This is a genomic window from Vibrio limimangrovi (genome assembly GCF_054064025.1).
The window spans coordinates 1-230,686 of sequence record NZ_JBSUGF010000007.1 but is presented as its reverse complement, the minus strand read 5'-3'; the positions used below and the strand labels follow the sequence as shown (position 1 = coordinate 230,686).

Sequence of the window (230,686 nt, the reverse complement as noted above, 5' to 3'; positions counted from 1 at the left end):
GCAAACTCAACTTTGTCTTGTCTACTGGCATCATGATTGTGTGTGCAATGACGCTGTTTAGCTTCTACTTCCGTGGTCGACAACGCAATATCTTTACCCTGTTGCTGATCGGCATCGTATTAAGCAGTTTGTTCGGCAGCATCACAGGCTTTTTTACTATGGTGACCGACCCAGATGAGTTTAACTTCATTCAAGGTTCCATGTTTGCCAGCTTCAACAATGTCAACAGCGAGTTGGTGTACTGGTGCGTGATTCCACTGCTGCTGTGTAGTGCTTATTTAATACGTATCGCTCACAAATTGGACGTGATGTGGCTCGGTGCTGATAACGCCAAAAGTCTCGGTGTCGATACACACAAGCTGACAATGCAGATCATGTTTATCATCACTCTCATGGTGTCTATCTCTACCGCACTTATCGGCCCAATCCTGTTCTTTGGTTTGATTGTTGTTGCTCTGACTCGCCAAATATTTACTGGCTACCAGCATCGCCTTCTGATTGTGGCGAGTTCTGTACTGTCGGTTGTACTGCTGTCTGGTGGCCAGTGGGTGGTCGAAAACCTGTTCGATTTCGACACCACCATCAGCGTTATTATCAACTTTATTGGCGGTGGCTACTTCTTAGTTCTGCTTATGAAAAATAAATTCGATTAAAGGTGTATCACATGATCCGTATTCAAGGTTTAAGCAAAAAATACAACGAAAAATACGTGGTAAAAAATGCTGATGCCCTTTTCCCACTTGGCAAAGTCACCAGTATTATTGGCCCAAATGGCGCAGGGAAAAGTACCCTGCTTTCCATGGCAAGTCGCCTCACGGAAAGTGACGCAGGTACGGTCGTCATTGGTGACAAACCACTCGATCAGTGGAACACGGAAGATTTAGCAAAACGCCTCTCGGTTCTGCGTCAATCCAACAACATCAATATGCGTTTTACTGTGCGTGATTTAGTCTCTTTTGGGCGTTTTCCTTACTCTCAGGGACGCTTAACAGAAGAAGATCATCGCATCATCGAAGAGTCGATGCAGCATCTGGAAATCGACCATTTACAAGATCGATTTATCGACCAACTTTCTGGTGGTCAACGACAAATGGCGTTCATCGCGATGGTCGTCGCGCAAGACACAGATTACATTTTTCTTGATGAACCACTGAATAACCTCGATATCAAACACTCTGTCGATATCATGAGCACCCTGCACAAGTTAGCCAAACTGAAGAACAAAGCGGTGGTGATCGTGATTCACGACATTAACTTTGCCTCCTGCTATTCAGACCACATCGTCGCGATGAAACTGGGCGAAGTCATCAAAGCCGGTACGGTAAACGAAGTCATCGATGAGGCGGTATTAAGCGATATTTATGAGATTCGGTTTGTCGTTCAGGAAATCGACGGTAATCGTATTTCTTTATACTATCGACATTAACAAATATCGACGTTAACAAACATAAACGCCACCTAACGTACGGTGGCGTTTTGTTGTTCTTCATCCAGTTTTAAATATCGAATCACTTTATAAGCTAGCCATTCCGGATTATCTAAAGGGATATCGTGACCATCACCGTGGTTATATATGATCGGCATGTCCCAAATTTGAGCAAGTGATTGAGTAGCAATATGACTGACCAGCGAATCTTCGAGTGAAGAAATAAACAGTATTTCATTGTTCGGACGTTTCGCTTTGAACATAACGGCTGCGAATAACTGACGCAAAAAATTCATTGTTGTCGTTGGATATAACTTTCCAAGCATCACCCAATCATCAATAACTTTTTGGCTTAACGGCTGATTCGACACCATCGAATAGATGATGGACTCTTTTTCCTCTGGGCCAGAAAGTAAGGCTTTAATGATGTTGAGGTAGTTCTCGGGCTTTAGTCGCTGATAAAACGGGCTTACACCCCGGCTACTGGTATTGATACAAATCACCCGCCTTACCTGATCGGGATACAATTCTGCCCACTTAAGTGCAATCATTCCTCCCATTGAAATGGCGATGATATCGACCTGAACATTTGAGGCTAGTTGAAATCGTATGCTCTCAACCATTTCCTCAATAGAACATGGCGACTTGTCTCCGGAAAGCGCACCAGTGCCAGGAATGTCCACGGCGATCACTCTCCGGTCAGGAAGCAGCTCATTGAGTAGCTGTGAAAATTCTCCCCAATGATATTGACCACGAAAAAGCCCGCGTATCAACACGATATCCTTGCTCATTTATCGTCTCCCTGCTCCCTTGTTCACTCAGGTTGGTTGGCGTCGACTAATGGCCCGACTTCAACATCAGAGCACCCGCTGTGTTCGGTTAGCCATTGTTCGACTGCCAAACGATCCTCTTCTGAGGCTGAATCGTAGCGGCGCTCCGGAACAATGAAGCCATCAAAGGATGTCAGGTCAGCTCCACCGCCCATCACTAAGCCTCGCTCTTCAATAAACGACAAGAAATCATCGATAATTTGATCACATTCCGCTTCTTGCTTTACGTGCAGGTGACAAAAAAATGCAAAGCCTAAAACTTTAAACTCATCGGCATAAAGCTTTTTTCTCAATCTTCTGGATCGGTTGGTCGCCATATTGATTCCTTGAAATCTACGATATTACTTAAAGTCCAAATTTCTACATGAATACAGTGTAGTCGCCTCATTTAAAGCATGTTAACTGTTTCGGGCTAAGACAGTTTGTTGGAAGCGATAACGATAGAAAGGAATGTAACGCAGGTGACCTTAAATCTTTATTGTTAGAATAAATATTAAAAGCATTTGATAGAATTAATAACACCGGGCAGATGCCCGATGCTATTGAGAACTTTGGAGAAACAATTTGACTACGCGTCCGGCTTTATTGCGTACCTGCCTGAACCAAGAAACATGATCGCAATTGAGGCGAACAGATAAACACCAATGCCTTCAACCGCCCAAGCACCAAACTTATCTAAGGCGAACAAATCTCCCATGTGTAGAAGGTAGATAACCATTAAACAGGTGCCTGCAACAACCAGTGAAGCCAAACGAGTATAAACACCAATAATCATCAATACTGGTGCAACCACCTCACCTAAATAAACCCCATAGGCAACAAAAGCAGGTAGACCGTGATCGACCAACAAGCCTTGTATAAAATCCGTGCCGCCGATAACTTTGTGGATGCCGTGTAATAAAAATAGAAATGCAAAACTGACACGTAACACCAATTTACCAAGATCGGGTTTCGCCAAGACTCTATCTATAAAATTCAATAATTCACCCATAACCACTGCCCTTTTTAGTCTAATAATACTCACTATAGAGATCTGCAACGGCTATTATCAGCTCAAAGGATTAACCGACTCCATCAATTTTTCTGAACAATATCATTGATATGAATCAATTAAGCTTCGCGGACTTTCCTATATACCCAAATGTCATCGGGAGTTGATTATCCCCTTTCACCACCGTTTATGTTGTAGGTGTGAATATTTGTTTAAGTTCATCGAACAACCATTGAAATACGGGCCCGTTCATTCTGCCTTTTTTAAACACTAAATCGACAGGAGCGTTCCAGGGTTTATGGTCAAAGGCCACTTTAATTTTATGGAGTTCACCAGCGTCTATTAAGTCATTCACCAAAAATGAAGGCAAATAAGCCCAGCCGACCTGCTGCTTAACTAACTCCAGAGCACTGTAATGGCTTGAACTCCACCAAACTTTTGGTGCAATGCTGATCAATGCCTGCGATTCTACTTTTGATTTCCCTCGAATCGCCAGTTGGCGAAATGGCGCTAAATCAGATTGCAGTTCAACCTCAATATCCGCAAGCGGGTAATCCGGATGACAAACCGGAAGGTAATCAATACTCCCCACATAACAGAAGTCGACCTGCTTTAGCACTTCGATCTCGGTAAACATCACACCGATATCCACATCGCCATTTGCAACTTCAGTGGAAATATCACCGGAGGCTAAACTCAATACATCTATCTGAATGGTCGGAAACTGTCTATCCAGTCGTTTAAATAGATCGGCCAATTTAGGGCTATATACACCGTCATCTATAGCGATCGTCAACTGACTTTCTTCCTGATTCTCAATAGATTGAGCAATTTTCTCGAACTCGTCCGCCTGAGCTAACAGGTTTTTCGCACTGCGGATTAAGCGCTCTCCCGCCGGAGTCAGCTTTGGGCTTCTAGCCGAACGGTCAAACAGTTCGACTCCCAAGTCGATCTCTAACGTACTGATGCCATGGCTCACTGCAGATTGAACCTTGCCCATTTTCCTTGCACATGCGGAAAATGATCCTAGCTCAGCAGAGAGGACTAACATCCTGACTTGTTCCAAACTCAACATATGAAAAAATTCGATACTTATTAACTTTTATCTATCGTAATAATAGATACCATGACCCGCAAATGTTTTTATACCCAATTAGGTGGAAATTATGAGCTGGTTATATCTGCTTTTAGCTGGTCTTACGGAAATTGGATGGCCGGTTGGATTGAAAGTTGCTCAGTCAGGGCACAAGGTATTAGGGATATCAATGGCGATACTATTCATGGCGATCAGTGGTGCACTGTTATTTGCGGCACAACGTGTGATCCCTATGGGTACAGCCTATGCGGTCTGGACTGGCATTGGCGCTGCAGGGACATTTCTTGTCGGCGTTTATTTCTACGGAGATCCTACTTCAATGGTGCGCTACATTGGCATTATGCTGATTTTGTCTGGTGTAGTCATGCTGAAACTTGGCCATTAATTCAGAATAAGCATTAACGCAGCTATTGCTGTGCCTGCGTTAATGCTTTTCTAAACACTCCTATACATTACGTTAATCCACCATTGAAAAGTTGGCGGAAGCCAGATCAAAAGAGCTGAGTAATGGGTGTGGATTCACTCCGGAAACGAGCACAATATCGACAGCAGGCAATGGTGGCATATTCGCTAGAATTTGCAGGTCGCTTGAGACGCTTAATCGCCCCATAGCACCAATTGCCAGTCCTTCTCTGACTATCGCCCTTTGGGCTGACGCAGTATTACAACACGCTAAAAGCTGGTAAGAGATGCCCCTTTTCGTTAACCCATCAATTGCCGCTGCATGGTATTTGCAATCTGGCTGGAAAAGCGCGAGTGGTAAAGGCTTAGTCTTATCCATTTGGTAATCCTGATTGGCAATCCAAACACCTTTATCGTGGGCAAGCCAGTGTCCTTCTTCACTATCAGCAGAACGCGTCAGTATGGCTGCATCAATTTTACCTTCATCCAGCCACTCTCGCAGTGTGACACTAGGCTGGCTAAACACTTGAATGGAACATGTGGGTTCTGCTTGTTTGAGGATACCAATAACTTTTGGCAGAATGGCGTCGTTGTAATCTTCCGGACAACCTAGCCTGAGTGGCAGCTTATCCTGATAACGACTCACCTGATTAACCGCATGATTGTGTAAAGTGACTAACTGCTCAGCATGAGCTCGTAATGCTAGTCCGGCTTCACTCAGCACAAGGTTACGCCCTTCTTTGACGAACAGACGAATATTCAGTTCATCTTCCAACTTGCGCATCTGGGCACTAAACGCAGACTGAGTTCGGTTAATTTGCTTCGCTGCCCGGGTAAAGCTACCAGTATCTGCAAACGCGAGAAGACTTTTTAAAGCATCAATATCCATACTAAGCTTATCTATCGGTTTTATTAATGTGTCCTATCAAAACTATCCGTTAGTTTTCGATAAAACAATCCGTTACCGTAAATGTTCCTTATAAGTGCTGAAAAAACAAGGAAGTATTGATGAAACTTTACATCGGCAATCAAAACTACTCGAGCTGGTCACTGCGTGCATGGCTTATCTTTATGCAATATGACATCGATGTTGAAATCAAAAAGATAAAACTGTTCACTGATGATTTCTATAAAACGTTAGAGGGTATTACACCAACCTCCAAGGTTCCGACACTGGTTTGTGACGACGTTACGGTCTGGGACTCACTGGCGATTCTCGAATACGTTAACGAAGCTTACCTGAATGGAAAAGCATGGCCACAACATCAGTCAGAGCGAGCCAGAGCGCGTGCAATTTCAGCGGAAATGCATTCTGGATTTATGGCACTACGTAACGAAATGCCAATGAACTGTCGCGCCAAGAGAACGGTATCTTTGAGTCAAGAAGCACTTAAAGACATCGCACGGATTGATCAAATCTGGTCAGAGCAAATGGAACAGTACCCGGGAGGCTGGCTCTTTGGAGAATGGTCAATTGCAGACGCCATGTACGCACCGGTTGTATTGCGCACACTCACTTACGGCATCACACTGTCAGAAAAAGCGACCCAATATCAGCAAATAGTGCTGAATAGCGAAACCATGCAGCGCTGGCTAAGGGAAGCCAACTTAGAAACAGACATCGTCGAGGAAGATGAAGCAGGAGAACCAATTTAGTTCTCCGCATCACCACACAAATAAAAAGAGCCTTTGACTACAACGAAGCGTTCTCGTCAAAGGCTCTTTAATTGGATTGCTTGTTAAACATCAATCAATAGCAAGGCTACACACTAAAAAATCGATCGACGTACTTAACCAGTTCCCCCGTATCGATGGCCTTGCAGTTGTAACCTGCTGGTTTAAACGTCGTTACGTCTTCAGCCGCGACCATGGCATTGACCACCGACTCCTCAACAGCCTGAACCGCAGCCATGTAGAAATCGTCAAACAGCTCATCGTTCACACACGTCATTGACGCGTAATGTCCTGACAACTGAGGCAAATCTTGTTGGTTCGCGGTACTGAACGCCAAAAAGATATCGCCCGAGTTATTGCCGCCCGGCGAGCCATTTCTACCAATGCCAATTGCCGCGCGCTTAGCCATGCGTTTCAGTTGATGAGGAAGCATCGGTGCATCCGTGGCAAGTATCACGATGATTGACCCCATCTCTTTCTCTTCAGGCATCATCTCATCTTGCATGTATTTCCCGATAGGCACACCCAGCACATTAAACCAAGGACGAATTCCGTGATTTGCTTGTACAAGCGCTGCGACGGTATAGCTATCGTCACCCACTTTGACTACTCGGGAAGACGTCCCCGTACCGCCTTTAAAACCGTAGGCGATCATGCCTGTACCACCACCCACATTGCCTTCGGCAATCACACCATCTTGGGCGCTTTCTAACGCATCAAACGCATCTTGCTCTGTTACGTGCATTGCATTGATGTCATTAAGAACACCATCATAAGTTTCTGCAACAACGGGCATTGCCCATAAATGATTGTCTGCCCAGGCATCTTTGTAATGATTCACCATCCACTTTACCGCAGCATGATGAGTGATCCCGACACCATGAGTATTCGTGATCATCAGTGGCCCACAAAAATAACCGCCGTCCTGAATCCAGTGAGTTCCGGTCATTTCGCCATTGCCATTCAGTGCATAGCTTCCCGCCCAAACTGGCTGCGGAGTCTTTGAGTATCCGCGAGGCAATATCGCTGTTACCCCAGTTCGTACTGGTGAGTCAGGATCATCTTTGAGCAGGGTCTTATAGCCAACCAACACTCCAGAAACATCGGTAATCGCGTTGTTCGCACCAGTCACACCAGGAAACGGAAGACCTAGCTCTCTAGCTCTGAGTTTTCTCGTCATATCTAAACTCCATATCCTTATATTGAGCTTTTCTTAGATTTAAAGTAGATGCCCACATAAGCGATAACTAATGAGAACAGCAGCATTAGCGTCGCTATCGCATTGATTTCCGGTTTAATTCCTTTTCGGATCATGCTGAGTATGTACACAGGCAAAGTGGTCGAATCCGTACCACTAATAAAGTAAGTGATCACCACATCATCAATAGAGATGATGAAACTGAGTAAAGCACCGCCAATCACACCGGGCAGAATTAAAGGCAAAGTAACGCGTTTGAATGTTTGCCATTCATTGGCTCCTAAATCGGCAGACGCACTTTCTAATAACGGATCCATCCCTGCCAGTCGTGAACTGACAACGATAAAGACATAACTGATTAAGAACGTACAATGGCCGATAACAATGGTCGTAGAGCCGAGAGTCAGACCTGAGCCGATGAAAAATATCAGCAGCGCAATTCCCAGCACGATGTCTGGCATCACCATAGGAACGTGCATCAACATTTTATAAAACGGCTGCAGTTTGAAGCGAAATTGCGCTAATGCGAGCGCAACCATGGTCCCCAATACGGTGGAGATTACGGTTGCACTGCTTGCGACGACTAAACTGTTTTTTAGTGCATTCAGCAGTTGCCCGGTTGAATCAATATACGTGTCCGGCAATTGCATTTCTGTCTCCAAGCCAAACATGATTCGGTACCAGTCCAAACTCGCACCTTCCCAGTTCATGATGTTTACAGGGTTAGCGTTGAAGGAATACACCACAATCAAAATGACTGGGGCATAGAGAAAAACAAAAAACAGTAAACTGTAAGTCGATAAGATCCTTTTAAACATCGAGTTCCCTTGCATACTATTTCCTTACTGGTTTGCCGGAGATCGGTTAATCCGATAGAAAAACACGCTTAGTAACGCCAACATAAACAGCGTGATAATCATCGATAACGCGGCACCAAATGGCCAGTTTCTCGCGTAGAGGAATTGCTGCTCGACCATATTGCCAATCATCAGAACCTTGGCACCGCCAAATAGCTCAGGAATAACGAAATTGCCTAAACTCGGAATAAATACCAACACACTGCCCGCCATAATGCCTGGTAGCGTCAGCGGAAATATCACTTTGCGAAAAGTTGTAAATGGCGTTGCTCCAAGATCTTCAGACGCCTGAATCAGCCTTGTGTCTAGCTTCTCAACACTTGAGTAGATAGGCAGGAACATGAACGGCACAAAAATGTAAACCATGCCAATGATCACAGCGGTACCTGAATACATGATGCTCAAAGGCTCAGAGATAACGCCTGTCCACTCTAAAAATTGATTGGCGAAACCAGAGTCTCGCAGAATGAGGATCCATGCATACAAACGAACAATCATGCTGGAAAAGAAAGGAAGTGTTATCAATAAGATAAACAGTGACTTCTTCTTAGGTGATAAGCCGCTGATCCAAAACGCGACTGGGTAGCAAACCACTAATGAGCAAATAACCGTTGCAGCAGCTAAGCCAATTGAGCGAAATAAGATCTCCAGATAAACGATGTCGAACTCTTCATAAAAACCGTCAGCCCAGCCTAGAATTCTGCCGTAGTTCCAGTGGTAAAAGCTCCATTCAACACCGCCGTAAAGCCCCGGCTCCAAAAAGCTGTAGGTCAGCATAATCATTAGCGGAATTAAAAAAAACACGCCCAGAAATATCGACGTCGGGGACAGCATGACTAGCAGCGATACTTGTTCTCGGGAAAGCGTCTTTGAGGATGGCTTCATGCAACCTCCCGCTCAGTTTTCCTTTCAAAACTGATCCCATGTGGGGCACTGACCTGATAATAAAGTGTCACTGTATCACCCACGTGATAACTGCCATCACTGCGGCGTGCCAAAGCGGTGACGGATTGGCCGTTGACTAATTTACCATGCAACTGGTAATCGGCACCGACGAAAACGACTTCGTCGACGGTCATATCGATACCATGAGTCAGCCCTTGATCAAGCGCCGGTTTCAATGAAAATTGCTCAGGTCTCAGCAATAATTCAGCACAATCACCAACGCGGTAATTGTCCGCTTCACAGAAAATCTTCACCCCTGCACAGTCGACAACCGCTACGTGGTTCTCTACCAAAATCACCTTACCGTTAAATAAATTACTTTCGCCGATAAATGTCGCAACGAATTTATTTTTAGGCGTATGGTAGATTTCATCTGGCGTTCCCATCTGCTGTACCTTACCGCCGTTGAGAACGACGATACGATCTGACATGGTCAAGGCTTCTTCCTGATCGTGTGTAACAAAAACAAAGCAGATACCGAGCTCGGCCTGTAAACGCTTAAGCTCTAGTTGCATCTTCAGACGCAGGTTCTTATCCAACGCAGATAACGGTTCATCGAGCAACAAAAGTTTAGGGCGATTGATAATAGCGCGCGCCAGAGCGACGCGTTGTTGCTGGCCTCCGGAGAGCTGCGACGGTACTCGCTTTTCAGTCCCGCAGAGGCCAACCATTTCCAGCGCCTCTTTGACGCGCTGATTACGTTCATCTTTTTTGAGTTTGGCAACATCTAGTCCGTAGCCGACATTGTCTTCGATGGTCATGTGCGGAAATAGCGCGTACGACTGAAAGACGGTGTTCACTGGACGTTTGTGAGCAGGAAGTTGAACGATGGACTCATTATCAATTAACACGTCACCTTTATCTAAACTTTCAAACCCGGCAATAATTTTGAGCAATGTGGTTTTGCCACAACCCGATGGGCCTAACAAAGTGATGAACTCTTTTCGCGCGATGGCGATATCAACCCCATCGAGCGCTTTAATCACACTGCCCTCAGGCGTAGTAAACTGACGATAGCCACGGCGTATACGAATGTATTCTTCGGATAGAGAATCTGACATCTGAGTCACCATTTACAATAGTTGAGCACGGGCTCAGGAGATAAGCCCGTATTTTGAGTTAATTAGTGAGTGCGGATCTTGGTCCAAACACGATCATACAGCTTGATGTCTTTGCCTAGTTCAGCAAAGAGTTGCAACTTTGAACGAATTTCAGCTGTCGGGTTGATGTTTGGATTATCACGAATGTATTCAGGAAGAAGTGCAATCGCATCTTTGTTGACGGATCCGTTCATTTGCTGCTTGGTATTCAGTGCGGCAATTTCAGGCTGAGTGAAGAACTCTAAGAACTTTTTCGCATTGCTCTTATTCGGTGCCGACTTAAGTACACACATGTTTTCCTGATACATGGTCGCACCCTCTTTAGGGATGACGTAACCAAGCTCGTCCGGCGTTTGAAATACGTATAGCATTGCACCGACATACCATTGCGCAGCAGCGATATCACCCGACTGTACCAACGGCGCGCTGTCATACGTAAATGAAGAGATATAAGGTTTTTGTTTAATGATGAACTCTTGCGCCTTTTTCAGATCATCACGATCTGTCGAGTTCACGCTCTTTCCCTGCTCTATCAAACCAATGCCGATAACTTCACGCATGTCATCCAGCATTGCGATTTTCTTACCCTCTTTTGGCAGCTCGAAGAACTGTTCCCACGACTCAATGGAGCTGACCTGTTTCTTGTTATAAAGAATACCGACCGTACCCCACGCATATGGTAAGCAGTATTCACCTTTAGGGTCTGATTTCGCGTTTAAGAAACTGGTATCGATATGTGAAAAACCGGCAGTTTGGTTAATATCCGTTTTCTCCAGAAGGTTAAGCTGAAACATGATGTCTTGCATGTGAACGGAGGGAAAGACGATATCGTACCCTGTCGCTCCAGCTTGCAGTTTCGCTAACATTTCTTCGTTTGAGGTATAGGTATCAATACTGACTTCGATACCCGTTTGTTTGGTAAATTCTTCAAGAACGGCAGGGTTGATGTAATCACCCCAGTTGTATAGCTTAAGCGCTTCGGCAGAGACGGCTTGTTGAGATATCCCTAATCCCACCGTTGCGATTGCTGCTGCCATTGTTTTTCGATTTATTAAGCGGGTGTAACTATTAACATTTAATGCCTTCATGTATCCACCTTCCATGTGTTTAAAGCAAGCTGTTTAATCTCTTTTAATCCACTAAATCATCGTTTCGATGTCAGTAACAATTCTTTTACATTGGCATGTTTATTTCAATATCATGATATGTTATTCATATAACATATTAATAAGCGTCTTATAAACAGTTAGTTAGAGATGCCAGTATAGAAAATGGCCAAAATTTTTAGTTAAAGCGGCTAGTTAAAGCACCGTCACAGGGCAGCATTGCCCTACATAAGTGCATCTAAACACAAGGAAGTGTTATGGTTCATACATTTAGTAATCCGTCAGACATCGTAGCATCGGCAACCGCACAAAAGTTAAAGTCATTGATACCCAAACTTTCTGTTTCCGAAGCAAGAGTGGCGCAGTATATCTTGCTAAATCTGGAGCAGATCAGTTTTGAAACCGGAGTATCTATTGCGGAAAAAGCAGCAGTCAGCCAGATAACCGTCAGCCGCTTTTTAAAGAAAGCGGGATATCACGGTATTTCGTCTTTAAAAGATGAAGTAAAAAAAGAGCGTATCGAGAACAAGTACAACAGCGATGCTGATATTCCAATTGATAGCTTTTATCAAGAGCATATGAAAAACGACATGCAAGCTTTGATGCGGCTCTATGAGCAGTTTGGTACCGCAACCTGGGATGGGCTGGTTGGCTGTGTCAGTGCCGCACAAAAAGTGTATGTAACAGGTTTTCAGTCAATCAGAGGGACGGCTGAAGACATTTCCCGGAGGCTTTCTTTTGCACGGGACAATGTTCAATACATCTCTGCCCACGATGGGATGCTGGCAGAATGGCTGGGAATGGAAATACAACCCGCGAACAAAAAAGGCTACGATGTACTGGTTGTTCTGGATATCGTCCCGTACGCAGCTGAAACGAAAAAACTATGTGAAGAGGCCAAGAAGCGCGGTATTCAGATCGTCATCATCACAGATGAATTCTGTTATTGGGCGGAAGACTTCACACCTCACGTCTGCCACACCAAGTCTAAAGCGGGGTTATTTCTGGAATCGACCTGGGGAATCGTCATGGCAGCAAATATGCTGGTGCACAGAATTGCCCAGCAGAATCCTAACAGTCAGCAACGCGTAAAACGTTGGCACAACCTGTCTAAAAGCATGAACCTATTCTAAGCAAGACTAGATTAACACGTGCTAAACAAACACATTTCCCCCAGCGCAAGAGCTAGGGGAAATGTGAATTAGCCAAAGAATTGAGTGCTATTTATTGCTTGGGAATGCAAATTGCGCGGTTTCGTTGTTTTGCGGCTTTGGCCATTTCTGAGTAATGGATTTGCGTCGAGTATAAAAGCGCACACCGTCAGGACCGTAAGCATGAAGATCGCCGAATAACGAACGTTTCCATCCACCAAAGCTGTGATAAGCCACTGGAACCGGAAGCGGTACGTTGACTCCGACCATCCCGGCTTCAACTTCGTCACAGAATATCTCTGCAGTTTCTCCATCGCGTGTAAAGATACACGTCCCGTTACCGAACTCGTGTTCGTTAATGAGCTGAATACCTTCTTCAAGGGATTTCACACGCACTACACATAGCACAGGACCAAAGATTTCATCGGTGTAAATCTTCATGTCTGGAGTGACGTTATCGAACAAGCTGCCGCCAATAAAGTAGCCGGTAGAGAAGTCAGGAACAGAAAGACCTCGACCATCCACGACTAACTCAGCACCCGCCTCGACACCACTCGCAATATATCCAGAAATCTTCTCAAGATGCTCTTTGGCAATCACTGGCCCCATGTCAACTGAATCTTGTGTATAGGCACCAACTCGCAGTTCTTGAATCAGGGGAGTCAGTTCTTTAACCAGATTATCTGCCACTTCATCACCAACACACACGGCAACAGAAATCGCCATGCAGCGCTCACCACACGAGCCAAAGGCCGCACCCATGAGTGAGTTAACCGTGCTCGATACTTCTGCATCCGGCATGATGATCGCGTGATTTTTAGCTCCGCCAAGGGCCTGTACACGTTTGCCGCGCTTAGTGCCTTCTGCATAAATATATTCAGCAACAGGTGTTGAGCCGACGAAACTCATCGCTTTCACTTCTGGTGCTTCGATTAATGCGTCAACGACCGCTTTGCCACCATTAACAACGTTGAGTACACCGCTTGGCAGCCCTGCTTTATGTAATAGTTCAACAATGAACAGGGTTGAAGCTGGCACCTTCTCAGACGGCTTAAGAATGAAACAGTTACCGCACACAATCGCAAGTGGGTACATCCAAAGTGGTACCATCGCCGGGAAGTTAAATGGCGTGATACCGGCAACGATACCTACAGGCTTGTGATCACTCCACGCATTGATACCCGGTCCAGTTCCTCTTGTGTATTCGCCTTTCAATAGCTCTGGCGCGCCACAAGCGTATTCAACATTCTCGATACCACGCTGAAGCTCACCTAGTGAGTCTTCTATCGTCTTACCATGTTCTTCACTGATCAAACGTGCGATTTGGTCTTGGTTCTCTTCTAATAGATCTTTAAACGCAAACATGATTCGCGCTCTTTTCAGCGGAGGCGTTTTACTCCACGTGGGGTATGCGCGTTTCGCCGCCTCTATCGCTAAACAAACCGTTTCTGCGCTTCCCATTTCAACCTGACGAATCGACTCGCCAGTTGCAGGGTTGTAAACATCAATTGTTGAACCTGAATGTGAGAATTTGTCGCCGGCAATAAAATGCGAAATAACGTCCATGCTTTGACTTCCTTTTCCTGATTTTTAATTTAGTTGATCCAGTGTTTCGTAAACCGCGTCAAATAAACGCTCAAGGTCATCAGCTTTGGCATTAAACGTCGGACCAAATTGAATCGTGTCTCCGCCTGAGCGAACATAAAATCCTTTTTCCCACAGAGATAATGTACATTCGAACGGTCGAATGGTTGGATCATTGTCTCTTGGTGCGATCTGAATTGCGCCAGCTAAACCACAGTTTCGAATGTCGATAACATGGTTCGCCCCTTGAATCCCGTGCAGCTTGCTTTCGAATATAGGCGCAAGTTCGTGTGACTGCTGAATCAGCGAGTCTTTTTCTAACAGATCCAGTGTAGCTAAACCTGCGGCACATGCGACCGGATGCGCGGAGTACGTGTAGCCATGTGCAAATTCGACCATGTGAGAAGGCAAATCCTGCTCCATAAAGGCCTGATAGATCTCATGAGAAGTGATCACCGCGCCCATAGGGATAGCACCGTTGGTCAGTTGCTTAGCCGTGTTCATGATATCTGGCGTCACGCCGAAATACTCAGCACCACTCCAGCATCCCATGCGTCCGTAGGCCGTGATAACTTCATCAAAAATCAACAGGATGTCATGCTGTTCACAAATTTCACGAAGACGCTGTAGGTAACCTTTTGGTGGCACAATCACGCCCGCAGAGCCTGACATGGGTTCAACTATAATTGCGGCAATATTCGAGGCGTCATGAAGTTCGATGAGTTTCAAAAACTCATTCGCGAGTTCTACACCACCCGTTTCCGCACAGCCTTTTGTAAAAGCTAAATCGGGTTGCAGAGTGTGAGGAATATGGTCAGCATCGACTAACTGGCCAAAGGTTTTTCTATTACCGCCAATGCCGCCTAGGCTAGTTCCACCAAAGTTAACGCCATGATAACCACGAGCTCGGCCTATTAACTTGGTTTTCGACGCTTTGCCTTTTACACGCCAGTAAGCTCGTGCCAATTTGAGCGACGTATCGGCACATTCTGAGCCAGAACCGGTAAAAAGCACATGATCCAGTCCTTTAGGCATCTTCTCGACAATTTTGTCCGCCAGTTTAAAGGAAAGCTCATGGCCAAATTGAAATGCAGGCGAGTAATCCAACGTGCCTAACTGTTCGGCCACCGCTTTTTGGATCTCTTGACGACCATGCCCTGCACCACATGTCCACAGTCCGGACAACGAGTCGTAAATATCGCGACCGTTGGCATCTTTCAACCATGATCCTTGAGCTTGAGTGATGATGCGTGGTTTTTGGTGAAAGCTTCTATTGGAAGTGAATGCCATCCAATGAGCAGAAAAATCTGGATTGATTCCATCTTGTGCAAATTTATAGTTACTCATCGTTATACCGTCCTTGTATTGACTGGACTTATTTTTACCACATGAGTATGTTAAGTAGATTTTAAATTTACTTTACATAAGTTATGAAAAGACTCAACAATAACAACAAAAGCATCATCCATCAGATTACCGATTTTGATATCAAACTGATTCGTCTGTTTAAAACCGTTGTCGAGTGTGGAAGCTATACCGCTGCGGAACCTGTTCTTGGCATCACAAAGTCGGCGATATCTTTGCAGATGAGTGACCTTGAAAAACGCTTGAATATGAAGCTTTGTCATAGAGGCAGAGGCGGTATCACTCTGACCAACGAAGGGGAGGCAGTATTAGAGTCTGCCGACATTCTCCTTGCTTCTATCGAGCAATTTCGTAATGACGTAAACCAAATAAATAATGAACTGCGTGGCGAACTTAATATCGCACTGGTCAACAATCTGGTCACGCAGCCTCACATGAAAATTACCCGCGCGTTAAAGCACATCCGTAAGATGAGTGAAAAAATCAATATTAACATCACGATGTCTTCTCCTGCGGATATAGAAAAAGGCTTAATTGACGGGCGGTTTCACGTTGGTGCATTCCCTGTAAACAACAAAAGCAATAACTTCGATTACCGCACTTTGTATAACGAAAGTTATTGCCTTTACTGCAGTCATGAGCACCCATTCTTTACTGAAAGTGATCAGGCTATCGAACGCCTTAAGCAAACCAATTCCGTCATCACAAGACACAAAATGTCGACAGAAGCGACCGATCTGTATCAAAAGCTAAAATGCACGGCCACTGCGTCTGACCATGAAGGCATCGCTTTTTTAATACTGACAGGTACTTACATCGGATTTCTACCACAACATTATGCCGATTATTGGTGTAATAAAGGACAAATGCGAGCCCTATTCCCTGATGAGTTTCATTTCAGTTCAGATATTTCATTGGTGACAAGAAGTGGATTAAAACACAACCAAATCCTTAATAAGTTCATTGAAATCATAGAGTAATAATTTATTAGCAATCGTTATCTTTACGACAAAAAACTTCTTCTTTATTTGCGGCATTTTTTATTGCGCGTGAAAACTTATGACCTTAATATCGCGCTGCTTCTTGATGATAGCCAATCCGAGTACATCACAGCTGTTTTGTGGCAAGGCGATAGAGCAACTATCCAAGAGTTTCTTTGACGGCGGTAACCCCGCTTTTATTGACGCTCCACTTTTCATCACAATGCCCATGAAAAGTGCCTACTTAACTTGGAGGTTTGCTATGGCTAATTCTGCGTCTGTATTGGGTTTTCAATCTTTTTCTTCTCCGGCTCTACCAGCTGAGACAGTCGATCTTATCGAAACTGCGGTTGCACAACTTGGTGCACCTTTATTGATGCTGGACTGCAATATTATTCGTAAAAATTACCGTGCTCTAAGCCAAGCATTACCGAATGTCACGCTGCACTTCGCGCTTAAACCGCTACCTCACCCAACTGTGGTCAATACCCTATTGGAAGAAGGTGCAAGTTTCGACCTGGCGACGTCTGGTGAAGTAGATTTGGTGAAACAACAAGGCGTACCAGCAGAACGTACTATTCACACTCACCCTATCAAACGTGATCGTGATATCCGCGATGCGCTAGCGTATGGCTGTAATGTGTTTGTGGTTGACAACTTAAATGAATTGGAAAAATTCAAAGCTTACAACCATGACGTAGAACTGCTTGTTCGTTTGAGCTTCCGTAACTCTGAAGTGTTCGCTGATTTATCGAAAAAATTCGGCTGCACTCCAGAGCAAGCACTGAACATCATCGAAACAGCAAAAGAGTGGAATATTCGTATTAAGGGTCTGTCGTTCCATGTGGGTTCACAAACGATGAATCCTCAAAAATACGTCGATGCTATCCGCACTTGTAAACAAGTGATGGATGAAGTGGTATCGCGTGGTTTGCCAGCATTGAGCACGCTTGATATCGGTGGTGGCTTCCCTGTGGAATACACTGAGAATGTGATGCCAATTGGCGAGTTCTGTGTACCGATTAACGAAGCGTTAAACGAGTTACCAGAAACCGTTCAAGTGATTGCAGAGCCTGGACGCTTTATCGTTGCAGAAGCAGTCACCAGTGTTGCATCGGTCATGGGGCAAGCAGAGCGTGACGGACAGATTTGGTACTACCTGGATGACGGCATCTACGGTTCGTTCAGCGGTCTGATGTTTGATGATGCGCAGTACCCACTTGTGACATTGAAACAAGAAGGTGAGTACCTACCGAGCGTATTGTCGGGCCCAACCTGCGACAGCATCGATGTGATCGCAGAAAACGTGATGCTACCAAAACTGGAAAACGGTGACTTGATCATCGGCCGTATGATGGGCGCTTACACCAGCGCAACGGCAACTGATTTTAACTTCTTCAAACGTGCAGAGACCGTTGTTATCAACGAGTTTGAAGAAAACAGCCAACGTATGTTTGGTTAAGAACTACTCAAAACTTATTAACGCACAATAACGCTGCCAATATAAAAACGCCACTGGACTGAAGTTCCGTGGCGTTTGTTTTTTAAATTGGTGAACCTAAAAAGCAAGTGCGAATACAGACCTCTTAGACTCTGACCTATGAAGAAAATACTTCTATTAGTTCAACGTAATCTGAACAGAACGCTCAAGTTGTGCGTTACTACCATTCGTCAAAGGCTGTTGGTCCGCAACACCTGTAGTGTGGATACGTTCAGCTTCAATACCTTGATCGATCATGTATTGGGCAACATGCTCTGCACGCTGCGTTGAAACACGTTCATTGGTAGTAGCAGAACCAGTCGCATCTGTACGTCCTACGATTTCAGCAGTCAACTCAGGATTGCTGCGCATTGTAGTGATCACTTCATCAAGGTTGTAACGACCGTAGTCATTTACGTCAACCTGACCCACTTGGTAAGGCAGTGTGTAAGTAGAACGAGAAGTCTGCGTCACTTCTTTCACCACTTCTACTGGCACTTCAACTTTTTCTTCAACGACTAACGGTGTTTCAGGTTGACCGAATTTGTACGTCATGCCCCAGTAGACTTGGCTAAGGTCTAAATCGTGGCCATTTTTCGCTTCAAGATTGTTGTAGTAGTCGTAACCGATTTTTGTCGTTACAGCATTAGTCAGTTGGTATTCAAGACCTACACCTGCAGTACCACTAAAGCTGTCTGTTTTTAGTTCACTGCCATCAGCAAAGATGTACGTTGCACCAAGCTTACCGAACATCGACAAGTTGTCAGTGAAGTACAGGTTTCCTTTCACACCTAATGTGCCAAGGTGCAGTTCTGCATCGCTTAGGTTATGCATGTAATCGTAGCTGCCGTAAAGACCAAAATGCTTGCCGAAATCGTAACCCATTTCAAGTTTAGGGCTGAGTACTTCGCTTTCTCCAGCGTCAGTATCAGATAGACCCATACCAGCTGCTGCGCCCAGCCAAAATCCAGATTTATCGATATTTTGATCTAGGTTTGCAGCGTTTGCCACTGATACACCACCAGCTAACATCATTGCTAGCGTCACTGCTTTTAATTTCATAGAAATTCCTGCGCTTATTAGAGACTTTAAATATGTTATTAATCGACTATTTCATGATTTATTTTTAATAAAATATAATCAATAAAAACTAGCCTTAAGAATTTAAGCGCATGCTATATGAATATTTAGATATAATTAACAAACTCAATTTATCTTTAATATAAACTGAATTTATAGAATCGACTCATATTAAGATTTTTAATAACTACAAAGTTAATAAATACATTAAACCAATAGAAGCTTGATATTTTGTTTAAATTTCCACCAAAATTAATGGTTTCCCCTCATATTTATCTGTTGGATCACATTTTTGAAATTATATTTTCCATAACTGTAACTACATGAGTTTCAGATAGTTATTACATAAACCCTAACTTGCAGGTCATTATTTAACCATTAGAATGAGATTTTGGTGATAATTTTAAAATATAATTGAGTTAATTCTTCCGAAAATACTTAGCTAGCAGGGAAATTTTAAATATTTCATATACGAATATAGGGATTAAAAATTTCCCCAATGAAAAGGGCGTATTATTTACGCCCTATGTGTAGTCCCGTCCCTTTAATAGTGACTGTAAAAACTATCCAGTTATATTGTTTGGCTTCACTAGGTCATGTCTGGTTCAAACAGATTACGCTTCATGTAAAACTTCACCCAAATCGCACTTATCGCTATCACTAAAGCCAAAATTCCACCAGTGATCGTATAGACAAGGGATGTCATTTCAGAAGAAGGCGAGTTGTTCAGCGCAACATAACCCATTCCAACAATGCCTAAGATTTGCGGCACTGGATAGAAAGGCGTTTTATAAGGACGCTTGTGCTCCGACATACGTTTACGTAATACGATGACATTAATATGTGCCACCATGTAAGCCAGCAGCCAGCTCGTCGTTGCCGCGATTACTAATACAATCAGTGAATCGATATCCAGGAACAAGAACGGAATGGAAGTGCAGCCAGCCATCACCACGATGCCTACCCACGGAGCCTCAAAGCGGTTCAGCGCTTTAAACTGTGGGAAGACCTGATCTTGCATTGCCATACCATGCAACATTCTCGGAATAGAGGCCAAAATAGTATTCACTGTACTGCACGTTGCGGTCAGCGCCATCACTGTGGCAATCACTAAACCAGCATTGCCAAAGACAGCATTGATGTAGTCAAGATACGGGATAGGTGAGCCCACTAACGTTTCCACGTTGAGGTAAAGGCTGGCTCCGTATGCAAAAGCGAGAAATATTAGAAAGATCAACAATAAAGAGAGGTGCATAGAACGGGGGATATTCTTGACGGGATTTTTCACTTCTTTGATCATCGGACAGATAAACTCGACACCGACCATCAACCACATTGCCAACGCGACGAGACCAACAAAACTGCCATCAATCACACCGCCAAAGCTCCAATCTACCGTCGTACCTGACAATTCAGGATGCGGCTCACTTAGTCCGGTGATAGCACACAATCCGACAAGAATAAGCGCTGCGACCAGAATAAATGCCAGCATGTTCTGAACGCGAGCAAAAACATCCGCGCCCACCATGTTCGTGACACTAAGCAAAACAAGGATACCTAAAGGCACCACTTTTTCAGGTAGCATACCGGGCAATAGCTCACTTAGCATCGCGTCGACTAAGAACAACTCAACCGGCAGCGCCAACACCGACACCACCACATACCCTGCGAAAACAGCGACGATGGCCGGAAAGTGACCAATTGCTTTTTGTGTGTAGGTCGCAAGCGACCCCTCCTGCGGAAACATCAGTGATAATTCCGCGAAACTCATTGCGTTAAACTGAGCCAGAATAAAGGCAGTAAACATGGCTGCAATGAATGCCATCCCACCAAGGCCGATGCCTTGCGTCGCCGAAATCATGGCCCCCTGAACAATCACCAGGCCGATACAAATCGCCATCATTGTTGCAAGGCCAATTTTTAGCTTTTGATTCTTAGTTGCTGATCCTTCAGCTATATGAATAGTGTTAGTGTTGACTAATTCGTTCATATTTCTATTCCCTAGATTACTTAAATCAAGATACCTGACTACAATCGCTCAAACCGGTAAGGCTCTGGATTAACCAATGGCGTAACACCACTAATCAGATCGGCGGCCAACATCCCTGCCGCAGGCCCAGTGCCAAACCCGTGACCAGAAAAGCCAGTCGCAATCGTCAGTCCCGGTATGGCATCCAAACTATCTATAACCGGCTTGGAATCCGGCGTGATATCAATCAGCCCTCCCCACTCTTCGGCTATTTCAGCTTGCTGAAAATCAGGCCAAGCTTTACGTAGGTTGCTTAATGCTTCCTGGTTTAAGCCAGAGTTATGATCCGGGTTCATAACGCGAATCTCTTCGAACATTGAAGATTTATTGCGTGACCAGCGTTTTGAAGCTTTAAGATCGTCAATGAAATGTCGCCCAACCGAAATTCGTAGCGCATCGCGCTGTTGTTTGAGCTGGCCCAAATAGCGGTGACCAATCAAAAAGTGGTCTAGCGTCAGGCGAGCTTCAATTGCTCCACGCTGCATGATGACAAAGCCACCATCTAAGTGTTTACGAAATGAAAAATTAGGTCCTGCAACCGCGATGTCCGTTGGACCATCCATCGGCTTAGAACGCATCACAGAGCAAATCAATGGTAAAGAAGGTAAAGAAACACCATGATGACTCAAAAACGCTTTAGACCACGCACCTCCTGCAAGGAGTACTTGCTCACAACGAATCTCACCCTTTTCAGTAACCACGCCACTTACTTTTCCACCAGACAGCGACAAGTTACGTACTGCGCAGTTCTGAACAATCACAGCGCCTTTTTCTATCGCCGCTTTCGCCATCGCACTGGTGGCGATTGAAGGTTCTGCTCTACCGTCCGATGGCGTGTATATGCCACCCAGCCACTTCCCTTCTCCTCCCGGCACCATCGCTTTGATATCGTCAGCGCTCAGTAATCTTGAGTCCAGAGAAAGCGACTTAACTGAATCAAGCCAGGATTCATAAGCGCCCATCTGCTTTTCATTATCCGCAAGGAACATGATGCCGCTTTGCTTATAATCCACATCACGATTAATTCGCTTTGCCATTCCCGCCCACAACTGATCAGAAGCAAGAGCCAGAGGAATATCCTCCGCGTGACGATTGGTTTTTCGGATCCAGCCTAAATTACGCGAAGACTGTTCTGCGCCGACAAAACCCTTTTCAATCACAACGACAGGAATGTTCCTCTCTGCTAACGTGAGCGCCGCATTAATGCCTACAATGCCGCCACCGATAATGACGACACTGGTCGACACAGGTAGCTCGTTAGGCGTCTCTACGAATTCGAGTGTTTTTACCATCTCTATGTCCCTTAAATATGATAAGAATCTGCTTTGCTAACCGATGATCCGTTTTTCGGTTTCGCTAATGGATGCACCTCGGTATGCCGTTACTTCGAGCTCAACTTTATAAATGCTCGAACCAAGCGGAGGACACGTCACTGTTGTCGCCGGATCGATGCCCTTGAACTTGCTGCCAATATGCTCCATCACGGCACTGACATCAGCTGGGTTTTGAATAAACACCTTAGACGTCACGACATCAGCCAAGCTGGCATCCACAGCGGCCAGTGCCCGCTCTATGTTTAGAAATACCTGTTCAGTTTGCTCGAAAACATCGTCCGGCATTTCATTGGTTTCCGGGTTTCGTCCTGCAGTATTGGAGACAAATATCCAGTTATCTACCGTCACTACACGTGAGTAACTTGCTATCTCTTCGAATCGGGAGCCAGTTTTTACCTTGATGATTTTTGCCATGATTTATTTTTCCTTTGTTCTTGTTATGTAATTCGGTTTAACTAAGTACCGGTTCATCCCACAGATTCAGCGAGACACCGATGCCTTTCTCAACGGCGTTGCGGTAAATTTTGGTTGCCCACGCCACGTCTTCGACCGGCATTCCACCGACTGACATCACAATGATTTCTTCATCATTTTTACGTCCCGGAGTAACGCCTGCGACGATGTCACCCAGATCTTCCAGTTCGCTTGCAGACAACTCACCAGCATCAATCATGTCCATAAAACGCATACCAACCAGAGGGATGATGTTATGTGTAGGTTTAGGCACTTCTTCAAACCACGCCTGATATAACCCTTTGTTATCCAGCACTTTACGAACATCGGATTTTTCCATGCCTTCATCAAGACGACAGCTTGCTGGCATCGCAAGAAATGCCCCCGGTTTTACCCACTCTCGTTTCACTTCCGGATAAGTAGACGGATCACCGGTCTCACCTGAGTTGCAGTAAGTCACCAGATCGGAGTCTCGAACCGCTTCTTCAACGGTATCGACAATCTGTACATTGGTGATTTGCGGGTAAGAAGCGGCGAGCCAAGTCATAAAGCTGTCCAGGCTCTTTGTGCCACGGCCTTTAATTTTGATGGTGTCGACTTGCGGGCAGGCAGCGATGAACGCAGCGACAGTGGTTTTGCCCATTACACCCGGGCCAAGTAAGCCAATCACCTTGGCATCTTTTCTCGCAAGATGGCGCGCGCCCACACCCGGTACTGCACCGGTTCGATACGCTGATAGCAGGTTTGCTGACATGTACGCCAGTGGAGCACTGGTCTCAATATCATTCAGGATAAACATCAGAATCGAGCGAGGAAGACCTTTCTCTCGGTTGGCGATGTTCGAGCCATACCACTTCACACCACACGTCTGGTAATCACCGCCCAGATAAGCAGGCATCGCCATCAAACGTCTGTCTGCCGTTGGTTTTGGCATCATAGGGAAAGGCGATTCATCAGGGAATGTTACCATTGCGCCGTGCGAGTCATTGTTCGCACCTGCCATTCGGTAGTCACCTTTATGGAGTAATGCAAACATCTCCTCCATGGTATCGACACACGCAGGCATATCCGTTACGCCTGCTTTAATCATGTCCTGCTCTGAAAGGTATATAAAATCAATTTTTGTGCTGTCTGACATAACGCCACCTATATCCATATAGTTTGTAATTTGCTGCTTCATGCATTAATCAATGCGCTCCGGAAATCTGCCATTTGTGAATCAGGATGTTTCCGTCTTGAGCCATTGCTTTCGATACTATTGGGCGTTTTGCTCGGCGTATTGAATTTTTGCGACATTGGGGATCAGGAGGGCTATCAGAAAAATATGGCACCTTGTTTGCTTTACTTGCTGAGTTAGCGGCTTATCGCAGAGCAGTAAGGAGAGTTGGATGGTGGCTTCATCAATGATGTTCAATATTTCAGGGATTCACTCAAAACAACCTTGGTTTGTATTGAGTTCAGAGCAATTTCTAACTCGACTCTCAACCAACAATCCCGAAGTATCACACTTCTACAGCTTTATCGCCGGCCGCTCAGAGTACCCAACCACTGCCATTCCGGATGGATGTATTGATATTGTGTTTGACTGCGATGCAGACTCAACAGGAGCACTCGTCTGTGGCACTCGATTAGAGGCATCTTCTGTTGTATTTGATCGTGGTCATCGCTACTTCGGCGTACGATTCAATCCCGGCGTTAAACCAGATTTTCTGCAAGCCTCCGCAGGTGAACTCACCAACAAAGAATATTGCTTACAAGACGTTATGCCTCATTCTAATGAGCTCATTGATTACGTTTTAGAAGCAAAAGATTTTTCGAAACAGGTTGAAGCTGTAAGCCAGTTTCTCAACGCAAAAAGCCCGCGAAGCTCGACTAACGTGACGCGGCAGATCGTCGCTAAAATCTGTCTACACAAAGGAAATATTCAAGTTCAGGAATTAGAGAGATTTTCGGGATATACCAGCCGAACTTTGCAACGTATGTTCAAAAATGACATTGGACTGACGCCGAAAGGATTTAGCCGTGCAATTCGTTGTCAATCAGCGATTTACGATATTAATCACTGTGAAAAGCTGACATTTTCTGATCTGGCTTCAGCTCTGGGGTTCAGCGACCAACCGCACTTCCTGCGTGAGTTTAAAAAGTTAGTTAATGTCACTCCGCTGGAGTATCAAAACAGAGTGAAAGAAAAGACCTATCTGGAACGAATTTATTGCTATTAAAAGCACCGTAATGGTGCACATTGCTCTATAGTTGTACCCATATCCTAGGAATTTCCTTCCTTACTTTCCCACACTTGAAAGTATCGAGCTAATCAATAATACGCGTTAGGCTGAGCTCTTGAGGCTTAACACAAGAGCTCGTTCATTACTGGCGGCTCATTAACTTATCAAGAACGGTTAAACCTTTTTCCATAAGCTCGACTTTAACGACTTGTGATAGGTTTTGATCGGTGATGATGCCATCAAACTCCTCAATATCTAACGCATGGAAACTACCAACACGACCATATTTGGTAGAATCCGAAATCAGATAGTTTGTTTGAGCGGCTTTTGCAATGGCTTTTTTTACCCACACTTTCCCCTCATTAGGTGTGGACAATCCTTTTAAACTCCAGGAAGAAGAAGAGATAAAGGCAATATCAATGTTCATCCCCGCGAGGAACTCGGCAACCTTACCGCCGACACTTGATTGGTTTTCACGGTCAACCTTTCCACCCGTATGGTATAACTCACATTGACTGTGGGTCATCAGATAAGCAGCTATCGAAAAGTCATTGGTGATGACCAACAGATCGTCTCGGTCGACGATTTGATGAGCAATGCTTAACGCCGTCGTGCCAGCATCCAGATATACGGTGGCCTCTTTATCGATTAACGTTGCGGCGATTTGAGCAATATGAGCTTTTTCATCCGCCTGTTGTTCTACCTTAGCATCGTGTGACAGTTCACTATGCAATACCTGAGCAAGCTGCACCCCTCCAGATACAGAGATCACTTTCCCTGAAGACTCTAGCTTCACAATATCGCGACGAATCGTCATATGTGACACACCAAGATGCTCTGTTAAATCAGAGATACTTAAGACTTCCTGATGTGACAAAAGGGACAAAATTGTTCTTTGGCGTTCTGCTGGAATCATTATTTCACTTCAACTTCTTGTTTTTCTGGATCCTACCAAGCTTTATTCAACTTGTGAATATCTGTGAACATATGTTGTGTTCACAGAGTCAAAGATGTGAACTCACTCAAAGCAACGGTATTTCAGCACTTATAACGAGAGAAATATCATTTAAATGTTAACTTTTGTTAAAAATGTGACTTAGAACGAAGTCAAGATGTTAACCTTCACATATAATCACACCAACTAAACAAGAATTAACAAAATTCAGTTCAATATTTACCAAGAAGGCATTGTTACTATGAGTGAAGTTCAATCTGTCGGTGTGATCGGTTTAGGCTCAATGGGTATGGGCGCAGCAAAATCTTGTGTGCGTGCAGGCCTTGATGTTTACGGTTTTGATTTAAACCCTCAAGCTCTTGCAGAGCTAGCAGAATTTGGCGCAAAAGCGGTTTCAACGAATGCGGTAGAGTTTGCAGACAAGCTGGATTCAGTTCTGGTCCTTGTCGTTAATGCACAACAAGTAAACACCGTTTTGTTTAAGACAGGTCTTGCAGCTTCATTAAAACCAAACACACCAGTCATGGTCTCAGCAACCATTTCTGCTGATGCTGCCAAGCAAATAGAAGCAAAACTTGCAGAGCACAACCTGGTCATGCTGGACGCGCCAGTATCTGGTGGCGCAGTGAAAGCGGCGGCAGGTGAGATGACCATCATGGCATCGGGTGCTCAAAATACATTTGATGCACTTGATCCTGTTCTCAAAGCAACTGCAGCAAAAGTTTACAACATCGGTGAAGCGATTGGTCTTGGCGCGACAGTGAAGATCATCCACCAACTGTTAGCAGGTGTTCACATTGCTGCCGGTGCAGAAGCAATGGCTCTCGCGGCTCGCGCAAATATCCCTCTTGATCTTATGTACGATGTGGTAACAAACGCTGCAGGTAACTCCTGGATGTTTGAGAACCGTATGAAGCATGTGGTCGATGGCGATTACTCACCAAAATCAATGGTCGACATCTTTGTTAAGGATCTCAACCTTGTGTCAGATACAGCCAAAGATCTTAAGTTTCCTCTGGCGCTTTCTAGTGCAGCACTGAACATGTTTGTCAGCGCGAGCAACGCAGGTTTTGGTCAGGAAGACGACAGTGCGGTAATTAAAATTTTTGATGGCATCACGTTGCCAGGCGTAGATAAGTAAGCGCAGTAAGGTGGAGAAGTAATTATGTTATTAGGCGTTATCGCAGATGACTTTACAGGCGCAACTGACATTGCAGGTTTTCTGGTTGAAAACGGCATGCGCACTGTGCAATTAAACGGAATCCCAACAACAGAGATTGAGGTAAACGCAGACGCGGTAGTGATCAGTCTGAAGTCTCGCTCTTGCCCTGTCGATGAAGCAATCAAAGACTCCGTCACTGCTCTTGAGTGGCTGCAAGAACAAGGCTGTCAGCAGTTCTACTTCAAGTACTGCTCAACGTTTGACAGTACATCTGAAGGCAATATCGGTCCTGTGACCGACGCTTTACTGGCCGAGCTCGGTGAAGACTTCACGATTGTTTGCCCAGCTCTGCCAGTGAATGGTCGCACGGTTTACAACGGACATTTATTTGTGTTCGAGGACCTGCTAAGTGACTCAGGCATGCGCAATCATCCAGTGACACCGATGACCGATTCAAGCTTGATCCGCATGATGAATGCTCAATCAAAAGGTACAACCGGATTGGTTAACTTCCAAACGATTGAACAAGGTGCAGAGGCCGTCACTCAACGTTTTACTGAACTTAAAGAGCAAGGTCATCGTTACGCCGTCGTCGATGCGTTCAACGCCCAGCATCTGGTCACGCTGGGACAAGCGGCTAAATCGCTAAAACTTATTACTGGTGGCTCAGGTCTGGCAGCAGGGCTGGCTAAAAACTGGGCTGAACAGCTCGAAGATCAGAGCAATGCCAAACAAGAAGGTAAACCGGCGAAAGCACCAGCAGTGGTATTTTCTGGTTCGTGCTCTGTGATGACCAATCAACAAGTTTCGGTTTACAAGCAGCAAGCACCCCACTTTGCTATCGATGTTGAGACATGCCTGACAAATGAGGATTACTCAGATGTCGTATTTGATTGGGTAATGACAAACATTGAGAGCGAGCTTGCTCCTTTAGTCTACGCAACGGCAGACGCGAGCACGCTAAAAGAGATTCAATCGAAATACGGCGCTCAGGCTTCAAGCCATGCAGTGGAACAGTTCTTCAGTAACTTAGCCATCAAGCTTCAATCAAATGGCGTGAAGAACTTCATTGTTGCAGGCGGTGAAACCTCTGGTGTCGTGACTCAGAGCCTTAAAGTGAAAGGCTTCCACATTGGCCCTCAGATCGCACCGGGTGTGCCTTGGGTTAAGTCGGTAGAAGGTGAACTTTCTCTGGCACTTAAATCTGGCAACTTTGGCGATGAAAACTTTTTCGCTAAAGCACAGTCCTTCTTTGCATGAGTGAGGTACGAATGAGCAACAATTCTAAGACGGAGCAAGAGCTTCGGGAACAAATGGTAACACTGGCGCGTTCTATGTTTGAGCGCGGCTATGCCACCGGTGGTGCGGGCAACCTTTCGATAAAACTAGCAAATGGTCACTTTCTGGCAACACCGACTGGTTCTTCATTTGGTCGCCTTGTGGCAGAAGAGTTATCAGTAGTGGATATCGATGGGAATCACATCTCAGGTAAGAAGCCTTCAAAAGAAGTGGCTTTCCATCTGGCAATTTACCGCAACAACGCTGAGTGCAATGCAATTGTGCACCTGCACTCTACTTACTTGACCGCGCTATCTTGTCTGGAAGGGTTGGATCGTGAGAACGCGATAAAAGCGTTTACTCCATATTATGTTATGCGTATCGGAGAGCTACCCGTTATCCCTTACCTTCGCCCTGGCGACCCACAGATTGCAGAGGAACTGTCTCAACGAGCAAGCGATTACCGCGCATTCTTACTGGCGAATCATGGCCCGGTCGTGACCGGCACTGACTTTGAAGATGCGGTGGATAATGCAGAAGAGCTCGAAGAAACAGCGAAACTGGCGTTCATTCTTAAAGACAAAAAGATTCGTTATCTAACGGATGCAGAGGTCCAAGATCTAAAAGGGAGAGGTAAATAATGGCTAAATTTGCAGCAAATCTCACTCTGTTGTTTACAGAAGTACCATTTCTGGAACGTTTTGAAAAAGCACACCAGGCGGGTTTTAAAGCGGTGGAATATCTTTTCCCTTACGCATACGAGCCACAGGAACTGGCAGACAAAATGCAGCAATTTGGATTCGAACAAGCCCTGTTCAACATGCCTCCTGGTGACTGGGATGCTGGCGAAAAAGGCTTTGCTGCAATCCCTGGCCGCGAAGATGAATTTAAAGCCAGTGTAGACACTGCGTTAATGTATGCCGACAAGCTGAATTGCAAAAAGGTACACGCGATGTCAGGCATCGTTGATAAGCAATTTACTCGTGAGCAACATGTAGAAACGTTTATCGCTAACATTCGCTATGCCGCAGACAGATTTGCTGAGCACGGCATTGAACTGATGCTTGAACCTCTAAATAGTCGCGATGTTCCGAACTACTTCATCGCTCATCAGCGTGATGCGGTTGAGTTAATTAAGCAGGTCGACCGACCAAATGTGAAGCTACAGCTGGATCTTTACCACGCACAAATTATGGATGGTGATTTAAGCACCCTTATCCGTGAGGTTACGCCGTACACAGGCCATATTCAAATCGCTTCAGTACCAGAAAGACATGAACCTTCAGAAGGAGAGCTGAACTACCCACACCTGTTCAACGTGTTGGATGACTCAGGTTACCAAGGGTGGATTGGTTGTGAATACAACCCGAGAAACACCACAGAGCAAGGCCTCGATTGGGTCAAGCCATACCTATAACTTATGAAGATGTAACAAAGGTTTTGCTCAACAAAGCCAGACAACAATATAAAGCGTATTTAATCAAAAAGATTAAATGTGACAAATAACAATAAGTGCTGTGGGCATCGATAGGTTGCCCACGAGCACACCCCTACACACGAGACAAAGGAAACAAAAATGGACGGAGCATTAATAGGAATTGTGATTGGCATCATTGCCATGATGGGGATGATCGTAAAAACGCGCATCCCAGTAGCACTCGCAATGGTTATTGCCAGTATCATCATGGGCCTGTTTGCAGGAATGGCTCCGACGGAGCTCATTGACGCGATCAAAGCTGGCTTTGGCGGCGTTCTGGGCGGTATCGGCCTAATCATCGCATTTGGCGTTATCATGGGTGCGTGTTTTGAACGCTCTGGCGCTGCGGTCCGCATGGCGAAAACTTTCGTAAAACTTTGTGGCAAAGGTCGTGAGGATCTCGCGCTTGGTTTCACCGGCGTACTCGTGGCAATCCCTGTATTCTGTGACTCTGCGTACATCATTTTGCACTCTCTTGTCCGCGCAATTTCACGTGATACGGGTAAATCAGCGGTTGGCTTAGGCGTAACGCTTGCTCTAGGTCTGCTGATCACTCACGCACTTGTTCCGCCAACACCAGGCCCAGTTGCTGTTGCTGGTATTCTTGGCGTAGACCTTGGTGAATACATGCTTTGGGGTCTGATGGTATCAGTCCCGATGATGCTGCTATCTATGATTTATATTCGCCGTGTAGGTAATGAATACTACCGTGTACCAAATGGTGAATCTTGGATCACAACTCAAGCAGATTGGGCAAACCTTGAAAAAGTAAAAGCGACAAATGACAAAGAACTACCTGGTAACTTCTTATCGTTCGGTCCTATCCTGATCCCTATCGCACTTATCCTAATCAACACGTTGGTTGGCAAAGGTGATTCAGCACTACACGTGGTTCTTTCTCTGCTGGGTAACCCTGTGGTTGCGGTTGGTCTAGGTGTTCTAATGGCGCTTTATGGTCTGACTCGTAAGATTGACCGTAAAGATATGGTTGGTTCAATGGATGATGCGTTATCTACAACAGGCTTAATCCTTGTAGTAACAGGTTGTGGTGGCGCAATGGGTGCAGTACTAAAAGCATCTGGTGCTGGTCCACAGGTTGCTGAAGCTATCGCAAGCAGCGGTATTCCACCACTACTAGTTCCATTGGCAATTGCATCTATGCTTCGCCTGATTCAAGGTTCTGCGACAGCCTCTATGATGGTGGCAGCAACTATGACTCTGCCTCTTGTAGAAACTCTAGGTCTGGACCCAATTTTCGTTGCACTAGCGTGTGCTGTAGGCCCTGTTGGCTTCTCTCACCTGAACGACTCTTACTTCCACATCATCAACCGTACGCTAGGTATCACTGAACTGGCGGATCAATTGAAGATTTGGACTGTATCGTCAACTGTCGCATGGGCGGTCGGTGCATCAATTGTTATGGTACTGAACTTGGTGTTTGGTCAAGGTGGTACCTTCATCGACCCACTAGTGCCAATCGCTGTTCTTGTCGCTGTTATCATTACGGTGAAAGTCAAAAGCGGCAAACCAAGCTCAGTTCAATCCGTAGCTTAATCAAAAAGTCATCGATAAATAAAGAGGCTCATATTGCAGTCAGCAGTATGAGCCTTTTTGTTATTGTGATGAGATATTCTCTACACGCGCTTTACTTTCCCCCAAGGGTAACCCTTATCCTTATGTCTACATTTCTCAACAATAGAGAGGACACATCATGAGCTGCTGTAATAAGCCCCCACGTGGTGGTAGTAATGATCTTGGATTAATGATGAAGTTTTTTCTGGTTATGCTGGCTGTCATTCTTGCTTTAGCCTTAATTGCAGGCATGTTTTAGTTAGTCTGTTTGGCGACTATCAGAGACAAATGTGATCAAATTAATGGAAAGCCATCACGCCCTCTTAGCTTGCCAAATTAAACTCTTATTTCTTCGCTCACTCACCAGAGTAACGCTGAATCGGAGCAACCTTCAGTGGCGTGAGTGTTAGGTTACGCAGCACGCTGGTGCCTCCAATGGAAACCGCCGAAAGCTCATTGGTATCCTGAACGCCAAATATAAGATTAGAAAGTGATATCTCTCCATCGTTAACGAAAACCTCTACGGAGAGCGTATCAACAATGATGTCTAGTTTTACGACACCGTTGTAGGCACGAACTACCGCTTTACGTTCCTCACGATATACATCAGGCATCAAGCTTGCTATTGCATCCCTATCTCGTCTGATAAACACGGCTTTGTCTTCGAAGTTATATCCAACGATAGCGTAATGTTCCCCCTTTTCCTTTAGTCGGAACTGAACTTCTTTAGCATCGGAGTGTGTGTCAATGTCAACTTTCAGGCGGTAAGCGTCAGATATCGGCTTAGGGAAATCTGTCCCCGATGACTCTAATACTTCGAGTGTCGAGCGAGTATAAGCTTCACCTTCAAGTCCGGCTATTGCCTCAATCGGCTGGGAGAAAAGGACTGATTTTCCGCCTACAGAATGCAGTTTTATTTGACGAACAATAGAATCAGCGGCGCCATGCCATGCTTTAGTGGGCAACTGGTTGGCATAGCCCCAATTGTTGAGCCAGCCAATCGCGTAACGAGATTCAAGACGCTGGACAGCCCCTAAGTTGGGAGCTTCCCACGACACCATCGCATAAAAATCAGCTCCTGCGTCCAGCCACTGTGGCTCTTCGCTTTCTGGTATAAAGCGTTTTCCATTCCAGCTTCCAATCCAGTAAGCCGTGCCCGTCGTTTTTCCTGTTCTGAAACCATTCGCGCCGGATGCAAGCACCCAGCGAATATTATTAGGATCACCATCAAGCGAGAGTTGAAACAGATCAGGACATTCCAGAAGGCCGAGGTCATCACGTTGGAAGTCGGATTGATGCGTCCAGTGCTTCAAATCTGAGGACGAATAAAAGCCGATTTTGTTCCCCTCAGCAAGCGCCATTACCCATTGACGGTTCTCCTCATCCCAAATGACCTTGGGATCACGCCAATGTTCAGCCCCTGGGTTATCCATGATTGGGTTATCGTCATACTCTTTAAAGTGGTAACCACCATCGGTTGAAACGAAGAGTGACTGGCGCTGTACACCGTCGTGCTGCTGAGTCGCAATAGCAATAACCGCTCCGGCGCCAAAGCCCGCCGTATTGTTGGTATCAACGACGACACTACCCGTTTGAATATCGCCAAGGCCATTTTTATATTTGTGAATAGCTACCCCATGTTCCTGCCAATGGACTAGGTCTTTTGATGTCATGTGATACCACGCCGTCCCATTCCCATTTGGGTAATCAGCGTTATAGAGATAGTAGAAATGCCAGACACCATCGATGAAGAAAGGGCGCTGAGGATCGTTCATCCAGTGTCTGTTGGGAGTAATATGTATCGCCGGTCGATAAGGGGACCAGTCTGAAGGGCGAGTAAATTGAGACGAGCTGGCAGACGCTAATTCAACGCCAGAAAGTGAGAGACTGACAGTAAACAAAGCAACTAAAACGCAGGCAGTAGTGACAAGTCTTATGCCCGTCAGTGATTTCGGTTTAAAGCGCATAATCCTTCTTATTACCATAGAGGGGCGAATTACCCGTCCCTCTGATTTATGACATGTACAACTTCAGGAATTCTATTTAAGCGTTTTTTGGATCACGCCGCTCGGATTCACGTTCACATTTGCAGGGATATCCGCCCAGCCACCTAATCCACTCGTCCCATAAGAGTAATCAACCTCTGATGTGTCACCATCAATCAGGATTTTCACTGTTGGAGCCAAAGTACCACCACGTCGGAAGTTTTCTTTAACGCCGATAGTATCGATGAATGATTGAATCAGTCCATCAGGCATCACATAGTGTGAGTAAGACTGGAAGTGACCTGCTGGCTGGTTGTAATCTGGGTCGTAAGGCGTGCCCGGGTAGAAGTTCAGGTTTGTTGGGTTACCAAGTACAAGACCTGAACCTTGGTTCAGTGGTTGGTAATCACTACGGATGCCATCACCTACAAAGCCATACACCCCTTCCGGACCAGTGATACCACTTGCAAATGTCGTACTGTGGCTGATAGTGAATAGGTAGTATTTACCATCTTTTTGATAGATCTGAGGGCGTTCGGTCTGGTCAGTAACACAGTTCGCCGAAAGGATCGGTGGTAAAAACTCCCACTCGGTAAGGTCATCATTCGTCGCTCGCGCTAAACCAACGTTACCAATCTGGAATGTCGCACCCGATGCATTCACATCTCTGACTGTTTCAGCGTACGAGTCACCATCCTGATAACCTAGATCTTCCTCGGTACACTTAGCCGATCCCCTTTCCATTGCTGAGTTACCTTCAAAGACCATGAAGGTTTCGCCTGGATGAGCAGGATCTTCGAACGTAAACGGGTCACGGAAGTTAAAGTAAGGGTTCTGTTCAGCCGTTTGGTAGTAGGTGCCGTCAGCTTCCAGAAGATTAATCACCTTATCGAATCCGGTGAATTTCACGCCATTTTTATTCGCGTGTATCTTACCGACGCTGAGTGCAATGCGTGGGTCATATGGCTTGATGTCATTGCCGTTTGAGTCACGATAGAACGCAACATCGGTAAAGAAAAGTTTCACTTCACCACCCGGGAAAATTCGGGCAGAACCAGACCATTGTGTCTGATGACTGTATGACTGATCCTCAAAGATTTGTCCGGTGACACCTTCGTCAAAAACAAGGCCACCATAAGTCCAGCCACCGTTTTCTGGGCGTTCCTCTGCTGGAATGCCCGCAGGACGATAGAAGTAGCCGATCTTCGCATACTGGTGTCGTTCATCAAAGCCTAGGCTTCGATCCGCAACAAGTGAGAAAATAATCTCCTGTCCGTTCACGCTATATTGGTTGGCATCTGCGTCAGTCAGTGGCCATGAATCCCATACCCATACCTGCTCATTGGACATGTCAGGAAAATCCTGAGGGACGCTCGGCATCGTGTACTCTTGTGGCATAGAGTTCTCACGTGACCCAGCCATTGGATCAGACATACGCTTGAGCTGACGAGCATCAGCACGGGTCCATTTAGCCGTAAAATTACTCTCAGGAGCGTAAGCTTCTTGAGTGTGTAACGTTGGCTCTGGACCAGGTTGAAGCTGTGCTGCAAAAGCTAACTGACTTGCCGCTGTTCCCATTAAAATCCCTAAAATAGGGACTCCCGCTTTCATTTTTGTCGAACGCATTTTACTTACCTCTGTTAATAAAATTCTCAAAATATTCAATTTTCCAGAAGTGGTTAACCCTCAGAAATGTCACAAACTATCAACGGCATAACCCATTCGAAATCATCTAAAAATCACATCAATTTCGGTAACGTTCCCGAAATTAGATAAAACTTAGCCATTCACAGCGAAACAGAATCAACAAATGACTGAATGCATCCGTGAATGTAAATATCAGACCAAAGAGTTTGATACTAAAAATCGAACGAATTTAATAAGTCGAAATACAAAACTGGCGGTCCCGCTATCATAGGAAATGTCCGTTAGATCGGAGACTTTGCGTCACCCCCTTTCGGAGGTTTTGCCTTTTCAGTCATGCATCCTACAAGAGAAGAGATGATGAACTGAGTGTGGGTAAGCCTTTGCTAACCACGCGAAAAAGCATAACAACGAAAAATGACAATTCAAGATCAATAAGATTAAGGATATAAAACTCTGACAATAGTCAGACATCCGAACGCCTTTATATATGAATACGCGTACCTAACAAACCCTTAATGAAACTGACTTGGATCCGGTTACAATAAAATTGTTTAGATATATTAACGTCTCTTTCATAAATAACTGATTTATTGACTAAAAACTGGCATTTTTATGACAATAAATTTAATAATTTAAATATAGAACAAATTTCATACACAACAACGAACTCACATTGGTTTCACTCAAAATAGAAAGGGAACGTTACCAATTGTTCAAAAAGTGTATTTGGGTAAGATAAAGCGATACATATCTGCCGTTACGATTTTCATTCAAGCAACGTTATGCAAATAAAAAATGTCTGGCATGGATACGCAAAAAGCCAGCAGAGATACTGCTGGCTTTTAAACACGAACACTGATTACTCAGTCTGTATTTGACAGAATTAGTTCGTTAAACCAAATCGAACCTGTCAGCATTCATCACTTTCGTCCAGACAGCGATGAAGTCTTTGACAAACTTCTCTTGGTTATCATCCTGCGCATAAACCTCAGCGTAAGAGCGCAAGATAGAGTTTGAACCAAACACAAGATCCGCGCGAGTTGCAGTGAACTTCACTTCACCCGTTTTGCGATCACAAATCTCATAAGAGTTGCGGCCTGTTGGTTTCCAGCTGTATGCCATATCAGTTAGGTTGACGAAGAAGTCATTCGTTAATACACCAACGCGGTCAGTGAACACCCCATGCTTGCTACCACCATGGTTTGTACCAAGCACACGCATACCACCAATCAGGACTGTCATTTCTGGCGCGGTTAAACCAAGTAGTTGTGCGCGGTCTAGCATCATCTCTTCTGGAGTAACTGTGTAGTGCGTCTTCTGCCAGTTACGGAAAGCATCGGCCAGCGGCTCCAGAACGTCGAATGACTCTGCGTCAGTTTGCTCTGCTGTCGCATCACCACGGCCAGCGGAAAATGGCACGTCAAAGTCAAATCCTGCTGCTTTCACCGCTTGTTCAATACCGACGTTACCCGCAAGAACAATCGCGTCTGCAACACTGATACCAAATTCTTCCGCCACTTGCGTTAACTCTCCCAGCACTCGCGCCAGACGTTCTGGTTCGTTACCTTCCCAGGCATTTTGCGGGGCTAAGCGAATTCGCGCACCATTTGCTCCACCACGAAGATCCGAACGACGGAATGTACGAGCACTGTCCCAAGCAGTAGCAACCAAATCGGAGACACTCAGGCCAGTAGCGGCAATCTTCGCTTTAACCGCTTCGACATCGTATTGAGTGTTACCCGCTGGAATTGGGTCTTGCCAGATTAAGTCTTCAGCCGGCACATCTGGGCCAACGTAACGAGCTTTAGGGCCTAAATCACGGTGAGTCAGTTTGAACCAAGCACGAGCGAAGACTTCATTGAAGTAAGCTGGGTCTTGGTAAAAACGCTCTGAAATCTTACGGTAGTCAGGATCGACTTTAAGAGCCATGTCGGCGTCCGTCATCATTGGGTTGTAACGGATTGAAGGATCTTCTACGTCGACAGGCTTATCTTCTTCGGCAATTTCTACTGGTTCATATTGCCAAGCACCTGCCGGGCTTTTTGTCAGCTTCCATTCGTGCTCAAGCAGCATTTTGAAGAAACCGTTATCCCATTGTGTGGGATGAGTGGTCCACGCGCCCTCAATACCGCTGGTCACAGTATCACGGCCGATACCACGCGATGTATGGTTGTTCCAGCCAAGGCCTTGCTCTTCAATATCTGCGGCTTCAGGCTCTGGCCCCAGTTCGGCGGCATCACCGTTACCGTGCGCTTTACCCACGGTATGACCACCAGCGGTTAGTGCTACCGTCTCTTCATCATTCATCGCCATGCGAGCAAAGGTGACGCGCATATCTGCTGCTGTTTTAAGTGGATCCGGATTACCATCAACACCTTCTGGATTCACGTAAATCAAGCCCATCATCACTGCAGCCAGAGGGTTCTCAAGATCACGATCACCTGAGTAACGACTACCTTCGCCACGTGACGGAGCTAACCACTCTTTCTCCGAGCCCCAGTACGTGTCTTTTTCAGGGTGCCAGATATCTTCACGACCGAATGCAAAGCCAAAGGTTTTAAGACCCATTGATTCGTACGCCATGTTACCCGCCAGAATCATTAGGTCAGCCCAGCTGATTTTATTGCCGTATTTTTTCTTGATTGGCCACAGTAAACGACGAGCTTTATCCAGGTTGCCGTTATCTGGCCATGAGTTTAGTGGCGCAAAGCGCAGATTACCGGTAGATGCACCGCCTCGACCATCAGCAGTACGATAGCTTCCTGCTGAGTGCCACGCCATGCGGATCATCAAACCGCCGTAATGACCCCAATCCGCTGGCCACCACTCTTGGCTATCTGTCATCAGATCTTTTAGATCTTTTTTCAGCGCTTCGACATCAAGCGTTTTCAACGCTTCACGATAATTAAAGTCTTCGCCCAGAGGGTTGGTTTTTTTATCGTGCTGATGGAGAATATCTAGGTTTAGGGCATTCGGCCACCAATCCATAACAGTGGACCCCGTAGATGTCATACCGCCATGCATCACTGGGCACTTCCCTGCAGAATGGTTATCTTTACTCATAAAGTTCTCCTTAAAGAGATAAATATCTTTTTGTAAGTGAATCTCATTTCCTTGAAAAATAACATAAGCTCTTCTCCAATTTTCAAACACTTATCTCTCTATCCATCGTTTAAGAACAATACGACAGATCGGTCGGAAAGGGATGACACTCACATCCAGCTCATCCTCCCCAAACTTTAATCCCCATTATGCACCTCAACGCTCAGCCTCTTAGTTTATGAAGTAAGGAGGATTCACAAACTGACACTCTTGATAAAATAATCAGAATCAATAGGAAGATGGGCATTCACATGGACAAACGTCAAAAGCAGCAGATGCAATTTGAAAAGAGCGGAGAAAATCTCATCGTTGGCAATATTGACGATTGTCCGATATCTCCGGAACAATTGGCTCGAACGACCGATGCTTCTCCTTATGTCGTTGAGGCTTTTCAAAGTGGATTAACGGCTGAAGTGTTTCGGGTAAGGTTTGGCGGAAAAGACTACACTCTGAAAAAGAAGCTCCCTGAAGCCATGGTGCAAAATCTTAATGGACAGCTGTCGTTCCTGAATGAAGTGCAGCGTCGTTCTGATTTGCAAAAGCAGAAAGATTGTCCCGACAAATCCCACGACTTCGCCTGTATTGTTCCGACGGTCTACGCGGACTACCGTTTAGGTATCATTCTGTCTGACTGGATTGAAGGCAAGCCAGTTAGTTCCGTTTCCTCTTCATTGCTTTACCAACTATTTTCTACCTTGTCAGCATGCGAAAGAATTGGCCTGTTCGAATGGGATTTATGCGCAGGAAACTTGCTCGTGGATGATGGCTACAAACTGTGGCTGTTCGACTTCGGCTACATGTACCCATTCGATCCGTTAACAGAGCTCAATAGCGACAGTCTTAACGCACCTATCTTTCAATTCTGTGAGCGCTTCGAAACCCGATTCCTTTCTGGATGGTTGTTAGAACATAATTGCTCTAAGAAAGAGTCATTGGCAGTGTTTAAAAACGTAAAGCACGAAGCTCTGAAAATCCTCTTCGAACAGTGTGAGTGGCTACGCAAAAACAAGGCAAGCGAAGCTGTCATCCATGCTAAAGAAGGACAACTTTTCAAATATCAGGCTGCCTTGCAGAGCACGCAGCAGTTAGAGAAATTGTTTATTGTTGAGATGTTCCGTTCTCATGTTCTGGATATTGAGGATGACATTGATGGCAAGAGCTGCACGGCAACCACGTTAAAACGTGTGGACACCGTTCTTGAGATGATAAACGATCATTATGACTTCCTCCGCGAACAAGGAGCACTTTTCTATCACAATGAAGGGAAAACAAAACCAGAGCTGATCGACGCCTATCGAGAAAAACTTGCTCTGGTGAGGAAGTATCAACTCGATAAACGCCATCCCTAGTAAAAGATCGCTTGCCTAGGTTTCCAATTTAGACCTTATGACTAAGCCACTATACATTAAAGTGGATTTAAAATGATCGTCGTACGTTTTGCTCGCGGCCCAAATACCGAACGTGCGCGAGACTGAACTTCTTCCAGAGTGACACTTCTGGCCGATTTTTCAACGTTCAGCAATACATCCAAGCCGTAATCATGCACCAGGTAACGGCCATAAGCCCAAGCTCGTTGGCTCGGCTTGTCTTCCATTCCCTGCATGGCGACCATCAATTGTTGCGCCGCAATATCGACCTCTTCTTGAGTAATGTTTTCTGCCAAGTGATCAAAAATTGTATTGAGCTGGCGGTCCATCATTGCCACATCTTTTGGATTTATCTGGGATTCAAAGATCCAATCCGAAACTCGCTCACGATCTTGTATCATCGGGTAAATACTCGGGTTGTAATCCAGACTCAACTCTTCACGTAATTGGTCCAGAATGCGTGCCGTACTGATACGCTGCAGGATATCGACTATCATGGTATCCCTCCCACTTTGGGCATCATCGTTGGCGTTGGTTAAGCGCTGTAAGTAAAGCGCCGATGGTTCATGGCCATCTGTCATGACGGAGCGACTCGGAGCATCTGGGTTCAATGCCACGTGGTAATCAATTGGCTCGCCGGGACTCATTTCGATGGAAGCAACATACTTGCTTAAAAGTGGTTCAAGTTGATCTGGTTCGATATCCGCAACCACCACCATTTTGAAGCCGCTATTGAACTTAAATAAACGCTTGTGAACCGCCAGTATCTGTTCAGGTGTTACATGATCAACGCCGTTACTGTCTAAGATGCGGTGACGACTATCAGGCAGATAAGCGTTGACGTTCGCTTCCTGAATCAACTTACCCGTCGGTGATTCAAAAAAGGCACGACGTTGCTGTTTAAACTCTTGCTTCACCGCAGCCAGTTGGCGTTCATCGACTTTTATCTCTGTAGCGAGGTTATACATTGCATTCAATGCATTTTCTAAACGCGTTTTTTGCGTGGTCATTTTGACGCCGTGACTAGTGGTATCCAGCATTGGGACAAGAGCAATGTTATTTGCGCGTAAGTAACCATCCAGCTCCGCCCCTGAAAACGCCCCTAACCCGCTTCTTACTGTTGCCATCGTAGCGATTTCAAACGCCGGATATAGCGATTTATCCAGTGCGGCTTTGCCTCCTTGGCTGGCAAAATACAGGTAAGCCCGGCCTCCGGCTTTATGATCTTGTTGGAACCACACGTCTACACCATTGGAAAGCGTGTAGACCTCAAAACCTCCAGACTCTTTGCGCGAGCTTATAATGCTGCCTTCCTCAACTGGCTGAAGGAATCCATCAGACGCAGTATAGCCCTGTGACTCAGAGTCCAAAGCAGAAGGCTTTTGTCCCGGCTGGAAATAAGCCGAGTTCAACGCTGAAAAAGCACCGGCAAACTGGGTGCGCGTTTCACTTTTACCCATGCCAATAGAAAAACTCGGCGCTTGGGACAAGAGCTCTGCAAGTTGAGCATTTATACGGTCTAAAGTGGTAATGTCGAGAAATGAGGCCAAACTCTGTGCGTAACTCTCTTTTGACTGGCCGGCGCTGTTTTGCTCTAACTGAAATACCCGTGATTCTGCATAGCTGTTTGGTTTGCGTTTACTCCAGTCGGAGTCCAGATTCGCCAATTCACCTTGCCAGTTCGCCATGATGCTGTCTAATTCCGTTTGGGTAACACCATAATCACGCAGCGAAGATAACGTGCTGATAAACAGTGTGTGCATCTGTTCACGTCGCTCTGGCGCAAATGAGATACCAGCAGACACCATACGGTGATAGTTAGAATAGTATGGCTGGGCATACGCGTACTGAAAGGGCACCGCAGCGTCGTTAAGATCCGCAATCAAACGTTGCTGGATTAATTGTCCTGCCACTTCATCCAGCCATTCCAAATGTTGCTGCTCAATGGTTTGACGACCGATAGCGCCCCGCTCAATGACAAGATGCAAACTTGGTGACTCAATGGAATTACTAAGTAAGATTTCGTTTTTGGTGTTCACCCGAATGTCGCGACGCTTTTTGACCACGTCGTCAGACGTACTTTCCCAACTGGAAAACGTCTTGTTAATGAGTTTCGAAAGCGAGTCGACATCCACATTGCCAGCAATGATCAATTCAGCATATTGTGGCTGATACCACTTTTCATAAAAGCTTTTTAGTCCTGACGATGTCGCATTTTCAATCGAGTCTCGCGTACCAATTGGCTCATGCTTCCCATAAGGTGTGCCTTCAATTGAAGCCTGATAAGCATTGAGGGCAAAAGGCTTATCATCCGGATTTGTGCGTCGCCATTCCCCCAAGATTACGCCTTTTTCTTTCTCGACTTGGGCAGCTGAAAACGTCAGACCATCCCCAATGTCCCGCATCCAGATTAACGCTTCTTGCAATTTACTTTGGTTCGCGAGATCTAATTTGTACCCCGTTTGCTGATAGGTAGTGAACGCGTTGATATCCGCACCAAAACTTCCGCCGGACTGTTCGAACAATTTAATCGCTTCGTTACCAGAAAAATGGTTGCTGCCATTAAACGCCATATGCTCGACAAAGTGCGCATAGCCTTTTTGGTCGGCGCGCTCCTGAAACGACCCGATGTTCATTACCATACGGACTGAGATCTCTTGATCTTGTGTCGGGTAGATATGGTATTTCATTCCATTCGAAAGCTGTTCAACATGCCAGTTGGCATCATCCTGAATCGGAGTGGAATGAGGGGTAACCGCGCATCCTGACAACAACAACGTCGGAACTAACCAAATAGTGCGCATAGCAATGATCCATAATTATGTCTATGAAACTCAATATATCCCCCGCAGCATCGCTTCACACGGGTTATCCTCTCTGCGGCCCAAATACGTGCTCCAGCTCCCATTTCAGAGTGAGCGTCGTCACCGCATACACTTTTAAAGGTAATCGTTCGATGTGAGTTTGAATCGCTCTCACCACTTGATAGAAGTGAGTACTAACTAATAGTGTGACCTTCATTTTTATTAATCTAGTCACCGAAGGATTGAATAAAGAATATTTCAGCCAAAAAGAAGGTGCTCTCACACCTTCTTTGACATAGCAGGGTTAGTTATCGAACCAACTCCACTCATATGGCTGTAATGCCAATTGTTGTGGTTCACCTTGTGTATTGAATACCGTGACCTGTTGAGCTTGATTGGTGAAGTTTACCGCTGTGGCTTTATTGGTCTCGGGATAAAAAGCGACATCAACTTGCGGGTTATTCGACAACCATGCATGAGAAAGCTCTTCCTGCTGAGTCAGCCACAACAGAATGTGTTGTAGCAAACGAGCGTTTTCCATACTGAATGGTAAGTTACCCAGATACACAGCTCGACCTTCCCCGTATCCGCGCGCCGTTAGCGCCAGATGTTGTCCTTGCGCTGCCAGTACCGTCAAGTCCTCCGCTTGTGGATACACATAGCTTGGGTTGCCGAAGTCCTCATCACCCTTAATGAACTGACTTAAGTAATGGTTCTCTGCGATTTGCAGTGGCATGGCAACACGTCCCATCGTCAGGGAGGTTTCTTTCTCTAAACCAAATACATCGCCAAGCTGGAAGTAACGGCCATTTTTCTGCCATGCGGAAGGGTCGGATACACCTAGTAAACCACCACCTTCGGCAACAAACTGACGCAGTGCAACGATGACTTTTGGATCATCCCAACACTCACCACCACTCCATGCTGAGTTTGCATCACCCGTATTGATGATGACTTTGATCTCAGGGCAGATGCCTTTTTCTGCAATGTCATCAAAGCTGATGAACTCAACCTCAAATGGCAAACCAGACAGACATTCAAGGATATTGTTACCTACCAATTCCATCACATCAGGGCGAGGTGGAACGTAGAAACGCTGGTCTCGAGCCTGGTTTTGCAGCCAGCTACGTGCCGCGCCCCATGCGCTCAATACCGCTACTTTTCCTGCCACTTTTTTCGATTCACTACGTTGTGTGAATTCAAGGTAGTCACCGAACTGACGTGAAATTTCTGTAACATGGTCAATAAAGTGCGGGAACTGGTTCGCGAGCGACAAGTAGCCGCCGTAGCCAATACGGTCCAACGGTTTTCGCAACATCGCACGGCGGATCTTGGTCCAGTTAGACATAGACTCAACCACAGGATCATTCCCCTCGCGGAATACATCCGGGAAGAAGTAAGGATAAAAACGCGCTTCGCGAATCTGATCACCGCCTGAATCCGTTAAACGACGCAGAGCTACGCCATCTTCTACCGCGCCGACATTGATATCGATGCCAATCTTTTGGTAGCTCTCAAGGAACGGTTCCGTCCCGATCCAGTGGTCACCCTGGAACATCGCCGTTTTTTTGCCTGCTTGATGAGCCATGTTAACCAGCTCTGCAGCAAACTCCACGACGAACTCTTGTACAAAGGTCATCCAGTCTTGATACTGCTTAGATGGCACTTTATAGGTACCGTTGTAGTAACCGGCATCAACAAAATCTTCTGGAGACAACTTGTAGCCAAAACGCTTTTCAAAATCTTCCAGCGCTCGTGGGCTCACGGTTTCGCCGTAACCCGTCCAATCTCGATAGATGTCTTGGTTTTTCTCACCAGTATCAATAACAAACAAAAATGCAAAGGTGGTGAATCGAACCACTGTAGTATTCGGGTGCGTTTCCAGCCAATGTGCAAAATGATTTAACAGATGAGCACGACATTCCGGATGGTATGGGTCAAGACTCTTAATACGAGGTCCTTTCCAATCGTTAGTCAGGGCGTTGTACATAGAAACGCTGTCCCAAACCTGGCGCGCCATAAAGGTAATGGTGTACTCGTGATAAGGGATCGCATCAAAGAGTTCAATACGTTGATGTTCCGCATCAAATTCCCACTTGTCAGCCGGAATCACTTCGTTCAAGGTACGGTTTCGGACTTCCCACCAAAGCTTGGGATCGCTGTCATCATCCAGCTCATATTTGTCTTTGCTGTAACCATCGAGTGGATAAATCTCAACGCGATCACTCATCGCCGTCACAGGGAACGACATCAGATATTTACGATGTAAGTACTCTGGATGTTGGTTAGCGTATTCCTGATCGGCACGAACAAGGCACATCACTGAATAGATGTCGCTGTCTTGTTCAGCTAATGAATCCGGCATAGTTGTACCATCGCTGTCGCGAAGTGCATCCGCTTGCCAACGCTGATATAAATCCAGTACTACTTCTTCCTGCCCTTCTTCGACAGGCAGGGTCATATGACCTTTACGAGAGGCAACTTGGGTCATGATAGGCTCCAAAAAGTTGGGATAGACAGGGGGCTTTCATCCCCCTGAATGGATATTCGAGTGTGCTTACCAGAAGAACTTCTGATAACCGTTAGCGCGCATCAAAGCTTCAAGATAGTAGTAATCACCGTACGGCAACATGTTGTCGCACAGACCAACTTTGACAAACGAAGCACCGTGTGCAAGCAAGCCAAGCGCAGATTCATCGCCCGTTAAATCACAGCTGTCCATCAGACCTTGCAACAGGAAGTTACCCCAATCTCGGTACTGCTTCGCTTCTTCTGGATCTTGAATACACTGCGAAATCAACAGTAAGCCCGCAGCAGTAATCGCGCCTGCGGAACTGTCTTTGTACTGAATTTCGTCACTTGGTAGCGAGTAATCCCAAACAGGAACACCATCGTCTGTGATTTGCTCTACAGCGTAGCGAGCTAGCTTCTTCGCCAGCGTTAGGAATTTCTCGTCTTGAGTGTACAGATAAGTTTGAGCGAAACCGTGGATTGCCCATGATTGTCCGCGAGCCCAACAGGAATCATCCGCGTAACCTTGGAACGTCTCACCTTTGATCGGTTCCTGAGTGACAGGATGGAAGTTAAATGAGTGATACGTTGAGTAATCCTCACGCACAATATGCTTCGCTAACGTCTCGCTGTGTCGAGTTGCGGCTTGCGCATAAACCGGAGAACCTGTCACTTTTGACGCCCAAAATAGCAACGCGGTATTTTGCAGAGAATCGATGATCGATTTGCCTTGCGTAATTTCAGGGCCAAGAGGATGCGTGTCATTCCACGCAACGATATAACCACCAATCTTGCGGAAACGATGGATTAGGTGATCAGCGGCGCGAATTGCCATCATTTTTGACTCTTCATCGCCCGTCAGTTTGTATTCAGCCACGCAGCTTAAGCTGTATTGGAAACCCAGGTCGTGATCTAACCAGAATGGATCAAGCAGCATGTCGGCAAAATATTGTTTGCGCAGATTGGCACTGTTTTTAAACTGCTGATCAGCCGTCATTTGGTAGCAGAGCCATAACTCGCCTGTCCAAAACGACGATACCCAATCAAACTGGTCACAGTAATCCCATTGATGTTCCGGGGTGCCTATCTTTGGATTACGCTCCCCAATTTTAGGAATATTGCGCTTAATCGCTTCTACCACAGTGGATAAATGGTTCACCACTTTTGTTTCGTCCAGCGTACTTGGCAAAGGACGCAAAGTTATCGTTTCACTCATGCTGAAAATCTCTTAAAACCTTTGTAATACAAAGTCAGGGTTATATTTAATAACATTTATATACTTTACAGTGATATATCATCATAAACACATCACCACTTCACATTTTTAAACCGATATTTCATTTTTATTATTTGATTTAAATATAAAAATTAATATCAGCTTTGATTGTGAAGAATTGTTGAGCGATCCAACCGCCAAACTACCCTTGCTTGTAGTGAGTTTCTGAGGCACTGCGTAAGCGTTCAGCCGCTTGCTCAGGCGTTAAGTCGCGCTGACTCTCGGCTAGCATTTCATATCCCACCATGAATTTTCGTACTGTGGCACTGCGCAGTAGTGGTGGTAAAAAGCTCGCATGTACTTGCCAATAAGCATCCGGATTACCTCCGATAAACGGTGCGCCATGCCAGCCCATTGAGTAAGGGAAAGCACACTGAAAAAGATTGTCGTACTTGATGGTTAACAACTTAATGGTTTTAGCGAGATCAGCCTGGATCTCTTGAGTCATTTCCGTCAGTCGACTTAGCTTAATTTTTGGCAATACCAAAGTTTCGAATGGCCAGGCCGCCCAGTAAGGAACCAATGCCACCCAATAATCACTTTCGACAACAATACGCTCGCCAGAAGCCACTTCACGCTGAACATAATCCAGTAACAGAGGACTATGGTACTGCGCAAAATAGCGCTGCTGATGTTGGTCTTTTTTTGTGACTAAGGTAGGAACAAAGCTGTTTGCCCAAATTTGGCCATGCGGATGAGGTTGCGAGCACCCCATACTTTCACCCTTATTTTCAAACACCTGTACCCAAGGGTAACGCTGGCTCAGTTCTTTTGTCTGTTCCATCCAAGTGGTAATCACTTGTCCGATTTCTTTCAGGCTCAATTCTGGCAGTGTGCGACTGTGATCAGGAGAGAAGCAGATAACACGGCTTTCCCCTTTAGCACTATGCAGTTGAAAAAGAGGATCATCACTCAATGGTGAATCAGGGGTTTGCTCGGTAAGGGCGGCAAAGTCGTTCTTAAAGACGAAAGTGCCCTGATAATTTGGATTAATATCACCGCTGATCCGCGTATTCGTTGGACACAAAAAACAGTTGTCGTCATAACTCGGCAGGCTTTCAATATTGAGTGTTTCCTGTTGTCCCTGCCACGGTCTTTTTGCGCGATGAGGCGACACCAACACCCACTCGCCCGTAAGGGGATTAAAACGACGGTGAGGATGTTCTGCTACATCAAATGATTGAGACATTATGTTTCCTTTAAACTTAAAATTGGTAACCATTCGGATTACGCTGTTGCCAGTTCCAACTGTGCTCAACCATATCCATTAAATCGTGATTCGCAGTCCAACCAAGATCTTGCTCTGCCTTATCCACTTGGGCAAAACACTGAGCAATATCACCGGCTCTCCTTGGTTCAATGCGCACTGGCAACTCCCTACCCAGCACCTTATTCATCGCAGCCACCATATCTAATACGCTGACACCGTTGCCCGTTCCCAGGTTATAGACATGCAATCCGCTGATGTGACCACGTACTTCCAGTGCTGCGACATGACCTGCGACCAGATCCTGCACATGAATGTAATCACGTACACCTGTGCCATCCGACGTTGGATAATCATTGCCAAAAATAGACAGAATGTCTCGTCGCCCAATTGCCACTTGGGTAATAAAAGGCATGAGGTTATTGGGTATGCCAGTTGGATCTTCACCAATCAAACCACTTGGATGAGCACCGATAGGATTGAAATAACGTAACAGAGTGATACTCCAATCAGGATTGGCGGCTGAAAAGTCACTTAAGCAGCGTTCAACCATATGCTTACTGGTTCCGTAAGGATTTGTCGTGGCTCCAGTCGTCGCGGTTTCTGCGATAGGGACACTAAGAGGATCACCATAAACCGTGGCTGACGAGCTAAAAATCAAGCGGTTAACATGCGCGTCTCGCATCGTGGCTAATAAATTTAGCGTACCTACCACGTTGTTTGCATAGTATTCAAGCGGTTTTGCGACCGATTCACCGACCGCTTTTAACCCGGCAAAATGCATCACGGCATCAATATCATGTTGCTCAAAAATACATTTAAGCGCCTGGCGATCACGAATGTCACCCTGGTAAACAATCAACGGCTGCTCAATCAGCTTTTCAATACGAACAACCACTCGCGGATTACTATTACTGAAGTTATCGAGCACTATCGGTTGATGCCCTGCCTTAGCCAAAGCAACACAAGCATGGCTACCGATGTAACCACATCCCCCTGTCACTAGTACTTTCATGAATTACCTCTTACAAATTAGGTTTAACAACGGCGTCAATCGTTCAGAAAAATGCTCTTCCCGAACTGACGTTGAGCCATTGAGTAGCGATATTTTGACGTTGGTCTTAAAGCGACAGAAATACACAGTGCGGCCACTAGTCGAAACATAGTCATCAAGCATCTGTACACCGAGGTGATCAATGAAATTGACACCTCGCCCAAGAATAATCAGTTGCTTAGCACTCACCTTCTGTAGTTCCTGATGTATGTATTGAACACAACCAAAGAAAATTGAGCCGTTAATACGAATCACCGCGATATCTTCCTGCTCTTCAATATTCAACACATCGCAACTTAGCGACTCGATGACAGGACGCGACGTTCTGCGTAGATAAAAGAATAGAGAGGCGGCAACGCCAACATAGATAGAAAGTTCAAGGTGAAGAAAAATCGCAGATAACGTCGTCACAACCAGAATCAATATTTCTTTACTGTCATGTTTTGCAATCACTTGGATGTGATGAACATCCACCAGGTTCCAGGCAACGACCAGCAGGAGTCCACCCATTCCAGCAACCGGTATATAGGCAGCGTAAGGGGCAAATAACGCCATGATGATTAACAGAAAGAGCCCTGAAAATACGGCCGCTAATGGGGTTTGAGCACCACTAGCGTAATTCACGCCGCTACGAGTAAACGATCCGGAAGAGACATAGCAGGAGAAAAAAGAACCAACAATGTTTGAAACACCCTGTCCAATAAACTCCTGATTACTATCAAGTTGCTGACGAGATTTCATCGCGACTGAACGGCTAATAGAGATAGCTTCTACAAGTCCCAATACTGCCACAGCGATAATTCCTCCAAGCATGGAATGAACATAGCTAAACCCGGCCAAAGGAGTGGAGAGGCTTAAATAGCTGCTGCTGACTTCTCTAACCATCAACACCTCGTTCCCAGCTTGGTTCATCCAAAATGCAAACAACATTGCTATTAAGGTTGCAAAGAGCATATGAGGCAATTGGGGCCAAATTCGCTTACACACCACGCAAACTACGATAGTGATCAGCCCCACCAAAAACTCTTTAACATTGAATGTATTAAGATGACTGAAGAGTAAAACTATGTTCTCCATTGCCGTTTCACCAGAGTGGTACTGCAAACCTAAAACATGCTTTAACTGACTGATACCAATAACAATAGCGGCCCCTGCGGTGAACCCGAGAACGACGGAATGAGAGACGAAATTGACCACGACGCCAAAGCGCAATAGTCCAGAAAGCAATTGAATAATCCCGGCACATAAGGTCAAGGTAAAACAGAGCTGGATGTAGAGAGGCGTTCCCGGCTCAGCGAATTGACTGATCGTGGTAAAAACAATCACAGATAACGCTGCGGTCGGCCCGGAGATCAAATGATGCGAAGAACCAAACAGCGATGCCAAAATAGCGGGAATGATTGCAGTGTATAAACCAAATTCAGGCGGCAACCCCGCAATCATGGCATAAGCAATACCTTGCGGTAACACAATAATTGCGCCAGTAAATCCGGCTAGGATATCCGCTTTCAGCGATTGAAAGCTCAACTTTGATAACCACTTTAAAAATGGAAAAAGCTGCGACAATTGGCGATGTTCCACAGCGCTCATCACTATTCCTCTAACAACAGTCGATTGATGACGGGGAGATGACTACCACTCTTAACTTACGATGGAACTGGACGAGCAAACCGAAAAGGAAACGCCTCCGTATCCCAACATTGGTTTACACAAAACATCGTTGTTCTGCTGCTTTAAAGTAGCTGAGACATTTTTAGAAGCGGACTTATAATCACATTCAAGTACGGTTTTCGAGCTTTGACTCAACACGCTTTCCTGTCTTTACCCACGATCTCATACATAAACAGAATGAATGGAAAAACTATAAACAATCAGAGTTTCTTAATCAACATTAATGAAATGCCATTTCATTTTTATTGTCAATATAAGCTTAATTATGTGACATGCGCTGTAAAACGTCGCTTAAAAAAGTATTTTATTAAAATTTGAATGATAAAATTCAGATGTGTTCATTATTAAACCAATTTTAGTTAAATAATTTAATATAAAAACACTGAGAAACAAATTGAATATAAAATACATATTCAATTAATAGGTTTTTTATATTAATCATTAAAAATGAACTTTATTAACAAAGGTAAAAACTCCATATTTAATTAGTGTTGGCCCTATATAAATAGTTACTAGTTAAAATATGATATAGATATAGCCAAACAAACTCGAAATTCTAGGTTCAGAGAAAATGAATTGGATTACATATGTGGCAACGATTTGAAGTTCTAGTGGTTATAGATCAAAATTCGTTAACAAAGTCTTTGAGCCAATACAACTCACCCTTCAGGAGCGTGTCACTGAATCCTGCATTTTGAAGTCGTTTGAGCATTTGAATCTTTTAAGAAACTTTAAATATTAAAGAGCCCGTTTGGGCTCTTTTTATTTGTACCAAAAGCAAACGAACGTCTCATTTTTTCTGTTAAAACCTACCAATTTAATAATCACTAACATTTAAAAACATTATCTTTAATCAAACACTTTAAACTTTAGGTTTTATTGACAACAAAACAAAATTAATTTCATTTACAAGATATTTATAGTAATAAGAATACCAACAACATCATATTAACAATTAATATTCATTCAAAAAACCCGATAAGAAACACAACACATAAAAATAAGTTAATACTTTTTTAAATTTGAACAGCGTCGAGAAATTCATTCATGAAATAACGTTTCATTTTAAATAATAACAAATATCAATAATATTCACATGGCAAATAAATTACTGTTCAAACAAAAATGGAATATATTGATATGCAACATAGAATCAATCTTTCTCTGCTCTCAACTGCTGTACTGGCTGCCCTTGCTTCTGGCTCAGTTTTCGCTAATGACGTAGACCCAAACGACATTCTTAACCAAAGCGCGGCTGCTGTAGATCTAGCTTCCGAAGCCAAGCAAGCGTTTTATGATGGCTCAACTTCTAGTCTCCATTCATTTTTGTACATTCGTGACCGTGAACAAAAAGACATGGTAACGGGCAAATGGTCACCAAACATTGAAAACCAAACTTTGCAACTTGCCTGGGATTACAAATCAGGCTACTTCAAAGACACGATCGGACTGGATCTTTGGGCTAATACCAACCTACAAGTAGGTAATACTACGGGTATGTCTGAGATCCTTTACTATGACCACGATTGTAAAAACAACCCGGCATACGATGATAATGGTTGTGAAAAATCTTATGCTGCACTGTCTGTTGCCGCGCTAAAAGCCAAATTTGGTAACGATGACATGGGCTTAGCCGTTCGTGGTGGCTACACACAAATCAACATTGGTACTATCCGCTCAAGCTGGGGATTAAACCCACACGCTTACCGTGGTATTGAGGCAAAAGCACACTTTGGTGACCTGATTTTAGGCTACGCGATTGCAGATCAATTCAAAAACGATTGGCGTAAAGAGTTCTTGCCAATGACAACGAAGTGGCACCAGAACCAAACGAAAGATGCTGATTCCACGAATACCGTCATCGACAACATCCAAACCATAGGCGCAATCTACAAGTTCGACCAAGGTCAAATCGACTTAGGCTATGGTATTGGTAAAGACTACCGCACAAACTGGCAGGCACTAGGTAAGTACAGCTTTGATATGGGCTCTGCAAACGTAGGCCTAAGCGCGTTCTACCACGGTTCGATCCTAGAAAAGAGCGATCTAACCGCAGGCGTTACGACAAACAAAGAAGAAGCTCAAAGCTACATCGGCCTTGGTGCCAACATCAAACACGGCGGCTTTACCTGGATTGCCGGTATTAGTAGCACAGATACTGGAGGCCAAGAGCTTAACTACAACTTCCGCCTTACTCCTTGGGCTAACTCGGATAACCGTAACTTCCAGCAAACCACTTCTGGCTTAGATGATTACAATACCGACGGCACAAAAGCAGTGAAACTGGCTGTGAACTATAACTTTGCAGATTGGAATCTTCCTGAGTTAACTGCGGGTATCGGTGGTAACTACGGCACTAACGTTCGCTCAAGTGCTACAGAAAACGAATACGATGGTTCAATGTACTCTTTTGACTGGAACATCGGCTACAAATTCATGGATGGCGCATTGGAAGGTCTGAATATTCGCACTTTCCGTAGCAAATTCCGTGGAGACGACATCGTGCACAAAGCAGATCGTAACGACCTGAAAGTGCTGATTTCGTACAGCGTAAAACTAAAATAATCTAATTACTCATACCCTGTCTTTTGCCCGGCTTCACGCCGGGCCTTTTTTTACACTGATATCGGTGCAAATCACCTCTTACTGTCGGTTACTGCTGGCTTAGCACGCTTAGCACTAATACTGACTGCCTCAAGCCCCCTCAAACGCAGGCCCGCACCCCACTTTTTCTCATTCTGAAAACGGTGAAGGCTGGAAGTTTGCTCTGCCTAAATAACCCCTAGATGCCAGAATCAGCGAGAGTGACTTAGTATACAGACGCGGTAACGATGTGGAGGTCTCATGGTTCTTAATCAAGAGGAAGTGAGCCAAAACAACTCGCTCTTCGGCACCTGTCACTAGAACGATTCCAGCCGCAAATAACTTGGAAAGATCTCTCTATTCTGCGGAGTGTTCTTTCCTTGAGAGCAGGCCCTGAACTTGTTCCAGTGGCAACGCACTCAATCTTCCATCTTGAAGTTATTCAGGTATCTACATTAAGAAAGGAAAACTAGATGACGCTATTCAGAAGCAGGACTTTAGGGCAGGACGGAGCATACAAAAAAGTCTCCTGATTAAAAGGAGACTTTTGTGGTGTTACTTAGTGTTTAATCAAGCATTACGCTGTCTTTCTTACCACTTCCTCTGGCGGTAACTCTGCAACCGGTACAGCAGCAATCAACTGTTTCGTATAGCTTTGTTGAGGGTTGAAGATGACTTGTTCCACGAACCCCTGTTCGACAATATGGCCATGCTGTAGCACCAACACGCGATCACAGAAATACTTAACCGTCGCAATGTCATGGGTAATTAAAATAAACGCGGTTCCGTAAGTGTTTTGAAATTCGATAAGTAGATCCAGAACTTGAGACCGAAGCGAAACATCAAGTGCAGCGGTTGCTTCGTCGGCAATGACGACTTTAGGAATCGTCACAAGTGCGCGAGCAATAACGATACGTTGGCGTTGCCCCCCCGAGAAAGCATGTGGATACCGGCTGGAAAACTCAGGTGGTAATCCAACCCACTTCATAATGTTGCGAACACGCTCTTCGCGCTGTTGTTTGTTCATCTCTGTACGCAACTTAATCAGCGGCTCTTCTATGATATCAAAGACGGTCATACGTGGGTTTAACGACGACCAAGGGTCCTGGAAAATCAAACGTAAATCGGCAAACAGAGGATCGCGTGTTTGGCGTTTGTAGTCGGAGAGTTCAATTTCACAATCAGTTGATTCATCGACGTATTTTATCGAACCCGTACTTGCTGGAGACATACCTAGAATTGCACGACCTAAGGTACTCTTACCAGAACCAGACTCACCCACAATACCCAAAGATTCACCAGGGAAAAGGGTTAAGCTGGCATTATCTACTGCCGTCATAAAACTCTTTTTCTGGAACATTTTCGAAGGCTTTTCGAAAATTTTGCTTACGCCACTGAGGTCTAAAATCGGACGTGGCGCATTGTCGACATCGAGTTTAAAGGGCACTTTAACCTTTGACGGCTTTTCTAACGAGCGAGTCGCTTCCATCAATTTACAGGTATATGGGTGCTGTGGATTTTCGAAGATCTGTCTGACTTCACCACACTCCACCAACACGCCTTTCTCCATTACCGCGACGCGGTCTGAGATTTGCGCTACCACACCTAAATCGTGAGTAATGAACAAAATCGCCATACCAAACTGTTGTTGCAACTCCGCGAACAGGTCGAGAATTTCCGCCTGTGTGGTTACGTCAAGTGCAGTCGTTGGCTCGTCAGCAATCAAAATGTCTGGATTTGACGCAATTGCCGTCGCGATAACCACACGCTGGCGTTGGCCTCCTGACAGCTCGAACGAATATTTGTTAATCAGCGTTTCAGGCTCCGGCATCTGAACCTGATAAAGTAACTCTAATGCGCGGGCATGAGCGCCCTCTTTAGTGATGTTCGGGTCAACCAGACAAAGCACTTCTTTGATTTGGTCGCCGACTGTGTGAACCGGGCTCAGCGCTGCCATTGGCTCTTGTGAAACCAACGAGATGTTAAAGCAACGCATATAGCGCATCTCTCTACTACGCGGATCCATTTGGGCGATATCGATAATCTGCCCTTCTTCATTATGGTAAAGAATTTCACCCGAATCGATACGACCCGGTTTATCCAATAGCTGCATGATGGCAGACGAAGTCACCGATTTACCGGAACCCGATTCACCAATCACCGAGAGTGTTTCGCCGCGATAGAGATCAAAGCTTACACCTTTTACCGCGTGGAAATGTTCCGTACTGGTCGGGAAGCTCACATTAAGGTCTTTTACTTGTAAAATGCATTGTTTCATTATTATTTCGCTCCCTGATCATGATATGGGTCACACGCATCACGCAAACCATCACCAACAAAGTTCATTGCTAAGATAACTACTACTACCGCCACTGCAGGTATCAGTAGCCAAGATGCTTCTGCTAGCGCACGGATGTTTTGCGCTTCTTGAAGTAATACACCCCAACTCACCATCGGCGCTTGCAATCCAAGCCCCAGAAAACTCAGCGCAGTTTCACCCAAAATCATCGCCGGGATAGCCAGAGTCACAACTGCAATAATGTGGCTGAGGAAGTTAGGCACCATGTAACGGCGGATGATTTCAAAAGGACTGTTGCCATCTAGCCAAGCTGCAGCTACGTATTCTTCACTACGCAGTGACATAAAGCGGCTGCGCACCACTCGAGCCATATCTGGCCAAGAGACTAAACCGAGGATAATGGTGATAAGGAAATACTTAGTCAGCGAACTCCACTCCGCAGGTAGCGACGCCGATAGCGCCATCCACAAAGGTAGTGTTGGAATCGACTTCATAAACTCGATACTACGTTGGATAAAGTTATCGATAGCGCCACCAAAGTAGCCAGAGATACCGCCAATCACAATGCCAAGAACAAAGGTGGTAAATACCCCCATCAAACCCACCGAAAGAGAAATTCGAGCGCCATAAATCAAGCGTGAAAGCATGTCACGACCCATTCTGTCTGAACCCAGTACAAAGAATGGTTGTTTAGGATCGTGCGGCACGATGAACTTACGATTCATTGGAATGAAACCGAGAAGGTGATAGCGCTCGGTCTCACCAAAGAAAGAGAAGTAAACTTTCTTGCTCTCATCTAAGGTGTAATGACGCTTCAAAGTGCGAGGATCGGTTTTGCTCTTGTAAAACTCAAGATGCGGAGCCCAACGCCAACCATTCTCTGTCGATTCAATTAAACTCACGACTTGAGGTGGAGCGTAGGTGTAACGACGCCAGTTGTCACTCGGGTCAAATGGAGCGAAAAATTCAGCGAAAATCGCAATAATATACACCCACACCAAAAACCACATGCTGTACCAGGCCAACTTATGTTGACGCATTTTCAGGCCAATTAACTGCCATTGGGTCGCAGTCGTCAAATCGAGAGTTTGCTTTTTACGGCCCAATAAACGGCCAAATAGATTGATTGATTGCGTCGTCATGACTAAAACTCCTTCGCTACACCAACACGCACACGGGGATCAACCCAATAGAGCAGTAAGTCTGAAATTAAGGTACCAATAATGGTTAGAATCGACATAATGAGCAGGACATCACCCGCAACAAACATGTCTTGAGCCCGAAGTGCTGAAAGCATCAAAGGACCTAATGTGGGAATGTTCATTACTTGGCTCACGATAATATCAGCGCCAAGTAACGCAGGTAACATCCAGCCGATGGTAGAAACGATTGGCAGAATCGCAATGCGTACCGGATATTTCATGATCAATTTCGCTTCGGTTTGACCTTTAGCTCGCGCCGTTTTTACATAAGGTTTTTTCAACTCATCCAATAAGTTCGCGCGCATAATCCGAATAATGCCAGCTAATCCCGCAGTGCCAACTACCAAGACGTAAATCCAACTGCGTGATGCGGCATCAAGGAATTTTGCCCAAGACATTGGCTGGTCTAGGAACTCTTCAGAATAGAGTCCTGACACAACGGTATCGAAGCTGTAATAGCCAATCAGTAGAGCTAAAATGGCGATAACAAAGTTAGGCGTGGCCATACCGATGAAACCTAAAATAGTTGCCACGTAGTCGCCCCAAGAATATTGGCGGAGTGCTGAATACATACCGATAGGAATGGCGATCACAAACTGAAAAAGAAACACGGCAGCAGCCAGTGATACCGTAGGCCAGATGCGGGGTTCAATAGTTTCCCATACTGGCTGGTTGTTGGTGAGGGAGATACCTAGATCCCCAGTGAGTAACCCGCATATCCAGGCAAAGTAACGCTCAAGCAGTGGTTTATCCAAACCATACATCTCACGCAGGGTATAAATCATTTGTGGGTCAACCGTCTGTCCCATAGATTGTAACTCTGCAATTTTGGAAGAGGCAAAATCTCCCGGCGGCAAATCGATTACCGCAAAAATAACGATAGACACGGCCAATAATGTCACCAGTATCGACATCAATCGCTTACCTATAAACAGAAAAAAACTGCTCATTGTTGTTCCTTAATCCCAATCCTATTCGGAATATTTAATTTGGTTTATGAAGGCCGAAACCTCCGCTGTCAGGTGAAGAAAAATGGTGATTGGACCCCTCCAAGTGCAACCAATTTAATAACCAAACCCTACATTCATTTTTATTAGAACTTACAAGAATTTATTTTTAAAACGCATTTTCATTTTTTTGATAACAAGATCGTCATTAAAGATTTGAAGCGTGATATGCGCCGAATTATTCACGCTGAAAATTTACTTTTAATTACCATTCATCCAACAGATAATTAAAACCAAGGGGAAATGAAATTGTGAAAAATAAGGATTCGAGAGGAATAAATCACACTAAAACAGTGTGTAATTCTCTAATTTTCATCTCCTCCATTTCCACGTAAGGCCTTTATTTCATAACCGAATTTCACATAGTGGTTTGAAATCGATTGCGATTCTATTGTCTATCAGAGCGAGTTTTCGAAGCTGAATCTCATGAAGGAAGTATTTGAAAATAACGTTTGAGGCCAATTCAAAGATCGTTGCCTCGAGTTTTTGAAAAGCTTCGCATAAGAGTTGGTGAGAACAAAAGTGACGTAATAAGTGAACAATTTTGTTAACGAACGGAGAGAAATCACGATACTGAAGAAAAAATACGCAAGGAAAGTAAAAATGCACAGTATACGCGGCAGCAACTCGTAAAAATTCAACTTAGAATACTGAGGTTACATTAAAATTAAAATCCAATATTTCAATAAGTTAATCTTCAAAATGTCAATTTACGGGTCAAATAAAAGCAGTAAACGCGCTCAAACAGGTTATTTCTCTTCATAAAATAAGACTCAGCTATCAAAGCCGAGTCTTATTCGATTTAGCCTGTCACGCTAATGCCGATTTATTGCTGTTTCCACAACTGGCTCATACGCATCGGCCCTGGAGAAGGGAACGTCCAGGATTGAGGCATGTTTTCAGGTACGTTTTGCAGCTTGTTATTCACCACGACACCCACAGGTAGTGATTCCACCGTACCAATCACATAGAAATGCTCTTTAGCGATATCAAGAATCTCATCCATGTATTTAGACTGAGCTTCTTGAGATGAAGTATTTTGGATCTTCTGCCAAAGTTCTAGTTGCTTCTTCACGTGTGCAGGCGGCTCAACGGCAAATTCATTGCCAGGCTCGGTTGACCATAAGTAGTAACCCAGACCCCAAGTTGATTCCGGACTAAATGGCATGTAATGACGCGCGTCATCGATAATACCAACCCCACCATCACCCGCGATTGGGATCATATCGAAATCATTCGTTAAACGGATGTTGGTCACATGGTTTATTTCAAGAATACGGATATCGAGGAAAACACCGATCTCTTTCCACTGTTTTTTCACTAGCTCTAGTGAATCTGCTAGTACACCTTTATCGTTAACCTTAGAGACCGCCTCAACACGCAGACGCTCACCATTTTTCATTAAACGGTAGCCTTCGCTGTCGCGATTTGTCAGATCCAGAGAGTCCAGTATTTTATTTGCTTTGTCTAAATCAAATTCAGTGTATTGAGTTGCCATCTCCTCATCGTAAAACGGTGAGATTTCAATTGGTGCTGTTTGATGAGGACCTACTGCACCAGAAAACACCGTTTCACTGATCTCTTCACGGTCAATCGCATGAGAAAGCGCAATACGGAAGTCTTTGTTTTGGAACAACTCACGTTTGAACGGATCTTTTACCGTTTGGTTCAGTGCGATGGCAAGTTCTGTACAGCGGGTATTTGGACGGAACTCATAGGTATAACCACTCTTCTTCTCATTTTCGATCAACATTGGACGGTAGCTTGGCTGACCAATGTGACGGTGCTGGTAGTCTGCTTCGCCTGCTGCCGCACGTAAAACCATTTCCTCCTGGTCTTCACTGTAACGCCAGCGAACACTATCTAGATAAGGTAACTGGTTACCCTCGGTATCCACTTGCCAGTAATATGGGTTACGCTCAAATTCTGCGAAACTTGCGTTAGGCCCTGGTGGTGTCTTCACTTTCCACGCGGTTAACACTGGGCGATCAACGTTGCTGTAGTGCTCCATAAAGTAGTGAGCTTCACACTTGGTTGACGCATACTGACGCCAAGAATCAAAACCCGCTGCTTTCGCGTTCTCTTCTGCTTTGTCGTTAAACTTAGGAATAAACTGAGAACAGTAGTGTTTCGGAAAAGCCGTAAAGCTTTCACTGTCTACTGTCGCCAGACTGCGGATAAACAGGCCATTTGGTTTTGCCAGCGTGATCTTCACTGTGTGCGGATCAATCACTTCCGCTTTCGCTGCATCATGCGTTGGTAGCGTCAGTGGGCGGTTGCCTGAATGCTCAGGATCACCAATCACATCATTGATGTAAAATGCGATATCTTCAGCGGTGAAAGGTACACCATCAGACCACTTAACACCTTTACGCAACGTAATGGTGAATTCCGTATTCTCTTCATTCGAAGTGAAATCTGTGGCCAGGTTTGGCACAACTTTGGAGTAGTTAACATCAAAGTTAAACAAGTTATCGTAAGCGATAGTTCGAATACGATGACCGTTATCGACCACTTTGCCCACTAGGTTTAACGTACCGCCATATTGCCCTACTGACTCAAATGGCTCTACAACCAAAGGGTTTTCTGGCAAGCGCTCGGCTACAGGAGCAAGTTGCCCTGCTGCAACCAGCTCTTTTAACTGTGGAGCTTCATTGTAAGTATCAGCCCACGTTGAAAAAGAGACAGAGGCTGCAACCGCGATGGCAACTTTGCCAAGTAGAGGTAAGCTATTCTTATAGTTCATCAGTCACTCCCTGATGTAATTTACAAAAAATTGAGGTTGTTTCTCGATGCTTCGCGTAAGTCATCCAACTTAACGAGGCACAGCACCAGCGTTGACAGCCACCACAATTTGGTGAGTACCGGGGTCGATACGCCCAGTGATGGCAGGCACACTCGCATGGGGATAAAGTAAATTGGTATTCGGGGCACATGGGTAGACACAGGTTTGCCCGTCACCTTGCAATAAAATCAGTTCACTGAAGAGCCGCTCCGACACAACTCGTGAAGGCTGAACCACGTGATGGCTAAACCAGGCAGACCAAACGTCAACCGCATAACCAGTCATAACAAAATCCAGAGCTTCATCAGTGGTAACCGTGTGGCTACGGATTTCACCCTGCTCAGAAAACTGTTGCCGGGTTTGCACAACACATCCTTCAAAAGGCTGCCATAGAGAAACCAAAGTATCGCCTTCTCGGTAGCTATCGCTGTTGCGGGCGCGGCTGATCCATTGACGAGTTTGCGGATGAGCGAAGGCAAAAATATTGTCTCCTGCCCAGCCCTGATCCAGCCAACGGGTTGATTCAACACATAATCCATGAGCCGAGCTATAGGCAAACTTGCTGTATTTGTCTTCGCAGTGGCGCAGCTCGTTAGCAGGCGCGCTATTAGTTAATAGATAACTCCCTTTACGGCGAACAAGTTGATGGTGCTCGCCAATCCAAATCGCAGACATGTTGCTCACTAAAGGCTGATCTACTGCTGTCCAAAATGGATGCTGTTCAGGTAGATAAAGGGCGTTGAATGCTTTCAGTGCCAGCATCGGTGATGCGTAGCTGGTATAAAACTCACTAGCCAGTAAATTGGGGTAAGCAAAGCCCGGCAGCAGTTGTGCTTGTTGATCCCAAATAGGTTGTTTTGCCCACCAGCGCATTGTATGCATCCAGTAACTTTTCGCTTTTGCCATATCAATATTTGGATGTTCGCTTCGGGCTAATTCTGACCAAAATGCCGCTCCGGCAAATCGGTAATTCAAAGAACGACCGTAACAAAGAGGCTGCCCATCATCGGCAAACCAATACTGATAACCATGCGAAAAGGCCACCGCGCGGTCTAATAAGCGTTGGCAAAAATCACCTTCCCCTTGTTGCCAACGCACGTAAACCAACGCATAAAGCTGAAAAGCAAAAGGATTGTAGTAATCCACCACGCCGTTAGCCCCATCTTGATACCAGCCATCAACGAGATATAAAGCATCCACAAAGGAGAGATCATCCGCTAACACGTTTTCATCAATGCTTTCACCCAGTATCTTTAATGCGCTCAAAATAAGAATGCGGAACCAACGCCAATTGTTCGGGGGAATTTGGAGATAAGTGACTGAGCCAAGCCAGTCAACGAGTTGTTTTTTTTCTTGCTCAGAAAGAGGCTGCCAATAGCACTCCTGTGCATCGACCATAGCAACGGCGATTGAGGCCATCTCTACGACTCGTTGATCATAGTTACTCGGCACTTGCCAATAACTTTGGCTATGAGGATCACAGCCTGCAACAATCATTTGACGCAACAGGAGATGAATATCGTCAAGCTCACTATTCACAGGTGCAACTCCCCATAATAATCGGCAAAGATGCTCTAACTTTGCTACTTCCGCTGGATAATGGGCCGCACTGTTATAGGTAGGACTTTCGCAACTGCGTTCTGTTAATACCAACAGCTGACGATGCACAACCTGATTCAATAGCTGAAGAGTTTCCGCTCTATCGCTAAATTTTGCTTCGCGCTTCGCTAATTGGTTGAGACTGATCGCCACGAGTCACTCACTTATCAATAAATTCATCAATGTCGCGATTAGAACTCATCACTGTCAGTTATAGAAATGGTTTTTTATATTTATGATATAAAGATCAAAACTACGTTTCATTTTTAATATTCAATGTATGTATCGCTCGCAAAAATCGATAATTATAGGAAAACACAATTGAATCATCGATTTATTTATAATTAAGCAAACATAAATCCTGCTCGGTTGCTTTTAAACCAAATAAAAGTGGATGAAGTAACTTTAACTTTTAACTCAAGATTCTATAGGCGTGGGAAATCTGGTCGCTCTATCTAAATGCGACAAAACCAGATAACCGCTGATTGGTATTAAACTGGCAGAGGAAAAGTGACACTACTCTGCCATGTACTATTTAGTGAGAAAGATTGAGGCTGTTACTGACTCTCAGATAAGGCGCATTACTTTAGACTTAGAAACCTGAGTTTAACGCAGAAACTGGGCGTAATCGGATGCTGGTAATTGACGACGCAAACACGTTCCCATCGCCTGAAGGTACGGGCGAATATGAGAGAAAAAGGTAAAATACCCTTCACACAAATAGTGCTTAGCCGTTAACGATAATTCTCCTTGATCATCAATTCTCTGGGCAGGACAAGCCCCGTGACACAAAGTGTGCTGGCTGCATCCCTGACAGTGCAGCTGACTACCTAAGGGCTTCCTATGAGAAAAATGCTGCTGGATCGGAGTTTCAATAAGATCTGGGTAACCACACCGGTTAACATTCCCCAATTTAAATTCTGGGTGAACAAAATGATCGCAGCTATAAACATCCCCATTGTGCTCAACGACTAAGTTATCGCCACACTGAGGGGCATGAACACAGATAGAAGAAGGCAAACCAAGGTGCATTCCCAGCGCATTATCAAAATGGCTGACGAATACATCACCGATATCATGTTGGCGCCACTCTTCAAACACATCAATCATAAACCGCCCAAACTGCTCAGCCGAAACACTACGCTCAGAAATCCCTTCACCTTTGACAACTTCAACAATCGGAATGAATTGAATAAACTTCGCCCCCAGCTGTTTAAGATGCTGATATACCTTTTTGCCATGATTACCATTGTGATTTTGTATTACGGACAAGACATTAAACTCGACCTGATGCTTTTGCAAAACACGTAGCCCGCGTACTACTTGCTCATACGAACCTCTTCCACTTCGGCTTTTACGGTAAACATCATGCAGTTCCTTATCGCCATCAATACTAATTCCAACTAAGAAATGATGACGACGCAAAAACTCCCCCCACTTGTCATCTAATAACACCCCGTTAGTCTGAAGCGTGTTGACGATCTGCATCCCTTGCCGCGCGTATTTACTTTGTAACTCCACGACACGTTGATAGAACTCAACGCCTCTTAATGTTGGTTCACCACCCTGCCAGCCAAAAGTCACCTCAACGCAATCTGCAGGCTGACTTTCAATGTAGCTTTTGATGTGTGCTTCCAATGCCGCTTCATTCATATCAAACCGCTTAGTGCTCGGATAATACTCGGTTTTATCGAGATAAAAGCAGTATTCACAGTCTAAGTTACACACAGGTCCAATCGGCTTAGTAAGGACATGAAATGGACGTTTAGAGCGCGGGCTTACAACAGAAATCAGTGACGGCTGCATTTTAATATCTCAATAAAATAAGTGACTCGTAATTTTCACTTATTTTTTTTAAAACATCTTTTTATTTTAGTAATGATGTGATCAGATACAGATATATGAAACGCAATTTCAATATGAAAAAACTATCATTTCATAAACATGGCCATTTTGAATCTATGAAAAAACCCAATTTGCTCTACGTTTTTCCTGATCAGTTTCGCTTAATGTCACTCAGTCTATGGCAAAAAGAAGGTTACCAAGACCTTCTGCCGGGACAGGGAGATCCGGTTTCGACGCCAAACTTAGACCTGTTTGCTGAACTAGCGACTCTGCTCCCCAATGCCGTAAGTAACTGCCCAGTTTGCAGTCCACACCGAGGTAGCTTATTGACCGGACAATTTCCCTCAAAAAGTGGCGTGCCTTTAAATTGCAATTCAGATCGCATTGAATCCCAGTTACCCGAAGACACTCGCTGTTTTACCGATGTTCTCGCCGATGCGGGCTACTATATTGGCTACATTGGTAAGTGGCATCTTGATCTGCCCACCCCAAATGACCCAGAAAATCCAGGCCAGTATGTCGATCCTAATCGACCAGCATGGGATTCTTATACCGAGCCACAACGTCGTCACGCTATTCACGAATGGTATGGTTATGGCACTTTCGATCAGCACCGAAATCCCCATTATTACGATACTTTTGGTCAACGCCACGAGCCTCAAAAATGGTCAGCTGAACACGAAACAGACAAAGCGATTGAATTTCTCACGCGTCATCAGCAACTGCGGCCAGATCAGTCCTTTGCCCTATTTGTTTCGATGAATCCTCCACACAGTCCATATGATAGTTTGAATGATTGCCGGGAATCAGACTGGCGACACTACTGTGACAACTCACCCAAGCAACTTCTGAGACGGGAAAATGCTGATCATCAGATGGACAAAGCGCGCAGTGCCCCTTTCTATTTCGCCAACGTAACAGGGGTCGACCACGAATTTGGACGCTTGGTGGCGACATTAAAAGCGCAGGGAGAGTGGGATAACACCATCGTTGTATTTACCAGTGATCATGGCGAAACCCTCTGTAGCCATGGCATCACCGATGCTAAAAATAGCCTCTATAATGAGGCCTTTTGTGTGCCTTTCTTACTCAAAAACGCTTCACAAACAAAAGCTAAGCAACACCCAGCTTTTTTGAGTAGTGCTGATATTATGCCGACCGTGTTGAGTTTGATGGGGCTTTCATCATCTTGCCCACCAGATATCCATGGCCGGGATCTCGCCGAGATTTTCCGCTCTGGAGCAATCGAAACCAGCCCGACTTACGCTCTCTATCTGAAGAACATTGATAGCGCACCAAGTGCAGATGGAAAACTCCGTGGCTATTTCGCTGCCGCCCGAGGCATTAAAACTGAGCGGTATTCCTTAGCACTGCATATCAATGCTTCCGAACAACTCGAAGAAACCCAATTTTTCGACAATCTTCAAGACCCGTACCAAACCAACAATCTGGCCTTCGATCCCGAATCTCCTGATCTACGCCGCCTTTTACGCGCGATGGCGGAAGAATTAGTGCGTGTGGATGACCCATGGGCAGAAAACCGAATACTGGCTCACTTGCTCCCATATGACTTGTTCAACATCTGTCGCACCAATAAGGAAATTTAATGAGTAACCAAACACTTCCTAACGTAATTATTATGTATGCCGATGATCTCGGTTTCGGCGATTTGAGCTGCTATGGAGCCAATGACATTCCAACACCTAACCTGGATAAACTGGCGGAAGAAGGGCTTAAATTCCATCAAGGATATGCCACTGCGGCGACATGCACACCTTCACGCTACAGTTTACTTACAGGCTCTTACCCTTGGCGTAACCCTAAAGCTGCCGTATTACCTGGAGATGCCCCGCAGATCATCAATATCTCTGATTTCACAATGCCAAAAATGTTCCAAAAGGCAGGATATCGAACCGGAATCGTGGGGAAATGGCATTTAGGGCTTGGCAATGGTGAACTCGATTTCAATCAGGAAATTCAGGGAACACCTAATGATGTAGGTTTTGACGATTCGTTTATTATGGCGGCGACGAATGACCGAGTTCCTTGCGTTTATATCAACAACCGTCACGTGGAAAATTTAGACCCGTCTGATCCAATAGAAGTGACTTACGATTGGGATCAGGCATTTGATGGCGTTCCTACTGGTCGTCACAATCCGGAGCTTCTGGATGTGATGTACGACCATGGCCACGACGGCACCATTATCAATGGCGTGAGCCGAATCGGCCACATGCGCGGTGGTCAATCGGCAGTCTGGGATGATGAAACCATGGGTGAAGAATTTGCCAACAAAGCGATAGAGTTTATCGAGCAGAACCAATATCAGCCGTTTTTCCTCTACTACGCCTTGCATCAGCCACACGTACCACGCATTCCCAATCCTAGATTCCGTGGCGTCACCCCCCATGGTGTACGCGGTGATGTGATCGTCGAAATGGATTGGTGCATTGGGCAGGTACTGGATAAATTGGAAAAGCTGCAACTGGCAGACAACACGATCGTAATCTTCTCCAGCGACAATGGCCCGGTACTTAATGATGGATACAAAGATGAAGCCGTAGAGCTCAATGCGAATCATCGTATTGCGGGACCACTACGCGGCGGTAAATACAGTTTGTTTGAAGGTGGGACCCGAGTTCCATTTATCATTCGCTGGCCAAACGGCGCTGCCCGAGGAGAGACGGAAGCGTTGTTCAACCAAGTAGACCTTTATCACTGTTTTGCTCAGCTAACAGGCTCTGAACTGCAAGAGGAAGAAGCACCGGATAGCCAAGCGCTCCTGAACACCTTGCTAGGTAAGGAACACCTAGGCCGAAACAATATGGTGCTAGAGGGCATGCAATATAAGAAGGTATTCAGAGACCAACGCTACGCTTATATTCCGCCGCACGATGACGATTTTATCTGCCAATACACGGGCAATGAAAAAGGCAACCTGTCTACCGCTCAGTTATTTGATTTACAGGATGACATTGGCCAGGTTGTCAACATCGCCGAGCAGTTCCCAGAAAAAGTAGAAGAGTTAGCAGAATTACTTGAAAGTAGTATCAAAACACCGCGTTCTCGATAACGGCTTGTCGCTTATCATTGGTTAAATGGTCTCTTGAAACGACTCGAAGAGAGCTGTGAGAACAACACTCAAACCTTGCAGCAGATGATTAAACCGACCAGCAACGCTCAGTACTTTAAAGGGCTGTAACACGAAAAATAAAAAGTCCCCTCATAACTGAAGGGACTTTTTCTAAATTTGCGTTTTGGATTTAGCTGTTCGGTTATGCTTTTGCTGTCTGTTTGTAGCGGTCAAAGATAACAGCCGCTAGCAAGATAGCACCACGCACAACATACTGAGCAAATGGCGACATGTTCAGAAGGTTCATCGCGTTCTCAACGGTGCCCAGAATCAGTACACCAGCGATAACGTAAGAAACTTTACCAATACCACCTTTTAGCGACACACCACCAAGCACACAAGCCGAGATAACCACCAGCTCAAAACCAACAGAAGTCATTGGCTGTCCACTGGTCATACGTGCGGCTAAGATAACCCCAGCAAGTGCAGAGATAAAGCCCGACACAGTGAAGATGATCATTTTAGTTTTAACTACATCCACACCTGCCAAACGTGCTGCTTCTTCATTACCACCAATTGCCAGAGTGTTACGGCCGTAAACTGTGCGGTTAAGAAGGAATGCAAACACAGCAAAAGTAATAATGGTGAGCCAGATTGGCGTAGGAATACCGATGAAAGAAGAGTTACCTAGCGCGAAGAAGTTTTCTTCAGTGATACCGACTGCTTTGCCGTCAGAAATGATGTAGCCCAGACCACGAGCAATCTGCATGGTTGCAAGCGTAGTGATCAGCGCGTTGATTTGTAGTTTTGCAATGACAAAGCCGTTTAGTAAGCCAAATGCTACCCCGGAAAGTAAGCCTGCGCCCACGCCCAGTACAACACTCCCAGTCGCGTTGATCGCCACAGCAGTGACTACACCAGAACAAGCGATGATTGAAGCAACTGAAAGGTCAAGATCACCACAAGCAAGACAAAACAGCATGGCACATGCCACCATACCACTCATTGAAATTGCCAGGCCTAAGCCTTTCATGTTGATAAAGGTAGCGAAGTAAGGAACGAACAGGCAGCAGAGCAAAAACAGACCTGCAAACACCATTAGCATTCCAAACTTATCCCAAATTTTACCGAAGTTGAAGCCGCCAGATTTTATTTCTGACTCAATAGATTTAGTAGGGGTTGATACAGACATAATGATATTCCTTAATTTTAAGCGGCTGCCGAATCTTCTTTATCTAGCATTGCCAAACGAAGAGCGGTTTGTTCGTTAAATTCGTCGCGTTGCAGTTCACCCGTAACCGCACCGTCTTTCATGACAACTACGCGATCGGAGATACCCAACACTTCAGGCAAATCGCTGGATACGACGAGTACGGTTACACCGTTTTCTGCCAGCTTAAAAATGAGTTCGTAAATTTCAGACTTCGCACCGACGTCAATACCACGAGTAGGTTCATCAAGTAGGATCACACTCATTGCAGTTGATAGCCAACGACCAAGAATTACTTTTTGTTGGTTACCACCAGACAACTTGCCGATAGGTTGTTCCAGAGAAGAAGCTTTTATGTTTAGCGCTTCTTTCTGTTTAGACGCATTGTTCTTTTCCCAGTCAAAATCGATCAGGCTCTTGAACTTTAAGTGCCAGGGACGCGCACTAATATTCGTATTCTCTTGGACAGACATGATAGGAACGATGCCGTCTGCTTTACGATCTTCCGAACAAAGCGTAATGCCGTAACGAATTGCATCTTGTGGGTTTCTGACACCAATCTTGACATCGTGTAAGAAAAGATCGCCGCCAGTTTTTTTATCCGCACCGAAAATAAGACGAGTAAGCTCAGTACGACCTGCACCAACCAGACCAAACAGCCCCAGGATTTCACCTTGTTTAACATCCAGTGAAACCGGTGAGGTTAACCCCGGACCTTCGAAGTTTTCGAGGCGCAAACCACTCTTACCGTGTGCACGTGGGCGGTAGTTGAAGATGTCAGTAATTTCACGGCCAACCATCAATTCCACTAAGCGATCATGTGTCAGTTCAGACATGTCGTGGAAAGATTGCACATGCTGACCATCTTTGAAGATCGTAATTGCATCACACAGGTCGAAGATCTCTTCCATACGGTGTGATACATACATGATGATTTTGCCAGCGTCCCGCAGTTCACGGATAACCTTGAACAGGTTTTGAATTTCACGTTGAGACAAGCTACTGGTTGGCTCATCAAAAGCAATAATTTGCGCATTACGGCTTAGCGCTTTGGCAATTTCCACCATTTGCCACTGGCCGATAGATAACTCTTTTAACTGGCAAGAAGGGTCAAATGTTTCACCTAGTCGTTCAAGCTGTACACGTGCATTTGCATTTAGGGTTTCAGTGTCAACTCTGCCACCTTTAGTCGGTAGTTGACCAAGATAAATATTTTCTGCAACTGTCAGTTCAGGAACCAGATTAAGCTCCTGATAGATAATTGCGATACCGTGTTCTAGGGCATCGTTGGTTGAGTTTAGAGCGACTTCTTGACCGTCAATCGCGATATGACCTTTAGTTGGTTGATGAAAGCCACTTAAGGTTTTGAGTAGAGTTGATTTTCCTGCACCGTTTTCTCCCATTAAAGCGTGTACGCTGCCTGCGTCTGCTCGGAAGCTAACGTTATTTAATGCCTTAACACCAGGGAAGTGCTTCGAGATATTTCGAAACTCGATGTATGAGGGGGACTTCGCCATGACATTCTCTCCGTTAAATCAGTTGGTGACGGCTAAGCTAACTGAGCCGCCACCAAAAACGAGCTTATAGCCCTTTTTTCGCTAGTTCGTCTTTGAAGTTGTCACGAGTGATAAGAACAACGTCCGTCACTTCAACATATTTCTCTGGCTGAACGTCTTCTTTTACCCACTTGTATAGAGATTCAATACTCTTGTAGCCGTGGACATCTGGGCTAGGTAGTAGTGAGCCGTAGAAGCCAGTCGCTTGAGATTTCGCCAATTCGTTAACCGCATCAACACCATTAATACCAATACCGATTACGTTGTCAGCGCCGAATCCTTGACCTTCCGTTGCACGAACACCGCCAAGCACTGTGTTGTCATTCATACCAACCACAAGCCACTGTTTAACATCTGGGTATTGAACAAGAAGTGAGTTTGCAGCATCCAATGCACCAGGGATGTCATTGGTTTTCGTTGGTACGCGGTAGATTTGACCTTCAGGAAAACCAGCTTGTTTAAGCGCTGAGATAGACCCGTCTACTCGACGACGTGCAGTATCAAGCTCGTCTGCTGTGATCGCCATAACGCCTGTTGTAGAAGCATCCCAGTTACGACTCTGCATTTCTTTGTAAAGCTCGATACCCTGACGTTCACCGATAGCGGTTGCCGCCATCATCACCAAAGGTACATCTGTCATTGGTTCGCCTTTAGCGTTTAAGAACTGGTCATCAACCGTAATAACTTTTAGGTCATAGCTTTTCGCTTTCGCCATGATTGCAGGACCTAACTTAGGGTCAGGAGTACAGATAACGAAACCTTTAGCACCTTGCGCCGCTAGAGTATCGATAGCATTTAGCGTTTTTTCGCCATCTGGCACCGCCATTTTTACGACTTCGAAGCCTAAGTCTTTACCGGCTTTTTCAGCAAATGACCATTCAGTTTGGAACCATGGTTCTTCAGGTTGTTTAACCAGGTAACCTAGTCGAGTGTCATCATTTGAACCAAAAAATGCATTAGCAGAAGCGCTTAGCATTGTGACGCCAGATAGGGCAGCGATTGTGAGGAGTTTTTTGAGTTTCATTGTTATCCATCCACTGGTAGAGGTGAGTGTTCGCTGTACATATTTGTGGATTTTTGAACATTTGTTAGTGACAACAATCACAGCTAAAAATTGTAGCGAATTTGTCCATTTATTTAGCCAGAGCGGCTATGACACAGATCTCAATTATGCGACCAATCACTATTTCAAGCGGTAAGTCCCCTAGTTGAATCGTTAAATCAGTCGTGTTTTTACCGTTCCCGCCTAAAAACAGACGGTGTTAAAAGGAACACAAAAAAAAGCCCATGACGTTTTTGTCCATAAAGTTAGCGGGCCTCTTTATGGGATAAAAAGGCTCCTCTAGCTATAACAACAAGTAGATTTAGTTTGCTGACCAAAAGTTGGAGCAGTCATGGAAACAATAAACACACATCAACAGCATGTCATTGGTTTGGACTTCGGTTCGGACTCCGTACGTGCTCTAATCGTAAATGCAGAAAGCGGCACAGAAGTATCCTCTTCTGTCGTTTATTACCCAAGATGGATGAAAGGGCTATATTGCCAGCCTGCTCAATCCCAATTCAGACATCATCCTCAGGATTATTTGGATGCGATGACCAGCGCTATCCAAGAGGTGCTGACAAGCGTTCCGGCATCATTAACCTCTTCAATTGTTGGTATTGGTGTAGACACTACGGGCTCTACGCCGGCTCCAACTGACGAAAACGGTAACATCCTGGCCTTGTTACCAGAATTCGAAAACAACCCAAATGCGATGTTTGTGCTTTGGAAAGACCACACATCAGTGTCAAAAGCGGACCTGATAAATGAGCTCGCCCACTCAGGTAAGTTTACAGATTACACCCGCTACATCGGTGGTGTTTATTCATCTGAATGGTTCTGGGCCAAAGCGGCTTGGGTCAGCGAGCAGGACGAGCAAGTCGCTAAAAGCGCGTACAGCTGGGTAGAACTTTGTGACTGGATTCCAGCGATTCTCGCCGACACTCAACATCCGCAAAAACTGCGTCGTGGCATTTGTGCTGCCGGACACAAAGCCATGTGGCACGACAGCTGGGGCGGCCTGCCTGACCAAGCGTTTTTAAGCGCGATTTCTCCAACGCTAGATGGCATTCGCGATCGCATGTACACGGAAGTATTTACTTCTGACCAAGCTGCCGGTTACCTGTCAAAAGCATGGGCAGAAAAACTGGGCTTGCCAGAAGGCATTGCGATTGCGATTGGTGAATTCGACTGTCATATGGGCGCAGTAGGAGCTGGTGCTGGAGCGCATGACCTGGTGAAAGTCATCGGCACCTCAACGTGTGACATTTTGATGGTTGAAGCAGACAAGGTGGGCGATCGTACTATTCACGGTATTTGTGGGCAGGTTCAGGGCAGTGCGATGCCAGAACTACTGGCACTAGAAGCAGGACAATCTGCATTTGGTGATATGTACGCCTGGTTCAAGAATGTTCTTATGTGGCCATTACAAGCGTACGCAGAGCGTAACCCAGACTTCGCCATAACCGCAGAAGAGATCGCATCTGATTTATTGCCAATGCTATCACAAGCGGCTGAGCAACAAGGCATCGACAAGTACACTCCAGTGGCGATGGACTGGCTCAACGGTAGACGCACACCATACGCAAACCAACGCTTAAAAGGTGCTATCTGTGATTTGAACCTTGGTAGCGCTTCACCGGCCATATTCTCAGCGCTGGTTGAGTCGACGGCGCATGGTGCGAAAGCGATTGTAGATTGCTTCATTGAACAAGACGTAAAAGTTGAACGCGTGATTGCAATCGGTGGTATTGCTCAGAAATCTCCTTTCGTGATGCAAATGTGTGCGGATGTGATTGGCCGCGAGATCATCGTAGTCGAATCCGATCAGTGCTGTGCACTGGGTGCTGCGATTTTTGCTGCAGTCGCAGCTGGCGTATACCCAGACACCAAAGCCGCACAAGACGTAATGGCAAGTCCAGTTCGTCAAACTTACTCTCCAAATCCACAAGTGCAAGCACTGCGAGCGGACCGCTACGCGACTTATCGTCAACTTGGCCAGCACATGGAACAAATAGCCGAGTTCCACCAATCTCAGGAGCGTACAGATGTCTGAACAAGCAACATGGAATGAAGTGAACTCATTGGCTGAACGTATGAACGCCCTACGCCATCAAGTGTGGCAAGCCAACATGGATCTTCAGCGTCATAACCTAGTGACTTTTACCTGGGGCAATGTTTCAGGTATCGATCGCGAATCAGGTTTAGTGGTTATTAAGCCAAGTGGCGTCGAATACAGCGAACTCAGTGCGGAAAACATGGTGGTTGTGGATCTGCAAGGTGAAATCATTGAAGGCAATCTTAAGCCTTCTTCTGATACCGCGACGCATCTAGAGCTATATCGTCAGTTCCCGTCAATTGGTGGCATCGTGCATACACACTCCTCTTATGCGACGTCATGGGCGCAAGCCGGCGCAGCGATTCCAGCCTTTGGCACCACACACGCGGACTATTTCTATGGTCATATTCCATGTGCCCGCGCCTTGACCACACAAGAGATTGAAAACGATTACGAGCTGAATACAGGCAAAGTGATCGTCGAGACAGTTGGTGCAACTGACCCACTGGCGATTCCTGGAATCTTGGTTCGCGAACACGCGCCATTCACCTGGGGAACTGACCCACACAACGCAGTACATAACGCGGTGGTGGTGGAAGAAGTTGCCAAAATGGCGTTCCGCACCCTGTCTATCAACCCGAGCACGTTACCAATCCCACAGACCTTGCTGGATAAGCACTACTTACGCAAGCACGGTAAAGACGCGTATTACGGACAAAAGTAATTAACAATTGTCGCCTGGCAAGTAGCGAGGCGACCAATACGACACAGAATTAACGAGGCACTTATGAAAAATTTAACAAACAAATCTGTATGGTTTATCACAGGTTCACAGCACCTATACGGCCCTAAGGTACTGGAGCAAGTAGCAAAAAATAGCGAAGAGATCGTTGCAGGTTTTAACCAGGGTAATGATGTATGCGTGCCTGTTGTGTGTAAAGAGACCGTGAAGTCACCAGAAGAAATTCTCCACGTTTGCCAACAAGCGAACAACGATGAAAACTGTCTGGGTGTGGTGCTATGGATGCACACTTTCTCGCCAGCAAAAATGTGGATTTCAGGTCTTAAGCAGCTGAATAAACCATTTGTACACCTGCATACTCAGTTCAGCGAAGCGCTGCCTTGGGAAAGCATCGACATGAACTACATGAACCTTAACCAGAGCGCTCACGGCGACCGCGAGTTTGGCTTCATCGGTACACGTTTAGGTCTGGATCGCCGCGTTATCGTCGGACATTGGCAAAAACCGTCAGTGCGCAAGCAACTTGACCACTGGTGCCGTGCTGCAATTGGTTGGCATGAAAGCCATACTCTACGTGTCGCACGCTTCGGTGACAACATGCGTCAGGTTGCGGTAACTGAAGGTAATAAAGTCAGCGCACAAATCGAATTTGGTTTTGAAGTGCACGCGTACGGTTTGGGTGAACTAACCGAAGTGATCAACCAAGTAGAAGACAGCGCGATCAACGCTCTGCTAGAAGAGTACCGTGCGACGTACAGAATCGCGCCTGAAATCTTTGAAACGCAGGAGCAATTGGAAATTCTTAAGAACGAAGCGCGTCTAGAATTGGGCATGGAGACTTTCCTACAAGCTCGTGGCTGCATGGCGTTCGTGAATACGTTTGAAAACCTGACTGGTTTGACTAACCTGCCTGGTCTGGCAACTCAACGCTTAATGGAAAAAGGCTATGGTTACGGCGGCGAAGGCGACTGGAAAACAGCTGCACTGACACGCATCATTAAAACCATGGGACAAGGTTTACCGGGCGGTACGTCATTTATGGAAGACTACACCTACAACCTAACTGGTGAAGGGCAGGTATTGGGCGCGCACATGTTGGAAGTGTGTCCGACTATTGCTGCAGACAAACCATCGATTGAGATTCATCGCCATACGATTGGCAAAACCGACGATGTTGCACGCGCGATCTTTAGTGCGAAATCTGGTCCTGCGTTAGTGGCGACCTTAATTGACCTTGGTAACCGTTACCGTTTGTTGGTGAATGAAATTGATACCGTGACACCGCCGTCAGAGCTACCTAACTTGCCTGTTGCTCACGCGCTTTGGGAACCTCAGCCAAATCTGGAAGTTTCTGCAGCAGCATGGATTCACGCGGGTGGCGCTCACCACAGCGTATACACACAAAACGTCACCTTAGATATGCTGGAAGACTTCGCTGAGTTTGCTGGTATCGAGCTGGTCGTGATTGATAAAAACACAACCGTTCGTGACTTCAAAACGGAGCTGAAACACAACAGCCTGTTCTACCGTTTTAGCAGCGGTATCTAATAATACGCATGCACCTATTCGGCTGAGGGGGTCAGTCGAGTAGGTGTTTTGCTATATATCTGACATCCGACTTCCCGCACATCATGCCATCTCCCCTAATTGCTTTAGCAATTCCCTACCTCTCGTTTTCGTTACCTATTTTTTTACTGCGCAAAGTAATCGAGTAGTATTGGCAGGTCATGCGCATGCCAAAGGAACAAGAATAGTAGTGCGGTTTGTGACAACTATACTGATATATCCATGCTTAGCATGACGGGTTGTGGCGTAGCGATATGATATGACGTGTTAGACGTCTACCATCGCAACAAAATAATAGCTGCAACCGATAATCATGGTGAAGAGTTAAAACAACAACGTAAACAACGCTTCCCACTCTGGTTTATTTTTTCGCCGCACGATTTTGTGGCGCTTGTTAATGCTGTTATACGGAAGAGAGAATGCAAAACGATCCATTGAAACCTGGATATGACTTCAATGCTCATTTAGTTGCGGGCTTAACACCAATCTCGAAAGACAACGCTCTAGACTTTGTCATCGATCGTCCCAATGGGATGAAGGGTTTTATCATCAACCTGACGGTCAAAGGACAGGGAACGGTGTTCCATGGAGACGAATCCTTTACGGTTAATGAAGGGGATTTATTACTCTTCCCAACTGGAGTACCCCACTACTACCACCGCTCTGAAGAGGCGGAAGACTGGCATCACCGCTGGATCTATTTTCGTCCTCGGGCTTACTGGATCAATCGCCTTAAGTGGGAGAATTCCATCAATGGCGTGTTTATCACCAATGGCGTCCACATTGACGATCAGGAGAAGATAAAGCAGCTCTTTAAACAAATAGAAGAGCTGAGCAAGCAAGACGAACCCTACAGCGATGAGTTAACGCTGAACTTATTAGAACAGCTGCTTATTCGTTGCAAAATGAATCAGCCAAACCTGATCAAAAAACGTGTCGATCCGCGAATCACCGAAGTCTTGAATTACATAGCTAAGCACCTTAATGAAGAGTTTACTAATGAAAAACTCGCGGAATTGATATGTTTGTCTCCATCTCGATTAGGGCATCTGTTTAGGGATGAAGTTGGCATGACGATTACCCAATGGCGTGATGACCAACGAATCAGTCGCGCCAAGCAGTTGTTGGTGACGTCGAACTATTCCATCAACCAAATCTCTCGCTTGATTGGCTATTCCGATCCGCTTTATTTTTCACGAGTGTTTAAGAACAAAGCAGGATTAAGCCCGAAACTCTATCGTGAGAAAGTGATGTAAGTATACCCAAGTATCCTTAAAATGCTGGGTATACATGTCGGGCAGGAATTTATCCTGCCCGAATCATCTCTGATCACTGAAAGTTAAACTGGTAACTGGTTTGGTGCTGGTAGAACGACTTTTGGGTAATAAAGCGTTTGTTCGCTTCTGGCCATTCTGGGTGGTTTGGGCAATCAGGTAAGAACTGAGTCTCAAGCGCTAGCCCTTGATAATTCCGATACTCCCCATTACGTGATGGCGTCCCTGCCAGGAAGTTGCCGCTGTAGAACTGAATCGCAGGTTTGTCGGTAAACACAGACATCACCACCTGCTTATCTGAGCTGGTCAGGCGAGCAATAGTGCTGGCACCATCAGTCAGCTCTTCTGGTAAGGTAAAAGCGTGGTCATAGCCTTTGGCTAGCTTCTGATCTTCATCTTGCTCCAGACGAGTACCGATTACCTGAGCAGAATTAAAGTCAAAGTTGCTGCCCGCTACCGCTTTTAGCTCTCCGGTTGGGATAAGATTTTCATCGGTGGGCAGGTATTCGTTAGCGAGCAGTTGCAACTCATGGTCAAGAATGGTCTTGCCAGATTCTGCACCGTCTAAATTAAAGTAGGCGTGGTTGGTCAGGTTTATCGGGCAGTCCTGGTCACAAATCGCCGAGTATTCGATACACAGCTGGTTGTTTTCTGTCAGCGTATAAGCGACTTCAGCAGTAAGGTTCCCCGGGAATCCTTGGTCACCATCAGCAGACATCAAACAGTAAGTAATGTGCGAATCGCTTCTGTCTTTCACTAACCAGCGGCGTTTATCAAAGCCTTCAACACCACCGTGCAGGCTGTTACCATTATCGTTTCGAGTAATGGAATAAGTTTGGCCGTTTAAGCTGAACTGGCCATTGGCGATGCGGTTGGCAAAACGGCCAATGGTCGCACCTAAAAAAGCAGAATGAGACTGATAATCGCGCAGAGATGTCATTCCGAGAAGAACTTCTCGCGTCCCGGATGACGTAGGAAGCTGACAACTTAACCATGTCGCACCAATGTCCATAAAGGTGGCTGTCATGCCGTGATGATTACGTAAGATATGAACCTTGGCAGGCTCGCCATCTGTAAAAAGATCGCGCTCAATCGTAGCCTTGATCGAGTCGGGTGGGATTATGCTGTTGGGCATAGAGGCTCCTTTCAAAAACACAGTACCTGCAAATCGCAGGTACTGAGATAACAGGACTAAATCGCTTCGCCAAAGAGTGGAAAACCGTCTTTCCAAATCAGGCGTTTGATACGAGTGTGGCGGTTAGGGTCCCAAAGTGGGTCGCCTTCAATTTCGGTGTAATCGCGCGCGTGATAAACCAGCAGATCATGGCCTTCTTCATCGACGGTAAAGCTGTTGTGGCCAGGCCCGTACACCTTTTTCTCCCAGTTGGTTTTAAACACAGGTTCTTTGGCTTTCACCCAACTTTTCGGGTCAAGTAAGTCACTGTTTTCATCGGCGTACAGCAATCCCATGCAGTAGTTTTCATCTGTTGCACTGGCAGAATAAGTAATCCAGAACTTGCCGTGACGTTGAATAACCGATGGCCCTTCATTGACCCAAAAGCCAATTTGCTCCCACTCAAACTCTGGAATCGTCAGGCACTGTGGCGCTGTACGCAGCTTGGTTGGCGTTTCTAACTCGGCAATGTACAAGTTGGAGTTCCCGCCGATGTTGTTGTCCTTTTGCGCCCAAACGTAGTAATTAACACCGTTGTGACTGAACGAGGTCGCATCCAGACAGAACGTATCCATACCCGTGTCGATTTGTCCTTCGAATGTCCATTCCGGTGTGATCGGATTTGGGTTCGGATTCGATATCGCGTACATACGGTGCTGGAACAAACCATCCACGATTTCTCTAGACGGTGCGGCAGCAAAGTAGACATACCAGGCGTTGTCTATAAAGTGCAGCTCCGGTGCCCAGATTAAGTCACTGTATGGGCCCGTATCAGGTTTGTACCATGCGTTGATCAGTTCGCTAGTGCTGTCGAGCTCAGCAATGGTCTTTGCCCGACGAATCTCAATGCGATCGTATTCCGGTACCGAAGCGGTGAAATAGTAGTAACCGTCCGTGTGCTTGTAGATATGCGGGTCGGCACGTTGCTCGATAATAGGATTGACGAAATCAGTCATACTGCTTACCTTAATTTACGTAACTTGATTGAGGTTTTGAAGAATGAACGTCACTTAAGTTTTTCTCTTCTTCTAAGATGTTTGTCGCAGTCATCGACTGGTAATACTTATCGGTCACTTTGTATTTGAACATCAGTGAACCCATTAAGAAGTGGAAGAAGCCAGGGATAATCGTCAGCATCAGCGCGATACCCGTTAACGCGTAATCTGATTGAGCTTCATTTGGCACGTAGTTGAAGAAAGTCAGCAGCCAACCGACCACTGCTCCGCCGATACCCATTCCCAACTTCTGGCTAAATGAGATGCCGCCAAACGCAAGACCTGACACGCGTTGACCCGTTTTATATGCACCGTAATCCACGGCTTCTGCAATCGCTGACCAAAATACCGGTGCGTGTAAATCCACCACGAAAGAGACCAAGAAATACAACACGAAAGCAAGAGCTAAGTCGTCACGACCTACAAACAAGTAAAGCATTGCGCTTAGTAGAAGTACCGCGACCTGGCTGTAGCGGAACAGCTTAATTTTACAGTACGACTTCGTAATCCAGGTTGATGCAACCATCGCCAGAATCGCCGCGCCAACACCAGTTGCAAGGAATGCTGAAATCGTGCCTGCGTCGCCACCGAGGTAGTACTTGGCGTAATAGGCTGCAACCGAACCACGAATCACGTAACCAATAGTGCCCGTCACACATACCGCGCAAAGCACTAACCATTGGTCGTTTTTCATCAGTAATTTAACTTGGTCTTTGAACGATTTTTTGTCGACTACGTGTTCAATGCGTTCTTTGGTAGTAGCGAAACAAAATAGGAACAGAAGAGTGCCCATCAGTCCCATTAATCCCATCGAGTATTCGTAACCCAGTTGGATGTTATCCTGACCCCAGACAGCAGACAGTTGTGGCACAATGATAGTGACTAGAAACGCTGCGATCTTAGCGAAGAATAAGCGATAGCCATTCGCAGACAAGCGCTCTTTCGGGTCGTCGGTCATCACACTGATTAATGAGATGTACGGAATGGTCACAGCAGTAAACATTACGGTAACAAGGATGTACGTTGCGTAGGCGTAAACCAGTTTGGTGTTGTAGTCACCGTCTGGTGTGCTGAAAGCAAGATAGACCGAGATGCCGAACGGAATCGCCAGAAAGAGTAGGTATTGACGATAGCGCCCCCAACGAGAGGTAAACTTATCGGTAATCATGCCCATCACCGGGTCGGTCACCGCGTCAATTAGACGAACCACGATAAATAGCATCGCTAGATCTTCGGGTTTGATGCCAAAAATATCCGTGTAGAAGAATGTAATGATTAACATCATTGATGAAATCACCACGTTGACCGCCATGTCACCGGCACCGAAACCGATTTTTTCAAGGACAGGTAATTTATATTTATACATAGGGACAAATCCATTGTTTTCACGATGACACGGATACTACTTATTAAACAGAGGACTGGCTGTTAGGAGTCTCATAGATAAATGGAGATAGCGGTTTTGTGCATGCCTTCAGCCAATCTGTTTATGTAAGCAGATGACTATCCGGCGGTAGGGCTAGCAGGCAACTGATATACGGTTTGATCAGAGCAGCACCCTACACAGAAAACCATAATCCAGACATTGGAGTAACGTTATCTTGAACACTGCGCAGACACTGACTACAATGACGCACTTTCTTTACGGAATCCAGGTCATAAAATGAACGACATTACTAAACCAGCTCTACCAGATCGCCTTGCGGGTAACCCACGTAGCCCATTCTTTGTGAAAGAGTGCTTTGAGCACCAAATCGGTATCCGTTTTAACGGCAAAGAGCGTACTGACGTTGAAGAATACTGCGTGAGCGAAGGTTGGGTAAAAATCGCGTCTCCAAAAGCAAAAGACCGTTTCGGTAACCCAATGCTGATCAAACTGAAAGGCGAAGTTGAAGCGTACTACGTGTAAGCTTTAAGTCTGAATCCAATCTTACAAGCTCGAGTATCACTCGGGCTTTTTTAATGCCTGCTATCTCCCCAAGACACTCAACCATCCCCTTCTCTTTTGAGTACAAGTAGTCAGGAAGTCGACGTTAATCGCTATCTTCTTCAGTTTGTTGTCTAAAATCTTATAGATACAAAACCGCCAAAAGAAACGACACAAGTTGTTGGATTACAGGGAGAGGAAATGGAAAGCCCACTTGTCACACTTAAAAGTGCCAGCAAAAACTTTGTGGATGGCAAAGAGACACACCGCGTGCTGGAAGACGTCAACTTCACCCTGACAATAGGTGCAAGCGTGGCATTAACGGGAGCAAGTGGTAGTGGAAAAAGTACCCTGCTGAATTTGATTGCAGGCTTTGAGCCTCTCTCTCGCGGTGAATTATGGTTGGATGGAGAAAACACCGCCACGTGGAAAGACCCTCAATGGAGCCGCTTTCGATATCAAAAGCTTGGCGTTATCTTCCAGCAATTCAACCTGTTAACCCCACTCAACGTTAAACAAAACATTGCCTTTCCATTGCACTTGAACCAAGAGAAATGGAACGAATGGTGTGACTATCTGGTGGAAACGTTAGGCATCAGTCCCCTGCTTGATAGACATATCTCTGCCCTTTCTGGCGGTCAGCAGCAGCGTGTCGCGATAGCCCGAGCCTTAGCCCACAAACCAAAGCTTTTGCTCGCCGATGAACCTACCGGAAACCTCGACCAAAAAGCAGGATTAGAGGTAATGAAGCTACTGAGTGAAATCACCACTCAGGGTAAAGCCGCGGTGATATTGGTGACTCACAGCGCTGAATGTGCTGACTTTATGCAGACTCAGTTACGTTTAACGAATGGCCACCTGCAACATAACCACGTTGATCGTGAACCGGAAAACCAAGAGCCTCACTATGAAACAAACTAGGTTCGCGCACATCAAACTCGCCCTTCACCTGTTTGCGGCTCATTATCGGCAAGCGCCACTGCAGGCGGCTGCGATTCTGATCGGTATTGTGCTGGCCGTGACGTTATTTGTCGCAGTGCAAGCCATCAATCTCAATGCCAAGCGTAGCTATGCAGAATCCACCGAGCAACTTAGCGCTCAAGCGCAAAACCTGATTATTCCACCAGCAGGACAGCGCTATTTACCCGAATCCCTCTACTTCTCACTAAGGCAAAATGGATTGAGTGCCTCGCTGCCAGTGATTGAAGGTAAAGTCAGAGATGAACAAGGGCGTCGGTGGTCAATACAGGGCAGTGACCTCATTGCGGCACTCTCCTCAAGATCTCGTTACGCCAGCGATGCTAATAGCCAGCAAGATGTTTCTCTGTTTAATAGCTCACTACCTCTGCCTGAACTCCTGGCTGGCGAGCCGATTGTAGTAATGAGTCAGTCACAACACCAAAATCTGGGTGCAGTGAACTTCTTGATTCTGGATGACATAAAAACCAAGGTGGTTGTGTTGCCCGATGAACGGCAACTAGGCAGTCGAATGTTGATGGATATTGGTTTCGCTCAACAGTTACTCAACAAACAAGGGCAACTGAGCTATGTCGCGGTTTTCAGCACCGATGGCGATACAGAGAGTAGTGACCTTAAGAAATGGCAAAGTCTAGTCGGAGAACAAGGACAATGGATTGCCAACAGAAACAGTACCGATCTGGGTTCACTGACGGAAAGCTTCCACCTCAATCTCACGGCAATGAGCTTATTGGCGTTTTTGGTCGGTCTGTTTATCGCCTACAACGGCGTGAAATACAGCTTACTCAAACGTAATCGTCTTTTGGTACAAATTCAGCAAGCAGGCATTGCGCCGGCCATTGTATTCTCTGCTCTGTTAGTGGAGTTGACGATTCTGGTCACACTCGGGGCTTCACTTGGTTTCGTTTTAGGGATGCAATTGAGCCATTGGCTACATCCAACCGTCGCCCTGACGCTTGAGCAACTTTATGGTGCAACCCTGCTGCCTGGTACATGGCAGTGGCAATGGTGGGCACAAGCACTCTTGCTGACTTTAGTAGCCACTTTGTTCGCGTGCTGGCAGCACTTTAAACAGCGAGTTCATCAGCCGCTCTCTTCTCATGGTGGATTTTATCAAGCGCCGGAAACGTCCAACGAAAATCAGCTCTTCATCATTGGCGCTCTGCTCACTGTGTTAGCGCTAGCGGGTTTATGGATGAGCGAGAGTCACCGCTTCACCATGGCATGGCTCGGTGTGTTGGTGATATCCATTCCTTTATATCTGCCGAAAACACTCAGTGTATTAGCTCATTGGAGTGAACAACGTGCCACATCCGGTTTACTCCAATATTTGTTTGCCGAACTGCTCGAACTGATATCTCCACTATCGCTCGCTATGATGGCGTTACTGCTCGCGGTGACCGCCAATATCGGCATGAATACCTTGGTTGGCAGCTTTGAATCCACCTTGAAGCATTGGCTTGACCAAAGGCTACACGCGGATATCTATGTCAGCCCATCACAAAGTGAGATCGCGAGCGTCGAGCGCGCTCTGGAGCAGTTCAACAACGTTGAGAAGGTTTATAAGCAGTATTATGTCGACGATAACCTGCAAGGTTTGCCAATTTTGCTTGGTACCAAAGATAAAGACACCTTGGAGCAAACCATGGTCTTCAAGTCTCGTGTTCCTGAGTTCTGGCCGCGCTTTTATCAAGGGGAATTGGTTGCGATCAGTGAACCAACAGCGGTGAAGCTTGGTTTATCCCTAGGCAGTCAGTTGAAACTCGACGCGCTGCAAGACAAGACTCTGACCGTCGGAGCCATTTTCTTTGACTACGGCGCACCCAACGGTGAAGTTCTACTCGCTCCTAAATTGTGGCGAGAGAGTGGCTTTACTGACTTACCGATTAGTCTGGGCATCAAAGTCTCTGGCGACAAAAAAGCGATGTACGAACACCTGCAACAGCAACTCAATCTGCATCCAAGTCAGCTCTACGATCAGGCGCACATCAAATCCATTGCCTTGGATATCTTCTCGCAAACTTTTGCTATCACACGCGCGCTCAATGGCGTGACCTTAATGGTGGCCGTGATTGGTTTGTTCAGTGCCTGCTTTATGTTGCTCGATGCACGTAAAGCCGCCATAGCAAAGTTGTACGCGCTTGGTGTGAGTCGTCGAAAGTTGATGGCGATGGTGATTGGGCAAATTGCCGCCTTGGTCTGCTTCACGCTGGTTATCGCTTTACCACTTGGTGCGATGGTCGGATATTTACTGACTGATGTTGTCACTTTGCGTGCTTTTGGATGGAGCTTACATTACCTTTGGAGCTGGAGTGACGCTCTAAGCATCGCCCTCGTCACCATTTTGGTTGCCGTGATTGCTACTTTAATTCCACTGTGGCGCTTGGTGAGCAAGCCAGTGGTGTCCAGCTTGCAGAGTGAGGTGTTGTGATGAATCGCATCGTGAAAAATATCGCGCTAGTACTTGGTTGCTTATCTCTTATCGGCTGTGAAGAATCCAAACAGGAAAACATAAGTGCATTATTGAGAGGAAGTGAACCACCAGCCGAAACCAAGCCGTTCACACCGGTGGTCAAAGGCGTTGAGATCACCTTCCCTGCTGATCATCAAGCGCATCGCGATTTTCGTCATGAATGGTGGTACTTAACCGCAAACCTAATCGATGAGCAAGGTCAGCCGCTTGGCCTACAATGGACACAATTTCGTTTCGCTGCTGCTCCACAGAAAAATAAACAAGAAATAAAGAAAACCACATGGCAAAGCCAACAAATTTACATGGCCCACAGCGCCGTCACCACCAAAGATAAACACTACGCCGATGAAAAATGGTCACGGGATCAAACCGATATTGCCGGAGTGGACTCCTCACCATTTCGTGTTTATCTCGATGATTGGCAATGGTTGTCTTCGACCGATGACTTGTTTCCTGCCACACTCAATACCCACTCTAGACAATTTGGTTACTCACTAAAACTCACCAGCAATGCGCCCTATCAAAAGCAAGGAGAGCAAGGCTACAGTACCAAAAGTGCCGATGGTCTGGCCGCATCGTATTACTACAGTCAGCCCTTTATTGATGTGGAGGGAGAAGTCACCATTGATGGCAAAACTCATCAAGTATCGGGTAAAGGTTGGATCGACAGAGAGTGGAGTTCACAGTACCTACTCGAATCGCAGCAGGGTTGGGATTGGTTTGCGCTAAGGCTAACTGATGAAACGAGTTTGGTCGTGTTCCAACTTCGCGATTCAAAAACCGGACAAGCCAGTTACTCACATGCGCAACTGATGCATAAAGATGGTTCCGGTACCGCTATCCAACAGAACGAAATCAGCTTAAAACCAAGCAAGAAAACTCAAATTCAAGGGCATAATTATCCGACCGAGTGGCAGCTTTCGATTCCAAGCCAACAAGTTAATCTCACTGTATCTGCACTCAATGTAAACGCAAAAATGCCGCTATCTGTCGCGTATTGGGAAGGACCTGTTACTATCGATGGTTCTCATTCGGGAACAGGTTATATGGAGCTGACTGGGTATTGAGCACTTTATTGTGTGCTTCGCTTACCAGTGTGAGGCTTAACCTATTGTTGAACAACAATATCTTTATTGAAAACAACCGACCGCGACGCATTTATCCAATAACAGCCTTGAAAGCTTGCCTTGTTACGATACGCTTTGAGCAAATCAAACAAGGATGAACCAATAATGCGCGTCGATTATCATAAACGACTCGTTCCTGTGATTCGCTATCTGGAACAGCACTTTAACGAACCTCTCAATCTGCTCGAAGTGGCGGCGTTAGCGAACCTATCTCCCTATCACTTTCATCGTACCTTTAAAGCCGTACAGGGCGAGACCTTAGCCGATTTCATTCGACGTTTAAGACTAGAAGCCGCAGCGGATGACCTGTTCAAATCCAAACAACCGGTGCTCAATATTGCTTTAGAGTACAGTTTTTCTAGCTCACAAAGCTTAGCCAAAGCCTTCAAACAACATTACGGCGTGACGCCAACGGCCTTTCGCGATTGCGAAAACTACCAACAGTTTGCTGAATTAGCGCGAAAGAGCAAGATTGGACACACGTTGCGCAAGAATGGAAACGAAGAAAATCCCAGCGATTCATATACTGGCTCTGAACTCACAACATGGAACATTATTATGGAAACGCAACACTTTGAATCCACCAAACTGGCGTACATTCGCGTGAATGGCCCTTACGGCGAAGGCTATGAAGAGCCAGCAGGTCGCCTGTATCAATGGGCTGGCATGAAAGGTCTTGCAGGCAATACCTGCATCTTTATTTACCACGATAACCCAGAAATCACACCCAACGAGAAATGTCGAACGGACATCTGTTTGATGGTGCCTGAAAGCACCGAAGTCCCAAGTGGCATTGAGCTGCAAGACTTTCCTGGTGGTCAATACGCAGTCATGCGTCAACACATCACGGAAAACAACCAATACTCAAAAGCGTGGGATGATTTGATGAGTAAAGTGATTGAGTCTGGCATTGAAAATGATGATCGTCCTTGCTTCGAACTTTACCATAGCTTTGACCCACAAACTCACCATGCAGATGTTAGTTTCTGCACTGCCATCAAATAGCCGAAAAGCCTGCGATTATGCAGGCTTTTTTATCTGATTTAAGCATTCCAACTCAATTAAATTGCTTCACCATTCACCGTTACTGCCACATCGATATTACCGCGTACCGCATTTGAGTATGGGCAAACCTGATGCGAAGTACGAGTCAGCTCAAGCGCTTGTTCTTGAGGTAAATCCAACTCAACCGCCAGACTCACTGTCAAAGCAAAACCGCCGTTGCCATTCTGACCAATACCGACTTCTGCCGTTACTGGCGCCTGTTTGAGGTTCACTTTAGCTTCACGCGCAACGTGTAAAATCGCGTTAGAAAAACACGCCGAGTATCCCGCAGCAAACAGTTGCTCAGGATTTGTTGCTGCACCAGTGCCACCCATTTCTTTCGGATATTCTAAGTCGAGAGACAATAGACCATCATTGGTTTTCACTTGACCATTACGACCAGCAAGAGCCGTTGCTTGAGTTTTGTATAACGTCACCATACGAATATCCCCTTCCAATTTAAGTTGTGTGCAATTTAATTGCTTGCAATCTTATATCGAAACAAAGATAACTTGCAACTATATTGTGCACAATTTATTTTGATACCAACACAAAGTGATCAGATAGGCCAACCCCATGAATCAGTGCTACACAGAAAATCCGTTGAACAACGATGAGAAAATTTTGCTGGAGAATCAAGTTTGCTTCCCGCTCTACAGCGCTGCGAATGCCGTGATTCGTGCCTATCGCCCACTGTTAGATGAGTTGGAACTCACCTACTCTCAATATCTGGTGATGATGGTTCTGTGGGAACAAGACGGCGCTAGTGTAAAAGAGTTAGGGTCGCGCCTTCATTTAGATTCAGGCACCCTGACACCATTGTTAAAGCGACTTGAAGCAAAAAAATTCGTCACCAGAGGCAGAAGTGAAACAGATGAGCGCGTGCGGGTCTTGAACCTAACCGAGGAAGGAAAACAGTTAAAAACACGCGCTAAATCGGTTCCCAACGCCATATCCTGCAAAATAACATTGGAACTGGATGAACTGATTACATTAAAGAACTTGTGCAACAAACTATTGGCTACATTGGGATAACCTTGTTAGTTAATATCCTGATAAATCAATATAAACCTGCATATGCAGGTTTTTTTATGCATCAGATTTAGACACCGCACCAGCACAGATGCGCAAAAAGTAAAACCCAATGAGTCATTGCAACAACAGAGGCGTAATAGGTTTTTTCTATTTAGAAAAATAGGAATCGGCTATCAATAAGATAGCCAAAAGCGATTTTCTTAAATCTGACTGAGGTGCGAATATACTTTCCGACAGCAAGATTTGCTAATCCAAAAATAACCGAAAGGAAAGTAAAGTAATGATCAATACTAAAATCAAACCATTTACAGCTACAGCGTTTAAAGAAGGCGAATTCGTACAAGTAACAGAGCAGGATGTTCTAGGTAAGTGGGCGGTATTCTTCTTCTACCCAGCTGACTTTACATTCGTTTGTCCGACCGAGCTAGGTGACTTAGCAGACCACTACGTAGAGCTACAAAGCCGTGGCGTTGAAGTGTACTCAGTTTCAACTGACACTCACTTCACTCACAAAGCATGGCACGACAGCTCTGAGACTATCGGCAAAATCAACTACTACATGCTTGGCGACCAGACTGGCAACATCACAAACAACTTCGGCGTAATGCGTGAAGGTCAGGGTCTTGCAGACCGTGCGACTTTCCTAATCGACCCAGAAGGTGTTATCCAGGCAATGGAAATCACTGCTGAAGGCATCGGCCGTGACGCAGAAGACCTACTACGCAAAGTGAAAGCGGCTCAATACGTAGCTTCACACCCAGGCGAAGTTTGCCCAGCTAAATGGAAAGAAGGCGAAGAAACTCTAGCTCCTTCTCTAGACCTAGTAGGCAAAATCTAATTCTAGGCTAGCCAACTCCGGTTCAGTCTACGAACCGAAACCTAATTAAAGATTTAAGAGAGCAATCCGGGTTAGATACCTTGACGACCTTCTTCCTGGTTTGCTCTCTCCTCTTGTTTTTATCCAGAGTAACCACTCTTCTGTTTATTAAAAGGTAATAACGACTATGTTAGACCAAGCGATCCAACAACAACTCAAACAATATCTGGCTAATGTAAAAGAAGACGTACGTCTAGTGGTTAGCCTAGATGAAAGCAAAGCAGCGAACGATATTCTGTCCCTGGCCAATCAAATCGCAGAGATGAGCGACTTTATTTCTGTTGTTCGTGATGACGCGGCCAGCGAACGTAAACCAGTCATGACGGTAACTAACCCAACGAAAGGCACAGCACTTAGCTTTGCAGGCCTGCCTATGGGTCATGAATTTACATCACTAGTGCTTGCGCTTCTCCATTCTGGTGGTCATCCGATCAAGCTAGAAACAGAAGTGATTGAACAAATCGCAGCGCTAGACAAAGAACTGAATGTAGAAATTTTTATTTCTCTGTCTTGCCAGAACTGTCCGGACGTTGTTCAGGCGTTTAACATGATGGCTGCGATTAACCCGAAAGTGAAAGCAACCATGATCGACGGTGCCTTGTTCCAGAACGAAGTCAAACAGCGCGATATCATGGCCGTACCAAGCGTATTCGTTAACGGTGAGCTGTTTGGTCAAGGCCGTATGTCTCTTACAGAAATCCTGAACAAAGTCGACGACAGCGCGAGCGAGAAAGCAGCAAAAGCGCTGGATGAAAAAGAACCGTACGACGTTCTTGTTGTAGGTGGTGGCCCTGGTGGTAGTGCAGCGGCACTCTACGCAGCACGTAAAGGCATCCGTACTGGTGTTGTTGCTAAGCGCTTTGGTGGTCAGGTTATGGATACCATGGCGATCGAAAACTTTGTCTCGGTGAAACACACTGAAGGCCCTAAGATGGCAGCGGCTCTTGGTGAACACTTGAAAGAGTACGAAGTAGATATTGTGACTGAACAACAAGCTAAAAAGCTGATGGGCGCAGCACACACTGAAGATGGTCTCATCCACATTCAGTTAGAAAGCGGCGCAACTCTTAAGAGTCAGAGTGTTATTCTGAGCCCAGGTGCTCGCTGGCGCGAAATGAATGTTCCTGGTGAACAAGAATACCGCAATAAAGGGGTAGCATACTGCCCACACTGTGATGGCCCGCTATTCAAAGGCAAAAAGACAGCGGTTATCGGTGGTGGTAACTCAGGTATTGAAGCCGCGATCGACCTTGCTGGTATCGTAGAACACGTGACAGTCCTTGAATTTGCTGATGTTTTACGTGCTGATCAGGTACTGATCAATAAAGCAAACTCACTACCAAACGTCGACATCATTATGATGGCACAAACGACTGAAGTTGTGGGTGATGGCACACGCGTAACTGGCCTGAAATACAAAGACCGCAACACAGATGAAATCAAACAGCTAGAACTGTCAGGCATCTTCGTCCAAATCGGCTTAGTTCCTAACACCGAGTGGCTGAAAGATTCCGATGTGAAATTGTCTCCACGTGGCGAGATCGAAATCGGTAGCCACGGTGAAACCAGCCTGGAAGGTGTGTTTGCAGCGGGTGACGCAACGACCGTACCTTACAAACAGATCATTATCGCGATGGGTGAAGGTGCAAAAGCAAGCTTAGGCGCGTTCGACTACCTGATTCGTAAACAAAGTTAATCTCCAGCACTTCTGGAATAAAAAGAAAAGAAGCCCAAAGACTTTGCCAGCAGACCTCTATCTGCTGGCTTTTTTAATGCTTAAAGAAATAGTAAGTACTTACATCATAAAATAATCAGATTCTTTAAAATATCTAAAATCGTAATATATCTTCACGTTCCCTCTGTCTTAAAAACACGACTCATTGAAAATATTTGCGAGCCTAACGTGCCTCGCCTGCAAAAATTCCAAAAAAATATTCAAATTCAAACCGAATAAAATCCTTGCACTATACTGACTTAGACAGTCAGTAGCATATGGAAATTAATGTATGAAAATCAAAACAATCGCAGCAATGATAGGTGCAGCATTACCAGTGACTGCTCTAGCCGCAGACAAGCCAAACATTGTGGTCATTTTTGGCGATGATATTGGATGGCAAAACGTCAGTGCGTACGGCATGGGTACGATGGGATACAAAACACCGAACATCGACAGTATCGCCAACGAAGGCATCATGTTTACCGATCACTACGCCCAACCAAGTTCTACCGCGGGCCGAGCGGCATTTATTACCGGTCAATACCCTATTCGTTCGGGGATGACTACCGTGCAGTTTCCCGGTGGTGAATTAGGACTCAAAAAAGAGTCCCCTTCTTTAGCCGAAGTTTTAAAACAAGCGGGTTACGCGACAGGACAGTTTGGTAAAAACCACCTGGGAGACCACAATTTTGCACTACCAACCGTTCATGGTTTTGATGAATTTTTCGGTAACTTGTACCACTTGAACACGCAAGAAGAACACGAACAAAGGGACTACCAAAATTTTGCTAAAGAATACTCCGGCTCGGTTGAAGAGTATGCGAAAAAATTTGGAACTCGTGGCGTCCTTCATTGCTATGCAACTGAGAAAGAAGACAAAACCGTTGAACCTAGATTCGGAGAGATCGGCAAACAAAAATGCACCGATACTGGCCCTCTGGGTAATGAACGAATGAAGAATTTTGACCGTGAGGAAATGCTCCCAGCGGCGATCAAGTTTATCGACCAATCCGTTAAAGACGACAAGCCATTCTTTACTTGGATCAATACCAGTCGCATGCACTTGTATACACGTTTAGATGACAAGTGGCGCTACGCCGCCGAGAAATACACCAGTGAATTTGACTACTATGGCAGCGGCATGCTGCAACACGATGCCGACATTGGATATTTATTGGCAGAACTAGATAAAAGGGGCTTAACCGAGAACACGATTATTATCTATTCAACAGATAACGGCCCAGAGCACTCATCGTGGCCACACGGCGGTACAACACCATTCCGTGCTGAAAAGATGACCACCTATGAAGGTGGGGTAAGAGTACCGACGATGGTTAAATGGCCTGCCGCGATTCCTGCGGGGCAAGTTTTGAACGGTATTCAAGGACACCAGGATCTGTTTACTACGTTAGCCTCGGCCGCTGGGGTCAAGGATGTTAACGAAAAAATGATCAAAGAGAAGAAACAGTACATCGACGGTGTTGATAACTTAGCGTATTGGAAAGGAGAATCTGATCACTCTGCTCGTAAATCCATTTTTTATTACTTCGAAGGTCAGCTGTCAGCTGTGCGTGTCGGGCCTTGGAAGTTCCACTTCGCCGTTGCAGAACATTACTACGACAACCTAGTCACACTTAACAAACCTAAAGTGTACAACTTACGCGCCGATCCATTTGAAAGCTATGATTCGATAGATTCAAACGGCCACTTAGCTCAGAAAATTTCATGGCTGCTTGCGCCGGTAAGTGAAATGGTTCAAGAACATGTGAAGAGCCTGGTGGAGTATCCCCCAACGCAAGGAAGCACGACATTTGACATGACGAAAACGATCGAAGATGCGATGAGTTCAACGCAACAATAAGTGATATCTTGGAAATCATTGAAAAGGGTGAACAGAATGCTGTTCGCCCTTTTTTTGCAAGGTGGTACGGCTGTAAAACAATTTACGCCAGATAGAAACGGTTTCGCCGACCATAAAAGGTTGGCGAAATCGATTCATCGACAAAAGGTTAGTGAGTACTTACAGAGCTGTTTTACGGCTTGGTAAGAAGACTTCACCCAGCATACAGCGAACAGAACCACCACCGATAGATTCAATAGTTGAAACATCAAATGGCAGCAATTTACCATGTGTCGCCAGTTGATTTCTTTGTGCTGGAGAAAATGCCTCGTACGCCGATTGAGACATAGCAATCACCTTATCGCCGTTCACAGTTTCCAGTTGAAGGATGTTGCCACAGAACTGGTTCATCTGGTCAATCGAAATTGAGATCACTTGTTTGTCTTTCGCTAATGATTTCAATACAAAACGGCGCTCAAACTCAGGGATCACTTCATCACAGATAACACAAAATTGCTCACCTACCGCCATCATCACGTTTGTATGATAAATAGGCGATCCAGACGGTAGACGTGTTTGGAATGAGATCACGCGATCGTAGCCAATACGATTTGCATAATCTTCCAGAACTAAACGGTCACAGCGCTGGGAAAGTGCCGCATAAACCGCCTTGTTGAAGTGGTCGAAAATCATCACACCAGTACTTTCTAAAAACGCATGATCATTCACGTATTCAGTCAAACTGCTTTGCTTATGTACTTCTCGGCCAGCTCGCGTAAGTGCTGCAATTAAAGCTTCCGGACGTACTTCTTTTCGACGGTTTTCGCATGCCATCGGGAATGTGTACAAGGTTCCGTCACACGTCGTACTAAACCAGTTATTCGGGAATACAGCATCAGGCGTCGCGACATCAGACAGCGGATAATCAAATTCCACGACCTGAACACCTTCCTGACGCAACGTTGCAGCCATTGCAGCAAATTCAGCCATTGTTTTTTGTGAGACTTGTTCTTGGCTAAGTGACACCTGGTTCTGAAACTCATTGTCTTTTGCTGTTTCTTCGTTAAATCGAAATTCTTTAGGTGGCACCATCACTACGCAGTTTGCGGTATGGCGCAGAGCACTAAATGCGCTTTCTTCGTTCCCATTAGCAAATTGGGGTACTGACTCGTGTAATAGCATCCGATACGTCCTTATCACTAGAATGAGGAGATTGTAAATACATTGTTAAGCAAGGTTTTACTGTTTTTACGATTATTTCATTGGCACAAAAGTAATTTTCACTGTCAAAATCAAAAAATGCAGGAAAATTATTTTCCACCTCACAGACTAAAAATTTTGTGTTAAGCGGGTTACAAATCGGAAAAAACAGTGTCAATAACCTAAATTATAGCTAATAACACGAAGTTAGCTTAGAGATATACACGATTCAGCATTGAACTGAATTTAAACTCAAGAAACATCAAATATAGAAAGAACAATAAAAAACCTGAAAACTTGAATAAAAATTCAGGAAATCAGAGGGAAAATTAGGATTTTTTCAACTAAAAGTATGAACTCTCAATTTCACCTATTTATGTTAAGAAAGACTCTCAAGAAGCCGTAAGTCAGCTTTTATTTTCACTCTGCTGAGAGAGCTAAAAACCGTACAAAGGCAACTGACTGTATTTGTCCCTTCACTTTTTGATAAACAACTATACTCAATGGATGGCTGGTTCAACCCAAACCACGACAAATGGTAGCGGGCACTTAAACTTATAAGAAGGTAATTAGCTTATGTGTAAATGTGGTTCAATGCAGATAGTACAAGTAAAACCGAGTTGGGCTGACAAGCTATTTGGATACACAGCAAAATGGAAATGCCAACTCTGTAGTAAGATCTACCGCATATAAAAAATAAAATTTACTCTTAGTTTTCCTAAGAAAAAGCAGTGTTACCCGACAATGACTGTCGGGTTTTCTTTTGCCATCTCTTCACCAGCCTCACACTCATTGCAGCTCAACCTTACTTGGATATATAGGATTTAGAGCGTTGCTGCGTCTGTGAACCAAGACATTCTCGCTGAACCTAGAATCTCGAGGTGATTTAGGTATAAAATCAGGCCCACGTCGTTCCTCCTAAATTCATACATATTTGATCACTATGAACAAAAGTTTGTTAACTAATGTCCTCGCAATAATTTTGATGGGTGCTGGCCATCAACTTCAAAACCACTATCTTTGGTATGCTGGTTTGTTCGCATTTTCTGGTGCTATTACCAACTGGCTCGCTATTCACATGCTGTTTGAAAAAGTACCCGGGTTATATGGATCTGGCGTCATCCCTGCACGATTTGAAGAATTCAAACTTGCGATCAAAAACCTGATGATGGAGCAGTTCTTTACTGCAGCCAATATTGATCGCTTTTTGAATAAAGAGATGGCAGGTGGCGCAAGCATTAATCTTCAGCCTGTGATTGATAAAGTCGATTTCAACCCTGCATTTGACTCGTTGGTTGAAGTCATCGAGGGCTCTCAGTTTGGTGGCATGCTGGCTATGTTTGGTGGCGCAGAGGCACTTCAGCCAATGAAACAACCTTTCGTTGAGAAAATGCAGCAATCTTTAGTAGAGCTCAGCCAAAGTGACTCTGTGAAGGAAGCATTGAAAGAACAATTTGAATCCCCAGCTATGATGGATGAGATCAAACAAAACATCGAAGGCATTATCGACCAGCGTCTCAGTGAGCTGACACCTGTGCTCGTTAAGGAAATGGTGCAAAGGATGATCAAAGAACACTTAGGCTGGCTTGTTGTTTGGGGCGGCGTCTTTGGCGGTTTGATAGGAATACTGACCACACTAATCAGTGGCTAATAGCCCAATATGCTGGGCAACACAGAAAAGGAGCGACATCGCTCCTTTTTAACATTATATTCGCGCAAGCTTACCCAAGCAGTTCTGGGTTCACTCCAAACCCGGTTTTATGTTCTTCAATCACCACTTCACTGCGCGTCTGAATCACTCCAGGCAACGTCCCAAGCTTACTTGACATGAATTCCTGATAAGCTTTCATGCTTTTGACTCGAACCTTGATCATGGTATCGAAGTCCCCAGAAAGCGAATAGCACTCTTCGATTTCTGGCATTAGCTCAACCGCCCTGGCAAATTTCTCAAAAATCGAGAAGCTGGTTTGATCGAGACGGATGTGAATGAATACCTGTACGTCCAGTCCTAGCTTTTCAGCATTAAGTTCGGCATGGTAACCGTTGATATAACCTTCCTTCTCTAACCTTTTGACCCGATCAGAACAAGGAGAGGTGGTTAAATTTATCAGCTTTGCTAGCTCAACAACTGGAATTCGGCCTCGTGAGTGAAGCACTCTCAAAATATGTAAGTCAATCCTGTCCAATTGATAACTCATCAATGACACCCTAATCACAACTTATGGAGCTTCACATTAATCGCTAGCGCTTCATTTGCAAACTGACTATTGAATAACGTGTGAAATCGGCTTTATTTTAATTTTGGCTGGGTACAAAAAGCAGACACTGCACGGCGTCTCCCTACGACAGAGACGAATAGACTCAGATCGCGTCGACACTGCCATATGTGTGGAGGTAAAGAAATGCGCCTAATAAGAATTGAGATTTTGTAGAAGACACAAATTCGACTCGAAAGTGGTACAGAGAAACCATTACTGAGGGAGAAGTAATGTTGAACCTACCTCTGACGCACAAAACTTTTTAGGCTTGTGAATAGCATCCATGTATTTCACAAAGACATGAGATCAGAGCTCGCTAAGATACCCCTTTTTCATGTTCTGAAACAAACCCAGTGTAAACACTAACGTACGTTATACGATTGCCGATGTTTGTCTTGTTGGATGTGAAACCACTTCACCAATAGCGCGATGGTTACAGCGTCGGCAATAGTACTGAGGTTCCATTTCATAATAGTGCTCTCCCGATACAAATTTTGCCATCAACTGTGTAAAGCTCAGCACTTTCCCTGTGAACGTCTCACCCGGTTGTGAATCACAACGTCTCATAATGACCTTGTGTTGAGTCGACTTTCTACAAGCTGAACAATATATTTCCGGCATCTAATTCTCTCCCATCATTTTCTGTGGCTACTGATAATTGACATATTTTGTTCAAAATAATTCCACATTAAAAAACACACTTTCCAGTTTTGTGTACCATCTTCAAAAAATAGTCTCAACGTATCAAAAAACTGAGACATTGGTCAGATATCAACTTTTGTTCCACTTTTTTAAATATCAGTGCCTATTGATGTCAGAATACGGAAAATTACACATAACTTATTGTTACCCAGCACTATTTTAACTAGCTATTTACAAATTAACTGTCACCGCAATGTTAGTTTTTTGCTGATTTAATTGAATGATTCACACGGTTGGCAAGGTTTTTATACGGACTTTCACTTTTTATTCAATGATATAGCACTTTCCTGGTTACAATTTTTGTCCATATGAAAACCAAAGCAAAGTATGACATTGAGTAAAATTGAGGATGACATCGATGGGGAATAAGAATTGTCAGGCGGCGTCATAAAGCGGTTTCAGGCGCGAGAAGCAGATAAAAATAAAGCCCACTATCAAAGCGGGCTCTATTGGTTCAATCTGCGGAAATCGATTAGTCTAAATCAATTAATTTCTGCTTGTATGATTTGTGTTGCTCAAGTACGTCGTGCGCAGCTCCGCCAGTCAGTTTGCTAACCAAAACAATCGCAATGGTAGATAAGATGATTCCCGGTACAATTTCGTACACATCGAACCAACCGCCAGACAGCTGTTTCCATACTACGATGGTGACACCACCGGTCAGAATGCCCGCTAGCGCACCGTGACGGTTCATACCACTCCAGTACAGGCTAAGTACAACAGCAGGGCCAAATGCAGCACCAAAGCCTGCCCAAGCGTAAGAAACAAGACCTAATACTGAACTGTCTGGTGTCATTGCCAGGAATAGTGCCAGCAAGGAAATCACGATCACACCGACGCGGCCAACCATTACGATTTCTTCTGAAGAAGCACTTGGTTTAAACACTTGCTTGTAGAAATCTTCCGCTAATGCCGAAGAAGAAACAAGAAGTTGAGAATCCGCTGTACTCATTACGGCTGCAAGAATCGCCGCAAGCAGAATACCTGCGATAACTGGGTGGAACACAGTGTTCACGAGTAGCATGAAGATTTTCTCACCATCTTCAAGTTGCGTACCCGGATGACCAGTTACCCACACGAGCCCAACAAGACCCACAAGCAATGCACCTGCCATAGACAGAGCAGTCCAGCCTACAGCAATACGACGTGCCGTTGAAAGATCTCTATTTGAACGTGTTGCTTTGAAACGAGCCAGGATGTGAGGCTGACCAAAGTAGCCCAGACCCCAAGCGGCGAGAGAGATAATAGCAATGGCCGATAGCGGTTCGCCTTTCACGTCATTCCACAGCGTAAGCAGTTCAGGGTTAATATTGTACATATCTGACGAAAGTTGGCTGAAACCACCTTCCATTACCGCGACTGGCACAATCATCAATGCCGCTGCCATCAGCAATCCTTGCACTAAGTCAGTCCAGGATACCGCTAGGAAACCACCAAACAATGTGTAAGAAACCACGCATAATGTGCCAATAATTACCGCGTACGTGTAATCAAGGCCAAATACGGTTTCAAACAGCTTACCACCGGCGACTAAACCAGAACTGGTGTAGAAAAGGAAGAATAGAAGAATGAAAAACGCAGAGATAGTCTGAATCAGTTTTGAAGTATCATTGAATCGGCGTGACAAAAACTCTGGCAACGTTAGCGCATCCGTTTGGATGCTGTATGTACGCAGACGTTTTGCACTGATCAGCCAGTTTGCCCATGTACCGATAAGCAGACCACCAGCCAGCCAAAGTGCTTCAATACCTGCAGCATACGCGTAACCAGGCAGACCTAATAGCAGCCAGCCACTCATATCTGACGCACCTGCTGAAAGTGCCGCAGGCCATGGGCCCAAACTACGACCACCCAGGAAGTAATCAGATGAGTTAGAAGTCCTCTTATACGCATAAATGCCAATGGCAACCATGATGATTAAATACGCCACAAATGTGGACGTGATAGCAAAGCTATTTTCTATCATTTGATAGTCCTCGTTATAATAATTTCCTTCCTTGTATCCTTTGACATTTTACTGTCTCAGCAATGCGTCAAAGTAAAAGAGACCAATCTGGTCAGCTTTCCGGCTGATGATCCAGATTGGTTTCGCAAGTCAGGTTTAGTGAGCCTCGTTCCCCAACTCAAGTAGAGTCGCGTTACCACCCACCGCGGTAATATTTATCGTTCGAGTACGCTCAGTAATAAAGCGCAACGACAGATGAGGATCGTGAGCCAGTTTAGCTGACTCTAAATCCGTTTCAGAAACTAAGCCAACGATGGCACCATCGCGCTTAGCCAGTTGAAGATTGAGCGCGTGCTCAACCTGAGAATGCCCAACATAACCCACACTACGTACATCACTCTCAAGTAATGCGGCTGACGCATCGTACGCAACGACCTGGACTAGATTAGATGGGAAGTTTGCTGACGACACAGCTTGCGTAACCAATTGGTTTAGCTCTGTATTGTCACTGCAAATTACAACGCTGTTTCCTGCAATCAGGGCACAGGTGATCATCGCAAAAGCACTGTATAAAGCGTTTGCAGTGTTAGCGGTGTTGTTTTCACAAATCACCAAAGCCACACCACGACCAGCGGTATACAATTCGTTAGTTTCGCCCGTAGGTCCGACTAACAGATGAGACTCTGCAAGAAGAGCCGATGCTTGTTGCAAGTGAAAAGAAACCACTTTTGCAACAACCGAATTTTTCACTTCCAGTGCAGATTTAAATGCCAGCGCGTGCTCACATTTGTAATCAAAATCAGTCAGATTCCACTGTTCCCACGCAGAAAATGCATCTTTAAAATATGTGATCTGATGAACCATAATGCGACTCCTTATGCGTTATCTGCTTGAGCAATTATTTGTTGAGCAACTGTTCGTTGAGAAAAAGTTTGTTGAGTAAAGCGGTACAGGTAGTGTGGACCACCAGCTTTCGGGCCAGTACCAGACAGTCCCTGACCACCGAATGGCTGAACGCCAACCACCGCACCAACTTGATCTCGGTTGATGTAGCAGTTACCTACTCGTGCGTGTTTTTCAATCCAACGGTATGTCGTTTCGTTACGGCTATGGATCCCCATAGTCAGGCCAAAACCCGTTTGGTTGATCTGCTCTACTACATTTGGTAGCTCTGATGCTTTAAAACGAACAATATGCAGAATCGGGCCAAATTGCTCTTCTTTAAGAACATCGATACCTGAGATTTCGAACGCACTTGGTGACACAAAATCACCGTACTGACACGCTTCATCCAGTTGCAACTCAGCAACTTTAGTTTGCGTCTTGCTCATATGCTCAATGTGAGCCAGGAGTTTTTGCTTCGCATTTTGGTCGATAACCGGACCAACATCGGTTTTGTGCAGATATGGCAAGCCAACATACAGCTCTTTCATCGCACCTTGGATTAGGTTGATGATACGACCTGCTACCTCTTCCTGTACGAACAGTACACGCAGCGCAGAACAGCGCTGACCCGCAGAGGCAAATGCAGAACGAATCACATCACGAACCACCTGCTCAGGCAGAGCAGTACTGTCTACGATCATCGCGTTTTGGCCACCAGTTTCTGCGATAAACGGTACTGGTTTCGCAGTACGCTCTGCCAACGTCACGTTGATACGCTGCGCTGTTGCCGTAGAACCGGTAAATGCCACACCCGCGATCGCATCGTGAGAAGTCAGTGCATGACCAATTTCACCACCACGACCAGGAAGCAACTGAATGGCACCTGCCGGGAAACCGGCCTCTAGCATTAGTTCAATCGCACGAGCTGCGATTAAGCTGGTTTGTTCTGCTGGTTTCGCAACCACAGTGTTACCCGCAACCAATGCCGCTGTAACCTGGCCAAGGAAAATCGCCAGAGGGAAGTTCCATGGGCTAATACAAACAAACACACCCAAACCTTCACGGCTCGAAATACGTTTAACACCATGAAAGCCTTCTAGCTCGAAGGGTTGTAGATTTTGTGCTTGCTTCGCGTAGTAACGACAGAAATCCACCGCTTCACGAACTTCATCGATACTGTCGTGAATCGTCTTACCCGCTTCCTTGTGACAAATAGCCACCAACTCAGCAAGGTTCTCTTCCATTAAGTCAGCAAGCTTATCTAAACACTGCGCTTTCTGCTCAATCGCAGTACCTGTCCACTCAGGGAAAGCATTCTGCGCTGCTTGAATTGCTGCGGAAACATGATCAAGAGTAGCAAAAGCCACTTTACCTGCTTCAATACGGCGATCGTACGGTGCGGTAACGATCTCTGCCACGTTATCCTTGATCATGCTTTCGGCAAAAGACTCACCGTTGATCACAGGGCCTGCCGTCCATTGATTGTTTAGGAAACGTTCAACTTGGGTCTCAAATGGTGTTGCTTCGCTCTCAATATCAATGTTGACGCCGTAGGAGTTCTTACGCTCAGAGAAAATTCCCGATGGCAACGGAATCTTCTCGTTGTTCAGAGTACTGAAGCTCTTCAACATATCCACTGGATGGTGCGTCAACTCATAAATTGGGCAACGAGCATCAACCAGACGGTGTACAAACGAACTGTTCGCACCGTTTTCTAACAGGCGACGAACCAGATAAGGAAGCAGATCCGCATGGCTGCCAACTGGCGCGTAGATTCGCACTGGTTGACCGTACTTAGCCATCACATGGTTATAAAGAGAATCACCCATGCCATGCAGACGCTGGAACTCGTAGTCTTTGTGCTGAGCCATAACCGCAATCGCCGTTACGGTGTGAGCATTGTGACTCGCAAATTGTGGGAAGATATTGCCACGCACACCTTCGCTCAATAGGAAACGAGCACAAGCAAGGTAGGCTACATCCGTCGCTTCTTTACGCGTATAAACTGGGTAGTTTTCGTAGCCCGCTTGTTGAGACCATTTAATTTCGCTATCCCAGTAAGCACCTTTAACCAGACGCAATGGGATAAGATCGCCCTGCTCTTTTGCTAGAGCATTCAGCCACACAAGCACTGGTAGAGCACGTTTTGAGTACGCCTGAACCACAAGACCAAATTTACCCCAGCCTTTCACAAGATCGCTGCGGTAGATTTTCTCAAACAGCTTGAGAGAAAGCTCGAGACGGTCAGCTTCTTCCGCATCGACAGTGATGGCAACGCCGACTTCGATTGCGCGTTTTAGCAACTGCATTAACGTGTCGTACAGTTCGGTCATCACACGTTCTTCATTTGCCACTTCGTAACGAGGGTGCAATGCAGATAGCTTGATGGAAACAGAAGGTGCAGGGCTGGTGTCGTTGCCGTAAGTCTCTCGGCCTACCGCTTCGATCGCCATTAGATAGTCTTTGAAGTATTTGTTCGCATCCGCTGTCGTTAGCGCCGCTTCACCCAACATATCAAATGAGTAGGTAAAGCCTTTGTCGCGCATTGGACGACCATTTTTCTGCGCTTCTTCAATCGTGCGGCCACGAACAAACTGGTGACCCATGATCTTCATTGCCTGATACATGGCTTTGCGGATCACAGGTTCAGAGAATTTGTTTACCAGACGGTTTACAGCCTGACTTGGGCTCTGGCTGCCTTTTTCACCAAGACCAATCACTTTCCCGGTTAACATCAAACCCCATGTGGATGCATTTACAAACACAGAATCCGAGTTTTTCAGGTGAGATTTCCAGTCTGCAACACTTAGCTTGTCTTTGATCAACGCGTCAGCCGTTGCAGAATCAGGAATACGCATCAATGCTTCTGCAAGACACATCAACAAGATACCTTCTTGTGTATCTAAGCTGTATTCCAGCAACAGGGCATCAATCATCTGAATTGACTTCTTATCGGCACGAATGGCTTCGATAAGCTGGGTCGTTTGGATAGTGATCGCCGATTTTTGTTCCTCAGTCGGCGTCGCTAGCGGCAATAATTGCTCTAGCCATTGAGACTCGTCCACCATATACAATGGCGAGATCAGTGACCACAACTTATCAAGCGGCTGCTCAATAAACTCCGGTGTCAACACGTTTGTAGCTGTAAACATGTGTATTCCTCAATCTCACTCCTCGAAAACCGCTTCGAGGATCATCAATGGCTGGCAGTGTATTTTGAGGCCGACAAGAATACTTGTCAAAAACTACGGCATTTTTGCGAAAAACTCGCTTTTATAACAAAACATCCACACAATCACACTCAAATAGATAATATTTTGTGTTGTATCTTTTAATTTATCTGGTTTTTTAACAACAAAAATCAAACGATATCAATAACATTATCCGCTCTTTAACGTCGTTGGTGAGATAACTTAGGAAGGACTAACGATTTAATGCGAAAATTGACTAAAAATTAAGAAGAAATAGATTTTTATCACAAAATTCCCGACACAAGACCATGCTATAAACATGGTCTTAAAAAGAATTTTCTGACTCTACCCAACTTGTTTCTTATATTGAGATGGAGACAAACCCTGTAGGCGAGTAAACGTGTGAGTGAACGTGCTCTGATTCGAGAAGCCGGTAAATTCGGCGATTTGGCCAAGAGAGAGATTGCCCTGCTTAATCAGTTCCCTTGACATGTCGATGCGTTTGCCTAAAACATATTGATGTGGTGTTATGCCCATCTGTTCTTTGAACATACAGTGGAACTGACTTTCACCCAGAAATACTCGCCCAGCGAGCTGTGCGACACTGATCTTGTGGCTCAAATGCTTTTCGATATAGCGATCAATCGCTTCAAGATCAAAACGAGATTCTTTGCGACTGGTTTCAAATGCAGAAATATGGCGCTGCATCAAAGCAATGACCGTATCGTTACACGCTCGGCTGAGCAAAAGATCATCCGGGAAACTGCGCATCTCCTGAACGAGCATCTGGATCAGCTTCTGAATTTGACTATCCAGTTTAAAATACAAATGCGAGCGCTCTAGATTATTGATTTTATCAAGTATTTCCGGATCATCGTTAGTCGGTTTAGGCATATTGAGCACCAGAATATCCGACTGATTTATCACACCACCGAAAGCATGATCAGAGCATGCGGTTACCACGCATCCCTGACCCGGGCCGACTAAATTACCTTGTCCACGGACTTCAAATTCAGCCTGACCTTTTAAGCCAATCACGATCTGCGTGTAAGAATGATCATGGCATTCCATGTAGGATGGGAGCGTGATCAGTTCTGCAGGACGAGGTTGCATACTTTCTTTATATAGCGGGGCTTTCGGGTTAACTGAATCCATCTTTTCACACAATTATCTAAGCATACGGCTTACATCCGGCATGATATACCTTCTCTGGTTGCTTGCAAATCATCCCCTGACCAATTGCACAAGATCAAATCAACATGATCAACGCGTATTTCATGATCATCGTTCCGGAACGATGATCATGCGAGATTAAACTACGGTTAACGGCAAACCAATTTTATTAACAAAAACGGACAGATAGGAACCACCAACCAACTAAGCACTCACGCTTTGCAAAGATCGTTGAGAACCATTCACTGCTTGTTTACTGATAAACGCTGTAGTGGCTTTGTAAAGTCTTGTGCTTCGATCAAATAGAACAAATTGAATCGCCTTTACTTAGAGGGATTTCCCCCCTTACTTATATTCTATTGATTCAATACATTAGTCCGAGAGATTTAGGAAGATACCCCCTGAGTCTCCCGGTATCTTATAGGTACCTCTAATTTACTTAGCAGACCCTCGCTACGTGATTTAGAACCTCTTCTACACGTCAACAAGATTTTGTCTTGTGTTGCCAGCCCGTCTTCAGGCTGGCTTTTTTTTGGTTTATCCAAATGAAAGCAATGGCATAAGCTGATATTATATCGGCCACGTAACGGTATTCTTGCGTCATCCATCACTCAGAGTAATCTTAATCAAGCTGAACTCACTACCAACGCGCCGCGAACTTTTCGAAAGCATGATCAAGGTAGCTCTTGGTGACAATAAACAAAAATCAAAGATGTGAGTTAATTGACTTACAATTTCGCAAGCAAAGAGTCTCTAGTGAATATTCCAATCAATACCATAGAACAGTCACTCCTTCGACAGCTACCAGGTTGTTGGGGATGCAAAGATAAAGATTCCGTATTTCGTTATGTGAATCAGGAATACGCCGAGTTGATAGGCTATGCCACACCTGAAGAGTGTATCGGCAAAACTGACTTTGAGATGCCTAGCCCGACCATAGAGTGTGCTCAAGAATTTCAACGCCAGGATAAATATGTTTTGCAAACAGGCCAATCGTTGAAGATCCTTGATATTCACCCTTATCCTGACGGACGCTGGCGCGCCCATATTTTCACTAAAACCCCTTGGAAAGATGAACAGGGCAATATTCTTGGCACCATCTTTTACGGAAGAGAACTGACCGACACAGCCGTTATCGAAGTGGGTTACTGGGTTTGCCGGGCTGTTGATGTCGCCCCCAATCAGCAATCAATATTCCGTTTTTCAAATCTGAACCCCAAGCCAGAGAAGTTAACCATCCGCGAGCAGGAAACACTCTTTTTGTTACTTTATGGCAAGAAACCACAGTACATTTCTCAGGTTATGGGGATCTCAACCAAAACCGTCGAAGGGCATGTCGCCCGTTTGCGGAATAAATTTCGGGCAAACAGTAAAAATGAGTTGATCGATAAGGCCATGGAAGCGGGATACGGCTCTATCGTACCGAAGACGTTACTCAAACATCAGTTGTCCGTTGTGCTCAACGGTGATCGTTAAGAAGTTCAAAACAAAACACCGCCATATTGGCGGTGTTTCAATATTCTATCGTTCTATTCAGAATCAGTTACGGAGCCAAGCGGTCGATGTCCCACTTACCGTCATGTTGCGAGAACAAGAAGCGATCATGCAGACGGTGCTCGCCACCTTGCCAAAATTCAATGCTTTGAGGTTTAACGCGAAAGCCACCCCAGAATGACGGCACTGGAATTTCACCTTTGGCAAACTTCTGCTTCAGCTCGAGGAACTTTCCTTCCAATACACCACGAGCCGAAATTCGGCTACTTTGCTTACTGGCTATCGCAGCCAATTGGCTCTCTTTAGGGCGAGAAGTGAAGTACTTCATGTTCTCCATCGCGGTAAGCTTTTCCGCAACGCCAGTGATGTGAACTTGTCGTTCTAGTGGATGCCAGGGAAAATGCAAGCTGATGTTGCTATTGTGCTCAAGCTGCTGCGCCTTACGGCTACCTAGGTTGGTATAAAATACAAATCCATTTTGATCGACATTTTTCAGCAGAACAATACGTTGAAACGGCATGCCATTTTCATCCACGGTTGCAACCGTCATCGCCGTAGGATCAGAGAGACCTGCTTCAACAGCTTGCTTCAACCACAAGTTAAATTGATCGATAGGATCAGCTTTTAAATCTTTACGACGCAAACCACCTTTGGTGTATTCACGACGAATATCAGCAAGTTCCATCTTTACTCCTTCACTATTTTTTGTCGATTGTGCTCTCGATAATAAGGAAATACAAGGACATCAATGCTTATGTCTCGTAATCGCTGCACCTCACAGCATCATCAGATACCTTCTGATAATATAAACCTCAAGTGACGTCTAGATGCGTAATCCATGACCTTGTCTCTGCGATTAGACCGAGGCTAAGTAATGATTAAGATTCAACCATCATTGCCGCGTCTGATAACCACAATCACTCTCGTTCCCCGAATAGGGTATACGTTACATCAGGTCAGCCACACGTGAACTTACTCAATCCCAAAGCACTGCGCCACTTTTTATTGCTATTGTTTGCTATCGGTATTACAGGGCTCGCCCTTACCCATCATTACGCAACGGAGTATCAACATGATCAGTGGCAACACAAACTCGAAAACCAAGCATCACTGGTATCGCAAGAAGTCGATTACGAGCTGGCTAAGTTTGAGCAAATTCCCAACCTTTTGAGTCATGATCCACGCTTATTACAAGCAGTGGAACAAGGAACGCCTTCAGATGACCTCAATCAGTTGCTGGCCAACTGGCTAAAACAAAGCTTAGCGGACACGATTTATGTCCAAGACAGTACCGGATTAGTCATTGCATCAAGCAACTACCAGCAATCCGATTCTTTTGTCGGTTCCAATTTTAGTTTTCGTCCCTATTTTCAACATGCCAAACGCGGTGAAACATCACAATATGTGGGATTGGGTGTGCGATCCAATAAACGCGGTTACTTTTTTTCTTCACCGCTTTGGGCTAATGAAAAGGTCTTGGGGGTTATTACTGTCAAAGTAAACCTGGAACAGCTGGAGCAGCGTCTGGCTCAAAACGGCACGGACGTACTGATCGCGGACAAGCATAACGTCGTGTTCATGAGTAACTTGTCGGAATGGCGCTATAAAGCCCTGTTTCCTTTGTCTGCAGCAGCCATCTACCAGCTCACGCAAACCAGACAATATGGCGATACACTACCGGAATATAACGGCGAGATTACCGTACAGAGCCATGCATCTGACTTTTCTGATAATCAACTTTTGATATCGCCAAATTACCTTGCCTATGCCACTCAATTGCTGGACAAAGGCTTTCGTGTCATCGCTCTAATCCCTCAAAATACAGTTCTGGCTGCAGTTATTCAGGCTGATGTCGTTTATTTGATTTTGTACGCTCTGATCGCTTTGATAGCGCTCGCCTGGTTTCAAATGCTGGTAAACAAAGCCAGTCTGGCCAACCTCAATGTCAGTTTGGAAGAAAAAGTGGTGCAAAGAACGGTTGTATTGAGCGAAGCCAACCACAAGCTGCAACAAACCATTCGCCAGTATGAACTAAGCCAGCAACAGCTAAAACAAACACAGCAGGAACTGACACAAGCGGCAAAACTGGCGTTATTAGGAGAGCTGTCCGCCAGCATCAATCACGAGATAAACCAACCCCTCGCGGCATTAAGAACTTACACCGAGAATTCGCAGCGTTTACTGAGCATGGAACGCTACCCAATGGTTGCAGACAATTTAGACAAAATGCTGTTATTAAATGACACCATTTCAGAAGTGATTGCACGACTCAAAGTCTTTACTCGCAAAACGGAGAACAATCCTCACAATGAAGTGTCGATACTGCACGACGCGGTGCACAACGCCACCAGCATATTAAGCAGTAAGTTGATCAAGCAGGGCGTCACATTGAAAGTCCCCGATATTGATCGCAGTTTGAGATTGGCCATTCACAGTGTTGAGTTAGAGCAAGTATTGATTAATATCTTTCACAATGCGGCGCAGGCAATGGATGGATACGGTATTGATCCGCAAATATCCATCGCCGTTCAATGTGATGACACTAACTGCGACATTCTCATCTCCGATAATGGTCCAGGCATGTCCGACAAGGCATTAGCCCAAGTTTTTGACCCATTTTTCACTACCAAACCAGAAGGATTGGGGCTCGGTTTGACCATCTCGAAACGTATTTTAGAAAGCTATCAAGGATCACTTAGTGCATTCAATCATCAAAGCAGCCAGTCGAACAAGACCGGAGGAATGACCTTTGTGGTGACCATACCTATGGCAAATCAGTACAAACCCAACCAAATAATGGAAAACGATGATGCATAACTCAGTCTTCTTCGTCGATGATGAACCCCACATTCGTGATGCAGTAGCTCAGGCTCTGCTTATCGAAGGTATCGAAGTCACCTGCTTTCCCAATGCGGTGGAAGCTTTACGCGTGATCGACCCCAACGCCCCTGCTATTGTCATCACGGATATCCATATGCCCGTCATGGATGGTCTGGAGTTTATGCGCACATTACGGAACAAGAATAACCACTTTCAATTTATTGTGTTAACGGGACACGGAGATGTAAAAACGGCCGTCGAAGCAATGAAGAGTGGTGCGTACGATTTCCTAGAAAAGCCGTTTTCAACGGAGCAACTGATGAAATCGCTCAATAACGCTGGCGACAAACTGAATCTCTTGCAAGAAAATATTTGGCTGAAGAAAGAGCTCGACATGCAAACTCATGTTGGCCCTAAAATGATCGGCCACAGTAAATCCATGGTCAATATTCGTCGCTTACTCATCAGCGCACCAACCAGCCAGCCATTAATATTCGTCGGCCAGGAAGGCACCGGCCGCAGACTTGCGACACAATTTGCTCATGATATACATGCGACAGCCGATAGCGAATTGATAGCGGCATCGGGAGAAGATCTATACGAGCTCTCTGTAGAAGCTTTGGACAAAACCATTCACCATTTAACGGATGGCAAAAGCCACTGTAGCCTGTATTTGCATAGTGCCGAGAACATCTCTATGGAGCAATGGCAACGTGTGTTTGCGCACCCCAAACTAGAACGCGTCTTCGGGGCGGTCACCAAAGTAGAGCCTGGCGTAAAAGCCATCGCCACGCTGATTCACTTACCTCCACTGGATGAACGAAAAGAAGATATTGGTCCACTGTACAAACACTTCGTGCGACATGCGGCAAGTCGTTACCAACTTCAGCCTCCGCATATCAGTTTGGATGAAGTAAAACGTATCTCGGAATTATCCTGGCCAGAAAACATCACTCAACTGCGTCAATTTGCTGAACTACGAGCACTCAGATCCGATACATTTCGCATGGAAGATTGGAACAGTGAAAAAAGCATCGAAATTCAGAGTATGACGCAACGCACAGAACACTTTGAATACTGCCTATTATTTGATGCTTTGCAACGGCACAGAGGCAGACTCAAAGAGGTTCAACTAGAATTACAGGTATCACGCAAGACCTTGTACGATAAACTAAAAAAACATCAGTTGGATAAATCAAAGTTCAAAGCACAATAAAGAGCATATCACCGCCAGTGCCACGAGAAATGACGACAGAAAGTTAGGTGATAACAAGGGGAGCATTTTCCCTCTTCACCGTTTATCTCTATACAAGCAAGAATAAACGGATTACAACAACAAGATTAAGATATAACCAGCCATTATGATCAGGGAATGTGATGAGCCGAGATAATTACAGCAAACTCAGCGCTGAGGAATTGGATTTCGTCGACGATAAAACCGCCGCTTTGCTTCTTAATACCCCCAATAGTGCACGTTTTATGCTATGGGTGATGGTGTTGTTTTTTGTCGCCGCCATAGGTTGGGCGTCTTGGGCAAAAATCGATAAGGTAACCGTTGGTCAAGGCAAAGTTATTCCCTCATCACAGATTCAGGTGGTACAAAACCTCGAAGGCGGTTTAGTCAAAGAAATTTTGGTGAGAGAAGGCCAACTGGTCGAAAAAGGCCAGCAACTGCTGCTCATCGACGACACCCGATTTCGCTCCGACTTTCGGGAACGTGAACAACAAGTCGCGAACTTAACTGCCTCCGTGTTGCAACTTTCCGCGTCAATCAACAGCGTAGAGGTCAATCGCGATTTTGATCCTAATAATTGGCGGCAGAGCGTCGTTCTGGATTACGGCAAACTCACGTTTCCACCAACATTAGAAGAAAATCAACCACAACTGACTCAACGTCAAAAAGCCCTATACCGTGAAGACTTAGACAATTTGCGTAACCAGCTTTCCGTTGTTGATCAACAAGTTCAGCAAAAGCAGCAAGATCTCGTCGAGATAGAGGCAAGGGTGCGCAACCTGCGTCAAAGCTACCAATACGCAAGGAAAGAACTTGAGATTACCCAACCTTTGGCAGATGAAGGCGTCGTACCTCGCATTGAACTTTTGAAGCTACAACGTCAGGTCAACGATACGCGTCGTGAAATGACCTCCAGTGAGCTAAAAATTCCCGTGCTCAAATCCGCGCTAAGAGAAGCGATGTTAAAACGAATCGACGCCGCGTTATCATTTCGCTCCGAGCAGCAAGAGAAACTGAACAATGCTCAAGATCAGCTTTCAGAATTAGTAGAATCCGCTGTTGGCCTGGAAGACAGAGTTAATCGTACGGTCGTCAACTCCCCCGTGACTGGCAAAATCAAAACGCTTTACGTCAATACAGTAGGAGGAGTTATTCAACCAGGAATGGACATAGTAGAGATTGTTCCAACGGAAGATACCTTACTTGTTGAAGCCAAAATAGCGCCAAAAGACATCGCCTTTCTGCGTCCTAACTTACATGCAATCGTGAAGTTTAGCGCTTACGACTTTACTAAATACGGCGGTTTAGAGGGAGAACTGGAACACATCAGCGCAGATACTACACAAGATGACGAAGGCAATAGTTTTTATATCGTGCGTGTACGCACAGAAAAAACCAATTTTGGTCAGGATGCCGATTTGCCCATTATTCCAGGGATGACAGCATCGGTGGATATCATCACAGGGAAAAGAACGGTTTTGGAGTACCTGCTTGAACCTATCTTAAAAGCCAAAACCAACTCTTTGAAGGAGTAGACGGCACCGGGCACTCGCAGTTCTTACTGAATTCATCACGGTAGAGTTTGTAAGTTGTTAAATAAAAAGTAATTATTTCTCACAGACGAACTCACTATAAGAGTACACTTGTGACGTAAATCTAATATGCAACCCATCTTCATACGTAAAGTCACATTACTATTTTGCTTAAGTTGTCTTTCGCTCCAAAGTAGCGCGTTAAACAAAGAAGAGCAGCAATGGGTCGATAAAGTCACGGCAGTGTACGGCCAGCGAGCAGGAGTGCGTGTCAGTACGTGGAGAAATACGCTAACTCAACTAAGCAATGTGGATACGCGAGAGAAACTCTCGGGTGTTAACCGCTTTTTTAATCAGCTGTATTTCGTTGACGATAGAAGGCTATGGGGGCAAGCGGACTATTGGGCAACGCCTCTCGAATTCTTAGGCAGTAATGCAGGAGACTGTGAAGATTTCACCATTGCGAAGTATTTCTCATTACTCGAATTGGGAATACCTGACTCTAAGATGCGTTTGGTATACGTTAAAGCAATAGAATTAAATCAGTTTCATATGGTATTAGCCTACTACCCAACTGCAAGTTCAGAGCCGCTGATACTCGACAATCTCAATCCAGAAATTGTTCAAGCCTCCAAGCGCCACGACTTGCTACCGATTTACAGTTTTAATGGTACAAACCTGTGGTTGATTAAATCTGCCGCTGGAAGTGGGGAACTGGCAGGCAAATCCTCACGTTTGAGCCTTTGGAATGACTTACGCTCGCGCGAACGTAAGTTGCAATTAAAAAAACCTAAAATTAACTATGACGAGTGAAAAACATGACCCTATATAAGAAGCTAGTAGTGGGAATGGTTACGGTCTTTATACTCTTGATGGCATCAGTATTCGTAATCGAATTCAATACTACTCGAACCAGCCTGGAGCAACAGCAGCGTTCAGAGGTCAACAACACTATTAATACCGTGGGACTGGCGTTAGCACCTTATCTAAAAGACAAAGATAAGGTGGCCGTTGAGTCGGTGATCAACGCATTGTTTGATGGCAGTACCTACTCGGTTGTCCGTCTGACATCGCTCGATTCTGATTACCAGATAGTGCGCTCTTACCCAATCAAACCAAGCAGCGTGCCGCAATGGTTTATAAACTTAAACCTGTTTAAAGCGATTCATGACAAACGTGTGGTCACAAGCGGATGGATGCAACTCGCCGAAGTAGAAATTATCAGCCACCCAGGCGCGGCGTACGAACAGCTCTGGAAGGGTTTCATTGGGCTATTGTCCGCGTTCAGCCTGCTCTTTTTAGCGGGACTCATTGCCATTTCATACATTTTGCGTCGTTCGTTGAGACCGCTGGCGGCAATCGTGAACAAGATGCAAGACATCGCGAATAATCAGTTCGGTGAGCCACTCACTCGCCCTAAGACCAAAGACCTGATTGCAGTTGTCGATGGCATCAATACGATGTCAGCGCAAATTGAGCTGTCATTTAAAGAACAGGCTAAAGAAGCACAACGTTTAAGAGCTCAGGCTTACCTCGATCCTATTTCCAAATTAGGCAATCGCTCGTTCTACATGAACCAGGTGGATCAATGGCTGGCCGAGGAAACGCAAGGGGGTATCGCGCTACTCCATGCCGAATACATTGGTGACATTTACGAGACCAAAGACTACCAACGTGCTGATGCCCACGTGAAAGAACTCGCTCTGCGACTTAAAAATACTATTGATGTTCCGGGAGCAACGATTGCTCGTCTTTCCAGTGATGAATTCGGTCTGCTTTTCCCACATATGGATGAAAGCGAACTACGCATTATGGCTGACAGTATCGTCAACTGTGTAAATGGGTTAAACACAGACCCGACAGGGCTCGCTAAACCGAAAGCGGCACTGGGTGTTGCTCACAGCAAAGAGCAGAAAACGCACTCTGAAATCCTCTCTATGGTCGATAACGCGCTATCCAAAGCGAAAGCCGAGCCGGATAAGCCTTATGGTTTTATCGGCAGCGATACGCCATCGAACCTAATGGGTAAACAGCAATGGAAAGCATTGGTCGAAGAAGCGATTCACAGTGACTGGGTTCATTTCCGATTCCAGGCAGCCAAGAATGCTTGGGGTAAAGTTTTCCATAGCGAGGTCTTTTCTAGCATTGAAAAAGAGGGGGAGACCTACCGCGCGAACCAATACTTGTTTGCCCTGGAACAGTTAGAAGCCACCAATATTTTTGATCAATACGTCATCGAATCCATAATCAACATGTTAGAGCGTGAAGAACTGACGGATCCTGTCGCGATCAACATTGCTCAGAGCAGCTTGTCGCAGCCTTCATTTATTCGTTGGACCACGAGTATGCTGGAAAAACACGCAAAGGTCGCATCTAAGCTACACTTTGAGATTCCGGAAGAATGCTTTATTGAGCATCCTCACCACACGGCTCTGCTGTGTAATGCCATCCGCCAAGCTGGCGCGATATTCGGTGTCGATAACTACGGACGCAATTTCCAATCTTTGGAATACATTCAAGAGTTCCGTCCAAACTACGTGAAACTCGATTACTTGTTTACTCACAATTTGCACGACGAAAAACAGAAATTTACGCTCACGTCGATATCTCGCACCGCACATAACTTGGGGATTACGACAGTGGCATCCCGTATTGAAACTCAAATCCAGTTGGATTTCCTCGCAGAACATTTTGTTGAGGTATTCCAAGGATTCATCGTCGACAAAGAATAGAAAGGTTTAACTACGATGAAAGACCCGTTGCTGAATTCGCTCATCTACGTTAGCCGTTATTATGGGTTAGCGAACTCTCCGGAAGCTCTCGTTAACGGCCTTCCGTTGTCAGAAGGCAAGCTAACTCCCTTCCTGCTGCCCAGAGCGGCGGAAAGAGCTGGACTCGTTGCCAAAGAAAACCGTGGAGATCTGCAAAACATCTCCAGTCTCATTCTTCCGGCAATATTAGTGCTCAAAGGTGGAGACTCCTGCGTTCTTAATAGCTTCAATGTCGAAGCACAAGAGGCAGAAATCACCACCCTAGAGAGCGGTATGGTACCCATTACCATCGCATTATCAGACTTACTCGAACAATATGCGGGTCGTTACTTCTTAGTTAAAAAGCAATTTCGTTTTGATGAACGTTCCCCCGAAGTGCTTAAAACCAAAGAAGGTCACTGGTTTTGGTCAACCATATGGCAGTCAAAACGTATTTATCGCGATGTTTTTATCGCTTCACTACTGATCAATATTTTTGCGATTGCTGCCCCTATGTTCACTCGTCTGGTTTATGACAAGGTGGTACCAAACCTTGCGTTTGAAACATTATGGGTACTGGCAAGTGGTGTATTTGTCGTCTTCCTGTTCGACTTCATTCTCAAAACTCTAAGAAACTATTTCATTGATGTTGCGGGTAAAAAGTCAGACATTCTTATCTCTTCTAAGCTGTTCAGCAAAGTAATGGGGATCAGAATGGAGTCCAAGCCGCCTTCCGTTGGTGCTTTTGCACGTCATCTACAAGAGTTTGAATCCATTCGTGAGTTTTTTACTTCGGCAACGATAAGTGCTCTTATTGACTTGCCTTTCGCCATACTATTCTTAGTGATTATTTGGCTCATGACGGGGAATCTCGTCTTCGTACCTGTGGTCGGTGTGATCATTTTGATTATCCACTCACTGTTGATTCAAAAACCACTGAAACGATCTATCGAAGAAGGGTCTCGACTTGCTTCTCAGAAATATGCCAATTTAATCGAAAGCCTCGCCGGGTTGGAAACGGTAAAAATGCTTAGCGCACAGAGCCAGTTCCAATATCGTTGGGAAGAAGCGGTTGCGCACATGGCAAACTGGAACATCAAAAGCCGCCGTATTACAGACAGCATCCAGAACGCCGCAAGTTTTGTCCAACAAAGTAGTAATGTCGGAATGATCATTCTCGGTGTGTATTTGATTGCGGAAGGAGAACTCACTATGGGTGGGTTAATCGCCGCGACGATGCTGAGTGGCCGCGCGATCAGCCCGATGATTCAGTTGTCTTTACTATCAACACGCTATAATCAGGCTAAATCGTCCATGACCATTATTAATCAGGTGATGGAAATGCCTGATGAACAGGCAGAAGGAAAACGTTACATTCATCGACCTATTGTGCAGGGCAAAATTGAGCTCGAACGCGTGACCTTCTACTACCCTAATTCTCCCGTCGCATCGATTCGTGATTTGAGCCTGACCATTAATCCCGGAGAAAAAGTCGCCATCATTGGCCGTATTGGTTCGGGTAAAACGACGTTAGAGCGTCTGATTATGGGCTTATACCAACCGACTGAGGGACACGTTCGCATTGATGATACCGATATCGCACAGCTTCATCACGTCGATATTCGTCGTAATATCGGCTGCGTACCGCAGGATCCAAACCTGTTTTTTGGATCTATCCGCGACAACATCACTCTGGGACGACCTTTAACCGATGATCGCGATGTCATGGATGCCGCCAACCGTGCAGGTGTCACCGCATTTACGCAATCTGATCCTGCGGGCTTAGAGCGCCAGGTAGGTGAAGGTGGAGCAATGCTATCGGGAGGCCAGCGTCAAGCAGTAACCATTGCTCGGGCGCTGTTAGGCAGACCACCTGTGCTGCTGATGGATGAGCCAACCAGTGCTATGGATAATCGCTCGGAAATGCACATCAAGCATCAACTGTCGCAACTCAAGCCGAGTGAAACATTAATTTTTATCACCCACAAAACAGCCATGCTTGATATTGTCGACCGCATCATCGTGATGGAAAAAGGCAGCATCATCGCTGACGGGCCAAAGGCACAAGTGTTGAACGACTTAAAACAAGGTAAAGTACGCGCAGTCAGTTGACGAACACTAAGTGTATCAATCTAGCCCCGTGAAAACGGGGTTAATTTCATCTGAACCCTAAATAGTTAAACTCTTCTAAGAATACCCATATAAGCACTAAACCCACGATCACAACCAGTATCATGATCGCCTTTTCATCTTCTTCCATCCCACCCATGTGATTCCAAACCTCGGCTTGTGATGTTGGTAATATCGCGCCTCTTTAGATATAGAAGCGTTACAGTTATCACCTTTAGCTTAGCAGGATAGAAACCCAGCGATGCTTCCAGGATGCGTTTCATTTGGTGCAATTTCAGATATGAGAGACTGGTCAAGTATCATCCAGCGCCCTTGTGAAACTGGCATGAGTTAAAAAATTGTGATTACTTAGCGAGAAAAATCAGCTATAACAGCCGTTTCGTAAAATCATCGAGTTAAAGAAATGAATGATTGGATCCAATTAGAGCAACTGAGCCAGTATTTCAACGAAGGCTCTCTCGGGTATAAAGTGTTGATGGGCGTCATGGTCCTTATCGCTTACCGGATCGTGAAAAGAATCGCCAATCGTGCCATCATCAATCTGGCATCATCGAAAGGCGTTAAGAAAGCACGTCTGAGCTTTATTCAGCGCTGTTTCAATGTCGCTCTGCTATTTCTGACCGCATCCATCTTCGCGATAGTCACTGGCATTGGCTATGGAGATGTCTCACTGTTTTTGTCGTCTATTTTTGCAGTATTAGGTGTCGCGTTCATCGCCCAATGGTCAATCCTGAGCAATATCACCGCCAGCTTTCTGATATTTTTTGTCTTTCCTTATCGTGTGGGCGACCGAATAAAAGTCGTAGACAAAGATGAAGACATCTGTGGGGAGATTCAAGAAATCAGCATGTTCCATGTTTTGATTAAGCACGATAACGGCAACTTGATCACCTACCCGAACAATCAAATATTACAGAAAGCGGTACTAAAACTGGCAAAAACAAAACCCCTAGCAAGTAAATCGACTTCTCGACTTTACACCCGAAGAAAAAAATAACCTCAATATTAAGATTAAGCCGATGTTTTTACATCGGCTTTTCTTTATCTGAATCAGCGTTACCTAGGCTGAATAGCGGAACTGGCCACTGAACTCAACTTCGTTTTAGGTGTGGTAAACACCTCTCTAGATATCGTTTAGGTGCGTTGTGTTTATTCTGGATTACTTCTTGATGTAAAGGTCCTTTGAGTAAATTCGCCCTTCTACATTATTTTTAGCAAAGCCACCTACGTTAGGACGTACAAGTCGAGCCTGCATGTAATAATAAATCGGTGCGATCGGTACATCAGCAGCGATTAATTGCTCTGCTTTATCATAGTAACTTTGACGCTGTTTCTCGTCTGTAGTCGCAAGCGCATTTTCCATGGCCTGATCGTATTCCTTGCTGTTGTAGCGCGCGAAGTTTCCTGATGAATCAGAACGCAGCAAACTTAAGAACGTAGACGCTTCGTTATAATCACCACACCACGAAGCCCGCATCACATCGAAATCACCTTGCTTACGCGACACCAGATAAGACTTCCATTCCTGATTTTCTAACTCAACGTTGGCATTGAGATTTTCACTCAGCATCGATGCAATAGCGACTGCAATCGCTTTGTTGGATTCACTGGTGTTGTACAGGAGTTTGAAATCCAGTGGCTTATCTTTGCCGTACCCCGCCTCTTCTAATAGCTGACGAGCTTTCTCATCGCGCTGTTGCTGTGTCCAGTGACTGTACTCTGGCTGTGTCGCTTCAAAGCCCGCCGTATATTGATGAGCGAATGTGTAAGCAGGCAAGTTGCCAACTTGAGTGACACCGTCAGTAATCACATCTCGCATTATCGAATAAGAAACGGCTCGACGAACTCTTGCATCATCAAACGGAGGACGAGTGGTGTTGAATGCATAGTAGTAAGTACATAAGAGCGGTACAACCGTGTACGCATCCTGATATTCTTGCTCAAGCTTTTGTGCCAAATGAGTGGGTACATCAGACGTAATATCCACTTCACCAACCACATAGCGGTTAATCGAGGCGTTTTGGTTTTCAAAAGGGATGTATGTCACCTGAGTGAGTTGCGTATTGTCAGCGTCCCAGTAATTTGGGTTCTTAACCAATTCGATGCGCTCATTCACAACCCATTTATCAAGGATAAATGCGCCGTTGCCGACAAACTGTTTTGGATCGCTCCACGGCTTAGCGCTATTTTCCACCGTATCTTTATGTACTGGCATCATCGATGTGTGACCCGTCATCGCGACAAAATAAGGGACTTTGCTATCCAACTCAAAACGCAGCGTATATTTGTCTGGTGCGGTGATACCTAAATCTTCAACAGGTTTTTTACCTTCAGAAATGTCACCAATATTTTTGATGCTAGTCATCTTGAGATACCAAACATTCGGCGAAGCCAATTGTGGATCAACTGCGCGTCTCAAGGCATAAACAAAATCATCCGCCGTCACCGGATCGCCGTTGGACCATTTGGCATTGTGACGAAGGTGAAAAATAAAGGTTTGGTTATCTTTTGTTTCCCACGATTCCGCTACGCCAGGAATAATATTGCCATCTCGATCCTGAATCACCAGGCCTTCAAATAAATCGCGCAGTATGTGCATTTCTGGCATACCTTCCGCTTTGGCCGGATCTAAGGTCGCCGCTTCAGCATCATTGGCGCGAACCAAATATTGCTCAGCAGCAAGTTGAACGCCGTCTGGCAGTGATTCTGCAAGTACAATAGTGGAAAAAAATGGAGTTAAAAGTGAAGAAATAATTAATGCAGTCGATTGTTTTTTAAAATCCATATCGTTTGAGTTCTCCTAACATGTCTTTTGAAGCAAATGCCACAATTAACAATATAACCGTTGACGAAGTGAAACTGTTCGGTTTATCTAAGTAGTTAAATAATATTACTCCATCTATCAGGAGATTATGGTGAGTCTAATTCCAAGAACGGAAAGAGCTGCATTTTTAATTACGCCACAAACCTTCGGAAAATCGGTCCTTGGCGCGCCTTTGCTTTACTTCCCAGCTCAGGTAGAAAGCGCATCTCGTGGGTTAATTTTAGCAGGTACACACGGCGATGAAACGGCATCAATTACTGGATTATCATGCGCTCTAAGAACACTGCCCTTAAACAGTTTACGCCATGATGTCGTATTATCCATGAATCCTGATGGCAACCAACTTGGTACCAGAGCCAATGCCAATCAGGTAGATCTCAATCGAGCGTTTCCGACGAAAAACTGGACTGCACATGGCACAGTGTACCGCTGGAGCTCTCATACCCCAGTACGAGATGTGAAAGTGAAAACGGGTAAAGCAGAACAACGTGAACCTGAAGTGGCAGCACTGATCAATCTTATCGAAGAACGACGACCTAAGTTTGTCGTCTCTTTCCACGAACCTCTTGCCTTTGTTGATGATCCCCACCATTCTGAGCTGGCAAAATGGCTAGGTAGCCAATTCGATTTACCTTTGGTCGAAGATGTGGATTACGAAACCCCAGGTTCATTTGGCACCTGGTGCAGCGAACAAGGACTACCTTGTATTACTCTCGAACTGCCTGCCGTCTCTTCTGACTTAACAATAGAGAAATACCTTCCGGCTATCATTGCCTTGTTGCAACACGAACCTGAATTTTAATTTTTGTAGTCGGAGTCGGTGGTCGCGTTGTGATTTTAAAGTAGCGCTACTTTGTAGAGATGAATTGGCCAGTTTACACTGTAAAGTGTGGATTCAAATTCCCACTCGCCCTAATAAAATTTTTAGTCTAAAAATGGAAACTCAATTTAGATGCGGGAAAGAAAAAGGGAATTTACAGTGTAAACTCCCTTTTTCTTCTCTTGATTATTTACAGTGTAAATTACACCACAACTGGTTTTACAGTGTAAATTGATTCCAAAGTCGTTGGACTTCCTGTCGAATTTCTTGATCTACTTGTTTACGTCCTGTCAGACCAAACTCTTTGGCGCAGAACTCCCAGTCTTGATTTAAAAATAGTTTGCAAATGATTAAGTCTGAAACCGATGCTAACCCGTTATTCAGCAGCCAATGCTGGAGACAAACAAAAGCCGATTCATAGTTCCCTCCTCCCGATGCATAATTTTGAATTAGAGTAAGTTGGCTGATGTGAAGCGACGTAATCGAAACGTGATCTGACATCACGCACCGATATAACGCAGGCTCAAGTTTCGGGTAAATTTGAGAAGCACTCAAAAGAAGAAATTCTCGGCAAAGTTTTTCCGCTTCATCAATCCAAGTTTGCGGTTTATCTGCTAGCTGCCTGGCCATCAACAAGGAGTAACATCCACTTGCTGCATCGCGCTTTGTGCCGAGACGGATCGGCTGATAACCTAGACTTTGCCAAAAATGGTAAAGCTCCTCAGTCAAACCAAAGCTGGTGGAGAGATAAGAGATATAGGCTGGTAACGACTGCTCAAGTTGATTCAGTATTTTCTGACCAACGCCTTTACGTTGTAACTCCGGATGAACGGCTATACGCATGATTCGCAATGTAGCAAGGTGCCCGACGTTCGGCATCCCCAACTGATTAATGATGGTGACGGGTACCAAATGACCAGGTGGACGACGTTTACCAAGTTGGATATCGCCAATCATGCTTTCGTCTAAACGCCCCTCAGTGACAGTAAGCAACACTCCAATGCGATGATTGTTGGAGGTTGCGACATAGATGGCACTGCATTCGTCTTTTAGAAGGTGTAACAAATCATTCGGTGATGTTTGATAATGGGCATTAACTAATAACGCAAAACACTCGCGTAGTAAGTCGGGATTAGACAACAGTTCTTGCTTGGCGATATGGTTTAATTGAACACTCTCGCCCAATACGGTAGGCGGACTATCAAGTTCAGCGTCTAACAGAAAGGTGTCATACAGCCATGACTCCAGAAAATCGCTATCACTCCAACGTATGGGTTGTTGCAAATGGCAGGTTTTCATACCGGGTCTTTGCTCTTTCAACCATTCGACAAACTTGAGAGTAAACCCTCTTCCGCAGCCTTCATAACCATGAATCGTACTAGAAAATACGAGACGGTGATAATGCTCAGTTATCTGCTTTAACATTGGAACTGGGATGGCTGCCGCCTCATCGATAAGTAGTAGGTCGCATTCCGGAGTGGAAGCCAGAAGTTCATCCGGTGCAATAAAATGAATGCTGCCCTGCCCGGTTTCAAATCGGTCTTTACCCAGCCGTTTACCACAATTCAGTACGCGTTGTGCGTGTTCAAAAACAGGTTCTACGGCTTTTAGAGACGGCGCAGTAATGAATACTCGAAGCGGTTTCTCTGCTAATAAATTCGCACATGCAATACCAAGTGCACTGCTTTTCCCTCGGCCACGGTCTGCAGTTAACACTAAAGGTCGCTTACGATGACCTGTCACTACTTTTTCAACGGCAGCAACAGCATGCTCTTGCTGCGTGTACTGGGTATTTTTATCGGTGAGAGGAAGATTAGGCAGTTCAGGTAGTGCTTTGTCTTGTTCTACAACAAGCAATTTTTGCCACTGAGACCTCATCCATTGTTCTGCGTAGTTTGCAGTCTCTTCTTTCCCGACCACGGCAATAAGAAGGCCACCACCAACTAATGAACCAAGTGCAGCGGTAAAGCTATTCGCATCAAAGCTTGTACGTACATCAAAGAGCAAAACATCACACTCTCTGCCGAGCAACATATTTCCTTGTTTCGCAGAAACGCAACATGCATTGTCTAATGACCATTCACCGACACAAAACCAACACAGGTCTTTCTGAGTTTGATAAAACTCTGTAATAAGCGCATCTTGCCAAACGGAGTCGCCTTGTATAACAACGCCGATACGCTGAAAAGATCGATGTGCCTTATGCTGAAGTAAAGAAAGATACTCTATTTGTATGTGCATGCTGTGGACCCAAGGTTAAACTAACAACATGTTATCACAACTTGTTAGTTGTCCACTTCGGGAACAAAAATCTTAGGTATAAAAAAACCGCCCGAAGGCGGCTAATAATTCAGTTTTCGTTACTGCAATTTGCTTTGTACGAAAGAGAGAATTTCATCCATCAAGCTATCATCAACTTTTTTGAGATTAAGAGCGAGATTATTGCCTTTGCGACTGTAACTAACACGACCTTTTATCAGATCGATTTTTTCAGCTTTCTGAGCGGGTTTTACCGGAGCTAACTCAGTAATCCAGTGTTCCAGACTTTCAGTCACTTCTTTTGTCAGACGAGCAACACCCTGCGCTGTGCTACGCTGCCACAAATAGCCTTCAGTTGTACGACACTTATCTAGCAAACCTTGCTGCTGATCCGGGTTTAAATTAGAGAACTGCTTATGCAATTTAACAATCGTCGGACGTCCCAAATCCCCGACATTAGGATACGCTTGTAGCAATTCTAGTGGTAATGCCGCCGCTTTTAACGCTCCACTCACCAGAGCTTCACTACACTGGAACATTTTAGCCAGCGCTTTCTGGTCTTCTGCTTCACCATTGTCTAACTTGGCCTGCATCTCTTTACCTTTCTCGTAAAGAGATAGCGGTTTGTGAGCATTGGCTACGTCAGACAAAAACTTAGCATGATTAGAATTGATGTCGTCGCCAACATAAACTAAGAAATCTTTTTCTGCCAGGATACATGACTTACGGCGACGGCTACCATCTAACACTTCAATCTTGCCATCTTGCGTGCGACGACCAACGGCCGGGTATTGTTGGCCACGCTCTTTTAACGTAACCAAAACATCCGATAAGGCGTGCTCATTCAGGAAAGATTGTTCACGTGCATTCTCAGCAAAAACAGTGGTCTCAGATTCAACCTTATCCGCTGGAATACGAACTAATTCAAATTGAACTGTACTCTCGCCAGCTACTGCCAGCTCGATAACCTGTGCCTTTTCTTTAGCTGCCGTTTGTGCTTCCTGGGGAGTAGCGACACGGCGCTTATTTGTTTTTCCAAATAATTTTGCGTTTAATTCAGACGTTTTTAAAGCCATTTACTTATTACCCCTGATTCAATGACGGCCAATTAGAGTGCAATACGCGCTCTAGTTCCAGTGCGCTCTTATGAACTGCGTCTTGAGCGGTTGCTAGTGTCTTCTTACCACCTTCAAAGTCGCTCACAGTTAGGTCGAACACCGTACTATAGGTATCCGCACAGGTTTCAAAGGCTCGACTGCGCGGGATGGTTGCCATCATAACTTGATCACCAAGAAGATAGTTCATTTCAGTGAGTACAGACACTTGCTTCTTGTTGTCATCTTCAAACATAGTTGGCATCAAGCGAACAAATTCCAGACCATTCCAGTCTTCAGGGAACATTTCGTATACCGTCGGCAAGTGCTGGAAGAAGTTTACGGTTGAAGCCCAGTCAAGACGTTTTGCCGCACATGGGATCAATAATGCATTTGAGGCATACATTGCGTTCCAAACCAACGGGTCGACGTGCGGACCGGTATCAATCATGATGACATCAAAGTCATTGGCGATTTTGTCGATAAGCTGCTCTTTCAACAGACGAACGATGTCTAAAGATGGATCTTCAGATAATGTTTGCCATGCTTCAGCGTTAAACATCGCGTCTTCTGGGAACGCAGAAATCGATTTCAAATTAGGATATTGAGTCGGCAGTAACACATTCTTGTGCAAGAATTGGCGGTCAATCTCTACCCCATCAGGTACGTTGCCTAACATAATATCGACAGCAGAATAGATGTTGTCATGTTCAGCAACGCTGATTTGTGGATTTAGGAACAGGCGTAGTGAACCTTGGGGGTCCAAGTCAATCAAACAGATACGATAGCGTTTATCTAAGTTAAGCGCTAAACATGCCGCCAAATGAACGGCCGTCATCGATTTACCTGTACCGCCCTTCTGGTTTTGTACGTTAATAATCCAAGGCTTATTGCCTGTATTTTTTTTACGCTCATGGAATTTCGGCACCTCTGCCGCATCCATCAGCATATGCGCTTCTTCTAACGTAATGGAATAATGATTGGCATTATTCTTAGTAAATTGATGGCCCGCAGATTCCATTTTCCCGATAGCTTCATCGAGTTTACGGCGCGTCAGTCCCGAACGGGTCTCCATCATTGCCTTAGACATTGGAGGGAAGTAGTTATCACTTCTCTCTTCTAAAACAATCTCAATACGGTCAGCTTGAACCTGCTGTGTCAGTTCCGCTAACTCTTGAAGGTTTTCAATCGTTTTTTCTCTTTTCATGCCAAATTCCGTTGGAAGGATATCTGATTGCAATTGTACAGCAGTAGATAGCAAAAACAACAAAAAGCTGAACAAACATTTTGAATAACAATCACATAAAAAAACATTAAAATCGTCAGTTTCATGATTAACGGTAAAAAACGTATCAAAATTCAATCAAATATTATCGGGATTATGGCTCCTAAACTACCTTACATTTAAAATGTTACGACGTCACTTATTTACATTGTAAATGTTAGTTTTTACGGAACGATTATACTCGCGGACTAAATTACGGATTATGTAAAATCAATTGTCGACTAAATCATGCAGCAAGGCGTTTTATCTAAAATAGAACCTTGATCATGTATCCGAGTCAATAACTAGAGATATAGAACAAATTGCTTGGAAGAATGATCAAGGAACTATCTTGATCATTCTTCCGTGTATAAGTACCAACACGAAAACATGATCAAGGTATAAGAGGAGTTGGGAATGACAAACTAAGTAGCATGGAGGTGGATCCATATTACGGAAATATGATCAAGTATGTCGTTTTCACGGAAGCATGTAAAATGACCTCTACTTTACGGTTGAATGCAGACAGACAGGGGCATCTGAGACAGGAAAGACGCCAAAATAGCGGAACGATAAATTTAAGACGTTAGCAGCGTTGACTTATACCATCATGATCATGCTTCCATAAGTTTCCTCGTAAGCTATATTTACACATTCACAAAAGAAATGTGGTGCCATTTTAACCACATGAATAATTTACCAGCAGAATTTAGCGTGGCACACGCATCTATACTTGTCTTGATCATCGATCCGAAGGGAAATAACAAGGAAAAGCTTGATCGGTTAACACATTGAATTACACACTAACCCCTGACTTCTGTGGATAACCTGTATAAACATCATGATCATCGTTTCAACATCATTTTGATCATCTTTTCAGAAACTTATTGATCATGCTTGCGGAAAAATATGATCATGCTTTCACTCATGTGTTGATCATCGTTTCGTTAACTTCATGATCATACTTCCCAAGGCTCTAAAAAAAATTCATTTAATAACATTAACTTATGGAAAAATCAGTGCACAGATCATTAGATCATATAATCAATTAAGATCAGAATAATCAAAAAGATCAGTTATTTAAAAAACAAGATTTTTTCTTTATTTATGATCTGTTTTTCTTTATTCTTCGGAACAATAGCATAACTACGGCTAGTGTGATCTGGATCTAAAATGACGGCTGATGAAAAAATTCTGATTAAAGCACCAAGAAGCCATAAAGATGGCCATCTTTTTGAAGTACATGAATCTTCTGCAGATTGGGTAGAGCAGTACCAGCATTTCAAAGGGGTGACCAAAAGCATCTTAGAGTTGCTTAATCTGATCTCATTAAGAGGTTTCAGCAGCAAAGATGGATTCGTATCCACCACTGAGATTGTGGAAGCAACAGATGGTCAATTGACCCGTGCCGCGCTTCAGCAACGCTTGCGAGCAGCAGTAAACATCGGATTATTCACTCAAACCCCGGTTCGTTTTGAAGAAGGACTAGCCGGGAAAACCATGTTGCATAAGTTTGTGAACCCAAATAAGCTCATTTCCGTTTTGGGTGCAACCAGCTTAGTCACTGAGAAAGTTCGCCAAAATGAAAAGCAAAAGCGTTCAAAAGCATTAGCTCAAACGCAGGTTAATAAGCGGTTGTTGAATGAGCATGGCTTAAATACGCCACCAACAATGAAAGATGAGGCTGATCAGTTTGTGGTATCACCGACAAATTGGGCAGGGATCATTGATCAAGCGCTTGCTCCACCTCGTACGCGAAAAAGTTATCAGAAATCTATGGTTTCGATCTCCGGTACCAAAGCCGTGATTGAAACACGATCATCTAAAAATATTATGACAGTTGATGATCTGATGACCCTTTTTGCCCTGTTTACTTTAACCGTGCAATACCACGATCATCATAAAGATCAATACCATCTCGATGCTGCACATGTACCGAATAAAACCCCGTTGTACATTACAGATATCTTGTCGCTAAGGGGGAAAAAGGACAGCGGTCCCGCGCGTGATTCCATTCGTGACAGTATTGATCGAATTGAATTCACCGATTTCCAGTTGCATGAACTCACCGGGCGCTGGCTAAGCGAAAATATGCCGGAAGGCTTTAAAAGTGATCGATTCCGTTTTCTGGCTAGAACGATCACCGCATCGGAAGAAGCGCCTGTAGAAGGCATTGATGGTGAAATCCGGATCAAACCCAACTTGTATATTTTGGTTTGGGAACCATCATTCTACGAAGAGTTACTTACTCGGGACTACTTTTTCTTGTTCCCGCCAGAAATTCTTAAACAGCATACTTTGGTTTTCCAGTTGTATTCATTCTTCCGCAGCCGAATGGTACGTCGTCATACTGATTGCATGTTGTTAAGCGAATTGAACCAAAAGTTAGCACGCAATATCGAATGGCGCCGATTCTCCATGGATCTGATCCGTGAGCTAAGACGATTATCAGATGGCAAAGGCACGGACGATCTTTTTGTAGTCAACTTGTGGGGTTATCATCTGACGATCGAAACCATGGTCGAGAACGATAGGGCAACGGATTACCAGATAGACATCAAATGCGATGTCGAAGAAGTCTTACGATACTCAAGAGCACGCACAACGAACGCAGGAAAGCGTAATATGGCTCCTACGCTGCCAAACCCACTTCGTAATGAGATGGTATCAAAGCAACAGCTAGAAGAGCTCTCAGGCATCATTGACGGCGAATTTGAGCCTATTCAACGTAAAACACCGTCACCTCGTGGAAATTTGGGACGCAGGGTGAAGCAAAGAAAACATCTGGTCGAGATTAACGCAGATGAAATCACTATTACTCTGTCCAAATATACCTCTCCAGAGGCCCTGGAACGCAGTATAGCCGCTCTTTCAGCAATGACTGGCCATTCTTATGCATCAATTAAGGAAGAGTGTTCTGAGTACATTGACAAGCTTGATTGGCTAAGAGTCGGGGATGATCCTGTGCCTTATGAGATTCTGAGTAAAACCGTTGAGCTGTTTAATTCTCAAAATGATATTAAACATCTGACCATTGAACGGCTGATTGCAGGACTTGCGGTTCGTCGTAAGGTTTGCAGGCAAATCTTTGATGGTCATATGGACGAGATGGTTTACCGGGCTCTTGACGAGATGGCCATTTAATCGTTGTCATCGACAGGAATGAGTGACTTATTGATTTTAAATGTAATCATCGATGCCACTGATAAAAAACAGACTTAACTCTTACACATTGATGACATTAGATACTGATGTGAGGACTAATCTCTATCTCGAATAGACAACCTTTTGTCCTTTCTGATGATTAATAGATAGGCTCATATATTGTTACATTCATTCTGAATAGACTTCGCGAGTTTCTCCTAAGGAAGCTCGCTTTTTTTTATCCAAAATTCAGCGCTGTTGCACTTACCTTGATCATTCTTCCAGATCAATAAAGCATAACGTGTCATGCTTTTGCGTCCGTACTCAAGCGAAATATGAAGAAAAATATAGGTTTGGAGGGATTAAGATTTTTTTCCGAATAAGTAAAAATGAGAGCTGGATCAGCACACTTTTCTTAGGGGTAATCATTCAAATTTAATCGTAAATTTCGCCTTTGGCAAAGTTTAAGTGATGAATCTATTAATGAGTTATCGAAAGGTCGGGAATGGTCACATTTCCCTATCGTTTTTCTTACCACGCCCCTTGGGGTTTGCTATAGATTACTCATCGAAAACATGGTGTGTTCGGAGGAAATATGTCCATTAATTCTATCGACCATGAAGAGATGAGTAACATCGCTCACAAATGGGAATTACCTGAAGAAGAAACCGTTGTGCAGCCAGAGAAAACACTGAAATCAGCAGAAGCCAGAAGACGCATTGAAGCACTTCGTGAAATTCGTGAAAGCGGTTTGACGATTGAAGAAGCTAAAGAACTGGGTTTGATTCACTGATTTGTTCCCTTAGGTGCCACAATGAACTACTAGGGTAGTCACGAAAGACTACCCTTTTAATTATTCCTCAGTGTTTTTGTTCTCTTCTGAGAGAAGCGTTCAAGATCAGTCAAATTAGCAACTCACACAAAATAGCCACCCATCTTCTCCGATTCATTGACAACCTAATCTTGCGTTACTAAAAGATATATCAATAACGATATGCTTTTTATTGAATATCGTTCCCGTAATACAGGAGCGCATGTATGGTTGAGCAGATTCTTTTTTACGAGCCGGATGAACCCCATGGTTTTTTATCCAATTTTTGTTGTGCATCGATAACGGTTCATCATCAAGCTTGGGCCACCAGCGAGCATTATTATCAAGCACAGAAATTCTCGGATATTGCAATACAACGCCAGATTCAACGTGCTCCAACTCCGGATGAAGCGTTCTCACTCAGTCGTAAATACGCGCATTTGGTACGCCGAGATTGGGATGAAATAAAACTATCCGTCATGGCTTTTATTGTGCGAGAAAAATTCAGGCAACACCCCAAATTGGCGAGTCAGCTCATCAAAACCGGAGATGCCAGCTTGACGGAACATTCACACAAAGATGAATTTTGGGGCGATGGAGGTGACGGAAAAGGTCAGAATCACCTGGGTTCGATTCTGATGCAAGTTCGTGAAGAGCTAAAGATTAATCCGCTTGATAATCTGTAGCTCTCGATAGCGATCCCAAGTTATTCCAACCTTAGAGAGAGGTTTTACAAGCCTCAGCGAGGCGGGAAAAGTACTAGAGATACTTGTTAATGATTTTATCAATCTCTCCTGATGTTTTTAGCTCGGAGAGTCGTTTATTAATAAACGATTGCAGTTGCGGATTCATCTCAGATGAGAAAGCAAGGTAGATGGAATAGTCGGGAATGATCGAACTGAAAGGCTGGATTTGGTATTCCTCTAATGGTAAATCCAGGCGTTTCAAGTTGTAGAGAACGCGTGATTCCATTTCAACAAATGCGGTGTCTTTGGGGGTTCTCTGTACGACCCGGTAAGCCGCATCATAATCTTTAACACGCATCTCGTTCACCGTACCATTTTCAAAATACGGCATTAAGTCAGGGTAATCAAAACCGAGCAATAGTACTATCGAACGACCGCGAATGTCCTGAATGTTGTTAAACATAAAAGGCGCTTTGTTACTGGATACCAATACATGTTTTACAGTGTAAATGGGTAGAGTAGATAAATTTTCAGATTGGACTCTTCCCCAATTTGGGCTGCCAAAAGTGATCCAGTTTGGCGTTTCGCTGGCTTCTAGCAGAGAAATCATTCGATTAAAGGGGTAGGTGTGGTAATTCAGATGGTAATCTGAATTGACAAAAATAGCGCTGACAATATCTGTGACTATACCAGAGTGTTTTTGTCCATTTTGCTCGATTTGAAACGGCCTGGCTTGCTCTGCAATGACGTAATAATCCACTTCTTCAGCAGACGCAAATGCGCTTAACACCATGAAACTACATGCCAATCCACGCAACAGTACGTTCATTCTACCCTCGATTATTGCTTACCCGTGACTATATTTAGAGTAGCGCAGTTTATTGGAGCAAATCTAGATGGGGACAAAAGAGAGAATTCAACGTCGGTTTAGTATCGGAAAACAGCTCATGTTGGCCGTGCTAATGCTGAGTTTGATCTTTACGATGATCATCTCCTCTATAAGTTTGTATCGTGGATTCAATGAAGATTTAGCCCATTTAGCCACGGATTTGATGCAGGTCGAATCGAGCTACCTTTCCAGCCTTTCCGCCAGTTTATGGGTCGAAGACAGAGAGTTATTGCTCACTCAGGCTCATGGTGCGATGAGATTACCTTCGGTCGACTATCTGCGTATCGCCACAAAGGATGAAGTTATCGTCGAGCTAGGAAAACGGCTCACAGAAAGAGTGGTTGAACGCAGTTGGCCAATGCAATATCAAGTCGGCGGGAAAACGTATGATCTCGCCGAGCTTGTTGTTCAAGCTGACATGAGGGTGATATATCAAAATTTATGGCAAGAGTTTTTTTTCCTCGTCATAACAGAAGCGATCAAGATCTTCGTTTTAATTGTGGGGGTATTGTGGGTCGCGTTTCGTTTGTTGGTAAAACCTTTGCAACTATTATCCGGAGCGGTAAGTGATTTTCGGGGGGGTAATGCGCCCAGTCCTGTGACTTTACCCAAGCGTTGGTGTTTCGATGAAATCAGTGTCTTAGCCGAGAAATACAATCGAAGCGTAAAAAGAATACGTGATCACCAAGTCGAACTCGAAACCGAGCGTGATAAAGCGGAAGTCGCGAACCGTAAGAAAAGCGAATTTCTTGCCACGATGAGCCATGAAATACGCACGCCAATGAATGGTATAGTCGGAGCAGCATCGCTGTTGAAAGACACGCGTCTGGATAAGTCGCAAAATGAGTTTGTCGAAATCATCGATAGTTCATCCCACTCGCTTATGACGATCATTGACGACATACTCGACTTCTCCAAAATTGAAGCGGGAAAAATTGAATTAGAATCAACTGCCTTCAATTTACGTCACCTCCTGGATACTGTGCTCAGTATGCATTCGATGAAAGTACAGCAAAAACATCTGCGGTTATTGAGCGAAATAGACTCTCAACTACCAATAGAAGTGAAAGGGGATGCTGGACGTTTAAAGCAAGTACTGAATAATTTGCTAAGCAATGCTACGAAGTTTACTGAGCATGGCTACATCAAGTTACAGGTTTCACTCGCGTATCAGGAAAATGATCTGGCGTACGCTTCTTTCTCGGTCGTGGATACTGGCATTGGTATCTCTAAAGAACACCACAAAACGGTTTTTGAGCGCTTTCAACAGGCGGATGGCAGTACTACACGAAAATATGGTGGAACGGGGTTAGGGCTCGCGATAGTAGCGCAGTTAGTCAATATCATGGGTGGCGAAGTCAGCTTAACCAGTGAGCTTGGATTGGGTAGCCGGTTTGAATTCACCATTCCTCTTAAGGTGGTAAAAGAATCTATTACCGCTAAACCTCAAAATGTTTTCGACTTTCCGCACTTGGAGGGCATTGACCCGGAAGCACCATTAATCGAATCCCCAAAAGTGCTAGTTGTAGAAGACACAAAGGTGAGCCAGAAAGTCCTGCGAATCATGTTGGAAAAGATGGATGTACGGGTCAATGTGGCGAACAATGGAGACGAAGCGGTTAAACTCTGCCGTGAGCAGAGTTTTGACTTAATCTTTATGGACTGCCAAATGCCAGTAATGGATGGTTTTATTGCCGCTCAGAAAATCCGTCAGATGGAAGAGTGGGGGAGACGTGTCCCAATAGTGGCGTTGAGTGCAAATGTGCTGGAAGAAGACCAGCAACATTGTTTCGATGCTGGTATGGATAGCTTTGTATCTAAGCCAGTAACACAGGAACGATTGAAACAAATATTTGAACAATACCTGCCAAAAGCATTGAAAATTGATGTTAGCCCGAAATCAGTAACTTGAAATTGATCAAGTTAAGTGCGTTTCTATTCTGCAATTCCAAGTCGGTATGCTATAGTGCGCGGCTAGTATTAAAAGTACCTTGAGGCTGTGAATGTCGTTTAATCTATCCCTATTGCCGCCTGACGAAAAAAACAAAATCGAGCTGGATAAGCAAGCCTCGTTTTTGGTTTGGAAACTCAGGGAGGCCAAGTCTGGTCCTGAAGCAATAGAAGAGCAACTGTCTAAGATTAACGATGCTGATGAAAAAGCATTTTTCCAGCAATCGGTTGAAAAGTACAAGCGAGTAATGGGTGTCGCGTAACGCGACTCGTGGCTCTGGTGACAATCATAGCGGCGAATGAAGTAACTTCCCCATTCCTCGGCAAAGCGACAATTGAAAAGGTTTCGCTTTTTGCTAAAATCCTTCGCATTAAATTTGAATTTAGAGAGACATCCCGATGGGAAGAAGTTTTGAAGTGCGCAAAGCCTCTATGGCGAAAACTGCAGGCGCAAAAATTAAAGTTTATTCCAAATACGGTAAAGAAATTTACATGTGCGCGAAAAATGGTGGTACTGACCCAGACATGAACTTGTCTCTTCGCCACCTAATCACGAAAGCGAAAAAAGATCAGGTGCCTGCGCACGTTATCGAAAAAGCACTAGACAAAGCGAGTGGCGGCGGTGGTGAAGATTACCAACCAGCACGTTACGAAGGCTTTGGCCCTGGCGGTACAAGCGTTATCGTTGACTGTCTGACAGATAACGGCAACCGTACTTTCCAAGATGTTCGCCAGTGTTTTGTAAAAACAGGTGCGAAAATTGGTGTTGAAGGTTCTGTTTCTCACATGTTCGATCACCAAGCGGTATTCCAGTTCAAAGGCGATGATGATGAAGTCATTCTGGAAACACTAATGATGGATGATGTTGACGTAACCGACGTTGAACTAGAAGATGGTGTGATCACTGTATTCGCTCCTCATACAGAGTTCTTCAAAACGAAAACCGCTCTGAACAACGCATTCCCGGATCTTACTGTTGATGTGGAAGAAATCACTTTCGTTCCTCAAACTCCAACACCAGTAACGGGTGAAGATGCTGAAAGATTCCAGAAGTTCTTAGACCTTCTGGATGACTGTGACGATGTTCAACAGGTTTACCACAACGCAGAGCTATAATTTATAGCATTCGCAGTTGTATGAAAGGCTTCCCTCGGGAAGCCTTTTTTGATCGTGGCGATTTTTCAGTGTCACTGATTGAGAAACTAAAGAGTCCATCACTCACATGGAATGACTTAGCTACCTAAAATTATCCACTGATGTGTGTCCTATCAGCCAACCAAGCATTCAGTTTCTGGGCTGAATCGATTAAAGCCATTTATCCGCGTTAAATCCCATTCATTCCGCAAAAAGACCATTGGTCGCATATCTCAGCAGGGGAGGGGGTCTTTGCTTAACCTGAAACCATCTAATCACGTTTTAATAAGGACAGTTACCATGATGGTTTTCAACTCGCACTTAGCGACAGGCTTCAAATTAGTCTTTACCTTATTTTCCGCTTTCGCACTGAGTAGTAGTTTAGCATTTGCCAACCCAACGGAATCATTACTGAATCGATTTAACCAAGCCGAGCAAGGCAATTCAGGTTTGGTAGATAGCGTTCATGACGAGCTATCTGAACTTCTTGAGGAACAAGGGGCGACACCACTGACTCTGGTATACCTCGGTATCACCGAAACGCTGCAAGGTCGTGAAGCGTTTATGCCGTGGAATAAGATGAAGTTCACAGAGCACGGCCTGACGACTATTCAAAAAGGGTTGGATTTAATGCTCAACCAGCCAATACCCGTTCACGAGCAACAGCGCTTACAAGGCCTGCCGGAATACCATCTAGCAACCGCGATGGCGGCAACAACTTACACCGCACTGCCAGATATGTTTAACCACTTCGAGCGTGGCTATGAGATGTACCTTGTTCTTCTGGATGAGCCGAGCTTTAGCCAACAACCGTTCGCAGCAACCGCATGGGTTTATCGTTATGCGATTGAAGCAGCGCTGCGTGCAGAAGATGTTGAACAAGCCAAAAAATGGTTCATGCAGATGGAGCAGCTTGGCGACAACAACCTAGAAACGCAAACGGCAAAAGCCTTGCTGGCGAAGCATTAAGGAGCCGCTATGATTATTTTCAATCAACTCAGCCGTGATTATCTCTTAGGCAACCAGACAGTTCATGCGCTGAGAGAGGTGTCAGGGAAAGTATTTGCCGGAGAGATGGTGGCGTTGTGTGGTCCTTCTGGTTCGGGTAAAAGCACGCTGCTGAATATTTTTGGCATGCTTGATACCTTGTACGGTGGGGAAGTGACATTTGAGGGAAACGCTTATCCTACCGGACAAATGCAGGCCGCTAAAATGCGCCGTGAAAAGCTCGGTTTTGTATTCCAGAAGTTCAATTTAGTGCCAGTGATGACCGCGTTGGAAAACGTTGTCTATCCGCTGCATCTCAACGGTTATTCCAAAGCTGAACAAACCAAACTTGCCAGCGAAATGCTTGAACACGTTGGTCTGGGAGAGTTCATTCACCATATGCCAGATAACTTGTCGGGTGGTCAGCAGCAACGTGTTGCTATCGCGCGTGCTTTGGTTCACAAACCGTCATTGGTGATTGCTGATGAACCAACCGCCAGTCTGGATAGCCAAACTGCCAATAAGGTGATCGACATTATGAAAGGACTAGGGCACGAAATGGGCACCACTTTCATTATCGCGACTCACGACCCGCGAATGGCATCACGCTGCGATCGTACCTTTGAGTTGGTGGACGGAAAAATTACTCACGCGCATCTTGGTGCTGAGGAGGTTTCATGGGCAAGTTAATCCCAGCTTCGGTTCGTCTTGCGTGGCTGAACCTTCAACGTAACCGCCGCCGCAGCCTGCTTTCGATGCTGATTATCGCGATTGCTGTATTTGCGCTTACCAGTGCGGGCGGCTTTGGTCTCTACACTTATGACAGCTTGAAAGAGTCCACAGCGCGCGATACCGGGCATTTAACTCTTACAACGCCAGGTTATTTTACTAAAGAGGAAGAAATGCCCCTCAGTAACGGTCTGAGTCACTCTGACGATATTACTAAACAATTGATCGGGCTAAATGAAGTCAGAGGTGTGCAACCGCGTGTGGAGTTCAGTGGATTGATTTCCAATGGCACCAAGTCAGCCATTTTTATCGGTATCGGAGTGAATGAACGCGAGTTCGATATGAAAGGGCCGTTCCTGGATGTACGGGAAGGGCAGACATTGTCAAATATCCATTCTGCGCGGTATGACCCTATGGAGCCTGAAGTGATGCTGGGTCTGGATCTTGCCAATAACCTGAACCTAACTGTGGGCGACTGGATCACCTTACTGGCGACGACGACAGACGGGGCGCTAAACGCTTATGACTTTAAGGTTCGCGGCATCTACTCAACGGGTGTTCCAGAGTTAGATAAACGCCAACTGTATGTGAACATCGATAGTGCGCAGTCTTTGCTTGGATCAGACAAAGTCAGCACGTTATCGATCTTTCTGTTCGATACCAATTTGACAGCCAAAGTAGAGAAGCAAGTGACGATGATCCTTGCAAATCAAAAGCAGCACTTCGGTAACCAAAACGTTGAAATCACACCATGGCAGGAACGCGCATTCTTTTATCTCAAAGTGAAGGGCTTGTATGACCGTATATTCGGCATCATGGGGGCGGTAATGGCTCTAGTGGTCTTTGTCGCGCTGTTTAACACTATGACTATGTCCGTCACTGAGCGCACGCGTGAAATAGGCACTTTATCTGCGTTAGGTAGTTACCCGCATGAAATCATTGCCAGTTTTTTAAGAGAGGCGGGGCTGCTTGCTGTGATTGGAAGTGTAATTGGTGCGTTCTTTACCGCCTTGGTTACGGTTTTGCTCATGGTGGTTGACGTGCAGATGCCGCCACCGCCCGGACGTACGGACGGATATCCACTCACGATTTACTTCTCTTGGGAGCTGGTTGTAGTTGCAGGGGGCGTAGTACTGATGATTTGTCTGGTTGCGGCGCTTTTCTCAGCACGCAAAGGGGTGAACAAGCCTATTACGGAGGCACTGATTTATGTTTAAATTCAAACAGATATTGCTACTGATGCTTTTGGTCATGAGCGGTGCCGCCATGGCGAATGGTCAAGCGTTGGATAGACAGCAAGTGGAACAATTAATAGAAAAAGCTGACGGTTACCGCTTACAGGATCAATCTTCCAAAGTGGTCTCTTTGGTTCGCTTGTACCAAGATCAAGCGTTGGATAAGACCCGCCTATACCACGTTTATACTCGTCCGAACCGAGAGTCTCTGGTGGTGTTTAAATCGGCCGTCGAAGCGGGGCAAAAAATGTTGATGATGGGCGATAACTACTGGCTGCAAATGCCCAAAAGTCGCCGCCCGATCCGTATTACACCAATGCAAAAGTTACTGGGTGAAGCTTCAATTGGGGATATCTCAACGCTCACCTGGAGCCAGGATTATCAAGGTGAGTGGAAATCGACCGAAACCCTCTCTGTGAACGGTAAGAGCATTCCAGCTTACCATGTCGTTCTGAACGCCAAAACAGCAGGCGCGAGCTATCAGAAAATTGATTTATGGTTAGCAAAGCACGATGCGTTTCCAATCCAAGCTGATCTTTATTTACGTTCAGGCAAACTCGCTAAGCAAGCTCGATACAGCCGAGCGAAGAAAAATGGAAGAGATTATGTCAGCGAGATGACCTTGCTAGACAGTATTCAACCAAGCAAAAAAACCGTGATTGAGTATCAAGAAATCTTGCCATGGCAACTGGATGACAAGTTCTACAGTCCTAGCTATTTACCAAAAGCGAATACCTCACAATTGTAGGTCGTTGCAAGGAAACAATATGAGATGCCACACGGCTTACATTGCGAGCCTTTTCGTCTGGGCTTTCGTTTCTCCCGTTTCTGCGAATAACGAACTGAGTTTTGAATGGGATTGGGCACTAAGCTACGAGACAGCTAAGCAACGCGATACCAATTTTATTGTTGCGCAAGTTGACTCTCACGCTTCGCTCAATGCACTGCTCGACGTACAAATTAACTACCAAAATATCAGCGGATTGTTCACGCTCTATAGTCAAGGTCTGTATTTGAATGAGAAAGGCAATAGCGAGTGGGGGAGTGAGGCCAGCAACCAACTCTTAGTCCGAGAACTGGCTTGGCAGGGCGAATGGCAAGTCCGCGATATCACTCTCGATGTGAACTTGGGTAAATTGCGTGTCGATTGGGGCATCGGGTACGGCTATCGTCTTTTGGATTTGTTCAAACCATACCGACAAAATCCAATAGGCTTGGTTGCAGAAGAAGGAGCGGGTGTTTTTTCTATTTCGCACTACGACATAGCAGGTGAATGGACGTTGATCGCCACGGACTCTGGTTGGGGGCAACAAGATCGAAGCGCGTTAGATAAAGCGGCAGAACAGCAAGGCTTTGGCGTGCGTAGATATAAGCTGGTGGACGATACGGAATATCAGTGGATTGGTTATTACGACGATGTGAGACGTGGCTTACTCGGAGCCAGTGCGATTACCGTTTGGGACGAGTCCATTGCCATGCACAGTTCGCTGCTGTGGCAAAAGCAGAGTGTCGGTTATCAAATTCGTGATCAGCTTGATCAACCAGTTTCTGTTAAGAAGCAAGGCAGCGCATTTCAGGCACTGTTCGGACTGAACTGGGCCAACCAAGCAGGACACAATGTGATCGCCGAATACTGGTATGACAGCCGTGCGTGGTCTAAAAGTGAATGGAATAAAGCGATAAGCCGTGGCGAAGTATTCTTGCAATCGCCCGCTACCAGACCAATTGCAAGCAGTTACGCGCAAGGTCTTCAACATGCCAACATTGTTCAACATAACCTAATGTTGCATTGGCGATGGGATATTGAAGCCTGGGCGGTGTGGCGCGGGGAGACCAATATGACAGCACGCATGGGATGGTTAAGCGATGTGACGCCAACGCTCGATGTGATGCTCTCACCACAAGATGGCGGTGTCATTGTGACGCAATGGCTCAATTATCAATGGATTGATACCGGCGATCAAAGCGTAGAACTGGAAGTTGCTGCACGCTTTTTATTTGGAGACGAGCAATCTGCTTACGCTCAAATCAACGATAAGTATATGATTGTCTTCAATATCAAAGGGAAGTTTTAAATGTTTTCAGCGAAGTTAATGGATAGAGGTGGGTGGCTACGAAGTATTATAGAGACCACTCTATTCTGCCTCTTTATTGCCGTAATGACACTTTTTGTATGGGGCGACCCGTTATACATTCATTTGCTGGTTAGCTTTGGCTTTGGCTATTCGGCCATTTTCTTCTCGTGGCTGATCGACAAACTCTTCCCGACCATCCCGCGTATGATGGAAATTTCTATATCTCTCAGTGCATGCTTGTTGTTTGGAGTGACGAATGCGCAGTTTTGGCTTGGCGACTATTTCGGTATATCAGGCATGCTGTCTGTCGGTCTGATGGGGTTATTGTTCAGTGCAATGTGCTATTTCTATTTTCACTCTCGAGAGAAACAGGCTATTGCCCAGCGTGAATTAGAAACTATTAAGCGCGAGAAAGCTGAACAAGAACGCGCGTTAGTACTTAGCCAACTGAAACAGATGCAAAGCCAGATTGAGCCGCATTTCTTGTTTAATACGTTGGCGAACATCAGCGCACTCATGTCACAAGATGTTGATAAAGCTAAACAGATGTTGGAGCAGTTAACCGCGTTATTGAGAGCAACATTGAAAAATTCACGTGAAGCACGCACCACCATTGAAAATGAAATTGCGTTAATTGATGCGTATCTCGCGATTCAACAAATTCGCTTAGGTGATCGCTTGAGTTACTCCATTGAGGTGGAAGACGGATTAGGGCAAATAGAACTGCCCCCAATGATGCTGCAACCGTTGGTGGAGAACGCCATTATTCACGGTATAGAACCGAAGCGAGAAGGGGGAGAAGTGAATCTGCGGATCAAATGCGAACATCAGTTGCTTCAGGTTGAAGTCAGAGACACGGGGGTTGGTTTGAATCATGTGAGTCAACACTGTGGATCGGGCATCGGGCTGAACAACTTAAAGCAGCGGGTTGATGCTCTCTATTCAGGAAAAGGTTTGGTGTTGATCAGTGAGCCTGTTGAGGGTGGTGTGAGTGTCCGTTTAAGTTGGCCAATAGAGTTGTAATCATAATCAAGGAAGTAGGAAATGAAGACGGGAACTACTGCAATTATTGCTGACGATGAGCCGTTGTTAAGACATCATTTGGATAAAAGTCTTGCCGAAGCATGGCCGGAACTGGAAGTGATCGCTAAAGTTGCCGATGGTGAGCAGGCCTGGAACGCCATACAAGAAAAACAACCTGACATTGCCTTTCTTGACATTCGTATGCCCATTTTAGACGGGGTGACTCTGGCGCAAAAAATCAATTGTATGGTGGCTCCACCTTTGATTGTCTTTGTTACCGCATACGATGATTACGCTATTAAAGCGTTTGAACAAAACGCGGCAGATTACTTACTCAAACCTATCTCTGATGCTCGTCTGCAAACCACTTGTGAGCGAGTTAAAACTCGCCTTGCCAAACGAGGGCAAGATAACCGCAATATGCATCTGAATGGTTTGTTAGAGCAGCTTCAGCAATTGTCAGCCCCCCAAACGCCACAATACCTGCATTGGATTAAAGCGACTCAGGGAGAAGATATTCATCTGATTGCCACTTCTGATGTGCTCTATTTCAAGGCGGAAGAGAAATACGTTTCCGTCTATGCGCAGCGAGGGCAAGGAGCGGTTCATGAATATTTGATCCGCACATCGTTAAAAGAGTTGGTTCAGCAGCTTAATCCCGAACAGTTTTGGCAAGTCCATCGCTCAACATTGGTTCAGGTTTGCAAAATTAATAAGGTAAATAAAGACATTGCAGGACGAATGTTTGTCCATATCGGCGATAAGAAGCTGGCGGTAAGCCGTGCCTCGCAAAGTTTATTTAGAGGAATGTGACTGTTACTCAGCAAGGCACTGCTTATTCTTTACACTGTAAACCCGTTCATTATTTCATTAAATAGGTACTAAGTATGCTTGTGAAAGGACAGTGCATCTTGGTGTCTGACAGGCTTATTCACTTACCGTCACTTTTTCGATAATGATGAGTTCACAAGGCACGTCATCATGGCCGAGTTTAGAGGTGGTTTTCACTTTGGCGATACGATTCACTACATCCATACCTGCCGTAACTTTGCCAAATACAGCGTAGCCCCAACCTAGGTTTGTGGTCGCTGTATGGTCGAGAAAGTCATTATCTTCCAAGTTGACGAAGAATTGTGCCGTTGCGGAATGTGGCGCATCCGTGCGAGCCATAGCGATTGTACCGATGGTGTTTTTTAAACCGCGATTTGCTTCATTCGCAATTGGAGCGCGAGTTGGTTTCTCGGTCATATCCTCAGTGTGACCGCCGCCTTGGATCATAAAGCCATCAATGACACGATGAAAAATCGTTCCGTCATAAAAACCGTCTTCACAGTATTTCTTAAAGTTTCTTGAGGTTACTGGTGCTCTTTCGGTATTCAGTTCTATTTCAATATCACCGAAATTAGTGGTCATAATAATCATGAGGCTTTCTCAAATGGATTCTGTTCGTCAGGAATTATATCCCAAGTGATTCTAAGATGCGTATCAGCGTGAGCACTGATCGGTACTACAACGAGATCTACCTGTCAGCCAGTAAGATATACGATATCTGTTGTTAGCAAATCTTAGATATAACCAGTCGGCAACAGGTTTGATTAGAGACCAGCGCAATGGCGCATAGAGCCATCCTCGACCTACAAGTTGCCAGGCGCGATAAGTGACGTCTAAGCCAAGGAGCAATGTTCCATTGTCGTCTATCGCATGAAGTATGGTGTTGGCACGTGCTGCATCGATCTGCGGGTAATACGTAAAGTCGTCACTAGAGATATCGACAGTTCGGATATATTGATGTGTATCTTGCTGCTTTAATGCCTTCATCTCTTTGGTGCAAAGCGGGCAAGAACCATCAAAAAATATGGTGAGTTTTGTCATGGATGCTCCTTATTTTCATCAGCAAGATTAGTTTTGGTTCAGTGCTTTATACGTCGTTTTAGTGTCTTTGATTTTATCCAAATTTACGTATTTATTTGCAGTGTTAGAACGATAGCTAGTGATTAATTATTAGCGTAAAAATCATAAATACTATGAATGTGATTGAAATTAAGAAAAATGTTGGCGATATGCTATACTACTGCCTCGCTGCAGCGATTACTTTTTGGCATTTGCTTGAGAGTTCCCTTGGATTCGGCTCGTTTAAATCATCTTGAGTCAGAGTGAATATACTACGATAGGGACAAGCAACCCCCCAGTTGTTTAACTGCGATCTCAGCACTTTATCGGCTACAGCGACAAGGTACTTGGTTCAATAGAGAATGGAATATTCTGCTTAATTTTGGGAGCCCCCGTGGCTCAGAATGCTCTGTTTTTAAGTTTCTCACAACACCCAGCGATTGATGACTACTCAGCTAATGTAAACGCTTATAAATGAGCGTTATAGGCTATTTTTCCGTATTGGATCTGGCTTTCTGCGAAGCTATTACGGTGGAATCAAGTCTTCAATTTCGTTGCGGATATATTGGTGTGCTCGCTTGGATCGTTGCGGAAAATTCAGTGAGAAAATTGGCTATAGGACCAAGGTTAAACTAATACTCAGTCATTATGGAGGATGAAGAGAACAACAAATAAGAGGCGATATGAATCATATAATATCTGTAGGGGCTTTGGAGTCCTTCATGGTTGCGATCAGTGTGCTTTTTCTCGGGCATTTTGTTAACGCTAAGCTGCCCGTTTTAAGTAAGTTCAACATTCCAGAGCCTATTGTCGGCGGTCTTATCGTAGCCTGCTTTATTACAACACTTCATTTCTACGGTATCGATTTAGAGTTCGATCTTCCGTTACAAAACACCTTCATGCTGATGTTTTTCTCAACGGTTGGCTTAGCGGCCAATTACACTCAGTTAATGAAAGGTGGCGCTAAGGTTTTTGTCTTCTTGGCCGTCGCTTCGTTCTACATCATCATTCAGAATGGTGTGGGTGTTTCTCTTGCCACCGCATTGGGTTTAGATCCATTAATGGGGCTTATCGCTGGCTCGATTACGTTATCTGGTGGCCATGGCACGGGAGCGGCTTGGTCACAAACCTTCCAGGATGTATACGGCTTAAATAATGTACTAGAAATTGCGATGGCGTCGGCCACATTTGGTTTGATCATCGGTGGTATTATCGGCAGTCCGATGGCAGAGCGCTTGGTGGATAAGCATGGTATTGAATCGGAATACGGTCGCAGCGCAAAAACGCATGAAAAGTTCCCGGAATTGGTGACTTACAACGAGTACGAAGAAGACAAAGTGACGGCGAAAAAAGTGGTCGAGAAGTTATTTTTCCTGCTTATTTGCGTAACTGGTGCAAAGTACTTAGAACAATGGGTGAGTACATTCGAAATCTCATGGTTGATGATTCCTGATTTTGTATATGCGTTGTTTATTGGTGTGGTTGTTACCAACTTCCTGGAAGTGACTAAGATTCGTAAGTTGGATGCAGAAACGGTCGATATGTTAGGTACGGTTTCTTTGTCACTGTTTCTGGCAATGGCACTAATGAGCCTGAAATTATGGAATATTTTTGACTTAGCGATTCCATTCTTGGTCATTCTGGCAGTGCAGTCGGTCGTCCTCGCCATTTTTACTTATTATGTCACGTTCAAGGTAATGGGCAGCAACTATGATGCCGCGGTTATTGCTGGTGGTCATTGCGGCTTTGGTTTAGGTGCAACCCCAACAGCAGTAATGAATATGGGCTCTATTGTTAACCGCTACGGACCTTCACCTCAGGCATTTATGGTCGTGCCGATTGTAGGGGCTTTCTTTATCGATATTGTTAACTTACTCATCCTGCAAGGTTATATCTCTTTCCTTGGCTAGGTAGAAAAATGATACCAATCACAGTAAGTAAGTGATCAGAAATAGCGTAGGAAAAATGCTTGAGAACAAGGCATAATTTTTCGATAAGTAGTTATTCTACAATCAAAAATTGTAACGCAGTTATCGAGTATTTTAACAAGCTAGAATGACCAGTTATTTACTACGATTGGTATGATGAATGGCTAAAAAACAAAAATGGTCACATCGCACGTTGTGACCATTTTTTTTAATCTGATGCGGCTTTAAACGGTTACTGAATCGTACGGCTGAACTGCAGGTTGGTTATCCATGCCAAGACGCCGATAACGGTATAGATGATAATATTCGACCAGCCAGCATCCTGTATTGCTTCGATTGGATCCGGTGCAACGATTGCGTGGAACGGTAAGTAGAATATGTCAGAGAAAAACTGATCCACTCCGTAAAAACCAAACATCACGATCGGCATCCAGCGCAGTGCATAAACCGTAAGAAAGAGGATCACTAAAGGGGAGGTGACCTTTTGCGAAATGGCCATAATGGTCAGAGCCAGCGGTAGCAATAAGATCGCTGCTAATCCCATTCGCAACAGGAACTCGCCCCAGTGGAATAGGACATATCCCAAAGACGTATGAAGATACAAAAAGCCCAGTTGACGATCAGTTGAGATGTTCAGTTGCCATAGCATTATATCGGCGATCACGACTAATACAGAGCACACTAACGGGATCACTAACAAACCAAAAGCCAGTTTCACTACGTGGTTTTTAATGTCACTGACGGGCATACTACGCCAAAACATAATGCTGCCTTCTGAACGCTCTTTACGCAGTGTTCTTGGAAAATATTGAGTGCCTAACAGAATCGACAGAAGACCTGCACCACCAGCAATTAATGTACTTAACTCATCTCCGATCTCTTTATGGATGTTGCTTGCATCTTTACCCAGGTTCATTTGGAAAAAGAAATGTTGTGACAGGTTCGAATTGGCTAAGATGCTGATAAACAATACTGCTACGCATACCAGCATAAAAAATGGTATGCGTGTTACCAGTGGGTTTTCCAACCACTCTCTTTGTAACATCGTAAATACAGAACGCATTACGCAGCCCCCTTTTGTAGCGCGAGAAATAGGTCAGCAAGCGTCACGCCGTGAATGTCACCCATCCCTTCGACTTGGGACAAATAGCGTGAAGAGAGCAACCATTTGGTGGTGCCAAGCCCTTTTTGTGCTGAAAGAGGGTGCATGGCCTCAATTTTCAAACGCTGGTCATCACTCGCATCAAGTATGAAGTAGTTTTCATGGATCGAATCGATGGATGTCTGCAGTACCGAATGACCATGCTTAAGAATAAGTACATCCGTCAGTAAGTGCTCTATCTCAGCGACTTCATGGCTGGCGATGATGAGAATACGTTCACCATCATGGAACCACTCCAACAGATGACGATAGAAAGTTTCTCGGTAGACTAAATCCAGCCCCAGTGTAGGTTCGTCCAAAATCAATATTTGAGTATTGGTCGCGATCACTATCGCCAAATGCAATTGGACTTTCATTCCTTTTGATAGGGCTTTGATACGCGAGCGTGATTGAATATCCGTTTGGCGAAGGATGGCATCGGCTCTTTGACGGTTAAAGCTTGAGTGAACGCCTTCCGTATAGCTTAGTAGCTGTTCTACCGTCATCCAGTCTGGCAATACGTTGACATCCGAAATGTATGATAAGTTCTGCATGATCTTATGACGCTGCATTATCGGTTCGTAGCCGTTGATACGAATCGTTCCGTGATATTTGTGTGCACCAAGCATCGCGTTAAGAAGTGTAGATTTACCCGCACCATTATGGCCGAGCAGACCGAGAACCTGACCTGGTTGTAAGTCAAAGCTGATATCGTGTAGTGTTTCTCCTTGTTTACCGTATTGCTTGGAGACATGTTTTACACTGACTACTGCGTTCATTGGTCACCTTTGATATGTAATGTGAGAAGCTGGATAAGTTCTTCGAGCGGAATATCCAGTTGTTTTAACGTTTCGGCGATCTGAGGGATTTGTTCTTCGCGAAAACGTGCTTTTTCAGTTGCTAATAGTTTTTGTTTTGCTCCTGGTGCGACAAACATCCCCTGACCGAGTCTCTTTTCAACGAAGCCTTGATCTACCAAAATCTGGTAGCCCTTCATGACGGTGATGTGATTGATTTTCATGTCCGCAGCCACACTGCGCACAGAGGGGAGTGCATCGCCCTCATTCCAAATCCCTTGTAGTATTTGTTGGGTGATCAGCGCAGCTAACTGACGGAAAATCGGCTGGTGATCATGCCATTCAATCATGATAAAGCCCTTGAGGCTGGATTGGTGTTATATATAGGTATAACAGCTCACTGTTCGAATCGAAAGGTCTGAATATGAGAAAATACTAATCACAGTAAGCAAGTGCAGCGGCGAGAAACGAAAAAACCCGTGATGATTCACGGGTTTTGTTTGTGGTGCGTCTAGCTAAGCTTGTATTCGGATATTAGAAGCCTTTGATATTTTCCGCTTCTAACTCAGAGAAATACTTCACCGTCTTCACTTTTAGCTCTTGTTGAGAAGGTTCGTCACACACGATTACCGCTTTAGGGTGCAACTGAAGTGCAGAGACGGTCCATAAGTGATTGACGCAGCCTTCTACTGCAGCTTCAAGAGCAAGGGCTTTGTTATGACCTGTTACCAGAATCATGATTTCTTCAGCATCCAGAAGTGTCCCAACACCGATAGTTAGTGCGTATTTAGGAACTTGGTTGATGTCGCCATCAAAGAAGCGAGAGTTCGCGATACGGGTGTCTTCTGTCAGAGTCTTAATACGAGTACGAGAAGACAGAGAAGACGCTGGCTCGTTGAAGGCGATGTGACCATCGTTACCTACACCGCCCATGAACAGGTTGATCTTACCGTAAGACTTAATCTTATCTTCGTAGCGTTTGCATTCCGCGTCGTGATCGTCCGTATTACCGTTCAGCAAGTTAATGTTTTCTTCTAGAATATCAATGTGATTGAAGAAGTTGTTGTACATGAACGAACGGTATGACTCTGGGTGATTCGCTGGGATACCGATGTATTCATCCATGTTGAAAGTCACAACATGCTTGAAGCTCACTTTTTCAGCTTTATATAGTTCAATCAAGGCGTTGTAAGTTGCTAGAGGAGTGCCACCAGTAGGTAGACCCAGAACGAATGGACGATCAGCGGTAGGCTTAAAATCGTTGATGCGCTTAGCGATGTGAGCTGCTGCCCACTTACCTACTTGTGCTGCTTGAGTTAACGGGATAAGTCTCATTTTTTGCCCCTAGTAATTGGAATTTAAGATGTTCTGAAACATTAATTCGCATTATAAAATAAGTTGTCAGGTTCTGCTATTGTTTTAGGTCAAAAATTTGCTTTTTCTTTAGTCAATGTTGCTTTAATCGACGTTTTTAGTGCATTTCAAGCCGTGATAATCTTTTATAAAGCGCTATTGGTCTTAATAGATTAGACGCCCTATAAGTAAAATTCATGTCTGAAATTAAGTTTTAAGCACTTCCAATGAGCTTTTGTCGCTCGTCTTTAGCTTGATAATTAGGAAGACCTGACGATATTTTGATTTCAGATAATCTTGGATATGGCGGGCTGCATATTCCTTATCCATAATTAAGGCGTGTGTAGTGGAGAGGAATTCGCTATGAGAAATGAATTGGATCCAAGCAAAGTGTTATCGGCATATGAAAATGTGATGAACAACGGCACGCCAACCGAGTTTGGTAAAATGTATGAAGGGGTAGAAGCGTTCTCTGACTATGATGGGTACAACGTATTTTTACGAGGCAATGGTGTCGAGTTAAAGGTTGGTTTTCATAACACCTATCATCTGGAATACGAACAAGAGCACTTGAAAGAAAGTTTTTTGAAAAAGATTGCAATGCTGGCCAAATAAATCAGCATATCGTGAGGTATTAAAAAAGCCCTCGGGAGAACGCACCCCTTGGGCTTTAGGAGAAGAAATCTTTCTAAACGTCTATTCGACATCGTCAAATAGACCTCTGTCCGAGATTTGACGCTTAGACAGTTGTCAATTAATCGTCTTCAACCAAACTTTCTTCCGCGAAGTCTTCCGATGCTTCAGGCTTGTTGCGTCCGTTTAGCGTATGGAAGCGTTTGCGACCACGAGCAAGCTGGGTGTACTTTAGCCAAGTACGCTCGATTTTTGATTTTGCTTTACCTGGGTTTTCTAACACCTTAACGAAGTGTTTCTCTTCGCTGTTTTCTGGTGTTAACTCACCTGACTCAAGGCCAAGCATTGTATCCCCATAAATTGTTAGGATTTCCTCTTCTGCAAGAGTAAAATCACCAGACTTTGCAAATCCGCGTGGGAATTTTACGTTGTCGTAAAATCGTTTTTTGCCATGACGGAATTCAGTGTCAGACATGTCAACAGCCTCTGTAACCGTTATTGATTAATGTAGTGAACTAAGGCGAAAATTAGGCGTAAAGCTAACAAAAGAAAAACAAATTTTTTTTATCGTCATGATTTTAATTAGTTGTTAATCTGGTTTGAAATCAACCAGGAGATGGTTTATGGATGTAAAGGTCTTTCGAACATTTTTAGAGCTGGCAAGGGTTCGTCACTTCGGACGTGCAGCAGAGAATTTATATATCACCCAAGCCGCAGTAAGTGCTCGCATCAAGCAACTGGAAAGTTATTTCGATACTCAATTGTTTATTCGTGATCGAAATAACATTAAGTTGACTTCGGCTGGTGAGCGTTTAATCAGTTACGCTGAGGTGATGGTGACCACATTACAACAAGCGAAGCTGGAATTATCGCTTGACGACGGGAAAGGACTGCAGCTTACGCTCGGTGGTACCCCTAATATTTGGGATGCTTATCTACAGAATTGTTTAAGCGTTGTCACAGATTCTTTTGGCGGCTACGGTTTTATGGCCGAAGTCATGGGACGCGAAATGCTCAGCCGCAGTTTGCTGGAACGAACATTGGATATGGCATTTGCTTTCGACCAAATTAAAGCCGATGAACTGAACTGTAAAAAAGTTGCGGATGTTGTGCTTGTTCTGGTATCGACCAATCCTGATTCGCTAGATACGGTATTTGATAACAAATACGTTTATGTGGACTGGGGAACCCGTTTTGCGTCTGAGCATACTGAGCGCCACCCGAAAATCTCAGCACCATACTTACGCACGTCTACTGCCCGTATTGCTCTGGATTTCATCTTAGAAAAAGGTGGGGCTGCCTACTTGCCTGTCTCTTTGGTAGAGCCATTTATTGCGAGTGGAAAGCTCTACAAGGTGTCTGGCGTAGAGGATTGGTACCGACCTATTTATTTGAGTTATCGCAAAGCCAGCTCGTCTGTAGATGCCATTAAACAGGTTGAAGAGATTGTAAAAGGCGTCGATCCTCTCACAGCTTACAGCCTGCAGCAAATTGGGGCTGGAATATCTGAAGAGTAACGCTGGCCCAACTAATGAAAAAGGCCCTGACAATTTGAGTTGTCAGGGCCTTTTCGTATTTGTGGCAAAGTAAAAAATTATTACGGTAAATCGAATATCAAGGCCACCGCCAGATCATTCGTGTTATTGCAAAAAGTCACCGTACTTTGCTGTTCTATTTTTGCTCCATCTCCAGCCACGAGTAAGGCGCGGTCGGTAAACAGTTCGCCTTTTACCTGGTGGACATAAACGTTTCTGCCAGGGCTCATATCGAAAACCTGTTCGCTATTAGGCTCCAATATAAGCTGATATAAACGCATATCCTGCTTGATTTGCAGCGTGCCATTCTCTCCGGTTGACGTTGCGATTGCTGTTAACCCGGGATTACAGCCAAAATCTTTTTGCTGATAGCCAGGTTTATTACCAAAGGTGTTTGGCTGAATCCAAATCTGCAAAAAGCGCAGTGAATCGGTAGATGAAGCGTTATACTCGCTGTGGTAAATGCCTTTACCTGCCGACATGAGCTGAAACTCTCCAGCTGGCAATGTTTTTACGTTGCCCTCACTGTCTTTATGAGCAATCACGCCGTCTAGTACATAGCTGATGATCTCCATATCACGGTGACCGTGAGTATCAAAGCCAGCGCCAGGTGAAACGATGTCATCGTTGATCACACGCAGCTCAGAGAAACCCATGTGATTGGGATCGTAATAACTGCCAAAAGAAAAGGTGTGTTTGCTGTCTAGCCACCCAAAGTTAGCTTGGCCTCTGTCCTGAGCCTGTCTTACAGTGATCATCAGCGTATCCTCAGCTTCTTAGGTTAAGAAAGCTTTTTGTTCAATAAGTTATCTAGAGCAATTTTGCCAGAACCAGATAGAATCAGTGAGGCACTTGCTGCTAACAACGCCAATCCGAATTCATAGCCGTTATTTGCCAAGAACAAGCCGTTCTCAAAGTGAACTGAGAAAATAGCCATAATCATAGTGAAAGAAAGTACTGTCGCTGCTGGTCGAGTCAGTAAACCAAGCAGAATAAATAAACCGCCGAAGAACTCTCCGCTACCCGCTAGAAATGCCATCAATACGCCAGGTTCAAGTCCAATTGATGCCATCCATTGACCGGTACCTTCCAAGCCATAACCGCCAAACCATCCAAATAGCTTTTGTGAACCATGAGCCATAAAAATAATACCGATAGGAATACGTAGAGCTAATGTGCTGTAACCTGCTTTGGATGTGATGATTTTTTGTAGTAGTGCTTTCATGATTCTGTCCCATATGATGTTTAATTGAGTCGGGGAGGAGTTCATCCCCGTGCTGTTGATAACAGTTTAATCTCAGTAAACGAGGTAAGAAATTAGTAATCATTGATGTTCTAGTTCAAAAAATTCGAACTATGTTCTTTTGGCAATAAAAATCAAAGTGTTGGTGGTTAGATGTTGTAAAAAAGTGAGAATAAAAATGAGTTTTTGGCTTGCCTAGGTCACTTTTTTCGAACCTGTCAGTGATGAACTGAGGCTGGTGAAGTGAAGAACGGTGGTCGTGATTTCAACAAAAAAATAGAGCACAGGGGGCGGTGCTCTATTGATTTCACAAAGAATCAGGGAGGAAGGTTTGTTCGGAAACAAGAATTAAAGATTCATCAAACTTTCCAGCGACTCCTCTACATTATTGTAGTGATAGGTTCGGATATTTACTCCGTCTGTCGTGTTGATTTGAATTTCTGAAATCTCGTTATTTGAATCCCGCTCAATTAATCCTATTGAGTGATCAACAGATTTACTTGTAATAACTTTTTGGTTTCTAAGCACAATTACGCAAGTATGTAAGTCCATGCCAATTCCCTTCTAGCCGACGTTGTTGTGATGTTCTGAAATTAACTTTAGTGTAGAAAAATACTATCGCCAACAAATCTCAATATTGAGTTCCGAAAATGGCTAATCTTCTTTTAAGCCGCTTTCTATAATGAAGATATAGCGAACTGAGCATACTACTGCTCAGTAAGACTGCGCAAGCAAGGACTGCATCATGTTTTTACATCCCTATACTTCATTGACGTTCGAGCAGTGCCAGAAGGCGCGTATGTCTCGTGACAGCCGTTTCGATGGTCGGTTCTATATTGCAGTGAGAACAACGGGCATTTTCTGCCGACCCATCTGTCCAGCTACTTTGCCGAAAGAAGAAAACGTCGAGTACTTTACTGATAAAACTCAGGCGATAAAGGCAGGTTATCGACCTTGTTTACGATGCAGGCCAGATAGCGCACCAGGCTCCTGGGCATGGAAAGGTGTGGAAACCACATTTCAACGTGCAATCACAATGATTGATAAAGGGGAACTGCATCATCATTCGGTTTGTGAGCTTGCCGAGCGCATCGGGATATCAGATCGATATTTGAGAATGTTGTTCGAACAGTATTTGGGCATGTCTCCAAAACAATACGCTCAATATCAGCAGTTGATGTTTGCGAAGCAACTGTTGCATTCAAGTTCTATGTCAGTCACAGAAGTAGGCTTTGCGGCAGGCTTTAACAGTACACGTCGTTTTAATGATGCTTTTCAAAAGATCCTCAAACTGACGCCATCTCAAGTTAGACGGAAAGAATTTGATAAGTCTGAATCCAATCACATTTCTCTGCCTTTTCGGGGAGATCTAAACTGGCGACATATGCTGGATTTTTATCGCTTGAGAGCGATAGAGGGTTTAGAATTCGTGACGGAAAAAAGTTACGCTCGTTCAGTGAGCATCCTCGGCAGTCGTGCATGGTTCAAAGCGACTAAAGGTGAAAATAACTTAGAACTTGAATTTGAAATCGAAGATGTCTCTAAACTCCAGAATCTTGTCACTGTTGTTCGCCGTATGTTCGATCTTGATGCTGACATCTGCACGGTGGAACGTCACTTAAACTATGTTGCTCCTGGTATTGTTCGTCAGAAAGGCATTCGTATTCCGGGTGTATGGAGTACATGGGAAGCGGGTGTTCGGGCAATTTTAGGTCAGCAAGTTTCGGTGAAAGCGGCGATTGGACAGCTTAATTTGTTAGTCGATAAACTCACTGGAGAAGGAAAGACTCGTTACTTTCCAGAACCAAGGGACATAGCAAATGCAGATGTGAGCTTTTTGCGAATGCCTCAAAGTCGAAAAGATACGCTGGTTACGTTTGCTCAATATGTGGTGCAAAATCCGGCGGCAGAACCGCATCAATGGCTCGAGATAAAAGGCATTGGCCCTTGGACGGTGAGCTATGCTCATCTTCGCGGTGAGTCGCAACCCGACTGCTTTCTACATAACGATTTAGTGGTAAAAAAAGCTGTGCAACGCTACTCATCACTCAATAGTCATACGGCCTCACCATGGGGAAGTTATGCGACTTTTCATTTATGGAATCAATCATGAACACGTTCTACACAGAAATAACAAGTCCACTAGGCATGGTGACCATTCAAGCAAACTCTCATGGACTTTTGGGGATCTGGTTCGAAACCTGTACAACGAAACCGGATGATCTTGGCGTTCGCGACGATCATCATCCAATTTTGACCCAGACGGAGAGACAGCTTGGAGAGTATTTCTCTGGGCTAAGAAATGAATTTGAGCTGCCGTTAGCGGCGACGGGAACGGATTTTCAACATCAGGTTTGGCATGCGCTAACCACCATTCCGTATGGGGAAACATGGAGCTATCAGGATATTGCCGATGCGATAGGTAACCCTAAGGCGGTTCGAGCCGTCGGTATGGCGAATGGAAAAAATCCCATTTCTATCGTGGTGCCCTGCCATCGCGTGATCGGCAAAAGCGGTAAATTGACAGGTTATGCTGGTGGCATAGAGCGCAAGCAACGTTTATTGGCTTTAGAGCAGGGCAAACCACTTTAGTGAACTAACTTCCTAATTAGTCAATGATATTCAAGGGGATTTAATGAGTTATAAAAAATCCCCGGCACATTGTCCCGGGGCTTGATGTCATTGAGTTACTGATTCGAAAAACGGCTTTACGCTTCCTGAGGTTTAGCTTGGTAGCGACCAGGCTTATGGTTCATTGCCAGAATCAGGTTTATGGTAACCGCCCCCAGTATTGAAAGGGTAATAAGGTAGATATCAACAACAAATAACGACATTGCTACGATAGAACAATCCAATGCCATTTGTACTTTACCAGCGCGGATTCCAAAACGTTCCTGTAAAAACAGCGCCAGTATATTGAATCCGCCTAAGCTCATTTTGTGGCGGAAAATGACCAGCATTCCCATACCAATCAACCCACCGCCCAACAGGGACGCATACATCGGATCAATTCTGGAAATCTCAATCACATGGTGCAGATGGTCTACCGCGAAAGAGACGATGGTGACTGCAATAAAAGTATTAATGGAAAAGCGCCAACCCATGCGAGTGATAGACAGGATATAAAACGGAAGGTTGAGAACAAAAAATATTTGACCAAAACTATAATCGCTCACCTTGGTGAGGAAAATAGCCAAACCAGCCGTACCACCAGTCAGAAGCCCAACTTTGCTGAAAACGATCACCCCCAGAGACACCAACGCACTACCTAGCGTCAGAGCCAAGAGGTTCTCTCTAAAGCTATGATCTTTATCCATAAAATTTTTTCCTTGGTTTAAACCCTCCCAGACAATAGGTTATCTGGACTAGGGGAAACGGTCACCAAAATGGTGGTCCAAAAATTGTTTAATATAACCTGACGGCATTTTGGGCAGGATTCAGAGCGTTGCCATTGACTATTGGTCAAGGAAAACTGCGCCTTTGATTTGCGAGGGATTTCCAAGTCATTCACGTTGAACCCTGCGTGCCGGGGTTATTTGCGCATAAAATGTCTTTAAAAGTGACCAATGTCGAGTTTTCAACAAAGATTAAACTTGTGTTAATGTGTTTAACATAATGTACACGTTGTAAAGTTGAGCTGACCTCATCAAAAGGAAACGTGATGATTAAACGAGTTGGAAATACTGAAATCAAATCAGTGCACACATTGTCCTGCCATTGTGGAGGAGTGGTGATAGAACTTACATTGCCAAACGGTATTGAAAAACCAAGGCGATGTGACTGCTCGATGTGCCGTCGTCGCGGTGCGATTGCAGCGTCAGTGACCCTTAGCGGTGTCCGAATTGTTAAAGGAGAAGAAAAACTCAAGCTTTATCAATTTAATACTCATACCGCTAAGCACTATTTCTGCAGTGAATGTGGTATCTATACCCATCATCAACGTCGTTCAAACCCGAATGAATACGGGTATAACGTAGGGTGCCTGGAAGGTGTGAACCCTTATGAACTGGTTGAGATTGAAGTGATGGATGGTGTCAATCATCCATCAGACAGGTAACCCTAGTTAAACATGCCGCCATTCATCCACAAGTGTGCCGCGATGCTGGTGGCATAACCGAGAGCAATCACTGGCATCCACTTTAAGTGGCCGAAGAAGGTGTATTGGCCCCGTGCTGCGCCCATCAGTGCGACGCCTGCCGCTGAGCCAATCGAGAGTAAACTACCACCAACACCGGCAGTAAGTGTGACTAAAAGCCAGTTACCGACAGACATGCTCGGTTCCATCGTTAAGACGGCAAACATTACCGGAATGTTATCCACGATCGCAGAAAGCAGCCCGACCATTACGTTGGCCCAAATCGGGTTCCACTCTGTGTACATCACGTTAGAAGCTAGCTCCAAATAACCGAGTAAGCTCAGGCCTCCGACACACATCACAACGCCGTAGAAGAAAAGTAAGGTATCCCATTCCGCTCGGGATATACGACTAAACACATCAAATGGAACCACCGAACCAATACGCCTCAACGCTTGTTCATCTCCATTAGCAATCGCTATTGCCGTCTTTTTCGCTAAAGACTGCTTGAGTGTCTGGCGTAAGAAGTAGCCAAAAAACTGTAAGTAGGCTAAACCCATCATCATCCCCACTACGGGCGGGAAGTGGAGTACCGCATGGAAGGCGACGGCAGTAGCGATCGTCAGAATGAATAGCAATACAATACGTTTTGCTCCGCGTTTGAGCTCCACCTCTTCGTGCAACGTATTGGGTTTGGTACTTGGTACAAAGCGTGACATAAAGAACGCTGGAACCAAATAGTTAATCAAAGATGGAACAAATAGTGGTATAAATTCTGAGAATCGGACATGTCCTGCCTGCCAAACCATTAGCGTCGTGATATCACCAAAAGGGCTGAATGCTCCACCAGCGTTGGCCGCTATAACGATATTGATACAGGCAAGATTAACGAATTTTGGATTATCACCAGAGACTTTCATCACGACAGCGCACATCAATAGTGCGGTAGTTAAGTTGTCTGCTATAGGAGAAATGATGAATGCGAGAAAGCCAGTCAGCCAGAATAACTTTTTGAAACTGAAACCTTTTCCCACCATCCACGCTTGCAGAGCATCAAAGAGTCTGCGTTCTTCCATCGCGTTGATATAGGTCATCGCTACTAACAGAAACAGCAATAACTCTGCATACTCTAGCAGGTTGTGTTCTAAAGCAGTTTTCGCAACATCAGCCTGATTTTGTTGAGCAAAAGTGTATCCAATCAGAATCCAAATTAAACCTGCAGCGAGTAATACAGGCTTTGATTTTCTCATTTTCAAATACTCTTCCAGCATAACCAGAGCGTAAGCGATAGAAAACAGAATGAGAGCGCTATAACCGACAGTAGAATTGACGAGATTGAGATCACTGGCTGTGGCAGCAAAGCTGTAGCTTGGAAATAACAAGCCGCAAAGAACCACGATTAGGTAGCTTGGCATAGACATTTCTCCCTTGTCCTGTTGGAGAAATAGTAGCCACAAATTAATAGGTTAGTTGTGAGAAAGCTCGAATTAACGGTAGATGCTGGCGTACAATCTGTGCCACTATTTTTTTAGTGACACAAGACCCGCCACGCCACATATAATTGCAGCGGCATACAAACCGTAAGTTAACCAATGGCTTATTTCTAAAAAAGGAGTAAGTCCTTGAGATGCCCACATACAGCCTCCGTTAATGAGCAATGCGTAATGTCAGGCCAATCTAAATTAAATGAACGATGTTTTTTGTGAGTCATGGCAAATTCCAGGGGATTAGAGTGCCAAATTTTGTTCAGTGGGAGTTCTCTCCCACTTTTGATTCGCTTGCTCTCACCTGAAAGTGTTAGAGCAAGCTATGATTGGATCTCAACTGATTTATCGGAGTAATAGTTTCCTTAGTGGAGATGCTTCAATCCCTTTCACTAACAGCAAGGTAGCAAGGAGCGTAGCTGGATAGATAAAGATATCTTTGACTAAATCCTGCAGCTCAAAATAACCAGCCACATTCATAACCATGATCATGACAAGCAGATGCGCGACATAGATGCCTAAGATGCTTGATGAGCATTTGAGCAGCCAAGGTATATTGCCGAAATTTGGATGAACCAATAGCCACATGAAAATCGCTAGTGACCAGATTACGGTACCAAACAAGAAATCATGACTGTTAAACGCAACGTTGTGCTGCACCAACCAATACGCCTCGCCAAAATGCAGTCCCATACCGAGTATCATCAGTAACATGGTGTTATTACGAGAGCAACGCCATGCTTTCTCCCTGATTAGATAGCCCAGCAACACCAATAATGTGCTGAAGAAAGGGCCATTGCGAGTGAAAAAGGGAGAAGGGAGGTCAGTTAAATTGGCATAGCTTCCGGCTAAAACGCCATACGTGTAAAGTAATAATGCGATGGGTAGTAGTAGTTGAGACATTCTGAACCTTACTAAAAAAGCGATCAGTGCCACGGCCATAACGAGTGCAGGAAGGAACCATAAATGTACTAGTCCTCCCTCTAGCAGAGAGTTTACAGGGGATAACATCAGGTAATCCCAATAGCCTTGCCGCTCGGCTAAGTAACCTGCTTCTGAGACCGTTTGCCATTGAAATGGTACCACTAAGCAAATCACACTCCATATGATCCAGATCCTCAATAAGGGTTTGGCATAATTTGTAAGCGTTTTGGTTGGACGAGTGCTCAGTTTTGGTTGAATCAAATAACCTGATATTAGGAAAAATAGAGGAACGGCAAATCGCGCCAGTTGATTGATTATATAACCTACCCAAGGTACGCCATCCCATTGCCAATAAGTGAGAGCCATTTGGCAGTGAAGACCCACGATCGCAAGCATAGCGATAACTCGGGCAAATTCTAAACTGGCTATTCTATTGTCTGTCGCCATAAGTTGCTTACCTAAAAAATTTAACGGCTATCCCTATCTGTATCCAAAGGACTTCACGCTATGAATTCAACGGGTTGTCTTTACTGCAAGCCAAGAACTTCTTTCAAGTCAACCCTCTCGAACGTATCTGGGTATGTGAAAGTAGCAGTTGGCGATGGACTTTATGCGTAATGAAATCAAGTCCTGGTTGGATGGTAATAAGTAATTTCTTAAATTAGGAGCCAGTTCAAACTTCTCATTGTGCTATTCATTACTCAGTTCAATTCAACTCGCCAGATACTTGCTTTTGTCGATAATTGGTTAGACCAGAACACTAAATCTTGCATAAAAGAACGATCGTGCTAAAAATATTGCTATGAAAAAAGGAAAAGTAACCAAAGAGTTTATTCTGCAGAGAGCGTTTGAGATTGCCAGTGAAGATGGGTTAGATAGCCTTACCATTGGTGAGCTGGCGAAGCAGTGTGGGATGTCAAAAAGTGGTCTGTTTGCCCATTTTAACTCCAAGCTGAACTTGCAGTTGTCGGTACTGGAGTTCGCGAATCAGGTATTTACTGCGCGGGTGATCTCTCCGGCGCGCGAGTTGGGAGATGATAACATTGAACGTAAAATTCGCGGGTTATTAGATTCCTGGATGACTTGGAATCACTCTTTTCAGGGAAGCTGCATGTTTCTTGACGCGTGGAACGATACCGCAGCGGATGATTGCCCGCTGCAAGCTGGATTGAGAAAGTCGATTAACACCTGGCTGAACTATTTAGAAATACAAATTGCAAAAGGTAAAGAAAACCAGGAGTTTTCAAACGAGTTAGACACGAATCAAGCGACGTTTGATTTATATGGACAATACCTAAGCGCACACGTGTTTTACTCGATAAAAGGTGAGTCCGAGAGCCAGCGATTGTTCTGGCAAGGTATCGATAACTTGTTTGCTCGGTGGAAGAGTTAGTTATTCTTATTTGAGTAGCTGAGAACATTAAAATATTAATAAAGAGCGACGATGTTCGCTCTTTATTATCAGCATAAAAAGCACGACCGTTCTATTTTTTGAATGCTGATAAAAAAGGAAAAGATCATGAGCGATAAAATTTACTTTAATACCTCGCAGCGTTTTAGCGTTAAACGTAGTCTGGTTAATATCAGTACCCGTCTGCACCACACACTGGCGCCATCACATGCAAAAAAAACGGCAAGACAACTGCTTCTTACCCCAGTGCGAACTAAGCCTAAAAACGCCGAGCCAACAGGTCTAGTAAAAAGGGAAATACACGGCTTTGCTGGAGTCATTAAAACTTATTCGTTAGGCACGGGGCCTATCTGGCTTCTGACCCACGGTTGGTCAGGTACGGCGAGCCAGTTTTTTCCTTTAATGGAGCACATTGCAGCAAAAGGTTTTACAGCGCTGGCTTATGATCATCCCGCACACGGCGAAAGCGAAGGGCAGTATGGGCACATTCCCGGGTTTATTCGTGGTCTGGAAGATGTGTTGGACTCAGTTGACGAGATTGCTGGCGTGATAGGACACAGCATGGGAACAGCTTCAGCGCTTGAATGCCGACACAGCAAACTGGAGAACAAGCCGCTGTTGCTTATCGCTCCTGTACTTAACTATGTCGAAAATTTGTTTGGCAGTATTGCTCGCTCGGGCTATTCAATGAAACTGTTCAAGGCGGTGGTATCAGAGGTGGAAGCTCAGTTTGGCTACCCGTTGCAGTCCATTGATCCATTAAAACGTCTTTCTGAGCGGGAGTCGGTGACGATTATTGTTCATGATGAACAAGACAAGTTCACAAAATACAGTATTTCAGCGCAAGCGGCTGACGAGTTCGATCATGTTGAGTTGGTTACAACTCAGGGACAAGGTCACGGCCGAGTAATGAAATGTGAGCAAGTGTTCCAAAGCTTTGATCGCTTAATAAAGCTAAACCAGTAGCATATCTTCCATCGCGAATGAAAAAGGACAACCGAAGTTGTCCTTTTTTAAACTCAGCGGATGTGCCGTGTGAGTTGAGAGGTCAGGTAATCAGTTACAGTTCGCTGTACCTACTTCTTTCCAAACACCCCATTCACCAGATTTTGTTGGATCATCGCCTTGTGTCCACCATTTGGCTTCCCAAGTGCTACCTGCATGAGTTACTTGGTTACCACCAGTGTAGACCGTACGGGCATCCCAAGCATTTTCGCAAGTTCCTGGAATATCTGTCGTGTGCTGAGCAACTAAGACAGTCGCACTTGCTGTGGAAGTTGCTTCGCCATCACTGACGCTTACAGAGAAGCTTAAGCTTGTATCTTGAGAGTACTCAGTTGCAGTAAAGGTCACTTTCGCGCCGTTAACCGTCGCATTGAGACCTTGAGGTAGGCTCCAGTTGAAGGTGAGAGTATCGTTGTCTGCATCACTGGAAGCAGATGCATCGATAACAACCACGTCCCCCGCGTTTGCGGTAGCAGGTGCCGTAATCTGCGCTACTGGTGCAGTATTCTCCGGTTCGACAATACCAGCTGGTTTTACTGTGACCACAACAAGATCAGACGCCGCCGCTCCTTCGTTATCCGTTACCGTGAGTTTGAACGTCAACTGTTCTTCTTTGGCTACTTCAGCAACGTCGAAGCTTGCATTCACGCTGTTTGCTCCAGTCAGAGTCACCGCTGTACCAGATACTTGCTCCCAAGCGTAGTTTGCGATAGTTCCGTCAGAGTCCTTGGATTGACTACCATTCAGCACTACAGTTGCCGGGCCCGTTACCGATTGATCGGCTCCTGCTGCTGCAGTTGGTGCACGGTTTGGCTGCTCCACAACGGTACCAGCCATACCTTCATGCATTGCATTGAGAATATCACCATTATCTGCGTCAATTTCCCAAGAGAACAGACCTGCAAGACCAAGTGTCTTAGCATAGTTACCTTTTGCCAGCACAGAGCGGTGGTCGTCAAAAGTGATCAGCTCACCCGTTGAACGGTTCCACACCCACGGTGCCTCTGCCTGAGCATCGTAGCCGTATTCAAAGCCGTTGATGCCAGTACCATTCGCACCTAGCATAAATGATTTGATGCCTTTGTAATCAATAACGCCCGCTTCCCAAACGCCTTGCGCTGTACTGCCTTTTAGTTTGCCCGTCGCAGTACCCGTCATAGGGTCATTTGGGTCTGTAAGGGTGGCTGGTGTCACACCTTCCCAACCTCGTCCGTACATGGCAGTTCCAAGCACGAGCTTATTCGCAGGCACACCTTGTGCGAGAAGAAGTTGGATACCGTTGTCTGCCGTGTATGCTGGGCCTTTGAATTGTTCACCGTTCTCGTCTACGCCGCTACCGTCACATTGGCCAGGGCGCATGAACGAACCACAGTAAAGTGCGGTTTGGTGACCAGGTACGTTGTTCCAGCCGCCGTAGAAGTCATAAGTCATAGCGAAAATGTAGTCCATGTACTGAACAGCATCTGCGTAATTAACATCTTCGATCTTGTCGTAACCTACACCGATGGCTGAAGTCAGTTCGTAAGTACGGCCGGTTTCAGCTTCTAACTCATCCAGCATTGCACGCAGTTCGCGCATTAGAGCAACGTAAGCAGGACCATCGTTCACCGGGTCGCCTCTATCTGCAGCAGCACCGCCACCACCAGGGAATTCCCAATCTATATCGACACCATCATAGAATTTCCATGTTTTCAGGAAGTTCTTAACGGACGCAACGAAAGTATCGCGATTTGCTTTGTCGACGAAATCGAAGAATGGATCAGATAGGGTCCAGCCACCGATCGAAGGGATGATTTTTAGATCTGGATTACGCTGTTTCAATGCCATCAGCATGGCGTAGTTACCCTTGATAGGCGTGCTGTATTGATGACCTGCCTGAGGGAAACTCTTTTGGTATGCCGCCCAAGGGTCATGAATAACCACTTCGTAATCAGGTACGCCATTACAGGCTGTTTGCAGCGCATTGAAGCTGTTACCACCGACAGATTTTACTGATTCATTTGGACCACAAATGGGGATAAAGCCGTAAAGGATGTGGGTCAGGTTGTCAGCTGGAATGTTATCGACCGTGTAGTTACGACCATAAATACCCCATTCAACAAAGTAACTACCCATGACCACGCTTGGATCGGTGCTGTAAGATTTGTTGTTTGGATCAACATTCATCGTGAGTGGTTTTAAGTGAGAGCCATCGGTATCAGCAATGGTAATTTCTGCTGGAGCACTTTTCGAACAGCCCGTTTCGTCACACGCTTCAATTTCCATTTGGTACAAACCGCCCTGAGCGTAATCGAATTGGGCAGTAGTTTCACTACCAGTTATCGCTCCTGAAGCGGCTTTGATACCGTCAAAATAGATGTTGTAAGTGTTACCCGTCGAACCATTCCATTGGTTGAACTTGACGGTGATTTTCGCCTGGTCATGGTATTTAACCATGTTGTGGTAACCGGAAGAGGGTTCCATGGCCAGCTCAATTTTAGAAAACTGCAGGTTATTGGAACCATGCATATCAATACGCGGTGCAGTCGGAGCCGCGATAGTCGCTCCTGATAGTGCTAAAGCAACTCCGGCTGCACATAGGTTAAATCGAATCATAACTTCTCTCTCAATCCTTGGATTCATTTTCTATTACAAACAAAACCTGCTCCTGCATCCAGGATCGGGACCACGTGCAAAAGCATCCCATTCAGCATTTCAGAGAGTTTTTTTTCGTCAAAAAAAATTAAAACGGTTTTCGAGTCACTTGAGAGAAGTTAAATAAAATTCGCACCCTGTTGCACGGTAAATGCCACATTGAGTCAATATTCTAGAAATATTCAGCAGGATTGAATTCTATTGTTTACGCCGTGCGGATTTGCATTCTGGTTTGTTGAAATTTCAAGCCAGAAAACACATGAACGCAAAGGTTATTGTGCTCAGAAAATGTTCGAACGTTTGATGTCCAGAGTACGCTCAGATGCCGGGGTGCGAATCTATTTATCAACAATGTTTATTCTTAGCGATTTATAGGCTTGAGTCGTGAAGAAAAACAGGGTAAAACAGAGCAGATTTTTAATGAGGGAACTGATAATGAGTATCAAGGAAAACAGCTATTTTGCAGGCGGCGTAAAGTCACTAGGTTTTAGTCAAAACGAACAGGAATTAAGTGTCGGTGTGATGCTTCCTGGGGAATATACGTTTGGCACTCAAGCTCCAGAGCGTATGACCGTTGTGAAAGGTGCTCTTATAGTGAAACGTGTGGGCGAAGCTGACTGGACAACGTTCAGCAGTGGTGATTCGTTTGACGTAGAAGGTAATTCCTCGTTTGAGTTACAAGTGAAAGATGCGACTGCTTACTTGTGTGAATATCTATAAGCACGAATATGAACAGTAAATGAAAGCCACCTTCGGGTGGTTTTTATTTATATCGTTAGCTAACACGAGTTCATTTCAAATTCAGTTCTTATCCCCCCCCCCCCTCAGAGTCACAAGTCCAGTCGTCGTTTCTCGAGTAGTCCAATCCATCTGTTTTTCATTTATTGACTGGATGTTGTCCCAATTACCAATTTATAAATTTTGCCAATGAATTTGGTCACCCAGATAATTATTTCCTGCAGTTCGACTAAATTTTGTTGCTGTTGTGACCTGTAAACGCATAGAATTCGCTCAAAACCTCAATTCTTGATTCAATTCAAGATCTAATGAATTTTTCTTTAAACTGCTTCACATATTTATGTGAGGCAGTTTTTAATTGTGTGAAGGTGCACCAATGCCTAAAGACCAAAACATCAACAAACGTATGTCTATTGTGACATTAGCTTGGCCGATACTTGTGGAAATTTTGCTACGGACGGCTTTAGGAACCAGTGACGTATTCATGCTGAGTGGTTACTCTGACCAAGCCGTATCTGCGGTTGGGGTGATCACCCAATTGACGTTTTTTCTCATCATCGTATCAACGTTTGTCAGCAGTGGAACGGGCATCTTAATTGCTCAATATAATGGTGCGAATCGAGAACAAGACTCCGTCCATGTTGGTGTCGCTAGTGTTGTATTGTCGGTAATCATCGGCGTTCTGCTTAGTGTGATAGCGGTTATCGGAGCGATTGTTTTCCTACCTTATTATGGCCTTGAGGGGTTGGTGGAACAGTACGCGCGAAATTATCTGTTGATCAGCGGTGCGATGACGTTCAACGTAACGATTGGTATTGTGCTAACCACCATCCTGCGTAGCCATGGTTATTCACGCTCACCTATGTTCGTCAACCTGATTAGTGGCATTTTCAATATTTTCGGTAACTACATTGCTTTGTATCAGCCATTCGGTTTGCCTGTCTATGGTGTCGAGGGTGTGGCAGTTGCTACGGTCGTTAGCCAAATTATCGGCACTTTGATGCTCGTGGTCATTTTGGCGCGAAGTAGCATTGAGCTACCTATGTCGACCATGAAGCAAGTACCTGCTGAGATTTACAAAAAAATTCTAAAAATCGGTGGGATGAATGCTGGTGAAGTGTTGTCTTACAACGTTGCACAAATCTGTATCGTCTATTTTGTGGTGCAAATGGGGACGGCATCGTTGGCGGCATTTACTTATGCTCAGAATATTGCACGTTTCTCTTTTGCGTTTGCATTGGCGATTGGACAGGCTGCACAGATTCAAACGGGGTATTACATCGGTAAGGGCTGGGTGACCAGCATTCTTAAGCGTATTCAGGTTTACTTCTTGGTTGGCTTTGTATCTTCTACCATTGCGACGGCCGCCATCTACGTTTATAGGGAAGAAATTCTGCACTTGTTTACTGATCAGCCAGAGATACTCGCACTAGCAAGTTCACTAGTTCTGGGCTCGATCCTGTTGGAAGCTGGACGTGTATTTAACTTGATCTTCATTGCAGGCTTAAAAGGTGCAGGTGACATCAAGTTCCCGGTACAAATGGGGATTGTGAGCATGTGGGGCTTAGGCGTGTTGTTCTCTTACGTTCTTGGTATTCACATGGGCTATGGCGTCATCGGCGCATGGATGGCCATTGCGTTGGACGAATGGGTTCGCGGCATCATCATGGCGAGACGCTGGCGTTCACAAGTGTGGACTAAGTTTAAGGTCAGTTAAATGAGTTCCCCCCGGCTGGGAAGAAGTTGGGTATCTCTGCTCAATTTGAACTAAAAAAGGCACTGAATTCAGTGCCTTTTTGTTATTTCTCTGCCAATAGTATTCAATATCAACGGGCTAGCGAATATAAGGGCATTATAGAGTGTTAATTCTTTCTATAACCCAACCTTTATCATCCTCAACCTAGTTTATTTGAAAAACCAAATCTACCGCAGACCCTAAAATGGCTTCAGAGGACGCTGTTGGATTTTGGCTGATCACGGTAGCACTGGATAGAGTATCTGCGTTAGTTGGGCTAATTGTTCCCAATTCTAATTGAGCGTTTTCAATTACAGTGGTTGCCTCGTTATAACTCAAACCAACTAAGTTCGGAACATCGGTGGTCGCCAGAGTGAACGTTACGTTAATAGAACCACCGTCGCTTATTGTCTCACCAGCCGCTGGAGTTTGAGATGATACCCGGGCAGCGACCTGATCAGCTGCGTCCTCAGGTGATACATCACCAAATTCTAGTCCCGAGTCAGCGAGTAGATTCGACGCCTCAAAATAGGTAAGCCCCGTTAAATCCGGTACCGTGACAGCGCCATCTGAGATAACAAGATCCACGCTTGTTTGCGTCGCTTTTTTCGTACCAGCGTCAGGGGACTGGCTTATCACACTGCCGGATGGCACGGTAGTACTCAATTCTCGGCTCACCTCACCTAATCTAAATTGGCTGTCTCGAAGTATGGAAACTGCGGTTGTAAAATCCAAGTTCGTTACGTCTGGCACACTCACATTTTTAGGCCTACAGAACTCTTCGAGGTTATTTTCGTCGATATCTGTATTATTTAGAATGGCTGCCGTTACCTTAGAATTGACTTTTATCTCTTTATAACTACTGGATACGGTGCCTGTCAGAATCTGCTTCTCGGCCGTAAAATCCTCGGTATTCATAGTAAAGTCTTTATCATTAGGTAAGTTGGTGTAAGAGGCTGTTTCAAAGTAACTAAAAGCATTATGCCAAGCTCGTGCATATGATCCGTACTTCATTAAACGTACTGCTGAAAAGCCTTGAGCAACAGGCTTACCTGTCTCATACCAACGGCTATCGTGTCCGACTACTCGTTCGCTAATTACCCACTTTTCTTCTTGTGGTTGACCATTCACTATGGTGGTTAAGCTTAAGTTTAAGTTACCTTTTAATTTACCTTTATTGTCGACATCTAATCCATCTGAAGCGACTACGGTCTCAACATAAGTAAACCGGACACAAATATCTTGAGGATCGAGTGGGTCTGTTCCCAATAGTATTTCATCGTTATCAGACAGCTCAAATATGTCTCCATCGGTATTTGGTTCTATGGGATTAGTCGCAAATTGTTTTTCCAATGAATCTGGGAGACTGTCTAAATCTGAATCAAAAGCATTTGGATCAGAAGTGTAAATGTTGGTTCGGCTTTGGTTTACGATTCGTACAGACCAACCTTTAAGCTCATCCCCATCAGATAAGCCATCATCATCTGAATCAGCATCATTTGGATTAGTAACGTATAATCCCGGCGCTTCGCTGTCCTCTGAAGCAACATCGTTGCCGCCTGCCGCCAGTGGGTTCGCTGGGCTACCCATTACCTCATCATAATCAGAAACAGTGTCTCCATCGGTATCTGATTTCCCTGGATGAGTTGAAGGATTGCTATAGTACTCTTGTGCATCAGACAATCCATCGCCATCTGTATCTGGTGATGTTGGAGATGAAATTGCTTGCTCACTTTGCTGAATGCCTGGAAAGCCAAGTGCAGTACTAACCAGTTCCCAACTTACTTCAACGCCTTGTGCCTCTTCGAGATTAGCAACACCATCAAAGTCTTGGTCTCCAATATCATCGTTGTCACGTACCGTTGGATCTCCAGCTAAACGAATTTCGTCACCATCATTCAATGTATCTCCATCGGTGTCAGCAGAAAGTGGGTTAGAAGTACATAACACGTAGTACTCATTACCATTGGCTGGAATAGTACATGAACTTGGATCTTTTCCCTCTGTACTAGTTAGAGAGATTGGGAATCTCAACTCAACATAATAACCGCGCACCTCTTCAGAGTCTGAGATACCATCCCCATCTGTATCCTGTTTCAGTGGATCGGTTCGACCACCGCCGATGACATTTCCTTCGCTATCACGGTTGACTTCCAGTAAATCGGCAAAATCGCGTTCTAGTATAAGGTTGCCGTCCGAATCCAACTCGAATTCACCAGTGAGTACATCACGTTTGAACAGCTTACGCTCATATTCTTCGTAATCACTTAAACCGTCGTAGTCAGAATCCAAGGCATCGCAGCGCGATCGTGCTTCATAACTATCACCAGTTTTTAGTTGCACCATCCAGACTTCATTACCGAGCAAAGGTTCTCCACTAGCATCAATTGCTATTCCATCAGAGTTGCGTCTGACTCCAAGTACTTCAAACCTGTCATCTAATAAGTCGTTGTCTGTATCTTGGTCGGTAGCAGGATCAACTGCAGAACAGCCATATAAATATTCAGCCCGATTTGGCAGACCATCTTTATCTTCATCGGCATAGTAGGCTAAGCGTACGCCGCGATTCGATTTCAGAGCTAGATCTGAAGGGAATAAATCGCCTCGGGGTAGTACTGAACCATCTGGCTGGATAACCCCCCAGCCTTTTGCTACATCACATTTATCTCCAGATGAAGAAATGGCTTTTGTGCCTCGAATGCGGTACATGATGGTCCCGTAGCTACAGAGTTTTGTTGCATAGCTATTAAACAGTTCATCTGCTGTTAGTGACTCTGATGGATTCGTATCCTCGTCATATTGAACTAAACCAAGTACATTGTTTAGCACGTCAGAGAAACTAGCTCCGAGCATTTTGCCTTCGGAATCAAAAATAACTCGTTTATCTTGCGTGACATCAAACCCGTAATTCACTGCAACTCGATAGCGCTCAGGGTTATCTGATAGACCATCTCCATCCAAGTCGACACCGCCAAAGTCGAAAATTAAAGGTGCAGTTCGTTCGGCGACTTCTTGAGAAGTAAACGCATATCGACGGCCATTCTCATCCTGAATTTCGTAGTTGGCTACTTTGAATATCACTCCGCGTGGATTCGCCATTAGGCTTTCAACAACGCTTGGGTATATTGTGTCTTCTTTAAATTCTATAGGGCCTCTTGCAGGAATCAGTGGGCCTAAAGAGAAAGAAAGTGAGGCATCGGCGGCTGGGACTAGGGTTGCAATTGGAATCAGTACTGCTGGATCCCCCTCGTTCGGTACTAATGCCGTAACAATGATGTTGGTCACTGTAAAGGCAATATCATTCGTTGATTTGATATAAATCGGTACGGATATGCTTGCACTTTCTACGACGCGTGTCACTGTCTCTCCGCGTACAACTTCTTGGTTAGTTTCCAATGACTTGGCATATTCGCGCGTTGATGCCTCACTTGAGGTTCGAGAAACGCTAGAAGTCCAACTGTTGTTTGTACTTAATTCTTGGCTTAGACTGAGCTTCCATTCAGGTACAAGGGATGTCGCTTTAAATCCTAGCTCTTGTTGGAAGCCCAGCTTAACATCGAAGCTATGTGAGCTACTGTCAGACTTACTGTATTCACTTGATCGTGTTTGGGTTAGAGTCGTGCTGACGGACTCTGTTTCGCCCCTAGTGGTACTACCTTCTTTGGTTACATCGAAACGATAATCAAGCTGAAGGTTTATATTACCGACTTCGATATCCAGTTGTGGGAGGTCGGAAATGCGAGGGTTTCTATTTACTGTGATTTCATAGAAATCATCCAACTGATCGCCATCAGTATCAGCGAATAATGGGGAAGTGCTGAAGCTGTTGAATTCCACTCCATCCGTTAATCCGTCACCATCTGAATCTTGATTAAATGGGTCAGTGTAAATTTCGTTGAGTTCTTGATAGTCACTTAGGTCATCGTAATCTGTGTCTCTATTTCGAGGGTCTGAACCATAGCTCCTTTCTTCAAAGTCGCTAATTCCATCACCGTCGGTATCGAACAGATCAGGGCTACTTGTCACCTGTTTGCGTACTTTATCTCCAGTTAATGTAATATATTCCACTTCATAACCGGAGAGCTCGTCGTTATCAGTAAGCCCATCACTATCTGAATCTAACAAAGACTGATTGTCTGTGGGCGTACCTGCGAATAACGCTGTGTTGGCACTTAGAAAACCTCCGGCAGTAAATGAGTTATCCAGCTCCTGACCATAGGTATCTTTTACGTTTACTGCGGTAATACGATACGTCAGTTCATTTTGAGAACGCGTTTGAAGTAATACTGAACTTCGATCGTTGGACAGATATTTAGCGCTGACAATGCTTAGTGTACCTGCTTCACTATTGACATTTTCTTGTACGATAAAATAGTTACCAGGGTCTTCGACACTTGATGACATGGGTTTGCTAAAGCTTACAACCACAGTTGTATTGCTGGTTGAATTAGCACCGATTAAACGAGGTAACTCCAATACTGTCGCTGGATCCGATTCACCCGCGTAGATTGTTGTTACGGTATTAGCGGTGTTAGTTGTATCAACGACATTGCCTTTAGGGTCTTGTACACCTTCTACGACAACGAAATATTCAACTCCCACTTCTTGCGGTAACGTCGTCAAAAGCACCTGCGTGTTGTACTGATTCAATACGGCATCAGTAATGGCGAGCTGAACGCGATTTTGCTCCTGGCATGGGCTTTCCGCAACTTGGCAGTAGTAAACGGTGTAATTGCTTGGGTCTCCAGCGTTGTCAGAAACCGCTTCATTGAAGGTGAGTACAATTGTCGTAGGCCCGGTCGTTTCAACTCCTTTTACTACTGGAGGAGTTGTATCAATCGGGTCAATGCCAAAGAAATTCTGAATTGTGTAGTTCGGATCTATTCTCTTTTTTTCTGGTGAGGACCAAACATTAGTTACTTTGACCCGATATTGAATATTGTCCTGAGAGCTTGTTGTGAGAATAACCGTTGAAGTGTCAGAGCCTAAAGTGGCTTGTAACACAGTTAGCCCTCCGACATCGACTTCTGGTGTGTTGTCATCGGCTGCGACAATTCGGTAAAATTCAATGGTTTCTACTGAAGTAGACATATCATCACTAAAGGTCAGAAGCACTTGTGTGTTTGAGAGTGAGATAGCTGTTAATAGTGCAGGCTCTGGGCGAAGAGAACCCTTGAACTGGACAGAGTTGTTAGCCGCAGCATTGGCGTATGAAACAAAAAACGCCGAAACAGATTGAGAAGCTAACTTAGAATCCTCGGATTTAAGAGTTAGCGTATAGTTATTCTCTTGCTGAGCTGTGGTCGTTAAAATTATCTGTGAACCACTTTCGTCAATAAAACCGTCGGTAACTTGCAGAGTTGTGCCAAACTCATCGACGATCTCGTAATTGCTCGGATCCTCAAGATTGGCAGAAGGGGTCCCTTCAAACGCAAGTGCGACGTAATGATTGCTTAGTGCTTCAGCACTCAGAAGAGTTTGTGGTTCTATTGAGGAGGCTTCATCTGCTGATGAAGATGAGTCCTTACAACCCGAGACTACGAAACACAAGAAAATGATTGCTATAAGAATGGTGCGGGAGCTGCTGTTCATGCTGCTTCTCCGATAGGTTTATATGATTAACACAACGTATTTGTGTTAATCATATTTTTTGTTGATTAGCGAACTACCAACCTACCAATGAAATAGACAGCACTTTCAAGCTGGCAACGGGATATTACCTTCGATCCTAGCTGCATATTTTTTGAGCTCAATGTTGCTTAATATTAAAAATTGTAACAAAATGTAATTTTAGTTGATTTATTGTTACTTTTTATTTATTTAGGGCGCTGATAAAAAACTCAAAAAAACTTATTTTTGGGTATATAAAAAGGCAGTAGCTGTTATTCGCTACTAGAGTAATTTCTCATCACTATAATGAACTTGTTGCAAATATGAATCATATTATCAATCAATGGCTTGGTAAGTTCAAAACTCACAATCCGCATGGAAGCTCATCCGTTCTTTGCTGTACGGATGGTCCAGATCCAGCATTTCAGCATGCAGGTGCAAGCGATTCGCCTTCTCGCCATACAGGCCATCACCGACCATTGGCATATTCAAACCTAGGTGATGAGCACTGTGGACACGCAGTTGATGCGTTCGCCCAGTTTTTGGATACATGTACACCTTGCTACGTCCGTTTTTCACTTCAATCAACTGCCAGTATGTCTCGGCGGGTTTTCCATGCTCAAAGCAGACCAATTGACGTGGGCGATCTTCGGGGTCGCCACGCATTGGCAAAGATATTTCACCTTCAGGCTCATTCAGCTCACCTTCTAACAGAGCCATGTAGCGCTTTTGTACGCCACGCGTAATGAACTGTTTCTGTAAACTCTTATTGGCGCGTTTGGTCAAGGCAAACACCAAAATGCCTGATGTCGCCATGTCTAGGCGATGAATAACAAAAGGCCCTTCTGCATCAGGGAACATGGCCTGTAGCCTTGTGTAGGCCGAATCTTTGATGGTTTTACCCGGAACGGATAGCAAACCAGATGGTTTGTTGACCACTACCATAGCCTCGTCCTGATAGAGAATTTCCAACTCTTTGTCTTCCGCCCAGTTTTCAGCAAGTGGGTTCGGCTCGACGTTCATACCTTGCTGCATGTGCCCCAAGATTGGCTGGCATTTGCTGTTGCATGATGGGTAGAACTTTTTATGTTGGCGCACTTCGGACTTTGGTGATTCACCCCACCAGAACTCAGCAAGAGCCAGCGGCTTAAAACTGTGTTTGAATGCGTATTGGAGCAGTTTTGGTGCCGCACATTCCCCTGCACCTGCTGGTGGCACAGGATTGGTGGTCTCGGCGAAGATGTCTACTAAATCGCACTCTTTGCCCACAATATTGAGAAAGCGATATTGCCTGTGTAGTTTGTGTTGCAGGGCATTAGATAGCATTTTACGGCGATCTTTAAGCTCTGATAACTGGCGCTTAAGTGCGGTTAAACGCTGTTCTTTCACCGACAACTTATCATCCCAAGCCATCTTGAGATATTTGAGCGTGTTTTTCTCGGCTACGCTTTGCTTACCCAAGTCGTCCAACAAGCGTTTTAGTTCATCGGGACACAGCGTTTGTTCACCTTGTTGTCTCTGCTGTTTGCGTCTGGCACGGCCTTCTATCATCAATTGGCGATGTGCTTGCTCTTCTTGTTGATACGCCATGCGATCAGCTTGAATCTCGTCTTTTAGACCAGCGAGCGCTGGGTTTTCTACACACTGTTTGTACTCGGCATTGACGGCATTGATGGCGTCGGTTTCTGCGCGGAAAAAACCTTCGTCTGTCAGCATATCGTACACAGGAGGAACAAATCCCGGCAGTAAGTTTTGGTCAGCAATTTTGCCGGAAAAAGCACTCAGATAACCGATCTCGCCTTGTAAATTCTGCACCAACAGTACACCGAACATTTTACCGCGGCCTGCTTGCTCGCCATCAAAACCGAAGTCATGGTCAAAGTCAGTTTGCGTGAGTAAATGCTGTTGTAATTGTTCAGCAGCTAGCACGCAAAGCGGATGTGGCGTGTAATAGAACGGAAACGTAAACTGCTCTGGTAACTCATAACCAGAAATATCAGCAGTAAAACGAGTAAAACAAAGTTCAGGCGAGTGCATGTGTGTATCCGCTCGAGTAAAAAATCGAGCGAGGATTGTACATGTTTGACTCAGGATTACCATGTTGATATCGAACTTGGGCATCACTCTTTCAGTATCAGAAAGACAAGACTCCACGTAAGGGTTATAACAATTGTTGCAATGCGTTTTGCCATTGCTCTGGTTTACCGTAATAAGCCGAGTGGGGAATTCTAAAGAATTGGCCTTCTTTTTCTACCAGTAAAGTTGGGAATCCACTCACTTGCAACTGGCTCATTAACTGCTGGCTGGAGTGAATTTCGTTGATCAATACGGTTTGATTTTGCTCCATCAGTTCGTCCCAATCGCTTGTGTCCAATCCGAGTGTTTTAGCAATGGATTTTAGCGTAGAGGGCTCATTTACTTTGAGTCCCGATTGGTAATGAGCAGACTGAATCGCTTTCAGCATAACCCATGGATCTAGGCCTAGTTTCTCTGCGGTTAAGATGGCTTGCGTAGGCAAATAGGAATCTAGGATAAACTCACGCTCTTGCTTCACTCTTTGCACGTAAGCATCGCCAAATACAGCGCCTGTCTCTGCAGCTATACGTTCGTCACTGCCAATAATGTGCTGGCGAAATTCGGAACCAATCACATGCTGATTGAGCATGCCTCCTGGATGGAACACGACATTAAATTGTGGTGATTCTACCATTGGCTCGATCAGTTGCGATGCGCCATAGCACCAACCACACATAGGGTCGTACAAATAATGAATGGTTACCATGATATTTCTCCTCAAGAACATAATCGCTAAGTAAGTCAGTTTAGTTTGGAATCAGAGCCGATGTTATGAAATTGATACGACCGAAAAAATACACAATAATGTACAACACTGTTTCGTATTTCGAGCAAATGTATGGATAAAGTAACGGCGGCTAAAGTTTTTATTGATGTGGTGTATTCCGGTAGTTTTACAGCGACAGCTGAGCGGCTGGATATGTCCAGACCAATGGTGACGCGCTATGTAGAAGCGATGGAAAACTGGCTTCAGACTCGACTATTGCATCGTACCACTCGTAAAGTCTCACTCACGAGCGCCGGAGAACGCAGTGTGCCGCAAATTGAACGTTGGTTGAAGCTGGCAGATTCAATGACGTCAAACATTGCATCTGATGGTGAATTGACGGGAAAAATCCGGCTTGCTTCAAGTGCATCTTTTGGATTTTCTCAGTTGATTCCTGCGGTAAACAGCTTTATGCAGATTCACCCTAAAGTTCATATCGACATGGACTTGCAAGATACGGTCAGTGACCTTACTGAACAACGTATTGATCTGGCGATCAGAATTGCGTCGAATCCAGATCCTTCGCTGATTGGAAAGCCTATTGCGGTATGTGAATCGGTGTTGGTGGCATCACCAGATTATCTTACCAAGCACAAACAGATATCCCATCCGCGAGATTTAACTGACCATGATTGTTTAGGCTATAAAAACTTTGAGCGACGCGTTTGGCATTTAACTCAAGATGATAGGTTTGAATCGGTCAGCATTCATTGTCGGTTAACCTGTAATGAAGCGACGGCATTGCTGCATGGCACTCTGCATGGAATGGGGGTTGCTTTACTGCCAACGTATTTAACGACAAAGTATGTGAACACAGGTCAGCTTGAACTGGTACTGCCGGACTGGAAACCGAGCCAACTGAACATTTATGCGCTGTACTCATCTCGTAAACATTTATCTCCGGCAGTCAGAGCGTTTATCGATCATAGTGAGAACTACTTTAAGCGACACCCTTGGTAGTTCTAAAGTCTGCTTGTTAAAGCATAAAGCAACTCGACTTGAGATTCACTCAAGATCCTGTACCTTAAAGGTATCCAAGTTTTCCGACACCAGTTAGAGTTTTATCTCATGTCACTAGACAGTATTAAATTTATCGCCTCCGATATGGACGGCACTTTACTCGATCAGTACGGTCGGTTAGATCCTGAGTTTTTTGATCTGTTTTTACGCTTAGAAGAAAAAGGCATTTTGTTTTCGGCAGCTTCTGGGCGTCAGTATTATAGCTTGCGTGACACTTTCGCTCCGATTCAGGATCGCATCATGTACGTGGCAGAAAATGGCACTTTGGTGATACACAAAGATAAAGAGCTCTATAGCTGTACCATTCCGAAACCTGAAGTGGCAGAGATAATCAAAACGGCGCGTGGCATAGATGGGGCACACATTGTTCTGTGTGGTAAGCGTTCGGCTTATATCGAAATTCAGGATCAAAAAACACTCGAAGAGTTTCAAAAGTACTACCATCGCTGTGAAAATGTCGACGATTTGCTAGAGGTTGACGACGAGTTCATTAAAGTTGCAATCTGTCACTTTGAAGGTTCGGAAGAGCTGGTATTCCCGAGTATGGATGCCCAGTTTGGTGAATCGCATAAAGTCGTGGTGAGTGCCAAAATTTGGTTGGACATCATGAATGCACAAGCGTCAAAAGGTGCGGCAATTCAGTATCTTCAACAAATGATGAACTTTACTCCAGCAGAGACAATGGCATTTGGCGACTACCTGAATGATCTGGAAATGCTGCAGGTGAGTGAGCACTCTTATGCGGTCGCAAACGCTCATGAAGAGATTAAGAAAATCGCTCGTTTCTCGGCGCCAAGTAATCAAGAAGCGGGTGTGCTGACGGTACTGAAGAAATTGCTCGACAACTAGGTATCGAGTTACAGATTGCTTTGTTACCTAAAACAATGCCCTGCACGATAATGCAGGGCTTTATTTTATCGATGTAGTTCAACGTTGGAATTTCATTTTGTACATACGTTTATCTGCGATGTTAATAAGAAAGTCTACATTGTTGCTATCTGCTGGATACTTCGCTATTCCGATGCTAGTAGAGAGTGACGCAGCGTTATCGTTCTTCAATACAGGGGTTTGAAATACTGCGTTGATGTGACGCTTTATCTCTTCTTCTGTGACGTTTTTATCTTGAACCACAATGGCAAATTCGTCACCTCCCATGCGATATGCAGAAAAGCTGTTTAGCTCCATTGACTTTAGTCTGTCGGCTATCGTGCGTAAAACCTTGTCTCCTGCTAAGTGTCCATGAGTATCGTTAATCTGTTTAAATCCATTTAAATCGAGGATACACAGTGAAAAAGCGACTCTGTTGAGAGTGTTCTTTCTTAGTGTTACAAACAGCGCATTTCGGTTACCAAGTTTTGTTAGTGGATCGCTTAGCGCCAGTTTTCTGTGAAAACGAGATTCACGATAAAAGAAGTAAACAAGGGACAACGCGGAAAAAACAAACGTAGCAAACAGCGTGTACTGAGCTTGCACGAGTCGTTGTGTTTCTCCTTTCTGGGCTTCATAGACTTTGCTGGTGAGGCGAAAATTTTGGTTCACAAAATCAACTAAATCTAAATACAGTGTTTGCGTTAAACGATAAAACTGGGCGGCAGCCTGACTATTGCCTGTTTTGGCTTCAACAAGAAGTGGCTCTAGCTCTTTGAAGTCATTATATAAATCGACAAAGTATTGCTGCATATTGTTGCGCGAAAAGAAAGTATAAGCGTCATCACTATTAATAAGTAAATCAAATCGACTCCAGGCGAGTTCATATTGTAGCTCGGCCCCATCAATATTTAAGACGTTCTCATCGAGTCGACGCGCTTCACTAACCAATTCGGATAGCTCTTTGGAAAGCTGAAACAAAAACCATGTAGCCTGCTTCTGTTCATTTGTGAAACTCTGCGCTAATGTGCGGGTTTGTTTGAGTAGCATGACGTTAGCAAGCAATAAAGAGACCGCGAAAACCAGCAACAGTAGTTTACTTATTGTGGAATTTTGCCACTTTTTGGTTTTCATCGGGTTAGCTTCTGATAACTTCATTATTCTTGAACTAATGTAAACTCATTCACTTGCCATACCATTTGAGCATGATATTTCGTAAGGTTTAGCTCTGGGTAAAGGTTCAGCGGGTAAACCACCCAGTACGGGCCTTTGTTTCTAATTTGTAAGTAATGCTTGTCTTTTTTATAAGCCAGTATGGGTTGATAACGAACAATGTCTTCGCGAGAGACGACAGCGTGGTAGTTATTCAAACCACTGATGTCGACTTTTTCAGGGATGCGACCATAAACGTGAGTCAGCAGTGTGCTGAGTGTTACGCCAGTAAACTCAGCCAGACCTTTATCCCATGGCAATTCAGTTGTGTAAGTTGTCTCAGGCAAAGATTGAATGTCTTCTAACTTCAGGGTGACCGCAACCTTTTCAGGGCTGCTAAAAGTAACGTCATTTGCGGAAATAAATGGCGCAAAAAGCAGCAAGCTTAAAACGAGTATCTTCTTCATTCTGTTCATTCGGAGTTTTATTCTTTTATTGAGCTAGAACAAAAGGTGCTAGCAATGACTTATTTATGATTATGACGAATTTGAGTTAATAAACGACTTTGTAATTATATATCGTGTTTGAAAAGTAACCGTACGTTTAGTTTACGTCAAGACTATTAAGCAACTTCTCATATAAAAGAAGCCAGAAGCGAAGAGATAGCAGGTCTTTATAAGCAATTGATACCCGTTCGGTGTTGCTCTATATTAATCAGCATAATTATCAATTAATAATATTCTGTCGCGAATTAACATTTTTAAATATTTTTTATTTTTTAAAATATTCTTTATTCTGTGAATAAGTATTCAAAAAATAAAGCCACCTGAGTCGGTGGCCTTATTTTTAGTATCCACTGAATTACTCAAATAAGTACTTCGCATGGAAGTTTAGGTGATCGTCGATAAAGCTCGATATGAAGTAATAGCTGTGGTCGTAACCCGACTGCATGCGCAGTTTTAATTCCGAATCATGGGTATTGGCGGCTGCGATTAACGTTTCTGGTTTGAGTTGCTCACTCAGGAAGCTGTCGGCATCACCTTGGTCGACCAGAATAGGCAATGGTGATTGGCCTTGTTTCAACAGCTCACTCGCATCATATTGCTTCCAGGTTTCGATATCGCTACCAAGATAGGCAGTAAACGCCTTTTGACCCCAAGGACATTGCATTGGGTTACTGATAGGGCTAAATGCCGAGATAGAACGGTATTGCTCAGCATTTTTCAAACCAATCGTTATCGCACCATGGCCCCCCATGCTGTGCCCAGAAATCGATTTCAAATCAGAGACAGGGAAGTTGCTCTCAATGATAGCTGGCAGCTCTTTGGTAATATAGTCGTACATCGAGTAATGCAGTGACCAAGGTGCCTGAGTCGCATTGAGATAAAAGCCTGCACCTTGACCGAGATCGTAATTTTCATCGTCTGCAACATCCTCACCACGAGGGCTGGTGTCGGGTGCGACAATCGCGATACCAAGTTCAGCGGCCATGCGAAAAGCCCCAGCTTTCTGCATAAAGTTTTCATCGGTACAAGTGAGTCCGGATAACCAGTAAAGAACAGGTACTGGGTGGGATTTTGTTGCGTTTGGCGGTAGGAAGATAGCGAAACGCATTTTGCAATTAAGCGAAGTGGATTCGTGTGTGTATTGTTTGTGCCAGCCGCCGAATACTTTGGCCTGGCTAACGTTTTCAATCATCATGAATAGACTCTCAAACAGCAGAAATTAGATTAAACGGCGGGAAACCGCTAATACAATAAGGCTCTCCCAAGGGAGAGCCTTAAGCGGCATTATTTGTCCATGTGGATAACGCTACGGATGCTCTTACCTTCATGCATAAGATCAAACGCTTTGTTCACGTCTTCAAGCCCCATAGTGTGAGTAATGAACTCTTGTAGTCCGAATTCACCTGCCATGTATTTTTCTACAATGGTTGGAAGTTCAGAGCGGCCTTTTACGCCACCGAATGCGCTGCCTCGCCATACGCGGCCAGTCACAAGTTGGAATGGACGGGTAGAAATCTCTTGGCCAGCACCAGCTACACCAATGATGACTGATTCACCCCATCCTTTGTGACAGCATTCAAGCGCCTGACGCATCACGTTAACGTTACCAATACATTCAAACGAGAAGTCCACGCCACCGTCCGTCATTTCAACGATCACTTCTTGAATTGGCTTGTCGAATTTCTGAGGGTTGATTACGTCTGTTGCGCCAAGTTGTTTCGCAAGATCGAACTTACTCTCATTGATATCGATACCGATGATGCGGCTTGCACCTGCCATACGAGCGCCGATGATTGCAGACAGACCGATACCGCCCAGACCAAAGATAGCGACTGTGTCGCCTTCTTTAACTTTTGCTGTATTTAGTACTGCGCCCATACCAGTAGTTACACCACAGCCAAGCAGACACACTTCTTCCAGAGGAGCTTCTTTGTTCACTTTAGCCAGTGAAATTTCTGGAAGTACAGTGTACTCAGAGAAAGTCGAGCAGCCCATGTAGTGGAAAATAGTTTCGCCATTGATAGAGAAGCGGCTAGTGCCGTCTGGCATCAGGCCTTTACCTTGAGTTTCACGAACTGCCTGACAAAGGTTAGTTTTGCCAGATTTACAGAACTTACACTCACCACATTCTGCTGTGTAAAGAGGAATAACGTGATCACCAACTTCAACACTAGTCACGCCTTCACCTACCATTTCAACGATACCGCCACCTTCGTGACCAAGAATCGCAGGGAAGATGCCTTCAGGATCGTCACCAGATAGTGTGAATGCGTCAGTGTGACAAACGCCTGTTGCCACGATGCGAACTAAAACTTCACCTTTTTTAGGAAGTTGTACATCCACTTCTTCCATTTTTAGTGGCTCACCTGCCGCCCATGCGACAGCCGCTTTAGATTTAATCGATGTTTGACCTGGTTTGATATCAAGTGCCATTGGATTTTCCTTATCTAATCAATAGGTAGGCGTCGTAATTAAGCGTAGCTGAGCTTTCGTTTTTCGCCTGATGTTTTACTGGTTTTCATTCTATCTATTTCAATAAAAATGATAATCCATCCTTTTGAAAATGATTTTTACAAATACGTAATAATTTGCCGGGGTTTTCGCTGGTGTATCGATGAGAGTTCATTTTAATAACATTTGGTATTAAATAAATAAAACAATGTTTCAACTTCTAACTTTTGAGTCAATTTCATTAGAAAAAAAGGCCTCATGTCACATTAATCCCGGCTTTGATTTGATGCTGATTGCTAGAGATCTCAATTCAATTTAAATCAAATTTGAACGATATTGATCATATATGAACTGTCTATACACTTATCTCAAACAAAGGAGAGATAGATGTATACCAATTACAACAGCAATCCGCTGGATGCAAAGCATTATGATACACAGCGTTTGCGCGACGAATTTCTCAATGAAAACTTATTTATTGAAAACAAAATAACCTTACTTTACAGCCATATAGACCGCGTTGTTGCACTGGGTGTGTGCCCGACTTCTCAACCACTGGGCTTGGATGAGTACATTGATAACGATGTGTTTGGCACTGACTATTTTTTACAGCGTCGTGAGCTGGGCATGGTGAACCTGAGTCAGGCTCCGATAGAAGTGAGTACAGCAAACAACACCTACAGGCTTGAATATCTTGATGCACTGTATCTGGGCAAAGGTGAGCAGAACATCACTTTTACTTCATTGAATTCTGAGCAAGAACCTGTTCTCTACTGCTTGAGTGCGCCTGCACATCAAACTTATCCGTCTCGTTTGATTACGCGACAAGACGCAAATGTGGTTGAGCTTGGCTCTAATGAAACAGCGAATTTGCGTGTTATTAACCAGTACCTTCATCCTGATGTGCTGCCTACATGCCAGCTGTGTATGGGCGTGACGCATCTCGCTCCAGGAAGTGTGTGGAATACGATGCCGGCTCATACCCATGAACGTCGCATGGAGGCCTACCTCTATTTCAATATTAAAGCCGACCAGGTCGTTTTCCATTTCATGGGTGAACCGCAAGAAACCAGACACATCGTGGTGCGCGACAAGCAGATAGTTCTGTCGCCTAGTTGGTCTATTCACTCAGGTTGCGGAACCAGCAATTACAGCTTTGTCTGGGGAATGCTTGGTGAAAACCAAACCTTTGATGACATGGATTTCGTCGACATGAACGCGATCCGATAAATACAAATACCCTACAAATTTTTACAAGGACTTTAGATATGAAAAAAGTACTGAAATTAGCAACGCTGTCGGCTTTGGTAAGTGTTGGTCTGGGCGCAACCTCAATGGCGCAAGCGGCAACCGAAATTAAAGCGGCCTTTAACCAGTCTGATAACCATCCTCAATATCTTGCTCTTCAGGAGTTTGGTAAAAAACTTAATGAGCAAACGGATGGTCGCTACAAACTTTCTATCTATGCTAATGAACTGCTTGGTGACCAGCGTGCAGCCCTTGAACTTGTGCAGAATGGCGCGATTCAAATGGCTGTTGTGGCAAACCCTCTGATTGAAAACTACGACGCAACTTACCGTGTCATTGGTATGCCTTATGTTTACACCGGTCCGAAGCACCAGGAAGCGGTATTTACCTCTGGTGAGTTAGATGAGCTATTTGCTTCAACACAACGTTTTGGATTTGAGGTTCTGACGGCATACACCGCTGGTGCGCGCAGTATGTACACTAAGGGCGCACCAGTAGAAACGGTTGCAGATATGAAAGGTAACAAGATTCGTGTGATGCAATCTGAAACCATGATCAAGATGCTTTCTTGCATGGGCGGTACCGGCGTTCCTATGAGTCAGGGGGAAGTGTACACCGCGATTCAGCAGGGCGTACTTGATGGTGCTGAAAACAACGAAATCACTTATGCCGATCTCAAACAGTATGAAGTGGCTCCTTACTTCTCAACGACTCGCCATCTGATGGTGCCAGATCTTGTCGTTATCAGCAGCTACTTCATCAACTCAATGTCGAAGGAAGATCAGGCAACCATTCGTCGTTTAGCGAAGGAAAGCACACCAGAGCAATTCAAAATGTGGAACGAGCGTGTGAGTACAGCAATGGAAACCGCAAAATCACACGGTGCTACTTTCAATGAAGTTGACATCAAACCTTTCCAGGATAGCTGCCTGCCATTACAGGAAGCTCTGACTGAATCTCCAGTTCAGAAAAAACTGTTCGAAAAAATCTCTGCCTTGAGATAAGAGTCTAAATTGTAAGGAGCCAGCGTGCTGGCTCCTTTTTGGATCGTCGTTATGCAAAAAACAAAACTCCAAACGTTATTGTCTGGGATGACAATAATTAAGCAGTGGGTGGATAAGTTTCTCTCACTGATTTTGATCCTTATTGTGGGTGCCATGACTGCCTTAGTGACCTATCAGGTGGCATCGCGATACTTATTTAATAGCCCGAGTGCAGTCAGTGAAGTGTTGTCCCGTTACTTGTTCATCTGGCTAGTGCTATTTGGTAGTGCTTACGTATTTGGTTTGCGTGAGCATATGGCGATTAGCTTTATCAAAGACAAATTCAGAGCTAAATATCGCTTGCTGGCGGATATGTTCATTGAAGTCGTTACTGCCAGTTTCGCCTGCGCCATCATGCTCACCGGCGGTTACAACAGCGCATTGCGTCAAATGTGGCAGCTCGATTCGGCCTTACAAATTCCTATGGGTGTTATTTACTCCGCGATACCAATCTCTGGCGCGCTGATCTTATTTTATTTCATTTACAACGAATTAAATCTGGTCAATCAATTTAAGTCCCTTAAACACAGCTCAACAGTAAGAGAGGTTTAATATGGATATTGCACTTACTGCCTCGATCGTTATGTTTGCTGGGGCGATATTTTTACTGGTGATTGGTGCGCCAATCGCTATTAGTGTCGGTGCGGCTTCGTTTGCTGCAATGACTGCAATTCTGCCATTTCAGGGGGCGATGACCACATCCGCTCAGCGCATGTTTGTTGGTCTCGACTCGTTTGCACTGCTCGCTATCCCATTTTTTATTCTGGCCGGTAACATCATGAATAACGGCGGAATAGCGATTCGCTTGATCAACTTCTCCAAGATCATCAGTGGCTTCTTTCCTGGCTCGCTAGCTCAGACCAACGTTGTGTCTAACATGCTTTTTGGCTCAATCAGTGGCTCTGGCGTTGCCTCCGCTGCTGCGGTAGGTGGCATCATGTCGCCAATTCAAAAGAAAGAAGGCTACGACCCGGCGTTCAGTACTGCGGTTAACATTGCGTCTGCGCCAACAGGTATGCTGATTCCACCGAGTAACACGTTAATCGTTTACGCGACTGTAGCGGGCAGTGTGTCTGTATCAGCCCTGTTTGTTGGCGGTTACATTCCCGGTATTCTATGGGGACTCAGCGTGATGGTGATTGCTGGCTTTATGGCTAAACGTCGTGGCTACGTCGCTAAACATGCAATGAGTCTTAAAGATTGCGTGAGTGTAACCTTGCAGGCGATTCCGAGTTTATCTCTGATCGTTGTTGTGATTGGCGGTATTCTTGGTGGTGTATTTACGGCAACAGAAGCATCGGCAATAGCGGTGGTTTACTCGCTATTTTTGACCTCATGTTACCGTTCTTTGAAGTTCAGTGCGCTACCACAGATTTTCCTAAACACAGCCAAAATGTCAGCCATTGTTATCTTTATGCTGGCAACATCGTCAATCATGTCATGGGTAATGGCATTTACTCAGATTCCGGGAATGATAGCGGACTCTTTGCTGTCGCTGACAGACAACCCGTTCTTGATCCTGCTTATCATTAACTTGGTGCTGTTGTTTGTTGGTACCTTTATGGACCCAACCCCAGCGGTATTGATTTTTACACCTATTTTCCTGCCTATCTGTACTTCACTTGGTATGGATCCAGTGCAGTTCGGTATCTTGTTGGTGTTCAACTTATCGCTCGGCACTATCACGCCGCCTGTTGGTCCAATTCTGTTTACCGGATGTAAAGTCAGTGGGATAAGCATCGATAGTGTAATTCGCACATTATTACCGTTCTTTGTGATGGTGTTTGGTGTGTTGATGTTGGTAACGTATGTACCAGCAATTTCAATGACTATTCCGCAATGGATGGGCCTGATTCGTTAATTGTGGCGTAGGGTCTGTTGACCTTTCGAGCTGATTTTTGCAGCAGTTTGTGGGTTATTTATACAAGGCAGAGGCTTTGAAATGTAGTTGACCTACCTGATAAGCCGATAACGCAGTAGAAAGGAGCCACAAACGCTGCCCGAAGGGTTCGGCTAAAAGCGTTTTACTCTTTGTTGAGAGGTGTTTTGCTTAGAATGACTAGGCTACAAACCTCTCGCCGCGATTAATACGCTTTTATCTCGAACAAAATTTAACCGCGAAAGGTTAACAGACCCTAGTACTTTAAAGGAAAATTACATGCTGTCATACTGTTCGTCATGTATGACAGCATCATTCAATCATGACTATTACAAAAAAGAACGAGTATCGGGCACCAGCGTTAGAAAAAGGACTCGATATTTTAGAACTGCTTGCCGCTTCAACTGTTCCTCTAACTAAAAAACAGATTGCTGAAAAGCTCGATCGAAGCGTTAGTGAGATTTTCCGGATGTTGTCGGTTCTTGTCGAGCGACAATATATCGAGTTTGATTCAGAGCAGTCATCCTACTCTTTGAGCCTGAGAATGTTTGTATTGTCGAATCAGCATCCACCTGTCGCTCAGATGCTAAAACGTGCAACGCCAATGATGGAAGAACTGTGCTTAAAAGTGAATCAGTCTTGTCATCTCAGCCAATACAAGCATGGTGAATTAGTGGTGATTAGTGTGCAGGAAAGTCCTTATAAAATGGGCTTTGGTTTGCGTTTAGGTGCGACTTTGGATGTCTGCTCTTCTGGTTCTGGAATCGTGTTGCTGGCGTTGTCCAGCCAAGAACAGCGCGAGAAAATTCTTAAGCAGACCAGTGCTACGGATGTCGAAATTCAACACGCTCTGGCGAACATTACCAAAACGCAGAATGACGGTTATTACGTAGGCGCGAGTCCGCAGATTTCTGGGGTTACCAATATCAGCTTTCCTATTTTTGGTGCTCTGGGTGAATTGATCGCAATCATTACCGTGCCATATATGACGCTAAACTCTCAAACTGTGCATCATCACATCGAAGATATTGAACAAACCAAGAAAGAGCTTTCTGAGGTAGCCAGGTATCTCAGTATGTTTGAATAACTCTTATATGGGGTCGTAGCGAATTGCTCGCTGGTATGGAAATGGTCACCTGTTCTAAAAGGTTGGCCATTTTCCTCCCCCTTGTTAATCAATATCCTTTATAAAATCTTTCAAAGCCGCTTTTAACTCGAACGTGCGAAGGGAAAGTTTCTCCTTGACGGCGTTTGTGTGAGAATGTTGCCTTAATTAGGCTTAAGGGAACAGCACAATGGCGAATTGGGAAGGTGTCACTGAATTTGTAGCAGTCGCAGAGACAAACAGTTTCACTGGCGCTGCATCTAAACTCAAAACATCGGTTGCACAAATCAGTCGTCGAGTCTCTGCTCTTGAACAGCGTTTGGCGGTGAAGTTGCTGCATCGCACTACACGAAAAGTTTCCCTCTCAGAGGCTGGTCAGCTTTATTACCAGCAATGTAAGCACTTATTGGAAGGGTTAGAGTTGGCGGAGCTTGCAGTGACGCAAATGCAGGCTGAGCCGAGAGGTGTTTTGCGAGTTACTGCTCCTGTTACTTATGGGGAGATGAATCTCGCGCCATTGCTGAACCAGTTTCTAGAGAAGCACCCTCAAGTAAGTCTCGACCTGATTTTAACCAACCAGCGACTAGATTTAATTGAACAAGGGGTTGACCTGGCGATACGTCTCGGTCGTCTGCAAGATTCCAGTCTGATTGTCAGACGTCTTTCTTCCCGACAAATGCACGTTTGCGCCAGTCCTAAGTACTTAGAACGATTTGGCGAACCCCATACACTCTCTGAGTTGGGTCGTCATCAATGTCTGGTCGGTTCCGTGGACTACTGGCATTTTAAAGAGCAAAAGCGTGAGAAGTCGTTAAGAGTTTCGGGGAGGATCAAGTGCAACAGTGGCTTCGCTTTAGTGGATGCAGCAAAGCGCGGACTTGGATTGGTTCAGCTACCGGATTACTACGTGCAGGAGGCATTAGACAGCGGTGAGCTGATAGAAGTACTCAGTGATTACCGAGATGATCGTGAAGGCATCTGGGCCCTGTATCCGCCCAGCCATAACCTGTCACCTAAGGTGAGATTGCTCATCGACTTTTTGGCTAAAGAACTGGCTTAATCAGCGCATAAGCTGGCGAAGCGTGACATAAGGCAGGGCAGAAAGCTTTTTACTCTGGACTAAAAACAGTTCTGCACAAGCTAACGCGTCACTTGCTGCTGAGTGAGAATGGTAGTCGGGCAGATGATAATGGCTACGCAAATCGTCGAGTTGATAGCTGGGATGCGCACCAGTTTTCCCTGCATAGCTGAACTGTTTCTCTATCTGCAGTGTATCGATGAAATAGGCTGGCAGTTCGTCCATCTGGTAACGCGTAGCAAAATAGTGTTGGATGAATGCCTTTTCGATACAGCAACCATGAGCCAGGATCACTTTTCCTTCCATTCTTTCCAGCAGATGGTTCATTCCCTGATCGATGTGCAGGCCATGAGCTAAATCTTGTGGGGTTAAGCCATTGATCTCTGCGGTTTCGGGTTTGATGAACTGACCGTGGCAAATAAACCATTCTTTCGTGCTGGCGATATCAATGCCTTCGAGCGTGAGATCCACAACGCCAATCGATAATATTTTATCGCCTCGGGCATCAACACCAGTCGTTTCAAAATCCAGGGCGACAAAACTGAGCTCATTCATTGTTGCCTCCCAATCTATGAGTGGTTTCTGTAAGTAGCTCTGTAGCGCGTTGGGCCAGTTATCGAGAATTTCAATGGACTGACGTTTTTGTTCCGGACTGTTCGGAGATTCCCACCGTTTAAACCAGCGCTTAAACATGTTATGCCCCTTTCACAAACTTCAATTTCGCCACATCTTGCATTTCACTGATGATCTTAAACGCATCTTTCAAGTGCTTACGTTCAAAGCTGCTGAAATTGTCAGGCGCAATATGATTGTCTGGTGTGGTGCCAGTAAGAATGGCGTTTAGTTGATGGCGAAATCGCACTTGTGTAATAAATCGGTACGCGCCGATGATGTTTTCCATGCTGTCCTTTGATAACGTGCCATGTTCAGCTGCGTAACGAAAACGTTCTTCAGTACCTGTTAAATACCCACCGGCTGCGAGGCTAAAGATTCGCGCTAAGTCGATGATCAAATTCAGTGCGTACTTTTTAATGTTCAGCGTATTGCTGTTTTTGCCACCTTTTTCCAACACGAGATTATTGAAAATGCCTAATGGTGGTTGGGTATCAATGGCATCGCGTACCAGAGCAGGAATAAATTTGGTGCTTTTTTGGATACATTCGTGCAGGTGTTGTTGGATTTTGTCAACAAACTCGCGATTACCATAAATCGCTCGTACCTCTAAAAACACGCTGATGCTCAATAGTTTGTTGTACTCTGGGCTGGCAACCCATTTTTGATAATACTCTTTCCAGCGTTTTACAGGCTGACACCATTGTGGTGATGCTGCCATATATTTGCCATCACACAGCGGATAGCCACAAGCAGCTAAGCCATTACAAACGCGCATTGCAAGATGTTTGAAGTATAGTTTATGGTCTTCCGTTGCCTCATCCGAAATGACTATTGCACTATCCTGATCGGATAGCATATGGACTTCATTTCTGGCGTGAGAACCTGCCACCAACCAGGCATAGTCACAAGGTGGTGGGCCAAGTAATTCTTCACTCAGTTGGATGATGCGACGGTTAAAGGCATCCATGATCATCGACATCACTCGGCCTTGGATTTCGGCACTGACGCCACTTTCAACTAATGCCTGGAAAATCGTTTGTTTTTCTTCTTTTAATGCAGCCAGCGCATTAATTGACTGAGCGTATTTGATTTTTTCGATCAGGAAGAGAGATTGCGTTTTGTGATTGTGGACTAAATGCGTTGTTGTCAATAATCCTGTTACCTGGCCATTTTTTAATACCGGTAGACAACGAACGTTATATTGCAGCATTAATGAAATAGCTTGCATGACTTTATCATCGCTCTGAACCAGTACAGGGGATGTGTTCATGACTTTGGAAATAGGCAGGTTGGTATCTATTTTTTGCGCAACCACGCTTTTGGTCATATCGCGGTCAGTCACCATACCTGCAATTTCTCCGTTGCGCATGATGACAGCACACGAGCTACGTTGCTTTCCGCACATGCTTTGCGCAACGCTGTGAATTGAATCGTTTACATCGACAATCGCGATGTTTTCACTCGCGATTTCGCCTACGGTACGAAAGAAAAGCCCTTTATCTTCTTTGCTGACGTATTTCACCGCAGAGCTTAGACGAAGATTGGCTTGTGCTGCGAAATAATCGGCGAATTCTGGGTGTTCTTCGCTGACTAATTTTAACTCCGAGTGTGGAATTAAGTAGATTAGGGAGTCTTCAATCGCTTCCGCCTGGTAACCGTCTTCCGCGTTTTCCAGTGGTTCCAGAAACGTAAAACCAAATTGGTCATCATGGCCCAGGCGGGAGCGAAGCTCGCCGGTTGAAGTGCGTTGTTCGATGGCGCCGGTTCTAATGATATAAAGGTATCGCTGATCGCACAGAGCGCTAAAGCCGATGGTCTCGCCGCGCACCAGGTATTTCACTTTCACGGAGTTAGAGATGCTCTTAACCACGGATTCTGGCAATTTATCAAAGGGGTCTATTTTGATTAAAAAGTCAAAGATGTTTGGAGTAACGGAAGTGCCCATGACTAACCTCTAAAATGAACCGGCGTTTCAAGTGTGTTATAAGTGGCAAAAAAAGCAGCCTTCTGGCTGCTTTTTGCATTTGCTTAAGCTGGATATTTGTTATAACCCAGTTGTTCAGAAATATTTTTGCCTGCTTGATGCAGTAAACCTACGTACTCTTCCATTCTTGCTTCGTCGAAACGAATGACAGGGAATGAGATAGACAGACCCGCGATGATATTACCAAAGCGATCATAAATAGGCGCAGCGATACAGCGAAGGCCAGGTTCTTGCTCTTCGTTATCTTCTGCATAGTGGAAATCACGTACTTTTACTAACTCTGCTAATACTTGCTCAGTGTTTTCCAGAGTTTTTTCTGTGTGTTTAATAAATTCCACATCACTTAATACTTCACGTACAAAGCTTTCATCACGCTCAGAAAGCAGTACTTTACCAATAGCGGTACTGTACAGAGGATTACGACGACCGATACGCGACTGCATACGAAGGTTGTAACCGGAGTCGATCTTATGGATGTAAATGATGGCATTTTCATCCAAAGCACCAAGGTGCAGAGCTTCATTAGTTTGTTCTGAAATATGGCGCATTTCTTTGTCAGCCAGTTCAATCAGATCCACGTACTCTAACGATTTCGCACCTAGCTCAAATAACTTAAGAGTTAGAGAGTACTTATCGTCTTCACCTTCCTGAGATACATAGCCTAACGACTTCATTGTTTGCAGAAAACGATAAGTGGTCGCTTTTGACATCATCAGTCTTTGTGAAAGTTCTGAAACACCGATGGACTTTTGTTCACCTAGCGCTTGAAGAATATGAAACACTTTCAGTACTGATGAAACTGCTTCAGGTTGTGTCGACTTTTCCATTGTTGCCCCTTTGTTCTCTAGTTTGTTGCATTATATCGTCTAAAATCTATAGAACCAGTTTTTTTAAAATGCCTTTTCAAAAATTTGAAACAGCTCCAGAGTGGAATGCATAAAAAATACGATCACTATCAATATTTTTAAAACGCTTTTTCAAAAATATTTGCCATCAGTTTCTTTTTAGCTCAATATGAATGCATACAAAGTGACATGGCCAAGTCGCCAAATCACGACATTACCTATTATTGAGGAAAACGACATGATTCTTGATTCATTTAACCTTGAAGGCAAAGTGGCCATTGTTACTGGTTGTGACACTGGTCTTGGTCAAGGTATGGCGCTTGGTCTAGCAAAAGCAGGCTGTGACATCGTTGGTGTAAACATTACTGAACCAACAGAGACAATCGAAAAAATCCAAGCAGAAGGTCGTAAGTTCATCGATATCCGCGCTAACCTAATGAAGCTAGATGACATCCCATCAATCATTGACCGCGCAGTTACAGAACTTGGCCGTATTGATATCTTGGTAAACAACGCAGGTATCATTCGTCGTAACGATGCAATCGACTTTTCTGAACAAGATTGGGATGACGTAATGAACATCAACATTAAGTCTGTGTTCTTTATGTCTCAAGCAGTGGCAAAACAGTTCATCTCTCAAGGTGAAGGTGGCAAGATCATCAACATCGCTTCTATGCTTTCTTACCAAGGTGGTATCCGCGTTCCTTCATACACAGCTTCTAAAAGCGGAGTGATGGGTGTAACTCGTCTAATGGCGAACGAATGGGCAAGCCAAGGTATTAACGTGAACGCGATTGCACCTGGTTACATGGCGACTAACAACACTGCAGCACTTCGTGCAGATGAAGAGCGTAACGCAGCAATCCTTGAGCGTATTCCTGCAGCTCGCTGGGGTAAGCCTGAAGATCTTGCTGGTCCATGCGTATTCTTAGCATCAAGTGCATCTGACTACATCAATGGTTACACTATCGCTGTTGATGGTGGTTGGTTAGCTCGCTAATCGATTTGTGAGAAGGTGATTGTGGACACCACGATATTGGCGCAGGCATTAGGGTTTATAAGTTTTGGTTTGGGATTCTCCGTCTTCTACCAGAAAAATGACAGGCTCTTAAAAATCTTGATGCTGATTTTCAACCTCAATCATCTTCTCCATTTTTTACTGCTTGGTTCGATAGTATCTGCGCTCAGCGCTTTGCTGTCGGCACTGAGAACGACCACGGCGATATTTGTCTCGTCGAAACGAGTTGCCGCTGTCTTTATCGTAATTAGTCTAGTCAGTGGTTTTTGGGTCGCAGAGCAATGGCGTGATATATGGCCTATCCTTGGAACGGTCATTGGTACGTACTCAGTATTCTGCTTGTCTGGGATTAGGATGCGCATTGGCTTTCTGCTGGGCGCTTCTTGCTGGCTGACCAACAATATTCTGGTAGGGTCCATTGGTGGAACGTTACTGGAAATGACCGTGATCGTAATGAATTCTCTGACGATATTTCGTTTACATCGTCAGCAATCAGAATCAATGATTAATCAATCAAGTTATTAGGTGAACCATGTTCGTATTAAACCAAGACATTCCGATGGAAGATCTCGGCGAAGGGATTTCACGCAAAGTACTGGCACACAGCGAAAATATAATGTCAGTAGAAGTGCACTTTGAAGAAGGTGCTATCGGTACGATGCACTCACACCCACATGAGCAACTGACATACGTGCTTTCTGGTGAGTTTGAATTCACCATCGGTGATGAGAAAAAAATCGTCAAAGCTGGCGATACTATGTACAAAGAGCCAAACATTGAGCATGGCTGTGTTTGTCTGAAACCGGGTGTTCTTATCGATACATTCACCCCAATGCGTAAAGATTTTATTTAAGAATTGATTTTTGAATGCGGTTCCCCGCAGGAGTAACATATGAAAATTGCACTAATGATGGAAAACAGCCAAGCAGCGAAAAACGCAATGGTGGCTGGTGAACTAAACTCTGTAGCTGGTGGTCTTGGCCACGATGTATTCAACGTAGGTATGATTGACGAAAACGATCACCACCTAACATACATCCACCTTGGTATCATGGCGAACATCCTACTTAACTCTAAAGCAGTAGATTTCGTTGTAACTGGTTGTGGTACTGGTCAAGGCGCTCTGATGTCAAGCAACCTGCACCCGGGTGTGGTTTGTGGCTACTGTCTGGAGCCATCTGATGCGTTCTTGTTCAACCAAATCAACAACGGCAACGCTATTTCTCTGGCATTTGCTAAAGGCTTTGGCTGGGCTGGCGAACTTAATGTTCGTTACATCTTCGAAAAAGCGTTCACAGGTAAGCGTGGTGAAGGTTACCCAATCGAGCGTGCTGCTCCTCAGCAAGCAAACGCAGCGATCCTGAACGACGTGAAAGCAGCAGTATCTAAAGATGTAGTTGAAGGTCTGCGTGCTATCGATCAAGAGCTAGTGAAAACTGCAGTAGGCAGCACACAATTCCAAGAGTGCTTCTTCGCACACTGCCAAGTTCCTGAAATCGCTGAGTACGTTAAGTCACTTCTAGACTAAGTACTAAGCACTCATTTCTCGGGAATAAGTCAAGGCCAGCCATCGTGCTGGCTTTTCTATTTTCTGAACTAAAACAATTTCGAGAAGATGGTTGTGTCCCACTGCTGCGTACGAGTTCAATGTGCGTTACTCAGAAACTAATTTCATCTGATGGCATATACGGGTTAGTAATCTGAAAGCAGAGAGACCGATATTGGGATTGGCTTGGATAAAATTATTGTTGCAGTACTTTGTCCAAACGGGTTAAGTCGATGCTTCGAGTCACTTAAAACTAACGGCTATGAGAAGAGTCAATGGTGGTATCGATCGGTATCGCGAGGAGGTTGTTTGCCTGTAAAGACTATCAACACTTAGTGGAACGCCCCGACATGCCGGGGCGCTACCAAAGCGTTAGTCGTTAAAGTGGGCTGACATTTTGCTGAGATTTAACGTCATCGTTGATTTTCTGTCTGCGTCGCAACCAACTACGCCAGCGAATTGGCATCATTGGAATGATGATTAACAGAATACCCAAAACAGTGAAGAGGTCCGGTACTTCATCAAACCAGATAACACCAAAGAAGGTGACGAAGGCTAAGCCGGAATATTCCGCCAGCGCTATCTGACTGGCTGGTGCTTGCTGGAATGCTTTTACTACCAATGCGTGGTAAGCGAGTACAAACAAGTTGATAGCAACAATCCATAATACATGTCGAAGGCTAATTGGAGCCCATTCCCAATAAGCGAGCACAAATGCAAAGGGTACCGTCATTAAGGTTGTCCAAAATAGTGTCGAGATCAGAGATTGATCAGCCGGTACTTTACGAATCAAAATGTTACCGACACCCATTGATAATGCACTACCGAGGGCAATAATGGCTGCCCAATGGAAATGCTCAGGACGTAAGACGATCAGTACGCCGATAAAGCCGAGAAAAGTGGCGAACACTTTGCTGGCGTTAGGACGTTCTCCCAAAAAGATAAACGCAAGGGGGAGCACTAATAATGGTCCTACGTAAAACATGGCGTTGGCGGTGGCCAACGGCAAATGGGTAATCGCAACCATGGCGCAAGCACTGCCTAACAAAATAAGTTGAGCGCGCCAGAAAGTGACCCAGTCGCAACCCTTCTTCCATTCACTTCTATCCATCCTCAACCAAAAGGGCAACAACAGAAGCAAACTGATGGATTGGCGAATGAAGACATACTGAAAAGTGGGTACCTCTCCATTTAAAATTTTTAGTGAAACATCTGATAAAGAAGCGAGCAAATTGGCTGCGACCAGAAAGAAGATCGCTCGCGATACGTTTTGGTTAGTCATGTTGAAGTTTGGTTTCTAAATGCTGTCGGCGAGTTAAGGCGATACAGCGTTTGTGGGAGGAAAGTTGAGGGTGATTTTACCAGATCCGTTGCGATCACTGATGTTTTATTTAAGTAGAGTTAGATCTAGTTCTCACATAAATGAACCGTTGTTTTAAAAATATTGTTTATTGGTTTTATTGCTGCAATAATAGCGTCAATTACTTTTAGGAGACCTCCAATGAACCCAATCAGTCGTGTCGCCATCATCGGTGAATGTATGGTGGAGCTTAAGAAAAATAACGGCATATTAGAACAAGGATTTGGTGGTGATACACTAAATACTGCTGTTTATTTGTCTCGTTTAACCAAACAACATGGTGTTGAAACATCCTATGTCACTGGCTTAGGTCAAGACCCGTTTAGCCGTGAAATGCTAGCGGCGTGGGGTGATGAAGGTATCAATACGGATATGGTCTACCTTTCTGAAGACAAGCTACCTGGTATCTATGCTATCGAAACCGCAGAGGATGGAGAGCGTAGTTTCTTTTACTGGCGAAATGATGCTGCGGCGAAATATTGGTTACGCGATCGCGCGCTTTTGTCGTTAGCCAAAGAACTGTGTCAGCATCAAATGATCTATCTGAGTGGAATCAGTTTAGCGATCATCTCTGATGATTGCCGTCAAATGCTGGTTGAGCTTCTGAGCTTATGTAGAAAAGAAGGTGTGAAGATTGCGTTTGATAATAACTTCCGCCCAAAACTTTGGCCAAGTATCGAGGAAGCTCGCGATTTCTACTCAAGAATTTTGAGCGTTACCGACATGGCCTTTTTGACCTTCGACGATGAAGTCATGTTATGGGGCGACAAGCACGAAGACGAAGCGATCAGTCGCACGAAAAACTTTGGCGTGAAAGAGATCATTGTTAAACGTGGTGCTGACGATTGCTTTGTCGTGACTGAAGACCAACTGCACACCGTTGCGGCATTGAAAGTCGAGTCTGTGGTGGACACGACTGCAGCTGGCGACTCTTTCAGTGCGGGTTACCTTGCTAAGCGTATTTTAGGCGGAGACGTTGCTGAGTCTGCGCTGGCTGGACACAAAGTGGCTGGCACCGTTATTCAACATCGTGGCGCAATCATTCCAAGCGAAGCGATGCCTACTATCTAAGGAACGATGAAATGAAAGACCTTAATCAACAACTTTCTGAAATTAAAGTAGTGCCTGTAATTGCAATCAAAGACGCAAACAAGGCAGTAAAACTGGCGCAAGTGCTGATCGAAAACGGCCTACCGTGTGCTGAAGTGACATTTCGTACCGAAGATGCCGCACTAGCGATCAAAAACATGCGTGAAGCGTACCCTGAGATGCTGATTGGTGCAGGTACGGTGTTAACAAGTGCTCAAGTAGATGAAGCGATTGATGCTGGTGTTGATTTTATTGTTAGCCCTGGCTTTAACCCAACAACCGTTAAGTACTGTCAACAGCGTAATGTCACTATCGTACCGGGTGTAAACAATCCAAGCCTTGTTGAACAAGCGATGGAAATGGGTCTGAGAACACTGAAGTTTTTCCCTGCTGAGCCATCTGGCGGTGTTGCAATGCTGAAGGCGCTAACGGCCGTTTACCCTGTGAAGTTCATGCCAACTGGCGGCGTGAGCCCAAGCAATGTAAAAGATTACTTATCAATTTCTTCAGTCTTAGCGTGTGGTGGCACCTGGATGGTACCTGGCGATTTGATTGACAACGAGCAATGGGATGAGCTGGCGAAGCTGGTTCGTGAAGTTGCAGGAATTATCGCTTAATTCCTACCCCCGATTAGTACCCTAAAACTATCTATGATAGTCGAACGATCTTTTGAGCAATTTGCCAACGCCTGTGGCTCCACGCAGGCGTTTTTTATTTTGAGTTATCCATATTAGTATGTGGTCATTAACCTATTCCAACCAATAATCAGCCTCCTGCTTATCCAACCTGCTTACCAACTCAGCTCTCGTGACTGCTACGCTCAAAAGAATCTATGTAATCAATCACTATTGGGCTCCTTTCCCTATGTTAAGACTAAGAGATGAATTAATGGGAAATAGGATATTGAGCGCAAAGAAAAATTTGCGCCCAATATTAACTATCTAGTTGTGTAGCCAGTTATTTCTGCCAAACTCGCTTGGATTGTTTGGTAGGTTTAAGCAGGAACAAGCTAAACAGTAAAACTATGCTCCCAATCGAAACGAATATAGTTTGAGATGATTCTGCAAGTATGACCCCAGCCATGATCAATAGCGTCCCAGCCGTCGCGGTGATCGAACCTACATACAGACCTTGTTTGTGATTGATTGGCGCTTGCTCTTCTGGACTGATAGGTGTTTTTAGCTGTTCTTTAAGCGCTGTTCTGCTTTGCAATACTGCATTTGGCTCCTTGGAGTAAAAATAGCTGGTGAAGAAGAAAAATCCGCCCGTTATGATCAGATGAAGTGCTAGCGTTACCACGATAGTCAAATCCTTGCTTTCTCTTGCAGTTAGCGGTGTAGAGGCGAGCCAATTCACATCAAAAATAAACATCATAAACAGCGAGACCATACAGCCGACAATCACGGTCGCCCATCCTGACCAGTTCGGTGTTTTCACTGTGACAAGTGCTAACAAGGAAGGGATGTTGATGGGCATCTGAATAAACGCAGCAAAGACAAGCATCATATCAAATAGACTGTACGACTCGACGGAAGCCAGTAACAGCGCGGTCCCTGTCGCCAACAACCCGGAGATCAAGGTTGATACCTTGCCGACAATCAACTGCTGACGACTATCCGCTTCTGGGTTTACCCACACTAGGTAAAGACTTTTCATCACAATGCCCGCATTGCGATTATGTGCAGAAGAAAGTGGTGCAATCGTCGCTGCAACCAGTGCCACCATGACCAATCCGAGTATTCCCTGTGGCATGTAGTGCTGAATGTAATAGAGGTAGGCTCCGGTATTCGCACTTTGTCCCAATGCCGGGTAAACCGAGAAAAGATCGATTTGCTGTGCCGCCACGAACCACGCAGGCATAAACCAAAGCACAGGAGCAAAAATAAATAATATTCCTGCCACGAATGCAGCTTTGGTTGCGTCTTTATCATTGGCGGTAGTGAGAAAGCGATAGCAACTTAATGTGTGGTTGTTGTTCATGGTTTGTTGCAACAACATCGCAAATGCCCAGACCACAAACAAGGACGGTATGTTGATGCCCGCGCCATAAATTGGCGTCGTGTGATCAAAAATGTCACTTGGTGATTCAAATCGCTGCAACGCGGTATAACCTATCACCAATGTAATCGCGATAAGTAAGACCAACTGAATCACATTGGTGACTGAAACGGTCCAGGCGCCGCCACTAACAGCGATTAAGGTGACGAGGACACCCATAACAAGAATGATGCTATAGACTTCAATTGCAAAAACAGCGGAGAAAAAAGACGCCAGTCCATTCATCCAAATCGCGCAAGCGATCAGCGTTAGCGGGAAGCTCAGCAAGGTAAATAGCTGTTCTGATGCTCGGCCGAATCGCACACGAATCACTTCCATGGCAGTTTCTACTCTTAGCCTGCGATACCTGCGGGCAAAAAATGCGGCTGCGAGGAAAAACCCCAGTGAATTTCCCCAAAAAATAAACATCACACTGATGCCGTCTTCATAAGCTTTGGCAGCAGCGCCAGTAAAGGTCCAAGCCGAAAACTGGGTCATAAAAGCGGTAGCGCCGGCCATCCACCACATCATGGTTCCCCCTCCCTGAAGGAAATCATTTGACGTGTTGGAAAAGCGACGGAATACCCATGCAGCGATCGCAATGAAGAGCAGGTAGATCATTACGATCATCGAATCTAAGAAAGTCATGTGTCACAGCTCACGAAAAAATTAAAACGACGTTTTAAAGATCACAAAAATACCGATAAGCACTTTATCGAAACGAGTTTATGATTATATTAAAACAACATCAAATATAAAATAAAATGGCGTTTTAAAATGAAAATTAAATACCTTGCTTCTGCACTATTATTGGCAATGACCTCTGGTTTAGCTGGCGCTGCTTCTGTTGATATTCGACATGAATATGTTCCAGATCGTGATGGCGATGAGCATCGCGACCGTATTTACGTTTCACACCGTTTTGCAAACCAAATTGGTTTCAGCGTGGAAGCTAAGTGGAACTACAAAGATGGCCACATGAGTGACGCAGGCCACGAGACAGGTCTGACTTACCGCTGGAAAGCGACTGACAACTTCTCGCTGACTCCAGGTATCAACATTGATGCAAGTCCATCAGGTGCATCGACTTTCAAGTATAACCTGACTGGTTCTTACAAAATTAATGATGAGTGGGATGTGGCAGCTCGTATTCGCCATGGTTACAAAAACACCGACGATTCTCGTTACAACCAGCTAAACCTTTACGCAAACCGTAAGTTCGATTGGGGCAAGCTTGGCGTTGAGGCTGAGTACAAAGATCTTCACGGTGGAGAGGGTGGCTGGAAGGACAACGGTCATGACCAGTTGATCGATTTCAAAGGTGAGTACACCAAACTAGAAAGCGGCTTTATTCCATTCTTCGCGGTTGCGGCTATCACGCACAAAGGTGATGGCTCTCAATACAAAGATGAGTATGTCCCACGTTTTCGTGCCGGTGTGAAATATAACTTCTAAGAAGGAATTGTGACCATGAAAAAGCACACTTTAGCTTTGTGTCTGGCGGCGATTTTAGCGCCAGCGGCACATGCAACGGATATAAAAGTTGAAGACCTGACTTGGAAAGCGATCACTTTTGGTCAATCGACGGACATGAACTTTGGCTCTACCATTTTGCCGGAAAAGGTTGGCGTCAACCAAGTGATGGTTAATGGTAAGGCCGTAGAGGCTGGCAAGTTAGCATCAACGTTCACTGTTGAAAGCCGTGGCGGCAAATTGGCTAACTCTCATGAAGGGTTAACCTTCTACTACACCGAGTTGCCAACGGATGTGAACTTTACTCTAAGTGCGGATGTGGTGTTAGAGCAACTTGGCCCAGAAACCGGAGCAACACCAAATCGTCAGGAAGGTGCGGGTCTGATGGTGCGCGATATTCTGGGTGCGGAGCGATTAGTCCCTCAACCTCAAGGCCACGAAGAGTTTCCGTCAGCATCGAACATGGTAATGAACCTGATGCGTTCGCATACTCGCACCAACGATGGCATGACGAACATAAATGCTTCATTCCGTGAAGGCGTGTACCAACCTTGGGGTACGCCTGGTAACCGTTTAAGTCGTGTCGACTATGCGGAAGGGGTACCTTATGGTACGGCTGAAACCTACCGTATGACGCTGACACGCACCAATGATGGCTTCAAAGTCAGTTACCGTAACGGTGACAAATCTTTTGAACAAGCTGTGAAAGGCGCAAATGCTAATATTGTTGAGATGCAAAATGCAGATTCTCAATACATCGGCTTTTTTGCCTCGCGTAATGCCAAGATGGCGGTCAGCAATGTTGACTTACAGTTATCTGCGGCAGATACCGTTGATGCACCGAAATACGCGGCTGAGCAAGGTGAGTTGGTGTTCCAAAATGCATCATCTCCACGCTCTGCAACGAAAGACTACCCAGTACAGGCGCGAGCAAATTACTCGGGCGAGTTTGAGGTACTGCACAATGGTAAATCGGTCGCGAAGCAGCAAGTAACAGCAGGTGAATTGTTCAGTCACTGGATCAAGTTAGATGGCGGAGCAAACCAGCTGGATGTGAAGTTCACTGCGACCGACGGACCAAATCTAGAGACACAATCACACGCTTATAACGTCGATTTCGTTTCGATACCAAATCCAATGGAGCTTTACGTAGCGCCAAATGGCAAAGCTAATGGTAACGGATCTGCGGCGCAGCCACTGGATCTAGCTACTGCAGTCGACTTGTTACCTGCTGGCGGCACAATCATTCTTAAAGATGGCGACTACCAAGGTATGGAGATCCCGTTAACTGCAAGTGGTAGCGTAGACAAGATCAAGCATCTTCGTGCAGAAGGCAATAACGTACGTTTTGTGTCTGAACTTCGCCACGAAGCAAACTACTGGCATTACCAAGGTATTGAAGTCGCAGGTGCGCAATTTATTGTTCACGGCAGTCACAATACCTTTGAAAAAATGGTCACACACGGTGCACCTGATACGGGCTTCGTGATTACGTCTCCTGAAAAAATCGGACGTGCCCTGTGGGCAAGCTACAACCAAGTAATTGATAGTGAGAGTTACAACAACATGGATCCTTCACAGATCAACGCAGACGGTTTTGCAGCCAAGATGCGTATCGGTGATGGCAATACCTTCATCCGTTGTCTGTCTCACCACAACATCGATGACGGCTGGGATTTATTCAACAAGGTGGAAGATGGTGCCAACGGCGCAGTAACCATTCTTGATTCAATCTCGTTTAGTAATGGTCGCACTCTTGAGGTTGCGAACAAAGGTGGCACGATTGGTAACGGCTTCAAGCTAGGCGGCGAGGGTATCCCGGTTCCACATGTCGTGAAAAACAGTCTGTCTTTCAACAACAATATGGATGGTTTTACGGATAACTTTAACCCAGGTGCATTGGTGTTGAGCGATAACGTGTCAATTGACAACAAGCGTTTCAACTTCTTGTTCCGTAAGAGTCCGTACTCCGGTGAGATTGAACAAGGAACGTTTACTAACAACCGTTCTTACCGATTCCACGTCAGCAGTAAATATGACGATGTGATCAACAGTGCAAGATCAACGGGCAACGCTCTGGTTGATGACGGCACTACCTACAATAGTGATGGCAAAGCGATAGATGTCAATTCGCTTGCCCCATTAAAGCAAGCATCGATGATTGATAACCAGCAAGCCATGCCGGGTAAAAAAGAAGCGATTCAGCTTAAGCAACTCATCCAGTAACACTAAGCGAAGGGCTCTAGGGAGCCCTTTTTATTGGTCAAAAATTATTCGACATTGATCTCGTTTTCATACTTCCGCACTTGTCTGTGACATTCGTTTTTGGAACTAGGTTCAAAATAGTACCCCTTTAGCAATCATGGTTATTGTGCCGATCTTATTTACAAGATCCCCATTGTTGATCTCAATCACGTTTGGGCGTAAAAATTGAAAAATGAACCGTTGTTTTGATTTTTGTCTCAGTTCGTTTTGTTTTTTGAAAATATAATTTATCTAAATTAAAACAGCGTTTCGAGGATTCTATTATGGAATACGATTACTTAGTAATAGCAGGCTACTTTGCCCTGATGGTGGCCATCAGTCTGCTGTTCAAAAAAATGGCAAGTAACAGTACATCTGATTACTTCCGCGGGGGCGGTAAAATGTTATGGTGGATGGTTGGTGCAACGGCCTTCATGACACAGTTCTCTGCATGGACATTTACTGGTGCTGCTGGTAAAGCCTTCAGCGATGGATTTGCTGTTCTTGCGGTATTCGTAGGTAACATGGTTGCTTACGTATTTGCTTACTTCTACTTTGCTCGTCGCTTCCGTCAAATGCGAGTAGATACCCCAACTGAAGCAGTTAAGCGTCGTTTTGGTAACACTAACGAGCAGTTCTTTACTTGGGTGATTATTCCACTTAGCGTTATCAACGCGGGTGTGTGGCTAAACGGTCTTGGCGTTTTCGCTTCAGCCGTATTTAACGCTGATATCATTACCACAATCTATGTAACTGGTGCCGCAGTACTGCTTATCTCTTTGCTATCTGGTGCATGGGGTGTGGTTGCGTCTGACTTTATTCAGACTCTGATTGTTGCTGTCATTTCAATTGCTTGTGCAATTGTAGCTTTGATTTTCGTTGGCGGGCCTGGCGAAATAATCAGCAAGTTTGACAATGGTAATGGCTTCTTCGTTGGTCCAGATATGAACTACCCTCTACTGCTAGTTGGTTCGTTCTTCTTCTTCATCGTTAAGCAGCTGCAATCTATCAACAATATGCAAGAGTCTTACCGCTTCCTTAACGCGAAAGATTCAAATAACGCTAGCAAAGCAGCATTACTTGCACTTGGCATGATGGTTGTTGGCGCTGTTATTTGGTTCATCCCACCATGGGCAACCAACATCATGGTTCCGAACGCAGCAGAAGCTTACCCTGCGCTTGGTGCTAAAGCTGGTGACGCGGTTTACCTAGTGTTTGCTCGCGAGTTTATGCCTGTAGGTACTGTTGGTCTATTAATGGCAGGTCTGTTCGCTGCAACGATGTCCTCGATGGACTCAGCACTAAACCGTAACTCTGGTATTTTTGTTCGCAGCTTCTACGCACCTATCATGCGTAAAGGTCAAGCAACTGACAAAGAGCAACTTCGCGCAGGTCAAATCGCTTGTATCGTGAACGGTATCCTAGTTATCTTGATGGCTCAGTTCTTCAATTCACTGAAGCACCTAAGCCTGTTTGATCTAATGATGCAAGTTGCGACGCTACTTCAATCACCAATCCTAGTTCCATTGTTCCTAGGTATCCTAATTCGTCGTACACCGAAATGGGCACCATGGGCAACAGTGGTTGTTGGTATGGGTGTTTCTTGGGCTGTAGTGAACATCTTTACTCCAGCTAACGTAGGTAGCTGGTTTGGTATGGAAGAGTTAACACGTCGTGAAGTGGGTGAAATGCGTACTATGATTACTATCGCGGCACACTTAATCTTTACTGCTGGTTTCTTCTGCCTATCAACATTGTTCTACAAAGAAGAGACCGATACTCACAAAGAAACAACTGCAGAATTCTTTAAAGATGTGGACACAGAATGTGTTGCTGAAGAAGGGCAAGACATCGTTGACCGCATGCAACGCAATAAACTGGGTTCACTAGTGATGATAATGTCAGCGGGTTTAACTCTGATGGTACTGATTCCAAACCCACTATGGGGACGTGCATTGTTCCTAGGTTGTGCAGCAGTCATCTTCGCGGTTGGCTTTGCTCTGAAGAAGAGCTCAGGTCTAGAGTCTACAGAAGCATTAGCTGCGACTCGTTAAGCAAGAAATATAATACTATCCACTGCCAACGGTTTTCGTTGGCAGTGTCATTGCGGAGAATTTGAAATATGGCCAAAGGCGCTATCATCCAGCTATCTTTTGAAACTTTCATCGATAGCGATACGAACGTAAAAGTAACGCGATTAACACCAACTGACGTGATTTGTCATCGTAACTACTTTTACCAAAAATGCTTTACTCAGGATGGACAAAAGCTTTTATTCGCAGGTGACTTCGACGGAAATCGCAACTATTACCTGCTAGACCTTGAAACGCAAAAAGCAGTCCAACTGACAGAAGGCGCAGGTGATAATACCTTTGGCGGTTTCATTTCAACGGATGAGAGTGCATTTTTCTATGTGAAAAACGAACTGAATCTGATGAAAGTTGACTTAGAAACATTGGAAGAAAAAGTCATCTACACGGTTGATGAAGAGTGGAAAGGATACGGTACTTGGGTAGCAAACTCAGACTGCACGAAGTTAGTGGGTATTGAAATTCTGAAACGAGACTGGCAACCGCTGACGTCTTGGGAGAAGTTCGCAGAGTTCTACCATACCAACCCAACTTGCCGCCTGATCAAAGTTGATATTGAAACTGGTGAACTGGAAGTGGTTCATCAGGATAGTGCGTGGCTTGGCCACCCGATTTACCGTCCATTTGATGATTCTACTGTTGGCTTCTGTCACGAAGGCCCGCACGACTTGGTTGATTCGCGTATGTGGCTGGTTAACGAAGACGGCAGCAACGTTCGTAAGATTAAAGAGCATGCTGAAGGTGAATCTTGCACGCACGAATTCTGGATCCCAGATGGCAGTGCGATGGCATACGTGTCTTACTTCAAAGGCCAAACGGATCGCGTTATCTACAAAGCAAACCCTGAAACATTAGAGAATGAAGAAGTGATGGTAATGCCACCTTGTTCTCACCTGATGAGTAACTTTGATGGTTCTTTGATGGTCGGTGATGGTTGTGATGCTCCTGTCGATGTTGCAGATGCAGACAGTTACAACATTGAAAATGACCCGTTCCTGTACGTGCTAAACACCAAAGCGAAATCGGCGCAAAAACTGTGTAAACACAGCACATCATGGGATGTGTTGGACGGTGATCGACAAATTACTCATCCGCATCCTTCATTTACTCCAAATGACGACGGTGTGTTGTTTACTAGTGACTTTGAAGGTGTGCCTGCAATTTACATTGCTGAAGTGCCGGAATCTTATAAGCACTAATTAAACAGTGAATAGATACAAAAATGCCCGGTTCTACCGGGCGTTTTTTTACTTGAATCGCTATTGATTGGATTCCGCGTCTTCACGCTTGATCACTTTATGCCCATCTTCTGAAACACCTTGCTTCCAGTAGCTACTGATGTAGATATTTTCACGATCAACTTCCTTTTCATTACGGAAGTATTGGCGTAAAGCGCGCATCGAATCGAACTCACACGCACACCACACGGCGGCATCACCCTCCAACCATTCTAATTCACGAACGGCTTCTGCCAGAGCTTGACCTTCTGTCAGCCAAATCAATTCCATTCCGGCTGGTGCGTGCAGAGGTTGAATGTCTGCGACGGAAATGACACTGATTACTGCGTAGCCTTTCGCTTCTTCTGGCAAAGTGCGAATTTTAGCTGATAGAGCAGGGAGTGCGGTCATATCTGCCGCCATAAAAAACCAATCTGCGTCAGTATTCAAATTAGAGATGGTTCCAGGACCTACGATATTGATGACATCTCCTTTCTGTGCCGACATTGCCCAACGTGCCGCAAAACCACACTGTAAATCTTGTGTGATGTGACGGACAAAATCTACTTCAATACTAGAGGTTTCTGGATAGAAGCGGCGGATAGTATAAGTTCGCATCAAAGGTCGATTATCTTCCGAAACGGGTTGTAAATCGGTACCTCCCATCTCATTAAAGAGCAGCTTAATGTAGCCACCTTCACAGTCTGCAGGGAACTGGCTCAGCGCTTCACCCTGTAGAGTAAGGCGCTGCATGTTTGGAGTAATCGTTTCGGTATGTGTGACGACAAGTTGTTTTGGTTGAGGTTTCTTTTTCATTTTAACTTTCTCGATAATTATTCTCTTTCTCATTAAAGGATATCAATATCCGTCTTGAGAGAGTAGCGTCTTTAAACAAATTTACATTGTGAATCGAAATTGAAACCTCAGTAATAAGTATCTTCTGGGCTGATATTGGTCAATCAATCGTTGAACTTGTTCCTGGAGCTATTCACGCCTGAGTTCGTCTATATCATCGGTATCGTCGACAGAAGCAGCAAAGCCGCCATGCCATAGTTAAACCCTTTTACACGTTTAGGTGTGGTTAGCCAGCGTTGAAGCTGCATCCCAGCCGCAGTCCAAAACGTGACTGACGGCAGATTGGCCAAGCAGAAAATACCGGCAATAAAGGTCAGCTCTAACCATGCCGCGCCTGTGCTGTATACGGTAATTGCGGCGAGCGCCATCGACCAGCCTTTTGGATTGACCCATTGAAACGCCATCGCACCGATAAATGACATCGGACGAAAATCGTGTTTAACGTCAGATTTATCGCTGGTGGCAATTTTATAAGTGAGGTACAGCAAGTAGCTCAAACTCATTACTTTTAAAACTGAATGGGTAACCGGATAGGCATGAAACAAGCTCATTAAGCCAATGCCCACCAGAATCAGCATCAAACCGAAGCCGAACGTAATACCTAGCATGTGCGGAATTGTGCGCTTGAATCCGACGTTCGCCCCTGATGTCATCAGCATGATATTGTTAGGACCCGGCGTGAATGTTGATACAAAAGCAAACAGCGCCAATGCGCCTAATTGATGGTATTCCATAGTATGTTCCTTACCTTAAACCCCGTCTCACATGGACGTTAGCTAGAGAACAACTATAAGTAGAAACGCCATCAATATTGTGCTTTTATTGACCTCAATTGATTTTATTTAGCAACAAAAATTCATTATGGATAGATTTGACGAGAGAATATTGCAAGAACTTAAATTGGACGGAAGAATCTCCAATGTAGAGCTATCTGAACGCGTTGGATTGTCACCCTCAGCGACGTTACGCCGGGTGCAAGATTTGGAGCGCAAAAGAGTAATCAAAGGCTACCGAGCGGTGTTGGATAGCGAGCAACTTGGTGTCGGCTTTATTGCCTATGTCTCGATCGGTTTGGCCTCTCATTCAAAAAAAGCACAGATCGATTTCGAAGAGCACGTCCGTTTTGTTAAAGAGGTGGTGGAGTGTCACAACATCACGGGTGCGAATGAATATTTGTTGCGGGTAGAAACACGAGATTTGGCCGCTTATAAGGCGTTTCATTCCAATGTTCTGGGTGAGTGCGAACACGTTCAGGGGATCACGACCATGGTGGTGATGGATACGCCAAAAGATGAACGATGACCAGTTATCTACCGCGATTGGTATAAAACACCGCTAACCAGATGGTTTCCTGATTAGGGTCAGTCCAGCTCACTTTGTGTTTGGTGCGTGCCGGGATATCAATGTGGTCGCCTGCCTCAAGTCGTTGGACTGAGCCATTTTCGAAGGTCAGTTCTCCCGCCCCTTTTAACACTAATACCCACTCATGTTCTTCTTGGTCGTACCAACCCTGTTCAGGTGAGGTTTGTCCGTGAGAGACAATGCACTCAATGCGCAGATTTTCGCGACACAGCAGATCTTCAAACGTTTCTTCACTGACATCATGAGGTAAATCTTTAAACAGGTTCATCGTCTTTCCTAGAGAATGCTCAGTTTCAAACTCGCAAGTTATTGCCATCTTTGACTATTGATGATCATAACACTAAACAAAGGCATGAAATGCCATGAAAATCTCTCCAATAAAGAATGGCATCAATAGGCTGAAGATTCTTCTCACACGCACATTTTGCATTACAAGGTTGTAATTCATTTGCATAATTTGTTGATCAGTTTGGCGTTTTCTAATACAGGATAGCTATATTTTTTACAAATTGATTTCCGTCAATTTAGTAAGGTTTTTATGTGCTAGATTGCGCCGAGTTAGAAAATATAAGTACCTGGGCGCGCTAATACTCTGACTTTCCGATGGTTCTTACCGGAAAGCGATAAGCACGGAATTGGGTACAAAACGAAGCCCCTATAAGGAAATTAAAATGAAAAAAACAATCTGCAGTTTGGCAGTGGTTGCTGCGCTCGTGTCACCAAGTGTTTTCGCTCATAAGCAAGGTGACTTCGTTCTTCGTGTTGGTGCGGCATCTGTCGTTCCTAATGATAGCAGCGATAAAATTCTGGGTTCTTCAGAAGAGTTGGAAGTGGATTCCAACACACAGCTTGGTCTGACGTTTGGCTATATGTTTACAGACAACATCAGCCTAGAAGTATTGGCTGCTACACCATTTAGTCACGATATTTCTACAGACTTAGGCGGTCTTGGAAATATTGCTGATACCAAACATCTGCCACCAACGCTTATGGTTCAGTACTACTTTGGTGAGCCACAAAGTAAGTTCCGTCCATACGTTGGTGCTGGTCTCAACTACACCATCTTTTTTGATGAAGGTTTTAACAGCACAGGTAAAGGTGCTGGCCTGTCGGATCTGAAACTGGATGATTCATTTGGTTTAGCTGCGAACGTGGGTGTGGACTACATGATTAACGATCAATGGTTCCTCAACGCTTCCGCGTGGTATGCAAACATTGAAACAGAAGCGACATACAAAGCAGGTGCAGACACATACAAAACTGATGTGAAGATTAACCCTTGGGTATTTATGATCAGCGGCGGTTACAAGTTTTAAAGAAAAACCAGTAGTTTTCAGGGTCTGTTGACCTTGCTAGCAACATTTGCAACGCGAAAGGCGATAAGCCCTAGCGCATGACAATTTTGGCATGGCTTTAGGGGCGGTTTACGGGGCCGCCCCTCTTTTTGTTCTCATCTTCACATCATAATGGTTTAATCAAACGTGACCTCGGTGAAGTGTGGGTTAGCTTTGAGTGCTCTCATCGCGAGAAGATGTTCGGTAGGAAAAGCGATATGTTCGCCGTCGACATCCAGAAATAAGCACTCTTATCGCTGCATATCTAAACCGGTATCGAATGCTCTTCCCTGATGGCTTTCACCATTTTTCAGAGTGATTTCGACAGGTAGCTGAAACATGCAGGCTATTTCAATAAAATCGTATTGGTTGCAGGTTACCATTGTACTTCTCCATTTTCACCAACGCTCCTTATAGTGTAATCCGTGTTGCGTTTTTGGCTTGAGATTGATTTTCTGAAGAAAAAATTTTTCTGTGAAACTTAATCTTCATCTTACCCATCATCTTGGTCATGAAATAGACATATAAGCAGGCTTTACTACAACTATCGTTGAGTAAACATAGATAACACATGTCTGAAACGACCCTAAAAAACACCTATCTAAGCCGTGAACGTAGTTTGATTTCATTGAATACTTCCCAAACTTATAATGCACAACTCGCATACCGTATTCATCACTCTCCTCAGTTTGAAAACGGTCGTGTCAAAAATGCGATGCCAAATGTTCCAAGCCACCAGTCATTTTGGCAGGTTCTCTGGAGCTATTTAGGCGGACGAGCACCACTGTGCCCAAATGAAGATTTGCCGTATTCTCCAATCGTTCAAGATCAGTTTTTACATCGCAGTGATTCTATGCGAGTGACCTGGCTGGGGCATTCAACCATGTTGGTGGAAGTGGACGGTGTCCGTATTCTGACTGATCCTGTTTTTGATTATGCTTCTCCACTGATCGCGAAAGCATGGTTTGAGCGTAATATCCCCAATACCCACGCAAGAGAGAGCTTGCCTATCCCGGATATCATCGTGATTTCGCACGATCACTACGATCATCTGGAGGCTTCAAGTATCCGCTTTTATGCTGATAAATCGGTGACGTTTTACGTTCCGCTTGGTGTCGGTAAACATCTGATCAAATGGGGAGTGTGTGCGGATAATATTGTCGAATTCGACTGGTGGGAAAGTGTTCAGTACGCCAATGTCGAGCTTATTTGTACGCCTGCTAACCATAATTCAGGGCGAACATATCTGGATAAGAACTCGACCCTGTGGGCTTCCTGGGTCATCAAAGGTCGAAGAGAAACGCTGTATTTTAGTGGTGACAGTGCTTACGACCAGCACTTTTCTGAGATTGCACAGCGATGTGGACCGATAGATATCGCCTGTTTGGAAGTCGCGGCAGATGTGAAGGAAAATCAAGGCTATCCAGTAGAAAACTGGGGCCACATGCAAGCACACCATACCGTTCAGGCGTTCAAGGATTTACAGGCTAAAAAGCTATTGCCTGTTCACTGGGCGACCTATGAGTTGTTTACCCATAAATGGGATGAGCCGATAGAAGATTTGAAAAACCACTGCCAAAACGAGAATGTTGCTCTACTCACTCCGATGCCAGGAGAGAGTTTTTTCGTTCAAAATGAACATAGAAATTGCAATTGGTGGTTAAAGGACACGGAAGACGAATCGGTAACAAGCGTATCGGTGTCATGAGCTATCATGCGTGATTCTCATTATTTCTCGAATGGGTTGTCTCTTAGGGCGATGTTTCGCTAACCTTATAAAATCCGGTTCTCAATGAGCCGGATACTATTCACTTTTTACCTCAGGTTTTAATTCGACGACATTCCCCTCAGGGTCATTAATATAGATAGAACGCCCAAAACCCTGCGCACCATAACGTCTGGAGAAATCCTCAGTTTTAATATCGTGTGAGAGCAGATACTGGCGTAGTTCACTTTCTTCAAAAGGCGCAAGTTGCAGGCAGAAGTGATCGATATTTCTGCCGTTTTGTACTGGAGGTTTTCCACCCAACTTACCCAACTCACTGTCTACCGTGACGATATCAATCAATGCCGTTCCTGCTCTCAGCTGCGTTAATCCCAGTTCCGCGAGTTCTCTTTCGACAGAACAACCTAATATGTCGCGATAGAAGTGCAGCATCGCATCGAGGTTACTGGTTCTTAAGACAATGTGATCGAGTGCTTTGACTTCAATAGGATTATGACTAGGCATGTATTCCTCCTCTCTGATTCGTTTGAGGATAGCATATCGAGAGTATTAACTCGCCAGTGCAGAAACCGCTTGCTGCACCGTTGTGAAATGGATTTTAATGATGCATCTTTGTGCCTGACTAAACTCATGAGATTGGATAAGCGCAGTTACCTCTTCAACAGGCAGGATTTTATCCCTGCTAATCAGCGTGGTTTGGTTGCTATTTTCAGAATGTAAACCGAACGTGCGACCATGTGAGTCAATCACGTAATCTTCTTGTCGCCAAATGAGTGATTCGCACTCGGCATGTAAATCCGAATGGGAGTGCAGATAGATGAGCTCGTCATCGCCGTCTAGTTTTAATAAGCATGGCCACAATACGTTGTTTAGTGTCATTCTATCGCCTTGTTAATGATTGGGGTTAAAAGCCGGAATTTGGCATTTTTAAAAACTCGATTTCCTCTGGTGTGCTTTCTCTTCCCAATATCACATTGCGATGTGGATAGCGCCCAAATTGGTCGATAATGGCTTTGTGTTTTAGCTCAAAATCGTAGTTCTTTTCAAGTCCCGGAGCTCGAAACAGTTTTTCTGCTTCCACATGAATGATACGAGATTCACTGTGCATGAACGGCATGTACAAAAAGCTACGCTGATCGTGATTAAGCGCTTTATGCAGACCGAGTCGAATGGCCTCTTGCGCTAACGAGAGTGCGAGTGGATCCTGTGCAAACGCTTTTGGTGTATTGCGGTACACATTACGCGAAAACTGGTCGAGTACAATGATTTCGGCTAAACGTCCTTTTGCGCTGTCACGCCAGCTAAACAGTTCGCAGCGAGCGGCTTGTTCGAGCAGTGATGAGAACCGAGATTCAATGAGTTTATCCAGCTCTGGATTATTTTCGAACCAATTTTGAGGGGACAGTTCTTCAAACCAGAATTTGATGATCGACAGGTACATTTCGCTTCCTTGTCTTGCAAACAATCAGTAACGAAGAGCCAGAAGTATAGATTCTGGCTCTCAGTTTTACTATCGTCCGTATGTGTCTACAATGTAGCGCTCAAAATCATCGCACATTTGCTCGTCAGAAATGACGTTGCTTGCCAGTTCTTTACTGCCGTCGACGACTTTAATTGTCGCGTTCAGCGAAGTCACTGGTGCTCGTTCACGCGTTTCAAGCGCTTTGATTTTCTGTTGCTGAACTTCCCAGGCTTGCTCTGATGACAGGTTACAAACGTCTGCAAGGTATTTGGCATTAAAGCCCTCGCCAGTCAGACTGACAATGGTTTCATTGTGAGAAAGGTTGTTGCCAGCGTGCCAGTAATGTTTTGCCAGCAGTGGGCCGATCTCTGGGTTATCTGTAAGGTAGCCAAACTTATCTAAGAAGTATGCTCGAGTCTGATAAACCGCCATATGCGCCAATAGGTAACCTTGATACGCACAAGCTGATTCATCCGATAGCAGATGTGGAATCGCCATTAACGGGCGAGGGCTGCATTCCAAACCAAGGATCTGTTTTTCGCAATCTCGCGCCAGTTGAGTGATGCGCTCTGGTGTCAGTTCATCATCGCTTAGTTGATATAGTGCGCGCTCAAAATATGGTACGACCAAGATACTGCGCTCTTCGTAGGCTTTGAATGGTTGACGGCTATTGATCATCGCTTGAATGATCTCATCAGGTACTGGATTGCTTTCATCATCCAGTGCGTACTGTTTTAGCCAATCCGCATCGGTTAGCAGGCTGTCACAGAACATAGACTGAGTTTCTGCATAAGCCATTGAGGTTGGTGCAAATTCCTGCGAAAAACAGGGTGCGTTCATTTTTACGTTAGCAAAGTGGGCAGCGTGGCCGCCTTCATGGAATAACGTATTGATGCCATCGTAACCGCTACCCACTTGGTCTGGTTTGGCATTGCTGGTGAAGTTGACCTGCGCAGCAACCCATTCGCCTTGGTTGTAAAAAGAAGGAATAGGGCCATGACAGAAGCCATTCGGGTATTTACCTTTACGGTCCAGCAAGTCCAGAGTCAGCGTCGCGCCTGAGTAATCGATATTCAGACGACCGAACGACTCTACCCAACGTCGCAAAGACTTTGAAAACGGAACGTACGGGTCTAGGTCACGCATCACGTCGCCCGCGAACGAGTAAATAAAGTTATGTCCTGTTAGTGCTGTTTGACCTTTCTCTTTCGCCAGATTCTCTAAGCTTGTCAGGTGGGCATTTCGGGTGCGTTTTTCAAAATCTTCCAAAATTTCAAACAGTTGCTCAGTCATCATCTTCTCGGTTTTTTGCACCGAGTAGTCGAAGAACGTGGCGTAACCAAGTGAGCGAGCAAACTGATTACGCAGTTTAATCAGTTCGATAAATCCATTCTGTAGCAGCCATTGCTCAAGATTTAGTAACGCTTGATGAGCGGATTGGCGCACCGCTTCGTGATTATTAGTACGAATGGTAGAACTTAATACCGGAAGTGAGCCTTCGATTTGCTTTCCATTTTCATCAGTAAAGCTCTGGACGTGGTTCTGTTTTTTCGCGAAGAGTTCTGCTTCAAACGCAATGAGCTGATTTTTCAGTGCTTGCGCATCTTTGCCTTCAATCGCGTGTGATTCAAACATCGCTAGCCAGCCTGACAGACCCGTTTTGGTTTGCTGTTTCTCTTGTGGGTCAACGATTGAGTCTGCGGCTTCTAACTGTTGTTTGATTGCCGTAATTTGTTCTGCGTTGCTTAGAAAATTGGTCCATGTCGTTTGAGCTTGCGTCGAGCCATCATGTTCATCGCTGATCCCCATGTAAGTTTCCCAAAAGAAATCTTCTTTAGTACGGTGAATGGCGAGATAGCGTTGATTGAGGTCGTTGAGGTAATCCGTTGCGTTCATTTTGATCCTTCAAATGGTTGCGTTAGGGTGACGGTTAATTATTACACGCTTAGTCGTACGAAAGGAGTGGGAAATCGATTTACTGTCTTTGCATGACGTAAACGTGACTTTACTATTTGTTTACATTTTAATAGGTTAATCGATACTAACCGGGTTGAATAGTGGGTAATTACTTTCGCCTGGTCGCCAGTGATCACGCTGTTTGGCTTGAAATCCATACAGAGAAGTCATTTGGGTTTATAGTTTATGCATTCTTTTTCAGCAGTGATAGACGAAATAAAAATGATAGCAAAGACAAAAACAACGCTACTTATGCTAAGCATGGTGCTGGTAGGGTGTTCCACCGAGACATCGCCAAAAACTGATACGGTCGAAAGTATTCAACAAAAGTGTTCAGTGATACTTAGCAGTCATGTACCAGATGATCAGCGTTGGCAAGTCTACAATGATTTATTACAAGAGTATCTCACTTATCGTGTGTTCAATCAGGACGATTTTGACCGATTCAATGCATTTATTCAGTTAGTTCAAATGGATGAAACTGGTCAGTTAATCACGGAACTAATGGAAGTGACCGATTGGGGCTGTTCAAATGGCAACTATCTCGAAGAAATGGATATATTTATCCGCGAAGTGCAAAAATAACTAAACCGAGCGTTGGAGCGCTCGGTTTTGCTGAATGAGTTCAGAATTACTCGATCATACCGTTGATTTACTCTTCAGGGTACTCTCCCTTGTTTTGATTTTCCGCTTTCACTTTCCAATGTTCGCTCGGATCATATGCTTCATCACATAAGTCAACGGTATAGCCCATTTCAGTAATTTCTTTCAGGGTGAGGTTGTCGGCAATTTTGGCAATGTCACCCGTTTTGTTACGTAGTTCCATGATTAATCCTCCGTTGTACCTAAGCGACTTCAATATACTGAAACAAGCATATCGAAGTTACTTTAGTATAAGTATATATCCCCAGAGACGATTGCGACGCCTAAAGCCATGCTTTTTGTGTGACTAATGGGGCGATGATCTGCGCTACCTCGTGTAATTCACACTAGCGCGTTGGAGATATAGCGTGTTTTGTGATTTATTGGCTTGTTCATTTGTCTTTAGGAAGGAAGAGTTATGGTGATTCTGGACCATGTGCTTGCGCAGCAGATCGTCAACAGAACCATGTCAATTATCGGTCACAATGTGAATGTGATGAATTCAGCGGGCATCATTATTGGTAGTGGTGACCCTAAACGAATTGGTCAGGTTCACGATGGCGCTGTACTGGCGCTCAGTCACGGTGATTCTCTCGAGGTCAATGAACAACAATGTTTGACTCTGCAAGGTGTGAAGCCTGGTATCAATATGTTGCTCAAGTTGCACGGTGAGGTGGTGGGTACCGTTGGTGTTACTGGCGAGCCAGATAAAATTCGTGATTTTGCCAAGTTGGTGAAAATGACCGCTGAACTTACCATTGAACAAGCCGCATTGGTCGAAAAATTTCAGTGGGACAGACGTCATCGGGAAGAGTTTATCCTTTCCTGGATCAAAGGCGACTTAACCGAAGAAGAGATCAAAGATTGGGCGATGCGTCTATCTATTGATATTACTCAGCCTAGGGTCGCTACGGTGATCGAAATCTCTACGCCTTCCGCTTCGAAAAGCATGAAAAGTGTCCGCAATATTGTCGAGTTGCTAGAGTATCCGGAAAGAAACAACCTTGTCGCGATCGTCTCGGTAAATGAAATCGTGGTACTCAAACCTTGCCACTGTGCAAAGCAATGGGACAGCAAAATAGAAAGCGAACGGATTGACAAGTTGATGTCTCGATTAAGCGATTACGATTTTCATACCTTTCATATTGCGCTTGGACAATTGTTTGCAGAGCCTAAAGACGTACCGTTATCGTATCAAAGTGCAAAACAGGTCATGGCGGTAGGTAAAAAATTCGCCCCAGAAAAGCGGAAATACTTATTTGATGAGTTACGCTTGCCAGTACTTTTAGCGCCGTTGGCTGATATTTGGCAAGGTGAACAAATTATTGATAGGGTGAAACTGTTGAGGGAAAAAGATAAATCTGGACAGTTGCTAAAAACACTTGATGCGTTATTTGAGTGTAATGGTAATGTCAAGGAGTGCTCTAATACTCTGTTTATTCATAGAAATACCCTCAGATATCGTTTGGAGAAAATCACAGAGATTACTGGCTTATCAACCACAAACTTTGTAGGGTTAGCTGAACTTTATATTGCGACTCGCCTCTCAAAAATGACCTAGTATTGTGCACTTGCACAATAAGAGCTGTTTTTTAATGAGATCATTTGTCACTCCGCCTAAAGGAATTTACTAGCAAACGATTGATAATTCTAATGTCCCTACATATTGAAGCGAGTCTACCTGGTTTCGCTCGATACAATAAAAATAAATGGAGTTATCATGACCCTTATATTAATCCTGCTCGGGGTGATTGCGTTTATCGTGCTCACCACCACCAAATTTAAGTTACATCCATTTTTAGCCTTAATCATCGCAGCGTTTCTTGCCGCGTTTGCTTATGGCTTACCTGCTGACAGCATCGCTAAAACCATCGCTTCTGGATTTGGTGGTATTCTCGGCTACATCGGCTTGGTTATCGTTCTGGGTACCATCATTGGTATTATTCTGGAGAAAAGCGGCGCTGCGATCACCATGGCAGATACGGTCATTAAAGTTCTGGGTGAGCGTTTCCCAACCTTAACCATGAGTATCATCGGCTATATCGTTTCTATTCCGGTATTCTGTGACTCTGGCTTTGTTATCCTTAACTCATTGAAAGAATCGCTTGCCAAGCGCCTTAACACGTCAAGTGTGGCGATGAGTGTAGCGTTAGCGACAGGCCTATACGCGACGCACACTTTTGTACCGCCAACTCCGGGCCCAATTGCTGCCGCAGGTAACCTTGGTCTGGAATCTAACCTTGGCTTGGTTATTGGCGTGGGTGTCTTTGTCGCGGCTGTCGCGGCGTTGGCTGGTATGTTATGGGCAAACCGTTTCAAACATGTTGAGCCAGATGGCATCGATGTTGCCGAGGAAATTCAACATGATTGGAAAGCTCTGAAAGCCTCTTACGGCAAACTGCCAACTGCAAGCCAGGCATTTGCTCCAATTTTTGTTCCAATCTTACTGATCTGTTTTGGCTCTATTGCAAAATTCCCAAGTCTGCCGTTAGGCGAGGGCATAGTGTTTGATGTACTGACTTTCCTCGGTCAACCTTTAACGGCATTGGTCATCGGCCTGTTCCTTTCTGTTCGTCTATTAAAATCGGATAAGAAGATTGAAGAGTTTGGCGAGCGTATTAGTCAAGGTATCACTGCCGCAGCACCTATTCTTTTGATTACCGGTGCTGGTGGTGCGTTTGGTGCCGTACTAAAAGCGACACCACTTGGTGATTATCTTGGTACTACTCTGTCTGCATTAGGTGTCGGTATCTTCATGCCATTTATCGTTGCTGCTGCCCTGAAATCCGCGCAAGGTTCTTCTACGGTTGCGCTGGTAACGACATCTGCTCTGGTTGCCCCAATGCTGGCACAATTGGGACTGGATTCAGAAATGGGTCGAGTGCTGACAGTAATGGCGATTGGTGCTGGCGCGATGACAGTTTCACATGCAAACGATAGTTTCTTCTGGGTTGTTTCCCAGTTCAGTCGAATGTCAGTAGGTTTGGCTTATCGAGCGCAAACCATGGCAACTCTGATTCAGGGTGTCACAGCGATGGCATTGGTATACATTTTGACTCTCGTTCTCTTATAAGTCTCAGGAAATAGATATGAAAGTGGTAATTGCACCTGATTCATTTAAAGAAAGTTTAACCGCCAAGCAAGTAAGCGACGCGATTAAGACAGGCCTTGCTCGAGTTTGGCATGATGCCGAGTTTGTTACGGTTCCGGTAGCAGATGGAGGAGAAGGCACGGTTCAATCGCTGATTGATGCAACACAAGGTGAGCAAGTATTCACTACTGTCATGGATCCTTTAGGTAATGAGGTTCAGGCGTTTTACGGTATCCTTGGGGATGGTGAAACTGCGGTAATTGAAATGGCTGAAGCCAGTGGTTTGCATCTTGTACCAACTGACGCACGGGATCCTAAACTGACCAGCAGTTTTGGTACTGGCCAGTTGATTAAACATGCCTTAGAACGCGGTATGCAACGTTTAATCATTGGCTTAGGAGGAAGTGCGACTAATGACGGTGGTGCAGGTATGTTGGCTGCGTTGGGAGTTAACTTTCTTGATGAGGCCGGGAATGCAATTGCCGTAAACGGCGGTGGTTTAGTTAATCTTTCCTCCATCGACATTTCAGGTCTCGACTCTCGTTTAGCGCAATGTGAGATACTCGTCGCGTGTGATGTTGATAATCCTCTTTGTGGAGAAAAAGGTGCTTCGGCAATCTTTGGTCCACAAAAAGGGGCAACAGCATCCGATGTCGCTACGCTAGATAACGCTTTGCTTAAATTTGGTGAGTTGACTGAGCAAGTCACAGGTAAGCATGTACTAACCCGTGAAGGAGCCGGTGCTGCAGGTGGGATGGGAGCAGCACTGTTAGGATACACGCCTGCTCGTTTACAGCCAGGAATTGAAATTGTATTGGAGACGGTCAAACTAGCGGAGCTTGTTGCCGATGCTGATATCGTATTTACTGGTGAAGGAAGAATTGACCACCAAACGGCTCATGGGAAAACCCCGATGGGGGTCGCTAAGGTAGCGAAGCAATTTAACTTACCAGTGATCGCGTTAGCTGGCTGCGTGGGCGATAACTTCCAAGCCGTTTATCAGTGCGGGATTGACGCTGTATTTCCTTGTGTGCCAAGAGCAATGAGCCTGGCCGACGCAATGAAAGAAGCTGACACAAACGTGGCGAATTTAGCCGAGAACGTTGCCCGGTTATGGTTGATGAAATAGTCGGTTTCTATCCAAGGCATTAAGGATAAAACTCCACTTCGCGTGGAGTTTTTTATTGCTATGGCGAAGCATCTTAGCCTGCTACAAGCTCTGACAAACAGCGAATCTGCTTCGGGATGGCTTTCCCCGGTGCTGGCTCACCCGCCGCGTTAAACCAAATTGTATTCAGCCCTGCTTCCATCGCGGGGTAGATGTCTTTGCTCGGCAAGTCTCCAACCATGGTCAATTCTCTTTCGCTGACACCAAGTTTTTTAGCAACGGCTTGGTAAAATTCAGCGCAATTTTTTTCAATGCCAATATTAGAAAAACAGAAATAACCACTGATGTATCGGTCTAAATCGACACGCTGGAAAGCTCGCTGTACATCTTCCATAACAGAGTCTGATGCACTAGTGGCAATATAGATCTGATGGTTTTTGGAGAGCATTGCCAACGTTTCTTTGGCCTGTGGGATTGTCTTCACCGTGTCCCATTCACACATTTTGCCTTGTGCATGAGGGAAGTCCACCATCAATGTGTCTCCCCAATCGAAAAGATAAATCATGTTTGAAACTCCAATATTACTCATCTGCACTCAAATAACTTGCTTATATTTCCAGAGCGTAGATCTTGTCTGCGTAACGATTACCACCGATCTCATAAGCATCCGGGATAACTTTTACCAAGGTAAATCCACACTTTTCCAACACTCGTTCAGAGGCGATATTCCCCTCTGTCACTGTGGCGGAAAACTGGCTGAGCTGATGTTGAGTACGTGCCCATTTAATTACAGCTTCGAGAGTCTCGGTGCCCAATTGCTTGCCATGAAACTCTGACAAAAGTAAGTAGCCTACTTCAGCGGTTCCGTTTTGGAGAACAAAACCTGTGATTCCGATAGGTTGCTCAGTTGCAGAATCTTTTATCAATAAGCAAAGCCAGTGTTCACTTTCTGGTGTCCAGACTGACAAGCGTGATGCAAATTTCTCTTTTAACTGCTCCTCGTTGGGTGCATCGAAACAGAGAGAGATGATATCCCTTTCAGTATGAAGACGATGAAATAATGCCCAGTCGTTTTCTCCGATAGGTGTCATTATTGTTCTGGGAGTGGATAAGTGAATAGACATGCGCTTCCTATCTGTATGGGGCTCGACAGACAGTTTCTCACCTTTTTTATACATTGTTCAAATGGTTGCATTTATAAAGGTCATTTATTTTGCGGGTGTTAAATTATTCAATTTATTAATGCTGAAACTCTATTTCTGGAAGCAATGTGGCGATATTTCATTCTTGAGCATTTAAATCAGTTGCGTATGACGTGGATCATGTGCCACCTACCCACAAAGTATTAATTTACAACCTACAATTACAATTTGTGAGCAAGTGTTGCGAGTTATTACAATGAAAAAAAGAACTATTATTTTATTATTAGCGGTTGGAATAGGGGTTGGTTGGCTAACCCTCGGGGGATCGGCAGCGGTGATGCATTACACCTCATCTACGGAGTTTTGTGTTTCGTGCCATACCATGGAAACGCCTTATAAAGAGTATCAAGGGTCCGTTCACTTCAGTAACGCAAAAGGCATTCGCGCAGAATGTTCTGACTGTCACATCCCTCATGAACCTGTCGACTATTTGATTACGAAAATTCGTGCATCGAAGGATATTTACCACGAGTTCATCACAGGCAAAATAGATACGCCTGAAAAATACGAAGCACATCGTAAAGAATTAGCTGAAATGGTTTGGGAGCAGTTCCGCGAGAATGACTCAGCAACCTGTCGTTCATGTCACGACTATGATGCAATGGAAGAGTTCGAGCAATCTCGCGATGCAGCGAAGATGCACGAATACGGAATTGCAAACAATCAAACTTGTATTGATTGTCACAAAGGTGTGGCTCACTTCGCACCAGAGGTGGAACTTGATAGCAAAGCGTTTGAAACCTTAATGAGTTTTACCACTCAAACCTCTCCGGGAGCGCAAGTGGTTTACCCAGTCACGGTCATCGATATGGGTGAGTTGGGTACTATTAATCCAACAACGAAATTGGACGTTGTCAGTACGGAAGGTGATGCTCGCACAGTTAAACTGAACGCATACCAAATGAAAGGCGCTGAACAAGTGCTCTACATGGGCGAGGGGCAACGTGCGATTGTGGCGACACTAACTGAGCAAGGACAACAAGCGCTTGAGGGCGGCGAATTTACAGCCGATGTGTACGGCAACGAATGGCGCTCTGTATCGTTAACTGGCACGATTGATTCTCCAGTCGTAGATACGCTAGAGCCAGTATGGTCATACGCAGAAGAGTTGGACAATGTTTACTGTGCAACTTGTCATGCGAAGATTCCTTCAAATCACTTTACGGTGAACGCATGGGGACCAGTCGCGAAGAGTATGGGTGATCGCACGGATATTACCGCCGAAAACCTAGAAATTCTGACTAAGTTCTTCCAGCACCACGCGAAAGATGTGGTTGGTCACTAACGAAAAGTAGAAGGAAAAGATTATGACTAATTTGACCCGCCGCGGATTTCTAAAAGGCACTGGTATGGCGGCCGGTGCGATGGCATTCACTTCATTTTCACCATTGTCCGTTGCCTCCTCGGATGCGCGCGGTAAAGGCATCTTAACGGCTGGCCGCATGGGCCCTATGCTGTGTGAAGTGCAAGATGGCAAACTGATTTCTACAACCAATGCGCTGCCTCAGACAGTACCAAACAGCCTGCAAAGTACCGGGCCGGACCAAGTGCATACTAAGGCTCGTGTAAAATATCCAATGGCGCGAAAAGGCTATCTTGCGAACCCGTCTGCACCTGAAGGTGTACGTGGTAATGATGAGTTTGAGCGTATTTCCTGGGATAAAGCTTACAAGCTGATTCATGAACAACACATGCGCATCCGTAAAACCTACGGGCCAGCTTCTGTATTCGCCGGTTCTTATGGTTGGCGTTCGAGTGGCGTGTTACACAAAGCGCAAACTTTGCTGCAACGTTACATGAGTATGGCGGGCGGTTACTCTGGCCACCTGGGTGATTACTCCACTGGCGCGGCACAGATTATCATGCCGCACGTTATGGGTTCTATTGAAGTGTATGAGCAACAAACCACTTACCCTGTCGTTCTTGAACATAGTGATGTTGTGGTGCTTTGGGGATTGAACCCAATCAACACTCTCAAAATTGCCTGGAGTTCAACTGACTGCGCGGGCCTTGAGTTTTTTCATCAGCTGAAAAAGTCGGGAAAAACGGTGATTGCAATTGACCCGATTCGTTCTGAAACCATCGAATTCTTTGGTGACAATGCCGAATGGATCGCGCCGCATCCAATGACGGACGTAGCGATGATGATGGGTATCGCTCATACCTTGGTTAAACAAGGGAAGCACGACAAAGCATTCCTCGAAAAATACACCACTGGTTACGACAAATTTGAAGCGTACTTGTTTGGCGAAGAAGACGGTGTAGAGAAGTCAGCTGAGTGGGCGTCCAATATCTGTGGCGTGCCTGTGAAACAGTTAGAGTTGCTGGCTGATATCTTCAGTAAAAATCGCACCATGCTAATGTCAGGTTGGGGTATGCAGCGCCAACAATATGGTGAGCAACGTCACTGGATGCTGGCAACATTAGCATCAATGCTAGGGCAAATTGGTCTTCCGGGTGGTGGTTTCGGACTCTCTTATCACTATTCAAATGGTGGTAACCCTGCCCGAGATGCGGGAGTACTTCCTGCCATTTCAGCATCGCTGGGGGGTGGATCTTCTGCGGGTAACGACTGGGCGGTGTCCGGTGCGGTACAAAGTTTCCCGGTGGCGCGAATTGTGGAAGCGCTGGAAAACCCCGGCAAAACGTATCAACACAATGGTCATGAACTCACATTCCCTGACATCAAGATGATTTGGTGGGCTGGTGGCGCGAACTTTACTCATCACCAAGATACCAATCGTCTTATTAGAGCGTGGCAAAAACCTGAACTGATAGTGATTTCAGAACCTTACTGGACGGCGGCTGCGAAGCATGCCGATATCGTTCTGCCTATTACCACGTCGTTCGAACGTAACGATATGACTATGACGGGTGACTACAGTAACCAGCACTTAGTACCCATGAAGCAGGTGGTTGAGCCGCAAGGTGAAGCGAGAAACGACTTCGATGTATTTGCGGATATGGCCGAGATGATTGCTCCAGGGGGGCGTGATGTTTACACCGACGGCAAAACGGAAATGGAATGGCTGTACGGGTTTTACAAAGTGGCGCAACAAGGTGGTCGTGGCTCTCGCGTAGCAATGCCGAACTTCAGTAAATTCTGGGAAGACAACCAGCTGATCGAGATGAAATGGAACGAGAAAAACGCTCAGTTTGTCCGTTATGCTGACTTCCGTGAAGATCCTGTGTTGAACCCTCTTGGTACGCCTAGTGGCAAAATTGAAATCTACTCGAAGACGATCGAAGGCTATCAGTTAGATGACTGTTTGCCACACCCTGCTTGGTTCGAACCAACAGAATATACGGGTAATGCGCAAGATGGTGAGTTGCAGCTCATGACAGCACACGCAGCCCATCGTCTTCACAGCCAGTTTAACTACGCGAAAATCCGCGAAGAGTACGCGATTGCAAACCGTGAACCGATTTGGATTCACCCTGAAGATGCGAAATCCCGCGGCATAAAAACGGGCGATCTTGTTCGAGCGTTCAATGGCCGGGGTCAGGTGTTAGTCGGTGCAGAAGTGACGGATCGCATCAAGCAAGGTTCGGTATGTATTCACGAGGGTGGTTGGCCAGATCTGGATCCAAATACCGGGATTTGTAAGAACGGTGGCTGTAATGTGCTGACACTGGATATTCCGACCTCCAGACTCGGCAATGGCTGCGCAGCAAACTCGGCACTGGTTCGTATCGAAAAATATACCGGTCCTGAGTTAGAGCTCACCGCGTTTGAACCACCAAAAAATGGCTAGAAAAAGTAGCATTTAAAAGCAAGAAGCCAGCATTACGCTGGCTTCTTTTTTATCTAAAATTCGTTCGTATTAGCGCGGCGCTAATGCAACAAACGGCATCTTTTTAGTGACTTGAAATGTGGGCAGAAGCGTAAATATCACGGCGACAAATACCACTGAGCCTATCAAATCTTCAGGACGATGCATGCCTAACCACAAACGGCTGTACGCGACACTGACTCCCCATAACCAGAGCGCAAAAGCGGAAACATAACACTGTTTTTGCAACATTAAGCCACCAAAGAAAGCCAGACATATCGCTACGAAAATCGTGTGACCTGAAGGAAAAGAGTAGTCTTTTTCTCCTTGCCAATGGCGTGTTCGCCAATTGCTGACTTTGTTTGAGACTTGGTTTATCACACTTGCTTGTTGTTCTGTGGTGAGTTGATAGAAAGCCTCTGGTGTTTCTATAAGTTGCTCGGCAGCAAGATACTCGGTGTATGGTCGCGGACTTTCCGTCATCAGCTTTAAGCCTGCTTTACATGCAAAACCAATCACTAACAGCAATCCAAGCATAGATAACTTCTGCATCCATTCTGTAGGAGTGGGTTTAAATCTATAGAGCGATAGGATTAACAAGGTCAGTGTGATAAGGAAGCCTTTGCTGCCCGCTGAGTCCGTCAGCAAAGTGAAGGTAATACCTAAGCCTCCTGCTACAGAAGAGGATAGGTTCTGATATGAAGAAGAGAGTGATAGTGGAATGATGCTAAGAACGAACAAGGCGAGCATCATTAATCCGTATTTTTTGGTTTTCATTGAAAGCTTTTGTTTTTACAACTGTGAAAATAGGCGGCAATCTTACGCCAAAAGGTGTGAAAAACTTATCAACTGGCTGTCAATTCGAATATATAAAGTGACATTTGTTTAAAAGATGTATGAGTCTCATTTGAAAACAGAACGGACGCTTGTCTCCAAGCGTCGTAAAGTGGTGGTTGTCAACAGCTCAACTCATCAAGCTAAGTAAGTACTCACAAGCAATTTTGGGATCGTCGGCATGACAGATAGCTGATACCAGAGCCAAGCCGTGTACACCAGTTGCACTTAGTGCTGGGATAGTGGATTCGTTGATCCCGCCAATAGCGACGATCGGGAGAGATGTAGTATTGAGTGCCATTTTTAAACCATCTATACCCCAGTGTTTCTGGGTATTGGTTTTGGTCGGTGTTGCATAGATAGCGCTTAAGCCAATGTAATCGACAGGCAGAGCATCGACTTCCGCCAATTGCTGTTCATTCTCGATGGATAAACCGAGGATTTTGTTTGGACCAATCAGTTCGCGCGCTATATGTGCTGGCATGTCAGATTGCCCGAGATGCACGCCGTCAGCATCGACAGCAAGCGCGACATCGACTCGATCGTTGATGATTAGTGGCACATTGGTGTCTTTGAGGATCGCTTTTACCGCTTGAGCCCGTTCGATGAAAGCACGTACGTCTCCATGCTTCTCACGGACTTGCACCATGGTTACGCCACCTTCCACTGCTTTGCTGACCACATGCTTGAGCGTGGCGAGATCTTGTTGGTCATCGGTGACCAAATACAAACGATAGGCGTTCATTTTGTTTCCTTTATGCCTCCGGCCCATTGTATGAGATGGAGGCATCGTTTTTTAGTTACGCTTCGATAACTTGAAGTTTTAGTCGATTCGCTAATGTTTGTTCATCAAGCTGATACAACTCATCAAGCAAGGTTAGTTGTAAGCTGCCCGGACCACGAGCTTGTTCAGCGGCGATTTCACCCGCTACGCCAAGTACGGCAGCTGCCGCCAAACCTGTTTCATCGCCTACAGCGGCAAATGCACCAGTGAGTGCGGAAAGCGTACAACCTATTCCCGTTACGTATGGCATCATCTCATGGCCATTACTGAGTGTTATGGTCTGCGATTTCGTAACGATGTAATCCGTCTCGCCAGAAATCACGACGTTCGCGCCATACTCTGCAACGAGGAACTGCGCCGCGCCTAATGCTGCATCGCTGCTGTCCAGAGAATCGACCCCTTTGCTCTGAGCCTGCTCGCCAGCTAGGGCAATGATTTCTGACGCGTTACCACGAATGATAAGTTTGTCTGCAAGGCGCGCTATCTGGCGAGACGTTTCTGTTCGCAGTGTGCTTGCGCCGCAGCCTACAGGATCGAGGACGACAACTTTACCATTGGCATTGGCTTGCTCTACCGCAAAGATCATACGAGGTACCCAAACACTATCAAGTGTGCCAATGTTGATCACCAGCGCGCCAGCAAATGACATCATTTCTGCCATCTCTTGTTTTGAGTGCGCCATGATTGGAGATGCGCCGATAGCAAGCAGAGCATTCGCCGTGTTGTTCATCACAACGTAGTTAGTAATGTTCACGACTAATGGTTTGTGTTGACGTACAGCGGTCAATGCCTGAGTAATTTGTTCCATTAACATGTCGATTCTCCTATTAACCTTGCTGCGCGTTTAAGCCTTGTTGCCAGAAAGCCACTTCCATCCGTGTAGCCGTTTTGAATACCTGAATCAGGTTCTGGCCTCGTTGGCTGTTGATGTCGATTTCAGCCAGTAGCTCATTAAAGTGCTCTGCGCCTTTCGCGACGCCAGACTGGAACTCTTCACCGCCATAGAGGGTGATCCAACTTGCGTACGCGTTACCTTCGATGACGGTATTTTCATCGTCCATCAGCATTTTGCCAATCACAGCGTAGCCGATAGAGCAAGGTGCTAATGCGGCATACAGGTCAACCAAATCACCAGTCATACCTGCATCCAATACATAACGCGTGTAGGCAACGGTGCCGAAATCTTCCGGTTCGTTTTCCAGATCGGATTCAGTTAAACCCCATTGACCACAGTAAGTTACGTGATGGGCGATTTCTGAATCCAGCAACGCGTGAACACTCGGTAGTGCGCGGCGCATGTCATACAAAGTACGTGCTTTATAAATCGCTAATGCGTAAGCGCGCGCGTATTGCTTGAGAAATAAAAAGTCCTGTTTCAAATAATGTAGAAAACAAGGTTGAGCAAGCGTGCCTTGCGCTAATTGCTGAACGAATAGGTGCTCGGTGTATTCCTGCCAGTCTTGACGGCAAGCGTCGATCAAATCTTGATATTTCATAATGGGATTACCTCAGGATCAGTCAAAGCTAGGCACGTAATCTTTCGCTTTTGGTAGCGTTTCGATGATTTTTTGTGAGTACATGAACTCGGCGTAATCGTCGTAGCGTTTTAGATCAACCGCAGATGGGCGAAGAGCGAAACGGGTCAAAGTGTCATTCCAGGCACGTTGGTTAAGTTCGTTGTTCAGTGTGTCTGGTGAGTAAGCAACAAACTCTTTCCAAGATTCTTTTGGATGGTTCACGATGTAAGTGGTTGCTTGCTCAAGTGCTTTGTTGAAGGCTTTGATGGCCTCTTTGTCGTACGTTTTTGCATTCGCTACAAACACAAGTTCGTCATATGCTGGCACGCCGTGTTCTTCCGGGAAGAAGGCTTTAGCTTGGTAACCCTCTAACGCAAGCTGGTTGGTTTCGAAGTTACGTAGTCCACCCCATATCGCATCCACTTTGCCTGATGCCAGAGAGGAAGATAGCGCCCAGCCTACGTTGATGATTTGTACGTCGGAAAACTTCACATTCTCTTGTGCCAACATTGTGCCAATGGTTGCTTCTTCATTACCCGCGATAGCAATACCGATCTTCTTGCCTTTTAGATCAGCGAGGCTGTCGTTTTTACCGTTGTCCAGCACCATCATGGTATTAAGCGGTGTCGCGATGAGCGTTGCTGAGCGGATTAGTGGTAGACCTGCGGCAACATCAATCGTCAGACTTGGCTGGTATGAAATTGCCATATCCACTTTGCCCGCGGCGACCAGTTTAGGTGGCGTGCTTGGATCAGCAGGCTCTTGAATGTTCACTTCTAAGCCTTGCTGTTTAAAGTAACCACGCTCTTTTGCAATAACGATAGGGCCGTGGTTCGGGTTCACGAACCAATCCAACATCAAAGTCAGCTCTTTTTCGGCCGCCAGTACGTTAGTTGATACAATAGAAGCAAGCAGAGCTGCAGCGCTAATAAGTTTGTTTTTATTCACGGGTATTGTTCCTTTTAGTGATCTCTATTTGTTTGATCTATTTGCTTTCCCAAGGGATGGCTTTTTTCAGTAATTTGTCAGTGATGAAGTAGAGGGCGATGGACAGCACGGCAAGGATAAACAGCGCTGCAAACATCTCGTCGATGATCATACGTGCGTTGGCTTGTAGCATGAGATAACCCAAGCCCTCACTTGAACCGACCCACTCGCCGACGACGGCTCCAATTGGGGCGATAACGACTGCGACACGAATGCCTGAAGCCAATGTTGGCAGTGCCGCGGGCAACTGAATGTGACGCAGCAGTTGCCATTTCGAAGCGCCCATCGTTTTCGCCAAATCCAGGTATCCGGTTGGGGTATTGCGTAAACCGTCGTAACAACAAGTCGTAACAGGGAAAAAGATGATGATCGCTGCCATCACGACTTTTGATGCGATGCCATAGCCAAGCCAAAGCATCAGAACGGGTGCAATGGCAAATACCGGAATCGCCTGGCTAGCAATCAGAATCGGTAGCAGCCAGCGTTTTAGTGGTTCGAACAGCAACATTTGCAGCGCAAACAGCAAACCTATCGACAAGCCGAGTCCAAGACCAAGCAGGATTTCCTGTGCGGTGACCCAGGTGTGTGCGAGCAACACGTCATAGCGGGAGATCAATCTATTCAGCACATCAACAGGCGCAGGCAAAATGAAGCTGGGCATATTGAACGCCACGACAATCAGTTGCCACAGGCCTAAAATGACCGCTGTGCTGATCACCAATCGTAGAATCGGATGGGTAACTCGTTCTTTTTTGCTGATACGTTCTGAGACGGAGTTGTATTGAGTCATATCACTCATAATCTTTCTCCAGCTGATCCAAGATCGCTTGTTGCAAGGCGGCACATTCGCCATCAAGCACGCGAGGAGGCATCGTATCTGGCACCAGCAGATGTTTAGCTTGTGCAGGTGTGCCTTGCAGTACATACAATTGGTTGGCAAGACGAACGGCTTCTTGCGGATCGTGAGTAATCAGCACGACCGTTTTGCCTTTGAGCAGCGTGGCGGATAAGGTTTGCAGCTTATGACGAGTAACGGCATCAAGGGCAGAGAAGGGCTCGTCCATTAAGACCAGAGGTTTGTCTTGCATCAGAGTACGAGCCAGTGCCACGCGTTGGCGCATACCTCCGGAAAGCTGGGCTGGTTTAGCGCAGGCGTAGTCAGCTAATCCAACTTGTTCGAGCAATTGAATAGCACGCTGTTTTTCATCTACTGAATTTGAGTCAGCGTGAGAAAAGCGGGAACTCAGGCAGACGTTGTCCAGCACGTTTAGCCACGGTAGCAACAAATCCTGCTGCGCCATGTAGGCTATCCGTTCGTGCAGTGCTAATCCGTCGGTTGTTGTGAGCTCGCCTTGCCAGACAACTTGGTCATCTAACAATCCAGCCAGATAACGCAAAATGGTCGTTTTACCGCAGCCACTTCTCCCCAATAATACCGTCCACTGCCCGGCAGGAATGGTCATGTTCACCCCTGCTAGCGTTGGTGTCTGGCTATCGTTGTATTGCAGACTGGCGTCTCTAAACTGAATACCGAACGCATTAGCGTACATACGTGTGGCCTGCAAAGAAGTGGTGAACCGGACCGTGACCTTTACCCACTTGCAGCTCATCCGCATGGGCGATGGCTTGAGAGATATACTGTTTACCTAAATGCACGGCTTTGTGCAGGTTGTTGCCTTGGCCAAGGTAAGAGGCAATCGCAGAAGAAAGGGTACAGCCCGTGCCGTGTGTGTTTTTGGTTGGGAAACGTTTTGAACTGATCAATTCTGAAGAATCCTGCAGGATCAGCAGGTCGTTACTGTTTTCATCTTTCTCGAGATGACCGCCTTTCAACAATACCGCTTTAGCGCCAAGAGCACGAAGGTCGTCAATCATCTCATTCATATCAGCTTCGGATTCTGGCACAGGTTTCCCCGTTAAGGCTGCACCTTCCGGAAGATTGGGCGTGATGATGTCAGCGAGAGGGATGAGTTCTTCCTTTAACGTGCTTATCGCGGAGTGTTCCAGCAATAAATCACCGCTGGTGGCGACCATTACCGGGTCAATGACCAGATGTTTCGGTTGGTATTGTTTAATTTTGTCAGCAACCACTTTGATGATGTTGGAATCGGCCAGCATGCCGATTTTAACCGCCACGATATTAAGATCGGTAAAGACGGCATCGAGTTGGCTTTCTACATGCTCGAGCGGAATAGGAAAAATTGCTGAGACGCCTTGAGTATTTTGCGAGGTAATTGCAGTAATGACAGAGCATGCAAAACTGCCCGTTGCAGACATGGCTTTGATGTCTGCCTGAATGCCAGCGCCGCCGCCACTGTCTGAACCGGCGATCGTTAAAACGATTGGGGTGGTTGAAGATGGCGTCTTGTGAGAATTAGGCTGTGATTGCTGCGTCATGGTCGCTCCTATTACAAGACGTATAGGAACTGACTTTGACCGTTGTGGCGGATCGATTTTCCGGTCCGCTATTGCTCGCTAAAGGAAGTTAGGTGCAGGCAAAGTGCTCATAGTTCCCTACGTCAGTGCTAACTGAATCAGGTTCAACGGGTCTCGAGTTTCGATCTCAGCCGACGCGTACTGCGTGGCCCCCCGACTATTTCGCTAGGATGATAGCAGGACACTTACGCAAGGGATACGTTTTTTGAGTGTTCATGTGTGTGTTGTGAGTGATAGAGTAGGTGTTAGTTTGTTTTGTAGCACGAAAATGACCAGTGTAACTCTCTGGTTTATGTGAAAAAACTGGAATATTAAATAAATAATCGTGGTCTCGCTTAGCAAGGATTAGCACAAAACAAGGTTAAAAACTGTTAAAATTTAACGCGTTGCCAATTTAACTTTGCGGAGCTTTCGCAAGTTATATAGGAAGGCTAATACGATCATCGAGCAAGGAGACTTCATGCTTAATTCTGTAACAGCGAAGTCAGTGATCGATCATGCTCTATTTTTAGGGGCTGATTTCGCTGAACTATTCGTTGAACATCATCAAACTAACACTGTCCAGATCGCATCTGGCGAGGTGGATAAGGTCAATTCAGGTATCGATTTTGGTATCGGTATCCGTCTGTTTTTTGGTCATAAAGTGCTTTATGGGTACACCAACAGTACGGACGAAGCGGAACTCAAACGCGTCACCTCGTTGCTAGCTGCGAAAGACAAACGTGAGCAAATCGCATCAGCGGGTTCTCTTAATTTGAATCGCGATCCAGTTCAGCACGGTTGCCGTTTGCCACTCAGCAAAGACGCCAATCTGGATTCTAAAATTGCGTTCCTGCTGAAAGTTGACCAAGCGGCGCGTGCTGAAAGTGAATACATCAGTCAGTTTATAGGTAGCGTGCTACAGCGAGAGCAACAGGTAACGATCTTCAACTCGGAAGGCTTACACGTTGACGATACGCGTCATTATATTCGCGTTGCGGGCAATACGGTTGCGCAAAAAGGCAATGAACAATCTTCTGGAATGGAAGGTCCTGGAGCACTGGCTGGCTGGGAGTTCAGTGAGCAGTTAGATGCCAAGGAGCTGGGTCAGACTATCGCTCAACAAGCTTTGGTTAAGCTTGGCGCGGATGCCTGTCCATCAGGTGAAATGCCAGTGGTTATCGGTAATGGTTTCGGCGGCGTAATCTTCCACGAAGCGTGCGGTCATTTGCTTGAAACTACATCGGTTGCGAAAAAAGCATCAGTATTCCATGACAAGATGGGTGAGATGATTGCTCACACGGCCGTTAACGCAGTCGATGATGGCACCATGACCAATGAGTGGGGCTCAATTCATGTCGATGATGAAGGGTTGCCTACTCAGCGCACTCAACTAATCAAAGACGGTAAGTTGACCAGCTTTATGGTCGACAAAATGGGTGGTATGAAAACAGGTTATGAGCCTACGGGTTCTGGTCGTCGCCAAAACTACAAGTTCGCTCCTACTTCGCGTATGCGTAATACCTTTATTGAAGAAGGTGAGCATTCACTGGACGATATGCTGGCAGGTGTTGAGCGTGGTATTTACGCCAAGAAAATGGGCGGTGGCTCTGTTCAACCAGGTACGGGCGAGTTCAATTTCGCAGTACGTGAAGCTTATCTGATTGAAAACGGTAAAATCACCAAACCTCTCAAAGCGGCGACGCTTATCAGTACCGGCCCTAAAGTTCTGAAAGAAATCAGCATGGTGGGTAAGGACATGGCACTTGCTCCGGGTATGTGTGGTTCTGTGAGTGGTGCTGTACCAACAACCGTCGGTCAGCCTTCGCTGAAAGTCGACAATATTCTGGTAGGAGGAGGTAACTAATGAGCCAAGAACAACAACTTCTTAATGCCGTTGATTACGTCCTGTCAGAAGCTAAACGCCAAGGCGCAGAAGCGGATGTGATTGTTAACCGCAACAGCAGCTTCTCTTTGAAAGCGAACCAAGGCAAGCTGGATGAATACAAAGTAAGCTCGAGCCAGGTACTAGGTGTTCGAGTGGTAAAAGACGCACGAGTAGCGACCAGTTATTCTGAGTCATTAGAACAGCCAAGCCTGGACTTGATGCTGACTAATGCGTTGCAGAGTGCGCGCTTTTCTAAGCAAGACGAGCATCAAGTGATTAGCTGCTTAAATAGCCAGATCACTACCGATGTGGCGGAGATAGCGCAAGAAGATACCACTTCTGTTGATGAAAAAATCGAGCTGTCGCTGGCACTTGAGCAAGGTGTAGTGCGTCTACCTCACGCCTCAAGCTCTCCTTATAATGGCTACAGTGATGGTGAAACTCAGCTGATCATCGCGAATACACAGGGTTCTTTGTGTCAGCACTTCGAGCGCTCTTTCAACTGTTACGCCTACACGCTTTTTGAAAAAGACGGTAAGCAGTCGATGGCGGGTAAGATGTCGGTAGGGCGTCGTTTCGACGAGTTGAACTCGGCTTTCTGTATTGAAGAGGGTTACAACTTAGCCCGTGACTTGCTTGATGGCGGTCCGGTTAAGACTGGCAACTATCCAGCTATCTTCCATATCGATGCGCTAAGCAGTTTGTTTGGTGCATTCGGCAGTGCTTTCTCTGGTGTAAGCGCAGTGAAAGGTATTACGCCATTGGGTAATAAAATTGGTCAAAGCGTTGCAAGTGAATTGATTACCTTTACTGACACCGCATACATGGCAAATGGTATGGCGATTTGTGGTTTTGATAGTGAAGGCTTTGCAACTCAGGATAATGTTTTAATAGCAAATGGTCAGCTCAACACGTTATTACACAACAGCCATACCGCAAGCTACTTCGGTGTCGCGTCAACCGCGAGTGCTGCTCGCGGAGCGAAATCAAGCCTAGATGTTGCTGCTAACCACAAAGTGATTGCTACGGGCAAGAGCAGTGTTGCGGAAGTTAAAGCGGGCGAGTACCTTGAACTAGTAGAACTTCAGGGTGTTCATTCTGGCGCAGATGCAGTCAGCGGTGATTTCTCGTTTGGTGCTAGCGGGTTCTTATGCCGAGATGGTCAACGAGTTCAGCCTGTACGTGGTATTACTGTTGCGGGTAACTTCTACAAAATGCTGCAAGAAGTGGACGCGGTTGGAGATACTCAGCTGATCAATGACAGCCGAACTTTCTATGCACCAGATGTGCGTTTTGCCCGTTTAAGCATCGGTGGCAAATAAGCGTATCATTAGATATTCAGAATCAAAAAGAGGACTTCGTTGAGTCCTCTTTCATTATTCAGTTAGCGAAGAACTAGAATTCGCGAATATCCAATTCATTGTGGATCAATACCACGCACTGAGAAGCAAACAGCATTTTAGGACCAAGGCTGATCTTTTCTGTCCCAAGGCGTTTCAAACTGTTGAATGACTTCTTCGGCATTGGAATGTGATCAGTGAGCAAGAAACAAGGGTTTGCCCCAATTTCTGCATCGCGAACGAATTCGCCTTTCTTATCCATCATATACAGCTGATGGTCTTCTGCCAGTTCCTGAACCAAACGCTCGAAACTAACCGTACGAACCGTAATACCCGGCTCAACGTCGCGAAGTTGCTCTTTGCCCATACCCACTGATGCATCCAAAGCGCGCGCTACTGCAGCTATCAACGTCGACTCGTGGAATCCACCAATATTAGTAATGTCGTTAGAACGAATAGTAATGGTGCGAGAGTAATCTTTGGTGCTCTCAAGAACCAGGTACACAACCACGTCTTCTCGATGTGACTGGGCGACAAACATGGTGTTCATCATGGTGTGAGCAAGGATTTCGGTATGTGCTTCCTGACCTACACCTTCCAGTAGTGCTTTGCTGGTGGTCGGTGCTGCACGAGCTCGTAAAACAAAAGAGCGCATGAATTTAGCCTCTATATAAAGAGTGAATGCGCGGAGTATATACCTAAGCAGGTTGTGGATGCGAATTTAATAGCAATTATGAACTTATTTACAAAGCTTCAATTGTGGTCCCGATTCTCGCCGCTAAAATAGGAATAACCCTTTAGGAGTGGTATATGGAAATCAAAAAAATAAATAAAGAAGTATATAGAAAGAAACTAAACCTAGTTATTGGTGGTTTTGTTGTATTGCTTGCTGTCTCAGCATTGGCCTTCAGTACGCTACTCATTAGTCTTTTTGGCAATACCAACATTCAACCGGAACAATCTACAGGTAACTTTCATTGGAATCTGATTGGTGTACTTTTGGCACTGGCTACTTCCCTTTCTTTACTCAACCAATTTAAAACTCATCCTTACATGCGAGAAGTTCTGTACGTTTGGAAGCTTAAGCAAATACATAACAAGATTTACCGTAAGCTAAAAAATATCAAAGCTGCAGCAAGTACGGATGATTTGAAAGCGTTGACCATTCTTAAGTTCTACTACACCACGCAAAGACAAGTATTCGAGTTAGACAACAACACGCTCACCATGAGTAGCGTAACCAAAGAATTAGAAACCATAGAAGAGATCGAAGTGAGCAAATCGCTTTCACTTGATATTACAAGCCTTGAAGAGTCTTGGTTGGATACATTCTGATTGCCTATTTGCTACCTGGAATTAACAAATGAGTGCTAAAAATAAGCGTTTGAGTGAGATTTCATCACTCGGCGCTTTTTTTTGAATTTTTTCTTCAAAAAGGGTTGCCAACAAAAATCATCTCCCTATAATGCGCCTCCGTTGTCAGGGCAAAAGCGGAAACGCAAAAGCAGCTGGTAACGAGGCGAAATAAAAGCTTCTAAAAATTAATTTAAAAAGTGTTTGACACCAAGAATTAGTTCATTAGAATACGCCTCCGCTTTGAGAGAAAAACTTCTCGCAAAGCAAGCTCTTTAACAATATAGACCTATCAATCTGTGTGGGCACTCGTTGATGATAATCCAATTAGAAACTTCGGTTTCAAATTAGGTTTCAATGAACTGAGTGACCAATCGAGATTAAGTTTACTTAGTCTTGGCACAGTCAATTCATTATCGTTCTGTTGGAACGGTAATAGCTTTAAAATTACTTTTGTAGTTTTGAAGTCAGTATTCATTGAGCCGAACAAAATCTTAAATTGAAGAGTTTGATCATGGCTCAGATTGAACGCTGGCGGCAGGCCTAACACATGCAAGTCGAGCGGCAGCGA

At 45.0% G+C, this 230,686-nt stretch carries 189 protein-coding genes, 1 rRNA gene, 3 pseudogenes and 2 riboswitches (1 of these 195 cut by a window edge); of the genes and pseudogenes, 94 read left to right on the top strand and 99 right to left on the bottom strand.

Going from position 1 to position 230,686, the window contains the following annotated elements; all coding sequences use genetic code 11:
• Both ACWYU8_RS08780 and ACWYU8_RS08775 read left to right on the top strand, forming a co-directional pair.
• On the top strand, positions 1 to 653 hold the 3' portion of the coding sequence (locus tag ACWYU8_RS08780; protein ID WP_457518973.1) for an iron chelate uptake ABC transporter family permease subunit. 298 nt of this gene lie to the left of the window's left edge; 653 of the gene's 951 nt are visible here — the last part of the coding sequence; its start codon lies off the left edge, out of view; its stop codon occupies positions 651 to 653.
• 11 nt (positions 654 to 664) lie between these two features.
• Positions 665 to 1,426, top strand: coding sequence for an iron ABC transporter ATP-binding protein (locus tag ACWYU8_RS08775; protein WP_457518971.1), 762 nt, complete (start codon positions 665 to 667; stop codon positions 1,424 to 1,426).
• Positions 1,427 to 1,458: 32 nt separating this feature from the next.
• On the opposite strand, the gene ACWYU8_RS08770 is transcribed toward ACWYU8_RS08775, so the two are convergent.
• The 4 genes from ACWYU8_RS08770 to ACWYU8_RS08755 form a co-directional block, all read right to left on the bottom strand.
• Positions 1,459 to 2,217 (bottom strand): alpha/beta hydrolase, encoded by a 759-nt coding sequence (locus ACWYU8_RS08770; RefSeq protein WP_457518970.1) that lies wholly within the window; start codon positions 2,215 to 2,217, stop codon positions 1,459 to 1,461.
• A gap of 23 nt (positions 2,218 to 2,240) precedes the next feature.
• Positions 2,241 to 2,573, bottom strand: coding sequence for a YggL 50S ribosome-binding family protein (locus tag ACWYU8_RS08765; RefSeq protein WP_457518968.1), 333 nt, complete (start codon positions 2,571 to 2,573; stop codon positions 2,241 to 2,243).
• 251 nt (positions 2,574 to 2,824) lie between these two features.
• Positions 2,825 to 3,247: a DoxX family protein gene (locus tag ACWYU8_RS08760; RefSeq protein WP_457518967.1), complete on the bottom strand. Its 423-nt coding sequence runs from the start codon at positions 3,245 to 3,247 to the stop codon at positions 2,825 to 2,827.
• Positions 3,248 to 3,434: 187 nt separating this feature from the next.
• A complete protein-coding gene (locus tag ACWYU8_RS08755; protein WP_457518965.1) occupies positions 3,435 to 4,322 on the bottom strand; it encodes a LysR family transcriptional regulator in 888 nt (295 codons plus the stop codon).
• Between the two features lie 91 nt (positions 4,323 to 4,413).
• On the opposite strand from ACWYU8_RS08755, the gene ACWYU8_RS08750 reads away from it, so the two are divergent.
• Positions 4,414 to 4,728 carry a DMT family transporter gene (locus tag ACWYU8_RS08750; protein WP_444493834.1) on the top strand — a complete coding sequence of 105 codons (315 nt, stop codon included), beginning with the start codon at positions 4,414 to 4,416 and terminating at the stop codon, positions 4,726 to 4,728.
• Between the two features lie 72 nt (positions 4,729 to 4,800).
• Here the strand turns inward: ACWYU8_RS08750 and ACWYU8_RS08745 are convergent, their stop codons facing one another.
• On the bottom strand, positions 4,801 to 5,634 hold the full coding sequence (locus tag ACWYU8_RS08745) for a LysR family transcriptional regulator (RefSeq protein WP_444493835.1): 834 nt from the start codon (positions 5,632 to 5,634) through the stop codon (positions 4,801 to 4,803).
• A gap of 119 nt (positions 5,635 to 5,753) precedes the next feature.
• Here ACWYU8_RS08745 and ACWYU8_RS08740 point away from each other — a divergent pair, with 119 nt between their 5' ends.
• Positions 5,754 to 6,401, top strand: a complete 648-nt coding sequence (locus tag ACWYU8_RS08740; protein WP_457518962.1) for a glutathione S-transferase family protein — start codon at positions 5,754 to 5,756, stop codon at positions 6,399 to 6,401.
• 106 nt (positions 6,402 to 6,507) lie between these two features.
• Here ACWYU8_RS08740 and ACWYU8_RS08735 read toward each other — a convergent pair whose 3' ends face one another.
• The 5 genes from ACWYU8_RS08735 to ACWYU8_RS08715 all read right to left on the bottom strand — a co-directional run bounded on the left by ACWYU8_RS08735 (position 6,508) and on the right by ACWYU8_RS08715 (position 11,607).
• Entirely contained in the window at positions 6,508 to 7,599 is a 1,092-nt protein-coding gene (locus tag ACWYU8_RS08735) for a DmpA family aminopeptidase (RefSeq protein ID WP_457518961.1), read from the bottom strand.
• Positions 7,600 to 7,616: 17 nt separating this feature from the next.
• Positions 7,617 to 8,435, bottom strand: a complete 819-nt coding sequence (locus ACWYU8_RS08730; protein ID WP_444493838.1) for an ABC transporter permease — start codon at positions 8,433 to 8,435, stop codon at positions 7,617 to 7,619.
• Positions 8,436 to 8,459: 24 nt separating this feature from the next.
• Positions 8,460 to 9,359, bottom strand: coding sequence for an ABC transporter permease (locus ACWYU8_RS08725; protein ID WP_457518959.1), 900 nt, complete (start codon positions 9,357 to 9,359; stop codon positions 8,460 to 8,462).
• The gene (locus tag ACWYU8_RS08720; RefSeq protein ID WP_457518957.1) at positions 9,356 to 10,480 is read right to left on the bottom strand and encodes an ABC transporter ATP-binding protein; all 1,125 of its coding nucleotides are present in this window, start codon (positions 10,478 to 10,480) and stop codon (positions 9,356 to 9,358) included. The genes ACWYU8_RS08725 and ACWYU8_RS08720 overlap by 4 nt, the downstream gene beginning before the upstream one ends.
• A 62-nt stretch (positions 10,481 to 10,542) precedes the next feature.
• On the bottom strand, positions 10,543 to 11,607 hold the full coding sequence (locus tag ACWYU8_RS08715; protein ID WP_457518955.1) for a polyamine ABC transporter substrate-binding protein: 1,065 nt from the start codon (positions 11,605 to 11,607) through the stop codon (positions 10,543 to 10,545).
• A 275-nt stretch (positions 11,608 to 11,882) separates the two neighbouring features.
• Between ACWYU8_RS08715 and ACWYU8_RS08710 the strand changes: the two genes are divergently transcribed.
• Complete coding sequence (locus ACWYU8_RS08710; RefSeq protein ID WP_457518953.1) at positions 11,883 to 12,758, top strand: MurR/RpiR family transcriptional regulator; 876 nt, start codon at positions 11,883 to 11,885, stop codon at positions 12,756 to 12,758.
• A gap of 87 nt (positions 12,759 to 12,845) precedes the next feature.
• On the opposite strand, the gene ACWYU8_RS08705 is transcribed toward ACWYU8_RS08710, so the two are convergent.
• Together ACWYU8_RS08705 and ACWYU8_RS08700 are read right to left on the bottom strand one after the other, a co-directional pair.
• Positions 12,846 to 14,342, bottom strand: a complete 1,497-nt coding sequence (locus ACWYU8_RS08705; protein WP_457518952.1) for a CoA-acylating methylmalonate-semialdehyde dehydrogenase — start codon at positions 14,340 to 14,342, stop codon at positions 12,846 to 12,848.
• Between the two features lie 24 nt (positions 14,343 to 14,366).
• The gene (locus ACWYU8_RS08700) at positions 14,367 to 15,707 is read right to left on the bottom strand and encodes an aminotransferase class III-fold pyridoxal phosphate-dependent enzyme (RefSeq protein WP_457518951.1); all 1,341 of its coding nucleotides are present in this window, start codon (positions 15,705 to 15,707) and stop codon (positions 14,367 to 14,369) included.
• A gap of 83 nt (positions 15,708 to 15,790) precedes the next feature.
• On the opposite strand from ACWYU8_RS08700, the gene ACWYU8_RS08695 reads away from it, so the two are divergent.
• Both ACWYU8_RS08695 and ACWYU8_RS08690 read left to right on the top strand, forming a co-directional pair.
• A complete protein-coding gene (locus ACWYU8_RS08695) occupies positions 15,791 to 16,705 on the top strand; it encodes a LysR family transcriptional regulator (protein ID WP_457518949.1) in 915 nt (304 codons plus the stop codon).
• A 262-nt stretch (positions 16,706 to 16,967) separates the two neighbouring features.
• On the top strand, positions 16,968 to 18,167 hold the full coding sequence (locus ACWYU8_RS08690) for a type III PLP-dependent enzyme (RefSeq protein WP_457518948.1): 1,200 nt from the start codon (positions 16,968 to 16,970) through the stop codon (positions 18,165 to 18,167).
• A gap of 156 nt (positions 18,168 to 18,323) precedes the next feature.
• Here the strand turns inward: ACWYU8_RS08690 and ACWYU8_RS08685 are convergent, their stop codons facing one another.
• The 5 genes from ACWYU8_RS08685 to ACWYU8_RS08665 all read right to left on the bottom strand — a co-directional run bounded on the left by ACWYU8_RS08685 (position 18,324) and on the right by ACWYU8_RS08665 (position 24,219).
• Positions 18,324 to 19,247, bottom strand: a complete 924-nt coding sequence (locus ACWYU8_RS08685; RefSeq protein ID WP_457518946.1) for an OmpA family protein — start codon at positions 19,245 to 19,247, stop codon at positions 18,324 to 18,326.
• 607 nt (positions 19,248 to 19,854) lie between these two features.
• Positions 19,855 to 21,255 carry an APC family permease gene (locus ACWYU8_RS08680; RefSeq protein WP_457518944.1) on the bottom strand — a complete coding sequence of 467 codons (1,401 nt, stop codon included), beginning with the start codon at positions 21,253 to 21,255 and terminating at the stop codon, positions 19,855 to 19,857.
• A 38-nt stretch (positions 21,256 to 21,293) separates the two neighbouring features.
• On the bottom strand, positions 21,294 to 22,586 hold the full coding sequence (locus ACWYU8_RS08675; RefSeq protein WP_457518942.1) for an NAD(P)/FAD-dependent oxidoreductase: 1,293 nt from the start codon (positions 22,584 to 22,586) through the stop codon (positions 21,294 to 21,296).
• Positions 22,587 to 22,622: 36 nt separating this feature from the next.
• Complete coding sequence (locus ACWYU8_RS08670; protein WP_457518940.1) at positions 22,623 to 23,042, bottom strand: RidA family protein; 420 nt, start codon at positions 23,040 to 23,042, stop codon at positions 22,623 to 22,625.
• A gap of 37 nt (positions 23,043 to 23,079) precedes the next feature.
• A complete protein-coding gene (locus ACWYU8_RS08665; protein ID WP_457518938.1) occupies positions 23,080 to 24,219 on the bottom strand; it encodes a tyramine oxidase subunit B in 1,140 nt (379 codons plus the stop codon).
• Positions 24,220 to 24,469: 250 nt separating this feature from the next.
• Between ACWYU8_RS08665 and ACWYU8_RS08660 the strand changes: the two genes are divergently transcribed.
• Positions 24,470 to 25,303 carry a helix-turn-helix domain-containing protein gene (locus ACWYU8_RS08660; RefSeq protein WP_457518936.1) on the top strand — a complete coding sequence of 278 codons (834 nt, stop codon included), beginning with the start codon at positions 24,470 to 24,472 and terminating at the stop codon, positions 25,301 to 25,303.
• A 145-nt stretch (positions 25,304 to 25,448) separates the two neighbouring features.
• Here ACWYU8_RS08660 and ACWYU8_RS08655 read toward each other — a convergent pair whose 3' ends face one another.
• Positions 25,449 to 26,222: a DeoR family transcriptional regulator gene (locus tag ACWYU8_RS08655; RefSeq protein WP_457518934.1), complete on the bottom strand. Its 774-nt coding sequence runs from the start codon at positions 26,220 to 26,222 to the stop codon at positions 25,449 to 25,451.
• Positions 26,223 to 26,502: 280 nt separating this feature from the next.
• Here ACWYU8_RS08655 and ltnD point away from each other — a divergent pair, with 280 nt between their 5' ends.
• The 5 genes from ltnD to ACWYU8_RS08630 all read left to right on the top strand — a co-directional run bounded on the left by ltnD (position 26,503) and on the right by ACWYU8_RS08630 (position 31,732).
• Positions 26,503 to 27,402: an L-threonate dehydrogenase gene (ltnD, locus tag ACWYU8_RS08650; RefSeq protein WP_457518932.1), complete on the top strand. Its 900-nt coding sequence runs from the start codon at positions 26,503 to 26,505 to the stop codon at positions 27,400 to 27,402.
• A 24-nt stretch (positions 27,403 to 27,426) separates the two neighbouring features.
• Positions 27,427 to 28,683, top strand: coding sequence for a 3-oxo-tetronate kinase (gene otnK / locus ACWYU8_RS08645; protein WP_457518930.1), 1,257 nt, complete (start codon positions 27,427 to 27,429; stop codon positions 28,681 to 28,683).
• An 11-nt stretch (positions 28,684 to 28,694) separates the two neighbouring features.
• Positions 28,695 to 29,342, top strand: a complete 648-nt coding sequence (gene otnC / locus ACWYU8_RS08640; protein WP_457518928.1) for a 3-oxo-tetronate 4-phosphate decarboxylase — start codon at positions 28,695 to 28,697, stop codon at positions 29,340 to 29,342.
• Positions 29,342 to 30,118 (top strand): 2-oxo-tetronate isomerase, encoded by a 777-nt coding sequence (gene otnI / locus ACWYU8_RS08635; protein WP_457518926.1) that lies wholly within the window; start codon positions 29,342 to 29,344, stop codon positions 30,116 to 30,118. Before otnC ends, otnI begins: the two co-directional genes overlap by 1 nt.
• Before the next feature lie 159 nt (positions 30,119 to 30,277).
• A complete protein-coding gene (locus ACWYU8_RS08630) occupies positions 30,278 to 31,732 on the top strand; it encodes a GntP family permease (protein ID WP_457518925.1) in 1,455 nt (484 codons plus the stop codon).
• Between the two features lie 374 nt (positions 31,733 to 32,106).
• On the opposite strand, the gene ACWYU8_RS08625 is transcribed toward ACWYU8_RS08630, so the two are convergent.
• The 3 genes from ACWYU8_RS08625 to katG form a co-directional block, all read right to left on the bottom strand.
• On the bottom strand, positions 32,107 to 33,717 hold the full coding sequence (locus tag ACWYU8_RS08625; protein WP_457518923.1) for a glycoside hydrolase family 32 protein: 1,611 nt from the start codon (positions 33,715 to 33,717) through the stop codon (positions 32,107 to 32,109).
• Positions 33,718 to 33,789: 72 nt separating this feature from the next.
• Positions 33,790 to 35,361: a glycoside hydrolase family 68 protein gene (locus tag ACWYU8_RS08620; protein WP_457518921.1), complete on the bottom strand. Its 1,572-nt coding sequence runs from the start codon at positions 35,359 to 35,361 to the stop codon at positions 33,790 to 33,792.
• Positions 35,362 to 35,631: 270 nt separating this feature from the next.
• Positions 35,632 to 35,716: riboswitch (cyclic di-GMP riboswitch) on the bottom strand.
• Positions 35,717 to 36,273: 557 nt separating this feature from the next.
• Positions 36,274 to 38,445, bottom strand: coding sequence for a catalase/peroxidase HPI (gene katG / locus ACWYU8_RS08615; RefSeq protein WP_457518919.1), 2,172 nt, complete (start codon positions 38,443 to 38,445; stop codon positions 36,274 to 36,276).
• Between the two features lie 290 nt (positions 38,446 to 38,735).
• On the opposite strand from katG, the gene ACWYU8_RS08610 reads away from it, so the two are divergent.
• Positions 38,736 to 39,833, top strand: coding sequence for an AarF/UbiB family protein (locus tag ACWYU8_RS08610; protein WP_457518917.1), 1,098 nt, complete (start codon positions 38,736 to 38,738; stop codon positions 39,831 to 39,833).
• A gap of 56 nt (positions 39,834 to 39,889) precedes the next feature.
• On the opposite strand, the gene ACWYU8_RS08605 is transcribed toward ACWYU8_RS08610, so the two are convergent.
• The 6 genes from ACWYU8_RS08605 to ACWYU8_RS08580 form a co-directional block, all read right to left on the bottom strand.
• Positions 39,890 to 42,655, bottom strand: a complete 2,766-nt coding sequence (locus tag ACWYU8_RS08605) for a M16 family metallopeptidase (protein ID WP_457518915.1) — start codon at positions 42,653 to 42,655, stop codon at positions 39,890 to 39,892.
• 304 nt (positions 42,656 to 42,959) lie between these two features.
• Positions 42,960 to 45,146, bottom strand: coding sequence for a 1,3-beta-galactosyl-N-acetylhexosamine phosphorylase (gene gnpA / locus ACWYU8_RS08600; RefSeq protein WP_457518913.1), 2,187 nt, complete (start codon positions 45,144 to 45,146; stop codon positions 42,960 to 42,962).
• A gap of 66 nt (positions 45,147 to 45,212) precedes the next feature.
• Positions 45,213 to 46,382, bottom strand: a complete 1,170-nt coding sequence (locus ACWYU8_RS08595; RefSeq protein WP_457518911.1) for a glycoside hydrolase family 88 protein — start codon at positions 46,380 to 46,382, stop codon at positions 45,213 to 45,215.
• A 202-nt stretch (positions 46,383 to 46,584) separates the two neighbouring features.
• A complete protein-coding gene (locus tag ACWYU8_RS08590) occupies positions 46,585 to 47,631 on the bottom strand; it encodes a UDP-glucose--hexose-1-phosphate uridylyltransferase (protein WP_457518909.1) in 1,047 nt (348 codons plus the stop codon).
• A gap of 16 nt (positions 47,632 to 47,647) precedes the next feature.
• Positions 47,648 to 48,664, bottom strand: a complete 1,017-nt coding sequence (gene galE, locus ACWYU8_RS08585; protein WP_457518907.1) for a UDP-glucose 4-epimerase GalE — start codon at positions 48,662 to 48,664, stop codon at positions 47,648 to 47,650.
• A gap of 3 nt (positions 48,665 to 48,667) precedes the next feature.
• Complete coding sequence (locus ACWYU8_RS08580) at positions 48,668 to 50,293, bottom strand: SulP family inorganic anion transporter (RefSeq protein ID WP_457518905.1); 1,626 nt, start codon at positions 50,291 to 50,293, stop codon at positions 48,668 to 48,670.
• A gap of 1,206 nt (positions 50,294 to 51,499) precedes the next feature.
• Here ACWYU8_RS08580 and ACWYU8_RS08575 point away from each other — a divergent pair.
• Positions 51,500 to 52,939 (top strand): OprD family outer membrane porin, encoded by a 1,440-nt coding sequence (locus ACWYU8_RS08575; RefSeq protein WP_457518903.1) that lies wholly within the window; start codon positions 51,500 to 51,502, stop codon positions 52,937 to 52,939.
• Between the two features lie 595 nt (positions 52,940 to 53,534).
• Here ACWYU8_RS08575 and ACWYU8_RS08570 read toward each other — a convergent pair.
• The 6 genes from ACWYU8_RS08570 to ACWYU8_RS08545 form a co-directional block, all read right to left on the bottom strand.
• On the bottom strand, positions 53,535 to 55,235 hold the full coding sequence (locus ACWYU8_RS08570; protein WP_457518901.1) for a dipeptide ABC transporter ATP-binding protein: 1,701 nt from the start codon (positions 55,233 to 55,235) through the stop codon (positions 53,535 to 53,537).
• Positions 55,236 to 55,237: 2 nt separating this feature from the next.
• Positions 55,238 to 56,398 (bottom strand): ABC transporter permease, encoded by a 1,161-nt coding sequence (locus ACWYU8_RS08565; RefSeq protein ID WP_457518899.1) that lies wholly within the window; start codon positions 56,396 to 56,398, stop codon positions 55,238 to 55,240.
• Between the two features lie 2 nt (positions 56,399 to 56,400).
• Entirely contained in the window at positions 56,401 to 57,408 is a 1,008-nt protein-coding gene (locus ACWYU8_RS08560; RefSeq protein WP_457518897.1) for an ABC transporter permease, read from the bottom strand.
• 883 nt (positions 57,409 to 58,291) lie between these two features.
• The gene (locus tag ACWYU8_RS08555; RefSeq protein ID WP_457518895.1) at positions 58,292 to 60,211 is read right to left on the bottom strand and encodes an ABC transporter substrate-binding protein; all 1,920 of its coding nucleotides are present in this window, start codon (positions 60,209 to 60,211) and stop codon (positions 58,292 to 58,294) included.
• Positions 60,212 to 60,280: 69 nt separating this feature from the next.
• Positions 60,281 to 62,002: a DUF2264 domain-containing protein gene (locus ACWYU8_RS08550; protein WP_457518893.1), complete on the bottom strand. Its 1,722-nt coding sequence runs from the start codon at positions 62,000 to 62,002 to the stop codon at positions 60,281 to 60,283.
• A gap of 453 nt (positions 62,003 to 62,455) precedes the next feature.
• Entirely contained in the window at positions 62,456 to 63,655 is a 1,200-nt protein-coding gene (locus ACWYU8_RS08545; protein WP_457518891.1) for an anaerobic sulfatase maturase, read from the bottom strand.
• 155 nt (positions 63,656 to 63,810) lie between these two features.
• On the opposite strand from ACWYU8_RS08545, the gene ACWYU8_RS08540 reads away from it, so the two are divergent.
• The gene (locus tag ACWYU8_RS08540; protein WP_457519565.1) at positions 63,811 to 65,301 is read left to right on the top strand and encodes a sulfatase family protein; all 1,491 of its coding nucleotides are present in this window, start codon (positions 63,811 to 63,813) and stop codon (positions 65,299 to 65,301) included.
• A complete protein-coding gene (locus tag ACWYU8_RS08535; protein WP_457518890.1) occupies positions 65,301 to 66,767 on the top strand; it encodes a sulfatase family protein in 1,467 nt (488 codons plus the stop codon). The genes ACWYU8_RS08540 and ACWYU8_RS08535 overlap by 1 nt, the downstream gene beginning before the upstream one ends.
• Positions 66,768 to 66,969: 202 nt before the next feature.
• On the opposite strand, the gene araH is transcribed toward ACWYU8_RS08535, so the two are convergent.
• From araH to ACWYU8_RS08520, 3 genes are all read right to left on the bottom strand, one after another.
• On the bottom strand, positions 66,970 to 67,959 hold the full coding sequence (gene araH / locus ACWYU8_RS08530) for an L-arabinose ABC transporter permease AraH (RefSeq protein WP_457518888.1): 990 nt from the start codon (positions 67,957 to 67,959) through the stop codon (positions 66,970 to 66,972).
• 17 nt (positions 67,960 to 67,976) lie between these two features.
• Complete coding sequence (gene araG / locus ACWYU8_RS08525; protein ID WP_457518886.1) at positions 67,977 to 69,494, bottom strand: L-arabinose ABC transporter ATP-binding protein AraG; 1,518 nt, start codon at positions 69,492 to 69,494, stop codon at positions 67,977 to 67,979.
• Positions 69,495 to 69,558: 64 nt separating this feature from the next.
• The gene (locus ACWYU8_RS08520; protein ID WP_457518884.1) at positions 69,559 to 70,557 is read right to left on the bottom strand and encodes an arabinose ABC transporter substrate-binding protein; all 999 of its coding nucleotides are present in this window, start codon (positions 70,555 to 70,557) and stop codon (positions 69,559 to 69,561) included.
• Between the two features lie 370 nt (positions 70,558 to 70,927).
• Here ACWYU8_RS08520 and ACWYU8_RS08515 point away from each other — a divergent pair, with 370 nt between their 5' ends.
• The 4 genes from ACWYU8_RS08515 to araC all read left to right on the top strand — a co-directional run bounded on the left by ACWYU8_RS08515 (position 70,928) and on the right by araC (position 76,198).
• Complete coding sequence (locus ACWYU8_RS08515; RefSeq protein ID WP_457518882.1) at positions 70,928 to 72,631, top strand: ribulokinase; 1,704 nt, start codon at positions 70,928 to 70,930, stop codon at positions 72,629 to 72,631.
• Positions 72,624 to 73,358 carry an L-ribulose-5-phosphate 4-epimerase gene (locus ACWYU8_RS08510; RefSeq protein WP_457518881.1) on the top strand — a complete coding sequence of 245 codons (735 nt, stop codon included), beginning with the start codon at positions 72,624 to 72,626 and terminating at the stop codon, positions 73,356 to 73,358. The genes ACWYU8_RS08515 and ACWYU8_RS08510 overlap by 8 nt, the downstream gene beginning before the upstream one ends.
• Positions 73,359 to 73,421: 63 nt before the next feature.
• Positions 73,422 to 74,924: an L-arabinose isomerase gene (araA, locus tag ACWYU8_RS08505; RefSeq protein ID WP_457518879.1), complete on the top strand. Its 1,503-nt coding sequence runs from the start codon at positions 73,422 to 73,424 to the stop codon at positions 74,922 to 74,924.
• A gap of 437 nt (positions 74,925 to 75,361) precedes the next feature.
• A complete protein-coding gene (araC, locus tag ACWYU8_RS08500) occupies positions 75,362 to 76,198 on the top strand; it encodes an arabinose operon transcriptional regulator AraC (RefSeq protein ID WP_457518877.1) in 837 nt (278 codons plus the stop codon).
• Between the two features lie 73 nt (positions 76,199 to 76,271).
• Here the strand turns inward: araC and galM are convergent, their stop codons facing one another.
• From galM to ACWYU8_RS08485, 3 genes are read right to left on the bottom strand one after another with little or no spacing between them, the layout of a single operon-like run.
• Positions 76,272 to 77,351: a galactose-1-epimerase gene (gene galM, locus ACWYU8_RS08495; RefSeq protein ID WP_457518875.1), complete on the bottom strand. Its 1,080-nt coding sequence runs from the start codon at positions 77,349 to 77,351 to the stop codon at positions 76,272 to 76,274.
• A gap of 56 nt (positions 77,352 to 77,407) precedes the next feature.
• Entirely contained in the window at positions 77,408 to 78,346 is a 939-nt protein-coding gene (locus tag ACWYU8_RS08490; protein WP_457518874.1) for a glycoside hydrolase family 43 protein, read from the bottom strand.
• 10 nt (positions 78,347 to 78,356) lie between these two features.
• Positions 78,357 to 79,751, bottom strand: coding sequence for an MFS transporter (locus ACWYU8_RS08485; protein WP_457518872.1), 1,395 nt, complete (start codon positions 79,749 to 79,751; stop codon positions 78,357 to 78,359).
• 297 nt (positions 79,752 to 80,048) lie between these two features.
• Here ACWYU8_RS08485 and ACWYU8_RS08480 point away from each other — a divergent pair, with 297 nt between their 5' ends.
• The 5 genes from ACWYU8_RS08480 to ACWYU8_RS08460 all read left to right on the top strand — a co-directional run bounded on the left by ACWYU8_RS08480 (position 80,049) and on the right by ACWYU8_RS08460 (position 85,895).
• On the top strand, positions 80,049 to 80,294 hold the full coding sequence (locus ACWYU8_RS08480; protein ID WP_444493886.1) for a DUF3297 family protein: 246 nt from the start codon (positions 80,049 to 80,051) through the stop codon (positions 80,292 to 80,294).
• A gap of 219 nt (positions 80,295 to 80,513) precedes the next feature.
• Complete coding sequence (locus tag ACWYU8_RS08475) at positions 80,514 to 81,233, top strand: ABC transporter ATP-binding protein (RefSeq protein ID WP_457518869.1); 720 nt, start codon at positions 80,514 to 80,516, stop codon at positions 81,231 to 81,233.
• On the top strand, positions 81,220 to 83,721 hold the full coding sequence (locus ACWYU8_RS08470) for an FtsX-like permease family protein (protein ID WP_457518867.1): 2,502 nt from the start codon (positions 81,220 to 81,222) through the stop codon (positions 83,719 to 83,721). Before ACWYU8_RS08475 ends, ACWYU8_RS08470 begins: the two co-directional genes overlap by 14 nt.
• Complete coding sequence (locus ACWYU8_RS08465) at positions 83,721 to 84,830, top strand: lipocalin-like domain-containing protein (RefSeq protein WP_457518865.1); 1,110 nt, start codon at positions 83,721 to 83,723, stop codon at positions 84,828 to 84,830. The genes ACWYU8_RS08470 and ACWYU8_RS08465 overlap by 1 nt, the downstream gene beginning before the upstream one ends.
• A 165-nt stretch (positions 84,831 to 84,995) precedes the next feature.
• Entirely contained in the window at positions 84,996 to 85,895 is a 900-nt protein-coding gene (locus ACWYU8_RS08460; protein WP_457518863.1) for an AraC family transcriptional regulator, read from the top strand.
• A 56-nt stretch (positions 85,896 to 85,951) separates the two neighbouring features.
• On the opposite strand, the gene ACWYU8_RS08455 is transcribed toward ACWYU8_RS08460, so the two are convergent.
• The gene (locus ACWYU8_RS08455) at positions 85,952 to 86,374 is read right to left on the bottom strand and encodes an organic hydroperoxide resistance protein (protein WP_457518861.1); all 423 of its coding nucleotides are present in this window, start codon (positions 86,372 to 86,374) and stop codon (positions 85,952 to 85,954) included.
• A 136-nt stretch (positions 86,375 to 86,510) separates the two neighbouring features.
• On the opposite strand from ACWYU8_RS08455, the gene ACWYU8_RS08450 reads away from it, so the two are divergent.
• The 4 genes from ACWYU8_RS08450 to ACWYU8_RS08435 all read left to right on the top strand — a co-directional run bounded on the left by ACWYU8_RS08450 (position 86,511) and on the right by ACWYU8_RS08435 (position 91,424).
• Positions 86,511 to 86,969 (top strand): MarR family winged helix-turn-helix transcriptional regulator, encoded by a 459-nt coding sequence (locus tag ACWYU8_RS08450; protein WP_457518859.1) that lies wholly within the window; start codon positions 86,511 to 86,513, stop codon positions 86,967 to 86,969.
• Positions 86,970 to 87,249: 280 nt separating this feature from the next.
• Complete coding sequence (gene ahpC, locus ACWYU8_RS08445) at positions 87,250 to 87,807, top strand: alkyl hydroperoxide reductase subunit C (protein WP_457518857.1); 558 nt, start codon at positions 87,250 to 87,252, stop codon at positions 87,805 to 87,807.
• 166 nt (positions 87,808 to 87,973) lie between these two features.
• Complete coding sequence (gene ahpF, locus ACWYU8_RS08440; protein WP_457518855.1) at positions 87,974 to 89,542, top strand: alkyl hydroperoxide reductase subunit F; 1,569 nt, start codon at positions 87,974 to 87,976, stop codon at positions 89,540 to 89,542.
• Positions 89,543 to 89,852: 310 nt separating this feature from the next.
• Complete coding sequence (locus ACWYU8_RS08435; protein ID WP_457518854.1) at positions 89,853 to 91,424, top strand: arylsulfatase; 1,572 nt, start codon at positions 89,853 to 89,855, stop codon at positions 91,422 to 91,424.
• A gap of 159 nt (positions 91,425 to 91,583) precedes the next feature.
• On the opposite strand, the gene ACWYU8_RS08430 is transcribed toward ACWYU8_RS08435, so the two are convergent.
• Entirely contained in the window at positions 91,584 to 92,585 is a 1,002-nt protein-coding gene (locus ACWYU8_RS08430; RefSeq protein WP_457518852.1) for an arginine deiminase-related protein, read from the bottom strand.
• Positions 92,586 to 93,546: 961 nt separating this feature from the next.
• Between ACWYU8_RS08430 and ACWYU8_RS08425 the strand changes: the two genes are divergently transcribed.
• Positions 93,547 to 94,254: a DUF445 domain-containing protein gene (locus tag ACWYU8_RS08425; RefSeq protein WP_457518850.1), complete on the top strand. Its 708-nt coding sequence runs from the start codon at positions 93,547 to 93,549 to the stop codon at positions 94,252 to 94,254.
• A 70-nt stretch (positions 94,255 to 94,324) separates the two neighbouring features.
• Here ACWYU8_RS08425 and ACWYU8_RS08420 read toward each other — a convergent pair whose 3' ends face one another.
• From ACWYU8_RS08420 to ACWYU8_RS08395, 6 genes are all read right to left on the bottom strand, one after another.
• A complete protein-coding gene (locus tag ACWYU8_RS08420; protein ID WP_457518848.1) occupies positions 94,325 to 94,801 on the bottom strand; it encodes an Lrp/AsnC family transcriptional regulator in 477 nt (158 codons plus the stop codon).
• Between the two features lie 432 nt (positions 94,802 to 95,233).
• A complete protein-coding gene (locus tag ACWYU8_RS08415) occupies positions 95,234 to 95,482 on the bottom strand; it encodes a hypothetical protein (protein WP_457518846.1) in 249 nt (82 codons plus the stop codon).
• Positions 95,483 to 96,035: 553 nt separating this feature from the next.
• The gene (gene putP / locus ACWYU8_RS08410; RefSeq protein ID WP_457518844.1) at positions 96,036 to 97,529 is read right to left on the bottom strand and encodes a sodium/proline symporter PutP; all 1,494 of its coding nucleotides are present in this window, start codon (positions 97,527 to 97,529) and stop codon (positions 96,036 to 96,038) included.
• 135 nt (positions 97,530 to 97,664) lie between these two features.
• Positions 97,665 to 98,372: a 1-pyrroline-5-carboxylate dehydrogenase gene (locus tag ACWYU8_RS08405; RefSeq protein ID WP_457518842.1), complete on the bottom strand. Its 708-nt coding sequence runs from the start codon at positions 98,370 to 98,372 to the stop codon at positions 97,665 to 97,667.
• 11 nt (positions 98,373 to 98,383) lie between these two features.
• Positions 98,384 to 101,545 carry a bifunctional proline dehydrogenase/L-glutamate gamma-semialdehyde dehydrogenase PutA gene (gene putA / locus ACWYU8_RS08400; RefSeq protein ID WP_457518840.1) on the bottom strand — a complete coding sequence of 1,054 codons (3,162 nt, stop codon included), beginning with the start codon at positions 101,543 to 101,545 and terminating at the stop codon, positions 98,384 to 98,386.
• 384 nt (positions 101,546 to 101,929) lie between these two features.
• A complete protein-coding gene (locus ACWYU8_RS08395; RefSeq protein ID WP_457518838.1) occupies positions 101,930 to 102,739 on the bottom strand; it encodes an AraC family transcriptional regulator in 810 nt (269 codons plus the stop codon).
• A 774-nt stretch (positions 102,740 to 103,513) separates the two neighbouring features.
• Here ACWYU8_RS08395 and ACWYU8_RS08390 point away from each other — a divergent pair.
• On the top strand, positions 103,514 to 104,233 hold the full coding sequence (locus ACWYU8_RS08390; protein WP_457518836.1) for a helix-turn-helix transcriptional regulator: 720 nt from the start codon (positions 103,514 to 103,516) through the stop codon (positions 104,231 to 104,233).
• A gap of 67 nt (positions 104,234 to 104,300) precedes the next feature.
• Here ACWYU8_RS08390 and pdxH read toward each other — a convergent pair whose 3' ends face one another.
• Entirely contained in the window at positions 104,301 to 104,936 is a 636-nt protein-coding gene (gene pdxH / locus ACWYU8_RS08385; RefSeq protein WP_457518834.1) for a pyridoxamine 5'-phosphate oxidase, read from the bottom strand.
• Between the two features lie 281 nt (positions 104,937 to 105,217).
• Here pdxH and ACWYU8_RS08380 point away from each other — a divergent pair, with 281 nt between their 5' ends.
• The 7 genes from ACWYU8_RS08380 to ACWYU8_RS08350 all read left to right on the top strand — a co-directional run bounded on the left by ACWYU8_RS08380 (position 105,218) and on the right by ACWYU8_RS08350 (position 115,714).
• Complete coding sequence (locus ACWYU8_RS08380; protein WP_457518832.1) at positions 105,218 to 107,068, top strand: sensor histidine kinase; 1,851 nt, start codon at positions 105,218 to 105,220, stop codon at positions 107,066 to 107,068.
• Positions 107,061 to 108,287 (top strand): sigma-54-dependent transcriptional regulator, encoded by a 1,227-nt coding sequence (locus ACWYU8_RS08375; protein WP_457519564.1) that lies wholly within the window; start codon positions 107,061 to 107,063, stop codon positions 108,285 to 108,287. Before ACWYU8_RS08380 ends, ACWYU8_RS08375 begins: the two co-directional genes overlap by 8 nt.
• A 161-nt stretch (positions 108,288 to 108,448) precedes the next feature.
• Complete coding sequence (locus ACWYU8_RS08370) at positions 108,449 to 109,840, top strand: HlyD family type I secretion periplasmic adaptor subunit (RefSeq protein WP_457518830.1); 1,392 nt, start codon at positions 108,449 to 108,451, stop codon at positions 109,838 to 109,840.
• Positions 109,841 to 109,966: 126 nt separating this feature from the next.
• Positions 109,967 to 110,650, top strand: a complete 684-nt coding sequence (locus ACWYU8_RS08365) for a transglutaminase-like cysteine peptidase (protein ID WP_457518828.1) — start codon at positions 109,967 to 109,969, stop codon at positions 110,648 to 110,650.
• Positions 110,651 to 110,655: 5 nt separating this feature from the next.
• Complete coding sequence (locus ACWYU8_RS08360; protein ID WP_457518826.1) at positions 110,656 to 112,569, top strand: bifunctional diguanylate cyclase/phosphodiesterase; 1,914 nt, start codon at positions 110,656 to 110,658, stop codon at positions 112,567 to 112,569.
• Positions 112,570 to 112,584: 15 nt separating this feature from the next.
• Positions 112,585 to 114,699, top strand: coding sequence for a type I secretion system permease/ATPase (locus ACWYU8_RS08355; RefSeq protein WP_457518825.1), 2,115 nt, complete (start codon positions 112,585 to 112,587; stop codon positions 114,697 to 114,699).
• 421 nt (positions 114,700 to 115,120) lie between these two features.
• Positions 115,121 to 115,714: a mechanosensitive ion channel domain-containing protein gene (locus tag ACWYU8_RS08350; RefSeq protein ID WP_457518824.1), complete on the top strand. Its 594-nt coding sequence runs from the start codon at positions 115,121 to 115,123 to the stop codon at positions 115,712 to 115,714.
• 162 nt (positions 115,715 to 115,876) lie between these two features.
• On the opposite strand, the gene ACWYU8_RS08345 is transcribed toward ACWYU8_RS08350, so the two are convergent.
• Complete coding sequence (locus ACWYU8_RS08345; RefSeq protein ID WP_457518822.1) at positions 115,877 to 117,502, bottom strand: ABC transporter substrate-binding protein; 1,626 nt, start codon at positions 117,500 to 117,502, stop codon at positions 115,877 to 115,879.
• A gap of 130 nt (positions 117,503 to 117,632) precedes the next feature.
• Here ACWYU8_RS08345 and mpaA point away from each other — a divergent pair, with 130 nt between their 5' ends.
• Positions 117,633 to 118,343, top strand: coding sequence for a murein tripeptide amidase MpaA (gene mpaA, locus ACWYU8_RS08340; RefSeq protein WP_457519563.1), 711 nt, complete (start codon positions 117,633 to 117,635; stop codon positions 118,341 to 118,343).
• Between the two features lie 237 nt (positions 118,344 to 118,580).
• Here the strand turns inward: mpaA and ACWYU8_RS08335 are convergent, their stop codons facing one another.
• From ACWYU8_RS08335 to ACWYU8_RS08325, 3 genes are all read right to left on the bottom strand, one after another.
• Positions 118,581 to 120,602 carry a tRNA(Met) cytidine acetyltransferase TmcA gene (locus ACWYU8_RS08335; protein ID WP_457518820.1) on the bottom strand — a complete coding sequence of 674 codons (2,022 nt, stop codon included), beginning with the start codon at positions 120,600 to 120,602 and terminating at the stop codon, positions 118,581 to 118,583.
• A 119-nt stretch (positions 120,603 to 120,721) separates the two neighbouring features.
• A complete protein-coding gene (locus ACWYU8_RS08330; protein ID WP_457518818.1) occupies positions 120,722 to 121,696 on the bottom strand; it encodes a ParB/RepB/Spo0J family partition protein in 975 nt (324 codons plus the stop codon).
• Positions 121,697 to 121,703: 7 nt separating this feature from the next.
• Positions 121,704 to 122,921, bottom strand: coding sequence for a ParA family protein (locus tag ACWYU8_RS08325; protein ID WP_457518816.1), 1,218 nt, complete (start codon positions 122,919 to 122,921; stop codon positions 121,704 to 121,706).
• Positions 122,922 to 124,151: 1,230 nt separating this feature from the next.
• Here ACWYU8_RS08325 and ACWYU8_RS08320 point away from each other — a divergent pair.
• From ACWYU8_RS08320 to ACWYU8_RS08310, 3 genes and pseudogenes are all read left to right on the top strand, one after another.
• A complete protein-coding gene (locus ACWYU8_RS08320) occupies positions 124,152 to 126,122 on the top strand; it encodes a replication initiator protein RctB domain-containing protein (RefSeq protein WP_457518814.1) in 1,971 nt (656 codons plus the stop codon).
• Positions 126,123 to 126,717: 595 nt separating this feature from the next.
• Positions 126,718 to 126,915 (top strand): PA3496 family putative envelope integrity protein, encoded by a 198-nt coding sequence (locus tag ACWYU8_RS08315; RefSeq protein WP_457518812.1) that lies wholly within the window; start codon positions 126,718 to 126,720, stop codon positions 126,913 to 126,915.
• A 245-nt stretch (positions 126,916 to 127,160) separates the two neighbouring features.
• A pseudogene (locus ACWYU8_RS08310) lies at positions 127,161 to 127,595 on the top strand (NADAR family protein); the annotation flags it as partial.
• Between the two features lie 97 nt (positions 127,596 to 127,692).
• Here the strand turns inward: ACWYU8_RS08310 and ACWYU8_RS08305 are convergent.
• Complete coding sequence (locus tag ACWYU8_RS08305) at positions 127,693 to 128,448, bottom strand: substrate-binding periplasmic protein (RefSeq protein ID WP_457518810.1); 756 nt, start codon at positions 128,446 to 128,448, stop codon at positions 127,693 to 127,695.
• 67 nt (positions 128,449 to 128,515) lie between these two features.
• On the opposite strand from ACWYU8_RS08305, the gene ACWYU8_RS08300 reads away from it, so the two are divergent.
• From ACWYU8_RS08300 to ACWYU8_RS08255, 10 genes are all read left to right on the top strand, one after another.
• Positions 128,516 to 130,420, top strand: a complete 1,905-nt coding sequence (locus tag ACWYU8_RS08300; protein WP_457518808.1) for an ATP-binding protein — start codon at positions 128,516 to 128,518, stop codon at positions 130,418 to 130,420.
• 91 nt (positions 130,421 to 130,511) lie between these two features.
• Positions 130,512 to 130,721: a DUF3283 family protein gene (locus ACWYU8_RS08295; protein ID WP_005374484.1), complete on the top strand. Its 210-nt coding sequence runs from the start codon at positions 130,512 to 130,514 to the stop codon at positions 130,719 to 130,721.
• Positions 130,722 to 130,857: 136 nt separating this feature from the next.
• Entirely contained in the window at positions 130,858 to 131,574 is a 717-nt protein-coding gene (locus ACWYU8_RS08290; RefSeq protein ID WP_457518805.1) for a YebC/PmpR family DNA-binding transcriptional regulator, read from the top strand.
• A gap of 318 nt (positions 131,575 to 131,892) precedes the next feature.
• Positions 131,893 to 132,561 carry a hypothetical protein gene (locus ACWYU8_RS08285; RefSeq protein ID WP_457518803.1) on the top strand — a complete coding sequence of 223 codons (669 nt, stop codon included), beginning with the start codon at positions 131,893 to 131,895 and terminating at the stop codon, positions 132,559 to 132,561.
• A gap of 9 nt (positions 132,562 to 132,570) precedes the next feature.
• A complete protein-coding gene (locus ACWYU8_RS08280; RefSeq protein ID WP_457518800.1) occupies positions 132,571 to 133,269 on the top strand; it encodes an ABC transporter ATP-binding protein in 699 nt (232 codons plus the stop codon).
• Entirely contained in the window at positions 133,257 to 134,525 is a 1,269-nt protein-coding gene (locus tag ACWYU8_RS08275) for an ABC transporter permease (RefSeq protein WP_457518798.1), read from the top strand. The genes ACWYU8_RS08280 and ACWYU8_RS08275 overlap by 13 nt, the downstream gene beginning before the upstream one ends.
• On the top strand, positions 134,518 to 135,291 hold the full coding sequence (locus tag ACWYU8_RS08270) for an outer membrane lipoprotein-sorting protein (RefSeq protein WP_457518797.1): 774 nt from the start codon (positions 134,518 to 134,520) through the stop codon (positions 135,289 to 135,291). The genes ACWYU8_RS08275 and ACWYU8_RS08270 overlap by 8 nt, the downstream gene beginning before the upstream one ends.
• Positions 135,292 to 135,310: 19 nt before the next feature.
• Complete coding sequence (locus ACWYU8_RS08265) at positions 135,311 to 136,618, top strand: hypothetical protein (RefSeq protein WP_457518795.1); 1,308 nt, start codon at positions 135,311 to 135,313, stop codon at positions 136,616 to 136,618.
• On the top strand, positions 136,619 to 137,641 hold the full coding sequence (locus ACWYU8_RS08260) for a sensor histidine kinase (protein ID WP_457518794.1): 1,023 nt from the start codon (positions 136,619 to 136,621) through the stop codon (positions 137,639 to 137,641).
• A gap of 21 nt (positions 137,642 to 137,662) precedes the next feature.
• Entirely contained in the window at positions 137,663 to 138,454 is a 792-nt protein-coding gene (locus ACWYU8_RS08255; RefSeq protein WP_457518792.1) for a LytR/AlgR family response regulator transcription factor, read from the top strand.
• A 114-nt stretch (positions 138,455 to 138,568) separates the two neighbouring features.
• Here the strand turns inward: ACWYU8_RS08255 and ACWYU8_RS08250 are convergent, their stop codons facing one another.
• Entirely contained in the window at positions 138,569 to 139,063 is a 495-nt protein-coding gene (locus tag ACWYU8_RS08250) for a peptidylprolyl isomerase (RefSeq protein WP_457518790.1), read from the bottom strand.
• Positions 139,064 to 139,126: 63 nt separating this feature from the next.
• Positions 139,127 to 139,513 carry a thiol-disulfide oxidoreductase DCC family protein gene (locus tag ACWYU8_RS08245; RefSeq protein WP_457518788.1) on the bottom strand — a complete coding sequence of 129 codons (387 nt, stop codon included), beginning with the start codon at positions 139,511 to 139,513 and terminating at the stop codon, positions 139,127 to 139,129.
• Positions 139,514 to 140,214: 701 nt separating this feature from the next.
• On the opposite strand from ACWYU8_RS08245, the gene gltS reads away from it, so the two are divergent.
• Entirely contained in the window at positions 140,215 to 141,441 is a 1,227-nt protein-coding gene (gene gltS, locus ACWYU8_RS08240) for a sodium/glutamate symporter (RefSeq protein WP_457518786.1), read from the top strand.
• Positions 141,442 to 141,691: 250 nt separating this feature from the next.
• Here the strand turns inward: gltS and ACWYU8_RS08235 are convergent, their stop codons facing one another.
• The 4 genes from ACWYU8_RS08235 to nagB form a co-directional block, all read right to left on the bottom strand.
• A complete protein-coding gene (locus ACWYU8_RS08235) occupies positions 141,692 to 142,522 on the bottom strand; it encodes a hypothetical protein (RefSeq protein ID WP_457518784.1) in 831 nt (276 codons plus the stop codon).
• On the bottom strand, positions 142,522 to 143,379 hold the full coding sequence (locus ACWYU8_RS08230) for an ABC transporter ATP-binding protein (protein ID WP_457518782.1): 858 nt from the start codon (positions 143,377 to 143,379) through the stop codon (positions 142,522 to 142,524). The genes ACWYU8_RS08235 and ACWYU8_RS08230 overlap by 1 nt, the downstream gene beginning before the upstream one ends.
• A complete protein-coding gene (locus ACWYU8_RS08225) occupies positions 143,376 to 143,747 on the bottom strand; it encodes a GntR family transcriptional regulator (protein WP_457518780.1) in 372 nt (123 codons plus the stop codon). Before ACWYU8_RS08225 ends, ACWYU8_RS08230 begins: the two co-directional genes overlap by 4 nt.
• A gap of 184 nt (positions 143,748 to 143,931) precedes the next feature.
• The gene (nagB, locus tag ACWYU8_RS08220) at positions 143,932 to 144,732 is read right to left on the bottom strand and encodes a glucosamine-6-phosphate deaminase (protein WP_457518778.1); all 801 of its coding nucleotides are present in this window, start codon (positions 144,730 to 144,732) and stop codon (positions 143,932 to 143,934) included.
• 381 nt (positions 144,733 to 145,113) lie between these two features.
• On the opposite strand from nagB, the gene ACWYU8_RS08215 reads away from it, so the two are divergent.
• A complete protein-coding gene (locus tag ACWYU8_RS08215) occupies positions 145,114 to 145,365 on the top strand; it encodes a DUF3081 domain-containing protein (RefSeq protein WP_457518776.1) in 252 nt (83 codons plus the stop codon).
• 139 nt (positions 145,366 to 145,504) lie between these two features.
• On the opposite strand, the gene ACWYU8_RS08210 is transcribed toward ACWYU8_RS08215, so the two are convergent.
• Positions 145,505 to 145,858 carry a DUF413 domain-containing protein gene (locus ACWYU8_RS08210; RefSeq protein ID WP_457518774.1) on the bottom strand — a complete coding sequence of 118 codons (354 nt, stop codon included), beginning with the start codon at positions 145,856 to 145,858 and terminating at the stop codon, positions 145,505 to 145,507.
• Between the two features lie 148 nt (positions 145,859 to 146,006).
• Between ACWYU8_RS08210 and ACWYU8_RS08205 the strand changes: the two genes are divergently transcribed.
• Positions 146,007 to 146,900 (top strand): LysR family transcriptional regulator, encoded by an 894-nt coding sequence (locus ACWYU8_RS08205; RefSeq protein WP_457518772.1) that lies wholly within the window; start codon positions 146,007 to 146,009, stop codon positions 146,898 to 146,900.
• A gap of 80 nt (positions 146,901 to 146,980) precedes the next feature.
• Here ACWYU8_RS08205 and ACWYU8_RS08200 read toward each other — a convergent pair whose 3' ends face one another.
• The 3 genes from ACWYU8_RS08200 to ACWYU8_RS08190 all read right to left on the bottom strand — a co-directional run bounded on the left by ACWYU8_RS08200 (position 146,981) and on the right by ACWYU8_RS08190 (position 148,713).
• Positions 146,981 to 147,676, bottom strand: coding sequence for a pirin family protein (locus ACWYU8_RS08200; RefSeq protein ID WP_457518770.1), 696 nt, complete (start codon positions 147,674 to 147,676; stop codon positions 146,981 to 146,983).
• A 23-nt stretch (positions 147,677 to 147,699) separates the two neighbouring features.
• A complete protein-coding gene (locus ACWYU8_RS08195) occupies positions 147,700 to 148,143 on the bottom strand; it encodes a DoxX family protein (protein WP_457518768.1) in 444 nt (147 codons plus the stop codon).
• Between the two features lie 366 nt (positions 148,144 to 148,509).
• On the bottom strand, positions 148,510 to 148,713 hold the full coding sequence (locus ACWYU8_RS08190; RefSeq protein WP_444496140.1) for a hypothetical protein: 204 nt from the start codon (positions 148,711 to 148,713) through the stop codon (positions 148,510 to 148,512).
• Between the two features lie 193 nt (positions 148,714 to 148,906).
• On the opposite strand from ACWYU8_RS08190, the gene ACWYU8_RS08185 reads away from it, so the two are divergent.
• Together ACWYU8_RS08185 and ACWYU8_RS08180 are read left to right on the top strand one after the other, a co-directional pair.
• Positions 148,907 to 150,274, top strand: coding sequence for an AlkA N-terminal domain-containing protein (locus tag ACWYU8_RS08185; protein ID WP_457518766.1), 1,368 nt, complete (start codon positions 148,907 to 148,909; stop codon positions 150,272 to 150,274).
• Entirely contained in the window at positions 150,271 to 150,753 is a 483-nt protein-coding gene (locus ACWYU8_RS08180; protein WP_457518764.1) for a methylated-DNA--[protein]-cysteine S-methyltransferase, read from the top strand. Before ACWYU8_RS08185 ends, ACWYU8_RS08180 begins: the two co-directional genes overlap by 4 nt.
• A 116-nt stretch (positions 150,754 to 150,869) precedes the next feature.
• On the opposite strand, the gene ACWYU8_RS08175 is transcribed toward ACWYU8_RS08180, so the two are convergent.
• Positions 150,870 to 151,478 (bottom strand): YitT family protein, encoded by a 609-nt coding sequence (locus ACWYU8_RS08175; RefSeq protein ID WP_457518762.1) that lies wholly within the window; start codon positions 151,476 to 151,478, stop codon positions 150,870 to 150,872.
• 344 nt (positions 151,479 to 151,822) lie between these two features.
• Here ACWYU8_RS08175 and ACWYU8_RS08170 point away from each other — a divergent pair, with 344 nt between their 5' ends.
• On the top strand, positions 151,823 to 152,218 hold the full coding sequence (locus ACWYU8_RS08170) for a GFA family protein (RefSeq protein ID WP_457518760.1): 396 nt from the start codon (positions 151,823 to 151,825) through the stop codon (positions 152,216 to 152,218).
• A 2-nt stretch (positions 152,219 to 152,220) separates the two neighbouring features.
• Here the strand turns inward: ACWYU8_RS08170 and nhaD are convergent, their stop codons facing one another.
• Positions 152,221 to 153,651, bottom strand: coding sequence for a sodium:proton antiporter NhaD (gene nhaD / locus ACWYU8_RS08165; protein WP_457518758.1), 1,431 nt, complete (start codon positions 153,649 to 153,651; stop codon positions 152,221 to 152,223).
• Between the two features lie 414 nt (positions 153,652 to 154,065).
• Positions 154,066 to 155,091: an acyltransferase gene (locus ACWYU8_RS08160; protein ID WP_457518756.1), complete on the bottom strand. Its 1,026-nt coding sequence runs from the start codon at positions 155,089 to 155,091 to the stop codon at positions 154,066 to 154,068.
• A 355-nt stretch (positions 155,092 to 155,446) separates the two neighbouring features.
• Between ACWYU8_RS08160 and ACWYU8_RS08155 the strand changes: the two genes are divergently transcribed.
• Entirely contained in the window at positions 155,447 to 156,037 is a 591-nt protein-coding gene (locus ACWYU8_RS08155) for a TetR/AcrR family transcriptional regulator (protein WP_457518754.1), read from the top strand.
• 126 nt (positions 156,038 to 156,163) lie between these two features.
• Positions 156,164 to 157,021 (top strand): alpha/beta hydrolase, encoded by an 858-nt coding sequence (locus tag ACWYU8_RS08150; RefSeq protein WP_457518752.1) that lies wholly within the window; start codon positions 156,164 to 156,166, stop codon positions 157,019 to 157,021.
• A gap of 90 nt (positions 157,022 to 157,111) precedes the next feature.
• On the opposite strand, the gene ACWYU8_RS08145 is transcribed toward ACWYU8_RS08150, so the two are convergent.
• A complete protein-coding gene (locus ACWYU8_RS08145) occupies positions 157,112 to 159,655 on the bottom strand; it encodes a glycosyl hydrolase family 18 protein (RefSeq protein ID WP_457518750.1) in 2,544 nt (847 codons plus the stop codon).
• A gap of 474 nt (positions 159,656 to 160,129) precedes the next feature.
• Here ACWYU8_RS08145 and ppnP point away from each other — a divergent pair, with 474 nt between their 5' ends.
• Both ppnP and ACWYU8_RS08135 read left to right on the top strand, forming a co-directional pair.
• On the top strand, positions 160,130 to 160,414 hold the full coding sequence (ppnP, locus tag ACWYU8_RS08140) for a pyrimidine/purine nucleoside phosphorylase (RefSeq protein ID WP_457518748.1): 285 nt from the start codon (positions 160,130 to 160,132) through the stop codon (positions 160,412 to 160,414).
• A 394-nt stretch (positions 160,415 to 160,808) separates the two neighbouring features.
• Complete coding sequence (locus ACWYU8_RS08135; protein ID WP_457518746.1) at positions 160,809 to 162,149, top strand: MATE family efflux transporter; 1,341 nt, start codon at positions 160,809 to 160,811, stop codon at positions 162,147 to 162,149.
• 183 nt (positions 162,150 to 162,332) lie between these two features.
• Here ACWYU8_RS08135 and ACWYU8_RS08130 read toward each other — a convergent pair whose 3' ends face one another.
• The 3 genes from ACWYU8_RS08130 to ACWYU8_RS08120 form a co-directional block, all read right to left on the bottom strand.
• On the bottom strand, positions 162,333 to 167,759 hold the full coding sequence (locus ACWYU8_RS08130) for a PASTA domain-containing protein (protein ID WP_457518744.1): 5,427 nt from the start codon (positions 167,757 to 167,759) through the stop codon (positions 162,333 to 162,335).
• A gap of 375 nt (positions 167,760 to 168,134) precedes the next feature.
• Positions 168,135 to 169,814: an RluA family pseudouridine synthase gene (locus tag ACWYU8_RS08125; RefSeq protein ID WP_457518742.1), complete on the bottom strand. Its 1,680-nt coding sequence runs from the start codon at positions 169,812 to 169,814 to the stop codon at positions 168,135 to 168,137.
• Between the two features lie 124 nt (positions 169,815 to 169,938).
• Entirely contained in the window at positions 169,939 to 170,559 is a 621-nt protein-coding gene (locus tag ACWYU8_RS08120) for a DsbA family protein (RefSeq protein WP_457518740.1), read from the bottom strand.
• 132 nt (positions 170,560 to 170,691) lie between these two features.
• Between ACWYU8_RS08120 and ACWYU8_RS08115 the strand changes: the two genes are divergently transcribed.
• Both ACWYU8_RS08115 and ACWYU8_RS08110 read left to right on the top strand, forming a co-directional pair.
• Positions 170,692 to 171,579, top strand: coding sequence for a LysR family transcriptional regulator (locus tag ACWYU8_RS08115; RefSeq protein WP_457518738.1), 888 nt, complete (start codon positions 170,692 to 170,694; stop codon positions 171,577 to 171,579).
• A gap of 108 nt (positions 171,580 to 171,687) precedes the next feature.
• The gene (locus ACWYU8_RS08110; protein ID WP_457518736.1) at positions 171,688 to 172,488 is read left to right on the top strand and encodes an HAD family hydrolase; all 801 of its coding nucleotides are present in this window, start codon (positions 171,688 to 171,690) and stop codon (positions 172,486 to 172,488) included.
• Positions 172,489 to 172,566: 78 nt separating this feature from the next.
• On the opposite strand, the gene ACWYU8_RS08105 is transcribed toward ACWYU8_RS08110, so the two are convergent.
• The 4 genes from ACWYU8_RS08105 to ACWYU8_RS08090 all read right to left on the bottom strand — a co-directional run bounded on the left by ACWYU8_RS08105 (position 172,567) and on the right by ACWYU8_RS08090 (position 176,597).
• Positions 172,567 to 173,664, bottom strand: a complete 1,098-nt coding sequence (locus ACWYU8_RS08105; protein ID WP_457518734.1) for a GGDEF domain-containing protein — start codon at positions 173,662 to 173,664, stop codon at positions 172,567 to 172,569.
• Positions 173,664 to 174,125 carry an oxidoreductase gene (locus tag ACWYU8_RS08100; protein ID WP_457518732.1) on the bottom strand — a complete coding sequence of 154 codons (462 nt, stop codon included), beginning with the start codon at positions 174,123 to 174,125 and terminating at the stop codon, positions 173,664 to 173,666. Before ACWYU8_RS08100 ends, ACWYU8_RS08105 begins: the two co-directional genes overlap by 1 nt.
• A 394-nt stretch (positions 174,126 to 174,519) precedes the next feature.
• Positions 174,520 to 175,359 (bottom strand): S-formylglutathione hydrolase, encoded by an 840-nt coding sequence (gene fghA, locus ACWYU8_RS08095; RefSeq protein WP_457518730.1) that lies wholly within the window; start codon positions 175,357 to 175,359, stop codon positions 174,520 to 174,522.
• 89 nt (positions 175,360 to 175,448) lie between these two features.
• Complete coding sequence (locus tag ACWYU8_RS08090; protein WP_444496352.1) at positions 175,449 to 176,597, bottom strand: S-(hydroxymethyl)glutathione dehydrogenase/class III alcohol dehydrogenase; 1,149 nt, start codon at positions 176,595 to 176,597, stop codon at positions 175,449 to 175,451.
• A gap of 405 nt (positions 176,598 to 177,002) precedes the next feature.
• Between ACWYU8_RS08090 and kduI the strand changes: the two genes are divergently transcribed.
• The 6 genes from kduI (at position 177,003) to ACWYU8_RS08060 (ending at position 182,950) form a co-directional block, all read left to right on the top strand.
• Positions 177,003 to 177,845: a 5-dehydro-4-deoxy-D-glucuronate isomerase gene (kduI, locus tag ACWYU8_RS08085; RefSeq protein ID WP_457518727.1), complete on the top strand. Its 843-nt coding sequence runs from the start codon at positions 177,003 to 177,005 to the stop codon at positions 177,843 to 177,845.
• Positions 177,846 to 177,883: 38 nt separating this feature from the next.
• On the top strand, positions 177,884 to 178,867 hold the full coding sequence (locus ACWYU8_RS08080; RefSeq protein ID WP_444496350.1) for a TRAP transporter substrate-binding protein: 984 nt from the start codon (positions 177,884 to 177,886) through the stop codon (positions 178,865 to 178,867).
• 51 nt (positions 178,868 to 178,918) lie between these two features.
• Positions 178,919 to 179,458 carry a TRAP transporter small permease gene (locus tag ACWYU8_RS08075; protein ID WP_457518724.1) on the top strand — a complete coding sequence of 180 codons (540 nt, stop codon included), beginning with the start codon at positions 178,919 to 178,921 and terminating at the stop codon, positions 179,456 to 179,458.
• 1 nt (position 179,459) lies between these two features.
• Positions 179,460 to 180,767, top strand: a complete 1,308-nt coding sequence (locus ACWYU8_RS08070) for a TRAP transporter large permease (protein ID WP_457518722.1) — start codon at positions 179,460 to 179,462, stop codon at positions 180,765 to 180,767.
• A gap of 340 nt (positions 180,768 to 181,107) precedes the next feature.
• The gene (locus ACWYU8_RS08065) at positions 181,108 to 181,872 is read left to right on the top strand and encodes an IclR family transcriptional regulator (RefSeq protein ID WP_457518720.1); all 765 of its coding nucleotides are present in this window, start codon (positions 181,108 to 181,110) and stop codon (positions 181,870 to 181,872) included.
• Positions 181,873 to 182,080: 208 nt separating this feature from the next.
• On the top strand, positions 182,081 to 182,950 hold the full coding sequence (locus ACWYU8_RS08060) for a LysR family transcriptional regulator (protein WP_457518718.1): 870 nt from the start codon (positions 182,081 to 182,083) through the stop codon (positions 182,948 to 182,950).
• Here ACWYU8_RS08060 and ACWYU8_RS08055 read toward each other — a convergent pair whose 3' ends face one another.
• The 3 genes from ACWYU8_RS08055 to kdgR form a co-directional block, all read right to left on the bottom strand.
• Positions 182,951 to 183,661: a 3'-5' exonuclease gene (locus ACWYU8_RS08055; RefSeq protein WP_457518716.1), complete on the bottom strand. Its 711-nt coding sequence runs from the start codon at positions 183,659 to 183,661 to the stop codon at positions 182,951 to 182,953.
• A 1-nt stretch (position 183,662) separates the two neighbouring features.
• On the bottom strand, positions 183,663 to 185,528 hold the full coding sequence (locus ACWYU8_RS08050) for a DUF294 nucleotidyltransferase-like domain-containing protein (RefSeq protein WP_457518714.1): 1,866 nt from the start codon (positions 185,526 to 185,528) through the stop codon (positions 183,663 to 183,665).
• Positions 185,529 to 185,611: 83 nt separating this feature from the next.
• Positions 185,612 to 186,394: a DNA-binding transcriptional regulator KdgR gene (gene kdgR / locus ACWYU8_RS08045; RefSeq protein WP_457518712.1), complete on the bottom strand. Its 783-nt coding sequence runs from the start codon at positions 186,392 to 186,394 to the stop codon at positions 185,612 to 185,614.
• A gap of 256 nt (positions 186,395 to 186,650) precedes the next feature.
• On the opposite strand from kdgR, the gene kduD reads away from it, so the two are divergent.
• From kduD to ACWYU8_RS08025, 4 genes are read left to right on the top strand one after another with little or no spacing between them, the layout of a single operon-like run.
• The gene (gene kduD / locus ACWYU8_RS08040; RefSeq protein WP_444496342.1) at positions 186,651 to 187,412 is read left to right on the top strand and encodes a 2-dehydro-3-deoxy-D-gluconate 5-dehydrogenase KduD; all 762 of its coding nucleotides are present in this window, start codon (positions 186,651 to 186,653) and stop codon (positions 187,410 to 187,412) included.
• Positions 187,413 to 187,433: 21 nt separating this feature from the next.
• Positions 187,434 to 187,955, top strand: a complete 522-nt coding sequence (locus tag ACWYU8_RS08035) for a YgjV family protein (RefSeq protein ID WP_457518710.1) — start codon at positions 187,434 to 187,436, stop codon at positions 187,953 to 187,955.
• 7 nt (positions 187,956 to 187,962) lie between these two features.
• Complete coding sequence (locus ACWYU8_RS08030; RefSeq protein ID WP_444496340.1) at positions 187,963 to 188,283, top strand: cupin domain-containing protein; 321 nt, start codon at positions 187,963 to 187,965, stop codon at positions 188,281 to 188,283.
• A gap of 39 nt (positions 188,284 to 188,322) precedes the next feature.
• The gene (locus tag ACWYU8_RS08025; RefSeq protein WP_444496339.1) at positions 188,323 to 188,958 is read left to right on the top strand and encodes an RpiB/LacA/LacB family sugar-phosphate isomerase; all 636 of its coding nucleotides are present in this window, start codon (positions 188,323 to 188,325) and stop codon (positions 188,956 to 188,958) included.
• A gap of 397 nt (positions 188,959 to 189,355) precedes the next feature.
• Here ACWYU8_RS08025 and ACWYU8_RS08020 read toward each other — a convergent pair whose 3' ends face one another.
• Positions 189,356 to 190,258 carry a DMT family transporter gene (locus ACWYU8_RS08020; RefSeq protein ID WP_457518707.1) on the bottom strand — a complete coding sequence of 301 codons (903 nt, stop codon included), beginning with the start codon at positions 190,256 to 190,258 and terminating at the stop codon, positions 189,356 to 189,358.
• A gap of 219 nt (positions 190,259 to 190,477) precedes the next feature.
• Here ACWYU8_RS08020 and kdgK point away from each other — a divergent pair, with 219 nt between their 5' ends.
• The gene (gene kdgK, locus ACWYU8_RS08015) at positions 190,478 to 191,407 is read left to right on the top strand and encodes a 2-dehydro-3-deoxygluconokinase (protein WP_457518705.1); all 930 of its coding nucleotides are present in this window, start codon (positions 190,478 to 190,480) and stop codon (positions 191,405 to 191,407) included.
• 11 nt (positions 191,408 to 191,418) lie between these two features.
• Positions 191,419 to 192,042: a bifunctional 4-hydroxy-2-oxoglutarate aldolase/2-dehydro-3-deoxy-phosphogluconate aldolase gene (locus ACWYU8_RS08010; protein WP_444496336.1), complete on the top strand. Its 624-nt coding sequence runs from the start codon at positions 191,419 to 191,421 to the stop codon at positions 192,040 to 192,042.
• A gap of 340 nt (positions 192,043 to 192,382) precedes the next feature.
• Here the strand turns inward: ACWYU8_RS08010 and ACWYU8_RS08005 are convergent, their stop codons facing one another.
• Positions 192,383 to 194,110 carry a sodium:solute symporter family transporter gene (locus tag ACWYU8_RS08005; protein WP_457518702.1) on the bottom strand — a complete coding sequence of 576 codons (1,728 nt, stop codon included), beginning with the start codon at positions 194,108 to 194,110 and terminating at the stop codon, positions 192,383 to 192,385.
• Between the two features lie 129 nt (positions 194,111 to 194,239).
• Here ACWYU8_RS08005 and ACWYU8_RS08000 point away from each other — a divergent pair, with 129 nt between their 5' ends.
• The 4 genes from ACWYU8_RS08000 to ACWYU8_RS07985 all read left to right on the top strand — a co-directional run bounded on the left by ACWYU8_RS08000 (position 194,240) and on the right by ACWYU8_RS07985 (position 200,468).
• The gene (locus ACWYU8_RS08000; protein ID WP_457518700.1) at positions 194,240 to 194,917 is read left to right on the top strand and encodes an oligogalacturonate-specific porin KdgM family protein; all 678 of its coding nucleotides are present in this window, start codon (positions 194,240 to 194,242) and stop codon (positions 194,915 to 194,917) included.
• 15 nt (positions 194,918 to 194,932) lie between these two features.
• Positions 194,933 to 197,161 (top strand): right-handed parallel beta-helix repeat-containing protein, encoded by a 2,229-nt coding sequence (locus ACWYU8_RS07995; protein ID WP_457518698.1) that lies wholly within the window; start codon positions 194,933 to 194,935, stop codon positions 197,159 to 197,161.
• 302 nt (positions 197,162 to 197,463) lie between these two features.
• Positions 197,464 to 199,233: a sodium:solute symporter family protein gene (locus ACWYU8_RS07990; RefSeq protein WP_457518696.1), complete on the top strand. Its 1,770-nt coding sequence runs from the start codon at positions 197,464 to 197,466 to the stop codon at positions 199,231 to 199,233.
• A gap of 68 nt (positions 199,234 to 199,301) precedes the next feature.
• Positions 199,302 to 200,468 (top strand): oligogalacturonate lyase family protein, encoded by a 1,167-nt coding sequence (locus ACWYU8_RS07985; protein WP_457518694.1) that lies wholly within the window; start codon positions 199,302 to 199,304, stop codon positions 200,466 to 200,468.
• A gap of 60 nt (positions 200,469 to 200,528) precedes the next feature.
• Here the strand turns inward: ACWYU8_RS07985 and ACWYU8_RS07980 are convergent, their stop codons facing one another.
• Together ACWYU8_RS07980 and ACWYU8_RS07975 are read right to left on the bottom strand one after the other, a co-directional pair.
• Entirely contained in the window at positions 200,529 to 201,302 is a 774-nt protein-coding gene (locus tag ACWYU8_RS07980; protein WP_457518692.1) for a siderophore-interacting protein, read from the bottom strand.
• Between the two features lie 188 nt (positions 201,303 to 201,490).
• The gene (locus ACWYU8_RS07975) at positions 201,491 to 202,075 is read right to left on the bottom strand and encodes a LysE family translocator (RefSeq protein WP_457518690.1); all 585 of its coding nucleotides are present in this window, start codon (positions 202,073 to 202,075) and stop codon (positions 201,491 to 201,493) included.
• Between the two features lie 127 nt (positions 202,076 to 202,202).
• Here ACWYU8_RS07975 and ACWYU8_RS07970 point away from each other — a divergent pair, with 127 nt between their 5' ends.
• The gene (locus ACWYU8_RS07970; RefSeq protein WP_457518688.1) at positions 202,203 to 202,643 is read left to right on the top strand and encodes an Lrp/AsnC family transcriptional regulator; all 441 of its coding nucleotides are present in this window, start codon (positions 202,203 to 202,205) and stop codon (positions 202,641 to 202,643) included.
• A 4-nt stretch (positions 202,644 to 202,647) separates the two neighbouring features.
• Here the strand turns inward: ACWYU8_RS07970 and ACWYU8_RS07965 are convergent, their stop codons facing one another.
• Positions 202,648 to 202,971, bottom strand: coding sequence for a cupin domain-containing protein (locus ACWYU8_RS07965; RefSeq protein WP_457518686.1), 324 nt, complete (start codon positions 202,969 to 202,971; stop codon positions 202,648 to 202,650).
• 403 nt (positions 202,972 to 203,374) lie between these two features.
• On the opposite strand from ACWYU8_RS07965, the gene ompW reads away from it, so the two are divergent.
• Positions 203,375 to 204,019, top strand: coding sequence for an outer membrane protein OmpW (gene ompW, locus ACWYU8_RS07960; protein WP_457518684.1), 645 nt, complete (start codon positions 203,375 to 203,377; stop codon positions 204,017 to 204,019).
• Between the two features lie 155 nt (positions 204,020 to 204,174).
• Here ompW and ACWYU8_RS07955 read toward each other — a convergent pair.
• Positions 204,175 to 204,420 (bottom strand): annotated as a pseudogene (locus tag ACWYU8_RS07955) (Rho-binding antiterminator).
• A 188-nt stretch (positions 204,421 to 204,608) separates the two neighbouring features.
• On the opposite strand from ACWYU8_RS07955, the gene ACWYU8_RS07950 reads away from it, so the two are divergent.
• Entirely contained in the window at positions 204,609 to 205,745 is a 1,137-nt protein-coding gene (locus ACWYU8_RS07950; RefSeq protein ID WP_457518682.1) for an MBL fold metallo-hydrolase, read from the top strand.
• Between the two features lie 96 nt (positions 205,746 to 205,841).
• On the opposite strand, the gene ACWYU8_RS07945 is transcribed toward ACWYU8_RS07950, so the two are convergent.
• The 4 genes from ACWYU8_RS07945 to ACWYU8_RS07930 all read right to left on the bottom strand — a co-directional run bounded on the left by ACWYU8_RS07945 (position 205,842) and on the right by ACWYU8_RS07930 (position 209,121).
• Positions 205,842 to 206,267, bottom strand: a complete 426-nt coding sequence (locus ACWYU8_RS07945; protein WP_457518680.1) for a VOC family protein — start codon at positions 206,265 to 206,267, stop codon at positions 205,842 to 205,844.
• Between the two features lie 45 nt (positions 206,268 to 206,312).
• On the bottom strand, positions 206,313 to 206,642 hold the full coding sequence (locus ACWYU8_RS07940; protein WP_457518678.1) for a DUF4144 family protein: 330 nt from the start codon (positions 206,640 to 206,642) through the stop codon (positions 206,313 to 206,315).
• A gap of 25 nt (positions 206,643 to 206,667) precedes the next feature.
• A complete protein-coding gene (locus ACWYU8_RS07935) occupies positions 206,668 to 207,204 on the bottom strand; it encodes a DUF924 family protein (RefSeq protein WP_457518676.1) in 537 nt (178 codons plus the stop codon).
• 69 nt (positions 207,205 to 207,273) lie between these two features.
• A complete protein-coding gene (locus ACWYU8_RS07930) occupies positions 207,274 to 209,121 on the bottom strand; it encodes a M3 family metallopeptidase (RefSeq protein WP_457518674.1) in 1,848 nt (615 codons plus the stop codon).
• Between the two features lie 282 nt (positions 209,122 to 209,403).
• Here ACWYU8_RS07930 and ACWYU8_RS07925 point away from each other — a divergent pair, with 282 nt between their 5' ends.
• Positions 209,404 to 209,766, top strand: a complete 363-nt coding sequence (locus tag ACWYU8_RS07925; protein ID WP_457518672.1) for a hypothetical protein — start codon at positions 209,404 to 209,406, stop codon at positions 209,764 to 209,766.
• Positions 209,767 to 209,833: 67 nt separating this feature from the next.
• Here ACWYU8_RS07925 and ACWYU8_RS07920 read toward each other — a convergent pair whose 3' ends face one another.
• Positions 209,834 to 210,007, bottom strand: coding sequence for a hypothetical protein (locus ACWYU8_RS07920; protein WP_457518671.1), 174 nt, complete (start codon positions 210,005 to 210,007; stop codon positions 209,834 to 209,836).
• Positions 210,008 to 210,241: 234 nt separating this feature from the next.
• Here ACWYU8_RS07920 and ACWYU8_RS07915 point away from each other — a divergent pair, with 234 nt between their 5' ends.
• From ACWYU8_RS07915 to ACWYU8_RS07905, 3 genes are all read left to right on the top strand, one after another.
• Positions 210,242 to 211,384 (top strand): sugar diacid recognition domain-containing protein, encoded by a 1,143-nt coding sequence (locus ACWYU8_RS07915; protein WP_457518669.1) that lies wholly within the window; start codon positions 210,242 to 210,244, stop codon positions 211,382 to 211,384.
• A gap of 159 nt (positions 211,385 to 211,543) precedes the next feature.
• A complete protein-coding gene (locus ACWYU8_RS07910) occupies positions 211,544 to 212,896 on the top strand; it encodes a GntP family permease (RefSeq protein WP_457518667.1) in 1,353 nt (450 codons plus the stop codon).
• Positions 212,897 to 212,912: 16 nt separating this feature from the next.
• Complete coding sequence (locus ACWYU8_RS07905) at positions 212,913 to 214,043, top strand: glycerate kinase (protein ID WP_457518665.1); 1,131 nt, start codon at positions 212,913 to 212,915, stop codon at positions 214,041 to 214,043.
• A 73-nt stretch (positions 214,044 to 214,116) separates the two neighbouring features.
• On the opposite strand, the gene ACWYU8_RS07900 is transcribed toward ACWYU8_RS07905, so the two are convergent.
• A complete protein-coding gene (locus tag ACWYU8_RS07900) occupies positions 214,117 to 214,587 on the bottom strand; it encodes an HAD family hydrolase (protein ID WP_457518663.1) in 471 nt (156 codons plus the stop codon).
• Between the two features lie 43 nt (positions 214,588 to 214,630).
• A complete protein-coding gene (locus tag ACWYU8_RS07895) occupies positions 214,631 to 215,146 on the bottom strand; it encodes a GNAT family N-acetyltransferase (protein WP_457518662.1) in 516 nt (171 codons plus the stop codon).
• Positions 215,147 to 215,414: 268 nt separating this feature from the next.
• Between ACWYU8_RS07895 and ACWYU8_RS07890 the strand changes: the two genes are divergently transcribed.
• Positions 215,415 to 216,509: a NapC/NirT family cytochrome c gene (locus ACWYU8_RS07890; RefSeq protein WP_457519562.1), complete on the top strand. Its 1,095-nt coding sequence runs from the start codon at positions 215,415 to 215,417 to the stop codon at positions 216,507 to 216,509.
• A 22-nt stretch (positions 216,510 to 216,531) separates the two neighbouring features.
• Positions 216,532 to 218,979, top strand: coding sequence for a molybdopterin guanine dinucleotide-containing S/N-oxide reductase (locus ACWYU8_RS07885; protein WP_457518660.1), 2,448 nt, complete (start codon positions 216,532 to 216,534; stop codon positions 218,977 to 218,979).
• A gap of 69 nt (positions 218,980 to 219,048) precedes the next feature.
• Here the strand turns inward: ACWYU8_RS07885 and ACWYU8_RS07880 are convergent, their stop codons facing one another.
• From ACWYU8_RS07880 to thiD, 8 genes and pseudogenes are all read right to left on the bottom strand, one after another.
• Positions 219,049 to 219,774 carry a phosphatase PAP2 family protein gene (locus ACWYU8_RS07880; protein ID WP_457518658.1) on the bottom strand — a complete coding sequence of 242 codons (726 nt, stop codon included), beginning with the start codon at positions 219,772 to 219,774 and terminating at the stop codon, positions 219,049 to 219,051.
• Positions 219,775 to 219,961: 187 nt separating this feature from the next.
• The gene (gene thiE, locus ACWYU8_RS07875) at positions 219,962 to 220,576 is read right to left on the bottom strand and encodes a thiamine phosphate synthase (RefSeq protein WP_457518656.1); all 615 of its coding nucleotides are present in this window, start codon (positions 220,574 to 220,576) and stop codon (positions 219,962 to 219,964) included.
• Between the two features lie 55 nt (positions 220,577 to 220,631).
• Positions 220,632 to 221,429 carry a hydroxyethylthiazole kinase gene (gene thiM, locus ACWYU8_RS07870; protein ID WP_457518654.1) on the bottom strand — a complete coding sequence of 266 codons (798 nt, stop codon included), beginning with the start codon at positions 221,427 to 221,429 and terminating at the stop codon, positions 220,632 to 220,634.
• 13 nt (positions 221,430 to 221,442) lie between these two features.
• The gene (tenA, locus tag ACWYU8_RS07865; RefSeq protein ID WP_457518652.1) at positions 221,443 to 222,111 is read right to left on the bottom strand and encodes a thiaminase II; all 669 of its coding nucleotides are present in this window, start codon (positions 222,109 to 222,111) and stop codon (positions 221,443 to 221,445) included.
• 18 nt (positions 222,112 to 222,129) lie between these two features.
• Positions 222,130 to 223,080, bottom strand: coding sequence for an ABC transporter substrate-binding protein (locus ACWYU8_RS07860; RefSeq protein WP_457518651.1), 951 nt, complete (start codon positions 223,078 to 223,080; stop codon positions 222,130 to 222,132).
• Positions 223,081 to 223,117: 37 nt separating this feature from the next.
• Positions 223,118 to 223,852 (bottom strand): annotated as a pseudogene (locus ACWYU8_RS07855) (ABC transporter permease); the annotation flags it as partial.
• A 58-nt stretch (positions 223,853 to 223,910) separates the two neighbouring features.
• Positions 223,911 to 224,669 carry an ABC transporter ATP-binding protein gene (locus ACWYU8_RS07850; protein ID WP_457518650.1) on the bottom strand — a complete coding sequence of 253 codons (759 nt, stop codon included), beginning with the start codon at positions 224,667 to 224,669 and terminating at the stop codon, positions 223,911 to 223,913.
• A complete protein-coding gene (gene thiD / locus ACWYU8_RS07845; protein WP_457518648.1) occupies positions 224,659 to 225,516 on the bottom strand; it encodes a bifunctional hydroxymethylpyrimidine kinase/phosphomethylpyrimidine kinase in 858 nt (285 codons plus the stop codon). The genes ACWYU8_RS07850 and thiD overlap by 11 nt, the downstream gene beginning before the upstream one ends.
• A 97-nt stretch (positions 225,517 to 225,613) precedes the next feature.
• A riboswitch (TPP riboswitch) is annotated at positions 225,614 to 225,721 on the bottom strand.
• Positions 225,722 to 226,015: 294 nt separating this feature from the next.
• Between thiD and ACWYU8_RS07840 the strand changes: the two genes are divergently transcribed.
• Positions 226,016 to 227,401, top strand: coding sequence for a TldD/PmbA family protein (locus ACWYU8_RS07840; protein WP_457518646.1), 1,386 nt, complete (start codon positions 226,016 to 226,018; stop codon positions 227,399 to 227,401).
• The gene (locus ACWYU8_RS07835) at positions 227,401 to 228,744 is read left to right on the top strand and encodes a TldD/PmbA family protein (protein ID WP_457518644.1); all 1,344 of its coding nucleotides are present in this window, start codon (positions 227,401 to 227,403) and stop codon (positions 228,742 to 228,744) included. Before ACWYU8_RS07840 ends, ACWYU8_RS07835 begins: the two co-directional genes overlap by 1 nt.
• Before the next feature lie 73 nt (positions 228,745 to 228,817).
• Here ACWYU8_RS07835 and trmY read toward each other — a convergent pair whose 3' ends face one another.
• A complete protein-coding gene (gene trmY / locus ACWYU8_RS07830; RefSeq protein WP_457518642.1) occupies positions 228,818 to 229,417 on the bottom strand; it encodes a tRNA (pseudouridine(54)-N(1))-methyltransferase TrmY in 600 nt (199 codons plus the stop codon).
• Positions 229,418 to 229,572: 155 nt separating this feature from the next.
• Between trmY and ACWYU8_RS07825 the strand changes: the two genes are divergently transcribed.
• Positions 229,573 to 230,097 carry a DUF3087 domain-containing protein gene (locus ACWYU8_RS07825; RefSeq protein WP_457518640.1) on the top strand — a complete coding sequence of 175 codons (525 nt, stop codon included), beginning with the start codon at positions 229,573 to 229,575 and terminating at the stop codon, positions 230,095 to 230,097.
• 514 nt (positions 230,098 to 230,611) lie between these two features.
• Positions 230,612 to 230,686, top strand: a 16S ribosomal RNA gene (locus ACWYU8_RS07820); the annotation flags it as partial.

What these genes read in the sequence shown, in the direction of transcription:
- ACWYU8_RS08680 (WP_457518944.1), bottom strand. Translation starts at nt 21,255, where the DNA reads ATGAACGAATTAGTCAACACTAACACTATTCATATAGCTGAAGGATCA.
- pdxH (WP_457518834.1), bottom strand. Translation starts at nt 104,936, where the DNA reads ATGGAACTTGCTGATATTCGTCGTGAATACACCAAAGGTGGTTTGCGT.
- ACWYU8_RS08275 (WP_457518798.1), top strand. Translation starts at nt 133,257, where the DNA reads ATGGGCAAGTTAATCCCAGCTTCGGTTCGTCTTGCGTGGCTGAACCTT.
- ACWYU8_RS08230 (WP_457518782.1), bottom strand. Translation starts at nt 143,379, where the DNA reads ATGAACGCAGTAGTCAGTGTAAAACATGTCTCCAAGCAATACGGTAAA.
- ACWYU8_RS08245 (WP_457518788.1), bottom strand. Translation starts at nt 139,513, where the DNA reads ATGACAAAACTCACCATATTTTTTGATGGTTCTTGCCCGCTTTGCACC.
- ACWYU8_RS08655 (WP_457518934.1), bottom strand. Translation starts at nt 26,222, where the DNA reads ATGATTCCAGCAGAACGCCAAAGAACAATTTTGTCCCTTTTGTCACAT.
- putA (WP_457518840.1), bottom strand. Translation starts at nt 101,545, where the DNA reads ATGTTTACAGCTACAAACGTGTTGACACCGGAGTTTATTGAGCAGCCG.
- ACWYU8_RS08630 (WP_457518925.1), top strand. Translation starts at nt 30,278, where the DNA reads ATGGACGGAGCATTAATAGGAATTGTGATTGGCATCATTGCCATGATG.
- ACWYU8_RS08770 (WP_457518970.1), bottom strand. Translation starts at nt 2,217, where the DNA reads ATGAGCAAGGATATCGTGTTGATACGCGGGCTTTTTCGTGGTCAATAT.
- ACWYU8_RS08120 (WP_457518740.1), bottom strand. Translation starts at nt 170,559, where the DNA reads ATGGTAACCATTCATTATTTGTACGACCCTATGTGTGGTTGGTGCTAT.
- ACWYU8_RS07985 (WP_457518694.1), top strand. Translation starts at nt 199,302, where the DNA reads ATGGCCAAAGGCGCTATCATCCAGCTATCTTTTGAAACTTTCATCGAT.
- araA (WP_457518879.1), top strand. Translation starts at nt 73,422, where the DNA reads ATGAAAAATTTAACAAACAAATCTGTATGGTTTATCACAGGTTCACAG.
- ACWYU8_RS08620 (WP_457518921.1), bottom strand. Translation starts at nt 35,361, where the DNA reads ATGCGTTCGACAAAAATGAAAGCGGGAGTCCCTATTTTAGGGATTTTA.
- thiM (WP_457518654.1), bottom strand. Translation starts at nt 221,429, where the DNA reads ATGTTAATGGAACAAATTACTCAGGCATTGACCGCTGTACGTCAACAC.
- ACWYU8_RS08180 (WP_457518764.1), top strand. Translation starts at nt 150,271, where the DNA reads ATGAACACGTTCTACACAGAAATAACAAGTCCACTAGGCATGGTGACC.
- ACWYU8_RS08765 (WP_457518968.1), bottom strand. Translation starts at nt 2,573, where the DNA reads ATGGCGACCAACCGATCCAGAAGATTGAGAAAAAAGCTTTATGCCGAT.
- otnC (WP_457518928.1), top strand. Translation starts at nt 28,695, where the DNA reads ATGAGCAACAATTCTAAGACGGAGCAAGAGCTTCGGGAACAAATGGTA.
- ahpC (WP_457518857.1), top strand. Translation starts at nt 87,250, where the DNA reads ATGATCAATACTAAAATCAAACCATTTACAGCTACAGCGTTTAAAGAA.
- ACWYU8_RS08430 (WP_457518852.1), bottom strand. Translation starts at nt 92,585, where the DNA reads ATGCTATTACACGAGTCAGTACCCCAATTTGCTAATGGGAACGAAGAA.
- ACWYU8_RS08590 (WP_457518909.1), bottom strand. Translation starts at nt 47,631, where the DNA reads ATGTCTCAATCATTTGATGTAGCAGAACATCCTCACCGTCGTTTTAAT.
- ACWYU8_RS08300 (WP_457518808.1), top strand. Translation starts at nt 128,516, where the DNA reads ATGGGGACAAAAGAGAGAATTCAACGTCGGTTTAGTATCGGAAAACAG.
- katG (WP_457518919.1), bottom strand. Translation starts at nt 38,445, where the DNA reads ATGAGTAAAGATAACCATTCTGCAGGGAAGTGCCCAGTGATGCATGGC.
- ACWYU8_RS08570 (WP_457518901.1), bottom strand. Translation starts at nt 55,235, where the DNA reads ATGAAACAATGCATTTTACAAGTAAAAGACCTTAATGTGAGCTTCCCG.
- gnpA (WP_457518913.1), bottom strand. Translation starts at nt 45,146, where the DNA reads ATGACCCAAGTTGCCTCTCGTAAAGGTCATATGACCCTGCCTGTCGAA.
- ACWYU8_RS08355 (WP_457518825.1), top strand. Translation starts at nt 112,585, where the DNA reads ATGAAAGACCCGTTGCTGAATTCGCTCATCTACGTTAGCCGTTATTAT.
- ACWYU8_RS08685 (WP_457518946.1), bottom strand. Translation starts at nt 19,247, where the DNA reads ATGAAATTAAAAGCAGTGACGCTAGCAATGATGTTAGCTGGTGGTGTA.
- ACWYU8_RS08090 (WP_444496352.1), bottom strand. Translation starts at nt 176,597, where the DNA reads ATGGCACTTGATATCAAACCAGGTCAAACATCGATTAAATCTAAAGCG.
- ACWYU8_RS08555 (WP_457518895.1), bottom strand. Translation starts at nt 60,211, where the DNA reads ATGAACTATAAGAATAGCTTACCTCTACTTGGCAAAGTTGCCATCGCG.
- ACWYU8_RS08625 (WP_457518923.1), bottom strand. Translation starts at nt 33,717, where the DNA reads ATGCGCTTTAAACCGAAATCACTGACGGGCATAAGACTTGTCACTACT.
- ACWYU8_RS08305 (WP_457518810.1), bottom strand. Translation starts at nt 128,448, where the DNA reads ATGAACGTACTGTTGCGTGGATTGGCATGTAGTTTCATGGTGTTAAGC.
- ACWYU8_RS07965 (WP_457518686.1), bottom strand. Translation starts at nt 202,971, where the DNA reads ATGAACCTGTTTAAAGATTTACCTCATGATGTCAGTGAAGAAACGTTT.
- ACWYU8_RS08070 (WP_457518722.1), top strand. Translation starts at nt 179,460, where the DNA reads ATGGATATTGCACTTACTGCCTCGATCGTTATGTTTGCTGGGGCGATA.
- ACWYU8_RS08110 (WP_457518736.1), top strand. Translation starts at nt 171,688, where the DNA reads ATGTCACTAGACAGTATTAAATTTATCGCCTCCGATATGGACGGCACT.
- ACWYU8_RS07995 (WP_457518698.1), top strand. Translation starts at nt 194,933, where the DNA reads ATGAAAAAGCACACTTTAGCTTTGTGTCTGGCGGCGATTTTAGCGCCA.
- ACWYU8_RS08195 (WP_457518768.1), bottom strand. Translation starts at nt 148,143, where the DNA reads ATGAAAGCACTACTACAAAAAATCATCACATCCAAAGCAGGTTACAGC.
- ACWYU8_RS07940 (WP_457518678.1), bottom strand. Translation starts at nt 206,642, where the DNA reads ATGACACTAAACAACGTATTGTGGCCATGCTTATTAAAACTAGACGGC.
- ACWYU8_RS08185 (WP_457518766.1), top strand. Translation starts at nt 148,907, where the DNA reads ATGTTTTTACATCCCTATACTTCATTGACGTTCGAGCAGTGCCAGAAG.
- ACWYU8_RS08510 (WP_457518881.1), top strand. Translation starts at nt 72,624, where the DNA reads ATGTCTGAACAAGCAACATGGAATGAAGTGAACTCATTGGCTGAACGT.
- ACWYU8_RS08435 (WP_457518854.1), top strand. Translation starts at nt 89,853, where the DNA reads ATGAAAATCAAAACAATCGCAGCAATGATAGGTGCAGCATTACCAGTG.
- ACWYU8_RS07895 (WP_457518662.1), bottom strand. Translation starts at nt 215,146, where the DNA reads ATGTCTATTCACTTATCCACTCCCAGAACAATAATGACACCTATCGGA.
- ACWYU8_RS08335 (WP_457518820.1), bottom strand. Translation starts at nt 120,602, where the DNA reads ATGCACATACAAATAGAGTATCTTTCTTTACTTCAGCATAAGGCACAT.
- ACWYU8_RS08455 (WP_457518861.1), bottom strand. Translation starts at nt 86,374, where the DNA reads ATGGTGACGTTATACAAAACTCAAGCAACGGCTCTTGCTGGTCGTAAT.
- ACWYU8_RS07975 (WP_457518690.1), bottom strand. Translation starts at nt 202,075, where the DNA reads ATGGAATACCATCAATTAGGCGCATTGGCGCTGTTTGCTTTTGTATCA.
- ACWYU8_RS08580 (WP_457518905.1), bottom strand. Translation starts at nt 50,293, where the DNA reads ATGAGCGCTGTGGAACATCGCCAATTGTCGCAGCTTTTTCCATTTTTA.
- ACWYU8_RS08735 (WP_457518961.1), bottom strand. Translation starts at nt 7,599, where the DNA reads ATGACGAGAAAACTCAGAGCTAGAGAGCTAGGTCTTCCGTTTCCTGGT.
- araH (WP_457518888.1), bottom strand. Translation starts at nt 67,959, where the DNA reads ATGTCTGTATCAACCCCTACTAAATCTATTGAGTCAGAAATAAAATCT.
- kdgK (WP_457518705.1), top strand. Translation starts at nt 190,478, where the DNA reads ATGAACCCAATCAGTCGTGTCGCCATCATCGGTGAATGTATGGTGGAG.
- ACWYU8_RS08705 (WP_457518952.1), bottom strand. Translation starts at nt 14,342, where the DNA reads ATGGACGTTATTTCGCATTTTATTGCCGGCGACAAATTCTCACATTCA.
- ACWYU8_RS08405 (WP_457518842.1), bottom strand. Translation starts at nt 98,372, where the DNA reads ATGGTTCATCAGATCACATATTTTAAAGATGCATTTTCTGCGTGGGAA.
- ACWYU8_RS08660 (WP_457518936.1), top strand. Translation starts at nt 24,470, where the DNA reads ATGGTGGCTTCATCAATGATGTTCAATATTTCAGGGATTCACTCAAAA.
- galE (WP_457518907.1), bottom strand. Translation starts at nt 48,664, where the DNA reads ATGAAAGTACTAGTGACAGGGGGATGTGGTTACATCGGTAGCCATGCT.
- ACWYU8_RS08725 (WP_457518959.1), bottom strand. Translation starts at nt 9,359, where the DNA reads ATGAAGCCATCCTCAAAGACGCTTTCCCGAGAACAAGTATCGCTGCTA.
- ACWYU8_RS08520 (WP_457518884.1), bottom strand. Translation starts at nt 70,557, where the DNA reads ATGAAACTCAAAAAACTCCTCACAATCGCTGCCCTATCTGGCGTCACA.
- otnI (WP_457518926.1), top strand. Translation starts at nt 29,342, where the DNA reads ATGGCTAAATTTGCAGCAAATCTCACTCTGTTGTTTACAGAAGTACCA.
- ACWYU8_RS08730 (WP_444493838.1), bottom strand. Translation starts at nt 8,435, where the DNA reads ATGTTTAAAAGGATCTTATCGACTTACAGTTTACTGTTTTTTGTTTTT.
- ACWYU8_RS08260 (WP_457518794.1), top strand. Translation starts at nt 136,619, where the DNA reads ATGTTTTCAGCGAAGTTAATGGATAGAGGTGGGTGGCTACGAAGTATT.
- ACWYU8_RS07840 (WP_457518646.1), top strand. Translation starts at nt 226,016, where the DNA reads ATGCTTAATTCTGTAACAGCGAAGTCAGTGATCGATCATGCTCTATTT.
- ACWYU8_RS07905 (WP_457518665.1), top strand. Translation starts at nt 212,913, where the DNA reads ATGAAAGTGGTAATTGCACCTGATTCATTTAAAGAAAGTTTAACCGCC.
- ACWYU8_RS08370 (WP_457518830.1), top strand. Translation starts at nt 108,449, where the DNA reads ATGAGCCGAGATAATTACAGCAAACTCAGCGCTGAGGAATTGGATTTC.
- ACWYU8_RS08665 (WP_457518938.1), bottom strand. Translation starts at nt 24,219, where the DNA reads ATGTCAGACAGCACAAAAATTGATTTTATATACCTTTCAGAGCAGGAC.
- ACWYU8_RS08160 (WP_457518756.1), bottom strand. Translation starts at nt 155,091, where the DNA reads ATGGCGACAGACAATAGAATAGCCAGTTTAGAATTTGCCCGAGTTATC.
- kduI (WP_457518727.1), top strand. Translation starts at nt 177,003, where the DNA reads ATGTATACCAATTACAACAGCAATCCGCTGGATGCAAAGCATTATGAT.
- ACWYU8_RS08320 (WP_457518814.1), top strand. Translation starts at nt 124,152, where the DNA reads ATGACGGCTGATGAAAAAATTCTGATTAAAGCACCAAGAAGCCATAAA.
- ACWYU8_RS08605 (WP_457518915.1), bottom strand. Translation starts at nt 42,655, where the DNA reads ATGCGCACTATTTGGTTAGTTCCGACGTTGTTGTTGTCAGGATGCGCG.
- ACWYU8_RS08175 (WP_457518762.1), bottom strand. Translation starts at nt 151,478, where the DNA reads ATGGATAAAGATCATAGCTTTAGAGAGAACCTCTTGGCTCTGACGCTA.
- ACWYU8_RS08595 (WP_457518911.1), bottom strand. Translation starts at nt 46,382, where the DNA reads ATGAGTGAAACGATAACTTTGCGTCCTTTGCCAAGTACGCTGGACGAA.
- ACWYU8_RS07910 (WP_457518667.1), top strand. Translation starts at nt 211,544, where the DNA reads ATGACCCTTATATTAATCCTGCTCGGGGTGATTGCGTTTATCGTGCTC.
- kdgR (WP_457518712.1), bottom strand. Translation starts at nt 186,394, where the DNA reads ATGGAAAAGTCGACACAACCTGAAGCAGTTTCATCAGTACTGAAAGTG.
- ACWYU8_RS08100 (WP_457518732.1), bottom strand. Translation starts at nt 174,125, where the DNA reads ATGAAGAAGATACTCGTTTTAAGCTTGCTGCTTTTTGCGCCATTTATT.
- ACWYU8_RS08030 (WP_444496340.1), top strand. Translation starts at nt 187,963, where the DNA reads ATGTTCGTATTAAACCAAGACATTCCGATGGAAGATCTCGGCGAAGGG.
- ACWYU8_RS08365 (WP_457518828.1), top strand. Translation starts at nt 109,967, where the DNA reads ATGCAACCCATCTTCATACGTAAAGTCACATTACTATTTTGCTTAAGT.
- ACWYU8_RS08130 (WP_457518744.1), bottom strand. Translation starts at nt 167,759, where the DNA reads ATGAACAGCAGCTCCCGCACCATTCTTATAGCAATCATTTTCTTGTGT.
- ACWYU8_RS08170 (WP_457518760.1), top strand. Translation starts at nt 151,823, where the DNA reads ATGATTAAACGAGTTGGAAATACTGAAATCAAATCAGTGCACACATTG.
- ACWYU8_RS08295 (WP_005374484.1), top strand. Translation starts at nt 130,512, where the DNA reads ATGTCGTTTAATCTATCCCTATTGCCGCCTGACGAAAAAAACAAAATC.
- ACWYU8_RS08670 (WP_457518940.1), bottom strand. Translation starts at nt 23,042, where the DNA reads ATGGCAAAAATCATCAAGGTAAAAACTGGCTCCCGATTCGAAGAGATA.
- ACWYU8_RS08540 (WP_457519565.1), top strand. Translation starts at nt 63,811, where the DNA reads ATGAAAAAACCCAATTTGCTCTACGTTTTTCCTGATCAGTTTCGCTTA.
- ACWYU8_RS08325 (WP_457518816.1), bottom strand. Translation starts at nt 122,921, where the DNA reads ATGAAAAGAGAAAAAACGATTGAAAACCTTCAAGAGTTAGCGGAACTG.
- gltS (WP_457518786.1), top strand. Translation starts at nt 140,215, where the DNA reads ATGAATCATATAATATCTGTAGGGGCTTTGGAGTCCTTCATGGTTGCG.
- ACWYU8_RS08450 (WP_457518859.1), top strand. Translation starts at nt 86,511, where the DNA reads ATGAATCAGTGCTACACAGAAAATCCGTTGAACAACGATGAGAAAATT.
- ACWYU8_RS08290 (WP_457518805.1), top strand. Translation starts at nt 130,858, where the DNA reads ATGGGAAGAAGTTTTGAAGTGCGCAAAGCCTCTATGGCGAAAACTGCA.
- ACWYU8_RS08760 (WP_457518967.1), bottom strand. Translation starts at nt 3,247, where the DNA reads ATGGGTGAATTATTGAATTTTATAGATAGAGTCTTGGCGAAACCCGAT.
- ACWYU8_RS08225 (WP_457518780.1), bottom strand. Translation starts at nt 143,747, where the DNA reads ATGATTGAATGGCATGATCACCAGCCGATTTTCCGTCAGTTAGCTGCG.
- ACWYU8_RS08740 (WP_457518962.1), top strand. Translation starts at nt 5,754, where the DNA reads ATGAAACTTTACATCGGCAATCAAAACTACTCGAGCTGGTCACTGCGT.
- fghA (WP_457518730.1), bottom strand. Translation starts at nt 175,359, where the DNA reads ATGATGATTGAAAACGTTAGCCAGGCCAAAGTATTCGGCGGCTGGCAC.
- ACWYU8_RS08060 (WP_457518718.1), top strand. Translation starts at nt 182,081, where the DNA reads ATGGCGAATTGGGAAGGTGTCACTGAATTTGTAGCAGTCGCAGAGACA.
- ACWYU8_RS08020 (WP_457518707.1), bottom strand. Translation starts at nt 190,258, where the DNA reads ATGACTAACCAAAACGTATCGCGAGCGATCTTCTTTCTGGTCGCAGCC.
- ACWYU8_RS08005 (WP_457518702.1), bottom strand. Translation starts at nt 194,110, where the DNA reads ATGACTTTCTTAGATTCGATGATCGTAATGATCTACCTGCTCTTCATT.
- ACWYU8_RS08675 (WP_457518942.1), bottom strand. Translation starts at nt 22,586, where the DNA reads ATGGTAAAAACACTCGAATTCGTAGAGACGCCTAACGAGCTACCTGTG.
- ACWYU8_RS07925 (WP_457518672.1), top strand. Translation starts at nt 209,404, where the DNA reads ATGATAGCAAAGACAAAAACAACGCTACTTATGCTAAGCATGGTGCTG.
- ACWYU8_RS07885 (WP_457518660.1), top strand. Translation starts at nt 216,532, where the DNA reads ATGACTAATTTGACCCGCCGCGGATTTCTAAAAGGCACTGGTATGGCG.
- ACWYU8_RS08315 (WP_457518812.1), top strand. Translation starts at nt 126,718, where the DNA reads ATGTCCATTAATTCTATCGACCATGAAGAGATGAGTAACATCGCTCAC.
- ACWYU8_RS08515 (WP_457518882.1), top strand. Translation starts at nt 70,928, where the DNA reads ATGGAAACAATAAACACACATCAACAGCATGTCATTGGTTTGGACTTC.
- ACWYU8_RS07950 (WP_457518682.1), top strand. Translation starts at nt 204,609, where the DNA reads ATGTCTGAAACGACCCTAAAAAACACCTATCTAAGCCGTGAACGTAGT.
- ACWYU8_RS08395 (WP_457518838.1), bottom strand. Translation starts at nt 102,739, where the DNA reads ATGGATTCAGTTAACCCGAAAGCCCCGCTATATAAAGAAAGTATGCAA.
- ppnP (WP_457518748.1), top strand. Translation starts at nt 160,130, where the DNA reads ATGAGTATCAAGGAAAACAGCTATTTTGCAGGCGGCGTAAAGTCACTA.
- ACWYU8_RS07850 (WP_457518650.1), bottom strand. Translation starts at nt 224,669, where the DNA reads ATGTACGCTAATGCGTTCGGTATTCAGTTTAGAGACGCCAGTCTGCAA.
- ACWYU8_RS07920 (WP_457518671.1), bottom strand. Translation starts at nt 210,007, where the DNA reads ATGGAACTACGTAACAAAACGGGTGACATTGCCAAAATTGCCGACAAC.
- ACWYU8_RS08350 (WP_457518824.1), top strand. Translation starts at nt 115,121, where the DNA reads ATGAATGATTGGATCCAATTAGAGCAACTGAGCCAGTATTTCAACGAA.
- ACWYU8_RS08345 (WP_457518822.1), bottom strand. Translation starts at nt 117,502, where the DNA reads ATGGATTTTAAAAAACAATCGACTGCATTAATTATTTCTTCACTTTTA.
- nhaD (WP_457518758.1), bottom strand. Translation starts at nt 153,651, where the DNA reads ATGCCAAGCTACCTAATCGTGGTTCTTTGCGGCTTGTTATTTCCAAGC.
- ACWYU8_RS07990 (WP_457518696.1), top strand. Translation starts at nt 197,464, where the DNA reads ATGGAATACGATTACTTAGTAATAGCAGGCTACTTTGCCCTGATGGTG.
- ACWYU8_RS08000 (WP_457518700.1), top strand. Translation starts at nt 194,240, where the DNA reads ATGAAAATTAAATACCTTGCTTCTGCACTATTATTGGCAATGACCTCT.
- ACWYU8_RS07880 (WP_457518658.1), bottom strand. Translation starts at nt 219,774, where the DNA reads ATGAAAACCAAAAAATACGGATTAATGATGCTCGCCTTGTTCGTTCTT.
- nagB (WP_457518778.1), bottom strand. Translation starts at nt 144,732, where the DNA reads ATGAGACTTATCCCGTTAACTCAAGCAGCACAAGTAGGTAAGTGGGCA.
- ACWYU8_RS08695 (WP_457518949.1), top strand. Translation starts at nt 15,791, where the DNA reads ATGAAAAGACTCAACAATAACAACAAAAGCATCATCCATCAGATTACC.
- thiD (WP_457518648.1), bottom strand. Translation starts at nt 225,516, where the DNA reads ATGACGCAGCAATCACAGCCTAATTCTCACAAGACGCCATCTTCAACC.
- ACWYU8_RS08115 (WP_457518738.1), top strand. Translation starts at nt 170,692, where the DNA reads ATGGATAAAGTAACGGCGGCTAAAGTTTTTATTGATGTGGTGTATTCC.
- ACWYU8_RS08710 (WP_457518953.1), top strand. Translation starts at nt 11,883, where the DNA reads ATGGTTCATACATTTAGTAATCCGTCAGACATCGTAGCATCGGCAACC.
- ACWYU8_RS08145 (WP_457518750.1), bottom strand. Translation starts at nt 159,655, where the DNA reads ATGATTCGATTTAACCTATGTGCAGCCGGAGTTGCTTTAGCACTATCA.
- ACWYU8_RS08255 (WP_457518792.1), top strand. Translation starts at nt 137,663, where the DNA reads ATGAAGACGGGAACTACTGCAATTATTGCTGACGATGAGCCGTTGTTA.
- ACWYU8_RS08280 (WP_457518800.1), top strand. Translation starts at nt 132,571, where the DNA reads ATGATTATTTTCAATCAACTCAGCCGTGATTATCTCTTAGGCAACCAG.
- ACWYU8_RS07945 (WP_457518680.1), bottom strand. Translation starts at nt 206,267, where the DNA reads ATGCCTAGTCATAATCCTATTGAAGTCAAAGCACTCGATCACATTGTC.
- kduD (WP_444496342.1), top strand. Translation starts at nt 186,651, where the DNA reads ATGATTCTTGATTCATTTAACCTTGAAGGCAAAGTGGCCATTGTTACT.
- ACWYU8_RS08750 (WP_444493834.1), top strand. Translation starts at nt 4,414, where the DNA reads ATGAGCTGGTTATATCTGCTTTTAGCTGGTCTTACGGAAATTGGATGG.
- ACWYU8_RS08190 (WP_444496140.1), bottom strand. Translation starts at nt 148,713, where the DNA reads ATGGACTTACATACTTGCGTAATTGTGCTTAGAAACCAAAAAGTTATT.
- ACWYU8_RS08545 (WP_457518891.1), bottom strand. Translation starts at nt 63,655, where the DNA reads ATGCAGCCGTCACTGATTTCTGTTGTAAGCCCGCGCTCTAAACGTCCA.
- ACWYU8_RS08575 (WP_457518903.1), top strand. Translation starts at nt 51,500, where the DNA reads ATGGAATATATTGATATGCAACATAGAATCAATCTTTCTCTGCTCTCA.
- ACWYU8_RS08155 (WP_457518754.1), top strand. Translation starts at nt 155,447, where the DNA reads ATGAAAAAAGGAAAAGTAACCAAAGAGTTTATTCTGCAGAGAGCGTTT.
- ACWYU8_RS08420 (WP_457518848.1), bottom strand. Translation starts at nt 94,801, where the DNA reads ATGAGTTATCAATTGGACAGGATTGACTTACATATTTTGAGAGTGCTT.
- ACWYU8_RS07935 (WP_457518676.1), bottom strand. Translation starts at nt 207,204, where the DNA reads ATGTACCTGTCGATCATCAAATTCTGGTTTGAAGAACTGTCCCCTCAA.
- ACWYU8_RS08050 (WP_457518714.1), bottom strand. Translation starts at nt 185,528, where the DNA reads ATGGGCACTTCCGTTACTCCAAACATCTTTGACTTTTTAATCAAAATA.
- ACWYU8_RS08080 (WP_444496350.1), top strand. Translation starts at nt 177,884, where the DNA reads ATGAAAAAAGTACTGAAATTAGCAACGCTGTCGGCTTTGGTAAGTGTT.
- ACWYU8_RS08285 (WP_457518803.1), top strand. Translation starts at nt 131,893, where the DNA reads ATGATGGTTTTCAACTCGCACTTAGCGACAGGCTTCAAATTAGTCTTT.
- ACWYU8_RS08375 (WP_457519564.1), top strand. Translation starts at nt 107,061, where the DNA reads ATGCATAACTCAGTCTTCTTCGTCGATGATGAACCCCACATTCGTGAT.
- thiE (WP_457518656.1), bottom strand. Translation starts at nt 220,576, where the DNA reads ATGAACGCCTATCGTTTGTATTTGGTCACCGATGACCAACAAGATCTC.
- ACWYU8_RS08470 (WP_457518867.1), top strand. Translation starts at nt 81,220, where the DNA reads ATGAAACAAACTAGGTTCGCGCACATCAAACTCGCCCTTCACCTGTTT.
- ACWYU8_RS08690 (WP_457518948.1), top strand. Translation starts at nt 16,968, where the DNA reads ATGGCTAATTCTGCGTCTGTATTGGGTTTTCAATCTTTTTCTTCTCCG.
- ACWYU8_RS07900 (WP_457518663.1), bottom strand. Translation starts at nt 214,587, where the DNA reads ATGATTTATCTTTTCGATTGGGGAGACACATTGATGGTGGACTTCCCT.
- ACWYU8_RS08465 (WP_457518865.1), top strand. Translation starts at nt 83,721, where the DNA reads ATGAATCGCATCGTGAAAAATATCGCGCTAGTACTTGGTTGCTTATCT.
- ACWYU8_RS07980 (WP_457518692.1), bottom strand. Translation starts at nt 201,302, where the DNA reads ATGAAAAAGAAACCTCAACCAAAACAACTTGTCGTCACACATACCGAA.
- ACWYU8_RS08560 (WP_457518897.1), bottom strand. Translation starts at nt 57,408, where the DNA reads ATGAGCAGTTTTTTTCTGTTTATAGGTAAGCGATTGATGTCGATACTG.
- ACWYU8_RS08755 (WP_457518965.1), bottom strand. Translation starts at nt 4,322, where the DNA reads ATGTTGAGTTTGGAACAAGTCAGGATGTTAGTCCTCTCTGCTGAGCTA.
- ACWYU8_RS08270 (WP_457518797.1), top strand. Translation starts at nt 134,518, where the DNA reads ATGTTTAAATTCAAACAGATATTGCTACTGATGCTTTTGGTCATGAGC.
- ACWYU8_RS08025 (WP_444496339.1), top strand. Translation starts at nt 188,323, where the DNA reads ATGAAAATTGCACTAATGATGGAAAACAGCCAAGCAGCGAAAAACGCA.
- tenA (WP_457518652.1), bottom strand. Translation starts at nt 222,111, where the DNA reads ATGAAATATCAAGATTTGATCGACGCTTGCCGTCAAGACTGGCAGGAA.
- ACWYU8_RS08535 (WP_457518890.1), top strand. Translation starts at nt 65,301, where the DNA reads ATGAGTAACCAAACACTTCCTAACGTAATTATTATGTATGCCGATGAT.
- ACWYU8_RS08360 (WP_457518826.1), top strand. Translation starts at nt 110,656, where the DNA reads ATGACCCTATATAAGAAGCTAGTAGTGGGAATGGTTACGGTCTTTATA.
- ACWYU8_RS08610 (WP_457518917.1), top strand. Translation starts at nt 38,736, where the DNA reads ATGGACAAACGTCAAAAGCAGCAGATGCAATTTGAAAAGAGCGGAGAA.
- ACWYU8_RS08745 (WP_444493835.1), bottom strand. Translation starts at nt 5,634, where the DNA reads ATGGATATTGATGCTTTAAAAAGTCTTCTCGCGTTTGCAGATACTGGT.
- ahpF (WP_457518855.1), top strand. Translation starts at nt 87,974, where the DNA reads ATGTTAGACCAAGCGATCCAACAACAACTCAAACAATATCTGGCTAAT.
- galM (WP_457518875.1), bottom strand. Translation starts at nt 77,351, where the DNA reads ATGCCCAACAGCATAATCCCACCCGACTCGATCAAGGCTACGATTGAG.
- araG (WP_457518886.1), bottom strand. Translation starts at nt 69,494, where the DNA reads ATGGCGAAGTCCCCCTCATACATCGAGTTTCGAAATATCTCGAAGCAC.
- ACWYU8_RS08480 (WP_444493886.1), top strand. Translation starts at nt 80,049, where the DNA reads ATGAACGACATTACTAAACCAGCTCTACCAGATCGCCTTGCGGGTAAC.
- ACWYU8_RS08205 (WP_457518772.1), top strand. Translation starts at nt 146,007, where the DNA reads ATGGATGTAAAGGTCTTTCGAACATTTTTAGAGCTGGCAAGGGTTCGT.
- ACWYU8_RS08485 (WP_457518872.1), bottom strand. Translation starts at nt 79,751, where the DNA reads ATGTATAAATATAAATTACCTGTCCTTGAAAAAATCGGTTTCGGTGCC.
- ACWYU8_RS08475 (WP_457518869.1), top strand. Translation starts at nt 80,514, where the DNA reads ATGGAAAGCCCACTTGTCACACTTAAAAGTGCCAGCAAAAACTTTGTG.
- putP (WP_457518844.1), bottom strand. Translation starts at nt 97,529, where the DNA reads ATGATAGAAAATAGCTTTGCTATCACGTCCACATTTGTGGCGTATTTA.
- ACWYU8_RS08775 (WP_457518971.1), top strand. Translation starts at nt 665, where the DNA reads ATGATCCGTATTCAAGGTTTAAGCAAAAAATACAACGAAAAATACGTG.
- ACWYU8_RS07825 (WP_457518640.1), top strand. Translation starts at nt 229,573, where the DNA reads ATGGAAATCAAAAAAATAAATAAAGAAGTATATAGAAAGAAACTAAAC.
- ACWYU8_RS08715 (WP_457518955.1), bottom strand. Translation starts at nt 11,607, where the DNA reads ATGAAGGCATTAAATGTTAATAGTTACACCCGCTTAATAAATCGAAAA.
- ACWYU8_RS08215 (WP_457518776.1), top strand. Translation starts at nt 145,114, where the DNA reads ATGAGAAATGAATTGGATCCAAGCAAAGTGTTATCGGCATATGAAAAT.
- ACWYU8_RS08150 (WP_457518752.1), top strand. Translation starts at nt 156,164, where the DNA reads ATGAGCGATAAAATTTACTTTAATACCTCGCAGCGTTTTAGCGTTAAA.
- ACWYU8_RS08055 (WP_457518716.1), bottom strand. Translation starts at nt 183,661, where the DNA reads ATGTTTAAGCGCTGGTTTAAACGGTGGGAATCTCCGAACAGTCCGGAA.
- trmY (WP_457518642.1), bottom strand. Translation starts at nt 229,417, where the DNA reads ATGCGCTCTTTTGTTTTACGAGCTCGTGCAGCACCGACCACCAGCAAA.
- ACWYU8_RS08565 (WP_457518899.1), bottom strand. Translation starts at nt 56,398, where the DNA reads ATGACGACGCAATCAATCAATCTATTTGGCCGTTTATTGGGCCGTAAA.
- ACWYU8_RS08720 (WP_457518957.1), bottom strand. Translation starts at nt 10,480, where the DNA reads ATGTCAGATTCTCTATCCGAAGAATACATTCGTATACGCCGTGGCTAT.
- ACWYU8_RS08200 (WP_457518770.1), bottom strand. Translation starts at nt 147,676, where the DNA reads ATGATCACTGTAAGACAGGCTCAGGACAGAGGCCAAGCTAACTTTGGG.
- ACWYU8_RS07835 (WP_457518644.1), top strand. Translation starts at nt 227,401, where the DNA reads ATGAGCCAAGAACAACAACTTCTTAATGCCGTTGATTACGTCCTGTCA.
- ACWYU8_RS08135 (WP_457518746.1), top strand. Translation starts at nt 160,809, where the DNA reads ATGCCTAAAGACCAAAACATCAACAAACGTATGTCTATTGTGACATTA.
- ACWYU8_RS08250 (WP_457518790.1), bottom strand. Translation starts at nt 139,063, where the DNA reads ATGATTATTATGACCACTAATTTCGGTGATATTGAAATAGAACTGAAT.
- ACWYU8_RS08490 (WP_457518874.1), bottom strand. Translation starts at nt 78,346, where the DNA reads ATGACTGATTTCGTCAATCCTATTATCGAGCAACGTGCCGACCCGCAT.
- araC (WP_457518877.1), top strand. Translation starts at nt 75,362, where the DNA reads ATGCAAAACGATCCATTGAAACCTGGATATGACTTCAATGCTCATTTA.
- ACWYU8_RS07930 (WP_457518674.1), bottom strand. Translation starts at nt 209,121, where the DNA reads ATGAACGCAACGGATTACCTCAACGACCTCAATCAACGCTATCTCGCC.
- ACWYU8_RS08460 (WP_457518863.1), top strand. Translation starts at nt 84,996, where the DNA reads ATGCGCGTCGATTATCATAAACGACTCGTTCCTGTGATTCGCTATCTG.
- ompW (WP_457518684.1), top strand. Translation starts at nt 203,375, where the DNA reads ATGAAAAAAACAATCTGCAGTTTGGCAGTGGTTGCTGCGCTCGTGTCA.
- otnK (WP_457518930.1), top strand. Translation starts at nt 27,427, where the DNA reads ATGTTATTAGGCGTTATCGCAGATGACTTTACAGGCGCAACTGACATT.
- ACWYU8_RS08700 (WP_457518951.1), bottom strand. Translation starts at nt 15,707, where the DNA reads ATGAGTAACTATAAATTTGCACAAGATGGAATCAATCCAGATTTTTCT.
- ACWYU8_RS08425 (WP_457518850.1), top strand. Translation starts at nt 93,547, where the DNA reads ATGAACAAAAGTTTGTTAACTAATGTCCTCGCAATAATTTTGATGGGT.
- ACWYU8_RS08210 (WP_457518774.1), bottom strand. Translation starts at nt 145,858, where the DNA reads ATGTCTGACACTGAATTCCGTCATGGCAAAAAACGATTTTACGACAAC.
- ACWYU8_RS08235 (WP_457518784.1), bottom strand. Translation starts at nt 142,522, where the DNA reads ATGCGTTCTGTATTTACGATGTTACAAAGAGAGTGGTTGGAAAACCCA.
- ACWYU8_RS08010 (WP_444496336.1), top strand. Translation starts at nt 191,419, where the DNA reads ATGAAAGACCTTAATCAACAACTTTCTGAAATTAAAGTAGTGCCTGTA.
- ACWYU8_RS07970 (WP_457518688.1), top strand. Translation starts at nt 202,203, where the DNA reads ATGGATAGATTTGACGAGAGAATATTGCAAGAACTTAAATTGGACGGA.
- ACWYU8_RS08065 (WP_457518720.1), top strand. Translation starts at nt 181,108, where the DNA reads ATGACTATTACAAAAAAGAACGAGTATCGGGCACCAGCGTTAGAAAAA.
- ACWYU8_RS08105 (WP_457518734.1), bottom strand. Translation starts at nt 173,664, where the DNA reads ATGAAGTTATCAGAAGCTAACCCGATGAAAACCAAAAAGTGGCAAAAT.
- ACWYU8_RS08265 (WP_457518795.1), top strand. Translation starts at nt 135,311, where the DNA reads ATGAGATGCCACACGGCTTACATTGCGAGCCTTTTCGTCTGGGCTTTC.
- ACWYU8_RS08125 (WP_457518742.1), bottom strand. Translation starts at nt 169,814, where the DNA reads ATGCACTCGCCTGAACTTTGTTTTACTCGTTTTACTGCTGATATTTCT.
- ltnD (WP_457518932.1), top strand. Translation starts at nt 26,503, where the DNA reads ATGAGTGAAGTTCAATCTGTCGGTGTGATCGGTTTAGGCTCAATGGGT.
- ACWYU8_RS08075 (WP_457518724.1), top strand. Translation starts at nt 178,919, where the DNA reads ATGCAAAAAACAAAACTCCAAACGTTATTGTCTGGGATGACAATAATT.
- ACWYU8_RS07915 (WP_457518669.1), top strand. Translation starts at nt 210,242, where the DNA reads ATGGTGATTCTGGACCATGTGCTTGCGCAGCAGATCGTCAACAGAACC.
- ACWYU8_RS08415 (WP_457518846.1), bottom strand. Translation starts at nt 95,482, where the DNA reads ATGCCGGAAATATATTGTTCAGCTTGTAGAAAGTCGACTCAACACAAG.
- ACWYU8_RS08330 (WP_457518818.1), bottom strand. Translation starts at nt 121,696, where the DNA reads ATGGCTTTAAAAACGTCTGAATTAAACGCAAAATTATTTGGAAAAACA.